The organism is Maridesulfovibrio bastinii DSM 16055, assembly GCF_000429985.1.
Lineage (GTDB): Bacteria > Desulfobacterota > Desulfovibrionia > Desulfovibrionales > Desulfovibrionaceae > Maridesulfovibrio > Maridesulfovibrio bastinii.
Genome location: NZ_AUCX01000010.1, coordinates 57,672 through 220,716 on the forward strand (window position 1 = coordinate 57,672; position 163,045 = coordinate 220,716).

Here is a 163,045-nt window from a genome sequence, read left to right on the forward strand (position 1 = left end):
TGGATGAAATGCGTAAAGAGCTGAAATCCATAAGTGAAAAAGGAATCAGTATCGATGATGAGGAACATGTACCGGGTTTAATGTGCATTGCTGCACCGGTACGCAATTATGATGGTGAAGTTATCGCTGCGATCAGTATTTCCGGGGCTAAAGCCGGAATCTCTTCCAAAATGCTGGCAACAATTTCTGAGCGAATCACTCAGATTGCGCAGCAGATAAGTTCTGAATTGTAATTTTTTTCATATATAATGTGAACTCTGTGCGATAATATAGAACAACTTGAGTTACATTATAAGTCACTTTCATTTACAAGTGGCGCAATTGATATAAGGGCTTGCTTTCTCAATTTATACGGACAAAGTGCGATAATGGCGCACACGTTGAAAGCCTTTATATTAATGTTGACGAAACAATTTTTCTTCGACTCTGAATAAAGCCCTTATAGCAATTATTCCATTGTCGATTTGTGGCAGACCAATATTGAATATGACCAGTTGTCTGTCATTATTATAATTTTTTCTCTTTTGGTGTGAACGAAATACGATATTGTCGCACACAAGCCAACAAACGAAGAACTTATCACAAGCTGTTAACTTAAAGGTGGAAGCTGTTAAATTCTTCAAAACAGAATAATAAAGGGAGGAAAGACAGTTAATAGTTGCCGGCAGTTTTAAATTACTGTTCGAGCATAAGATATACAACAGAGGGTTACCGGATTAAACCCGGTAAAAGGGCGGCGGAGTTACCGCTTAATATTTAAAAGCACACTAACAGAGAAAAAATCCTGCTTAAGCCACATGCAGGATAAAAGATGGTTATTATCCGTCAGGGGTAACAAAGATGGTGATAGCCATAAGAAGTCTTTGCCAAAGCACCCAGTTAACCTGCCAGAAGACTGAATGTGCGCATTGATTTGAGTAAAATCTCTTGTAGAGGAATGAAACGTGTTAACACCGGAAATCAGCTGAACTTTACGGTTATGGATGGCTTTAAAACCAATTAACAGCTGCCTTCGGTATAAAAAAAGAGAATACAATGACTCCATTAAGTTTTTTAATAATCCTTGCTATCGCTATCGCATTTCTGATGCTTATGATCATGAAGGTCAAAATGCATCCTGTCCTTGCTCTTTTCCTGACAAGCATCGGTCTCGGACTGGCTCTTGGAAATAATATCATCGGAACAGTCAACCTTATCAACTCCGGCTTCGGTGGAACACTGAAAGGTATCGGCGTAACAATCATCCTCGGTTCCATACTTGCCATGGGTATTCAGGATACCGGTGCTGCTACTTCTATTTCGAACTTCTTCACTCGTCTGTTCCGCGGTAAAGTTCTTGAACTTGCTCCGGCTTTAACCGCATTCATTGTATCCATCCCGGTTTTCGGTGATATTACAATGGTTCTGACAGCTCCAATCGCATCCATTCTGTCAAAACGTAAAAAAATATCCATGTCTTCCATGTCATCCTTCATCGGCATGGGACTTGGACTCACTCACGGTCTTGTTCCCCCTACTCCCGGTATTCTTGCAATTGCGCTCATGTATGGAGCTGACCTCGGACTCACTATTTTCTGGGGAACAGTCATAGCTTTCATCGCATTCTTCGGAACCTGGCTCCTTCTCCGCGGCTGGGCTGCTAAAGAATGGATTGAACCCCGTGAGGACTTTGTTGAAGGTTTTGAAGCTGCCAAATCCGATAGCGTTGAAGATGTTATCATTCACGAACCAGGTCTTCCCAATGCTTTCATGGCCATGCTTCCTGTTCTTATTCCTGTTGTTCTCATCACCTTCGCATCTTTCGCCAAAGTTTACATGGATGAAGGCGGCAGCTCACTGACATTCTTCACCTCAATCGGTGACAGAGTTATTGCCCTTTCAATCGGTGTAGTATTCACCGTTCTTCTCGGATTCTACAAAGCAGAAAAAGTTAAACAGTTCCATACCCGTACTACCGGTGAAAAGGACTGCAAAGTCAGACAGATCATTTTTGGCAACTGGGTCAGCCGCGGTCTTACCGTAGCTCTGCTGCCCCTGCTCATCACTGCAATGGGTGGAGCAATGGGCGGTATGCTCAAGCACGCTCCGGTTATTAAAGAACTCGGTGCAATCGTAGCAGGAACCAGCCTTCTTCCTATTCTCGTTCCTTTCTTTACTGCATCAATCATCATGATTGCCGTGGGCTCCATGACAACTGCAGGTCTTACCGCAGCAGCTATCATTCTCCCCATGCTTGATTCACTCGGTCTTTCCCCTGTCGCAGCAACTCTTTCAATCGGTTGCGGAACAATGGTTCTCAGCCACCTGAATGACAGCGGCTTCTGGATTATGACCCAGTTCTTCAACCTTAATACCAAGCAGGGACTCAAGTATCTGACAATTCCGCGCGCTGTTGCCGGCATAATCGGAATAATCGCCCTGTCAATTTTTGTGTCCATGGGTCTTATATAAACACGGATCACTTACTTTAATAAGAAAACAATCCTAAAACCCCGGAAAATATCTTTCCGGGGTAACTTAAAGGAGTAATTAATGTCTTTAGACTCTTTAAAGGGTATCATCCCACCGGTTTCCACAATCCTCAAAGAAAATGGAGAATTTGATAAAACCGGAATGGGAGTTTTCATCGAAAGACTCGTAGCCAGCGATGTCAACGGTCTGCTCTTCCTCGGAAGCGCAGGAGAATTCTCTCAGCTTTCAAATCCTGTGAGAAAAGAAATCGCAGAATTCTGCGTTAAAAGTGTTGCAGGACGTAAACCGGTAATCATCGGAACCGGAGCATGCGGAACTGCTGAAGTTATAGACCTCAGCCTGCATGCCGCTTCAATCGGAGCTGATGCTGTTATCGTTGTTAATCCTTATTATCAGCCTATGGATGATGAGAGACTTTACAACCATTACCGCACCATAGCTGAAGCCAGCACCCTGCCTGTTATTATCTATAACTTCCCGGCACTTACCGGTCAGGACCTGTCTCCTCAGCTGATCAAGCGTCTGGCTCTGGACTGCCCCAACATCGTAGGTATCAAGGATACTGTTGACTGCATTAGCCACATTCGTGATCTTATTATCCACGTAAAAGGCGCACGCCCCGACTTCAAAGTCATCTGCGGTTACGATGAGTACCTGTTCATGACTCTCGCAATGGGTGGCGACGGTGCAATCCCCGGAACATCCAACTTTGCCCCTGAAATCACCTGCGGAATATACAAAGCTTTCCAGGAAAATGATCTCGAGACCATTAAGGAGCTTGCTCCCCGTCTTGCTACTCTGGCTCAGCTGTATTCACTTGATGTACCTTTCTCATGGTTGCTCAAGGAAGCTATCCGCTCAACAGGTTCCGATATTCCGACCGGCGTTGCAGCTCCTGCAACTGCTCCCAGTGAAGATGTAAAAAAACGTTTTCATGAGATTCTTAAACAGGCCGGTTTCTAAAATAATTTTGAATCAGGTAAGTAAAATCACAAAAAAGCCTTAAGGAGACCGCAATTATGATTAAACAGAGATGTGAAAGAGTTCGAGACCTATGGTCCCAGGTCGATGCCCTCATGATGGGTATGAACTGGACTCGTGATGATGTTGAAAAGCCGCAGATTCTCGTGGACGATGTCCATGGAGACAGCCATCCCGGCAGCTACCACCTTGATGTTTTAAGTAACGAAGCATCAACAGGTATATATGAAGCAGGCGGACGTCCCGCACAGTTCCATGTAACAGATATCTGCGACGGCTGGGCACAGGGGCATGAAGGAATGAACTTCATTCTTTGTTCACGCGGAATTATTGCAGACATGGTTGAAATCCATGCTTCCGTTATTCCGTGGGACGGCATGATCCTTCTTTCCGGCTGCGATAAATCCACACCGGCTCACCTCATGGCTGCCGCACGTATGGATATACCGACCATCCACATCCCCGGCGGAGCAATGCGTTCAGGTCCGGGCAACTCAACTTCCGGTCTGGCCGGCCCGCTCTCAGCCCGTAAGAAAAAGGGTCTGGTTGAGCCTGCTGAAATGCGTGATTACAAACTCACCGGATGTCCCTCCTGCGGAGCATGCCAGTTCATGGGAACAGCAAGCACCATGCAGTGCATGTCAGAAGCTCTCGGAATGGCTCTGCCCGGAACAGCTTTGATGCCGGCAACAATGAACGACATCAAACGTATGGCCCGTGCAGCCGGTAAGCAGATCATGTACCTTGCAGAAAAAGGCATTACCGCCCGCAAGATACTGACCAAAGCCAACTTCATGAACGCAATGAAAGTTCATGCGGCTATCGGCGGCAGCACCAACGCATACATCCACATGCCTGCTATCGCACACGAACTTGGAATCAAAATTGATCCTAAAGAATTCGATGCTATAGGACAGGAAATTAAATACCTCACCAATGTTCAGCCCAGTGGTAAATATACCGCAGAGCTTTTCTGGTTTGCTGGTGGTATTCCGATGGTTCAGCACATGCTGCGCGATCAGCTCGACCTTGATGTAATGACAGTTACCGGACGTACTCTTGGAGATTCTCTCGAAATCCTTGAACAGGACGGTTTCTTCAATCGCTGTCACGGTCATCTCAAAAGCTACAACATTCCCAGAAATGAAATCATCCGCACAACTGAAGAATCCACCAAGAGTGGTTCCATAGCAGTTCTGGACGGAAATATTGCACCCAAGGGTTCTGTTGTTAAATATGCAGCAGTAAAACCGGATATGCATAAACACGTTGGACCTGCCGCTGTTTTCAACAGTGAAGACGACGCACAGGCAGCCATCATTGCCGGACAGATAAACCCCGGTTCTGTAGTTGTCATCCGCTATGAAGGCCCTAAAGGAAGCGGAATGCCTGAAATGTTCATGACTACTGACGCTATCGTTTACGACGAAAAGCTCAACGGAACAGTAGCTCTTGTAACTGACGGACGCTTCTCCGGAGCAACAAGCGGACCATGCATCGGCCATGTTTCTCCGGAAGCAGTCGATGGCGGCCCCATAGCTCTGCTGGAAGATGATGACATCATCTCCATTGATATCCCCAGCAGATCACTTCAGGTTATAGGTGTTAAAGGCGAGGAAAAAACTCCCAAAGAAATGGAAGCAATCCTTGCAGAACGCCGTAAAAACTGGACTCTCCCGGAACGCCCCCAGAAGAAGGGAGTTCTTAAGAGATACTCCGACAGTGCAGTATCAGCTATGGAAGGCGCATACATGGCTTAAGCCGTTCTTAAGCGAAGCTTATACAGGTTTGATGTAGAAAACTATTACACCGATATACACCTTCCCTTCCCAAAGAGCCCGGAGAGGGTCAGATGATGACACTCTCAACTCGATGATGAAGCCCCCGCTGTTTCAGCGGGGGCTTTTCATTTGGTACAAAAAAGTTCCCCTTTACTTAATGCAAAAGGGAACTTTTATTTTGCCGATAATTTTAAGAGAGTCTCTTAAAACAGGTAGTCTTATTTTATGGAATTAAAAACCATTCAGCTGTTTTTTAATCTGAGCCAGATCGACTCTTGCCGAACCGTCCAGAGGATTATTTTTAACCCTCATTTCTGCAATATTCAGGGCTTTTTTATAATTAGTCATAGCTTTCGAAATTTCTCCACCAACCTTTAAGACATCGCCCATTTTGCTGTAAGTTACCATTACATCCCGCTGAGCTTTGACTGATGTATTTCCGTTAAGTAATGGTCTCAGCACATCAAGGACTTTACGGTATGTTTCCAAAGCCTTGGAGCTTTTTCCTGTCTGTGCATACAATGCACCCAAAGCCTCTAAGCAATCTGAAACACCCCAGATCAATTTTTCATTATTTTTATCAGCATCCAGCAGTTTACTTCTGATTTCCAATGAATTTTCATAGGCAGCCAGACTGTCATCATTTTTTTTCAAGACGCTGTATATTGACCCCAACCGATAATAACTTACGGAAATATTCAAAAGATCATTTTTATCACTGCCGTTAAGTTCAGCAAGTTTCTTATAATTTTTTAATTCATAAGTGCATACTGCAAGAGCTTTATCCGGTTCATGCACCTGATAAAACAGATCGCCCAGAGCAGTATTAATGGCAGCAAGTTTTCGCAGGTAATCATCATTATCAGGATATTTATCAACCAGCCTCTGCCCGATATCCAAGGCCTGTATATAAGTTGCAACAGCTTCAGCAACCAGTCCTACATGGCTGTATTGCTCTGCAAGATTACAATATGTTCCGACCAGACTATAAAGATAAAAGCCTTTATCGGAAAATCTTTTGGCGTAGCTTTTTCTTTCAGCTGAGCCTTTCTTTTCCGCCTCTTCTGCTTTTACTCTGTTGCCCATGAGAGCATACATACGAGACATTCTGAAATTTATTACCGGTGTATAAATATTTTTTAAGGCAGGCTGGTCAGTTTCCGGCTGGTCCCGCAGAAAAGCCAGTAACTGTCTGTAAGAAGAAGCAGCATCGTCAAACATACCCATAATGGTATATGTATCGCCAAGCTTAAGGTAGCTGATAGCCAGATTGGCTGCCTTATCAACAGCTTTGTTGGTGTCGGAGACACTCTCGACAACCTTCAGGCTTTTCAGATAACAGCCAAGAGCTTTATCCTTACGCCCCATACGGATAAAAAGATCACCAAAACGATCATTTATAGCAGAAATATCGTTTTTAGATTTAGGTTTATCAGGATAGTCTGTCGCAATATTTTCAAACAATCCGTATGCTTTTTTATAATCGCAGTAAGCCTCGTAAAGATTACCGGAAATCATATTTTTTTCACCCTGACCAGCAAGACTGACAGCCTGACTCCTCATCTGCTGCCAGCGGCTGTCATCTGTCTGCTGTCCGGCCTTGGCCACTCCGCTTCCCATAAAAAGCAAGGCCGCAGTAAATGCCAAAATAAATATTCCGGTACAGCAGAAAGCTGAACATCTGTATACTTCATGCTGATTATTGATATTTTTTGAGACAGACAAAAAAATTCTCCTTTTACTAATCAATTGTATATTTCCCGCAACGGAAGGATACCCGCGCTCCTACAGTTATTGATATCAACGATATGGACATCATCGCTTTCAAAACCGTATTTCTTTATTTCCTGCTCTGCCGAGGCCATAGCCTCATTAATTGTAGAGTCTGAAATCATAGTTGTTTCAATATATACCGCACTGGAATTCTCATTATCAATTCCTACCCCGACCATCATGTGCCCCGGAAGAATGACAAGATAAGCATTCAACCCCAGTTTACGGAAAACCGAAGCCAGCAGAACAGAACCGTCAGCACAGTTTGCCTGCCCACCTCTGGTGGATTCTCCGACAAGCCTTACATGCTGGGACATTATAGTATCCGATTCAACAGAAGTTGTGGTTATACTGCTATATTTTATTCCTCTATCCTGAAGAACCCGCCATACAGCCGCAATCTGTCTGAGGACATCCTGCTTTGAACCCTGATAGCCGAAAAAAGCATCAATATAGCCCTTTTTCAAAGCTTCACCCAGAATTCCATCAACAAGAGGATCGCCCTCATTAACGTAGGCTGCAAACATCTCGCTCCAGTCACTGAATGAATTATCAATATACATTCCAAAGAAACAATCATTTATGGAGCGGACAATAACGGTTCTGGTTTTCTCACCGATAAGTTCTCCGTTAAGGTAAACTCTGGCTGTGACGTCCTCAGGATAAGGCTGCCTGATTGAGAGCAGTTTCTCATACTCATATTTCAGCTGAGGATTGATATCATAAACTTTGTCAGGATCAGCTAAAACCACAGTCATTTTGGAAGGACGAATCAAACCGGTACTTGAAATCTCAACAGTCACCCGATCCCCGGCGGATTTTCCCCGAATATAAACCGTAGCCATCGCCAGCGGTGATCCAAAAGATTCCGAAGAATCATGATCGTCCGCACTTTTGGCCCTCATCATGGAAAGAGCTATTATTGCTGAGGGAAAGAGCTGATCATCAAGTCCGAACACAAGATCCCACTCACCGGGATCCATAGAATCATCCAGATTTGTATCATCATGATCTTCTTCAGCTTTCTGATCGCTGGTGTTTTGCGCCCAGAAACTCTTTCCCCCGTTTTTAAGAGCCTCAGCCGGCCATCCGGCATAGGAATTATGTGCAAAAAACAATATAAACGCGGCCATACCAAATAAAAATGCAGGTAGAATGAATAAAACCATCAGCCTGTCACGATATCTCAAATTAATCAGCCGCATTTACCCCACCTTTATAAAGAGCTTAGACCGTAAAAATTTAATATTTTAATCATCAACATCAATGTATGTTTCCGTGGTAGACATGAGATCGCGCTTGGCTTCACGGGCAGCCATGACGCCGAGAGCTGCCATAAGAGGCAATTGATCATTGTTGTTGACCGAAAGGACATAGTTATCAAAAACTATATTTTCCAGATCAGCGTTCAACTTTCTGGAGATAGTACCGAGCTGTTCGCCATCCAAGAGCACTTTGTAGTTTGCCCCGATAGTGGCATTGATACTTTTAAGCTCCAGTAGACCGTAAGGAGTCTTACCGATAAAATTATCATGGTGCAGAACCAGTCTTTTTTTAAGGCGGCACAATTTTTTCCCACCCTCATAAAAATCATAGGTGGGAAGAAAGTGGAATATCCTTTTGGTCAATTTAAATATTTCGTTTTCAGAGCCGTCATATATGCGAAATGTTTTACAGGGAATTTTAGATATTATTTTTAAACAGGGATCACCATTGGAATCCAATAAATGAAAATCCTGTCCGTTCAACTTGAACTCTTCATTAAAATAATAAACTCCGCCTTCAGCCGGAGCTGAGGCTATAACACTTGTATCAGCGGCATCACCATCCAGAAAAGCTTGAAATCTGGTGGTAAGTTGCTCCAGCAGGGTGATAGAATCAAAACTGTATTTTAATATTTCACCATCATTGTTTTCGACGCTTTCTTCATCAAAATCTTCTATCATCTCAGGGCTGTCACCTAAAGCAAGAGCAAAATAATCATCAAAGCTGCCGATATAAATAAACTCACCATTGGCATCCGGGCCAAAAATGATGAACTCGTCATCCAATGATTTGATTTGCCCCATCCACGGTGCTCCCAAAGGAGTTTCCAACCCCTCGAAAGCGGCGAAAAGATCCCTGACCGTGGCCTCGCGGGAATTTGAGACCATTTGAATGAGATCATTCATCTCATTGTACAGGTCCAGATTTGCAAATTGCAGAAAAACAAATGCAGCAATAACCAGCAGGGTACCGCCTATAATTTTGGAGTCCATTTGAACATCACCTTCGGTGATAAAATTCAGATACAACAGATATATTCCCAGTACGAGACAGACGATAAAAGCCAGATATAATAATATTTTTTTCATCAGGGACAATTCTTTTTTGACGTGTTGTGATCAATTACTAAAAACTAAAACTTACAGATTTATTCAGTTTCCATTGACAATATTATTTTTCTTAATGATGAGATGTCTTTTCAATTTATATTTTTTAGTTTTTCTTGTCTGTCATCCAAAAAAACTACAAACGCTCTCCACTCATCTGTCCTTTAACGCAGAAAAGCCTGACACCTTACGAATAAGGCATCAGGCTTTAAAACAGCTGACAATCATCTTAATGGCTAAAAGAGTCCGTCCAAGAGATTCTCCAGACCTTTTTCAGAGTTGCCATCATCATCTTCATCGGCATTATCATCACTGCCACCAAGACTTTTTTCTATTTCTTTTCCAAGAATATTGAGGCCCTGTTGAGCAGCTCCTGCCAAAAGAGCCTTGCCAAGAGTTCTGGTATCAAGCCCTACTTCAGGAGCAGACAGACTTCCTTTCACATTTATTGGAAGTGGAATACCGTTCAGAGCTTCAAAGATATCTTTCACATCTCCATCAGGAATGCCTGTGACATAAGCAGTCGCGGTATAATCCATATTATTCTGAGCTAAATCGGCCCAACCTTCGCCCTCAACCTCCAGAATAGGAGATTTTACATAAAGGTCTTTGTTAACAGCATGACCATTTAAAATTTTCGCGGAACCTTCAATTTCAGTGAATTCAAAATTACCGTCACTATCCTCATCAACTGAAGTCCCTTGAATCTCATTCCAGCCATCCTGAATCATTTTTACAACATCAAAACCGTAAACCACACCTTTTGAAAGTTTAAATGAGGCTGTACCACTGACAGATTTTTTTATAGATTCTGTTGAAAGCCCTGCTCCGGACAAATCATATTCAGCCGAAAACAGGCCGGAAAGTAGATCAGAACCTGCCAGAGTAAGCAGAAGCGGCCGGATGTTGACAGAATCAACATTTCCTTCAGCATTCCACACAGGCCGTTCTCCTGTGGCATCAAGTACGGCCTTTCCGCTATATTTACCCTCACAGGTTTTCAGTGAAAATGGAGTAACCGTAACCAGACCGTCTTTATTTGAAACTCCGAGTTTAACAGCAGTTACCGGAAGCTTCATAACCTCCAGTTTTCCCAGATTTAAATGTCCATCCAGATCAAATGACTTCAAAAAAGACAAATCCGCTTCACTTGCAACCGAATCCTTTTCACTTTTTTGCGAACTCTGCTTTTCCTGAGTATCAGCAGAAGAATTGCGGGCTGGGAGATAACGGTCAAGATTTATTGAATCGACGTCGGCATTTACTCTGATCGCAGGATGTTTGAAGTCGGTTACGGAACCGATCATCTTCAAGGTAGTATCATCGATTTTTATGATGGCATTGTTAATTCTGGCTGAGTTTTCATCCCCTGCGAAAGAGAAACTCATGCCAAAGGACTGCAAAGTTTTACTGTCAGAAGATTTGGGGAGTTCAATTCCGATCTCCTGAAGAATGTTACGCAGGGAAATATCACTAAGATTCAACTCCCCTTTAAACATCTTTGTCCCATTGCCGTTATCAAAAAGGGCTTTTGAAGTTAGAGTTGAATTTCCTAGACGAACCTTTGCGGTGCGCAGCGTAACCATGTTCTCCGAGCCTGAAAATGTGATGTCTGTAGAAAATGAATCCAGAATATGTGAACTGGAGCCGTCAGGTAACTCAAAGCCGACATTTTTCATAAGCTTGCGCAGAGACATCTCAGCCAGATGTATGTCCCCACCAAATGATTTCTCATTTTTAAAAGCCGCAGAAAGACTGCCGGTTCCGTTTATATTTAAAACTGAAAACTTAAGGTCCTCAACATCAACTTTTCCCTCGGAACGGTTGAAATCAACAACTCCACTGACATAAGGATGAATCTCTTTCGGAAGCTGTTTCAAAGAAAGTTTCAAATCAATCTGAAAGGGAAATCTGCTGGCTAAACCATTTATCCGGCCTAAAGTTATGTTGACATTTTCAAGTGCTAATTTTTGACCGGACTGGGCATCGTCATACAGGATGTCTGCATTGGTTATCTTAACCCCCTCTAGGGAAAAAGATTTCAGATCAAAACTTTTTCCGCTTTTTCCTTTTGTGTCAGCAACTTCTTCAGAGGTGCTGCTTTCTTTTTCACCGGCAAGATCATCCCAGTTGGCTGTTCCTGCGGAATTTTTTTCAAGATTCAAAGTCAGCCCGTCCAGCAGCACCATTCCTATTTCAATTTTACCTGAAAAAAGAGGGATAAGCTTTACGGAAACTTCAGCTTTATTTACAGCCAGCATTGCATCAGGTTCAAAATTATCTGCGTTTCCCAGACTTATTGAACCGATCTTAAATCCCAGCATCGGGTATATGCTGAAACTGATGTCACCTTTAAAAACAAGTTCACGCCCTAAATTGTCTTTAACTATCTCAGCTATTTCAGGCTTGTAGTCGTTAGGGTCGACAGTGGCAAAAAGAACAGTAATTCCAGCAAGCAGCAGGACTAAAACTGCGCAAACTCCAAGAAGCACAACTTTAACTGGTTTAATCATAATTTTTTTCTTCCGGATTTTAAAACTTATCAGCCAGATAAAAGACCGCAGGTAATCCCTGCCCCTCTAAGGCAGTACGAGATCCTGCATAGTCATTGTCAGTTAACACTGATTTTTTAGCAAAACATCTAACGATATCAGCGGGAAATATTCACCTACTCAAATCGGGCGGTTCCGTCAGAAAGCAGGGTGATGCTGCTTACTCCGGTCAAATCAAGATCAATAAAATTCAACTGCTGACCTTCATCATCTATCACGGCCATATCCCAGCCCTTGGAGCCACCTGAAAGAGTGATAGCAATATATTCCCCCGGACTAAGCACATCGTCTCCAAGGAGATCTTCACCCCATTTTTTTGAATTACTATCTGAAACAGCCAGACCGTGAAGAGCAAAAGAAGTTCCATTGATCACTTTTACTTCCTGAGCATAGGCAGCTGTGCACATAAACCCCAACAGCAAAGTAACCACAACGAAGACATTAACCGCCCTAACTGACATTTTGACCTCCACGGCAACTTGTTACAAAATTATCACGCTAAAATAATTACAGATTTTAAGATAATCTCTCAATAGTATTAAATTTACCGGGACGGATATACCAGTATAGGAGCAATATCCAGCCGATAACAGTGAACGTAAGCAGAAACCACCAGCCTGAGCGGTTTACGTCATGGAGTCTCCTGATACAGACAGCTATTGTAGGAACTACAAATATTAAATTTACAATATTACTTACCAGAAGACCTCCTGAGAACATTGCTGTTTCCATATCACCATATATGGCTATATCAATCTGAAAAGATATAACGCTCGCAAGCCATATAAACAGCATCCAGTACCAGAACTCGGAACGGCTTGCCCGGCCTCTGAACGTTGCATAATTTTTAAGGCAGCTTTTTACAGAATCTATAAAGTTCATTTTATCTGTCCTCTAAATATTAAAAATAAAAACAACAAATTAATATGAAGTTTACATAAGTATTAAATAATAATATTTAAACAGTTTATACTCCACAACTAATTAAAGAAGATTAAAAAATCTTATTTAATTACCGAGTATAAAGATAAGTTATGACAGATATTGTATCTACAACATGGAAGGACACAATCATCTATCAAATCGTTATAGATTCAATAGATGATATGAATGTATATGTCTGTCCTTCAAATCGACTACATATCTAAAGAAGCACTATGGATGGCAGTATGGAAGATAAAATGACAAGAATATGTGACCGGTTACTCGGCCGAAAATATAAAATAATTTCAGAATAAATAATCAGTCTACAGTACGTATTACCTCGGCAGGACTCTGCCCGAAATATCTCTTAAACTCTCTGCTGAACTGCGAGGCACTTTCATAGCCGACTTCGTCGGCAACAAGATAAACTTTCATCCTTCGCTGCTGTAGCAGATTTTTTGCTTTTGAAAGTCTTATTTTCTTTAAATACTGCAAAGGAGAATCAGCAGTAACTTCTTTAAATGCTTTATGAAAAGCTGAGATACTCATATTAGCTGAATCGGCAAGTTCCTGAATATCCAGTTTATCTGAATAATGACCTTCCATCATGCTGATTACCCGTGAGACCTGCGAAAAAGAGCTGCTCCCTCTGGAAAGTGAATAAAGAACCTGAGACTGTTTTCCACACAGAACCCGGTAATATATTTCCCGGATCAGCGAAGGAGCGAGAATCTTTGATTCCGTTTTTGACTTCAATGATTTTAAAAGCTTAACAGCAGCATTGATCATCTCTGCGCTCATTACAGATGGTCCCATGGCAAGGCGGCATTCGATATCTGTGCCATCAGCACTTTTGCTGGCAAAATTCATCTGGCTTATTAATTCATTCAGCTCAGGCATATCAATATCAATGAACATTCCGAGCAAAGGTCCGTCGTTTCCCGGAAAGGATTCACATTCAAAGGGCATTGAAACGGATGTGACCAGATAATTGTTGGCATCATATCGAAACGATCGCCCACCCAGATGGGCTATTTTATGACCTGAGGCGACAATGCAGATTCCAGGATTGTACACTAATGGTCTACGCCGGACATGCTTTGTACCTTTAAAAAGGCGGACTCCGGGAACCGCAGATTTTACTGATCCGCCTTCGGCAGGGGTCATATCATTCAATAATTCTGATAAGTTGGACATATATTAAGTCTCCACATTTTTAACTGATATGTTGAACAACATTTCTATGTTTTATTCAACTCAAAAATGACCTCAATAGAGAAACAGGCATGATTTAAATAGGAATGTATGTTCAAGAGTATGGTGGAAACCCTTAAATAATTCTGAAGGGTGAGGAAAATTTATCCCTGAGCCTCAAAGAAGAGGCCGAAATTACAGACTCAAAAGAATAAACACTGTTATGGAAGACAACACCTTTCATCTGATATCAATGGTTAGCGGGTCAGTCAGACTTTCATGATACAATCAAATTAATCACCCGATTAACCATACCAACTTAACTAAACATGAGGATTTTTAATGCAGTACAGAACCTTCGGCAAAACAGGTGAGAAAGTTTCAGCTCTGGGATTCGGCGCAATGCGCCTGCCTATCATAGATGGTGATTACAGCAAAGTTGATGAAGATGCAGCTTATAAACTTTTCAAACATGCTGTGGACAACGGCCTTAATTATATCGATACAAGCTGGCCTTACCACAGCAACAGCCTGACTGAAGGCGGCTCAAGTGAACCATTTGTAGGGCGGACACTAAAAAAAATAGGCCGCGAAAAAGTACTTCTAGCCACCAAACTTCCTATCTGGGCCGTAAAATCACGTGAAGATATGGATGCTTTTCTGGATAAGCAGCTCGAACGCCTGCAAACAGACCATGTGGATTTCTATCTGGTACACAACATCATGGAAACCACATGGAGAAGTGTAACTTCTCTCGGGCTTTCAGATTTTCTTGATAAAGCTCTTAAAAGTGGGAAAGTCCGCCACGTAGGTTTTTCATTCCACGACACTCCTGCCCTTTTTGATGAAGTTCTCAATTATTACGACTGGTCCTTCTGTCAGCATGCCTGCAATTATTTTGATACAAAATTTCAGGCCGGACTCGAAGGTATCGACAAAGCTTCCGAGCGCGGCCTCGGCTTTGTCTCCATGGAGACTGTTCTTGGCGGAATGCTGGCTGACCAGATCCCCGAGGAAGCTGTCGAGATCTTCAATGCTACCGGAATAAAACGTTCACCAGCCGGATGGGCCTTACGCTGGGCCTGGAACAGACCACAGACCAGTGTCTTGTTAAGCGGTATGAATACCATGGAACAGCTTGAAGAAAATTTGAGTCTGGCTGACATAGCCCTGCCGAATTCTTTATCTGAGGTGGAGATGGAAGCTTATGCCAAAGTCAGAACCTTCCTTAAATCACGTGGAACAATTCCATGTATTGAATGCGGTAAATGTTCATGTCCGAATGGCGTGGATATTCAGCAGATTTTCACCATCCACAATTCAAATACAATCTTCAAGGATGTTCCTTTCGGCTGCCATCAGTACGACCTTATGATTGCTCCTTCAGGGCATGGAGCCGAGAACTGTAACGGTTGTGGAGAGTGTGAATCCATGTGTCCGCAGGACATTAATATTGCTGAAGAAATACAGAAGATAGCTGTAGAGTTTAATGCCGGAGCATAATTTTTAAATTTATGCCTTACAGCTTTCTTTTTTAAATGGTAATTTCTGATCGCTTACGGATTCAGGTTTCTTGCAACGGATAAAAAGCGATCAATTAAATACTATGGAGGTAAAAATGGATTGGGATAAAACATTCGCTAAAAGTGACAAAGTTCTTCACGAAAAGATAAACTTCCACAACAGATTCGGCATATATATCAGTGCCGACATGTACAAACCCAAAGATTTTGACACCACCGCAAAATACAGAGGCCTTATTGTAGGCACTCCCTATGGTGGAGTAAAAGAACAGGGTGCCGGAATTTACGCTCAGGAGATGGCCGAAAGAGGATATGTAGCCATTGCATTTGATGAGTCCTACAACGGTGAAAGCGGAGGAATGCCTCGCCAGACTTCATCTGTAGAAGGTTTTGTTGAAGACTTTCACGCTGCTGTGGACTTCATGGGAACACGTCCCTACATCGACCGCGATAAAATAGGTGTAATAGGCATCTGCGGAAGTGGAGGATTTTCACTTTCAGCAGCTCAGGTGGACAGGCGTATTAAAGCCGTAGCCACTGTCAGCATGTATGACATGAGCCGGGTAAAAGCCAATGGCTGGATGGATTCATGGAGTGTGGAAGACAGAAATGCCTACCTTGACCAGCTTGGCGAAGAACGCTGGAAGGAATTTGCAGGCGGTGAAGTAAAAACTCTGGGACTGCCACCGACTATTGATGAGAATACCGATCCCATCACCACAGAGTTCTATGAATATTATAAGATGCCCCGCGGCGAGCATCCCCGCGCCACATCACACTTCACCATGACCAGTGATATGGGTTTCATGAACTACAAACTGCTTGACCGTATCGATTCCATCTCTCCGAGACCGATTTTATTCGTCATCGGTGAAAATGCCCACTCAAGATACTTCAGCGAAGATGCCTATAAAGCTGCTGCTGAACCGAAAGAACTGGTTGTGATTCCCGGAGCTACCCATGTTGACCTCTATGACAGAGTTGACCTGATTCCTTTTGACAAGCTCGATGAATTCTTCACCAGCAATCTTAAATAATATAAAAATTCAGACATACATGTCTGTTGAAATCCACAGGCTGTCCCCGAAATATCCGGGGACGCCTGTTTCATAAATAAAGGAGTTTTTATGCTGAAACTGGCAATACTCTGCCTAGTTGCCTTCGGCACACTTAATTTTGCCTCACCCTGCCGTGCTGAAGAAAAAAGCACCAAAACAGGTACAAAAGTAAAACTTATTGTTGGCGATACGGTTATCCCGGCTTTTCTAAATGACAGCAAACCGGCCAAAGCCCTGCTTGCGAAGCTTCCCTACACCGTAAATCTTCAAAACTATTCACATGATTACTGCGGAGTAATGAAAGATGCTCTGCCATACGAAAAAGCCGAACTTCACAGCGGCTGGAAAAATGGCGATATCGCCTTTGCTGTTGATGGCAACTATTTTGCTATTCTCTACAAAGATGAAGAAATTTCAGAACAGTATGACGGTATGGTAACCATGGGAGCATTATCCTGTGATCCATCTGTAATGGAAACACTGGCTGGAAGCATTTCCGTAAAAATTGAGCTTGACTAAAAATTTGAGTTACCAATATTTTTTTTAACAACTTATTAAAATTGCAAGGAGAATTTGACAATGAGTGATACTTTCACAGGAGAAGGAGTCTTCCCTAAAGGCCCTACCAACGACGCTTACGCCGCATACTTTACCGGAACAAGTTACCTGAACATGCTCTCAACCGAAGGTGTTTACATCGGCAACGTAACCTTTGAGCCCGGATGCCGTAATTTCTGGCATATTCATCATAAAGGCGGACAGATTCTTTTGGTTACCGACGGTCGCGGCTGGTATCAGGAAGAAGGCAAACCGGCTCAGGAACTGCATCCCGGTGATGTTGTAAACATTCCGCCCGAGACAAAACACTGGCACGGCGCAGCTAAAGATTCATGGTTTGTTCACGTTGCCGTAGAAGTTCCTGCCGAAGGAAAATCAAACGAATGGCTCGAACCTGTTTCTGACGAAGAATACAACGCGCTGGGATAATTATTCAGCACTGAATAAGCAGACCGGAAAAACCTGTATGCCTGTTCCCGGTCAGCGGCTTATAAATTGAGCCAGACTACTTAGCCGGGTAAACCGACCAACTATTCAAGGATACGCTATGAAAAAAACAGCTATTATCATGACTCTTTTGATCTTTGCCGCGACTGCAGCCTTTGCCGGGCAGAATCAGGAAACCAAATCTCAGGTTTTATATGCAAAGGGAACCCAGAAATCTTTCAAGGGCCCTGAAAAGTATTTCACCGGAGATGTTCAGGTTGATATGCTTTTTCCGGCTAATTCCGAAACAAGCTTCAGCGGGGCGTATGTAACTTTTCAGCCCGGAGCAAGAACCGCATGGCACTGGCATCCTGCCGGACAGCACATGATTGTTACCAAAGGCGTAGCCCTGACCGGGACACGCGATGGTAAAATCTATAAATTCACTGAAGGGGAAACCGTATGGTGCCCTTCGAATGTTGACCACTGGCACGGAGCTACTCTTGACGGTCCGATGACCCATCTTGTCATAAGCGGGGTAAAAGACGGAAAAGCCGTCTTCTGGAAAGAAAAAGTTACCGACGCTCAGTATCTGGAATATAAAAAACAATAGGAGGCCGAAATGCCTTTTCAGAGATTAATCACGATTTTTTTCGCGTTTGCTCTCTTATTCGGCCTCGCTACGATAACGGAGGCAAAAACAATGGACAGCGAAACACAACTTGATGCGAAGCAACAAGCCATCATAACTATTGCTGCCTTCACTGCCAGCGGAGATATTGAAAGACTTAAACCGGCCCTAAATGAAGGACTGGACGCAGGTCTGACCATAAACGAGATTAAAGAAGAGCTGGCTCAGCTTTATGCCTATACAGGATTCCCGCGCAGCCTTAACGGCATGGGAGCTTTTATGGGTGTGGTTAAAGAAAGGCAGGCAAAAGGAATCAAGGATGTTGAAGGTCCTGAAGCATCCCCCATTCCGGCTGATCTCGACCGTGATGCATACGGAGCTAAAGTCAGGGCACATCTTTCAGGACTCGACGAAGTTCCACCGCCGGCCGAATGGCAGAAATTCTGTCCCGTAATTGATGATTTCCTCAAACAGCATCTTTTTGCCGATATATTCGCACGGGACGTTCTCACCCACGAACAGCGCGAACTGGCAACAATAGCTGCTCTGGCAAACATGAGCGGAACCGAGGCTCAGCTTTTCTATCACCTCGGCGCAGCCATGAACACCGGATTTACTGAAAATCAGATGCATGCTTTTGTCGAAGTTATGAACGCTAAAGTTGATGCAAAACAGGCCGCTATTGCAAAAAAAGTTCTCGCCGATGTTCTGGCGAAACGCAACTAGCTGTTAATATGATATTTATCCGGTCTGCCTATGCTGCACTTCCAGCTCAGGCAGACCGGATTTAACTTTTAATGGCAGACTTTAGCTTCTGCCCTGAAAAGATACAGATATGAGTAAAAAAATAATCATTATATCATCAAGCCCGAGAAAAAACGGAAATTCAGACATTCTCTGCGATGAGTTCATGCGCGGGGCAGAAGCTGCCGGACATGCAGTGGAAAAGATACGCCTTGCCGACAGTGATATACGTTATTGCACCGGTTGCTGCTCATGCGTGGGCAATCCCGGTTCCTGTGTTCAGGATGACGACATGAACGAAATTTATCCTAAAATACTGGACGCTGATGTGATGGTGCTGGCCAGTCCCATATACTTCCGCTCCTTCAATGCTCACATGAAGACATTTATGGACAGAGTTTGCCCGATTTATCCGATGATAAACGGTAAAGACGTCTATTACATTGTCGCCGCGGGCGGCGGTCAGTTCCCGGTCGACTGCACCATAAAATCTTTTCGCGTCTTCACCGACTGTTTCAGCAATATTACCGAAAAAGCTACCATTGCAGCCACAGGAGTATGGAATGAGAACGGAGTGAAGGGAAAAGCTGTTCTTAAAGAAGCATTTGAAGCAGGAAAAAGCTGCTGATTACCCAGGCCGGAGAGTACGGCCATGACGGATGCAGATTCCGGCAACGGAAAACAGGCTAACGCACTTCACTGTTACGGAGTAAAGCATGGAGAACAAATTTTCCCGCCGTGATTTTGTGACCAAAACAACACTGGCTGCCGGAATTTTAATCACAGGCGGGTTCAGTGGGGTTACAAATATTTCAGGCATTAAAAAAGCCTTTGCAGCTCCACACGAAAAAATCGGAGACGAAATTATGCCTCATGTAAACATTAAATTGTGGCCCGGCAGATCTGAAGACGAAAAAAAACGCCTTGCCGCAGCTGTTGTAAGAGATGTTGTGGAAATTACCGGATGCTCCGAGCGTTCTGTTTCCGTTGCGATAGAAGATATTCCGTCTGACCAGTGGAAAGAGAAAGTGTACGACCCTGAAATTAAAGCCAACGAGGATATTCTGTATAAAAAACCAAGATACTCCATGTAAGGAGGAAAAATGGAACTTCTATTCAGCCGTATTTTAGCTGCTCTCTTTTTAGGACTCATTGTTATGGTCTCAGCCGTATGTTTTGGCAGTATCACCACTGCGGAAGCTTCTGAAAAGGAATACGCCAACGGACTGCCACTTTCTGATATGGAAGTTAAAATCACCTCCTGCGGCAAAACTGCGGTCTTCAGACTTTACGATACAGATGCCGCAAAGAAATTTTACTCACAGCTTCCATTTGAAAAAAAACTGGAAAATTTTCGGGATGCCCAGTGGATGTTCTACCCTCCTGAAAAACTGCCGGTAAAAAAACATGAAGCATACCATGACGGCAAAAAGGGAGAACTTAGCTACTATGAACCGTGGGGTGATGCTTTTATGCTCTACGAGGATTTTTATGCCGGAGACGAAATGCACCGGCTGGGAATCGGAATCAAAGGCATTCAAAATATAGTTATGATGAGTGATAATGCCAGAATTGAAAAATATGATGAAAACATGCAGGAGGAAAAATCCGCAATGACGATAACTATCAAATCAAATGGGAACGAAATCAAATTTGAACTGAATGACAGTCAGGCTGCAAAAGACCTCTATAAACAACTTCCACTGAGCATAAAAGTTGAAAACTACAGCAGCAATGAAAAAATATTTTACCCCCCTGAAAAACTAAATACTTCAAATACGCCGCTGGCTAAAAATGTTAAACCCGGAACACTGGCATACTATGCTCCGTGGGCTGATGTTGTAATGTTCTATGGCAGCTTTGGTTCAGCTTCTGGGCTTTATGAGCTGGGACATGCTGTAAGCGGCGCAGATCAGATAAAAAAACTGTCAGGCTCAATGACAATTGAGAAATAAAGCCCTACGCTTAGTAGAACCGTGAGGTCGTCATGAAGGATAAAAAGAAAAAGGCTGCCAAAGATAAAGCCTCATGCCTCAATAACCGCAGAGATTTTTTAAAAGCCGGGGCAGCAATAGCAGCTGCCCCTATACTCTCCGGTCTCGCGGCTTCAGTTATTCCGAGTGAGGCTGAAGCTGCTGCTTCTGCTCCTGCTCCTTCCGGAAAATCTAAAAAGATTCTGATAATTTCAGCAAGTCCCCGGATTGACAGCAATTCCGATGCCCTGAGTACAGAGTTCATGCGCGGAGCAGTTAAATCCGGGCACTTCGTTGAAAAAATAAGGCTTGCCGAAAAGGATATCCATGACTGCCTTGGCTGCTGCTCCTGTATATGGAAACCCGGAGCATGCGTGCAGCAGGATGATATGACAGATATCATGCAAAAAATGATTGCTGCCGATGTGCTTGTTCTTGCCAGCCCGGTTTATTTTTTGTCGTTCAACGGAAAAATGAAAACATTCATTGACCGGGTGTGTCCTGTCTATACTCAGCTTAATGGTAAAGAAGTTTACTACATAGCTTCGGCTGCCGGGGGCAGACATTCAATCAACATGATTGAGCAGAGTTTCAAAGTTTTCACCGGATGCCTGAGCGGTACCATTGAAAAAGGAACCGTAGCCATCACAGGAGTATGGGAAGGCGGAGAAGCAGAAGGAACAGAAGCTTTCAAAAAAGCTTACTGGATGGGACTTGAGGCCTGAGCAGACAAGACCCGATAAAGAGACAAATCTAAATTATCTGCTACCGGTAAGAATTTCTTAAACGTGGATCTTTTGAAAACTCGGATACTATGACTTCCTGAAAACTAATATCCCTTCTAGCAAAGTTATTTTTCCACTTTCCAAGTGGTAACCCGAATCCCTGCTTAGTTCTGTCAATAACAGAATCAGGTATAAGACCTCTGGAAACATTGCCAAGCAGACCTTTCAATTTTCCGTTACAGTATATTATATTTTCAGGTAATGAGAACACATATTCACAAAGCTCACGATCTAAAAAAGGAACTCTTGTTTCTAAAGATTGAGCCATTGCCACCCTGTCTACCTTGGTCAATAAAAACTCAGGAAGATAAGTTTTAAAATCCAGATATTGTAATTGCTTTGCAGGCGAGAGATCATTTTTCCAGTATTTTCTGAAAAACCAATAGTCATCGTAGTCATCAGAAATATCAAAACGTTTTTTGTAAACAGATTTATCTTCGGCAGTAAGTCCTGAAAGAATTCTGGTATAAAGCGGCAACCCCTCTAAAAACCAACGTTCATCAAATTTGCGGCGAATCTTACGCACCTTGCGTAGAGACGGGAGTAAAGAAAGTAAAGCCCTCTTACAATGCGCACTTGCTGCTCCATGAAGTCTCTGTTCTTGTGTAGACGGGAATTTAAATTATCTAGGATAACCTCCAAAAAGTTCATCTCCACCGTCACCACTTAAAACTACACTCACATGCTCTTTGGCTAATTTAGATACTATATATGTCGGTATAATAGAGTCATCTGCAAATGGTTCATCACACCAATTTCTGCAATTCCAAAAAGACCCATATTATTCCTCTCCTCTTTTTGAAGAATAAACAGATTCCATAAATTCAATTATCCTTGAAGCTCTCTGCTTCCAAGTGAAGCCAGAGGAAAGGTTACGATTGGCCTCCTGAATCTTATGCGCAAGATTAGGTGTATAGACACATTTTTTTATGGCTGCAGCCAGATCTTCAGGGGACGAGGATTCTGCAAAAACAGCATTTTCACAATCTTTTAAACAATTTTTGAAAATAGGCAGTGGAGTTACCACCAAAGGCAAAGCCATCCCAATGGTTTCATAAAGCTTTATTGGTGAGAAAAATTCTAATGTTGATTTCTGAGGTATAACAACTAGCTGAGACTGTTCAAGGAATTCAGGTAGTTGTTTTTGCGGGAGCTGACCAAGAAAACTGATTCTACCATCGTTAGAAATAATTGCTGCCCTTCTTTTGAGTTCTTCTAATTCTTTAGCAGGAGTACCACCGATTATCAGCAGACGAAACTCCGGCCCTAAAAATCTGAAAGCCTCAACAAGATTATGGACACCCTTTCCCTCATACAAACTGCCAACATAGCTAATAGTTACAGGACCATCCAAATCAACATCCGGTCTGGGATAAAAAATATCAGGATTATAACCCATTGGTTCACAAAGGATTGGCCCAGCATAACCATATTCACTGCGCACCTGCTCTTCAAGGCTCTGATTTATTACAATCAGGCCATCTATTGCTTCAAGCACCTGCTTTTCAAGCTCCCTGAACTTTTTTTCACGCCCAGTTTTCATTCCTCTATTTTGAATTGAAAGAACTTCGTGCATTTCATAAAAGAAAGGGTGATTGACCAACCCTAATCTTTTAAGCTTGGCAATCATAAATGCCTCTTTTATATCGCGGGCATAAAAAAATGAATTCCTTGTAAAAAACCATTTTGAAAGTATTCCCAGACGAAATCCGAGTCCGTAAAGCCCCTTATGGAATCCTGTTATACTAACGGGATTCATCCCATCTATCTTTGTGAGCCCATATGAATTGAGTCCTTCCTCAATGGTAATACCTTTAAGACCTGGAAAAAAAACAATTTCTGCACCTGCCTGAGCAAAAGCTGAACACATAGAAATTGATTGAAGGACATTTGCAGCACTGGATGGTAGCAAGTATTTTTTGGCGTAAACTACTTTCATAAAAGGGAATTTATTTGCAGGTTAAAGGTCGGACAGATGCCCTTATATAGATTAATTTTAAAATTAGCTTTCACAACATATATTAGTCAAGTTTCACATAGGATGCATATTCTTCTTAGTTTATTACTATTAATAAAATCAAAAAGCTAAAACCTTTTGCAAAGCTTTTAAGTTGTCGAATCCTAATTTGTTGAATTACGGAATAATTGGAGCCGCAGCAAAATGCAATTGAAATAAAAAACGGTCCCTTGATTCCCAAGAGACCGTTTTTTATTTTAAATTATATTTATAAATTTCAAAGAATTTCCAATTTATTCAACTTCACCCCAGGCCTTTGCACTGCGCTCAACTTTTTTGCGCACACTCTGCCAGTCGGTTTCGTAGTTGAACATTGATTCCGGCAGGGCTGCCAGCATTTTTTCATAAAGACTTAAGGGAACTGTAAAAGTCATTTCATCAGTCTTCATAAATTTTCTGGCGGAGGGGTCCAGACCGCCCATGACGGCCTTTTCCTGTCCTTTTTCTTTATAGTAAAGAGGCCATCCAAGAATATTCGTGCATCCTGCTCCAAAAGGAGTTGCCACACAGTCAATGTCTCCGGTAGTGAAAACGGTCTGAATAAACAATCCGCACAGACTTTCCGGCCTTGCAAAGAAAATTACAAATTCAGGTTCTTCGCCATTTTCAAACTGGGAAAGCGGCTTGAAGATACAATACTTTCCGGGAGCTTTACGCGGGTTAACCTTGAGCATAAATTTATTCATTGCCTCAGGACTGGGCATATATCTTTCACCATGCAGGGGCGTTCCCTCAAAGCCGGTGGAAACATAATGCTCTACAAATCTGAGATGAGGCTTCATCATGGAACAGTAATAGACACCGCCTATACAACCGTATTCTTCTGCCGAAACAAAAGCAGCTCTATGCTTTTTTCTGGCCAGCCAGATATTGCCCATAATACATGAAAAAGTCTTCATGACCTCATGCATGTCTATTTCGCCCTTGTCTTCCAGTTCACGTGAAATTGGAACACCTTTTTTAGGGCCGAAAGCATTGTCAGGCTTGGTGTCACTGTAATAAGCTCCAAATGGCTCTTCTTTTAAGCCGAGCATATCCAGAAACTTTTGTGTATCATCAAGTATGGATTGCATTGTCATGTCTTCCTCCTTTGGCAGATGAATGAATGCTGATTCAAATCTTCCTTATTGATTTAACCTATACCTTCTCTTATCATGCCCACAGCTAAAATAAACATATTAAATAAAAAACTCTTTTCCATATATGAGCATAATGATCCAAGAATTTTTAAATGACATACCATTACTTGTGGAAGTAGCCAGACAAAAAAGTTTTAGTAAGGCTGCTGAAACACTAGGAATAGGGGCCTCTACGCTCTCAAGACGTATAAAACAGCTTGAGAAAAAAATGGGCGCCCTTCTCTTTTATCGGGACACACGAAATGTTGAACTGACAGACAATGGCACCTTTCTGCTTGAGCACTGTGAATTCATTCTCGGTGAAGCTCAAAAAACATACGACTCGGTGGTTGCCAATATGCGTGATCATTCAGGATTAATCAGAGTCTGCATGTTTCGGGACTTATACGACCGTAATATGAAAAATGCCTTGATTGAATTTGCTTCCAAATGGCCGGAGATAAGGATTGATATGACTTCTGTTGAGCAGCCAGTTGATCTGCGTACTGATCCCTATGATGTGGCTTTCCTGATTGGTCCGTCTATTGCTCCGCCCCTCATTGCCCGGAAACTTATGACCATAAAACCATTTCTTTATGCGGCTCCGCAGCTTTTTGAGCGTTACCCGGTCCCGGAAAAACCCGAAGATCTCCACAATCTGCCCTGTATCGTGCTCGAACGCTTCGGTAAAAGATGGTTCATGCATAATGATGAACGCCAGATAACAATCGATATCCAGCCTAGTTATACTTTCAGCTCTGTTCCGATGTGCCGTGATTTTGCTCTCGCCGGTCATGGGATGACGCTTATCCGTGGAGAAGAAGCCAGACCGTACGAAGAGGCGGGCAAGCTGGTAAAAGTTCTTCCTGAATGGAGTGGAGGATTCGAACACGATGTTCACATTGTCACGGGTTCCAGCCAGCTCCCGCAAAGAATAAGAATTTTTCTGGACCACATCCAAAACTTCTATGCTTCTATGGAATAACAGCTTCAAGGGAATAGAAGTTTCAGGAGAATAAAAATTTAACAATTGAACTGAAACTTAAAAAGCCTGCACAAAATTTTGTACAGGCTCTTTAACAAACATTCAGCATATCCACAGCAGCGCTAAAAATTCCGCCTGCTTAAAAAATTTTGGATCAATCTTTAAAATCACTTTCCACAGGCAGCCACTCATCAATGTTATAAATTATTTTGGGAATGATAAAAAAGTTTACCACCTCTACCCCTTCAATCTGGGGAAGTGTTTTCTGTATAAAATCATACATTTCTTCATTGCTCAAAAATCTGGTTTCAATCGCAAGGTTTGATTTTCCCCAGCCTGAAGCAATATAACAGACATTGGGGTTCTTTTTACAGTCTTCAACAAAACTGTCGTAGACCTCCGGATCAACTTTAAGATTTATATCCGCAATGGAAAGGTATCCGAACATATCCGGCGAAACAATCGTGGTTATCCGAATGGCCCCGGAATCGACAAGATTATTTATCCGCCTGCGAACGGTCCTCTCATTGACGCCTGTATTTGCAGCAATTTTTGCTGCCGGCATTCTGGCATCCTTGGCAAGCTCATTAATGATTTTATAATCTATCTTGTCATAAGATCTTATTTTTTCAGCCAATTTATTCTCCTCACCTTTAAATTAGGCGACAATCTTGTCTAAAATATATGTAAGAGGCATAATAGCAGCAAACATATATGTCAAGATTTGACACTATAGATACATTATTGGCAGAAGTTATGACCGATTCGGACACAAGCTATACATAATCGGTAAACATATTATTGACATACTGACATATGGATAGTAATTACTGGTCATAAAGATGTGACAAAAAGGAAACAAAACAGCTTACTGCAACCTTCATGGCAGGCGTATACTGATGCAACCCGACAATTTTATTCCACTTCTCATTATCGCAATATTCTTACTTGGAGTAATTGCAATTGGAAAACTCGCTTCCAGACGGATCGAGAACTCAGATGATTATCTGATTGCCGGTGCAGGGGCTCCTTTATGGCTGATTGTCGGCACTCTTTTCGCAACATTCTGGGGTGGAGGAGTAATTATCGGTGCAACAGGGGCATCATATAAATCAGGGATATTCGGGGTTGTTGAAGACCCCTTTGCCGCGGGGCTTTCACTTTTTCTTGTGGGCATCTTTTTCGTAAAGCTGCTTCGTGGCCTGAAAATTAAATCTGTCGGGGAATTATACAACCGCAGGTTCGGTAAAAATACCGGTTACCTGGCTTCAGCTTTCATGATTCCCACCTATGTCATCTGGACAGCTGTTCAGCTCCTCGCGATAGGTAAAATCCTGAATGTAATGTTCGGTCTGAACTTCAACTTCGCATTCATAAGTGCAACCATGATAGTTGTCCTGTTTACCTATATGGGAGGTCTGGTTGCCGTTGTATGGACCGATGCAATCCAGATGATCATAATTTTCATAGGTCTTGCCGCCATTCTGTATGTTGGAATAAACGCCGCAGGAGGCATTCATTCAGTTTTAAACGCCGCACCGGAAAATTACTGGAACATACTCCCGAGAGACAACAAGATTACAAGCTGGATAAGCTATCTGGCCATGTGGGTAGGTATGTCTCTGGGAAATATACCCAGTCCCGATATTGCCCAGAGGGCTTTCATGGCAAAGGATTCCAAAACCGCGCACCGGGGAATGATAATTGCGGGCGGACTATACTGGACTGTCGGTTTCATACCCATACTTCTGGCTCTAACAGGTATAGCTCTAGTTTCCAAAAATGTGCTGGACCCCACCCTGTTTTCCGGCGACAGCGAACTGCTTATACCTTATATGGCGAAAACCCTGCTCGGCCCTGTTGGTATGGGCATTTTCATAGCTTCACTGATTGCAGCAGTTCTTTCCAGTGCCAGTTCTTCACTCTTTGCAACAGCCGTTCTTTTTTCAAACGATATCTACAAGCCGCTCAAAACAGGTGAGAAAGAATAGCTGGCTGATGACGATGAAAAAATGGTCCGGGCTACCAAATTCTTTGTAGTGCTTGTCGGCCTTCTGGCGATTGGTGTCGGCCTCTCAAGCAGCATGATTTATGATCTGACAATTTTTGCTTTCACTCTTCAGTTCGGGGTTCTTTTCTTCCCGTTTGTATTGGCCCTCAAGGCCGGCTGGGTAAACACATACGGAGTTGTCTCCGGTATGTTTGGTGGTATGGCCGTCAATCTTATCGGTTGTCTGACCCAGCACTCCATCCTTCCCGAACCATGGGAATTCTATACACTGGTGCCACCACTGGTGAACCTTACTTTGATCATTATTGTTTCCTTTCTTACAAGGAACCGCAGTAAAGCGGCTCCTCTTGAAAGGTTGTACATAGACAGCAGCCGCACCTGCTGACAGGTAGGCTGAGGCCGACGGCATTTACAGGACGGTGCACAGTCTGAACAATGCAGTCATGAATAGTAACTATTATTGCAATTGAACAAAGAAAAAAAGGAGTATTTTATTATGAAAATACCTTCTTCAAGTGCCACTGACTTAGAGAAAAAAGATCTGCGCCACATGGTCTCCATGAAAGACTTCACCACAGAAGAAATGGATAACATGATGGAGCTTATGAGCATGCTTAAAGAAGCACGCAAAGATAATGCAATTCCCCATCTGTTCAAAGATAAATCAGTAGCCATGATCTTTGAAGCAGGCTCAACCCGTACTAGAATATCATTTGAAGTAGCAGCAACTCTTCTTGGCGGACACGGCCTGTTCCTCTCGCCTAAAGACATCCATCTCGGCAGCGGCAAAGAATCCATTGACGATACCGCCAGAGTTCTTTCCCGCATGTGCGATATTGTAATGGCCCGCACCAATTCCCCGGACACAATTGACGCTCTGTGCAGAATGTCCACAGTTCCTGTAATAAACGGACTTGATACCCGCTTCCATCCGACTCAGATGCTCGCTGATCTGTTTACCATCAAAGAACATATTACCGATGGTCGTAAATTATCTGATCTGACACTGGCTTTCATGGGCGATGCCACTGATGTCTGCCGCTCACTGCTGCTCACCTGCACCAAATACGGCATGAACTTCAAACAGATTGGCCCCAAAAAATATCAGATGCAGCAGGAATGGCTCGATATGGCTGACGAATTCTGCAAAGAATCCGGAGCTTCCTACGAAATTACAGATGATGTTGAAAAAATAAGTGAATGCGATGTTGTCTATGGAGACAGCTTTTACTGGGTAACCCAGCTGGACGAAAAGAAAGAAAGGCTTGCCGCTTTCATGCCTGACTACGTTATAACCGAAGAACTGATGAGCAAAGCCAAACCGGGAGCTCTGCTGCTGCACTGCCTGCCGGCAAACGACAAGGAAGAAGTAACCCGCGAAGCACTGGAAGGCCCCCAGTCTGTAGCATTCGATGAAGCTGAAAACCGTTTGACAGCTCAAATGGCTATTCTTGTCTACTTCACTCACAAATTCAGCAAAGAACCCACTGAGGAAGTAAAAAAAGAGCACGAAACAAAGATCAAAGATTTTCTTAAAAATATCTAACCGGAGATGTTATATGTCTAAGAAAATTAAAAGCACACCGAAATCTGACGGCTATCGCATGCCCGGAGAATTCGAACCGCATGCCGGCTGCTGGATGATCTGGCCTGAACGCACTGACAACTGGCGCAATGGAGCAAAGCCGGCCCAGAAAGCCTTTGTTGACGTTGCTGAAGCTATTGCCGAGTTTGAACCGGTAACCATGTGCGTGTCTGAACGCCAGTACATGGCTGCTAAAGAGGTTTTAAGCTCCAAGGTCAGGGTCGTTGAAATGTCTTCTGATGATTCGTGGATGCGTGATGTCGGCCCTACTTTTGTAGTGAACGATAAAGGTGACGTTCGCGGCATAGACTGGCGTTTCAATGCCTGGGGCGGACTGGTGGACGGTCTTTATTTCCCTTGGGACAAAGATGACAAGATTGCGGTTAAAGTCTGCGAAATGGAAAACAAGGATTACTACAGTCTTGAATCATTCACTCTCGAAGGCGGCTCAATTCATACCGACGGTGACGGAACAGCAATTGTAACCGAAGCCTGCCTGCTGCATGAAAGCCGCAATCCTGATCTGACCAAAGGTGAAATAGAAAACACTCTCAAAGAATATCTCGGAGTGGAAAAAGTCCTCTGGCTTCCCAATGGTATTTATCAGGACGAGACCAATGAGCATGTGGATAACATTGTTCATTTCTGCGCTCCGGGAGTTCTGGTTCTGGCATGGACGGATGATGAGAATGATCCCCAGTACCCTTTGTCAAAAGCAGCTCTGGAGTATCTTGAAGGCGAAACAGATGCCAAAGGCCGCAAGCTTGAAATCCATAAACTCCATATTCCTGATGAAGTTCTGATTACAGAGGAAGAAAGCAAGGGAGTCGATTCTGTGGACGGAACTCTTCCGCGTGTTGAGGGAGACCGTCAGGCAGCTTCTTACGCCAACTTCTACATTGCAAACGAAGCGGTGATAATCCCCTTCTTCAATGATGAAGTTCACGACAAGGCCGCTGTGGAAACACTGCAAAAAGTTTTTCCTGACAGAAAAATAATCGGCATCTACGCCCGGGAAATTATCCTTGGCGGGGGTAATATTCACTGCATTACACAGCAGCAGCCTCTCGGCTAGAGAAAGTCGTCACCGGCTCCGTTGTGATGAACGGAGCCGGCGACATAGCCAAGACCAGACTACAGTGACAACGATCCGGGCAAGGATATCGCACATAAGCACTGTTGTCTGGCAAGGGATATTAAGAAATGGAAGAAAAAAAAGTTAGCCTCTTTAAAATGGTATCCTTTACCGTATGCGGTATTGTGGTGCTGGATACTTTTGTTACTCCGGCAGTAATGGGCGTTTCATCAATTACCGTCTGGCTGCTGACAGCTGTTTTATTTTTCGTCCCCTACGGACTTATCAACGCAGAGCTTGGAGCAGCCTATCCCGAAGACGGCGGAATCTATCTCTGGGTAAAACGCGCCTTCGGAGAATTTCAGGCAACCCTTGTTGCATGGTATTACTGGGTAAACGTAGCCTTCTGGATGCCGGCGGTTTTCATCGCCTTCACCACATGGTTTTCGCTTGCCTTTGCACCGAATCTCGGCACATGGCCTTCAGCGGCAATCACAACAGCCATGTGCTGGGTTATTGTTTACATTGGCATCCGCGGAGCCGACCTGAGCGTGACCATGACAAATATAGCCGCTGTTATCAAGGTCGCCGTACTCATCGTCTTCGGTGTACTCGGTGTTATTTACGCCTCGACCAAAGGTGTTGCGAATGATTTTTCACTGTCGTCTTTCGCCATCAGCTTCAATTATGACACCGTGGCCTACAGTTCCGCAATCGTCTACAACCTGCTGGGATTCGAGCTTATCAGTTCCATTGCTTCGCAGATAAAAGAACCCGGAAAAAACATACCCAAGATGACTATCCTCGCAGGTATTTTAATTGCCGGGCTGTACATTGTGGGAACATTCGGAGTTCTGGTTGCTATTCCCGCTGATAAACTCAACCCTCTGGACGGATTCTTCTACGCCATCAAAGAACTTTGCAGCGTATTCGGATCAGGACAGGAAGTTGCCTTCAGTATTGTTATCGCAGCAACTCTGCTTACTCTTGTTTCCAATATGATCTCATGGACTCTCGGCGGAGTTGAAGTTCTCGATGAAGCTGAATTTACTAAATATACCAAGATACTCGGACACAGACATCCTAAATATGACACCCCGGACTACTCGTATGTTCTTATGGGTGTGATATCCACTGTGCTCATTGTCCTTAACTTCTCTCTCGGTGAAAGTGCCAATGACGCATTCTGGACTATCCTTTCGTTCAGTTTCCTTGTCTTCTTCCTGCCTTACCTGTGGTTGTTCCCTGCTGCGGTAAAACTCAGAATATCAGATCCTGACACCCCCCGTCCTTATAAAGTTCCGGGCGGTAGATTGGGACTGTATATCGCCGCCTTCATGGGCTTTGCATTCATTGCAATGTGCTGCCTGCTGCTGTTCTTCACTGGTAAAGGATTCGATCCGCTTTACCACGGCACACTTGTCATAGGAACAGGGCTTACAACACTCTTCGGTATTCACCTCTACCGTCTGACCAAAAAGCAAGGCAACAAAATTCAATCGTAATTGCAGACAGCTGCAACATTACTTTCTTTTCAGGTCCGGTTTTTCCGGGCCTGAAAAGAAAATAACAGGTATTTATATGAACAAAAAAACTCAGGAACCCAGAATAGTTATTGCTTTGGGAGGAAATGCGTTAGGCAAAACACCTGAAGAGCAGAAGGAAAAACTGAGATTCTCATCCAAAGCTCTGGTGGAACTTATCACTCAGGGTAATGAAATAATTGTCAGCCATGGCAACGGTCCTCAGGTTGGAATGATCAATCTGGCTTTTGAAGATGCTTCAAAGAGCAACGAAAAAGTTGTTCCGCTGGAAATGCCGGAATGCACGGCCATGAGTCAGGGATACATAGGATTCCACTTGCAAAATGCCATCCACAAAGAATTACGGGACCAGAACATGCCCTGGAATGCGGCGTCCATAATTACGCAGGTAGTTGTAGATGAGAATGATCCTGCTTTTAAAAATCCATCAAAACCAATCGGCGGATTTTATACCAAAGAAGAAGCCACTGAAATGATGGCGGCAGATCCTTTGCTGACAATGGTTGAAGATTCAGGACGTGGTTACAGAAGAACGGTCGCTTCTCCTAAACCTGTCGACATTCTCGAAAGGGAATCCATAGTCAATATGCTCGACAACGAATTCATTGTAATCGCATGCGGTGGCGGCGGAATTCCGGTTATTAAAGGAGAGCATAATGAATACAAAGGGGTTTCAGCAGTTATAGATAAAGACTTCGCCTCCGCCAAACTGGCTGAAGTGGTAAAAGCGGACTACCTATTTATTCTCACTGCGGTTGACCGCATCGCAATAAACTTCGGAACCCCAGAGCAGAAAAATCTGGATAAGATGTCTGTGGAAGAAGCTGAACAATATATAAAAGAGGGCCATTTCGCTCCCGGATCAATGCTGCCTAAAGTTCAGGCCGCACTGGAATTTGTTAAGAGCGGCGAAGGACGCAAAGCGGTCATCGCCTCGCTGGACAAAGCCCCGGAAGCAATGACCGGTGAAAGCGGAACCCTGATATATCAATAAAACAGGCATACACCCCTCCATCGGCACATGATTATCCCCATTCGGATATGATTGTGCCGAATAAAATTTTACCTTCATCTAAACCTCCGGGGAACTTTTTATAAGTACGCGGGGATGGGCCCCCTTCCATTCCCGCCCCCGAAAAAATGCAGACGCTGCAATTGTTTACAAAAATTTCGGGAAATCCAAAATAAAAGCTCCTCCAGCATAAAGCGGAAGGAGCATGTAAAATATCCTTAATAATTACTGCCTTCAGGCGGAGGAGTTCCCCGTCTTTCTTTCATATCATCAGGTCTCATAACCAGTCTGCCGTTATCATCTTCACATACACCGGACATGGTATCGCCGCGCAGAGTTTTAAGCTGCACTTTATCCCCGGCATTTTTTCCCTCACAAACTGTATAAGCTTCCGGAGGAGGACCGTTAAATTCCGGCCTTCCATGATCATGGGCTGACCCGGCGCATGCCGAGCCTGAAAGCAGCAGTAGAAAACCTGCCACCAGAGCAAATGATTTTTTCATAGCATCTCCTTGATAGAGTTTATTACTCCAATTAGAGAAGCTGATTCGAAATCGTCAAATTAAGAAAACTAAAACTTTCTCTGCTATTATATAACTCTTTTTTAAATTAGATACGCAAGTTGGGATATCTGCCAAGCGCAGGCTAAAACAGCTTTAGATATCAGCATGTTAAAAGATAAAAATAGAATATCACTTTCTTTGCAATCACAGTCCCGACAGTTTACGCAGAGTTTTCCGCTTTATAATATTTCTCGATGTCGCGTCCCGGAGAGATACCGAACATCCGCGAATACTCCCGGCTGAATTGTGAAGGACTTTCGTAACCGACAAAATATGCGGCTTCTGCTGCACTTTTGCTTTCAGCCATCATAAGCCTTCTGGCTTCAATCAGCCGAAGCTGTTTTTGAAACTGGATGGGGGTCAATGTTGTGATTTTTTTAAACCACTGGTGCAGTCCTGAAACGCTCATCTCCGCAATTTCAGCCAGATCACCTATTCGTATAGAATCCCTGAAATTCTGGTTAATATGTGAAATAACCATACCTATTCTCTGCAAACTGCCCTCATGCATAGCCAGATGCGCTATGTGCCTGCCATGCTCGGATTTCAAAAGGCGGTAGCAGATTTCACGGATATAAAGAGGAGCCAGAAAGCCCGAGTCTTCGGGAGAGTCTAAAAGCTTGGCCAGCCTTACCAGCGGGTCGGCCAGAGCATCATCCATGGTTGCGACAAAAAGAGATTTGGCCTCCAGCTTTGAACCGGACTGGGGAACATGCCCCCCGAGGAAAATTTCTCCGGCCATCGTCAGGTCAATATCCATCTGTAAGCAGAGGTAAGGATTCTCAGGCGAAGCCTTCTTGACCATTCCGATAATAGGCATGGTCACGGGGATGGTCATATAATCACCGGTTCCGCAGGGATAAACCTCCTGCCCGTATGTAATGGCTTTTGCTCCCTGCACCACCAGGCAGATACACGGATTATAGACTTCCGGCAGATGCTCGTCCGGATTGTCTATCCTGATACAGCTGAGTCCTTTGATGGCCGTATGGTTTAAATTCTTCTCAGGGCTGTGTCTGGCCACAATATCAGCAAGAACACAAAGTGTTGAACCATCCATATTTACCCCTCTGCTGGAATGCTCAAAAATACAAAATTAATGCTAAGTTTATATTATCAGGCAATACGCTTGTAATATTGTGTATTCAAATATTCCTCAAAATCGTTAGTGTCAATCCCGAACTCGGACAGTGTTTATGGATATTCACTGTGTCACTAAAGAGTAAATAGGACAGATTAATTTCTCAACCAAATGTTAAAACAAACTGCACTTTGTGGAGACTCTGACAAGAGCAGTACATAATTTGTATTTTCTGACAATAACCACTTCGACAAAGGAGTCCAAAAATGGCAAGTTTCATTGTACCTAGAAAAACTCATTTCGGCCCCGGAGCAATCTCCGAACTGGCTAACCTTACCGGTAAAAAAGCAACTGTTGTTATTGGTTGCGGTTCAATAAAAAAGAATGGCGGACTTGATCGCATCATGGGCCACCTTGAAGCTGCAGGATTTGAAACCCAGCTTATTGAAGGTGTTGAAAGCGACCCCACTATCCAGACCGCACAGGCCGGAGCCAAGCAGATGCTGGAATTCGGACCGGACCTTATTGTAGGTATCGGCGGCGGTTCCCCCATTGATGCAGCAAAAGCAATGTGGCTCTTTTATGAATATCCTGATTTCACTTTTGAACAGGCTGCTGTTCCGTTTTCTCTGCCGGAACTCAGAAAAAAAGCTCACTTTGTTGCAATCTCCACAACAAGCGGAACCGGCACCGAGGTTACTTCATTCTCTGTTATTTCCGATCGCGAAAGCGGAATCAAGTACCCCATTGCCGACTACAACCTTACCCCGGACGTAGCGATTGTTGATACAGACCTGAGCGCAAGCCTCACCCCTCAGCTTGTAGCCCATACCGGTATGGATGCTATGACTCACGCTATTGAAGCTTACGTTTCAAATGTTGCCAACGAATTCACCGATGCGCTGGCAATAAAAGCGATTGAAATGATCGACAAGTATCTGCGTTCCTCCTATGCAGGAGAAAAAGAGGCTGGCTGCAAAATGCACATTGCCCAGAATCTTGCTGGTATGTCTTTCTCCAATGCTATTCTGGGAATTGTCCACAGCATGGCCCACAAAAGCGGACGTATCCTGAGTGTTCCTCACGGATGTGCCAACGCAATCTATCTGCCGCATGTAATAAGCTACAACGCACCGGAAGCAGCAGACAGATTTGCTGAAATTGCCGATCGTCTCGGCCTTGCCGGAACAACTGCCGAAGAAAAAACTTCTGCTCTGGTTGCATATATCGAAGAGCTCAACAAAAGCCTCGACATCCCCGCAACACTGAAAGAATTCGGAGTAGCAGAATCACTGTTCACTGAAAATCTGGACAGAATGACAGAGGGAGCAGTTCAGGACCCTTGCACCGGAACCAACCCCCGCACAATTGATAATGCTGAAATGCGCAAACTGTTTGAAGTTGCCTACTACGGCAAATAAGAACTGATCTGCACATAAAAGTCGGCACACTTCAGTTGCAGCACTTTGGCTGCTAAAAGGCCCCCTCTTTCCGTCTTAGCGGAAAGAGGGGGCTTCATTTATCTACGCTCTCAGGTTTCGGGATTATCCAGAACCGAACCGGAGAATGATATTACAGGAATTATTTATTTCAAAGCTTTGGTAAAAAAGCTTGTCAGCTTATCCCACGGAATAAGCTCGGTCCTGTCATACAAATCCACATGTCCTGCGCCGGGGACAATATAAAGTTCCTTGGGTTCCGCAGCACGCTTATAAGCATCCTGACTGAACTCAATTGAATGAGCTTTGTCTCCAGTAATGAAGAGCATCGGACGCGGTGAAATGGTTTCAATGTCATTAAAAGGATAGAAGTTCATAAACTTAACATTGCTTGAAAGGGTCGGATGAGTTGTAAGCTCAGGCGAAGATCCTTCCGGGGTGACTTCACCCCTCGGGGTCCGGTAAAAGTCATAAAACTCACGCTGGATGGGATGGGTCTCCGCAGTCAGTTCATGAACGGTTCCACTGGTGTATTCAGTTTTACCACCTTCAAATTCAACATAACGCTGTTGCGCAGCTTCAGCGATAATCTTTTTTCTCTGCTCAAGCGAGAGTGATTTATTCAGGGCATGACGGTTTGCGTCACCCATATTATACATACTTACGGTTGCAATTGCTTTCATGCGGGGATCAATTTTAGCCGCACTTATAACAAAGCATCCGCTACCGCATATTCCCAGAACACCGATACGCTCTCTATCTACAAAAGAACGTGTTCCAAGGTAATCAACTGCCGCGCTGAAATCTTCGGAATAGACATCAGGCAGAACAGCATTGCGGGGCTGGCCTTCGCTTTCACCCCAGAATGATAAATCAATGGACATGGTCACGAATCCACGTTCAGCCATTTTCTGAGCGTAGAGATTCGCACTCTGTTCCTTTACAGCTCCCATGGGATGTCCGACAATAATTGCAGGATATTTTTCGGACTTATCCATTTTTTTCGGAGTATAGAGGTTGCCGACAACCTTCATCTTGTACTGGTTGTTGAAGGATACTTTTTTTACATTCAGCTGATCACTTTTGTAAAAATTATCCGCACCATGCGATAAATCCTGCGCCATCGCCGGAGTGCAGACCATAGACGCTAATCCGGCCAGCATGAACACACTTAATTTTTTAAAAACATTCATCTAAGATCTCCTTTTTTATAATTTATTCAGCCAAACTGTCCCGTTCAGCTTCATCTATAGTTTTAATGAACCTTGCAGGAACTCCGCCGACGATTGTTCCCGGCTCCACATCCTTGGAAACAACGGCTCCCGCCGCCACAATAGCGTTATCCCCGATAGTGACTCCCGGCAGGATCACAGCTCTGGAGCCGATCCATACGTTTTTGCCGATAACTATTGGGGAAGGATAATTCCAACTTCTTTTTTCAGGAGCAAAGCCATGATTGATTGTTGCCAGAACAACGCTATGCCCTATCAAAGCTCCATCTTTTATGGTTACTCCGCCCTGATCCTGAAAGTTGCAGCAGGCATTTATAAATACATTTTTGCCTATAGTTATATTTTTGCCGAAATCAGTATAAAACGGAGGGAACAAGGTAAAACTCTTATCAACCTCTTTTCCGGTAAGCTCTGACATGAGCTTATTAATTTCCTCAGGAGTATGGTAAGATCCATTTATTTCAGCGGTTATACGCATTGCTTCATTGCTGGAATGCAACAACAGTTCATGCAGTTCAGAACCCCCTTTAACCGGTTCGCCTGAATTAAAAAGTTCAATAAGTCCTTCAAGATCCATTAAATTTTCCTTAATCATACTAAAAATTATCAGACATAAATTTTTTTAAACAACCGGCACATCGGCTTGTTTTAAAACTGATTCAACCGTGTCAGCCGTATAAAAAATCTCCACAATCCCCTTATAGGAACTGGAAATCGCTATGTAAAAGACCTATATTTAATAGGTTGCTATGCAAAAAATGCATAACATATTTTTTAACTTTTTAAGTCAGGATCTTAACTATGAAACTTAACGTGCTGGAATCATTTTTAGCCATTTCAAGGTCCCGCAGTATATCCGGTGCAGCTGAACTGCTGCATATATCCCAACCGGCACTTTCGCGTCAGATAAAAGAACTTGAAGAGGAACTGGGAACAAAACTTTTTAAAAGAGGCAGCCGGGAAATGACTCTGACTGCCGAAGGAACCCTGTTTCGCAAACGGGCCAGACAGATTCTTGATCTGGTAAAAAAAACAAGTGAAGAACTGTCGCAATCAGAAAAAAACATCAGCGGAACAATTTATATAGCCGGAGGAGAAACCCACTCTTTCAGGACCGTTGCACGGACCATCAAAAATATAGCTGCCGAATACCCTGACATACATTTCAACCTGTTCAGTGGAAATGCAGATGATGTAACAGAGCAGCTGGACCGGGAGGGAGCTGATTTCGGGCTGGTTATTGAACCGGCAGATGTCTCCAGATACGATTATATGCGCCTGCCTGCTGTTGATCGCTGGGGAGTACTGATGAGGAAAGACTGCTATCTGGCCACAAAGGAAGCCATATCCCCAAAAGAAATATGGGAACTACCGCTTATATACTCGCGACAGGCTGTACAGGGCGGACAACTTTCAAGCTGGCTTAAAAAAGATCCTGAAAAACTAAATATAGTTGCCACCTACAATCTGCTCTTTAACGCATCCCTGCTGGTAGAGGCGGGACTGGGATATGCTTTATGTCTGGATAAGATAATAAATACCGAATGCAACTCGGAGCTATGCTTCAGGCCCCTTAAACCGGAACTTAATTCACACGTTGATCTGATCTGGAAGAAGCATCAGGTATTTTCACCGGCCGCAGAGTTGTTTCTGGAAAGGATAAGAGAAGAAATATAAAAACTGCTATTATAGCAGAGTTCTTTATCCACTCAAAAAACGGCAGGATATATGCATAATTTTATGCTAACTTTGAACAATCTCAGCTACGAATATTTAAAGCTCACAAAACTCAGCACCATAAAATAAAAAAACGGATTAAAGATGAAAGATATACTGGTCATAGCACCTCTTAAGGAAGTCTACGACAAAACGGTCGAAATAATTGAAGAACATAAATATGATAATGTAGCCGTTGAGCTGGGGACAATGCAGCAGGGGTTGAAAAAAGCCATAGAAGGCGAAAAGCTTGGAGCTTCAGTAATTGTTTCCCGAGGCTGGACTTATAAAAAAATTGAAAACGAGCTGGAAATTCCGTCAATTGAAATTCCGGTAAGTGCCTATGATATTGTTGAGACTCTGACCCCCATACTTGAACAGATCAATCATCAGCAAACAATAGGGGTCATCGGACATGACAACGTTATCTACGGTTTTGATATTTTAAGAAATCTTCTGCCCATGAAAATCGTTAAAATTGAGCTTGAAAGGGAAGAAGATATCGCCTCGGCCATAAAACGATATAAAAACAGCGGTATTTCAACTTTTATCGGTGATTCCAACGTCAAAGCCATATCAGAAGCTCTGGGACATACCGGCATAGCCATCTCATCACAGAAAGAATCAATCCTGCGCAGCATTCAGGAAGCGGTTAAGCTGCACAACTCAATAAGAAACAGACAGCAGAGGGCGCAGCTTATTTTAACGGTTACCGACTATGTTCACGAAGGGATCATTGCCATAGATGAAACTGAAAAAGTTTCAATCTTCAATCATACGGCCGAAGATATCTTTGGTATCCGCAAAGATCAGGCCATAGGTCACCTGCTCAAAGAGGCCGCCCCGAGATGCCAGCTTCCTCTCGCTCTTGAAGAATCTGAACCGAGTATAGGTGAGGTCCTCGACATAGGCGGGAAAAAACTTGTGGTAAACAGGGCTCCGGTGCTCATAAATGATGAAGTGGTAGGAGCGGTTGCAACTTTTCAAAATGTTGCCGAAGTTCAGAATGTTGAGCAGAAAATAAGGCGTGAACTTGCTGAGCACGGATTTTCCGCCAAATACACCTTCAATGACATAATCCAGAAGTCTCCGCTCATGGAAGCCTGCATCGCGAAAGCAGAAGAATATGCTCTTTATGACACTCCAATGCTTATTACCGGTGAATCAGGAGTAGGCAAAGAGCTGTTCTGCCAGAGCCTTCACAATGCCAGCCCACGCAGAAACGGTCCGTTCGTCGCCATCAACTGCGCAGCTATCCCACCATCGCTCATGGAAGCGGAACTCTTCGGCCATGAAAGCGGAGCCTTCACCGGAGCAAAAAGCAAAGGGCGTGCTGGAATATTTGAACTTGCCCACAAAGGAACCGTCTTTCTGGATGAGATAGGTGAAATCCCGCTTGAATTCCAAGGCAGACTCTTAAGAGTTCTGCAGGAGCATCAGATAATGCGTATCGGCGGGGATAAAATAATTCCTGTTGATGTGCGCATACTCTGCGCCACCAACAGGCCCCTCGCAAAGATGGTCGAAGAGGATAAATTCAGGAGAGATCTGCTTTTCAGAATCAATGTTCTAACCCTTAACATTCCCTCACTGCGCAGACTGGGACCTGAAACGATTATGCTCCTTGCCGAACATTTTCTTGCTAAATATGCCAGAAAATATTCCAAAAAAATTCCTGAAATAACCCCGGAGATAAAAAAAATACTCATTTCAAAACCATACCGGGGCAATGTCCGGGAGATAGAAGGCCTTATGGAACGCAGTGTTATTTTAGGTAATATTTTCTGGGCAATAGATGAAGAACCTGAGACCGAAAAGCACAGTGGAGAAATTCCAGATGTGACCTCTCTGCCTGATCTGCGGAGCATGGAGGAGGCTTATATCAGAAAAGTTTTCAATCAGACCGGAGAAAATGTTCAGGAAACCTGCTCTATTTTAAAGATCAGCCGCTCAACTCTGTGGAGGCGTTTGAAAGAGACTTCCCGGTTTCAAAATTAAACATTTGTCTTAAATTGAAACAGATTCCTGTTTTATTTTGAAACACAAGTTTAAATAGACGCTCTAAACAGCCATAAAAAGGGCTTTATACTTTCGGCACGCTTTTTGTTTACGGACCTCAAAACACTTATTGGAGGATCTGTAATGCAAATTCTGGCTAGCGTGAAAAAAATCCCCGGCGGTCTGATGATTGTACCGCTTCTGGCAGGGGTTCTTGTTAATACTTTCTGTCCGGGGTTCCTGAACCTTGGAAGTTTTACAACCAATCTGTGGAAAGAAGGCGCAATGCCCATCCTCGCCCTCTTTATGTTCTGCACTGGAGCACAGATTAATGTGAGACAGGTAGGAACTCCACTGGCAAAAGGACTTGCCCTCACAGCTTCAAAAGTCATCATCGGAGCGATTCTCGGAGTTCTGGTAAACAAATTTTTCGGAGCTTCCGGAATTTTCGGAATCATTCCTCTGGCTGTAGTCGCATCACTCACCAACTCCAACAGCGGTCTTTTTGCAGCTCTGGCAGGAGAGTTCGGAGACGCAAGCGACGTTGGAGCACTTTCCGTACTCTCACTTAACGATGGTCCTTTTTTCACCATGCTGGCCTTCGGTATGACCGGGCTGGCAAATATCCCCCTTATCATGCTCCTCGGGGCTGTTCTGCCCATCGTAATCGGCTGTATTGTCGGTAACCTTGATACCCAGCTGCGCGACTGGCTCGCTCCGGCTGTTGATATCACTATTCCCTTCTTTGCTTTCCCTCTTGGCGCAGCACTTAACCTCAACCAGCTGGTCACCGCAGGTGCTCCCGGTATCATCCTCGGCATCGCCAACACCGCCATCACCGGTTTTGCCGGATACTTCGCCATGAAGCTCATCCGTTCCAAAAATCCGCAGGTCGGAGCCGCAGTCGGCACAAGTGCAGGAAACTCAGCCGCAACACCGGCCGCAATTGCCGCAGTTGACCCGTCCATAATGGCTGCTGCAAGCATTGCAACAGTTCAGGTTGCCGCCGCAGTTATTGTTACCGCCATACTATGCCCTCTGCTTGTTACATGGCTTGATAAAGTTGAACGCGGAAAAAGAGCCGTTGCAGCGGCTTAACCTTCACATACAGTAAGACCTTTAAACTTCCAGTTAAGGAGAAAAAACATGAATGCAGTTCTGCATATCAATGACAAGGACAACCTCGTTACCTGTCTGCGCCCTATTAAAAAAGGTGAGAAAATAACTGTTGATTCAATTGAAATCACAGCCAATGCGGATATCCCCGTATTCCATAAAATAGCCATTGCTGAAATTCCCAAGGGCGGGCTCTGCTACAAGTACGGAGAAATTATAGGCGATGCTCTCGAAGACATTCATACCGGCGACCATGTGCATGTCCATAACATTGAAAGCACCCGCGGACGCGGTGATAAAAAATAATTAAAGGAGCCAACAATGAAAATTACAGGATATAAAAGAGCTGACGGTAAATACGGAGTTCGCAACCATCTGCTGATCATTCCCTCCTCTGTCTGTGCCGCTGATACCGCACAAAAAATAGCCGCAATGGTTCCCGGCGCTATTTCTATCCCGAACCAGCATGGCTGCTGCCAGATCGGATCAGACCTTTCGCTCACTCAGAAAACAATCACCGGTTTCGGACTGAACCCTAATGTTGGAGCGGTTCTGGTTGTCGGTCTCGGCTGTGACGGTGTTCAGGCCAAATCCGTTGCCGATGAAATTGCTGCAACCGGAAAATCTGCCGAATATGTTGTAATTCAGGAGTGCGGCGGAACATCTAAAACAATCGCCAAAGGTGTAGAACTTGCTGCCCCTATGGCCAGAGATCTTTCCAAGCAGGAAAAAGTTGAATTCGATATGAGCGAGCTTGTTCTGGCTATGGAATGCGGTGGTTCCGACCCGACCAGCGGTCTGGCTTCCAACCCTTCCATTGGCTACACCGCAGACAAACTTATAGCTCTCGGCGGAAGTGCAATACTCAGCGAAACAACTGAAGTTATCGGAGCCGAGCACCTCATCGCTGCCCGCTTTGAAGAAGATGACCAGCGTGAAAAATTCCTGAGTCAGGTTAAAAACGTTGAAGACCGTGCCATCATGATGGGTGAAGATCTGCGCAGCGGACAGCCCACTCCCGGAAACAAAGTAGGCGGACTTTCAACAATTGAGGAAAAATCACTGGGCTGCATGTATAAAGCCGGAACAAGCCCTTTCAAAGGTGCTCTTGATTACGCTGAAATTGTTCCTGAAGACAAGCATGGCATGTTCTTTATGGATACCCCCGGTCAGGATATCGATTCCATAACCGGAATGGTTGCCGGAGGCGCACAGGTTGTCGTCTTCTCCACCGGACGCGGAACTCCTACAGGAAGCCCTATTGCTCCGGTTATCAAAATCACCGGAAATCCAGAAACTTTTGAAAACATGCCTGACAACATTGATGTTAATGCCGGTCGGATCATCTCTGAAGGAGCAACGCTTCCTGAAATCGGAGAAGAACTGTTCGAACTTATGGTCAAAGTCTGTAACGGTGAACAGACCAAAGCTGAAAGTCTCGGACACCATGAATTCGGAATTTATAAACTCACCGGAACGTTCTAAATCCTTCACCAGCTTTAGACTTCCAATTAATAAAGCCGGATCATATCTTATGATCCGGCCTTTTTATTTGAATATGGAAAGTTAATACAAAATCAGACTATGACTAAGCCACTCAGCGACCCAGCCGCGGATTCTTTTTCTCTGCAAGGATATGTTCAATTACAAATTCTTTTCCGATAGGGATATATTCATCAACCCATTTTTCAGCCGAGCCAATGTCTCCATCAAGAACCATCTGGGTGAGAGCTTTATGGTTGGCTATTTCCTTCTGTAAATCATCACGATCATTTTCAATACAGGCGATTATGACCTGAAGATCCTGCATAAGGCTCTCTTCAAGGCAGGCAAGCTTCATACTCCCTGTTAGCCCGACAAAGGCCTTATGAAAAGTTATGTGTGCGGCGGCAATTGTCACCTGATCATCGATGTTGGCTACGCCTTCATAGGCTCTGGTACTTTCTATCATAGCTTGAACTGCTTCTTCAGAAGCAATGGGAATACTGTGCACGGCCTGAATTTCAAGTATATGACGTGTGAGAAAAATATCGTCTATTTCTTCAAGGCTTAACTTACGAACAGAGGCGCCCTTGTTCGGCAGGTGTTCCACCAGCCCCTCAGTCGCTAAAATTCGCAGAGCCTCTCTGACTGATCCGCGGGAGACTCCCAGAGAACGGGATAAGGCAACCCCTTTCAATTGTTCACCGGGTAAGAAATAGCCCTCAAAAATAGCCTTGCGCAGAGTTGAAGCTATCTTATCTACACTGCTGGTCTGATCATATTCTGCAAAATTTTTCGTCATCTGTATCTCTGAAAAATTATTTCTCTGACTGAAAAACTCTTCCCTCTATAACAACGGACTCAACCAGAGGCGCACCGATGGCAGTACCGAGCTGGTTGGGATGTTCACAATCAAATATAGTTAAATCCCCTCTTTTTCCCACATCAATAGACCCGCGATCCTCATGCTTTCCAATAGCATAAGCGGCATTAAGAGTTGCCCCTACCACGGCCTCGGCCGGAGTAAAACGAAACCATGAACAGGCCTCAGCAATGGTCAGCGGCAATGATGTAGCCTGAAAAGACGAGCAGTAATCAGTAGCAACAGCAACAGGCACTTCATTTTCAATGAAAAGCCTTCCATTTGCTTTACGCTCATCCAGATAAAACTGTTCGGCGACAGGAAGCAGAACCGCAACAGTATCAGTGCTGCCTACAGATTCTATTTCAGAATCAGGAGTATATGTCAGATGGTCGGCTGAAAGGGCTTTGCCCTCAACAGCGGTCCTCCATCCCAAAGAATTGGAAGAAGCATCCGCATGAACTCTGACCGGCAGCCCAAGCTCATGTGAACGTTCAATCAGCTCTATAGCCTGCTCTGGAGTAAAGTCTCCAATTTCACAGGACAAATCCTGTACCGAAGCAATACCCTGCTCCAAAACGGCAGGCAACATTTCATTTTTAACGCAGGCTATAAAATCAGCAGCAGTCTGTCCGTCCTGAGGAGCTATATGCGCACCGAGAAAGGTAAAAACTATATCCATTTCAGTCTGTCCGGCCGCTTCTTTTAATAACCTGAGCAAACGAAGCTCACCATCTTTATCAAGGCCGTAACCGGATTTAACTTCAAGAGTTGTTACTCCTCCAGCAAAAATCTGCCTAAACCCTTTCAAAATATTGCTGACAAGCTCTTCATCTGAGGCTTTGCGGGTGTTGATAATTGTTGACCAGATTCCACCGCCTTCGGCTCTTATCTCACTCCCGGAAGCCCCCTCAATGCGGCGAACATATTCCCAGTGCCTGTTTCCTGCAAAAACAGGATGCGAATGACATTCTACAAGACCGGGAAGAACTGTTTTACCACTGGCATCAAAAACAGGAGCATCATCATACATTTCAGAAATATATTCAGTTGAACCTACAGCTATTATCCTTCCACCCCGGACAGCAACAGCACCGTCCTCGATAATATCAAGCTCTCTCTGCTGAGCGCCTTTTCTAGGAACGCCACGATCCCTGACACGCGCCAGACTGGACGCATGAATAACATTAAGATTTCCGGAATTATTTTCTGCAAGGACTCTTTTAAACATATCTATTTAATATACCTTTATAAATCAACCTGACGGCTGCGATTATCTAGATCCAACTCTTAGGATTTATGACGCTTTTTCAATTATGTCTCTAAGCATTTCAGCTGTAGAGACTGTAGCGTTAATGGTTGGTAATCCTGATATTTTTTGAACATAGCTGCTGTGCTTCTCAGTAAAACCCATATCATCCAGAAGGAGATATTCGGCCCCCATTTTCTTTGCCTGAGCAACTGCAACGGTCAAAGCATCCAACCCTTCGTACGGTGAAGCTGCGGCAGTATAAATGCTGGTAGCGTATGGCTGCCACTGTATCTTTGCTTCAGGCATATCACTTTCAGGACCTATAATGCATAGATGCGAGTTCCTGCACCTCTCAGCCACTACTGAACGGAGATTTACGGCCGGCTCAATTATCTCCGGAACAGCCTCTTTGAGTTCCGGAAATCGCCCTGAACAAAGGAGAAAAAAAATACTGCACTTTTTTCTCAATTCCAAAGCAGCTTTAATCAGACGTTCCAGCAGCTTCTGTCTGGATATATAAACGCTTACAGGAACAGAATTTTCAAGCACACAAGTTTCAATACCCTGCTGACCATCTTCAGGATGAAGCCCAGCTATCTCGCTTTCAGAAAGACCGTCGAGTCCCCCGCGCTGAATAAATTCTACATTCTGTCCCAGAATACTGCGGAAAGTCGGTTCAACATCAGTACGGGGAGCTCTGCCAAGAGTCAGAATCCCTAATTTAAATTCATGCTGCATATAGTTTTCTATGTAGGCAAAAAATTAACAAAAGCAGGCCGGCTCTAGCTGGCAGACCTGCTTTTGTTAACTTGCTGATATCTATTCCAGACCTTCAGAATTAATCGTAGGCTGAGCTAAAGCACCTGCTTCGGCATGCCATTCAGTTATGATCTTACTGTATGTTCCGTTTTCAAAAAGAACCTTCAAAGCTGCATACACAGCATCTCTTAACTGTGTATTCTTCTTGCTGAAGCATATACCGTAAGGATTAGGGTCCAAAACAGGACCAACCGGAACAAATGAGTTACCCTGCTGCATATTAGCCCAGCCCAAAGCTTCTGGACTTAGAGCTGAAGCCTGAGCACGGCCCTGCAACATCTGCATGCGTGCGGTTGCAGCGGAATCAACAGCCATGATCTTGATTCCGGGTTTTCCTTTGGATTCCAGGTTGTTCTTGCTCCATTTCTGCATGGTAGTCAGATAGTCAGTAGCTGCGGATACAGCCAGAGTCTTACCACTTAAAGACTGCATATCAGGAACGTCCTGAGCAAATTTTTTGGTAGTGAAACATTGAGTTCCTGTTTTAAAATAATCAATAAAATCGAGAGTTTTTCTCCGCACGGCAGAGTCAGAAAGACCCGAGATTACGAGGTCAACACGATTAGTATTGATTGAATTAATGAGCTGGTCGAACTTCTGATCATCAAGAACAATTTGAACACCAAGTTCTTTTCCAAGAGCATTAATAAGATCGATATCAAAACCGATAAGCTTATCCGAGCCGGATTTCTTGAATTCCATGGGTGGAAATATACCATTAATACCGACGATTATTTTGCCGGAGGATTTTATATTATCGGGAAGCATGTCATGACTTTCTGTTGCAAATGCTGATCCTGCAAAAGAAACCAGAAGCGCAAAGAACACGGCAAAAGAATATATTTTTTTAAACACAAAAACTCTCCTCAAAACATTTTTTCAATATAGTTAAAAATTAACACAATATCGAACAGTCACATGAGCACTGCATACAAATTATCATCAGGGCTCTGAATCAGCTCACGCATATAAAACTGCCATATTGCCATCATTATATATAAACCAACTTGCGTTGTGACTTAACCAGCTAAATTGACCCCAGAAAAGCTCTGGTTCTTTCATTTCTGGTATTGTTGAAAACTTCTTCAGGGGTTCCTTCCTCCACCACACAGCCTTCATCCATAAAAACAACTTTATTAGCCACGTTTCTGGCAAACTCCATCTCATGAGTAACAACAACCATAGTCATGCCGCTCTCAGCCAGATCACGCATTACATTCAAAACTTCACCGACAAGTTCCGGGTCAAGAGCACTGGTTGGTTCATCAAAGAGCATTAAATCCGGTTCCATTGCCAATGATCTGGCTATAGCCACCCGCTGCTGCTGCCCGCCGGAAAGCTGTTTGGGAAACCTGTCAGCCCAGTCTCTCAAACCAACCCTTTCAAGAAGATCATAAGCAACCTCTTTCATTCTGCGTGGATCTTCCTTCTTAACCATGACCGGACCTTCAATGATATTTTCCAGAACTGTCATGTGCGGGAACAGATTGAAGCTCTGAAAAACCATTCCTATCTTAATACGCATGGAGCAGATCTCTTTATCATTCATTTCATAAAGTCTGCCGTTGCGTTCAACCACACCGACCAGATCGTCTCCAACGTAAATTCGCCCTGAATCAATTTTTTCCAACTGATTGATGCAGCGCAAAAAAGTACTTTTCCCTGAACCTGAAGGTCCAAGCAGACAAAGCACTTCACCTTTGCGGACATTCAGATTTATACCTTTTAAAATTTCATTCTCACCAAAGGATTTGTGGATATTGCAGGCCCTGAGCATAAAATTATTATCAGACATCACTAAACTCCAGCCTGTTGTCTTCTATCAATAATAATGGATTTAAATATTTCCCAGATACTACGGCGCCGATCAAAATTATGCCCTCTTTCAAAACGCCTTTCGATAAAGACCTGAACAAGGCTTAGTATTGTAACAACTATCAGGTACCAGCCGGTAGCGACTATCAACAGCTCCATAACTTTAGCGTTGACAAAATATATGAGCTGGGCCTGATGCAGAATTTCCGTGAAAGCAATTGCACTGGCCATGGATGATGTTTTTAAAAGCCCGATAAATTCGTTACCCACAGGCGGAACAATCACGCGCATGGCCTGAGGCAATATAATCCGGCGCATAGCCAGCAGTCTGGACATTCCAAGTGAAGTTGCAGCCTCAGTCTGACCTTTATCGACAGACAGAATTCCACTGCGGACAATCTCAGTCATGTAAGCTCCTTCATTAAGCCCAAGCCCCAGAAGAGCAGCGACAAAAGGAGTCATGACATCGACCATGCGGTAATCAACAAAACCGAGGCTGACTGTGGGAAAAATCAAGGCAAGATTAAACCAGATGAGCAATTGCAGGTAAACGGGAGTCCCGCGGAAAAGCCAGATATAGGCCCCTGAAAAAATTCTGGCTACAGGATTTTTGGAAAGTCGCATAACCGCAAAGATAACCCCGAGCAGCAAGCCTACAATCATCGAGAGGACCGTAATCAGCAAAGTATTGCCAAGCCCTCTGATAAGAGCCGGAGAGAAAAGAAACTTCCCTACTACCGGCCAGTCGATCTGCCCCACAATAAAAGCTTTAATAATAAACCCCAGAATCAGCAGCAGAATAACTCCACTGATCCAGCGGCCATAGTGACGGATGGGGATAATTTTATCTTGAGAATCCATATCAACACCAGAATCCATATTGATTAAAAGATATGAAAGAAAATTGAGAGAATTAAATCAAAAATTGTTAGACAAAAATTGTAGGACAATTTCTGTAGGGCAATTTTTGCCCTACAGAAGATCCCTAGTCAAGCACAAATACCATTATTGGCAAATAAGCGAATTTTAAGCTTACCCGAAATCCAATCAATTACTACAATTTAACAAATCTGTATCTGACAACTTTTTTTGGGGTAATAAACCAGCTGGGCAATAAATATAAATTCTCCCAGCGGTAAAATAAGAAGCGGACAATTAACTAAGGATTTAACTGATTATTTTTACAGAACAAATGTTTCAAAGCTGTTAAATAAAAAATCCCCAGATTTTTAAGTCTGGAGATTTAATATTTGCAGATGCGATGCAGCAGTAGCAAAACTTTAAAAGCTGATCACATATCTTTTATTCATCCTCAGGAATAGGAAATTTAAGATTCCTGTAATATGCATCGTACTGATTTATGGCAGCTAACGGAGCATGGCCCAGCAGCCTGTCTTTGACAGCCAGAACTGTAACCGGAGCTTCTGCATGCTTGATAAATAAAGAATCGTGACCGACACAAAGACCGAGCAGAACACACATATCAACCTCATTCTCATTGGCGATCATAGCCTGAAGCACAGGGTTGCACATGGTTTCATCTTCAACAGTTGTGTCTATCTGGTCAGCCTGGGTCAGCCCAAGTTCACATTTTGAAGTTCTGCTGACCTTGCAGGCAATAGAAATAACATCAAGATCATTTGTTTCAAATATCTGATGCACTATGGCTGCCTCTTTGCGCAATCCAATGCAGAAAGCCAGTGCGACGCGCTTGTATTTCATACGTCTGGCAAATTCTACAATCTCCTGAATACGCGGTTTGGCAGGTCTCAGATGGGCATAGCCCTTATCACGGCCTGCGTAGCCTGACGTTTCCTGAAGGGAAGCCTGTTTTGCAAACTCCAGAACTTGCGGATCTTTTTTAAATTCTTCAAGCGAAAGTTTAGCAAGCTCGCGGTAACGGATGCTTGGACAGTTCTTAGGGGCTTTTCCCCCTTTCTTACGGCAGTATCTTTCGCTCCAGTCAAAAGGACAGAGAGCACATGCCGGATGCAGATCATCATTTGTTTTTTCCGAATTACTCATAACGAATATTCTCCTTAATGTTTTCAATCAACCGGAGCCATAAAGTCCGGTACTGACGATCACATTTTTCTAACTACTACAGCTCATTATAAAAACAAAACAATTAATAACTTTAAGAGCGATATCAGGCCATATCCGTACTTGGCAGCCCGGTACTTTTATTCCGTTTGAACCATGCCTTGATAAACGGAGTAAGGATAAAAAGGGCTGCACCAAGCAGCAGGACAAGGCTGATTGGACGGGTGATAAAGATCATTACCGAACCATGAGAAAGTGTCAGACTCTGGAACAGGCCGCGCTCCATCATACTTCCCAGAACAACTGCCAAAATGAGCGGAGAATGCGGAAGTCCACATTTATTGAAGACATACCCCACAACGCCAAAGGCAATGGCAACCCAGACATCAAAAACATTATTACCTATGGCATAAGAACCAGTCAGACAAAGCAGAGAAATGATGGCTGCCAGAATTTCTCTGGGAAGTTTGAAAATCAGTCTGGAAAGAGTTTTTCCAAGAAAGATGCCCATCGGAGCCATAATGATATTGGCCACAAGAAAGGAAGCAACAATCAGGTAAGCAATGTCAGGACTGTCGTGAAAAAGGGCCGGTCCGGGACGTAATCCCTGAATCAGAAGCGCACCGAGAAACAGCGCAGAAGTTGAGTTGCCCGGAACTCCAAGCGATAACAAAGGAACCATTGAGCTGGCTACAACCGCATTATTGGCGGCTTCAGGAGCTGCAACGCCTTCAGGAACACCGGTACCGAACTTTTCCTTGCCCTTATAACGTCTGGAAGCCTGATCATAAGCCATATAAATAGCCATCAGCATTCCGGCTCCGGGTATTATTCCAACAATATTACCAATAGCGGAGCTTGTACACCATGTGGGCAGCAAACGTTTCATCATGGCTTTTGAAGGAAGAATTCGTCCGACTTTGGGGATATGCAATTCAACATTTTCACCACGATTAACTCGTCTTTTATGGGCATGGATACTTTCAGCCAGCTCCAACACGCTGGTAACACCGAACAGACCTATGAGCATAGGAATGAAGGGAATACCATCAAATAAGTTAGGAGAATCAAAAGTGAATCTGGAAAAACCGGTCAAAGGACTGATACCGACGGTGGCTATTAACAAACCGAATATGCAGACAAGCAGACTTTTAACTACTTTTCCTTTTGACATACCCGCAACGGTTGAAAGTCCCATGAGAGCTAGAGCAAAATATTCAGGAGGTCCGAACCTTAAGGCATAGCTCGCCAGAATAGGTGCAAAAAACAATAAGATAAGGGAGCTGACAATTCCACCGAACACAGAACTGGTTGTGGAGATACCAAGCGCAAGCCCGGCCTGCCCTTTCTTAGACATTTCATGGCCGTCCATTGCCGTTATGACTGAAGACGCTGTACCCGGTATACGCAGAAGTATAGCCGGAATTGAGCCTCCGTAACATGCCGCGCAATAGATGCCCACGAGCAGCGGAAATGCGTAACTGGGGTCCATTGAAAAGGTAATGGGGATAAGGACTGCCAGAGTTATGCTGTCGTTAAGTCCCGGAATGGAACCGATAATAAGCCCGACGGCGACTCCTGCCACTAAAAACATAAAGACTGTCGGGTCAGCCAGATGAACAAAGGATGCCAGTATATATTCCATAAGAATTCTCGCAAAAATTAGGAGGCGAAAAATGATGATTCAGGCAGGGGAACTCCCAGGAGCTGATCAAAAATACCGTAGACGGCCAAAACAACCAGAAGGGATGTGAGCAACATTACTCCGGCACGTCTGTATCCCAGTATCCATGCTATAAAAAGCATGAGCAGGACAGAGGGTACGATAAAACCACAAAACTCAAGGCTTGCCGCATATGCACACATGGCTATGCCGACAATTACAGGCATGGTAAATTTGCTCAGAACTGATTCTTGTGCAGGCTCAGAGGTCTCGGATGTCTGTTTTTCATTGTTTTTAACAGTATTTACAAAAAGCAATACCGAAAGAACAATTGAACAGAGAGACAGAATAATAGGAAATCGTGAAGGAATCGGATCATAGCCTGAGGCCACGCTGTAAACGCCTATGCCAAGCAGCATAAAAGCAGCAGCAATCCAGGTATCTATATTTCTTGACAGCATGCATTAACCTTTTAGTCAGATTTTTTACCGGCGCCCCGCATGGGGGCGCCGGTTTATTTTATTTTTTCTTTAAAGTTGGGAGGATCTGATTCATTAATACAGCATCATTGGCAACAAAATCCGAAAACTCTTTAGGACCACGGTAGGTCATAGGATATCCGGCATGTTCCATGCCTTTTACAAACTCAGGATCCTTAACAATCTTTTTGAATGCTTCAGCAAGGGTATCCATAACTTCTTTCGGGGTACCGGCTGGAACAGCAAGTCCGCGGAAAGTACCGAAGGTAAGATCCACACCTTCGGAAACAAATGTCGGAACATTAGGAAAAGCAGGATTAGGACGGTCAGCAGTGATACCAAGTACACGGATACTTCCATCATCCATGTGAGGTTTGGCTTCACCGGAAGACATTACACTTGCGTCCACATGTCCGCCCATAAGTTCCTGCAACTGCATGGCAGCACTCTGATTGTGAATGTAGTCAAATTTAGCTCCGCTTTTGCCCTGAATCAGGAGAGCGGCAATGTGGTGAGAGGTAGAGTAGCCCGGAGTTGCAACGGAAATGGACTTTTCCTTTGCAGCATCCAGAAACTGTTTCAGAGTCTTGTATTTTGAGTTAGCCGGAACAACCAGAACAGTGGGATCAAGACAATACATGACAACCGGCTGGAAGGATTTATAAGTGTAAGTTGTTTTTTTGGTGATGGGGTTGTTGACTACTGAGGAAGTATATCCCAGCAGGGTATATCCATCGGGGCGGGCATTCGCAACGAAGGTCTGGCCGATTACAGCGCCACCGCCGGGCATATTACGAACAATAACTTTTTTACCGTTAAGATATTTAGGTGCAACCTTTGCGATGAGTCGACAGGTAAAGTCCACAGCACCACCGGGAGCAAAAGGAACAATAATCTTCATGTTTTTAGTCGGGAAGCTGGAAGCAAAAGAACTTCCTGCACTCAACATCAAAACAGCCAGGGCCAAAACAATAATGTGCGACAGACGTTTCATACATCCTCCAAGGAACAGAAACCAAACGCAGAAAAACGGATTATTTTTTCTGCGACTGCTTAGTTGCAGTCATCGTGAGACGCTAAGCGCCGAAAATAGTGCCGGATATATAAACCGAACACGCCAAACCGGATTTACCAGTCACCAGTCACCTGACAGCCGCACGCCAAAGACAATAAGCATACAGGATACGCAATCAGGAAATATTAACTATGCTAAAAAACAGAGAATATTTTTATTTCAGAGATCTTAATGATCATTAGTGTCTTTTATTTCTTTGAGGTCGTTGTAAATGGTGTATCTGGTTACACCCAAGAGGCGGGCGACTTCGTTTACCGCGCCTTTAAAAGCAAACAGATCCCGACGGTTAAGCATGGTTATAAATTCCAAGCGCTCTTCCTTATTCATACTGCCGGGTTGCTTTCCTATCTCCACAACGGCTTCTTCCAGCATTGAATCCAGCATTTCCTGAAAAGAAGCTGGAAACTTTTCAGAAGGCTCAACAGATTTGTCAGAAAAGTTAGTCCACTCTTCCAGCAGAGCCTTGGCATTTAAAAAATCAGTCATGTCCAGATTAATACACATACACCCGACAACTTCTCCTGATGAATTACGGAGAAAAGTGGTTGAAGACTTCATCACCCTACCGTTGAAGATTGTTTTATAGCCGCAGATATCAGCTACAGTATTACCCTCATCCTTGTAGGCTTTATAAATAAAGTCCGTGATCGGTGCTCCGATCTGCCTCTGCGTAATGTTTCCTGACACGTGAACCAAAGAAGAACTAAGATCTGAAAAATCATGAACAACAATTTCACAATTTTTACCCATTATTCGGGTTAAGCTATCTGCTAACCTGCTTACAGTTTCAAAAATGTTAATATTTTCTTTCTTCACTTTCGTTCCTTGTTTTTAAATTAACAACTTTGGTAAAAAGAACCTTCTTCTAAAAATTTGTTGATGTCAATAAATTTTGTTGATAGCAAAAAATGTAGATAAAGACCGAACAATGAGATTTAAAAAATAAGTATTTTTTAATTTTATCTTTTATATTTAGGCACTTAAGTAGATATAGTCATAGATTATCCAGCTAGCCAAGGAAGGATAGGAGTAGATACAAGCTATGGAGTTTTTGAATAAAAAGATGATAAAACAGTGAGTTGTTGGGGAATTTCAAAAAAGTTGAAATAGGATTTCACCTAAAAAAATGGTCTTTTTGTTGAAATGTGTACCGGAAAGCTGTTTTTACGGGATCATGTAGAGTTAAAATACATAATTGTTAAAAACATTAAAAAATATTCTTTTCCGTAGAATAGTGGTTTGGAAATTTTAAGAACTTTAGAGTAAAATTTAAGTTTCAGGCAATTAAAATTATCTTAAAAATACAAATAAAAAAAGGTGTTACACAAAAAAGATTCCAGCATTCGTGCTAAATGACATTAGGATCAGTGAAAATATTTTGCAGCTTTTTAAGGGCAAATAAAATCTAACTAAGCGTATTTTTCTCTGTCAGCATACTAGCCGACAATAAAACAATCTTAATTTAATCGAGGCAAAAAAATGAATTACAATTTTGATGAAATCCATGACAGAACACATACTTCATCTAAAAAATGGAACCCTTCTATGTATAAGGCCAGATTTAACGGTCATACCGACCTTCTGCCTTTATGGGTTGCAGACATGGATTTTAAAGTATCAGAAGGCATAAACAAACGACTGTCAAAAGTAGTTGAGTCCGGGATTTTCGGCTACACCGGTTTTGATGATGAATACTATGATGCGATCATAAGATGGCACAAAGAAAAGCATAATTTTGCCCTTGCTGCGGAAGATATAACCTATACTCCCGGAGTTGTAACAGCCGTAAACTTCTGCCTTGAAGTTTTCACCAAAGAAAATGATGCCATCATAATTCAGACTCCTGTTTATTACCCATTCAGCAATGCCATAAGAAATAACAATAGAAAGCTGATCACATCTCCGCTGATAGAATCTGAGCCGCTTTACTACACTATGGATTTAGAGGACTTCGAGCGTAAAATTATAGATAACGATGTAAAAATGTTTATACTTTGCAGTCCCCATAACCCTGTAGGAAGAGTCTGGACTAGAGAAGAATTAGAGAAAGTTGCGGAAATATGCTTAAAACATAATGTGCTGGTTATTTCAGATGAAATTCACTCGGATCTTCTCTTTTTTGGAAACGAGCACACTCCGTTTATGAATATATCCGAAGAAATAGCCCAACAGACAATCACCTGCACGGCTGTTTCAAAGACCTTCAATCTTGCTGGCTTAAAAATATCAAATATCATCATCAAAAATAAGGAATTGAGAGAGCGCTACCAGAAATTTATGGATCAGCAGCATCTGCTATCACCAAATGCTTTTGCTATGGAAATGGTAAAAGGAGCCTACCTTGAAAGTGATGACTGGTACGAACAGGTGAAAGAATACATTGAAGGCAATATTCAGTTCGCCGCTGATTATTTGGAGAAAGAAACTGAAAATCTTCGGATGCGTCCACTTCAGGGAACCTATCTTGGCTGGATTGATGCCAGAAAGTTTTCAACAGATCCGGAAGTGCTGACAGAACTGTGCGAAGTAAAAGCAAAGGTAGCTTTTGATTTCGGACACTGGTTCGGCGAAGAAGGCAATGGCTTCCTACGCATAAATCTGGCCTGCCCCCGCAGCATAGTGGCAGAAGCCCTAAGCAGATTAAAAAAAGCTGTTGAGTTATAAAATCAAACTGCGACCTATTTAAAACCGTAGACCTAATTGAATAGAATTCACCCAAAACTAAATAAATCCAGCCCGCGAATAAAACTCGCGAGCTGGATTTATTATGACAGAATCTCAACAAAAAAGGCTTACATCAAATTAAGATGTAAGCCTTCAAAATATCTGGAGCCAGCGATCAGAATTGAACTGACGACCTACTGATTACGAATCAGTTGCTCTACCAACTGAGCTACGCTGGCCTATGGTGATTACGGCTTGTATATCAGGCTTTGAGGAGTGGTCAAGGCTAAAATGAGGATGGCCTTACCGTATTTTAACATCTTTAATATCATCCCCAAATTTTTGAAATATACCATTGCGGTGACAGAGATAGAAGACACTCAAGTCCATTAATAAAACCCCGCATGTACGACACATGCGGGGTAACGAATGAGGGCCCAAACCTTTAAAAATGGAGGACCAACGTGAAATATTTTTCCAACTCATTTTATTTTCGTCAATCAAAAATTGATTCTGCGACTCTTGCTTTATAACATTTACTGGCCAAATAGCGATATTCCCCCTGCCGCTAACCTCGACTACAACTCTAGCCCAGCATAATCCACACAGGATTAGTATAGATTTTTTGATAACCTTTTTCCCCTTCAATAGTGTATTAATCTATCATTATATCAATCCAGCAGTTATTGCTGAAAATAGATTGTATTCCAACGGAATGTTATTCTTTTTCAGCTACAGCTATTGGAATTCAACTCTGAAATTGATTATGCTGGCTCTTGTTTCAATGAATTTTAACTCTTTTTTAATTTAACGGATCAAAAATATGTTCATTTTAGAAAAACCTTATGTTTCAGATATTCTTGCCGAGTCATTATCAAAAAACCAATATCCTACTCTCAAAAATGATACGGCATTAGCGCTGTCTCAGGCAGGGATAAACCTGCTCTCTGATGCTGAATTCGTAGCCGAATACAAAAAAAATCCTGCTCAGCCTGTATACAGCAATTCCGAAAATGCAATCAGCTGGATTGACGAACATCTTGATTTCAGCCCTCTTCCCAAAGCGATCAGACTCTTCAAAGACAAAGCCGAATTCAGGCGCAAGCTTTCTGCTGCAAATCCTGATTTTTTCTTTCAGGAAGTTTTGTTTGAAAATCTTGATACGATTGATCCCTCAGAGCTGCCCCTGCCTTGTGTTTTAAAGCCGGCAGTAGGTTTTTTCAGTCTTGGTGTACACATGATAGAAAGTGTCGAAGGCTGGCATAAAGCTGTTCAAACCGTTCAAAATGATGTTGAAAAAATTCAGAAAATGTATCCGGCTAAAGTGCTGGAAGTTGACCGCTTCATAATAGAGCAATGCATTGAAGGCGAAGAGTTTGCCGTTGATGCTTATTACGATAAAGATGGCGAGCCGGTTATACTCAATATTTTAGGGCATATCTTTGCTTCGAGCGAGGATGTAAGCGACAGGGTTTACTATACTTCAGTCGATGTTATCCAAAAATACCGCGAAAAATTTATTGAAGCATTAAAAGCTGCCGGAAAAGGCTCCGGCCTTAAAAATTTTCCTCTGCATGCTGAAATACGCGTGGATAAAGATGGCAACTTGGGTTTTATAGAAGTTAACCCAATGCGCTTTGCCGGATGGTGTGTAACTGACCTCGCTTATTATGCCTATGGCATCAATAATTACGAAGCTTTTATGTCCGGCAGTCATCCTGACTGGGATAAAATTTACGAAGAGCATAAAAATAAAGTCTATGCGATGATTCTAGGTGAAATTGACGGCAGTGTTGACTTCACAAAAATTCGTGACGTTGATTATGACAGCTTCAAATCTCTTTTCAAAAAGCCATTGGCTCTGAGGCGCATCGATTACAATAAGCATCCTGTTTTCGCTTTCATGTTCGCCGAATACACCAAGGATGAAATGTCCGAATTGAAAAAAATAACCACGGTTGATTTCAACAAATACCTAATAGTTTAACCTCGGGGGTTGAAATGAGTCAGGATGACCGCTCAAAGCTCAACATGTGCTTGGACCTCATAAAAAATAATAATATTCTGGTGCTGGCAACGTATGGAGTTGATGCACCACATACATCCCTGATGGCTTACATCTCTTCCGATGACGGGCATGAAATATACATGCTAAGCAGCATGAACAGCCGTAAATGGCTGAATATAAGCCAGAACAGCCGGGTCGGGATAATGATTGACGACCGGGACGGTAAACTTGCCAACCAGCGGGAATCAATTAAAGCATTGACTATTACCGGATCTCACATAGACGTATCGGAACAGGAAAAAGAGCTTATCCTTAAGAAGTTCAAAAACAGTAATCTGGAAATAAGTAATACTTTTTCCGGCCCGCAGTGCGGCATAATACGAATACGCCCGGATTCTTTTCAGCTGCTTGACGGTCCATCAGACTCTTTTTATACGGAGAGCATCTGAGCTATATGCAGGTACAGCGCGTTTTAACTTCTGATCAGAAGGCAACACTTTTTGACAAGCCGGTTTTATTACGGCACTAAGCCTTTATTCAAGGGATTATGGCTCACCGTATGATTTATATACCGGGCCGCAACCTGTACCCTAACCATTTCCGTCAGGCGCAAGCTGGAATTATAAAATCATAAGGAGAGATAATGAGTTCCACAGTTGAAGAACTTACAGTCAACTATGAAGAAAACGGCGAAGTCGTTGTTAAGGAACTGGACAAGGTCGTCCTCACCAAAGGAGCATGGGCAACCGTAATGTTCCGCTATCAGCAGCTTGACCGGAAAACCGGAGATTTCGGGAAAGAAATGTACACCATACGCCGTTACCAGAAATTTAACGGAGAATACCGCCCGAAATCCAAATTCAATATATCAAGCTCAGCTCAGGCCCGTAAGATTATTGACGCACTCCAGAGCTGGATGCCTGAAGACGAATAAATCAAAGCGATGACCAATAAAAAAGGACGCCCGTATTTCAGGCGTCCTTTTTTTATATCCAAGGCAGGATTCTCTTAATTTATTGTATAAGCCTGACTGTGTTCAACTTTTCTTACCGTGCTGTTGGTAATTGTGAACCATTTAAACTGACTCATAGTTATGCCGAAATCGTCCTTCTCCTGAAAATTACATCCTACAAGCCAACCGTCTTTGGTATAATAACAATTGGTACACCCTCCCATAACAAGCGTCTCAGGATAAGTGGCATGTTCTTTCAGATACTTTTCAACTTCAGGATAATAGCCGTCAGGATTTGTTTTTTCAGGCTCAGGTCCGAATTTTGAGAGCTTCTTCATAAGACGGTCATATTTTTCCTTATACATATTGTAGCGTGTCTTATAGAGAGCTTCATCAGGGTTCAGTTCAACAAGTTCCTCATAAATTTTCATATTGGCTTTATAATTCTTTGCAGGAATATTCTGCACCCGGTCATAAAGCTTACGTTCCAGACGTTTTTGAAGTCTACGGTCATACTTGGCAAGATTGCTGCGGTACTTATCATTATCAGGCTCAAGTTCGGCAAGTTTCTTATAATATTTTGCCAGAGAAGCGTAACTCCAGCTCGAGGTTCTTTCAATTTTGGACTTTAAATCCTGAACCTTCGCCAAGTGTATTAAAGCTTCCATCTCATCATTAACAAGATCAGGATATTTTTTGGCTACAGTCAGAGCTGTTTCGGCATTTCCGGTTTCTATCAGCCTTTTCATGCTGAACATTACCTTTTCACGCGCTTTATCATTTTTTTCCTTAACAACCCGCAGTTCTTCAACACGCTTCTGCTCCGCAACTCTCGCGGCCCTCTTTGAAACCATATTGAATGCAAAAAGAACTGCGGCAATCAGGACAATGGCAACGCCTGCGCCGACAGCGGCTCTGACAACTAATTTACGATTAGTGATAAATTGATCCAGTTTAGGGAAGTTCATGCAGCGCAAGATAAAGCCCTGCGTTCCCTGCGTCAATATTCGTAAACAAATTTAGTTCAGAACTATAAACTTTTATAAAGCGACTTCCGATAGAATTCATAGAGGACGGTTTTCAGTTATGAATATAGACGGATCATCTTTACATAGCAGATACGGCGCACAAGTCCGGCAGGGAAGCCAGACTTCGCTTTTGGACGGGAGCCGAAGCGGAGGCGTCAGAGCGACGCGCCCCCGTTTGTCGGCCCCGTCCGACAAAAGCGTGCAAAGTGAATTTGCGTCCTTAGTCGCCGACAAGGCTTTAAAGCCGAAAGTCTCCGGCAGTCCCGTGCAGGAAGAATCCACGCAGGATAAAACCGTGGATTCTTCCGCACTTGCCAGTTCTCTGGAAAATGCTGCCAACTACATTAAAAATGAATTCGGAGATGACGCATCAACCGCATTTATGGGGATTGTCATCAAACACTCGGGCAACAATGTTACGGAAAAAAGCCTCGGAAACGCCCTGCTTCAATCAGTAAAATTCATAGACCGCAATTTCGGATTCAGTGCTGGCGATAAAGTCATGGATCAGTTCAATTCCGATATCAATAAGACTATGAACGACTATTTTGATAACGGGCTTCAGGAACACTTCTTTGCTGTCAATCCCAATCAGTCCCTTGGCACTACACTCCAAAGCACCTTCAGCACCGTTAGTGAGAAATATGGTCAGGATGTTTCCGATTCTATAAAAAGCATGATCGAACAGGTTCTAAAAGAAGATGGAACCAATGTTGAATCCTACAAAAAAGGAATCGGTCAGGCACTTGAAGAAGCTGAAAAAACAACTCCCGGAATTACCGCTGATATCGAATCAATGGCCGCTGGAGAACTTTTTGATAAAATAGCTCCTGATAATCAGGTAATGCAGTCTGCTGCGACAGCTTCAACCGGAACCATTCTAAATGCCATAGCCTAGCCCGACAAAGAGCCGGAACACTATATTTCAAGGCTTTTTCAGCCATTTTTATCCCTGTTCAAAGAGGACCTTTTCTGATAATGAAAATGTTTCTGAGGAGTTATTAGATTTTACGGAGGATAGTCTTATGAGCTTTTTCTGGTTTTTCCTTGGCCTTGCTTCTACAATTGCCGTTCTTGCTTTCATTAAAGCAACCAGCGCAATCAACGACTAGGCTTCAATCAGGGCTTTCTGCTTATGGCAGATAATTTTTTTTACGAAACCCCGTACCGCAAGGTTCGGGGTTTCGTCTTTTCTACGCAGGAACTGCGACTCTAAATTTGAATCATGTTCAATACCCTGATACATATTCTACATAAAAGCTGCTCAACACCGACCAGTACAGCTCATGGCTTTAATATGCTGGCGGTGTAAATTTATGATATTTCAGTAAAAAGTACGGGGCAGCTTTTAAATAAATTCAATGCCGGCTTGCCGGATAGCTCCTCAATAAGTTAAGTTTGATAGAATTATATGCGTAAATATTAACAATAAAAATATTCCCTTCAATGACTCTAAAAAGGATCTGAAATGAAAATATATTCTTGGAATGTAAATGGATACCGGGCTGTAATTAAAAAGAATTTCTATGACTGGATGGGTGAAGCAGACGCTGACATAATTATGGTGCAGGAAACCAAAGCCCACCCGGACCAGATTCCTGATAAACATCGTGAGCCTGAAGGGTATGAATCTCTCTGGAACTGGTCCAAAGTTAAAAAGGGATATTCCGGCACAGCATGTTTTTTCAGACAAAAACCATTATCACATTCCTTCGGACTGCCTGATGAAAAATATCAGGGCGAAGGCCGTGTGGTGATGCTTGAATATGAACAGTTCTACCTTTTTAATATCTACTTTCCCAATGGTCAGATGAGTGATGAAAGACTGGAATATAAAATGGGATTCTACGATAGTTTTCTAGACTACGCTCAGGAGCTGCGAAAGAAAAAACCGATTGTAGTTGGTGGAGATTTTAATACTGCACACACTGAAATAGATTTGAAAAATCCAAAATCAAATGCAGAGCGTTCGGGCTTTCTGCCTGTTGAGCGGGAATGGCTGGATAAGCTTATTGACCACGGCTACATTGATTCTTTCCGCATGTTCAACTCTGAGGGTGGCAACTATTCATGGTGGTCCTACAGATTTAACGCCAGAAAAAATAATGCAGGATGGCGCATTGACTATTTCTTCGCCTCTGATGAGCTGAAAGACAATATTAAAAACGCCTGGATTGAATCTGATGTTTTAGGTTCTGACCATTGCCCAATTGGAATTGAACTGCAATTCTAATTGCTTACTGCTTACTCACAAAAAGTTAACTACCTGTTTTAATTAATATTTTAATTAATTTTAAAATATTTTACTTTTTTAGTTGAAACTGGTTTTCAATTTCATTAATACTATTTTCAACAAAACAAATTTCAAAAGGAGTTAGCCATGCCGAAGCAAGGTCTTTCCATTTCATCGCGAAACAGGTCTGAATTTTTGAAAAAAACGTCAAAAATTTTCGGTCATGCTTCATCGTCAAAAAAAGCAGTGTCTCAGCTTCGTTCTGCCGGGGAGAAAGAAGAGCTGCCGGATGCAATAAAAATATAAAAGGAGATAAAAATGTCAGACGCTCTGAGGGAAGCAAGCAAAATGCGCAAAAATTACGGATGGAAAACATACATAATCAAATTCGATAACTACTATTCCTACACCTTCGATCCATCTTTGTTTCCTGAATTCACCCTTGTGGGTGAAGTTGGAGAAGATGGTAGCCTTATCCCCAAAAAATAAATTTCAAACCACAGTTCGGCCTTTCAAGGCCCCTCCAAAGCCCCTTTCCAGCAAGAGTCCCAACTGCTCATGGAACAGGGGCTTTTCAACTGCTCAAAATCCAGACGGATTCAATCCTGTTCATCAACACTGTGCTGACTGAATTCAGTATTGAAAACTTCGGAAGCCTTCTCGACGACATCCATAAAATCTTCAGGGATTCTGGAGCCGCCTTTCAGCAGCAGTTCTAATTGCTCTTTATCAATGCCCTTCTCAGCAGCTGCCGCTGCAAGTTTTTCACTAATACTTTTTTCATCCACGAAAGGCCTCCCCATTTCAATATTAGACAAGACAAAATTGAACAGAATCCACAATAGACTCTCTTTCAATAAAAAAGTTTAGTTAAAGAGTAAATTTAATACAAAATTGCCGCTCGCCCCTGTTTTCAAGCTGAATCATCCCTGCCAACCCTGCTGGACATAATCAGCCTTAACAACTAATGATCCGTTCACACAGGGTTCTGCCGTACCCGGCGGCCACAATCAACTGCAGCCAATCAATTTATAAAGACCCTGTCCACAGACTGTTAATAAATTTCATTTCGGAGACTATATGCTTGAAAATTTAAGTATCGTATTGTTTGACACCAAATTCCCTGAGAATGTAGGTTCAGCAGCACGAGCCATGACCAATATGGACTGCCAGAAGCTTGAGCTTGTACACCCTCGCTCATGGAATATGGAAAAAGCTTATCCACTGGCGACAGCTAAAGGACGGACAATTATTGAAACAGCCGGAATGCATGACGACCTTGAATCAGCTCTTGCAGGAAACGCCAGAATATACGGCACAACAGCAAGAACAGGAGGCTGGCGTAAAGGGATGATGACCCCGCACAAAGCCGCCCCCATGATTGTGGAGCAGTTAAGAGCCGGTGAAAAAGTCGCACTTGTCTTCGGACCGGAGGATCGCGGACTTACCAACGATGAAACCCAGCTCTGCTCAAGGTTGATAACCATTCCCACCAGCAGGGAAAACAGTTCCTTGAATCTTTCACAGGCGGTCCTTATTATCCTTTATGAATGTTTCAAGTCCGCTCTTGAAAAACCCTTTACCCCGGCTGGACCGCCACCGGAAAGAGCAACAACTTTTGAAGAACAGGAAGTGCTTGCCGGCAATCTGCAGGAAACTCTGCTGGCTATTGATTTTTTAAAGAAGGACAATCCGGACTACTGGATGCTGCCTGTCAGAAGGTTTCTTTCCCGCATTGATCTTAAAAGAAACGAATTCAACCTTCTTATGGGAATATGCAGGCAGGTTAAATGGATAGCTTCCGTTGCCCGTAAAAAATAACTGCACAAATTATAAATAAGCTTCTCAAAACAGTTAAACAAAGCTAATGTGTAAGAGCACATCTTGTGGAGTTTAAAAATATGACATCATCAGAATCACTTGAATTGACCGGTATTTTTTCAAAGCAGACTATCGCAAAAGTAGGAACAGGCACAACGACCCGTCGTGTTGCCCAGATAGGGTACTACTTTGTTGAACAGTTGGATAAAGACACCTATGAAGTTCGGCCGCTGAACAATGAATATGTTCCATCCGGTGATCCTGTTAAAATCAGCAGCGATGATCTTCTGAAAGATTATACTCCAGAGCCTGAGATGTATCACCAGAAGGTTCTGCCGAAAATGAAGGAACTGAGCAAGACCCTTGCCCGTGCGGACCGCTACCGTAATCAGGGAAAAACCTTCAGTGCCGAGATGGAATACGGCAACGCCCTCAAAATTGACATTCAGAATGTCCGGGGGAACTTCGGTATAGGTTTATGTCTGCTTGAACGCGGAGAAACTGACCGGGCCAACGATGTCTTTGCCCGGCTGATTTCCATGAACGCATCCTTTGATAAAGAGCACAAACATCTTTTTAATGAATTCGGAATAAATCTGCGCAAGTCAAAAATGACCGCTCAGGCCATTGAATATTACAGCAAGGCCCTGGATCTCAGTAAGGATGATGAAAATCTTTATTACAACCTCGCCAGAGCCTATTTTGATGATGAAAACTACCAGAAAACAAGGGAAGCCCTGAACACAGCCCTTGAACTCCGCAAAGATTTTAAGGAAGCGCAAAAATTTATCGACTATCTGGACAAAAAGAAACTAGGCTGAACAGCAAAAAAGCATTATAGAGAGCCTTATGAACTCATTCAAAGGCTTTGTTATCGCAGGAACACACAGCGGATGCGGAAAAACTTCCGTAACTCTGGGAATTATGACAGCCCTTGCCCGCAGGGGACTGAAAGTACAGCCTTTTAAAACAGGTCCTGACTTTATTGACCCCGGGCATCACACCAGATCGGCGGGCAGAATATGCCATAATCTGGATGGCTGGATGCTCGACTCCAAGGCGCTGTGCGAAATTTTCAACCGTTACACCCAGGATGCGGATGTTGCCGTGGTCGAGGGGGTAATGGGCCTTTATGACGGGTATAGCGCAAAAGAAGAAACAGGCTCCACCGCCCACCTTTCAAAAGAAATCGGCCTGCCTGTTATTTTAGTGGTTGATGCCCGCTCCATGGCCAGATCCGCAGCCGCACTGGTTCTTGGTTATTGCGGTTTTGACGAAGAAACCGCAGTAGCAGGTGTTATCTTCAACCGCGTCGGCAGTGAAAATCATGCCAGAACCCTGCGTGAAGCAATCGACCTGACCACTGTTCCACTTCTTGGAATTCTTCCTAACAGAGATGAGATTTCCACTCCTTCCAGACATCTGGGGCTGGTTACACCGGAACACCTTGAAGATCTTGAACAAAAATACAGTGACCTCGCAGACTGGGTGGAAGAAAACATAGATTTGGAAGCCCTGCTGGAATATATGCCGGATATTCCCAGAACTCCTTTTTTTGATGAAGTTCCGATGATTCCCAAAGTCCGGATTGGCGTTGCAAAAGATGAGGCCTTTTCTTTCTACTATGAAGAAAATATGCGCCTATTACGCAAGGCCGGAGCTGAAATAGTATTTTTCTCGCCCTTAAATGACCGCAACCTTCCCGAAGGACTGGACGGACTCTACATTGGTGGAGGATACCCGGAACTTAGTGCCTTTGATCTGGCTCAGAATACAAAACTCAAAAAAGAAATTCATGAGTTCTCAATCTCCGGAAAGCCGGTTTATGCCGAATGCGGTGGATTCATGTACCTGATGGAATCAATTTCAGCCAACAACAGGCTCTTCCCTATGTGCGGAATCTTCCCCTTCAAATCAAACATGCAGAAACGCTTTCAGGCTCTTGGCTACAGGGAGATAAAACTCACTCAGGAGACTCCTCTCGGACCGGAAGGTACAGTGATCAGAGGACACGAGTTTCATTATTCAAATCTGGATGCAGTTCCCGAAGACAGTGGCACAGCCTACGAAGTGTATGCCAGAAATGCCGAACCCAGACGTGAAGGCTACATTATAAACAATAATTCTATCGGAAGTTATATTCATCTCCACTTTGCCAGCAATCCGTCTGCAGCGGTAAATTTTGTTGAAGCCTGCCTCAAGGCCAAGGATGATACCGATTAGCCGGAAACAGCTATGCAGCAATTTATAATGCATGTTGATATGGATGCTTTTTTTGCTTCCGTTGAGCAACTGGATAACCCCGAGCTGAGGGGCAAACCAGTGGCTGTTGGCGGAGAAAGCAGCCGCTCGGTCATTTCTGCGGCATCATACGAAATCCGTAAATACGGGGTACACTCCGCAATGCCGGTAGGACAGGCTTTGAAGCTTTGTCCGCATGCTATTATTATACCTGGTAGAAGAGACCGCTATAAAGAACTGTCCAAGATCATAATGGGGATTCTTTCAGACTATTCTCCGGTTGTGGAGCAGGCCTCAATTGATGAAGCGTATCTGGATATCACCGGGACGGAAAAACTCTTCGGTCCACCGCAAAAACTTGGTGCCACAATAAAAAAAAGGATCAAAAAGGAAACAGGTCTGACGGCATCGGTAGGAATAGCCCCTGTAAAATTTCTGGCTAAAATAGCCTCTGACCTGCAAAAACCGGATGGACTTTCCTTTATCCATCCAGATGAAGTTGAAGGCTTTATGGCTGAACTGCCTATAGAAAAAATTCCGGGGGTCGGCAAAAAATCAGTACCCCTTTTCCATTCACTGGCGGTGTACAAGGCTGCGGACCTTCTCCGTTATTCCCGTGAATTCTGGAAAAACAAAATCGGCGAACGCGGACCTGTTCTTTATAACAAAGCTCTGGGCATCGATCCTTCACGGGTGACACCTGAAAGTGCAATCAAATCCTCCAGTGCTGAAAACACATTTGGTGAAGACATAAGCAGCATAGCGGAGTTAAAAAAATGGCTGCTTATCCAGTCTGAACGAGTTGCCGGAGAACTGCGCAAAAATGAAGTTAAAGGGCGAACCGTCACTGTAAAAATCAAATACCCCGACTTCAGACAGATTACCCGCAGCAGATCACTTGAGACCCCAACTTCACACGCCATGACAATTTATGAAACCGGTTGCGCAATACTTGATGTTCTGGGAAATACCGGGCCGGTAAGACTCATTGGAATCGGAGTTTCAAATTTCGGCAAGAAACAGGTTCATTTATCCCTTTTCGAGGAAAAAGACGAAGGACGTCTTGATAAACTTGATCAGGCCGTGGACAGAGTGCGTGAAAAATTCGGAAAATCAATGCTCACCAGAGCCGGACTGCTGGACCGCGGCAAATGAAGGATTTAAAATTTTGAGCGATCTTAGAGAGGGATATACCACCGGAAGCTGTGTTGCGGCGGCGGCCAAAGCTGCGTTGCGGATGCTGGCAGGCCTTGATATCCCGGATATCATAAGTGTTCCATTCCCCCCCGGAGCCACGAAGAACAGCAAAGGCAGAATAGAGGTTCCGCTTAAAAGCTCATCTCGTAACGGAGCGAAAGTAAGATCGGCAGTTATTAAAGACGGAGGCGATGATCCTGACGCGACACACGGGGCTGAAATAGCGACCGAGGTTGAACTTCTGGCAGGAGAGGAGCCACTTTCGGTTGAACTCGACGGCGGCACAGGGGTTGGCCGGGTCACGCTGCCGGGATTACCGGTTGAAGTAGGTCAGGCGGCCATAAATCCATCTCCGCGCGCTCAGATACTCTGCTCCATAAGCGAAGAATTACAGCTCATAAAAAAGCTGCGCCCTTCTTTCCCGGAGACCGGGATACTGCGGGTTACAGTCGAGGTTCCTGACGGCGAAAAAATAGCAGCTTCAACAATGAATCCTCAACTGGGGATAATAGGTGGAATTTCAATACTCGGGACTCAGGGTATTGTGAGACCCTACAGCCATGAATCATTCAAAGCATCAATCTCCATGGGGCTTGATGTTGCCTATGCCTGCGGATATCGGCATGCGGTTTTCACTACAGGCAGAAGAAGCCAGCGACTGTATTCCGAAAGACACCCTCAGATTCCTGAACAGAGCATAATTCAGGCTGCCGATTTTTTTAAATACAGCATGATTGAAGCAGCACAGAAAGGATTCACACGAGTAAGCTGGTCACTTTTTTTCGGAAAGCTGGTAAAACATGCTCAGGGTTTTCCATACACCCATGCGAAAGATTGGAAAATTGACTTTAAACTACTGGCTAAATGGTCCGGCTGCTGCGGCTTCCCCGATAAAATCAACATAGAAATACAAGGTGCAAATACCGCCAGACAGGTTCTGCAAATGATTCAGGATTTTCCTCAGGCTGAAACCCTATACACTTTTCTGATAAACAAAGCGCAATCCTCGGCCCGAAAATTCTGCACAGAGGTATCAGAAACAACTCCTCAGATAGACTATGCTCTCTTTGACTTTGACGGTACACTTCTCAGTGAGCGGGATTGAATCTTTCAGACAGGCACATGGCACTGTTTTTAAATATCAAACGCTATTTTAATCATTAAATAAAATACTTCTTGCCCTCTGGTTAATCCGGTGCAACCATTCCAACCTCTTCAAAGGTTGAACGCATCTTGGAATCAAACAAAATGATATAATTATATTATCCACTGAAACAAATCTGAAAGCTGATTTAAACGGGGTCAACATGAGTAAAATTGATCTTATCGGAGCATATCCCGGTTCACTGGAACTGACAGCGCAGGGATATAAATCACTTAATGAAACAAATGTTGTTATCGGATCGCAAAGGCTTCTTGATTCCCTGCAGAACTATGCAGGGGAAAAGCAGCTTCTTAAACTTCCTCTTGAAAAGACCTTTTCAGAAATAGAAAAATTTATCTCCGCCGACAAAAAAGTCGCCGTGCTTGCTGATGGAGACCCGCTTTTTTACGGGGTCGGAGCCAGACTTTTCCAAAAATTCCCGGAAGAACAGATTACGGTATATCCCAACGTCACAACTGTTTCACTGGCGGCTTCCAAAGCAGGCATTCCCTGGAATGACATTCAGGTTATTTCTCTTCACGGTCGCAATGAATACTATCCCCTATTCGGATTGATACAGCGCAGAACCAATGTTGCCATTTTCACAGACAGCGAAAACACTCCCAGCCGCATAGCCCAAAGACTGGTAAGAAGAGGTGTCAACGGGCTTGAAATGAAGATTTTCTCCATGCTCGGTACCAGCGAAGAAAAAATCGAGAGTGGAGTTCCTGAAGATTTTCTCAAACATGATCAGGCTGATCTGAATATAGTATTTCTGCTCCCTGAAAAAGAACATCACCTCAAGGCGACTCTGGGCTGCGATGACAGGGTATATATCAAGGAACGGGGACTTATCACCAAAAAAGCCGTGCGCTGTACCGGCATAGGTATGCTGGATCTGCATGACGGCCAGACTATATGGGACCTTGGTGCAGGTTGCGGTTCGGTAGCTATTGAAGCTTCTGTTGTGGCCCGCTGCGCCAGAGTTGTTGCCGTTGAAAAAAATAAAGACCGTCTCAAAATGATCCGTGAAAACATACAACAGTTCCGGGCCTGGAGTATAAAAGTGGTTGAAGGCGAAATGCCTGACTGCCTTGACGATCTTCCTGCACCGGACCGTATTTTTATCGGAGGCGGTATAGGCAGGGACAGTTCTGTAATTGAACGTGCTGCCGGATGTCTTAAACCCGGAGGTAAAATGGTTGTCCATGCTATTTTAATGGGGAGTATAGAACGGACCGTAAAAACATTTGAAAATCTGAACTGGCGCTGGGAAGCTATGCAGATTCAATGCAGCGTGAGTGATGAAATTGCCGGGGATCACCGATTTCAGGCCCAGAATCCGGTAACCATTTTCATGGCTAAGAAGCCGTCTTAAGCTTATGGGAAAAGTTTATTTTATAGGTGCCGGACCCGGTGATCCGGAACTTATCACCGTCAAAGGGCAAAGGATAATAAGTGAGGCTGCGCTGATACTTTACGCAGGCTCACTTGTGCCGGAAGCAGTGCTTGAAAAAGCCTCTGAAAATGCCCGGATCGAAAATTCAGCCTCCATGTCGCTTGCCGAAACCAATGCCCTGCTCACAGAATATGCGCAGGCGGGAAATACTGTTGCCAGAGTTCATACCGGCGATCCCGCCCTGTATGGAGCAGTGCAGGAACAGGCGGAACTGCTGGCACAGGCCGGGATAGAATATGAGATCATACCCGGAGTTACTTCGGCATGTGCAGCGGCTGCGGCTTCAGGCTCTTCATTCACTGTACCCGGAGGCACACAGACACTCATTCTGACCAGAATGGCGGGACGAACTCCGGTTCCCGAAGAAGAATCCATAAAGGTTCTTGCTGCACACAAAACAGCTATGGCCGTTTATCTTTCTGCGTCCAGACCTGAAGATCTGCGTGCAGAACTGCTTGCCGGAGGACTTGATCCTGAAACAAAGGTTGTGCTGGGCTACCGCATAGGATGGCCGGAAGAAAAAAGTGTTGTCACTACAATAGAAAACATGGCTGTAGAAACGGTAAAACATGGTTTTAACCGCCAGACAGTATTCCTCATTCTTCCAAAGGAAGTGGCTGCGGCTTCAAAGCTCTACGATTCAGGATTTACCCACATGTTCAGGGATGCTTCAGAAAACAAAGAATAAAACTGATGCAGGAGTAATGTAATGGAGACAATACAAATCAGAACCGGCCGCAGAGAAGAAATGGCTGATATAACTCCGGCTGTGCGCCGCCTGATAAAAGAAAACGGGTGGTCCGATGGGATTCTGCTGCTTTACTGTCCTCACACTACCGGAGCAATAACGGTCAATGAAGGAGCTGATCCTGACGTTGTCAGGGACATTACCATCAATATGAACAAGCTTGTACCGCTAAATGGAGACTACCTTCATGCTGAAGGTAACTCTGATGCACATATAAAATCCTCCATGTTCGGATGTGAGCAGATGCTTATAGTTGAAGCAGGAGACATCCAGCTTGGAACATGGCAGAAAATCTATTTCTGTGAATTCGACGGGCCGCGCTCAAGAAAAATATGGGCTAAATTTATTTAACGGCCATACTTTTTTATGCAATGATATAATTTGATCGGAATACTGTCCGATATCATTATCTAGAGTTAGCTACAGCACAAATAATAACAACTTAATAAAAAAACATTCTTTCAACTGTAGCAATTTTCAATTATGATTGCATCTATTCCCACTATTAGTATAGAGTTGAACAGTGTCAAAAATTCCGGTTGAGACTTATTTTATACCAGGATTGTCAACCGTTCGATAGATAAAACCAGACAACCGTTAAACAAGGAGACCAAATGCGTTTCTTTGACTCAATGTCCATCCGAAGCAAACTGCTTATATCAAGTATTATTTTTTCGCTTCCTATAGCTATGCTTCTCTATTTCTCGGAAGCCGGTATTCAGCACGATATTAATTTTTCTCAGCTGGAAATATACGGTAACAAATATCAAAAACCGCTTCAGCACGCTTTGGAAAACTTTCCGGATCTGGTTGGCGGACTCCTCTCGGATGACAGTGCTCAGGTCAACTCTGCAGTCTCCAATATTGATGATAGCCTAAGATCACTTGCCAAAATCCATGACGAAATAGGCAAAGAGCTACAGTTTACCCCTGAGGGTCTGGAAATGCGCAACAGAGGTGATCTTTATTATCCAGACTTCATGTCGCGCTGGAATACTTTAAAGTCCAATCTCAATAAAAATGATCTTACCAAGGTAAAACGTACCGTAGAAGATATTGAAGGTCTCATCTCTCACGGGGGAGATACTTCAAATCTTATTCTCGACCCGGATCTGGATAGTTACTACCTGATGGATGTAACTCTGCTGGGTATCCCTGCGGCCCATTCAAGACTGGCGAAAATAGCTGCTCTGGCTTTACCGGACCTTAAAAAAGTACACTTGAACAGGGAAGAATCAACAGAACTCTCCATTCTCGTAAGCCAGCTTAATGATGATCAGGCCCGCATTAAAAGCTCAATTGATACAGCCCTCAATGAAGACCCTAATTTTTATGGTAAAAATCCATCCATGCATAAAAGCTTACTCCCTAAATATCATGAGTATGCAACTGCAAATGATGCCTTGATAAGAATGCTGCAGGAAATGTCCAATCAGGAGCATCCTGCCGGGTTGAAAAGAGCTATCAGTCAAACAGCACATGCGCTCGGAGCTCTATGGGATACCGCAGACAGTGAAATGAATACACTTCTGTCAACACGCATCAGCAGCTACAGAGGTGATATGATCAAATCACTGGTCAACACTCTTGTAGTATTGTTTATTGCGCTGATCACGGTATGGTTCAGCGGCAGATCCATTTTAAAATCCTTACGGACAATCCGTGAATATGCTGAAAAGATAGATAACGGAGAACTGGATGCTGAAATAACAGATAATCTGCCACCCAATATACTGTCTCTTAAAAATGCCATCAATTCTATGGTTGTTAAGCTTATAGAAGAAAATAAAATCGCCGATGAAAATGTCCAGAAAGCAGATCTGGCGAGACAGGAAGTACAGGATACGCTTAAAAAAGCTGAAGAACAGCATACTTTTATCCAGCAGCAGAAAGAAGAACTTTCCAAAGTCGGTGTTAAGGTAAACAAGCTTGCCGAACAGGTTGCAGCTTCTTCAGAAATACTTTCAAGTTCTGCTGATGAGCAGGCCCGCGGCGCGGATTCGCAGAGAGAAGAATCAGAAGCCGTAGCAACAGCTATGGAAGAAATGACCGCAACAGTAATGGAAGTTGCTCACAATGCTTCATCAACCGCTCAGGCTGCCAATGAAGGATCGGTCTCAGCCCGTAAGGGTTCTGAACTGGTTCAAGTAGCTATTCAGTCAGTGCGGAGCGTTTCAAGCTCTGCCGGAGAACTGGAAGCAGTGCTCAACACCCTTGAAGGCCGGGCAGAGGAAATTGGACGCATAATCTCAGTTATCAACGATATAGCAGACCAGACCAACCTTCTCGCTCTTAATGCTGCAATTGAAGCGGCAAGAGCCGGAGAAGCAGGTAGAGGATTTGCCGTTGTTGCTGACGAAGTCCGCAAACTTGCTGAAAAAACAATGGAAGCCACTAAAGAAGTTGAGGCCGCTATAAGCCATATTCAGGAAGGCTCGCTGGAAGCTGTTCAGTCAATGGACACAACCAAGCAGCATGTTGAAAAATCTTCACAATCTTCGGAACAGGCCGGAGAAGCCCTTGAAGATATCATGCGCAGCATAGACGATATGAATATACGTATTTCCCAAATAGCCACCGCGGCTGAAGAACAATCCGCAGCTGCCGAAGAAATCAATGCCCGCATAGAGCAGATCAACGAAATTGCCGGAGATACTGCGGACAGTGCCACAGAAGCCAACCGCGAATCCAGTTCACTGGCAAAACTCTCTCAGGAACTCCTGAACCTCTCCATGCAGTTCAAGACTGAAAAAATGGATGTTTCAAAACTCAGGAAATCCAAAGGAGAAATCAGAGGTATTCTTCCCAAAATCTACATGGGTTACATTGAGAGCAAATATGGAAACGATGTTATGGATTATATTTCCAAAGAAATGGGACATCCTTCCTTCCTGCCCGGTGGAGGATACCCGGATCAGATTCTGCACCAGATGGCTGATCTGATTCATCAAAAGACCGGTGAATCCCAGAAAGAGTTTTTCAGCAAGGTGGGTAAGGCCAGTCTTGACAGTTTCAAACGGATGTACCGCAGATATTTCAAGGGTGACAACTTAAAGGAACTGTTGCTTTCAATGAATGAAATTCATAAAAACCTGACCAAAGATAATCCGGGACTTAAACCACCGCGGTTCGAGTATGAAGACCTTGGGGACACCCTCATAATGACCTATATTTCTGATCGCGGTTATGGTGATTATTTTGTTGGCATTATTCAGGCGGCTGCCGATTACATGAAGGAAAAAGTTAAAATAAAATCAGAAAAGACCGGCAGCGGAGCAACAAAAGCAACAATCAAGTTTTTAGGCTGATAAATTGAAAGTCCCGGAACTCAGGTTCCGGGACTTTTTTTATGATCTCTTTTTTAAGTACGAAATACAGAACATATTATTGGAGCTACAATTTTTTTAATATCAACAGTAACACATTATTCTTTCAAAGAATTGTGGAATTTCAAGCTTTGCTGCTTTCTCACCCTCCATGTTTTCAGAGCGTGAAGCCTCACCGAGAATCCTTTTCTTGGCCCCTTCAAGCACCATGCGCATACAGAATTTTGAGGCACAGCCCAGTCCCGGTTCAATAAACTTCATAATTTCTCTTCCGGCGGCAGTTGCTGCCTCTGTCCGTGTAAGACCACTACTTTGCAGATCTTTGGTCTTTCTTCTCACCAGTTCTTCAAAAAGGATAACATTCATGGCATTCCTCCCGGCTTGAGACAAAATTTCGTTCACAGGGAATAGTAATGCAAAAAATAATCCGTTATTGCCGTTCAATCGTAAACCGGATACGCTGGCAACCCATAACCATTGAACCTATTTATATTTACTATAAAACCTTTTAAAAATTATGGCTAATCTTTTTTATCATAAAAACGGTAAAAAGCGCAGTTTCAAATATAACGTCCCCAAAAGCAGGAGCAGAAAAATGCCGCACAACTTTCATAACAATCAGGACCGCATTGCTGTTTTCACCAGATTTCTGGTAACTCTGGTATGCCTCATCGCTTATGAAATGCTTAAAATAGTGATCTATGCGTGTGTAATATTTCAGTATGCCTACCTGCTTATAGCCGGTAAAAACAGTGAACCCCTGAAACTTTTCTGCAACAAGCTGTCCATGTATATATACAGAATCCTGCGCTATGCCACCTTGAACGAAAACAGACGTCCCTTCCCTTTCGGAAGCCTGCCTACAGATAAAGAATGTGAAAAAAGCGCGGATACTATACATTTTCCTTAAGGATAAAATATGAGCATCAGAAAAAAAATATTTCTGCTGTTACTCGGTTTCAGTCTTATCCCGATGCTGCTGGTTTCCATCATAAGCAGGCAGGGCATTCTGGAGCTTGGAGAATCGCAATCAGCAAGCCTGCATAACAACATGATCTCCATTTTAACCGGAGAGCTGCGCCAGTCTGCCGGAGACTCGGCAAAACTGGTTCAGCAACAGGCCATTTCACTGGAGTTCGCCCTGCGCGCCATCTCCGCTGAAGCCCGAGATGTTTTAAATGATCCTGTGAACGGGCTGCCGGAAGTCTACTGGGCCGAAGACTACGACTCCGCGGATAAAGCTCCGAAAGATTACCGCAATATTCAAGAATATTTTAAAATAAACAGTGACGGAACAACTTCTCCCGCACCTGTCAGTCTCGAAAATTCAGTCTTCTATCACGCACCGGGGAAGAGGTTTTTAAGGTCTGATCAGGATATTGCCAGACTCAGCAAGCTGACCCCTGATTTTAAAAACTTTTTCAATGAGGCCGGCACAACCCTGTTCCGTATTTTCATTACCACTAAAAACGGTCTGCATATGGCTTATCCCGGTCATGGCGATTACCCTGAAAACTTTGATCCGACAAAGCGCAAATGGTTTACTGATGCCGTAAGCAAAAAAAGCATACAATGGGGCCAGTATATTGACGCAGGTACAGGACAGGTCGTTTTCACGATCTCAATGCCCGTGATCGGCCGTAATGATAAGGTCCTGGGGGTTGCAGCAGTAGAAATTCAGCTTGTTCAGCTTTTGCGCCACAACGAACTTTCTTCACAGTGGTCATCAAGGATGAAAGCTTTTGTCGTTGGCGAAAGCGCAAAAAAATCAGAAGGATTATTAAGAATCTGGGCCGAAATGAGTTCAGGAGACAAACTGAAATCATGGCGTGAACAACTCTCTTCAACCAGAAGATACCTTACCTCAAGTAATTCTGAAGCCCTGTCCAGACTGACTGAAAATATACGCTCCGGCAAATCAGGTGTGATCAGGATGCCCTATAAGGGAGTGGACTGTCTGTGGGCCTTCGCCCCGTTCCGTTCCAACGGCAGCTTTGTGCTTATTTTACCGGAAAAAGTGATGACTGTAGTTGTGGACAACGCCACCAACCGCATTCTGGACCTCAGCCACAATCTTTATCTTACTGTTGGAGTCATTGCATTTTCAATCATAATAATCGTAATGACCTTTGTGCTTCTCGGAAGCAGAAGATTGACCAGTCATATTATTGCCTTGACTGAATGCGCCAGAAAAGTTGCCGGAGGTGATTTCTCCGTCAGAGCGGATGTAAAAACAGGTGACGAGCGTGAAGAACTGGCCGAGGCTTTCAATTCTATGGTCCCCAAGCTACAGGACCAGTTAAGACTCAGCCGATCGCTGGAACTGGCACAGGAAGTCCATGAAAGCCTTCTTCCTGTAAAAGCCCCCACAATAGAGGGACTGGATATTGCTGGTATAAGTATTTCATGTGATGAAACAGGCGGAGACTATTTTGACTACTATCAGCCTCCAGCTCCTGAAAACAGCGTCGGCATAGTTCTGGGAGATGTTACCGGACACGGGGCTTCAGCCGCTCTGCTGATGGCAACCGGAAGAGCCCACCTGATCCACGCAGGAAGACATCACAGTCCCCTTGCCGAGCGCATTGCCGAGGTCAACAGACTTCTTTGCCATGATATAGGTGATACCGGACGCTTTATGACTCTTTTCTGTCTTGAAATAGCTGAGGGTAACAAGTCTGCGACCTTTGTACGGGCTGGTCATGATCCGGCAACGCTCTACTGCCCGGCTACAGACAGTTTCCATGAACTGAAAGGCGAATCAGCTCTGGCACTCGGTATTTTTGAGGACGGAGATTATTCCGAATGCAGCATAGATATCTGTGAAGGCGGAATTATAGTTATCGGCACTGACGGCATCTGGGAAGCCCGAAACAGCAGTAACGAATTATTTGGAACAGACAGATTTCTGGAAACAATAAGGGAAAACGCCCAGCTGAGTGCGCAGGAAATTCAGGAAGCCATAATCAGCGCTGTTACCAGATTTAAAAAAGATGTGCCGCAGGAAGATGATATCACTCTTGTCGTCATCAAAATAGAACATACAGAAAGCAGGGCTTAAGAATGAAACCTGAAAACAGCTGCCGTTTTTTCAGAAACAGCGAATGTGAATATTTTCCATGCCATAAAATAAGTGATGATAGTGATTTCAACTGTCTTTTCTGTTTCTGTCCTCTATATCACCTTGAGGATTGCGGCGGGAATTACAGTATGAGGGGGAAGATTAAAATCTGCACCGATTGTAAACTTCCCCACAAACCAAAAGCATACGATTACATCATAAAACGTCTGAAAGAAGTTAAGCCTTAAAAAACAACGGCTTCAAACCAGAAAATCAGGGTATCCGTTTCTTTCCATGCGTCAGGATGGAGCCCGGCTTTGTTGCAGGTATGTTCAAGGAACTGTTCCCTGTTCCAGCCCCATTCAACAGCAACCTGAGGCAGAAGCAGACCGCTGTACATCCCTTTGCGAATAATCAGCCCATGCCTGCCGACCTCTATCAGTTTCGGATCAGGGCATACCTCTATGGCACTGAGTATGGATATCTCAAATTTAATTCCTTCGAACTCTTCAACAGAAAGCGGTGGAAATCTGGGATCCTCGAAAGCAGCAGCCCGGGCCATTTCCCAGACCGTCTTATAAAGCTGCCCGCGCCCCTGAACATTACCAATGCACCCTCTCAGCTCCCGGCTCTTGGTGAGAGTTACAAAAGCTCCCAGAGTCTCCCTAAGATGTGCTGTCGGAGGCTCAGGTATTTCTGTTTCCGCCCTTTCACCTTTAAGGCCCGAGGCAATGCTCAGCCGAACAAGGTCTTTGAGATAGTTTTTCTCTTCATCCGTAAGTTCGAATTTAAAATTATCACTCATATCGTCTCCTCCTGCTTGGTTATTCAGGCAGGCAGCATCTGTTTTCTAAAATTTATCTAATTAAAAGCGTTCATCCAGATTTTTTTATATTTTTCCCTATTGTCCAACAGCAGGGCAATGTAATCAAGTTCCATTGCCAACATTTCACGGTCTTTTTTCCTCAACCATTCTGAAAGCCATGCAAAACGCAGTGCTGCGGTAAAAACCGGAAGCAATTCAATGCTGGAGCTCTGAATTCCTGAAGCTTTCATACCGGAAATAAAGCTCAGCACAAACTTATTTTCCAGCGCGTCAGGATGTTCAAAACCGGCACACCCAATCAAATTGGCCATATCATATAATTCAGTCCTGACCCCGCAGAATTCCCAGTCAATAACCGCTCCGGCACACTGCCCCCTCCACAGCACATTGAGAGGGTGGAAATCTCCGTGGCAGAACTTTTGCGGCAGCTGATTACAAGCTGAAATTACAGGCAGAATACTTTCAGCATAACTTTTTATAGTAGCTAAAATTCCCGGTTGAAAATCTGCCACCTTATCCAGAAAATTTGAAATAAAACCATTCAGGTCATCCATTGGCGCTCTGTCGGAAAGTCCGGCCACTTCCGAAAGTGAATACAGCTCACCCAAAAAAGCCGCCAGTTCCGTCCCCCTCTGCCCTTCGCTGATATAATCAGGTCTGGGCAGGATATCTGATTTGAAAAAGGGGGAAAGCTGCCAGTAAAAACCCATAATTTCGCTTATAAATTCACCGTGAACGTCCTGCCGGTATTCAAGCAGTCTCGTCAGGCCTGCTTTGCCGAGAAGATTAAGACTTTGCGCAATATTTCTACGGTGTGAAGTCTGCCCGGATGCAATTCTCTCAAGCAGCCATAGCCGGCCTTTAGTATCTTCAACAACTGAGCGTGAAACACATCTTTCAGGGCTTCCGGGTATTTTTAATTCAGTATGATAGTCCTTAAGATCAAGCCCCCATGGCTCAAGAGGATCAAGCATGTTTTCTCCCGGACTCCCCAGAGTCATTAAAAATGAGAGTAATTATCAAAATTATTTTATATGAAATGACTTATCCCGAAGATTTTTGCAATACACAACACCGGAAATATGAACTGAAAAGTAAGCAGGATATACAAATTTAATTGCAACAAAAACAGCTCTGGCTAGAATCCAGCTTCAAGAGGGGGATTTATGAGACAATTATCCGGATGAATCTGATCTACAGTTGCTTTTTTAAGAATGACCTGTCTGCCGCTTATACTCAAGCGGTCCTGAGACAACCATTGAACAACCTGCGGGAGAATGCGATGTTCCATCTTCAAAATTCTTTTTTGCAGGGCATCCCGATCTTCTCCTGAAAAAACAGGAACTGCCGCCTGCTGGATAACAGCACCGCTGTCCATTCCTTCATCTACAAAATGAACTGAACATCCGGCGATTTTAACTCCATGAGTGCAGGCCTGTCCCTGAGCGTCCACTCCCGGAAAACTTGGCAGCAATGCAGGATGGATATTAATCACCCTTTCAGGAAAGGCTTTAAGCAGAACGGAAGTAATTATCCTCATGAATCCGGCCATAACAACCACCTTCACTCCTGCGGCCTTTAATGCGTCAACCATTTCCGCATCAAATTCTTCACGCCGGGAATAATCACCATGCTTTAAAACTCTGGTAGCTATGCCGGCTTTAGCTGCCCTTTCAAGACCGTAAGCATCGGCTTTATTAGAGACAACCAGCTTGATACTGGCATCAAGGGAGCCTTCTGCAATCTTATCGATAAGTGACTGAAGATTTGAGCCGCTGCCTGAAATCAACACACCTATGGGTAATGCCATTTAAATCTCCATTGGGGGGAAGTAATGCTTGGGCGACTAAAGCCAGTTTAAGAATGGTTGAAAATTCAAAACCGGAATTTGAAAACAATGTTCAAAGCAGATTTAAATATCAGCCTCAAAACTTATAAAATTATATTTGAGACAGGGAAAGCGGGAGGAAATAATCCCCCCGCAATTTCACTTGATCTTAAATAACTATTTATTATCAGCCACAAGTTCGTCAACAAGGGCCGGGATTGTATATTCTTCGGGCTGAACATCCGGGCTGAAGCCGTATTCGCTCAGAGTTTTAGCTGTTACCGGGCCTATGCAGGCAATCTTCACGTTATCTTTATGCAGCTCAAACTCTTTAGGGCTGATCAGCTCAAAAAAGTTATGTACTGTGCTTGAGCTTGTGAAGGTAAGATAATGAATCTTTGTTTCCTTGAAAGCGGCTCTGATCGGCTCAGGATCATTATTGGAAAGCCTTGTTTCGTAAACAGGAAGTATTTCTACTTCGGCTCCGGCTTTTTCCAGTTCCTGCGGCAGAACCTCACGGGCAACCTTTGCTCTGGGGATAAGAACCTTTTTACCGGCTATGCCCTTTTCAAGGAGCCCTTCCACAACACTTTCAGCAACATATTTCTCAGGGACAAAGTCAGGTTTAATACCTTTGTCTCTGAGTGCATCCGCTGTAGCGGGTCCTATTGCGGCGACCTCTATACCACCTAAGATACGGGCATCCAGGCCTATTTCGTCAAGTTGCTTCCAGAAATATTTAACCCCGTTGACCGATGTAAAAATAAGCCAGTCATAAGAGACAAGGGAAAGGACAGCCTTTTCCACAGCTTCGTAATCATCAAGAGGCTCAATTGAGATTGTAGGAAATTCATAAACACAGGCACCAAGCTTGCCAAGGGTGGAAACCAGACCGCTGGCCTGCTCGCGGGCGCGGGTGACAATTACACCTTTACCAAGCAGCGGTTTTTTCTCAAACCAGCCCAGCTTATCGTGAAGTGAACAGACCCCGCCGACAATGATGATGGAAGGAGCCTTGAAACCAAGCTTTTCAGCTTCTGCGGCAACTTTATCAAGAGTGGAAACAAAACTCTGCTGGTTGCATCTTGTACCCCAGCGCACCAGAGATACCGGAGTTTCAGGATCACGTCCGTTTTTGATAAGGTTTTCAGCTATCATCGGCAGATTCTTAACGCCCATATAGAAAACCAGCGTGCTGGTGGACTTGGCGTAAACTTCCCAGTTATGCCCGGTTTTCTCTTTGGTCGGGTCTTCATGACCGGTGATAAAGCAGACCGATGTAGTAAAATCGCGATGAGTCACCGGGATTCCGGCATAGGCCGGGGCAGCTACTCCAGCGGTAATACCGGGGATGACTTCAAAATCTATTCCGGCTTCAACCAGTTCTTCGGCCTCTTCTCCGCCGCGTCCGAAAACGTAAGGATCTCCGCCCTTCAGCCGGGCCACGGTTTTACCTTCACGAGCTTTTTCAATAATAAGCTCGTTTATTTTATCCTGCGGTAAAGTATGATCTCCGCCTTTTTTACCTACATAAAGAATCTCAACTCCTTCCTTGGCGTACGAAAGGAATTCACTGTTAGCCAGATAGTCGTAAATCAGAACATCGGCAGTCTCGAGAATTTCTTTGGCCTTTACAGTCAGCAGGCCGGGATCACCGGGACCGGCTCCGATCAGATATACAGTGCTCATATCCATTTAACCTCTTTATGTGGAAATATTAATTATATGAAATCGCGCCGTCCTGCCAAAAACAAAACGGCGCGCGGGAATCAGTTTATTCCATAACACTTACGAGCCTGTCTCTAAGCTCGGTAAGTTTTGCTTCCTTGTCTTTTATTTCTTCCAGCTTGGCCTTTTCTTTAAGGACCACGGCTTCCGGGGCATTTTTAACAAAGCCTTCATTGGCAAGTTTTTTGCCGATAACATTAAGATCTTTTTCCAGTTTGGCGAATTCCTTGTCAAGACGGGCTATTTCAGCCTCGAAATCGACAACTCCGGCCAGCGGAACATACACTTCATTACCCTGCACAACAGCAGTACCTGAAGCTTTAGGACCTTTGACATCCGGGCCGCATTCAACGTTTTCAAGACGGGCAAGGAATTTGATAAGCTCCATATTTTCATTGAGAATATCAAGGCTGTGCTCATCTGCTGTGCGCACCAGAAGGTCAAGTTTCTTAGAAGGTGCAACCTGAAGCTCGGTGCGGATATTACGCACGCTGGCAACAATACCCTGAAAGAGTTCCATCTTTTCAACTGTGGCTGCATCAAGACATGCTTCACGCTTTTCAGGATAAGCAACAGTGGAAATGTCTTCAGCATCCACGCCCGGCAGAACGGACCAGATTTCCTGAGTCACGAAGGGCATGATGGGATGCAGCAGAACCATTGTTTCCGAAAGCACGGTCCACAGAACAGCAAGGGTTGCTTCCTTGCGTTTTTCATCATCGCTGTAAAGATCAGGCTTGATCATCTCCAGATACCAGTCGCAGAACTCATGCCAGATAAATCCATACATGGTCTGTGCGGCTTCATTAAAACGGTATCCGGTTATAACTTCGCTCATATTTGCTTTAACTTCTTCAAGGCGATGCAGAATCCACTTGTTGGCCAGTCCCTGAGCTTCACTGACATCAGCTTCAGGCTTTTTGCCATCCAGATTCATGAGCGCGAAACGGGCTGCGTTCCATATTTTATTAACAAAGTGGCGGTAACCTTCAATACGGGCTTCCGAGAGCTTGATATCCCTTCCCATGGCAGCAAAAGCTGTCAGGGTGAAGCGCAGAGCGTCCGTTCCGTACTTCTCGATCATTTCAAGAGGATCAATAACATTACCGGTGGATTTACTCATTTTTTTACCATGTTCATCACGCACCAGTGCATGAATGTAGACATGGTGGAAAGGAATTTCATTCTTGAAATGAAGTCCCATCATCATCATTCTGGCAACCCAGAAGAAAAGAATATCAAATCCGGTAACGAGCATGGCTGTAGGATAATATTTATCCAGTTCAGGGGTTTCATCAGGCCAGCCCATAGTTGAGAAAGGCCAGAGGGCTGAAGAAAACCAGGTATCGAGGACATCTTCTTCCTGAGTGAGTCTGGAACTTCCGCACTTGGTACATTTATCCGGATCTTCAGTGGCAACAATCAGTTCACCGCAATCTTCACAAGTCCACGCGGGAATACGATGCCCCCACCAGATCTGACGGGAAATACACCAGTCTCTGATGTTATCAAGCCACTCATAATAAGTTTTAGTCCAGTTTTCCGGGAAAATCTGAGTTTTTGAAGGAACAGCTGCGCGGGCTTCCTTTGCCAGAGGCTTCATGGAAACAAACCACTGAGTTGAAACATGCGGCTCAATCACCGACTTACAGCGGTAGCATTCACCTACGGAATGGGCATGGTCTTCAATTTTTACCAGAGCGCCTGCAGCTTCAAGGTCCGCAACAATTACTTTTCTGGCTTCGTCCTTATGAAGTCCCTGATATTTTTCCGGTGCATTTTCATTTACATTACCGTCTTCATCAAGGATTGAAATAACCTCAAGGTTGTGCTTGCGGCCTATTTCCCAGTCATTCATATCATGGGCGGGAGTTATCTTAAGAGCTCCTGTTCCGAACTCCATATCAACGTAACTGTCACCAAGAATGGGCAGTTCGCGACCGATAAGGGGAAGGATCGCTTTTTTGCCTATCAGATGTTTGAAGCGGTCGTCCTCGGGGTTAACAGCGATGGCGGTATCACCAAGCATTGTTTCGGGACGGGTGGTGGCAATGATAAGCTCGTCGCTTCCGTCTGCAAGTTTATATCTGAGATGATAAAGATGTCCGGGTTTCGGAGAATGTTCAACCTCATCATCAGCAAGAGCGGTATGGCAGCGGTTACACCAGTTTATGATGTAGTTGCCTTTATAGATAAGACCTTCTTCATAAAGTTTTACAAAAACTTCGCGCACGGCTTTGGCCCGCTGTTCGTCAAAAGTAAAACATTCTCTGGTCCAGTCTACAGAAGCTCCGAGCCTGCGAATCTGATTAAGGATAAAATCGCCTTTCTCTTTTTTCCATTCCCAGACTCTTTCCACAAATTTTTCACGTCCGAGGTCGTCACGGGTAAGACCTTCCGTCTTAAGCTGACGTTCAACAACATTCTGGGTGGCAATACCGGCATGGTCGGTTCCGGGAACCCACAATACGTTTTTGCCCTGCTGGCGCATGTAACGGCAGAGAATATCCTGAACAGTAATGTTCAGGGCATGTCCCATGTGCAGAACTCCGGTGACGTTCGGCGGCGGGATGACAATAGAATAAGGTTCGCCGGGAGCAGAGGGATCAGCGGTGAAGGTACCGTTTTCCTCCCACATGGAAAGCCACTTTTTTTCAACATCCCAAGGTTCATAACCTTTGGGCAGATTTGATTCCGCCATGAAATATCTCCTACTATTTAATATAACTTGCTAAATTTACTTATATCTGTAAGACAATTTTAAGTATCGCCAGACCGGTTTCGCAATAAGGAGGAAACCTGTTGCAACGAACATCGCTGGATTTAAAAAACCAAAAATACTTTCACACTTTATCGTGAAGGCGAAGTCTTACAACAAAAACGTTAAATCCACCAAACGAAAAAAGAAGGCTGAAGAAACGGGTGACACTAAATCCCGGACTTGCCTCCGGCCCAAGCCCCTGATAGCTTGAGCCCAGCCTATAGAGAGACCGAACCATGTCAAGTATCTATATATTATGGGATGAATCCCACTTCTGGGGACTGTTGATCCGCCGCGCACTCAGTTCGTGGCAGATAGACCATCGCCTTGTCCGTGGACATGAGATAGCGCAGGGACTGCTGGCAAGCAACCCCCCGAAGCTCCTTATTGTACCCGGAGGATGGGCTCGTGGTAAAGCCCGCAGTCTGGGAGAATCCGGAATTTCCGCAATAAAAAGATTTGTGGCCCAAGGCGGCAGCTATCTTGGCTTTTGCGGCGGGGCAGGTCTCGGCCTTTCATCAAAAGAAGGATTATCACTTACTTCATGGAAAAGAAAAGGTTTCGACAATCGTCTGCACCACTTTCTAAGCGGTCATATCAACGTCAGCCTTAAAATAGAACACCCGCTGGTCCCGGAATCACTGGGGGAATCAGCCCTTCTTCCGGTATGGTGGCCCGGACAGTTTGCTCCTGCCGATGATAAAACAGAAGCACTGGGAAGATACCATACCCCCGGACCGGATTTCTGGGTAGCTGATCTATGCCTGTCAGCTCTGCCGGAAGGAACTCTTTCCGACTGGGAAAATCTGTATGGTATAAAACTCCTGCCTGATTTTCTGGAAAGCCGCCCCGCAATTGTTCACGGCAATTATGGAAAAGGGTCTTATGTCTTAAGCTATCTGCATCTGGAAACCCCGGCTTCACATCAGGCCAACCGCTGGTTATCACATCTTCTAGACCGCTTAAGAAATATTTCACCCGTTAAGAGAAAAAACGTCCCGGCATGGGAACTATCAACCACCCCTGTAAACTGGCCGGATGAAAATCTCTACAAGGCCAAACGCACAATTGAAAAAATTATCGCAACCGGGGAAAATAATTTTCTACTTTTCTGGCGCAATCCATGGCTTCTGGGCTGGCGCAGAGGCATTCCCGGAGCGGCACTGAACAGCCTTTATGCCTTAATCTGTGAAATAATGTCCTGTGAGCCTCATCCCGAAGCTATAATGTACTGGAACAGGAAGCAGGATGAATTTTGCTCCGTTCTTAAACTTTTCGATGAGGGAGTTACGGGTTATCTTTTGAGTGAAAGATTTGCCATGACCATGCAGAATCTCGCTCCTGAATCAGTATTTCCACGAGGCATAAAAGAACAACGCAACGCCCTTTTCGGTCCTCCTCCCGGAGCAGGCGGAATTCATGCCCGGCTTCAGCATATTCTGGAAGAGCTGGCTTACATCACCTTTTCTGCTGAGCAATAACCATTTTCGCCTCTAATTTAAGATCAAATCATAAACTTATCGGGAATATATCGATAAGTTTTAATTATATAATTATCTAAAATAATTAATAATAAACATTTTTTATTTTTTCAAAAAAAAGGTATAGCTGCTTGACTATTTTGTTTAGCAGCTATACCTTTTTGAGCATGAGAACACTTGAAGATCTACAGCCCTTAATGAGCAGTCTCGGCAGTGCATTTGAAAAATACATTTCAGTCAGTAAAAGCCAGAAAGATTTCGGGATAGGCGAGCCGCTTTACCCGACGGAAATACATGTTCTGAGTGCCATTTCTGAAAACAATGGAAGCAGCGTTACTCAAATAGCGAAACTATTTGGAACAACCAAGGGAGCTGCATCACAGATAACGGCAAAACTTGTGGCGAAAGGTTACCTTTTAAAAGAAAAGGACCCGCAAAAAAAATCACGGCTCCTGCTGACTCCAACGGAAAAAGGTTTAGAGGCGCACAGGATACATATGGAATTTCACATGAATAAAGACAAAGATTTTTTTGAATACCTCTCCGGGCTTAATGAAGAACAATTTCAGACTTTCAAAGACTTCTGTAGACAGTTGAATCTATGGATGGATTCATATCTGGAATAAATATTTTAACAGGAGCATAGAACATGCAGACTCCGACTCAGGATATTAACGCAATTGAAACCATGTTGATTAATGGTCTGGCTTTCAAAACAATAATTGCAGCTGCGCATGCTAAAATTTTTGATACCCTGGAACAGCCGAAGACAGCTGCGGAACTGGCCGAAGATATGGGCTTCAAAGAATCTCCGGCAAAATCAATGCTGAATCTTCTTGCCGCTAACGGCATAGTGGAAAAATCGGATGATAAATTCAGGAACAGCCGGATCGCATCAGAATTTCTGGTCTCAAGCTCAAAGCTGAATCAGCTCAAGTCACTTGAGCTTTTTAAAAGATTTCACGAAGCTATATCTGAAGATATTATCGGCCTCTTAAAGGGTGAAATCGAAACCAGAAGCATCATTGATAAAAGCTGGGGACAGCAGGACTCCATGGATGGAACAGCAGAGCATGCAATACTGGGTGCTGTTCAGGATACCGTTGCATTTATAACAGAGCTGCCGGAGTTCAGTTCTATGAAACAAATGTGCGATATTGGCGGCAACCACGGAGAATTCTCCATGGCACTTCTGAACGCAAATCCCGGACTGTCCGGTGAAATTGCCGATTTTCCACATGTTGCCGAGACCTCAAATCAGCGCATAGCCCAGCGGGGTTTTTCAGAGCGGCTCAAAGCATTCGGCTGCGATCTCAGAAAAGACTCACTCGGTCATGAAAAATATGATCTCAGCATTGCCTCCCATATCCTTTACGCTTTCACTGACAATATGGAGCAGATTTTAAAATCAGTTTATGATTCCCTAAAGCCCGGGGGTTGGTTTGTAACCCACCATTTAAACGAATCCGGGAATTTTGATCCCCGCTACATTACCGGAGTTCAATTTGTGACCAACCTCTCCGGCTATAAAACCCACACCCTTAATGCTGACAGACTGGCAGCGGCAATGAAAGAAGCTGGTTTTAAAACCACAAAAAGCCGCGAAGTTGGTATAGGCCGGACCCGGCTTATCGTTGCAGCTCAAAAAGGCTAAATAACTTTCCCGATAGCTCCCCCCATATATGCAGGATCTGTAACTTACAGATCCTGCTCTTTTTTTAAAATCGCATCCAGTTCAAGGTAATAATATAAACAATATTTTTTTATTCATCAAAGTAACGTCAGCCGCCATTCCAGCGCCGTAACAAGATGGACACGAAAATGCAGCGTTATTTTAAATAATTAAATTAAATTTCATATAAATAATTTGTGTTTTTCCTCCAAAAGATAATTGTATCAAGCAACATTTTCAAAAGTTAAACGTCATTGAACATATTAAATTTATAAGCTATCAATATAATTAAAAACCACATCGGTTTAAAACAATGGCGGCTATGAATTAATCTTTAACGGTTAAGATAGACAACAGCGGTCAATATGATTGATTTATCTAAAAAAAGAGCGGAAATGGCTAAACGACGCAGTGGTGAAAGCGTCAGTATTGAATTTGCGCTCACTGACGACCGCATGGCTGCTTACATATCGGCCTATGAAATTAAGCCGGGTGAAGAAGAACTTCTTTCTGTCGAAATCATGAAAAGGGAGCTTAAGAAAGCCGGATATGATGGAGAACTTGATCTTGATGCAGCAAACTTCGCCATAAAAAGACTTAAAGAAGGAAAAAGCATATTAAATGTTGCTCTGGTTAGAGGTGAATATCCTCAGGAACCTGAAAACGGCAGAATCTTTTCACAGGGCAATTTAAAATATCCCGTAGTGCCGGGACTGGTTTTCGGCAAACTTATTCCCGCAACAAAAGGCAGACCCGGAAAGACGATAGATGGTGAAGTAATCACTCCAAAAAGCGATCTCAAGCCTACCCCGCTGACAATTACTGAAGCATCAGGATGCACGCTGGAGAAAGAGACAGGAGAATTAAGCTCCAGAAGATACGGGCTGGTAAAAATTAAAGACAACACAATAGTAGTTGAACCGCTCATAGAAGTTGCCCCGGACTATATGAGCATTACAGCAAAATTTTACGGCTTCGACTGCTTTGGCTCCCACATTGCCCTGCGCCATATTGAGCACAGTCTAAAAGAGCTTAACATTGCACGTCCGGTCCAGCATGTAGCAGGTGAAACAGCTTTAAAAAAAGCCCGTGAGACCAAAAAGCCGCAGGAAGCTGTCATCGTAAAAGGCACGGAACCAATCCCCGGAAAGGATGGCTGGTTTGAATACGCCGGTGAAGACGTCAACAAAGTTGGAACTGTCCTTAAAGGAGACCGGGTTGATTATCGTGAACGCGGCATGCATCCCATGGTTAAGCCCGGTCAGATAATAGGTAAAATACATCCTCCGGTGGAAGGTGTTGCCGGTGAAGATGTCTATGGCAGACTGACACCGCCGCCTGACGGAAGTCAGTTGAAAATTATTCCTGATGAATCGGTGGAAATGCTTGAAGACGGTATTTCCTACAAAGCTAAGGCGACTGGAGTTGTTGATTTAAAGGACGGAGTTCTTTCGGTCTGTGATATTCTGGTGACAAAAGGAGATGTGGATTACTCCACAGGAAATATCAGACTAGAAACCGGATCCGTACATGTAAACGGGAATATCCGTGAGGGATTCACCGTAGAAGTTCCTGATCACATATTGGTCAGGCAGACCATTGAAGATGCACTGGTTCTTGCCGGCAGGGACATAGAAGTGAACGGAGGCATTGTCATGGGTGGCCGGGGACAGGTAAAATGCAAAGGCTGTATCACAGCTCATTTTGCCGCCAATGCCCACATAGAATGTGCCGGAGATTTGAGTATAAAAAGCGAGCTCAGCAATTCAAAGGTCAGAGCCAAAGGCATGGTTTTCGCCATATCCGGAAAAGGTGTTATACAGGGAGGTTCAATCGCCTCATATACAGGTGTGGAAGCGAATGAAATAGGGTCTGACATCGGAGTAAAGACGGTTGTCTCCATTATCAGCGAACCTCCGGACACTAAGCATCTGGTTGAAAAGCGTGAAGCACTGCGTGGAAGTCTTCTTAAAATAAATAAATCCATAGGAGAAGAGCCGGATGATATTATTCTGGCAGCGACCGCCGAAGATAAAAAGGAAATGATGCAGCAGGTACTGCTGGTACGCGCCCAGACTAAAATGAAGCTCAAAAATATACGCCGCAGCTTATCTGCAGAACTCAACGCCTACTATAATGCTCTTGAAAAGCGATCCATAAAAGTCAGGCGTGTGGCCTATCCCGGACTGGTTATCCGCATAGGAGGCAAATCACTGCAACTGGAAAAGCCCCTTAACCGTGTCCGCTTTTACTTTGATGCCACCAAAAAAGAAATAGTTGCGGGCGACCTTTAAATCAGCCCTTCAAGTTCACTAACGGCCCGGATGCCGGAAAATAGAAATCAAAACTTTTGTTCTCGTATAAGTCCAGCAACTCAGAAGATTTTTCCAGCTCAATTTCAGTACGGGGCGAAGGTTCGGGCAGGAGTCTGTCAGGCAGTGAACTTTCATTAATAAGATAACTTTCCACCCCGTTTTTGAGAACTTTTCCGGTATTCTCATCCCATTCAGGAAATAGCCCCTGGTCCCCATTTTCAATAATTGAATTAACCCGGTCAGGTTCAGAGCCAAGAGCCTTATAAAAGGCATCAGAATCAAACCAGAGCATTTTGTCTTTTCCAGCTTCACGCAGCCCCATCCATTCCAGATCCGTACTGCGTTCTTCCAGCGGAGTACGCCAGATATCGCCGAAACCTTCCTGGAAAAGATCTTTGACCGGAAGATAATTTTTTCTGAAACTGTTGTACGATTCAGCTATGGAAGAAACAGCAGATTCCATTTTTTCGATAGCATCAACAACTTTTAAGGGCAGGGTCTCGCTGAAAGAATCTTCAAGCTCAATCTGCACCCGTCCTTTATCAAGTGAAAATAATCCCGGAGACCGGACCTCTTCGCTGCCGTTTATAATCATTCTGGAGTCAGATCCGGGCTGGGAGGTGATGCCGAGCTTTAGCTGATCCAGTGAAGTATCAGGTGAAAGCTCAAGCCGCTCACCTATTTTAGGATCGACCATTGAAATTTTAACCGCAAGGCCATCGGTCATGAAAAAATCATCACCACTGTAAACCTGTGAAGGCATGCGGGTATCAACCACTTCGGCGTCCAACCTTTCGGAAGCAGTCTCAACGGCATTAACAATGCTCCCTAAAACATCAGACCACTTATCCCCGTCTTCAACTGTAAAATTTACTGTGCCGCTTTCACTCCCGGCAGTATAACCAATGCTGTGCTCCCCGGCTTCCAGTGTTGAAGTGGCTTCCGATTCAAAACTCCCGCTCAGAAAAGTTGAAACAGAACCGGAGGAAATTCCTTCTATACTGTATAATTTTTTTTCGGCCGGACCTATTGCCGGTTCAGTGCTTTTAAGCTCAAGCGAAGAAATAAGCCCACCGGAGAGATCACGAAATCCAAGCTGACGGTCGCCGTATGCAGAGTTTACGGAAAAAACCAGAGCATCACCTGAACCAAGCAGATCATCCTGATTTATACCGGGATAATCTTTATTAACGACTGAAGCCTGAACGTGCAGACGGCTGCTATTAATAGCGTCCGCCACCATCTCCAGCACTTCACCGTTTTTCATACCATCGGTCACATCAAGGGTGAAAGTTTCAGACTCATCCCCCAGAGTCATCTGAAATTTATATGCTCTGTCATCCAGAACCGAGGTTATGCCGGAAGTAAACCCTCTGGAATACATCCGGTTATACTCAAGAATTTTGCCATTTGGTGAAAGACTCGCATTGATATGGCCGTCAAGGCCGGAATCCTGAGCTATAAGACGTTCCTGATTTAAACTGAATCCGGTATCAGGCCATTTAAAAGATGCAATTGAATTTTTCAGTTTATTCAACTGACGGCTGATTTCAACTGTGGCAGGACTGGCGGCTCTGTTATAAAAATTTCTAAGTAAGGGCTGCTTGAAGCGACTTTCACCATAATCATCGGTGAAAGCTTTCTTTTTGGTATCAGAGCCGGTGCTTTGACCCGTCTTTACGAGCTTTGTTCCGTCCAGAGTTATCCGATCCACAGCTCTCCTCTCTGTAGACAACATCATAAAGACACAACCCTTGTGGCGGGGCCGTGGCCGGTGCTTTGGTTCTATCCTTCCCCTCTATTAAATATCGGACAAAATCAGGCTCGGCTTTACCCCTGCCGATTTCAACAAGACATCCGACCATATTTCGAACCATCTGTTTTAAAAAACCTGTTCCACGAAATTCAAGGATATATTCGGAAGAAGACTCTCCCTGAGTTCTTTTTATTTCAAGGAGTGTCCGCACTGTGTCTTTGACAGGAGTTCCCACATTCTGAAAAGCCGCAAAATCGTGCTCGCCCAGAAAAAAAGCAGCAGCCTGATCAACTTTTTCAAAATCCAGAAATCCACAGTCCCAGACATATTTTCTACGCTGAGGGATAAGATATTTTCTATTGGTCCAGAGAGTGTAAGTGTATACTTTTTCCAGAGCATCGAATCTGGAATGAAATTCACTCGAAACATAGTCCGCTTCAAGCACTGAAATATCATCCGGGAGAATTGAATTCAAAGCCCTCTGCCATGGAATAGAGATTCTGCTCTCAGGTATATCAAGATGAACAGTCTGCGCCAGAGCATGAACTCCACTGTCTGTTCTTCCTGAACCATGCGCGCGTACAGGAGTTCCTGTAATACGGGAGACAGCCTTTTCCAGCTCACCCTGAACAGTGCGGAGGTCAGGCTGCAACTGCCATCCGCAGAAGTCCGTGCCATCATAGGCAAGCTTCAATTTCAACCTTTTAACCAACCTGTACCGCCTTTATTTCATAACCGGAGCAAAGCCTAATTACTCTCAAGAGGTATCTGGAGCCTTGTAAGGGCCTCTGAAAGAATCGCAGCTTTTTTAGGGTCAACTGAATTTAAAATATTTCCTGCGGTTTTGCCCCTCATGCCTGCCAGTATTTTGACAGCCAGTTTCATATCCAGAGTTTCAATTACCGCGGCGGCACTTTTAGCTTTCATGCTGGAATAAACTCCAACCAGATGCTTGATTTTCTGATCTTTAAGAACATTTGCATCTTCAATCATTTTCTTGAGACGCTTTTCAAGATCAGCAAGTTTGGCAAGTTTTTTATCAAGGCTCTGCTCAAGAGTCTTTAATGATCTCTCTTTGCGCGCAAGCTCATCTTCCTTGGCTTTAAGAGCCTTCCAGTCGTTGGCATTCATACCTTCGGGCGGCTTATCAGCTTTTTCAGCCGGTTTCTGCTGATCATTGGCCGCTGCCAGAGCAGCCTTGGGAGTGACAACTTCACGCACAATATTAGTATCTACGGCCATTTTTTTTACAACCGGAGTTTCAGACGTTTCAAGATCAACGCCGAGATAGCCTATGAGAGACAGCTTAAAAAGAGCCAGAAAAATAAGACAGATAAGGACCCTAGATATCTTTAGGTTTGAACCTAATTGTTGCCATCTCGTCGTACTCTTTCTGCTCTTTGAGATTTTCTTCTTCATAGTATTTCCCGGATTGATTTTCTTTGAGTTTCTCCAGCAGCTTACGGTCTTTTGACTTTTCAACTGCAATCATGCGTGCTTTTTGCAAATTAAGGGCCAATTGTTTAAGCCTGTTTTCGGCTGAATGCAGGTCCTGTTTCAGAGCATCGTCATACTGCCGCCAGAGCCAGAAATCCGCAGCAGATAAATTATCATACTCTTTGGATTGATGCGCGACAATCTTACTTTTTAAAGCTTCAACAACTTTCTCCTGCTCACTATGCAGCTTCTGCGCCTCTGCAAGAGCCTGTCTGGCCTGCTCTTCAGCCTGCTTTCTGAAATCCAGTATTTTCTCAAGCTTAAATTTAAAAGGCTTCGGCATTGCTGTAATCCTTAAAGATAAACGACTTCAACCCGAAAGTGCGGACAAAAATGCCAATGGGTTTTAGAAGATCTTCAGCACTTAATTATCAAAATATTGCGGGTGTTATCAAATCTATAAAAAAGGTCCGGTTGAAGCTAAGCTTAAAACCGGACCCTGCATATCAATAAATCAGAAAAAAAGTCTAATTTTCAACAAATTCAGACCGGATCACGCACTGTTTTCCCATGGCCTGCTTTACATATTCTTTAACCAGAATACCAATACGTTCTTCCCGATCGAAACCGTCAGCGTATTTGCCGCCTTTATAAACTTCAGGAAATTTATCCGACACTTCAGGATCATCAGAACACATTTCTTCCATGCCTTTGGAATAATTTTCCATTTTGGAATTTATCTCTTCATCGGTCATGGATTCAATCTGGTTCACTTTCCGGGCAAAAACCTGAGGTTCAGGCAGATTGTCAGACTCCATTATCCCCTTAAAGGCTTTTGCAAAACGCTGGCTTCCTTCAAAAATATGTTTCGGACGCACAACATTAAGCCCGGCCCATCCGGCTTTCAGCCATTTAAAAAGGAAAGTGGTTGTTTTTTCAGGATCGTTTTTATCCTGAATGTAAACATAAACAGAAGCTGAGGAATACATATAAGTATCCATCCAGCCTATTCCGCCCGCACTTAGACCGGGGATACCACTGTAAAAGTAATTCCACTGGTTATCATCAACCACAAGGCCTTTTCGGCCGACACCGGATTTGTCGATCTGTCTGGAGACTGAAAGAAAAACATCCCTGCCCTGATATTTCATCATGACCATAAGTCTTTCCAGATCGTATTTATAGTATCCGCCGCCGAATGAATCGGGGGTATTAACTTCGTATTCCCTGCCGCGCCAGACTTTAGGAGTATCGCAGGAATTCATATATTCCCACGGTTTAATTTTCTGGGTCATAAACTGGCTGTCAGGATACCATCCGCTGATACGAATGACGGAAGGATAAATCGCATAATTGGGAATATCCGGATTATATGCATATTCAAGGATATGTTTTAATCCGGTGTTTACTTCCATCCGCATTCCGGCACCGTTTGTAGATTTATAGCGCGGGAGGTTGATCATCTCGTCTGTGGACTTGGAATTATCCACATAGCCGATAACATTCTGAACTTTGGAGGGATCAAAATTACCGGATTTATCCACCACAAAATCAAGAAGATATTTGAGATCGTTAACAACCGGTTTTTCCAGATCTTCTTTTTTTTCTTTGTCCTTTTTGGTCCAGTCACAAAATCCTTTGACCGGATAGACAGAAACCATAAAAGCCGTAATTGATAAAGTTATAAGAGCCACACGGATAAAACCGGGCAGCAGGCCCGAAAAGAGCTTATTCTTCATAAAGTAACTTACCTGTTCATAAATATTTTTGTCTACACCCTGAAGTATTCTAGATATGTATTTTATAGAACATTGGCAAGTATTCCTGTTTTAACATTTAAACTTATCAATTATAGGCGATTTCAAATTTTTAGATGATTTTATTAATTAATATAACTATTGCTCCATACAGTTATAAACTGGGCATGCAATATTATTTAAATATAATTTTTCGCATAATTACTGGTTCTGACTTCAACCGGAGGCTCATGAACTATGCAGGAAGTATCACTAATTACTCTCGGGGGATTATTATCACCATGTTCCCAGCGCAACGAAATCATCCACAGACCAAGCTCACCAATAAAAAAATACGCCGGGAAATTTACTATTCTTGATGGCTTTCCACCCATGTTTCTGTCCTGACTCTGTGAATACTCGGCGTTCCAGCCGAAAGCCCGGCCCCGCCATGGCAGTCCGGCCTTATGAATTTTATTCGCCAGCTCTCTTACTTCATAAATATCTGGAATGACGGTTTCTATAATAGCATCGGGATGACGGATTCCGGCTGGAGGAACCAGAATCCAGTTACTCCATGTCCTATTCTTCATTTTCCAGCCGTCCTTTATCAGCAGGGCCGCACCTTCTCTTACATAATATATATTTTCATTAGGTGAAGCTTTGCTCACCTGAACGTGTAATTTAACTTTTTTCATGGAAACTTCATTAGCACTTCGCCTCAATCATAACCACTTTGCGTTCAATGAATCACCAATCTCTTACAAATGTACATGAAAGCGGGTCATAAAGATTCATGCACAAAATATTATTCTGTTTAAAAACTGTAGCAGCAGAATTATTTAGTATTTATTTTTTTACTTCGGATAGTTAGGAAGATAAATCCTATATTCATTCCAAATTATGCTAACCACCAGGGCATGTATCTCTGGTATCAGACAGGATATATTATCAGCGGGCAAAGCTTGGGTTGCTATAGAATAATTCTTGGATTAATTTCCAGCAACTGATCATGTCTCTCCGGTTACAATGTGGTTGTTTTATAAAATTATCTGTTAACGCAGTTATTGAGCAGCAATTGAATGCACTTTTCCAACCAACGTAATTTACTGATTATCATTCTGCTTCTGGTGCAATTGCTACCGGGATGTATTCCTGTTGATCATGCTGAAAATCAACTGGCTTCGCACGGAATATACAATATAGAGTCACCCTCTGATAAAATTAGGAGTTTAAATGGTGAATGGGAGTTCTATTGGAACAGGCTGCTGAAACCAGTTGACTTTCAATCCGGGAACCTCCCTAAAATGGACGGTTTTTTCAATCTTCCGGGATCGTGGAAAAATCATCACCTTGGTGACAAAAAGTTAAGCCGCACCGGACAGGCAACCTATAGACTCCACCTTGTTCCACAAAAATTATCAGGCCGGATGACCCTGCGGCTTTTCGATATCCACGAGGCTTATAAACTCTGGGTTGATGGAAGACTTGCCGCTCAAAGCGGAATACCCGGCACATCAGCAATATCCGAACACCCTTCAAGAACACTCAAGTTTGTTGAAATCCACTTCAAAGGAAAACCTATAGAACTGATCCTACAGGTTTCTAATCATAATTTCCGTAACGGCGGCATCACAGAACCCATAAAAATAGCTATGCCCGGTCCTCTTGAGGAAGAAGCTATAACCAGCTGGTGTTTCTCAATATTTTTTGCCGGGAGTCTGCTGATGATGGGCATCTATCATCTGGCTCTTTTTGTCTTGCGTAAAAATAACCGGGCTGCTCTTTATTTCTCCTTATACTGCTTTCTAGTGGTCGGATACTGCATCAATTCAAATACCTCCATGTGGGTATCCTCGCTTTTTCTTCCTGACATTGATCCGAACATACTGGAATTAATTTCCTTATCCTGCTTTGTCATCTGGGCTTCATTTATTTTTCGTTTCCTCAAAACTTTGTATCCGGATGAAATACATTCATTCCTGCTCTATTTTCTCGATCTCAGGATTCTGTTTTTTGTACTTTTACTCCTTTTTGCAGACCGCATAATACTCTCATGGTTTATCGCCTTCTGCCTGTTGCAGACTTTTTTATATGCGGTGTACTACTTTGCCAGACTTATTGTCTGCGTAAAGCGTAAACGTGTCGGTGCAAAAATTCTAATAGTCGGACTGGCAGGACAGTTGATAGCCGGTATTAATGATCCGCTGCTCCATGCCGGTATAATCAAATCGATTTATCTTGTTGAACCGGCAGTTTTCCTTTTTGCTTTGTCACAGTCACTGGTGCTGGCGAAACATTTTTCCAGTGCCTTCAGTTCCGTTGAGAAGCTTTCAAAAGAACTGGAAAATAAAAATACCATTCTTCAAAACGAAATCCACGAACGTAACCGCCTTGAAGCAAAACTGGTCAATACCAGTGAAGAAGAAAGGCGACAGTTAAGTTATGAACTACATGACAGTCTTTGTCAGCAGCTTACCGGCGCAAGGCTGAGAGCTTCGGCTTTAAGCCACACTAACCGTGAAAAATCTGACGGACCGGCATTGCTTGAGCTTGAAACAATCTTAAAAGAATCCACACAGGAAGCATACAAAATAGCCAGAGGTCTTTGCCCCGTTGAGCACACGGCATCAAATTTATCTCTTGAAAACCTTATTGCCACTTTAAGTGAGTCCACTAATATCAATGTTGAACTGAATAAAAATCTTGTATGTGAAGATTGCAGTTACCCGAATTTAATTCAATTTTATCGCATCGCACAGGAAGCTCTCGGCAATGCTTTAAGATACTCTAAGGCAGACCTGATTACAGTTGATCTTGAATGTTGCGGTGAGGGAAAGTTAGTGCTTACTGTAACTGATAATGGTATAGGACGTAAGGCTTCCACATCTCATGGAGGTGGTCTTGGCACTAATATTATGTCTCACAGAGCGGCTTTAATAAAAGCGACATTAAAAGTATATGATCCTTCTGACGGAGGAACATGCGTATCCTGTGAAGCACCGTGTAATATTTACCAACAGACAATTAAAAATAATGAATAATAACTCTTCAAACTTTCGCATACTTATTGTTGATGACCATCCGGCCATAAGAACGGGTATCAGTATCCTTCTAAAATCTCGAAATATTGATGTTGCGGCTGAAGCTGATAGCTGGACTGAAGCTCTGGCAATACTTGAGCAGGATCAATTTGATATTGTTCTGCTTGATTTGACTCTGAAGGACGGTAGCGGCCTAAACCTGTTACCTGAACTTGAGTCACGCAATATTTATGTTCTGGTCTACACCATGCATGAATCTTCCGACCTGATAAAAAAAGCACTCGATCAGGGAGCATTGGGCTATGTTTCCAAACAGGAAGAGACAGATATTTTGTTTGAGGCTATAGATATGGTTGCCCATGGAAAAAGATTTCTAAGTCCCTGCGCTCAAAGAAATCTAAATATAAACAGTGGTGATCAAAAACCGGAAGAGACATTAAGCAAAAGAGAAAAGCAAATCTTTGTCTATATCGGGAAAGGCTTTGGAAGCACCGAAATTGCTGAAAAATTAAATCTCAGTAGAAGTACAATCGAAACCTACTGCACCCGAATCACCCACAAATTGAATTTAGAGACCAGAAGAGAATTGAGGAAATTAGCTATCTCTTCCATTTAAGAGCATTCCTAAAACTTTTTCTGACTATCTAAATTTTCAATAAGCTGTAATCATTAAATATATTGTGGTTTATTCCCAAATCTTAGCAATAAAAAAGCTGCTACCAATGCTGGTAACAGCTCTTCCTTCAATTTTTAAAAAACGACTTAAGCAGCGCTGGTTTTCTATTCACCAAGATAGGCTTTTTGAATATCCGGGTTATCAAGCAATGCCTGAGCGTCATCCTCAAGGACGACATTTCCTGTTTCCAGCACATAGCCTCTTGTCGCCATGCTCAAGGCAACTTTAGCATTCTGTTCGACCAGAATTACAGTTGTGCCCTGTTTATTAATCTCCTGAACAATATCAAATATCTGCTGAACAATGAGTGGAGCAAGCCCCAGTGAGGGTTCATCCAGAAGCAGAATCTTCGGACGACTCATCAAAGCCCGGGCAATAGCCAGCATCTGCTGTTCACCGCCTGAAAGTGTTCCGCCGGCCTGAAATCTTCTTTCCATGAGAATCGGAAACATCTGATACATTCTTTCAATATCATCAGCGATTTCGTTGTCTTTTCTGAAAAAAGCACCCAGATCAAGATTCTCTTCAATGGTCAGTCGGGGGAAAACCCGTCTTCCTTCCGGAACCTGACACAGCCCCATCTCCGGAAGTTTATCAGGACTGACCGAATTTATTCTTTCACCACGATAAAAAATATCGCCGGAAGTAGCTTTAACAATATTACAAATGGTCATCAGGGTTGTGCTTTTTCCTGCACCGTTAGCACCGATAACGGATACTATCTCCCCTTCGTAGACTTTAAGGTTGATTCCTTTAAGAGCCTTAATGCTCCCGTAACCGGATTCAACATTTCTAAGTTCAAGAATTGGTTCCGGCATAATCTAATCCCCTTTGCTGGAAACTTTACGCTTCTGAGGCCAGAACCCCTGCGGTCTGAAAATCATCATTACAACCATAACACCGCCGAAAACCAGCATCCTGTATAGTTCAAAATCACGAAATGCCTCAGGAAGAACAATCAGAGCTATCGCTCCAAGAATAACTCCCGGTATTGAGCCCATACCACCCAGAACAACCATAGCCAGCACCATTGCTGATTCCATGAATGTAAATGATTCAGGGCTTACGAATCTCATGCGGGCAGCAAAAAAAGCACCGGCAAGACCGCCAAAAACAGAACCGGCACAATATGCAAGCACCTTGGTCTGGAAGGTGGGAATTCCCATTACTTCAGCAGCAGTTTCATCCTCTCTGATAGCTTCCCAGGCCCGGCCTATTCTTGAATATTGAAGCCGGTGTACGGCAAGAATAGTGAATATGACCAGAACAAGAGCTACATAATACAGAAGACCGAGCTTTTTTAACCAGATATGCTCAAGGCTCATTCCGTTTCCGAAATCAAACCAGTAAATTCCGGGGGCTTTAATTCCAAGAATACCGTTGGGACCATTGGTAAGACTCATCCAGTTGTTGAGCACAAGCCGGACAATTTCACCGAATCCGAGGGTTACAATAGCAAGATAGTCTCCCCTCATCTTTGTTGAGGTATAACCAATAATCAGCGCAAGAATACAAGCTGTGAATGCGCTGACCGGGAGACTGAGCCAGAATGAAATTCCATAATTAATTGACAGCAATGCATAGGTATAAGCTCCTATGCCATAAAATGCGATATAGCCGAGATCAAGCATTCCGGCCATTCCGATTACAACATTAAGTCCAAGTCCAAGGCAGATGTAGATCATAACATTTATAGTCACATCCTGAACATATCTGCCGAAATACTGGGGAATTAATGCCATGCAGATAAAACCGACTATCGCCCACAGCCAGACTGGAACTTTTGCCGCTGCATCTCTGGCTGAAACTGTCGCTTTACAAGCAGGTTTTGTAAAAAAATTAAAAACACCAAGCTTATTGAGCTGGTAGATGATCAGGATAGCAGCACATCCTGCAGCAATACGCCACCATACGGTAAACGTTTTTGCTATCTCCAGACCTTCCGGTTTAATTCCGAGAAGAGGCCAGAGCAGGATAAAGAACCAGACAAGTCCTATGCCCAGTGAAATCCAATGTTTTTTAAACTCTGGTGTCGTCAATGTTCTCTCCCATGATTCCTGTGGGCCTGAAATAAAGTACCGCGATAAGTATTATGAACGCGAAAACGTCCTTATATTCTCCTGAAATATATCCTGCGGCAAAAATTTCTACCATTCCGATAATAAAACCACCGATCATTGCACCGGTAATATTACCAATTCCACCGAGAACTGCAGCAGCAAAAGCCTTGATACCGGGGACAAACCCCATGTCATACCGGACTGAACCATAATAAAGCCCGACCATGATACCGGCAGCTGCGGCAAGCCCTGCCCCGATTGCAAATGTAAGACTGATGATACGGTTTGAATTGATACCCACCAGAGCGGACATTATTTTGTCCTGAGCAGTTGAGCGCATGGCTTTACCGATACGGGTTTTAAATACCAGAGTATTAAGAGCCACAAGTAGAAAAGCTGTTATGCAGAATATGAAGATCTGCATATAAGACAGCATGACCGTACCAAATTCAAAACCACCGCTGGTAAGTTCAGAGGGATAAGCTTTGTCGTAAACCCCCTGAGTAAGCATCAGGCCGTTCTGCAGGAAGATGGACATTCCGAGAGCTGAAAGAAGAACAGAAAGTCTTGATGAATTTCTGAGTGGTTTATACGCCACTTTCTCGACTGCCATCGCCAGCATTGCGCAATAGCACATAGTGAGCAGCAGAGACCCGCCGAGACACAGCCAGATAGGAGCACCCTGTGCTGCAAGGTAACTCATGAAGATTACACCGACATAGCCGCCAGCCGCAAAAAATTCGCCATGGGCGAAGTTGATGAGCTGTATGATACCGTACACCATGGTGTAGCCCAGAGCGATCAAAGCATAGATGCCGCCTAGTGTTACACCGTTGATGAGCTGTTGAAAAAAATATTCCATGGATACCCGGGTTGATTTTTGTATAAGTCCCCGCCCGAAGGCGGGGACCGGGATCAAAGTTTGTTTTTAGTAAAGTTTGCCTGTTGCAGGATTCCAATAGTTGATGAACTTACCATCCTGAACTTTACGGATGATATAGTTGGAACCGGAATCTCCATTAGGCTTGAATTTGATATGCTTGGTAGCGCCATCATAATCAAGCTTCATCAGTGCGGCCTTAACTTTTACCGGATCAGTTGTTCCTGCGGCCTTAACAGCCTTCAGGTAAGACATGGCACTGTCGTATGCGTAGCCGGAATATGCACCCGGATCACCGTATTTAGGTTTATACTTGTTAAGAAATTCTTTGTATGCAGGAGCATTGTCATCAATGAAACCGAAGGTGAGGTAAACGCCTTCAGCTGCATCCTTGGCAATTTCAATAAGCTGAGGATGATAAACAGCATCCTGAGCAACTACATCAGCATCAATGCCCATACGTTTTGACTGGATAAGCATCAAAGCTCCTGTAGCCGAGTTCTGCATGCTCATGTAATAAACGTCAGGATTCATGGATTTAACTTTAGTCAGAATAGCTGAAAAGTCTTTATCGCCCTGATTTACATGCTCATGTCCGAGGACTTTGAGACCACGTTTTTCAGCGAGCTTTTCAACATTGTCAGCAAGGCCCTGCGAGTATGCAGTTTTATCATCAACAATATAGATTGTTTTGGTATCAAGCATCTGCTGCATGAAATCAATGGCGATGGTTCCCTGATCATCATCACGTCCGCACATGCGGAACATGTAGGGAAGTCCACGGGATGTAACCTGCTCGTTTGTGGAAGCAGGGGTAATCATAATGATGTCTTCTTCATCAAGAACTTCTGAAGCGGGAAGAGTTGCACTTGAACAATAAGAGCCGACTACACCGTTTGCTTCTTCATTAATAAGCTTATTTGCAGAAGCCACTGCCTGACGGGGGTCACATGCGGTATCCTGAGGAAGCAGTTCGATATCATCAAAACCGGGAATTCCGCCCTGTTCAAGAATAACATCTACGGCTGTCTGTGCACCGTTTTTGATATCGTTACCGTCAGCTGCATAAGGGCCGGTAAGCGGGCCCATAGTTCCCAGCTTGAGAGTTTTAGCATCTGCAATACCGGATCCTATCATCAGGATCACAGCCGTGAGCAGAGCCAGCAAGACTGTCCGTTTCATAAAATTCCTCCCGAAAAGTTGGTAGAGTTAGTTACCCAGATATGCCTCAATTACAGCAGGATTTTTCTGTATTTCTTCAGGTAGTCCTGATGCAATCATCACTCCATGATCAAGGACAACCAAACGCTGACAGATACCCATGACAACTTTCATATCATGCTCTACCATCAGTACGTTGATGCCACGTTCGGATATTTTTCTTATTGTTTCCATCAGCTGTGAACTTTCAGACGGGTTAAGCCCCGCTGCCGGTTCGTCAAGCAGGATAGTGGATGGTTCTGAAGCAAGAGCTCTGGCTATCTCTAGACGGCGTTGATAACCATAGGGAAGGTTTGAAGCAATTTCATCCGCATATTCGTCAAGTCCTGCGAATTTTAATTCTTCCAAGGCCTTTTCTTTTATTCTTATTTCTTCCCTTTTTTGAGCCGGAGTCCGCAGGATAGCACTGAATATTCCCGAGGAAGTTCTCGAATGCTGTGCGATCATGACATTCTCAAGAGCTGTCATATTCTGAAACAGTCTGATATTCTGAAATGTACGGGCGATACCTTTTGTAAGGACCTGATACGGCTTTAGTCCGACGAGGCTTTCGCCATCATATACAACATCTCCACCAGAAGTGCGGTACACCCCGGTAATCACGTTGAAGATGGTTGTTTTGCCTGCACCGTTGGGACCTATAAGCCCAACTATTTCTCCCTGCATAAGGGAAAAATTTACCTCAGCCAGAGCCTGCAAACCGCCAAAGCGTACGCTCACGTCTTTTAGATGAAGTTCTGCCATATTGACTATACTCATATATAAGATTCGACTTCAAAGCAAGTTGAAATACGTTTTTTATTTCTTATCTGCTTGATTATGATCACAAAAATTCACTTCTTTTTTTCTTATTCAGAATAAATATAAATATCAAAAATATAATTTTTACTACATAAGTGTATTTTAGCAGCAAAACTTACACAACTTTGTACAATACAATGTAAATAATGAATTATTACATCAATTCTACTTATTCAATATAAGCATTTTACCTTTCTGATGATACTCATACAATGAAGTTATTCCTTAAGAACATTTTACAATTATTAGACAATGCAACGAATACCCGAATTTCTTACGAATTATTGCTCATAGAACAGCTTTAACCCGATTCTTTTCACTATTCACCGAATCCACTTCCATCGGTTCAAGACGGGTTCTCATTTCTAATTATTCAAGCATATAAACCTGTTAACAAATTTATTGCAAATTGGTACTTTTATTTGATTATTCGGGAAAATACTATTTTAGAGATTAAAATTCTTTTATTATGAACTTTTAGCATTAAAAGTTTAATATTTAAAAATTAAGTGAATTTTGTTCATTAATGTTAATATTTACGATCCCCCGGGTGGTCGATTCATTAGACAGCAATTAAGTTACATTTAAATTCTTTAAAAAAAATCAAGTTAAGAGAATTTTAATCAGTTGGATTAAGACTAAGATTGAAGACGTGTGTACTGATTATGGACACTAATACTTATCGAACCAGATAAGAGACTTAAAAGTGTCCGTTGATTACCATTTCTAATGACCTACTTTATTTTTTACCATCCTATCTGGCAGCTATTCTTTTTAATTGAATAAGCAATGTATTCAAATTTTCAGCTTTGCAGGATTTCTTAGAATAATATTTTATTGTTTAAGGAACCTTGTAAATTCCCAGCTACATACTTAATTGCTGCATTATCACAAAATACAATTTTAAACTTCGCAACGTAGGGACCGGCAAATAAAAAGCCCCGTCCTTGCGGACGGGGCTTTGAAAATCCATTTGGATAAAGCGGCTTACCAGCTGCTGTCACCGAAGGGATCACTACCGAAGCCGAAGTCGCCTTCAGGAGCGCCGCCGGTTGCAGGAGCACCAGCTGCAGAATCGTCAGCAGCGCCAGCAGCAGGAGCTGCACCAGCTGCAACAGTTACTACGCCGTTTTTCTTAACATCTTCGATCATCTTGAGGAGTTCATCAACTTTACCGATGTACTCTTCAACTTTTTCCTGAGAAGTTACGATAACTTTATCGCCTTCACCAGTTGCGGAAGCTTCAAAAGCTTCACATTTACCTTTGTACTCAGCCAAAGCTTTTTCAGTTTCAGCGAGTTTAGCTTCAGCACCTGCAAGCTTTGCTTCCAGATCTTTAACAGCTGCATCCTGATCGGTGATGGTCTGATGGTATTCAGCCAGTTTACCGAAGATGCCTTCAACTTTAACCATAACATCACCGGGAAGAGCTCCAACGGATACGTTATCGCCAAGGCCGCTGACCTGACCGGTTTTCATTTTAGCCAGTTCAGGATGCTGTTCGTAGATCCATGCTTTTGCAAGTGCGGCTGCAAAAGGTTCAAATTCTTCGTTTATATCTTTCTGGGTCATGAAAGCCAGAAGATCTTTAACGCTCTGGCTGGTTTCTCCACTTTTGAGGTAAGACACAAAAGTGCTCATGGGGAAAGTTTTGCGTGCTTCAGACATGGTTTAATCCTCCTTAGCTCTATTACAGAGTAAAAGTCTTTTCTTCACGGACCGGCATAGGAACGCGGCCGATGTATCTTGCATAAGTAAGTGCAGCAGTCCTGTAGACCAGATGGCCAAGTTTGGACCACGGCAGATAAGCTAACATCATAAAGACGGCTATCAGATGCAGATAGTACATTGGGTAAGCAAGTCCTGCTATGCCCATAAGGCGAAGCAGTTCCGACATAACACCGGTTATAGCAATCGCCCAGATTACACCCAGCAGATACCAGTCATAATAAGTGGAACCCTGCTTGGAATCATCCTGATTAAGGCGACGCTTGGTAAGCTGAGTCAGGCCGTAGAGGAGCAGAATAGCACCCACGTTTGCCAGCAGCTTTACCGGACTCCAAAGGGGCATGGGAGTATGCCCGAGCGGTGCAATAAAGGAGAAGATCTTACCGCCCCAGTGTGCGCCTGCAACGATTGAAGTAACAATCAGAAGAGCAAGGAAGGCATACATAACGGTAATGTGGCCTTTGAATTTCTGATCATCAGCTTCATCTGTCTCGCCGCATTCTTTCCATTTGGCATGAGTGGCAATCTCGTTTCTTACAACATCAATGAAGCATTCCAGCATGCTGGGACGTTCAGATTTGTCGCCGACATTGAACACTCTCGGCTGATCTTTAAACGAAGCAACAAGTTTTTTGATGCCTTTGTAAAAAGTCCAGGCCATGAAAAGAAAGACCAGACCAAAGATCGGGTCGATGGTAAAATCTCCGGGGAAAAGATGACCGAAAACGATTTCTCCATCCTTAAGAGGGAAGAAGGAACCACGAACACCGGCCATAATCAACCAGATAAGCAGATAGAGAACAGCCGGGATACCGATCAGGAAAGGAAGACCCTTTGCAGAGCTCATCCATTTACCTATGATGGAAGGTGTCACCAGCTTCTGGTAAGCCATATTACGCAGTGCTGCGAGCATGTCACCGGGGCGTGCGCCACGGGGACAAAGATCGGAACAGGTACCGCAGTTATGGCAGAGCCAGATATCTATGTCGTTAACAAGTTTATCTTTAAGACCCCACTGAGCCCACACCATTTCTTTGCGCGGGTAGGGATTGTCCGAAGGCGACAGAGGACATGCCACACTGCAAGTTGCGCACTGGTAGCATTTTTTAACTGCGTCGCCACCGACTTCCTGAAGCTCTTTAATGAACTGCAGATCCGGTTTAATGCGAACATTGTTTTCCATATCGCAACTTCCTCCTAGTAGCCCTTGAACGGGTTAGGTCCGATTTTGACCATTTCATTTACGAAGTTATCGATGAGGTCAGGTACCTTATCGTATTCGTCAATGGCAATTTCAGCCTGCACAACACGTTCAGGTTCAACGCCGAGTCTGTTGAGGGATTCAGCGACGTTATCCATACGGCGACTACAAAGTTCAGAACCCTTAACAAAGTGGCACTGATAGTCTTCACCATACTTACAGCCAAGAAGCAGAACGCCGTCAATACCCTTACTCATGGCATCCGCAATCCAGATGGTGTTTACGGAACCAAGACAGCGGACAGGGATGATACGCACATAAGGACTCCAGCCCTTTCCGCGCATAGCAGCCATATCAAGTGCAGGGTAAGCATCGTTTTCACATGCCAGAACGATAAATCTGGGTCCGCCTACTTCCATGTCATCAGGAACTTCAACCTGCTTGATCATGGAACCGACCATGTCGATGTTGTAGTTATCGAAGCTGATAACACGTTCAGGACATGCACCCATACAGGTACCGCAGCGGCGGCAGCGTGACGGGTTCGGCAGCGGTGTTCCCTTTTCATCGTCGTCCAGAGCTCCGAACGGACATTCTTCAGTACAGCGCTTGCACTGGGTACAACGCATGAAGTTGAAAACAGGATAAGAATTATCACCGGAACGTGGATGAACAGCAACACCGTGGTTAGCGGAGTTGATACACTGAACAGCCTTGAGAACTGCTCCGGCAGCGTCTTCCCTGGCAAGAGCCATGCTCATGGGCTGGCGAACACAACCTGCGGCGTAAACACCGGTACGGCGTGTTTCATAAGGGAAGCAGATGTAGTTGGAATCAGCAAATCCATCGAACTGCTCAAGATCGGGGAAAGCAGGCCCCTGTCTGTAGACAAGGTTGATGGTCGGATCCAGAGCGGTGGTCGGAACCATACCGGTAGGAACAACAACCAGATCAGCTTCTACTTCGATACTTTCACCAAGCAGGGTGTCTTTGGCGGAAACAACCATGGAATTGCCTTCTTCACGAACTGAAGCGACTTTACCTTTGGTCATCATAACGCCGGCAGCATCCTGAGCTGAACGATAAAAACGTTCGTTAACGCCGGGGACCATCATATGGTCATAAATTACATAAGCCATTCCGTCAGGATTAAGCTCACATACATAATTTGCCTGTTTAAGGGCAACAAGGCTGTTAAGCTCGGAACTGTATGAGAGGTGCTTGTAAGATTCCATGCTTTCGTATTCGAAAGAATCTTCAGCTTCTTCATCAGTCTTGGCTTCAGCATCACAGGTTTCAACCGGTTCAGCTGATTCAATTTCCGAGAATTTATCTTCGGAAAGGCTGGTATCAAGTAAGAAAGCGACGGTAGTGGCATTCATCTGGCCATCTTTAACCATCTTCTCAAACTGAGCTGAGGTTACAACCTTGGAAGATCCGTAACCCATAGGCTCAACGTACTTGGTATCCTGAGGAACCCATCCTGTAGCCAGGACAACTGCACCAACAGGCATTTCTTCTTCACCGGAACCGGTTACTACTGTCGCGGTGTAAGCACCGGGAGCACCAGCAAGGGTTTTAAGTGAGGATGAAGTCATCACCTTGATTCTGGAGTTGGACTGAACTTCAGCAACCAGTTTTTCAATACCGGTTTCGTGGGCTTCAAGATAAGGATAAGCCAGAGGGAAGGTCTTATACATGTTAAGAGCCTTACCACCAAGATTGGCTTCCTTCTCAATTAAAATAACATCATGGTTGGTTTTAGCTGCATAAAGAGCGGCATTAAGGCCTGTGAAGCCTCCACCCATAACCATAACGACTTTTGTGGTTTCAATGGCCTGAGTTTCAATTTCTCTGACCTTGGTGATTTTGGTAATTCCCATTTTGACATATTCTTGAGCAAGAATTTTCAAAAGTTCGGGGACTTCACCACCAGCTTCAGGCATTGATCCATCAGGATTTCTGAAGGCTTTAATGCACTGCTCGCGCAGGTTGACTCTCTCGACAACTACACTATCGAAGTCGAAAATGTCCCAGTCCACACGCGGAGTTGTTCCGCAGATGCAAACCGCATCGATGCTGCCTGCGTCAATATCTTCCTGAATAAGCTTACGCCCTTCTTCACTGTTGAGTCTCTCGTGGGTTTTGACCACCGGACATACATCGCTGTATCTCTTGGTCACGAACTCTGCGAGATCTTCAGCCTTGAGGAAAGGAGAGATGCTTGCTTGGTCGAAATAAACACCGATTTTTTCGGGCATGTCGACTTACCTCCCTATCACCGTTTGAATCGCTTTGAGTGCTGCGGCAGTACCTGACTGTGCAGTTTTCATGACATCAAGTGGCTGCTTAGCACACCCTGCAGCGAAAATACCTTTATCTTCTCCGCCGACAATAAAGCCCTGATCATCAACCTGTACACAGGCCGGGACGGGTACGCCAGCAAGGCTCGGCTGCATTCCTGTTGCAAGAACAACCAGATCGTGAACGTTCTGGCTCTTGATACCGGTAACGGCATCTTCAACAGTAACAACAACGTCTTTAGTTGCGGAGTCTTCAATAACTTCTGCAACTTTACCTTTGACAGCGTTAATCTTGTCATCGGAAAGAATACGCTTGGCAAACTTGTCATAGCGTCCCGGAGTACGGAGGTCGATGTAGTAAACAGTAACCTCTGCATCGGGGAACTGGTCGCGAACATATGCGGCCTGCTTCAGGGAAGCCATACAGCAGATGTACGAGCAGTAATTGAGATGGTTTTCATCACGGGAGCCTGCACACTGAACAAAAGCAACCCGTTTGGGGGTAGCTCCATCGCTCGGGCGGACAATTTTACCGTTGGTAGGTCCGCTGGGAGCAGCAAGACGCTCCATCTGCATATTGGAAATACAGTTCTTAACGGTTCCGGCACCAAGGTTGGTCAGCTTGGTAACATCATAAGGTTTCCAGCCGGTTGCGTAGACTATGCTTCCGACATTAAGGGTGATTGTTTTTTCCTGATCATTAAGATCAATCGCTGCAACACCCTCAAGCACCTTGAGGTCATCGTCAGTGCAGTTTTCTTTTTCAAGAACATGCCTCTGCGGGAAGGCAAAAGGAACATCCATGTAAAGAGCTTTACGGTCAGCGAGCTTGAATTCAAACTCATCAACTATGTCATTGGAAAGTTTTCCGATAACACTATCAAGGTCAACACTGCCCGGTTTTACGTACCTGGGTTTGATACGTACCTTGACATCGAAATTACCAGCGGAACCGCTGATAGATTCAACTTCTGCCAAGGTAAAGAACTTGACGTTCTTATTTTTTTTAATCCTCTGGAATTGAATCTCCAGTCCGCAAGAAGGTGGGCACAGCTTAGGGAAATATTTATTCAGCTGCATTACCCGGCCACCCAGGTATGGCGCCTTCTCTACGATGAAGACTTCATGGCCTACTTCAGCGGCTTCGAGTGCAGCAGTAATACCACTGAACCCACCACCCACAACAAGTATGCTATTTGACATTCTCAATCCTCCTGAACTCTTTGAGGCCCTTAGCCATAAAATGGCCTAAACCCGTACTACGACCGCTGAGGTCGCAATTCGGATTCAGACCATTTTAGCGATCAAACCAGAAAAGAACGGCTGCGGACCCGAAGGTCCGCAGCCGGATATATCGATTCCGACTTAGTCAGGAATGATCTGGTAGTAAGGCTTCTTGAAGACGACAGTTTCGCCTTTTTCAACGTCATACTTAGAGTTGACGAAGCACTTCCACTTGGAATCATCAAGACCCATGAAGTCGCCGCGATAGTAGAATCCGGGATAGCGGGATTCTTCACGGAAGTCGATGTGCTGCATGTGGAGACGAACGGTCCACAGTCTGTGGAACTGTTCCCAACAGCGCATGAGTTCATGCAGGTCACGAGCAGCCAGTTTCTTGGAATCTTCTTCGAGCATTTCGAGGAGATGGAAACCGGTAGCAAGCAGAGCCTGGGAGGTTACGTACATAGTACCAACACCACCACCGTATTCATCAGTTGCCTTAATGAGGCGCATCATGAAGTTTCTGGGGGTAATGTAGTTAGGGTTAACTACTGGGTCGGTAGAGATGGATTTACCTTCCTGATATGTGTACCAGGGCTGATAAAGTTCTTTAGCGAGATCAGCAGCTTTAGCGGACAGTGCGGGCTTGAAGTCTTTGTGATCAACAACCCAGCGAACAGCCTGCTTACCAGCGATACGGCCTTCAGCATGAGAACCGGAAGAGAACTTGTGACCGGAAGCACCAACACCATCAGCGCAGGTGAAGAGGCCCATAACGGTGGTCATACGGTTGTAGACTTTACCGTTATCAGCTTTGATCTTGTAATCTTCGGGAACCCAGTCTTCGTCAGGACCGGAAGTCCAGATACCGCAACAACCGGAGTGAGAACCGAGGAGGTAAGGCTCTGTAGGCATGATCTCGGAACCGGATTTCTCAGGTTCGATGTTCATTGCAGCCCAGAGGTTTGCCTGACCAACACACATATCGAGGAAGTCTTCCCATGCTTCAGATTCGAGGTGTTTCTGTTCAGCAGGAGAGAGTTCTTTAAAAGTGGTCTGCAGTGCGGTAGCGGTGTCCATGTAGATAGGACCGCGACCTTCACGCATTTCACGGAGCATCATGTGGTTACGAAGACATGTGGGGATAACGTGCCCCTTTGCGTATCCGCGATCTTCGTAAGGTTTGAGCATTGCGCGGTTAACTTCGCAATAGTCTTCACCTTTGTAGTTGGTAGCTTTAGCTTTGAAGAGCAGGAACCATGCACCAACAGGTCCGTAACCGTCTTTAAAACGAGCAGGTACGAAGCGGTTTTCCATCATGGTCATTTCAGCACCAACCTGAGCACACATGGTGTATGTGGAACCAGCGTTCCATACAGGATACCATGCACGACCCATACCTTCACCAGTGGAACGGGGGCGGTAGATGTTTACAGCACCACCACAAGCTACGATAGCTGCGTTGGTTTTGATAACATATACTTTATTTTCACGGGTGGAGAAACCTACAGCACCAGCGATGCGGTTGGGTTCGTTAGCGTCGAGGAGCATTTTAACGATGAATACACGTTCCATGTAGCGATCTTCACCAAGAGCATTCTTTGCTGCTTCAGCAACGATGCACTTGTAAGATTCACCGTTAATCATCATCTGCCAGCGACCGGAACGAACACAGGGATCGCCGTTACGCAGTGAGAGGCCAGCGGCCTTAGCTGCGGCACCGTCGAGGTTCTTACCGTCTTTTTTGATCCAGCAGGGGAGTCCCCATTCTTCGAAAAGATGTACGGAATCATCAACGTGACGGCCGAGGTCGTAGATAAGGTCTTCACGAACGAGGCCCATGAGGTCAGTACGAACCATGCGTACGTAGTCATCAGCGTCATTTTCGCCAAGATAGGTGTTAATAGCGGAAAGGCCCTGTGCAACAGCACCGGAACGTTCCATGGCAGCTTTATCGAGAAGCAGGATTTTGATGTCCTGATCAAGTTTGTCAGCCCAGCGGCATGCTTCAAATGCAGCACCGCAGTTACCCATACCACCACCGACGAGAAGAATATCTACGTCTTTTTCTATGATTTCAGGCTCAGCAAGGGCAACACCCTTGGAAGCTTCTTTGATGGGAAGCAGAGGCATATTTCCTCCTTAGAAAGTTGCAGATTGCGTGGACAAAAACTTTAAACAAAGATTATATCTATATGTCTTTGTAAGAGTTGGATTTGTCAGCTTCAGTAACGTCGAACTTTTTGCCCAGTACTTCTTTAGGAGTAGTAAGAGCTTCTTCAGTGAAGAGAAGTTCGGTATCCAGATCAGCACCTTCAGGTTTGCCATCAAAAGGTTTGATGGATCCTTCAGGAGTTGTACGGATGGGGAATTTGAAACGTTTTACGTTTCCGTTACGGAACTTAACTGTCCACATGATGTCTTCAGCAGAGCGCATGGGGATGGAGGTTCCACCCATGGGTGCGAAGTCACCGTAAGGGCGTGCTTCAATAGCGCCCTGAGGGCAAATTTTTACGCAGGAATAACATTCCCAACATGCGTCAGGTTCCTGGTTGTAGGCCCTCATTTCTTCGGGATCCAGGATCATAAGATCGTTGGGGCAGATGTACATGCAGGCGGTCTTTTCTCCACCCTTGCAGCCATCACATTTTTCCGGATTGACAAAGGTCGGCATACCTAGTCCTCCTAAAAAGGGTTTAATAGTTATCAATTACCGACATCTTCCATAACCAGCTATATTCTCGCCTGAAAAATCAAGCTTGTGGTCTAGGGACTATCAAGCGAACTATCAGGTGTCAAGACGAAAGTGAAATTTAGAACAAGCATTCCCTTCCGACCGCGAGAAACGTACCTGAGACTTCAGGTACAAACCGGCAGACGCAGGCGGGTTATCGTACATAAACAGTTGATGCACAATGATTTACCCTCCACTATCATGGACTGCTTTTTAGTTCATTCTTGCACTTTATTGCAAGTCTTTTTTTGAGATTGTTCCTAAAAGTGAACAAGCTTTGTAACTTACTGTTTTCATAACTACTTTTTTTAAAGAATCTTACTATATTTTCTAGAAATTGTCGGGAAATACTCTATTTTTGTTACGAAAAACCCTATTTTATACCAATTTAGTAGGTTAAATTACAATCAATTTATCTTTTTGAGGCCATTTTCCCTTGCCATTACCTGTGGCTGTGATATCTAAAACACCGGTTTGTGAATTTTATGTCTAGCAAATTGTAACCGGTTAAATAACAAAAAGCCTTAAATTAAAACAGGTTAAGCAATTTTGTTTTCTCGGGATCAACATTTTGCCGTAAAAAATAGACTCACTTGATATTTTACCCTTGACATTTCTTTCACAAACAATTCATAAGTCCTTAAAGAATCATGGGGGCGGTTAGGTTTTAATCTTTATGATTCACAGATTTTAACCCCTCCGGACCTCACCTGATCTTTATAATTTAAGATGTGACATTTCATTCCGCAGGCTCCAACGATACTGGAAATACCGGGTCGATATGGGCCGCTGAGTCGGCGAGACAATTTCTGTTATCAGCCCTGTGGAAAGGCAAAGGTGTTGTAAAAAATTACTAAAAGGAGACGTTGACATGTCCAAGCTCGTACCCCCTCATGGTGGTAAAGGCCTCGTATGCGCCCTTCTCGAAGGCGATGCTCTCGCAGCCGAACAGAAAAAAGCTGAAGGCCTCAAAAAAATCGAAATTTCCGCTCGCGCAAAGGGCGACCTGATCATGATGGGAACCGGTGGCTTCAGCCCTCTTACCGGTTTCATGGACAAGGAAGACTGGAAAGGCGTTTGTGAAAAGTTCCTGATGAAAGACGGAACCTTCTGGCCTGTTCCGGTAACTCTTGACACCGACGACGAAGATGTCAAAGCTGGTGACGAAATCGCTCTGGTTCGTGACGGTATCGTTTACGCAACCATGAAGATTGAAGAAAAATACGAAATGACTGAAGAAGACAAAAAATGGGAATGCTACCAGGTCTTCAAAGGTCATGGCGAAGAATCAGAAGATGATGTTTTCTGGAAAACCGCTCTTGAAGACCATCCTGGTGTCAAGATGGTTATGGCTCAGAAAAAGTACAACATCGCTGGTCCTGTTAAAGTCCTTTCCGAAGGCGACTATCCTGAAAAATACAAAGGTGTATACCTCCGTCCTGCTGAAACTCGTGCAGCATTCGACGAAAAGGGCTGGTCTACCGTTGCTGCTCTCCAGCTTCGTAACCCCATGCACCGCTCACATGAATTCCTCGCAAAAATTTCCATCGAAGTTTGTGACGGCTGCCTGATCCACTCCCTGATCGGTAACCTGAAACCCGGTGACATTCCTGCTGAAGTTCGTGTTAAAGCTATCGACACTCTCGTTGAGCACTACTTCGTAAAAGACAACGTAATTCAGGCTGGTTATCCTCTTGATATGCGTTACGCTGGTCCTCGTGAAGGCCTTCTCCACGCTACCTTCCGTCAGAACTACGGTGTTAACCGTATGCTGATCGGTCGTGACCATGCTGGTGTTGGTGACTTCTACGGTCTGTTCGAAGCTCAGGAAATCTTCGACAAAATTCCTTATGCTAAAGAAGCATGTCCGGAACCCGGCAAAGCTCTGCTCTGCGAACCCATGAAGATTGACTGGACTTTCTACTGCTTCAAGTGCGACGGCATGGCTTCTCTGAGAACCTGCCCCCACGCTAAAGAAGATCGCGTAATCCTTTCCGGTACTAAACTGCGTAAGGCTCTTTCCGAAGGTGCAGACGTTCCCGATCACTTCGGTCGTGACGAAGTACTCGTACAGCTTCGTGAATACTACGAAGGTCTTACAGAAAAAGTTGAAGTTAAGATGCAGCACGCTGCTTCCGGTGACTCCATGTAGTTCACAGCTTCAGCTATGAATTGAATATTCAAGAGGGAAGGCACTTGTGCCTTCCCTCTTTTATTTTTTAGGATTTATACATTACCCAGGTATCTTTTTTTATCCCCACCCCTTAAAAGGCTTGCCCGCAAGCGATTTTCAGGCTAGAAAATCTAGCTTCCTTATAATGGGAATGTTATCTTCATTTTTCAGAGTCAATTTGCCTGCACTTCTTTCAGTTTTCAGGCAACAGACACGCCGCGGTTTTGCGGGATAATTGCCTGAGGTTTTCAAATACACTCTATATAAAGGCAATATTACATTTATCAGGATATATAAAAGAATGCCCTACAACAAAAACAACGACCGTTCCGGATCAAGGCCTCCTAGAAGGATGTCCCTTCTTCAGGAAATTCAGGAAATAGATTCCAAACTGCTTTCCATGCTTTCCCGCAGAAATCTGCTGATGGGTAAAGCCGCTTCAAAACGCAGACAGAAGGGCCTGCCACTGGCCGACCCGGAAATGGAACGTCGCCTTTTTGAAAAGTGGAATGAACTAAGCACAAGCCACAGCTTTGAAAGCAAATCATCCCGTAGAATTTTTGAACAAGTCAACAATCTGGCATACGCAGCGGTCGCCTCACCTGAAAGCCGCAAAAGCAACGCTTACATCCTTTCCCCGCCTCGTAAAACAGTGAAAGTTGATGTCGACGGTCCCCGTTCGATTTTACAGACTAAATTTTATACGGCTCTTGCCGCAGCTTCAGGAGCCGAAGCTTCCATCAATAATATTTTTATTAATGACACTCTTGTCCAGCTCATCAAAGCCTTCAATCAGGGCGGAGCTAAGCTTTCATGGCAGGATGAAACCATTGAGTCCAAAGCCGAAGGCTCTCTGGATTTTGAAGAAAAACTGATTTTTGCCGGAGAATCTCCGCTCAATCTTTATCTTGTCACTGCATTCGGACTCTCTGTTACCGGTAAATTTAAAATTGCCGGCAGCGCCGAAATGAAATTCTTTGATACCAGACCAATGAACAATCTTGTCGCCGGTCTTGGAGCAAGAATTAATACACTCGACCTGCACAGCTACGGCCTGCCCGCAAGACTTGAATGCGGCGGTCGCATGGCTTCAACTCTTACTATAGATGATAATACAGATCCTCTTTTTGCTGCGGCACTTACCCTCGCCGCATGGACATATCCTCAGGGTCTGACTCTGAAATTCGACAGTGAATGGAAAGGCAAATCTCAGCTCAGCTCTGCTGTAGAGGTTCTGAATACCTGTGGGGTAAACGCAACTCTTACCGATTCAGAAGTAAAAGTTCCGCACTGCGATTCAATCAATTTCCCCACAAGCCCTGAAATTGGTCTTGACCCTGAAATCTGCTCTGCAATTCTGGCTATTCCCGCTTTCTGTGAAGGTGAAGTCAGACTGAACGGTGTATGGCCTTCAAATACAGAAGCTCAGTCAATTCTCGATACCCTGAAAACTTCCGGCCTCAACATCACCGTTGATAACAATGCCATTACAGCTACAGCCGGTGAATTGGCAGAAGATCTTTACTTCGACTGTCTGGGTAAATCGGAACTTTTCCCCATCGAACTTGCTTTAGCTGTAAATTCGGGAAAAGAAACCACAATATCCGCCCCTGAAGATAAAACCATATTCGAGCATGGAATCAATCTGCTCGAACACATGGGAATAAAATATCTTAATACTGAAAACGGACTTGCCATCAGACCGGGAAGACTCATCTGGGATTCCCCGTGGACTGCTCCAAGCCCCTTCTTTGGCATGGCTTTAGGCCTTCTGGCATGGATAAGACCCGGCATTGCTATTGACAATCCGGGTGAAATTTCATCCCATTGGCCCCGCTTCTGGAATCTTTACAACAGCTTGCCTGAAGTAACATCACTTATTCCGCCGAAAAGGGAGAAACAGGATGACCCCAAATCAAACAGAAAGCGTGTCAGAATCGACTGAGATAGACACTCTTGAAATTGAGATAAAAAAATTCAAGTCAGAGCTTGATAAATGCAAAGAGCAGATCAAGCTGCTTATGCAAAGTGAAAAGCCGTCTGAAGGGATATTTTTCGCCAAGGAGATATTCGATAAACAGCAGGATAAACTTCGTCTGGAAGTTGAAGTCGAACTTCGCCAAAAGAAAATTAACCGCATCAAACTGGGAATTGCTGAGAGTCAGTCTCCCGGAAACGGCTTTCTCTTTTAACCATCCCCTCTGCCTATGCGGCTGAGGATGATCCATTAAGGAGGCATCATGGGTCAGAATATTACTGAAAAGATTATTTCCAAGCACCTTGTATCCGGAACAATGGAACCGGGAACTGAAATCGCACTGCGAATTGATCAGACCCTGACTCAGGATGCGACAGGAACAATGGCATATCTTCAGTTTGAAGCTATGGATATTCCAAAAGTCCAGACAGAGCTTTCTGTAAGTTACGTTGACCATAATACAATTCAGATGGGTTTCCGCAACCCTGATGACCATCAGTATCTTAGGACCCTTGCCGCCCAGAAAGGAATCATATTCTCTCCTGTAGGCACAGGCATCTGTCACCAGCTGCATCTTGAGAACTTTGCCAGACCCGGTAAAACTCTGATCGGCTCAGACAGCCATACTCCTACTGCCGGTGGTATAGGATCTCTGGCAATGGGTGCCGGCGGACTTTCCGTTGCTCTGGCAATGGCTGGCCAGCCCTACTCCATTCCCATGCCCAAAGTTGTAAAAGTTGAACTGACTGGAAAACTTCAGGGATGGGCTTCAGCTAAAGATATCATCCTCAAACTTCTCGGCATGCTGACCGTTAAAGGCGGAGTCGGTAAAGTTTTTGAATATGCCGGTCCTGGAGTTGAGACTCTGACCGTACCTGAACGTGCAGTAATCACCAACATGGGTGCTGAGCTCGGTGCAACAACTTCCATTTTCCCCGGTGACGAGCAGGTCCGTAAATTCCTCAAGATCATGGGGCGCGAAGAAGATTTCAGTGAACTGATTGCTGACAGTGACGCAACTTATGATGAAGTTATTTCAATCAACCTTGATGAGCTGGAACCACTTGTTGCACAGCCGCACATGCCAGACAGAGTTGTTACCGTTAAATCTCTGGCCGGACTCAAAGTCAACCAGTGTGCAATCGGATCATGCACCAACTCTTCTTACGCTGACCTCAAAACAACTATCCAGATACTGAAAGGTAACCAGCTCCCCGCCGGAGTTGACCTTCTCATCTCCCCCGGTTCAAAGCAGGTGCTGAAAATGCTCGCAGCCGAAAGGCTTATTGAGCCTCTTATGGATTCCGGAGCCAGACTTCTGGAATGTACCTGCGGACCTTGTATCGGTATGGGCGGTTCACCGACCTCTGCCGGTGTAAGTGTCAGAACCTTCAACCGCAACTTTGAAGGCAGAAGCGGAACTCAGGACGCCAAGATTTATCTTGCCAGCCCTCAGACCGCAGCAAACCTTGCCCTTGCCGGTGAATTCACTGACCCTGCAACATGGGGCACTCCTCCTGAAAAAATTGATTTCCCTGCTGAAATTCCTCCCATCAGGCATCTTTTCATTTACCCGCCTGAAGATGGTTCCTCAGTAGAGATCGTCCGCGGCCCGAACATTGTTCCTCTTGAAAAGTTCGCTGAACTTCCAGAGACAATAACTTCTACTGTAAGGCTGAAAGTCGGCGACAATATCACAACCGACCATATTCTGCCTGCCGGACCACAGATTACAGCTCTGCGTTCCAATATTCCGGCTATCAGTGAATACATATTCAGCCGCGTGGATGAAAACTTTGTCAGCAGAATGAAAGCTGCTGAATCAGGTATAATCCTCGGCGGAGAAAACTACGGACAGGGATCAAGCCGTGAGCACGCAGCACTCGGCCCCCGTCATTTAGGTGTCGTTGCGGTCATAACCAAGTCACTTGCCCGTATCCACAGGGCAAACCTTGTCAATTTCGGAATTCTCCCCCTTGTCCTTGTTGACAAGAGCGATTACGAAAGACTTGCTGAAGGCAGTGAACTTACTATTGATACCTCTACTATTACTCCTGGCGGAACATCCGAGATTTCGGTTGCAGGTGGAGAATCATTCAAAGTAAGTAACGACCTTTCTAAAAATGAACTGGAAATAATCCGTGCCGGTGGACTTCTTAACTATGCCGGCAAATAATATTGATTAAAAATCATTCCGCCCGGATTATTCCGGGCGGGAAGATTTTTCTACTGCCAACCCTTAAAATCGAGCGGCCGGTAGCCGCCAACCGGAGAACGGAGACGTCATGCTGGACAAAATGCGCGATAGCGCCAACAGCTGGATTATCAAGGCCATATTCGCCATCATCATTATTGTATTCGTATTTGCTTTCGGAATGGGCCAGTTTAGCGGAAAAAACGACCCGGCAATTGCTTACGTTGATGATACTCCCATTTCCACACAGGAATTTATGAGAGTCTACAGACAGACTGCGGATTATTTTAAAAAACAAAATCCCAATCTGGATTCAGACTACTTTCAGTCTTCAGAATTTAAAAAAATGATTCTTGGAAGACTTGTTAATTCCTATGTTCTCCGTAATGAAGCCCAAAAACTAGGCATTACTTTTTCTAAAACAGAACTTTATTACTCCATCAGCAGTATCCCCTTTTTCCACGGAGCTGATAACCAGTTTGATAAGAACATCTACAACTCTTATCTCCGTGCGAACCATATGAGCGCTGCAACTTTCGAGCATGATCAGAAAATAAGCCATCTTGTCCAGAAACTGCAGACCTATGTAGCTCTTCCGGTTCGTCCGACAGAAGCCGAAGCTCGGGATATTTTCAACTGGGCAGCTTCACAGGTTAAAGCTGAATACATCGCTTTTCCTGCTGAAAACTACAGTGCCGGAATAAAAATTTCTGATAAACAGATTGAAGAATACTACAATAAAAATCAGGAAAAATTCAGAGTCCCTGAAACTGCAAGCATCAGCTATCTCGAATTCACGCCTAAAGAAATGGCAAAGTATGAAAAAGTAACTGATGAAGAGATCAAACAGTACTACGAAGCATACAAAGAGAACTACAAGCAGGACGCTAAAGTTAAAGCCAGCCATATTCTGATCAGCGTTGATGAGAATGCGGATAAGGCTGAAGTAAAAAAAGCAAAAGCCAAAATTGAAAAAATATATGCTCAGGCTAAAAAAGGTGCTGACTTTGCAAAGCTTGCCCAGAAATATTCTGAAGGACCGTCTTCTACCGTAGGCGGAGAGCTTGGATGGTTCGACAAAAAATCCATGGTTAAACCTTTTGCCGACAAAGCTTTCAGTATGAAAGTCGGTGAAGTAAGTGAACCGGTTCGCACCCGTTTCGGTTTCCATATTATCAAGCTTGAAGATAAAAAAGAAGCCGGAACTCAGACTCTTGAAGACGTAAAAGGCAAAATTAAGGCTACAATATCTGAAGATAAAGCCGCCGGCTCTATCCATGAAAAACTGGATAACGCAATCGACATGGCCGCCTCAGGAATGAAACTTGAAAAAATTGCTGACGAAATAGGCGTTGTTGTAAAGCAGGTCGAGAAGACAACAGTTGATGCCCTTAAGCAGCAATTCGGTATGAAACCTGAAGCCGCAAAAACTGTTTTCAATCTCGCTATCAACACTGTAAGTGAAATCCCGGTAGCCATTGATAACGGATACATAATCGTACAGAAAGATGTTGATACCCCATCGTTCATCAAACCTCTTAAAGATGTTAAAGACTCCATAGTCAACTATCTTGAAAAGGATCATGCCAAGGTCGCAGCTAAAACCGCTGCGGAAGAAGTCCTTAAAAAACTGATTGATCCCAAAACAGCAAAAGCTGAACAGGATGAAATTCAGGCTGACGTGAGAACCACAGAAGCTTTTGGACGTAACGGTTTTATCCCCGGACTGGGAATGAGCAAAAATCTTGTTGAAGATACCTTTAATGCAGCTGACAGCCACTGGCTCAACAAAGTGTACGAACTTCAGGATGGATATGTAATTGCCAGACTTGATGAACGTATTCCTCCCAAAGAAGGACAGTGGGAAAAACAGAAAGAAGTGATTATGAATTCACTCCAGCGCGAACAGGCTAACACTATACTTAATTCGTTTGTTACCGAACTTCGCAAAAAAGCTGATATAAAAATCACCAGACCTGATGTTTTAAAATAAACACAGAGCTGACATTTAGCTGAGAACATAAAGACTTGATACCAAAGTCCCGTCTGTTAAAAACAGGCGGGACTTTTTTCTGATAAAAGAATCAACCTGATTCTAGGTGTTTTTTTCGTAAGTATATCCTATCTTCTGACTTTATTGCGAAATTTTCGATTTAAGTTTAATGGTTAGGTTGTATTATTTTCATAAAAATCAACTTTTATTTACTTGCAGGTCGCTTAAGATAAGCGTAACAGGTGAAAACCATTGTTCCCCGGATATAATAACAACCGGAGTTAAATTCACAGACACTGCATGACAGTTTAATTTTTCAACGCAGAGCACCTTTATTAATCAGCTTTTTTATTGCTCTTACTGTCAAAAAATCCTTAAAAAGACTGATCTCGGTTTTAAACCGATTAACATCGGACGTCTGCGACAGCCTGAGAGCGGAGCTTAATCTACGACACGTTCCGCTGACGGCAGCTGTTTTTTGCAGTGAAAATCTTCAGAGGTTTTCTGTTATGATACCAGTACCTAAAGGCTACAAATTTTCAGCGGCTGCTGCCGGATTCAAGTACAAGGACAGAAATGATCTTGCACTTATCTGCAGTGATGTCCCCGCAACCGCGGCAGGTGTTTTCACCACAAACAGATTTCAGGCCGCACCAATCACGGTCTGCAAGGCCAATCTTGAAAAAGACCGTAAAACCCGTGCCTTGATGATCAACGCAGGACTGGCCAATGCCTGCACCGGCAATGAAGGAATTGAAGACTGCCGTCGCACCACAGAGATGGTTTCAAAAGCTATTGGTATTGAAAGTTGTGAAATCCTCCCGGCATCAACCGGGGTTATTGGAAACAGGTTCGATCTTTCAGTATGGGAAGCAGCTGTTCCCAAAATTGCGGAGGCTTTAGGCTCAACTGATGCCGTAAAGACCGCCAAAGCAATTATGACTACCGACACTTTCCCTAAACTTTCATGGAAGAAAGTTGACACAGCTAACGGATCAATCCGGCTGCTGGGAATGTGCAAAGGGTCAGGAATGATTTGCCCTAAAATGGCTACCATGCTCGGCTTTGTCATCTGCGATGCCGATGTCGACCCGGACTGGTGGCAGGAAACTCTGGCCCGCTGTATTCAAAAATCTTTCAACTGCGTCACCGTTGATGGTGACACCAGTACCAACGACTGCGTTCTGGCTCTTGCCAACGGAGCTTCCGGGGTAAAAGCTGATTCTGATACAGTAAAAGAGGCTCTGGAACAGGCCCTGCTTGATATCTGCCAGGCTCTTTCATACATGATTATTCAGGATGCCGAAGGCGGCACTAAAGTCATGTCTATTTCAGTAACCGGAGCCGAAAGCGATGAAGACGCTGAACTGGTTGCCAGAGCCGTAGGTAACTCACCTCTGGTCAAGACAGCTATTTTCGGCGAAGACCCGAACTGGGGCAGAATCGTTGCGGCAGCAGGAAGAAGTGAAGCAGATTTCGACCCGGATATGCTGACTCTGGCTTTCGGAGACATCATTGTTTTTGAAAAAGGCTGCCCTATTGAAGGTGACATCGACGCAGTTCTGGCTCCGCTTATGAAAAAGCAGGACATCGCTGTGAATATAAGCCTTGGAAACGGGACAGGAAAATCCTCACTTCTGGCCTCCGACTTCACGCATGACTATGTTTCAATTAATGCGGACTACCGCAGTTAAATAGATATCTTACCAAGCCGGCCGCAGAATCTCTGCGGCCGTACTTTTTTCTGCTATGAAAAGAATGAAAGACAGAGACAGAATGACCAGACTGGCCGATTTTCTATTTGAAGTCGGCATGCTCAGAAAAACACCACGCAGCGGCTACCAGTTTCTCGGCAGCGGCTCTGAAAGTGTGGCCGACCATTCCTACCGGGTTGCCGTTTTAGGGTATGTGCTTGCAGATATGGCCGGAGCAGATATGGCTAGAACTGTCTTTATGTGTCTTTTCCATGATTTACATGAAGCCCGCACCGGGGATTTCAATTATGTAAATCAGATTTATAACAGCAGTGAGCGTGATGATGCACTGAAACACGCGCTGGAAGGGACCGGACTTGAGGACAAAATCTTTCCCCATTGGGAAGAGCTTGAAGAATGTGAGACTCTGGAATCAAAGCTTGCTCAGGATGCAGACCAGATAGATTTCATCTTAAACCTCAAGGAAGAACTTGATCTGGGCAACAAGTATGCCGGTAAATGGCTGGAAGCAGCAGTACAAAGAATCAGGACAGAAGAAGGCAAAAAACTTACCGAGACTATCTGCAAAACGGACCATACAGACTGGTGGTTTCAGGGGCCTCCGCCTTCATGGTGGGCCAAAAGAAACGGTCTTGATAATGATGACTGATTTTTGAGGGGCAACCAGTATGCAGCGTAAAGCGTTAACTGTTTGCCTTAAAATATTTAAGTCGTGCCTATTTGTATTTTAGACCGGTTATTCAGCTTTTTGGTTCTTTTTTTTATGAACCCTTTATGATAGGAGTATCCTTTGCTTCCTGTGGCATTGCCACCAACCCACTACTGTGAGTTAATTAAAATTTATGGCTGAACAGATAGAAGAAAAGAACTACTTAACACCGTTTACTCTGCTAGGCAGGGTTTCAATTAACATGGTCTCCGAAGCAGGAGCCATGTTCCTTTTCATGATTCATGGAATCGGTCATATTTTTTCCTCAGCAGGAATCTTTCAAAAATCCATACGCCAGCTCTATTTTATCGGAGTGCGTTCTTTTACGGTAATTACCCTTATCGGCTTATTCACCGGAATGGTCATAGGGCTGCAAACCCATTACGCCCTTTCAAAATTTGGTTCAGAGGGTTTTCTGGGTGCGGCGGTTGCTCTTTCACTTGTCCGTGAACTCGGACCGGTTCTTACAGCTATAATGCTTACCGGAAGGGCCGGATCATCCATGACCGCTGAAATAGGCGTCATGCGCATCTCCGAACAAATCGACGCTCTGGAACTCATGGATATTAATCCCATGAGCTATCTTGTAAGCCCCAAAATGCTGGCTTCCATCATATCTTTTCCAATCCTGACCGGGCTGTTCGACCTGATCGGCATAATCGGAGGATATCTCTCCGGTATCGCCCTTCTTGGTGGAAATTCCGGGGTATATTTTTACCGGGTGCAAAGTTCGCTTTCATGGGAAGACCTTTCAGCAGGTTTCCTCAAATCTTTATTTTTCGCTTTAATCGTCTGCACCGTATGTTGTTTTCAGGGATATTTCACCCATTACCGCAAAGACGGTATGGGACCGGAAGGCGTCAGTCAGGCTACAACATCAGCGGTAGTTATGTCCTGCGTGATGGTTCTTGCAGCCGACTACATTCTTACCTCACTGCTCTTTTAGGAGAATCACCATGAGCATGGCGCCTGATATAAATATCAAAAACCTGACCATAGGGTATGACGAAATCCCTATTGTCTCGGACATAAATGTAACCCTTCCCGGAGGGGGAATATCTGTCATTCTGGGCGGCTCAGGTTGTGGTAAATCCACCCTGCTGAAAAATATACTCAAGTTGTATACCCCGATTTCAGGATCTGTTTCTCTGGGACGGCACGACATTTATAAAATGAAAGAAAAAGCTTTCCGCTGCCTGAAACAGAAGATCGGTGTGCTTTTTCAGGACGGAGCCCTGCTGGGTTCGCTTACTTTGTTTGATAATGTGGCCCTGCCGCTTAAAGAACACACCAGACTGTCGGCTGCTGATATCTCGGAGATTGTTAAGGCAAAACTGAGTCTGGTAGGACTGGAACAGTTTGTTGATTACTATCCGAACCAGCTTTCAGGCGGTATGAGAAAAAGAGCCGGTCTGGCAAGAGCCATGGTTATGGACCCTGATATTCTTTTCTGTGACGAACCGACATCAGGTCTTGACCCCATTAACTCTGCCGAACTTGATGCCCTTTTGCTGGAGCTTAAAGATCGTTTTGACATGACTGTTGTTGTGGTCAGTCATGATCTTTCAAGCATGAAAAAAATTGCTGATTATGTTGTCGTTCTCGGTAACGGTAAAACCCTTTTCAAGGGTAGCAAGGCAGAACTGCTCTCCAGTGAAGATACATATCTGAGACAGTTCCTTGACCGTAAGACCGAAGAAAGAGATACCCCAAGGCTGACAATGCCTGCCCTTGACCCTGACATGATGAAGCTTGACTGTTCAAAATATCTCGGCGAGTCCGAGTAGTACTCCAACCGGTAATAACTATGAAAAAATATTCAAAAGAAACAAGCGTCGGAATTTTCGTACTTCTTGGACTTGCGCTCATTATCTTCATGAGCATCAATCTTGGGGACGTTCGCGTTTTTTCCGACAGTCATTATCCGCTCACAGCCAAGTTTAACGATGTTACTGGATTGAGGCCCAATGCTCCGGTAGAAATCATGGGGGTTCAGGTCGGATATGTGGACAAAATTTCCCTTGATACAAAAAATATGAAAGCGGTTGTAGTTCTTAAAATTAAAAAGGACATCCAGCTTTATGATGATGCTATCGCTTCTGTTAAAACAAGCGGACTCATCGGTGACAAGTATATCAAAATTTCCCCAGGTGGTGTCGGTGATCCCCTGAATCCCGGTGATTCTTTGATTGAGACGGAATCAGCTATTGACCTTGAGGATTTAATCAGTAAATATGTTTTTGGAAAAGTGTAGAAACTTTTCTTTCACCTTAAATTCAATCTTATGGTACTATGAATATTATGAAAAAGATTATATTTCCACTTATTCTGCTCTTTCTGCTTTCAGCCGGACAGGCTTTTGCCGCTCAGGCCCCAATGGAAAGACTTAAAGACGGAATTCAAGGTGTTATCAATATACTTGAGGGCCCTCAGTATAAAGGGGTTGAAGCCAAGCAGAACGAGATGACTGAAAAAATCCGTGAAACTATTAAAAACTTCTTTAATTTCACGGAACTCTCCAAAAGATCGATAGGTCGTCCGTGGCTCCAGTTCACACCTGAAGAACGTTCACGTTTCGTAGGTCTTTTCACCAGCCTTCTGGAACAGACATATCTTGAAAAAATCCGTGACTACAGCGGTGAGCAGGTTGTTTACGATAAAGAAACAATTATCAAAGGCAAATATGCTCAGGTTGATACCAGACTGGTTGCAACAGATAAAGATATACCGGTATTTTACCGTATGAAGCTGGAAAATGACGAATGGGATGTTTACGATGTGAAGATTGAAGGCGTGAGCCTCGTAAACAATTACAGGACTCAGTTTGCCGGAATACTGGATACCAGTACGGATAAAAAGTTTGCCGAGACAAAGGCTGAACTTTTCAAACGTATGGAAGAGAAGATCAAGTCTCTCGAAAATAAAAAAACAGATACTAAAAAGTCAAAATAAATAGGTAGTTTCAACAATGTCTCGTTTGCAGAATTTATCAACATCTCTACTGGCCCTGCTCCTGATGGCTTTTATTATGCTCTCCTTCCCTTCAAGGGTAAGGTCTGAAGATGAAGGCACTCAGGATTCTTACATGGTTGCCCAGACTGGTGCGGCATATCTTTCTGCAAACAAGCAAAATGCTGAAACTGATCCCTTTGATGAAGATTTATGGGGAGATTCAGAACATTTGAAAGAAGCCCATGCAGATGACCCTTGGGAGTCATACAACCGGGCCATGTTCAAATTTAATGATGCCCTGTATTTCAACGTTCTTAAACCGGTGACTGAGGGCTACAAATTTGTAATCCCCCGCCGTCCGAGAACATGGGTAAATAACTTTTTCAACAACCTGCTCTATCCGGTCCGTTTTACAGGATGTGTATTGCAGGGTAAATTTTTTACCGCAGGAGCCGAGACATCCAAATTCATAGTCAACACCGTTTTCGGTCTTGGCGGACTTGGAAATCTTGTCGGTGACGAAAGTACCACCATGCCTCTTTATACTGGCATGGAAGATATGGGACAGACATTCGGAGTATGGGGAATACCTAACGGTCCATATTTTGTTGTTCCGTTTCTCGGCCCATCCACCGTGCGTGACTTCAGCGGATACGCAATCGACACCTTTCTGCTCAACCCTCTCTGGTGGTTTGATGTACCGTGGTACTATTCACTTTCTGCCGGTGCCTACAACCAGATCAACAGACTGTCATTCCACATAGGTGAATACGAATCACTTAAGGAAGGAGCAATTGATCCATATCTCGCAATGAGAAATGCCTACCTCAGTTACAGAGCTAAGCAGGTTCAGGACTCCAAGCAGTATGGCAGAACCGTTGGTAACGCGACTAAAACAAAGTAAAATGAAAATCGCTGTTGTTTCGGACACACACCTCCACCATGCAGAACCATGGTTGGACAAACTGTTCGATAAATACTTTGCAAGTGCGGATTACCTGCTGCATTGCGGTGATTTCACATCTTTTTCTGTCTGGCAGACATTCTGCCAGCACCCCGGATTTCATGCTGTTTTAGGCAATTGTGACGACTGGCAGCTCAGCAACCAGTTAAAGCCTGTCGAAACCCTTAAAATCAAGGGGATTAAAATAGGCATGGTTCACGGTTGGGGCAACCGCTCTGGAGTAGCGCAGCGAGCTGCTGAGCACTTCGGTGTTGATTTTGATCTAGTCTGCTACGGTCACACCCACATCAGGAACTGGGACATAGTCTCTGGTGTTCAGGTTGTTAACCCGGGTAGTTTATACAATCCCCGTGACAACAATCCTCCCGGTTTTGCATCGCTTACCATATCAGCCGAAGGCGACATTGACTGCCAGTTTATAGACATCATCCCGTAGTGGCTTTACAAAGCCTTTTCCTACCAGTTTAACTAGACCATCACTTTTCATAATATACAAAAAAAGCCCGAACTTTTTAAGATCGGGCTTAACTTATTGATAAATTATCGAGAAGTTATTCTTAGGATAATTCTCCTGTAATTTTATACTCTTCATTGTTGGCTTCGATAAGCCCCTTATCAACTAAATCGGTAAGCATCGCCGGAATCTTTTGAGCTTCTCCATCAGCTAAAACTTTTTGAGCCTCTTCAATCAAATAACCGAGAGGCAGATACTCAGATTTTCCTCTCCTGAAAAGGGCAGCTAAAAATTTTGGGGTCAGCAGCTTTGTCCTTGCCATACCGATTCTCCTTCTAAGAATATCAATTAGAACATAAAATTTTTGATACCAGTAAATATCATCTGTGCAGCCATTGATGCCACAAATAAGCCTGTTAATCTACTGAGAACATTGAGCCCTCTTCTTCCGAGGACTCTTTTTATGCCCGATGAAATCACAAGCAGAAAGCCCAAAGTAAGAGTTGCAGCGACTAACGCACTGCATGACAGCAACAACTCCTGAGTACTTTGAACGCCGACACCCATGACCAGCAGCACACCGATGGTACCGGGGCCGATGGCGACCGGAATAGCCAGAGGAACAACTGCGATATCATCGTCGTCGTTTCCGGCATCAACAGGCTTGCCTCCGCCTCCGGCCATTTTAAGAGATGAAAGGAAAAGCACGGTACCGGCGCCTATTCTGAACGCATCGATGGTTATTCCGAAGAGCTGAAAAATATATTTACCGAAGAGGTAAAGAGCCAGACCACTGACTGAAATCGCCAGAGTGGCCTTCAGAGCTGTTTTTAACCGTTTTCCGGACTCATAATCCTGTGTCAGCGATAAAAACGTTGAGACAAGAAAAAACGGGGTCATGATGAAGAACAGCTTCAAGTAAATATGAATGAATGATTCCATCTTATTTCCTGCAATGCAAAATTGAGATTAAAAAATAAATACCGTTTCCAACTATACAGGGAAACGGCGCAAAAGCCATACATACGACTGGCATGAGAATCAATACATTTCGGTTAAGAGAATAAGAAAATATTTCGAATATAACAAAAGGGCGGAACAAAATTTTAAAATTTCGTTCCGCCCTTCAAGTATCTAATCAGCTTAACAGGCTTAATTATATATTTTTATATAGTTTAAATCCTGTTTTCAAAGAGACATTTCAATCAAGCTATTTACCACAGCATTTTTTATATTTTTTGCCACTTCCGCACGGACAGGGATCGTTCCTGCCAACTTTGTTTTCCCGGCGTATAGGCTGTTTTTTCTTTTCTTCGCCTTCAGTGCTGGAATATTCCATGCCCTGCTGTTCCTTGTGCTGGAATTCCTCTTCTGAAACTTCTTTTTCTATGCGCAGATGGCACAAAGCCCGCAAAGAATTTTCTTTGATGGTTCCAAGCATATCACGGAAGATTTCAAAACCTTCACGCTTGTACTCTTCTTTAGGATCTTTCTGGCCGTAACCACGGAGACCGATACCTTCACGCAAGTGGTCCATATTCAGCAGATGCTCTTTCCAGTTGCGGTCAAGCGATTCCAGCATGAAGTAACGCAGGATTTCTTCATACTGCTCACCGGCATCATTTGCCAGAACATCAAGACTTTCACGAATCCATTTCTCGGCAACTTCACGCTCAGGAACACCTTCCTTGAACTCGTCACGTCTGCTGAACCCGAAGACCTCGTCAAGACTGCTCCTGAGAGCTTCCTGAGTCTCTTCGTCCAGAGGACGTCCTTTAGCCTGCTCTACAGGATAATAAATATTATCAAGCAGCTCCTCGGCAAACTCATCGGTAAAATCATCAAGCTTTTCAGCATTCATGATGTCACGGCGCAAAGTATAAATAACTTCACGCTGCTGGTTCATGACATTGTCATAATCAAGAAGCTGTTTACGAATTTCGAAGTTATGCCCTTCAACTTTACTCTGAGAATTTTCTATAGCCTTGGAAACCATCTTATTTTCAATGGGTTCGCCTTCTTCCATTCCAAGCTTATCCATAATGGTGGCAATACGCTCGGAACCGAAAAGACGCATCAGGTCATCATCAAGAGCCAGATAAAAACGGGAGCTTCCCGGATCACCCTGACGGCCGGAACGTCCGCGGAGCTGATTATCAATACGTCTTGATTCGTGACGTTCAGTACCTATTATGTGCAGTCCGCCGAGCTCCTTAACGCCTTCTCCAAGGACAATATCCGTACCACGACCAGCCATATTGGTAGCGATTGTAACGCGACCGGCCTGTCCGGCCTGAGCGACTATTTCAGCTTCCTGTTCATGGTGTTTAGCATTCAGCACATTATGGGGGATGCGCATTTTCTTAAGCAGCCCGGAGAGCAGTTCCGATTTTTCAATGGAAACCGTACCGACCAGAGTCGGCTGGCCTTTCTTGTATAGTTCGGCAATGGCCTTTGCTATTGCCTCATATTTTTCTTTCTGAGTCTTATAGATGCTGTCCGGGAAATCCTTTCTGGACATCGGTCTGTTGGTCGGGATCACGATGACTTCAAGATCATAAATCTGAGAGAACTCAACAGCTTCAGTATCCGCTGTACCGGTCATGCCGGAGAGGGTATTATACATGCGGAAATAGTTCTGGAAGGTAATGGAAGCCAGAGTCTGGTTTTCAGATTCGACCTTTACCCCTTCCTTGGCTTCAAGAGCCTGATGCAGACCATCTGAAAAACGGCGACCGGGCATTAAGCGGCCGGTAAATTCATCAACAATAACAACCTGACCGTCTTTGACGATGTAATCGACATCAAGAGAAAAAAGATGATGGGCCTTTAAAGCCTGCATGATGTGGTGCTGAAAAGAAATATGCTTGGGGTCATAGAGGTTGTCTATTCCAAGAATCTCCTCACAGCGGCTTACACCGTCATCAGTCATGGTCACGGCTTTGGCTTTTTCGTCAATTTCAAAATCACGCTCGACTTTCAGCATCGGGATAATACTGTTTATGCGGGCATAAAGCGTTGTTGATTCATCAGAAGCACCGGAAATAATAAGCGGAGTACGGGCTTCATCAATAAGGATGGAGTCCACTTCATCGACTATGGCAAAATTGAGTTCGCGCTGGACCAGCTGTTCCTTGTAAAATTTCATATTATCGCGCAGATAATCAAAACCGAACTCGTTGTTGGTTCCATAGACTATATCTGATGCGTAAGCTTCCTTGCGCTGATTATCATCAAGGCCGTGAACAATGACGCCTACAGTGAGTCCCAAGAAATTATAAAGCTTGCCCATCCATTCGGAGTCACGGCTTGCCAGATAATCGTTAACAGTGACCAGATGCACGCCTTTACCGGAAAGAGCATTCAGGACAGCAGGAAGTGTCGCCACAAGGGTTTTACCTTCACCAGTCTTCATTTCAGCTATTTTACCCTGATGAAGAACGATTCCACCGACCATCTGGACATCATAATGCCTCATCCCAAGGGATCTTTTACCTGCTTCACGCACAAGGGCAAAGACTTCCGGCAGAAGATCGTCAAGATCTCTACCGTTTGCAACCTCTTCTTTCCATGCTGAAATTTTTTGTGGAAAATCTTCATCATTCAGCTTTTCCATTTCAGGCTCATAGGAAGCAATCGAATCAATGAGCGGCTTTAATTTTTTTATAAATCTTTCATTTCTGGAGCCGAAAATCTTTGAAAAAACAGCGTTGATCATTAACTATCCTTTTTCCTGCACGGCGCTGGCCGCATATTATCCATATTTATTTTTAAAGAAGCACTGCCATCTAATAAGACTTTAATTCAAAATATCAAGCCAATGGCCTGCAAAAATATCTTTATCCGTCAGGGAAGCCAGCTGAATAACACAAGCCGAGCATCCACTTAAAATCTGGGGCTTTTCACTGCCGTCCCCGAGCAGTTCATTCAGACAATGCCTGCCTACTGTCCGGGATAGCTCGGGAGCCCCAAGCTGCATAACTCCGCCAAACCCGCAACAGAGATCTTTCCTTACAGGTGAAAGACGCTCCCCGGCAATCTGCTGCACAAGAAGTTCATCGCTGTCATTCTCAGGAGCATGACAGGGATGGTGGTAAACAACCTTTTCAGGGGCATTTTCACCATATTTAACCGCACTTCCGATAAGTAGAGCTGAAAGCGGTTTCAGCGAGTTCTGCCAGTTCTCATAATCAGCATCTGACTCAAAATCATCCGGGCTGTAATCCGCAAGCCCCTTGAGACAGGTTGCACAGATTGTAACCAGCACAGGCATACCGGAATCTTTCCAGAAGCGGATGTTGTTTATACGCGCCCTGTTTTGAACATCAAGAAGTCCGGCACTGCCCATTGAAGAACCACAGCAGGTGAAGCCGGAATAGTCCAGAATATCAAATCCGAGATCATTCATAAACTTTTCCGCTTTCTGCGTCCAATCTTTGCGGGAGTACCGGGCAACGCATCCCGGAAAAAGAACTGCTTTACGGCCCTCAAATTTCTTTTCAACATCAAGTGCAGCCCACGGTTCCGGGGAGTCCGCAAAAAGTGCATCCATTTTCCTGCGGGCGGAACCGAAAGCACCGGGCATTCTGCTCGAAGAAAGATGTGACAAGGCTGAAGCAAGCGGCCACATAAGTCCCGGGGACTTAAGCCATAAGTTCCAGCAGGACCTTAAAAATCCACCGCTGTCCGAGCGCAGTCCTGAAACAAAATCTGCCCCGGACATATTCTGGGGACAGTTTTCAGCACAGCGTCCACAGGAAAGACATAAGGATGCCAGCGCATTGAAATCTTTTTCACTAAGACCTTCTTCATCATCCAGCGATTGAAGAAAAAATTTCGATCTGGGAGCAAGCTCTTCTCTGCCTGTAGCTTTAAACAGCGGACAAACTTCAAGACATTTACCGCACTGTACGCAACTTCCGGGTTTCTTTTTCATTTCAGTTCCTTCCCCGGATTCATAATATTCAAAGGATCAAAGACATTTTTAATGTCCCTCATCAGCGTAAGCTCGGTTTCGCTCAACTGCATTCGGGCATACCCGCCTTTGGTTAGCCCCATTCCATGTTCACCGGAAAGAGTCCCGCCAAGAGACAACGTCAGCCTGAAAATATCCTTCTTTGCCTTTAATGCTAACCCTTTTTGATCTTTTTCCGAACCGTCGTACATTACACTTACGTGAATATTTCCATCCCCGAGGTGACCGAAACACAAGACTGTAAGTCCGTAACGTTCGCCAATTTTATGAAAACCCTCAATTGCTTCAGGAACACTTCCACGAGGCACAGCAACATCCTCGCCCTGTTTATCAGGAGCAAGGTTGAAGGCTGCGGGACTGATAACCCGCCGCAATTCCCAGAGACTTTCCTGATCATCACCGAGCCCTTTTTCGATAAAAGTAGGGCTGGCTTCATTTATGGCGGATGACATTTTTTCCAGATCAGACCTTACGGAAGAATCAGAACCGTCAATCTTAAGAAGCAGAAGGCCTCCGGTTCCATCAGGCCATGGGACATCGGAATGCATTTCCAGAGCGCGAATGGTGTTCCGGTCCATAAGTTCCATTGCTGTGGGCAGAATACCACACCCGAAAACAGCCCCGGCACCTTTCAAAGCGTCTGTAATATTTTTAAATCCGCATAAAACTGAAGCGGAGGTTTCCGGTAGAGGAAGGAGTTTTAATACAGCCTCGGTGATAAAAGCCAGTGTTCCGGCGGAGCCTACCAGCAGCCTTGTCAGGTCCAGCCCGACAACATTTTTATGGGTCCGGCCTCCGGTATGAATAATTTTGCCGCCCGGAAGGACTGCTTCCAGCCCGAGGACATAATCTCTGGTCACGCCATATTTAACAGCACGCATACCCCCGGCACATGTGGAGATGTTGCCGCCTATAGTCGAAATTTTATAGCTTGCCGGGTCCGGAGGATAAAAAAGACCTTCAGCTTCAACGGCCTTCTGGAGTTGCGCTGTAACTACCCCCGGCTGAACCCGGACAGTGAAATCTGATTTGTTGATTTCAAGAATCCTGTTCATGCCCAGAGTGGAAACGACAACCCCGCCATTCACAGGTACACATCCGCCAACTTTATTGGTTGCTCTGGCTCTGGGGTAAACAGGGACTTTATTCTTTTGAGCCCATTCGAGAAGTCTGCGGACCTGTTCAGTTGATTCAGGCTTGACCAGAGCAACAGGAAGAGCGTGCAGCCGGCTGGCATCCACCCCGCAGGAAAGAAGCTCTCCTTTTGTAAATCCGCATTGATCACCGGGGAAAATTTTTTCAAGCTGCTTACGCTGCGAGCGTGATAATTTATCGATAAAAAAAGACATAGCTAAATGCTCCGTTGCTAAAGGGATAAGCATCACGGAACCCAAAGGCAAGTACAATAATCAGGAATCCACTTCCCAGACAGAGCGGACACATTCAATTAAAGCTCTGACCACGGGATCAGAAGACATCCCGTGCTTATATCCAAAATATAATCCCAGAATAAGCCCCTGACTTTTACAGGTGCAGATCCCGCCTTTAGCCTCTTCAGCATCGGCTTCATCAGCCCTCATCAGGGTCAGACCGGTTTCAGAGCGGACAAGTGTCGCATGGGCATCTTCGCTGTCAGCTACCATGGCTTTACGAATTTCAAGATTTCTAGAAGAAAATTCGCGGGTAAGGTGGTGGTGAAAGGAGCATTCAGGGGGAGTCCATATCCACGGCATTTCAGCCAGATCCTCCCAGCTTGCATTTTCGATCTTATCCTGCCATGCCGAAGGCCCGACAATTTTCAGGTGCGGTTGTTCCAGCATAAATGCTGAAATTTCTTCAGGCTGGTTTATGGAATAAAAAAAGCCGGACTCAAGCTCACCGGCAGCAATATCTTTTCTGATATCCCAGGTAGAACTCTGGTTAAGGCTTAAAGCAAGACCCGGATATTTTTTATTTATGGCTTTTATCAACGCCGGGGTACGCAGATAGATAGGGGAAGTATGCAGTCCCACACGAGCAAGTCCTCTGACCTCACCGGAAAGCCCCTTTGCCGCCAGCTTCAATTCTTTAGCCGCATCAAGCACGGCTACAGCTTTTTCAAGAAGGATTTTACCTTCCGCTGTTAAGGCCATTCCTTTGGCTGAACGCTTGAATAAGCGAATCGAAAATTCTTCCTCAAGCGCTTTTATATGCAGACTGATAGCAGACTGACTTGCATGCAGTCGTTCAGCAGAGCGGGTAAGGTTCCCCTCTTCCGCCACAACTGCAAATGTTTTTATCTGGTATAATTCCACTATCCATTATTCCACTTTAAAATTTTTAAAGACCGCGTTTAAATATTCCCGTTTGATTGATATTCGCAAAAAAGGCATGCTTTTTCTACGCAATAATTAAAACGCCTTCCGGCCCACCAAAAGGAGGGAAGAAATGGAAAAGCGCAAAGGTAACATCATTACCCAAATTTTTACTCCTGAAGACAGCCTCATCTATCAGGAAAGCCTCGGTCCGGTTGTCGGCACCGTGAAAACTATGTTCTGGGTTTCCATGGCAATGGTTTTCACCCTGCTCATATCCGGATTGCAGTAATCAGGGAGGGAGCCGGACTCTTCTCCTGCTTTGGAGTCCGGTTCTCGCAAGCCTTCATTTTCAGCGGAAAACTGACGTCAGCAATGGCGAAAGATTTCCGCTGTTTTTTTTATTTATAACTAGCAAGCTGCCTTGCGGTATCTCTTGCGATATCACGGCGCTTTAATTCTTCTTTACGATTATGGACATTGCGTCCTTTTGCCAAAGCTATTTCAAGTTTTATTTTGCCTCTTGAAAGGTACAGGCGCACGGGAACCACTGTCAGTCCCTTCTGCTCACACTTTACTCTAAGCTTTTCAATCTGGTCGGCATGCAAAAGGAGCTTGCGCGGCCTGTCCGGCTCATGCTGGTCATAACCGGCATGATCATACGGTGCGATATGCACACCAAGCAGCCAGGCCTCACCTTCTTTAAAATTTATATAGCCGTCCATAAAGCTGACCAGACCGGCCCGAAGTGATTTGACTTCACTTCCGGTCAAGACCAGACCGGCTTCAAGATTTTCCAGAAAATCATAATTTCTTCTGGCTGTTCTGTTCAGGGCAATAGAGCCCGGAGCTTTTTTCTTTTTTTTTGATTTTGCCATAATTTCTATATTTAATTATCCAGAAGCGAAGCATAAAAAATCAACTCTTCGGGGTATTTCTTAAAAATATTTTCTGTAACCAGCTTATTGATTCGTCCAACTGTTCTGCAATTCAGAACTTCCCTCAGCAGCTGTTTGCATTCCGGCATTTTGAGCTGGCGCAAGATTCTTTTTATGCCGGGAATGGCCTGTGGCGTCAGACTGATACTGTCTATCTGCATACCCATTAAAATAGGCAGGCAATACGGATCGGAAGCTACTTCTCCGCAGAGACTGACTTCTATACCGGCCCTGTGCCCGGCATCAACCACATATTTAATCGACCGGACAACAGCCGGATGCAAAGGCTGATAAAGATAGGAAACATGATGATTGGTCCGGTCTATGCCAAGACTGTACTGGATCAGATCATTTGTTCCAACACTGAAAAAGTCTACTTCCTGAGCCAGAATTTCAGCTATCATAACCGCTGCCGGCAGCTCGATCATTATTCCCACAGGCATATCCGGATTAAAAGGCTTACCTTCGCTTCTCAGTTCCTGCTGCACGCTGAAAATCATGCTTTTAGCCTGCAATACTTCCTTCAGCCCCGAAATCATTGGAAACATAAGAGAAATATTACCGTGAACACTGGCCCTGAGGATTGCTCTGATCTGGGTTCTGAAAAGATCCTCATGCTTCAGACAAAATCTTATGGCCCTTAGTCCCATAGCCGGGTTGGCTTCATCAAGCTGCCCGAACTTGGACATAAACTTGTCGGACCCTAGATCAAGAGTTCTGAGCACCACCTTGTTGGGTGACATAATTGAAGCGAGATCAGAATATTTCTCATAAAGCTCTTCTTCCGTGGGCAGTTCGCTGCGGCTCATATAGGAATATTCTGTTCTAAAAAGTCCTATACCGTCACCACCGTTATCAATAACAGCCGCAACTTCTTCAAAAAGTTCAATATTTGACAACACACCGACCTGATAACCGTCAACGGTTTCAGCAGGCAGATGGCAGCTTCTTATAATCGTACGCTGATAATCTTCAAACTGATTCTGAAGATTGTAATAGTATTCAAGTTCTTCTTCGTCAGGGTCTACAAGCACTTGTCCTGAAAGACCGTCAATGACAACAAAATCACCATCCATTACTTCGGCTTCAAGATCATCAACCCCGACCAGGGCCGGAATATTCAAAGTTCTGGCCAGAATGCCTGTATGTGAAGTTTTGCCACCCAGTGTGGTCACAAAAGACATGAGCCTGTTTATCTCAAGCTCAATTGTATCGGCCGGAGTCAGGTCATGGGCCATAAGAATTACACGGCCTTCAATAGGACGGAGATCCACATCGTTACCAATGAGGCAGCTTTGAACCCTTCCGGCTACCTGCCGGACGTCCTGCATACGTTCCCTGATATATTTATCTTCAAGAGCTCCAAACGCTTTTTCAAAATCATTAATCGCTTTTTCAAGAGCCCACTCGGCATTGATCTCCATGTCCTGAACATATTTGACAGCTGATCCGCAGAGTTTGGGGTCTTTAAGCATCATAAGATGCGAATCGATAATAAGTTTGTGCTCTTTAAGCTCATCAGGGACTTTATCATGAACGGCTTCAAGCTCGGCTTCCGCATCTCTAAAAGCGCGTTTTACCCTTTCAACTTCCTCTTCGACACGCTCAGTACTGACATTGTGTCGGGGAAGCCGGGCTGTAATGCTGCGATTCAGAAAATAGGCTTTGCCTATGGCAATTCCTGTGGATACCGAAATTCCGTGCAATCTGGCTCTGGCCACTATTTTTCCTCTCCGAAGCGGGATTTGAAAAGTTCTTCAATGCAGTCAAGAGCACCTACAGCATCTTTTCCTGCGGCCCTTATCTCAAGTCTGCTGCCTTGTGCAGCGGCAAGAGTAAGAAGATCGAGAATACTTTTAGCGTCAACCTCCTGAGACTCCCATACGACCGTTATCTCGGCCTCAAACTTCTGGGATTCCTGAGCCAGCCGCGCCGCCGGGCGGGCATGCAGTCCAAGCTGGTTTGCCACAACTACTGTTCTGGCCAACACATCACCGCTTTGCGGAGACTCTTCATGCAGCGCGCTGTTATTAGTCATTTCTAATTGATCCTATATAGTTAAAGTTCCGCAAAAGCGGATATTTACTGCTGATAAATTCCGGACATAAAAATCCAGATGACAAAAAACAGGACAGCTACCAGTTCACGGGAAATTTTCCGTGAATTTATAAGCCATCCAAGAACACCTAAAGCGGCAGCTCCGCCATACCACTGATACCATACAATCGGGCGAGGCCACACCAGAAACCATAAATACAAAACCAGCAGCGTATTACAGTATTTTAATTTTTGACCCCAGTTTATCAGATCCCAGCCGCGCAGGCTGTCAAGCACAGAAAGCCCCTTGTTTACCCCGGCCCAGAAAGTATACACTTTGAAGACCTGCAGACAGGTGAACAACGTAATTCCAAGTAGCACAGCCACAAGGTTATTGCCAGTCAACAGGAGGCATATCGTCGCCAGTGACCAGAAAATCAGAGCACTTCCGGCAAACAGGGAATCCCCTATGGCGGATAGGGAATTGCTCGTAGTGTTCTTAAATCTGTCAAACATCTGCTCCGGGAAGCGTCCGGATTTAATATTCAACTCTGTAGATAAAAAAACACCAATCAGCAGCGGAGCCCAGAAAGGATGTGAATTATAGTGGCGGACATAACGCTTTTTAGCCCGCGAAAGCTCTTTGGGATCACTGTATATGGCTTCCAGACCGGGCTGCATGGCATAGCAGAAACCGATATTCTGCAAACCACGGTTGTTAAACCCAGATCCCACAAGGAAACTGCGAAAAAAGCACCTGATAAAACTCCAGGCTATATTTTTCCCACCTTTGTTTTCCGCCAAGTTCACATCTTTTCCTGTAACACCTGAATCCGATCCAGTTAACCGGTTCACGGCATTATCTTGATGTCTGTAATCATAGTCAGACTGAAAACAGACATTAAAAATTATTCAAGTATGTTAATTCATTTTTTCATAGACAGCCTTTGCTGTCCAGCCCTGCACGCGCGCAGCAACCCTTCGTGCAACTTCTTTTGGTTTGCCGCCCTGCTCTCTTTCTTCTTCAATCAGCTCCATAATGTCATCTTCTGAGGCTTCGGAAGGTTTCTCAGGAGGGCCGACAACAACGGTAATTTCCCCGCGCAACTCCAGATTCATACCATCAAGCTCTCCAAGAGTCCCGAATATAAATTCCTCATATTCTTTCGTCAGTTCGCGGCAGATGGCAAACTCACGGTTGCCCAGAGCTTCATAAGCATTTTCCAGAGTTTCCTGTAATCTGGATTTACGCTCGAAAAAGACAATAGTGGCCCCGGTTGCACCATGAACTTTTAAAAGTTTTTTAACATGGCTGGCCTTACGTGGCAGAAAACCTAAAAAAGTATTCGGATATGGCGGAAGGCCGCTTGCGCTTAAAGCTGTTACAGGCGCACTGGGTCCGGGAACCGGTACAACTTTAAAGCCTTTTTTTCTGCACTCCCTGACCACCCGGTAGCCCGGATCACTCATCAGCGGAGTTCCTGCATCAGAGACCACGGCAAGACTTTCGCCATTTTCCAGCATTGAAATAACTTTATTTATTCTGGATTCTTCGTTGTGTTCATGCAGGCTTATAAAACCATTGGATTTTATACCAAGCTTCTGCATGAGCATACCCGTTCTTCGAGTGTCCTCGGCAAGGATTAAATCCGCTCTGGCAAGAACATCCCGAGCCCGCTCTGAAATGTCACCAAGGTTGCCAAGCGGTGTTGCCACCACCCATAAAGTCGGAGAATTCGAAGGCACTTTTTATATGCTCCAGTTTCATAGAGTTTGAATTTCCAGTAATAGCCACCAGATCAAATCTGCACGGCCTTTCCCATAAATTCTTTTCTGAAAGATAATGAGAAGCTGCTTTAACCAGTTTCTTACATTTAGCAGGGGTCAAGGCTTCAATACCGGACTGCATTCCACTTCCGGATCTTGATTTAACCTCCACAAAAACGAGCTCATCTCCATCCATACAGACCAGATCAAGCTCCCATTGCCGCCAGCGCCAGTTTCTATCAAGGACTTTCAAACCGTGCGAGTCAAGATACTTTGCGGCATAGTCCTCTCCGGCCTGTCCAAATTTCAAATGCCCGGCAGGCAAACCCTCTGCTCCTTTTTCTGCGGTTTTTCAAGGACAACGCCCCTGAAAGTGAGCCTGTGTATAGGACAAGGACCAAGTTTACGCAAAGCTTCAAGGTGAACTTTTGTGCCATAGCCTTTATGCTCTGCAAAACCATATCCGGGATACCTATGCTCCAGTTTTTCCATCAGCATGTCACGAAAAGTTTTGGCAAGTATTGACGCCGCGGAAATTTCAGGAATCTTGTCATCACCCTTTACAACTGATTCCTGCCGGTAATTCATGCCGTCCTTTAATGCTCCGTGTGGAAAAGCATGGGCCGGGATGGTCTTATTGCCATCAATCAGAACAAGCCCCGGTTTCATGCGCAGATTTACCACAGCTAGAGCCATCGCCCGAAAGGTAGCCTGAAGTATGTTTATATCATCAACGATAGCAGCTCTACTGACCCCGAGAGACCAGTGCAGAGCCTGCCTTTTAATCTCAAGGGCGAGCTCCTCGCGTTTGTGGGCACTGAGCTTCTTGGAATCGCCAAGTCCGGGGAGATCGTATTTCTCAGGCAGAACAACAGCTCCGGCGACGACAGGTCCGGCAAGACAGCCGCGCCCGGCTTCATCAACCCCGGCAATAATAATTTTTTCCTGTTCAAGACCCGGCAGCAGCATTTTAACTGTTCCTTTAGAATTGAGAGAGTTAAACAGTCTGCCAGCCCCTCAGACTCCACAGCAGATAATTATTTACAAAAAAATTTCCATAAATCTGAAAATGACCGGCACAACAATCTGTAGGAGCAATAACCCCGTTTAATCTTTAAGCCAAAACATTATTGCTTCCAAAAACATAAAAAGCCGCCTGTTCCCGAGCCATAAGGTCCGGGAAAGGCGGCTTTAAATCTTCTAATTTTCTGCCGATCCGGGCCTGAGCCCGATCGACGGAACCTTGAAACAAGGCTCTGCGAGCGCCTACCAGGCGTTCTTGGATTTGATGCGTGCGGCTTTACCTTTAAGTCCACGGAGGTAGTAAACGCGGCTACGGCGAACTTTACCTTCGGAAACAACTTCTACACGCTCAATGTAAGGTGAATGAACGGGGAAAATACGTTCAACACCGATACCATCGGAAATTTTACGAACAGTAAAAGTTGAGTCGGTGGTTCCTTTGCGGAAACGAAGAACAGCACCCTGGAAAACCTGAATACGCTCTTTTTCACCTTCAATGATACGGAAATGAACTTTTACAGTATCTCCAGCCTTGAATTTAGGCATATCAATACGCAGCTGTTCGCGTTCTATTTTTTCAATTACATTCATGTCGCTACTCCTTATATGAAAACTATTTACGGTACCCTAGCGGAAGCAAACTACCAGGCGTCACCAAGCAGCCTGTCTACCGTGATCGCTACCGCACTTCTTACTGAAAGATGATTGTATCCGTCCATAAATCGAATGGGGCGCAGGCTGCCAACCGCCATTTCCAATACTTCCGGAGCCAATCCGTGACCAGTCCCGAAAACCAGCAGTACGGGGGACTCTTCGAGCCACTGCCGAACCTGACCCGGTATCAAGGTTCCGGCCCCACGGGCACTTGTGGTTACAATAACCGGTCTTTTTCCCGACTCTCTTTCAATGTTATCTATAACATCTTCCAGAGAATTTTTGACCTGAACCGTCTTCAAAGCCTCGGCTCTATCAGGGTTAAACCTGCTGCCGGCGCCTTCGGTCCAGTGAGAAATAAGCTTATCCGCCAGTCTTTTCTGATCCTCGATCGGAGTCACCGCATATAACCCGGCCAAAGAATACGAACGGGAAACGCGGGACATATCGTGAATATCGAGGTTTGTCAAAGACACAGCGGTCTTCTCCCCAAATTTATTTAGCACAGGGTAATGTACCAGTGCCATGGAAAGATTTCTTCCAAGGCGATTGCGGGGAGTCTTCCTCAGATGCAGAACATCATCTTTTGTAAGATCGTCTGCTTCTGATAAAATTTCAGGACGGGCCTCAAGAGTCACTTCCAGTGATCTTTCCCGCCTCCATTTTTCAATAACGGCATGGTTACCCGAGGATAAAACCTCAGGAACCTTCAGACCTTCATACTCAGCCGGTCTGGTATAATGAGGATATTCCAGCAATCCCGACGAAAAGCTTTCTTCGGTGCCGGACTCAGCATGCCCCATAAATCCGGGCAGCAGTCTGGAGACAGCTTCAATCAGACAGAGAGCCCCGGCTTCTCCGCCATTGAGAACAAAGTCTCCGACTGAAACGCACTCCACCGGATAAAGATCTTCAAAGCGGGCGTCAATACCTTCGTACCTTCCGCACACCAGTGTAACTTCATCCTCTTCGGCAAGTTCACGGGCCAGAGCCTGTGAAAGCTGTTTTCCTCTAGGCGAAAGCATTATCAGACGGCGTTTGCGTCCTATTCCACCTTTTATGGTCGGCTTGATATCAAGTTCGTCAAGAGCCCTTGCAATGGGGTCGACAAACATGACCATTCCCGGTCCGCCGCCATAAGGCCTGTCGTCCACACTGCTATGCCTGTCCTGAGTATAGGAGCGTGGATCGACAAGATTAAACGACACAATGTCGTTTTCAACCGCTTTACCCATAAGACCGTGGGAAAGCGGGGAGTCAAAAAACTCCGGAAAAAGTGTTACCAGATTGAACTTCACAGATATGTCCGGGAAATATACTTAATTTCAAATTTCAGCGAGATACAACTCAAGCAGCCCTTCGGGCGGAGCAACAGTAATCTCATGGCTTTCCATATTTACGGATAAGATAAAATCCTGCTCGGCGGGAAAAAGTATTTCTTTCCCGTCTTCGGATTTTATCACCCATGTTTCCTGCCCGCAGTTGAGCAGAAAATCAGAAACTGTGCCCACCGTTTCGCCGTTTTCAAGCACGACTCTCATTCCCTTGATCTGGTACAGATACAAAGAATCTTTCCCGCTTTCAGGAAGATCCTTTTCACGGATAAAAACCTGAAAACCGCGCAGGTCTTCAGCTTTATCGCGTCCATCCACCCCTTCAAAGGTAAGAAGAACCCTGCCTTTGTGCTTTCTGTGCGAAAGCACACGAAAACGACGGGGCTTGCCTTTGTTTTTACCTAGAAAAACAAAAGGAACCTCGCCGTACAGAAAAGGGGAATCCGCATAGGATTCAATGCAGACTTCCCCTCTTAGGCCATGCGGTTTAATAACCTCAGCCACTAGAATCATTTTCATAGCAGCCTGCCTGATAGGCCAGATCCGGAAAAGCTACTCAAGGATCTCCAGAACCGAACGTTTTCTGACTTTGGTAGAAGCAGCACCAAGAAGAGTGCGCATGGCTCTAGCCGTGCGTCCCTGCTTGCCGATGACCTTTCCAAGATCTTCCTTTGCTACTTTCAACTCAATTACAGAAGTCTGTTCCCCTTCAATCTCGGTGACTAGAACTTCATCCGGATTGTCAACAAGCGATTTCGCGATGTATTCAACCAAATCTTTCAACATGCCAACAACCTCCGCTGCTACTGTCAATCGGGGACATCTGGTGAAGAAGAGTCCGAGCGCCGGGGAAAAAAGCCTTAGGAAACTTTTTTAATGAGAGCGCGAACAGTGTCACTGACTTCTGCGCCTTTCTCAAGCCACTTCTCCACTTTTTCCTTATCAATAACGATTTCAGCCGGCTCAACCATCGGGTTATAGTGTCCAATGTTTTCCAGAGGACGACCATCACGTCTGGTTTCGCTGTTAATTGCAACTACGCGATAAAAAGGGCGCTTTTTGGAACCCATGCGGGTCAGTCTCAGTTTCACGGGCATTTCTTATTTTCCCCCATATAGTGTTATTTAAGAGTTTCGTTAATAAATTGCAAGCTGATTACTCAAAAGCTACTTCCGCTTCTTTTTGCGGGCCTTCTTATTGAGTTTCTTTTTCTTGCGTTCCTGAAGGGTTTTCTTGCTTATGGTGCGCGGAGCCTGCGCTCCGGAACCATTCATGCCTTCCATCCCTTCCATGCCGTCCATTCCCGGAAGACCCGGCATTCCCGGCATTCCACCGCCTTCACCGAGTCCTGGGATATTAGGCATCTTCGGCATTTTAGGCATCTTGCCTTTGCCTTTGCCACCCATCATCTTCTTCATCATCTTACTCATCTGCTCAAAATTTTTGAGCATCTGATTAACATCCTGAAGAGATACGCCGGAACCGGCTGCAACCCTGCGTCTACGACTGGGGTTGATAATTTTCGGATTCCTGCGTTCTTCCATTGTCATGGAAGAAATAATGGCTTCTATCCGGTTCAGCTCCTTGTCCGGGACATTAAGATCGCCAAGCTGTTTGGTAAGCCCGCCGAGACCCGGAATAAGTTTTAGGATACTCTCCATGGAGCCGATTTTTTTCATTCTCCGCATCTGGGTGCGAAAATCCTCAAGGTCAAACTTGGCCTTGCGGAATTTGTCGGTAAGCTTTTCGGCTTCTTCTTCATCTATCGTGGCCTGAGCCTTCTCAATAAGAGTGAGCATGTCGCCCATACCGAGAATACGGGACGCAGCCCGGTCAGGATGGAAGATTTCCATGTCCGAAAGCTTTTCACCCATACCGACAAACTTAACGGACTTGCCGGTCACGGACTTAATGGACAGTGCGGCACCACCACGGGCGTCACCATCCATTTTTGTAAGCACAACGCCGGTGACGTCGAGCTTTTCATCGAATGTGGAAGCCACGTTGACAGCGTCCTGTCCGGTCATGGCATCCGCAACGAAAAGTATTTCATCTGGTGAGCAGGACTCTTTGATAGCCACAAGCTCATCCATAAGTGTTTCATCTATATGCAGACGTCCGGCTGTATCGAAGAAAACTACATCGCAGCCTTCTTCCTCGGCCTTCACAAGTGCATCCTTGCATATATCCACCGGATTCATATCCGTGGTGGAAGGATAGACCGGCATATCCAGCTGTTTGGCAAGGACATTCAACTGGTCGATAGCCGCTGGTCTGTATACGTCGGCAGGGACAAGGTATGGTTTATATTTTTTACGGCGAAGATATAGAGCCAGCTTTGCAGATGAGGTTGTTTTACCTGATCCCTGCAATCCGACCATCATAATCATTGCCGGTTTTTTCTTCAGGACAAGCCCTTCCTGCTCTCCGCCCAGCAGTTCGACAAGCTCGTCATTAACGATCTTGATTACCTGCTGCCCGGGAGAAAGGCTCTTGATAACATCCTGTCCGAGAGCGCGCTCCTTAACCTTGTCCACGAAATCTTTAACTACTTTGTAGTTAACATCCGCTTCGAGGAGTGCAAGGCGCACCTCACGCATTCCGTCCTGAATGTTCTTCTCATCCAGACGGCCCTGTCCCTTGAAATTTTTAAAGGCTTCAGAAAGTCTGTCTGAAAGGCTATCGAACAATTAACCGCTCCGCCGCTTTGCATTTATTTGCGCTCAGTTTATATAAAAAACTGCCCTGCCACTTAAATTCGATGAAGATTGCGCAAAGAAAGGGCTTGACAGTTATAGCTTTTGAACTGTCAAGTCAAGTCTTATCAGTACTCCTAAATCCGCCGGAACTGTAAAAAAACGCTCAAACGTATTTAAAAGTTCAGTTCTTCGGGCTTCTAACTTACAGAGTGCCAATGGCGCAAGCCATATTACGCCCTTTCGGGCTAAACACGGCTATTTTTATTCCAAACCACTTTACCACATAACATATTTAATTCTATAAACACACTAAGAAACATTTTTCCATCCATTAAAAATAACTCTTCTCGACAAATTAAGGGGTGAACATGACCAATGTTGTCAAGGCTCAGGAATTTCAGCTTGTGGACCCGGTGGGCAGGACCAGAGTCCGTATATTTCTAGCTCCGGACGGAAAACCGACAGCTGAAGTTTTCGATTCAACAGGACAGATGGTCAACCGTATGGACCTTCAGAAAAAGACCTTTGCCGGACCGGCACCACAACAGCCGTCTATGGGTGGAAAAAAGGAAACTCTAAGCGGATGGCATTCCAGAATATATAATGAAGTACGAACCAGTGAACCGAGACTGAGTGTCGGATCATACAAATTATATATTGATTTTGTTGAAAACAATACTGCGGCAGGCAGTAAATACCTGAATGAAATATTAGAGATACGCGGCGAAATCGTTGAAGTTTCCAATCACGATTATGGAAATTTAAACATCGGCTTAAAAGGTATTTCCAACTTTACCTCGGAAGTTTTATGCTATTTTACCGAAGAAAATATGCCTGAAGTCACCAACCTCAAGCCGGGTCAGAAAATAAGATTGAAAGGTAAATGCACCGAATATACTAACAAAAGAGTAAAGGTCTGGGGCTGTCAGCTGCTATAGAGTCGCCCAAAGGCTCTATTAAGATTTTTCTTTAACAAATCGTAAAATATGCCAAACTTTAAAATCAGAGACTATATAGCTGAGACCGCTGAAAAATGTATCGATTGCGGAAAGTGTGAAAAGCATTGCCTTTTTCTTCAAAGGCACGGTTCTCCCGGCTCTCTGGCAAGGGAAATTCTTGAATCTGAAATTTCGGCTCAGGCTGCTGCAATCTTCTCATTTGAGTGTTCCCTCTGCTCGCTTTGCACTGCGGTATGCCCTGTTGATTGCAATCCCTCAGCGATGTTCGGTGAACTTCGCAATGAAGCCGTAAAACAAAATCTGACAGACCTTGAAGTTTATTCACCCATATTGAAATACGAAAATCTTGGGCGCAGTCGTCTGCTTTCCGGCGGCAATATCCCGAGGGGTTGCAAAACGGCTTTTTTTCCGGGCTGCACACTCCCCGGCATGTTTCCACTCACCACGATGCAGACATATAAGACCCTTCTGCAATCGGACCGCACAACCGGCATTATTCTCGACTGCTGTTCAAAACCTTCTATCTCACTGGGAATCAGTCAGAACATTGAATCACGACTCTTTATACTGATAGGAGAAATCGCCAGAGCGGGAATATCAGAAATATTAACAGCCTGCCCCAACTGTTACACGACATTGAAAGCGGCCAATCCTCCTTTTGAGGTAAACACGGTGTACTCATACCTAAACCGTTCAAAAACCGAATTTTATAATCATGAGGGGCTGCAAGTCACAATACACGATCCGTGCGTAACCAGATTTGAAAAAGAGATGCACGAAGATATCCGAAGCCTGCTTGATAAATGCAAAATAAAATATTCTGAACCATTGCACAGCAGAGAAAAAACATTTTGTTGCGGGGAAGGTGGAGCTACGTCTTTTCTTGATGAATCCATTGCCGGGGAATGGCAAAACAAACGGGGTAACGAGCTTTTGGAAGCAGGACTACCGGCCATCTCCTATTGCGCCGGATGCGTAAATTACCTCTCTTCAAAAACACAGATAACCCATCTGCTTAATATTCTTTTTAATGAAAAACCTTTTCAAAAACCTAAGACCTTTCCCTTTAATTATTTTTCCAGATTCTTTTTTAAGTTAAAAACAAAAGCTCTGAAAACCAAAAAAAGCAGGTAATATATCCGGCATCATATATTTTGAGTCTTTTTTTTCTAGCTCATTCGATGTACTCATTTTTAAATGCAATACGGTAGCAGAAACATAACAGCGGCGGGTCTGGTCTTAGCTCTTTTTTGTCCCGGGCTGGGCCTCTTTTATTATGCCGGAACGGCTCTGGGAATCCAGATTCCATTTCATACTGTCGACTACATTATAACCGGAACAGCTGTTGCCGGGTTATTTTCAGAGCTGAGCTCAAAAAATGAAAAGCCATGGATTCTTCCGTTTATAGCCATCCTGTCAGCCGCACTGATTACATATCTGCTTTTCGCATACCTCTCAGACTCAATCCAGCCTCTACATGAGATTCTGCCCTTTCTGATGCAGATCAGACCGGCGATTTACTTCTGTCTGGCAGCATTATGGCTCCGCCGTTTCGGACGTGCAGCTCCTTCTGTTATTTCATTCTTCGCTGCAATACTGGCAATACTGGTCGACGGAGGGCTACTGCTGCAAATTTCTAAAATTATTCCGTTCACTTCTCCCGGCGGGGCAGCCGGATCGTCTCTTATCGCAACTGCTCTGCTTTGTGGGCTCTGCTCAACTCTTGACGAACATGACGGCAACAACAGCGTTGAACAGCTCCTGATCATCTCGGGGATATTCTGTTCCTTAAACCGCAACGCCAGCGTTATTGCGGTTATGCTTTTCATACTTTTCACGAAAAAAAGCATCAGACAAAAAATTGCCGTCATTCTTGCATTCTGCTTCTTCTCTTATGCATCCATTCTGGTTCAGGACATGACCCTGCTTAACCGTAACGACATTCCTACCTACTGGATATGGGCCGCCGGAATAAGTATCATAACCCACTTCCCTCAGACTCTGCTTACAGGAATGCCCATGGCAACACCCCTGCCTCTGAATGTTCCTACGACGCTATGGCAGGTCTGGTACGATCAACAGCAGGTCTGGACAGATTTTGGAATTTTTCTATTCAATATCAGACCATTCTGGCTGAATATTCTACTTTCATGGGGTGCCGGAGGCATAATAATATGCATAGCCATTTTTTCATGGATCGGTAAAAAATATACTTCCCAATTCTGCCACAGCCTTATTTTCTCTATTATTATCATCGGCTCATTTGAACCTGTTTTTAATTCTCCGGCCGAAGCTTTCATTCTTTTCACCTCCTTTTTTGCAGCATGCCGGGCTGAGATCAAAACTCAACCGGCCTTCGAATTCTCCTGAACCTGAATCATAAACTTTAAATTACACTTAAGAATATTTTTTGAAGCTTTTTTGTATTACATTATGTATTACTTTTTAAATACTAATTAATTTCATTTTATTGTTAAAAATCAAATTAGTTGATGACAATATTTATTTATTAGGTCATATAATTGTATTACAAAATGTTGACAAAAATTAATATATGAGCAAATAAGAGACTTAACAAACGCAAGGACTATTTTAAGATATGAGCAAAAAGGTTAAATCAGTAAGAGTTCCTCTTGAGCTGGAATCTCTTAATTTATCAAGTATTATAAAGGAGTTTGAAAACTACCTTCGTGATCTTGAGTCTGCCACCCTGCTCAAATCTCAAGGTAATGCCGAAGCGGCTGAAGCTCTTTTGAGGGCAAGACAGGCCGATCTTGGAAAAAGATTAGCTAAAATGATTTGGCAAGCACGTATTGACTACTCAAAGAAGAATATTTAGAATACTTTTTGTAATACAAACATACTACAAAAAAACATGGAGATTATAAAGTGGAACCCAAAAAAGGAAGTGAAAGCAAAACGCTTATGACTTACCGGGTTTTACCGCAGGACACCAACCCGGCAGGCAATCTGCATGGTGGAGCTCTGATGAAACAGATAGATCTGGTAGCCGCAACAGCTGCTATGCGCCATGCCAGACAACCTGTTGTCACGGTCTCTATAGATAGAATGAATTTTATAAATCCGGCTTATGTCGGTGAACTTATTTCACTTTATGCCAATGTGAATATGGTTGGACGGACTTCAATGGAGATTGGAGTCAGGGTTGAAGCTGAAAATCTTCTTACAGGCGAGACAAGACATACCAACTCAGCCTACCTGACTTTTGTAGCTATAGGAGCAGAAGGAAGACCTTCACCCGTACCGCCGCTGATCCTTGAAACAGGTGTCGATCATCGCAGAAACAAAGAGGCCCAGGAACGCAGAATCATGCGGAAACAGGAACTCCAGCGAGAAAAGACTTCTTCCGGCAAAGAGGACTGATCCGCAACTGCCATACTATTTTTTTCGGCAACCTGCTCCTACGGGGTCCGAACGGGAAAGACCCGGTTCCCAAAGGACCCCGCGCTTTTTCTCTCATCAGAGGGTTCAGGGCTTTTTTAACGTTAAAAAAGCTCTGAACTTTCAAATTTTAAAAGCTGTTTCGTTTTTTTCGAAACAGCTTTTATTTTTTTTAATCTTATAAAAAACTTACCACTCACCTGTTCACAACCTTCAATCTGTGACTTATCCCCACTCCTTTGAGGCTGAGACTGGCAACGTATGGCCACATAGCCACTTTTGAATCAATCGCTTCATAAAATAAATCCGCATACTCCTGATCGATGAAATCAGCCGGTCCGAAACATTGTCCGTCTGCGCGCTGTATAAAGAAAAACATTGCAACGGCTGCACCGGAACCGGCGAGACTCATCAGCTCTTCCAGATGCTTGCGTCCTCTGGCTGTCTGAGCATCAGGAAAGCATGCCACTTCGTCTTCAACCAAAGTCACATTTTTGCACTCCACCCATAAATCGGGCAGCTTGCCGGTTTCATCCGTCAACAAAGCGTCAAGCCGGCTGTTCCCGACCTTGGCTTCCCTTTTTATGTGGGTATACCCCTCAAGCTCCGGGAGTACTCCGGCATAAAAGGCCTTCTCAATCATTTTGTTGGGGATGGAGGTATTAACACCGACCCAGACACCAGAATTTCTGGTCATTTCCAGAGTCCATTTCAACTTCCTCGCCGGATTAAGTGCCGGAGAAATCAATACGTCACACCCTTCCCTTAAAAGTCCGAGCATGCTTCCAGTATTATTGGTATGCACTCCGACAACCTCTCCATCAAGCAAGGCCTCCACCGTGAATCGCTTGTAACGCCTGATAAACGTGGCCACCCTGCACCCTTCAGGGTAGGCTATCAGGTTAGAAGCATCCATTTTCATCTGTGTCAAAAACTTCTCCTTCTCCGGGATAAACAACTTTATCATCAGCAGTAGCCGGGCTGGTTACTTCCGGCCATACGCCTTCAACCGGTTCAGGTCCTTCACAGGTCACTTCAGACGGTGAACGGTCCATCATGCGCGGCTTTCTTCTAAGGTCAACCCGCTTAGTCGGCGCACTGAATTCAATCGCTATGTTATTGGGATCAAAGGTATAAATTGAATGAATAAATCCGTGATCCAGAACTTCCGAGACCCAGAATCCGGCGGCCTCGATACGGTCCTTGAGTTCCCACAAATCATCATCCGCAGAAACTTCGAATGAAACATGATCAAAACCACAAGGTCCTTTCACAGGGACACCGTGATCCTTTTCGTGTAGCTTTTCCACATCCGGCCATTCAAAAAAGGCAACCATATCATGTTCTGTAAGTGAGAAAAAATAATGTCTGTAACCGGGATGTCCAAGCCCGGCAACGAGTTTCATATGTAAAAGGTCTCTCCAGAATCTTATTGTGGAATCCATATCGGATGTAACCAGAGCTAGGTGATTAATTCCCATATATTTAACCATTTACTAATCTCCATAAAAGAATTTAATCTTTTTTAAAATTTTCCCGTCAAAATAAGAATAAAACAGAATCCCCCTCTTCCGATGCTCCGGGTTTCTCTCAGAAGAGTATCTGAAAAACCCTTGTTTCATCAAGATTTTCAACAATCCGCACATGCGGTTTTCAAGGGAAAAGACCTTGACGAATGTCGGGGTATCTGGAATATCGTCCTGTTAGTCGACTTTGAGAAAGTCTTTTTTTTTTATTGGTTAAATTTAGCTGCAAAAAGAATCATACATGCAGGTTTGCCAAGGCTTTCCCTGATTCTTCGATCAGCCATCATAATATTACACAGGATCGGTCAAAATGAGTCTTTTAGAAGAAATTTCTGAAAGAAGAGAAGAAATTGCGAAAAAATGGTGTGACCTTGTTTTCAGCACTTACCCTGTTGAAACTCAAAAGGTCTGGAAAAGTAATAAAGACAGGTTCACCAATCCTGTAGGTGCTGCGATTAGAAAAGTAACGGCTCAACTTCTTGATCTGGTTATTGACTGGGATAACGGCGATGCTATTGCCGAATGCCTTGACGAACTTGTCAAAATCAGGACAGTTCAAGATTTTGCGCCATCTAAATCTTTAAGCTTTGCTTTGGAGCTTAAAAAACTCATCAGAGAACAATTTTTTGAAAAACTCAAAAAAGAAAACTCTCTTGATGAACTTCTGGCATTCGAGACCAGGATTGACAATCTAGGACTCATTGCATTTGACGTTTACACCAAAAATAGAGATTTGATCTCGCAAATGAGGATTGATGAGGTAAAACGGGCTTATCACATGATTCTCAGGCGAGCGAATAAGATCGAGGACGCTTCGGCCAAGGGGGCCGGGCAGGTGTAGTGGCCGGCTTCCTAGGAAGCCAAACGTATAAGCGAGGTGAAGGTAAATGAACGCTTTGTACTCACTCGTTTTAGTTTTTGCTCTGGTGCTTATCGCGCTTTTCGGCGTTGGTACAGCACACATGGCGGGACTATTCGGCATCGCGTTACCGTTGGTGGCAGTTGCCGTGTTTCTGGTAGGTTTTGCCTACCGGATAATCAAATGGGCAAAAAGCCCAGTTCCTTTTAATATTACGACCACGGGCGGACAGCAGAAGTCTCTCGACTTCATTAAGCACAGCAAGTTTGACAACCCTGTGACCCCTGGTCAAACCTTTATCCGTATGCTGCTTGAAGTTCTTTGTTTCCGGTCTCTTTTCCGGAATGCAAAGACAGGCATTCAGGAAGGGCAGGTAACTTATGCCTCAGCCAAATGGCTCTGGCTCTTCTCTCTGCTTTTCCATTACTCATTTCTGTTGATCATTATCAGGCACATGAGACTCTTTTTCGAGCCAGTTCCTGCATGTATCAACTTTGTGGCTATGCTTGACGGAATTTTTCAGATCGGTGCGCCAAGACTTTACATGTCCGACATACTCATTCTTGTCGGACTGGGCTTCCTGCTGGCGCGCAGGCTTTGGGATGCAAAAGTCCGTTACATATCACTCGTAACCGACTATTTCCCGCTGCTGCTCATCATCAGCGTTGCGCTTTCCGGAATCTACATGCGCTTTTTCGCCCATGTCGACATTCCGGCTGTTAAGCAGCTCACAATGGGATTGGTCACTTTCCACCCCGTGATTCCTGCTGGCGTGTCAGTACCCTTCTATGTACACCTTTTCCTTGTCTGTACATTGTTGATCTACTTTCCGTTCAGCAAACTCATGCATGCGGGCGGTGTTTTCCTTTCTCCAACAAGGAATATGCCCAACAACCCGCGCCGCGTACATCATGAAAATCCCTGGAACGATCCCAGCATCAAGCCTCACAGCTATGAAGATTATGAGAACGATTTCAGAGAACCCATGATTGAAGCGGGTCTCCCGGTGGAAAAAAAGTCTTAAGAGTACAAAATACTTTTAAGTAGTTTGGACCTTAACAATACCTTTTTGAGGAGTTGACATGGCTGACCTCCCAAAAGCCGAAGAGCTATTAAAAAGCATAAACTATACTCCGCCGTCCACACCGTGGATGGATATTAAAGCGGATACTTCACCGGGCAACTGGTGTTATCCTGCTAAAGCGGAGAAACTTGAATACCTGGGATTTCCGAACCCCCGAGAGTGGAACCCGGCTGACCAGGATTGGAAACTGCCTGAAAACTGGCAGGATATCGTACATCAGGGCTTCAAAGAAAGGCTCGACAAATACCGCTCCCTGAAAATCTTCATGGATGTCTGTGTTCGTTGCGGTGCATGCGCCGACAAATGCCATTTCTTCATCGGTTCCGGTGATCCCAAGAACATGCCTGTCCTGCGTGCCGAGCTTATGCGCTCCATTTATCGCAAAGACTTCACTATGGCAGGTAAAATTCTCAGTACACTCACCGGTTCCCGTGTAATGACCGAAGATGTACTCAAAGAATGGTTCATTTACTTCTATCAGTGTACTGAATGCCGCCGCTGCTCACTGTTCTGCCCATACGGCATTGACACAGCCGAAGTAACAATGATGGCACGCGAGCTGCTGCACCTCTGCGGTGTAAACATCAACTGGATTCTCGAACCGGTTTCCAACTGTAACCGCACTGGTAACCACCTCGGTATTCAGCCTCATGCATTCAAAGATATCGTTGAATTCATGGTTGACGATATCGAAGAAATAACCGGAAAAAGAATTAATGTACCCTTGAACGAAAAAGGACATGAAATTCTTTTCATTACTCCTTCCGGAGACGTCTTTGCTGATCCCGGTATCTATACCTTCATGGGTTATCTGATGCTGTTTGATCACATCGGCCTCGACTACACCCTGTCCACTTACGCATCTGAAGGCGGTAACTTCGGTCTCTTCACTTCTTCGGAAATGATGAAGAAACTTAACGCCAAGATGTATGCCGAAGCAAAACGCCTCGGAGTAAAATGGATTCTCGGCGGCGAATGCGGACACATGTGGCGTGTTATCAACCAGTACATGGATACTATGAACGGTCCGGCCGACTTCCTGCAGGTTCCCAAGAGCCCGATCACAGGAACAGTCTTCCCCGCTGCCGCTCAGACAAAAATGCTGCATATCACCGAGTTCACAGCCGACCTTATGAAACATAACAAGCTGAAACTCGATCCCAGCCGTAACGACCACCTGCGGGTAACCTTCCATGACTCATGCAACCCTGCCCGTGCCATGGGACTCATGGATGAACCTCGTTACGTAATTAAGAATGTTGTTAAAAACTTCTTTGAAATGCCTGAACAGACTATCCGCGAGCAGACTTTCTGCTGCGCCGGCGGTTCAGGACTGAATACTGACGAGATCATGGAAATCCGCATGCGCGGCGGACTGCCGAGAGGTAATGCTCTCAAATCCGTTCGCGACGAGCACGATGTCAACATGCTCTCATGTATCTGCGCGATCGACCGTGCAACCCTTCCTCCTCTGGCCAACTACTGGGCACCGGGCGTAGACGTCTGCGGTGTGCATGAGCTGGTAGGAAACGCCCTCATTCTTGATGGCGAAAAGGAAAGGGAAGTCGACCTTCGCCAGGAACCTCTGCCCGGTAAGGAGGGGTAACACATGCATTACGGTGGAAAAATTATAGCAGGCCTGGTTATCTTCCTGGCTCTTGTTTCGCTTCCCTTCTGGTTTAATCTCGGAAGTGCGGCTTACAAACAGCCTCAAGTTGAGCTGCCTAAAAATGAAAAGAACTGCATAGAGTCCAAAGAATACATGAGGGCTCATCACATGCAGCTGCTTAACGAATGGAGAGACTGGGCCCTTCGTGACGGTGAAAGGACTTATATCAACAGTAAAGGTAAAGAGTTCACCATCAGCCTGCAGAAGACCTGCCTGCGCTGCCATACCAGCAAGGAAAAATTCTGCGACAAGTGTCATCAGGACGCCGGTGTAACTCCCTACTGCTGGGATTGCCACGTTCCTCCCAAGGAGGCCAAATAATGAAACAGAGCAGAAGAAACTTCCTGAAATTTGCTGGAATATCAGCAGCAGGACTATGTCTTACTCCTGCTGCCGGCGCTTTGGCTTCCGGGAAAGCACATCCTATTGTCAATAAAGCCCATCTCAAGGCCAAACGCTGGGCAATGGTTATTGATACCCGCAAGCTTAACACCAAGGAACAGATTGAAAAGCTGGCTGATGCCTGTCATCACTGGCACAACGTTCCCAAGATCCCTACCAATCAGGACATAAAATGGTTGTGGGATGCTTCATACAGTGAAAGTTTTCCCGAACAGGAAAACAACCACATGGCTGAAGAGCTTGAAGAACGCCGCTTTCCGCTCCTCTGCAACCACTGCGAGCACCCGCCGTGCGTAAGAGTATGCCCCACAAAAGCTACTTTCCAGCGCGCGGACCACATTGTAGCAATGGACTACCATCGCTGCATCGGTTGCCGTTACTGCATGGCAGCCTGCCCCTTCGGAGCCAGAAGCTTCAACTTCATGGACCCCAGACTCCATCTTGATATGGACAATCTGAACATGAAGTTCCCGACCCGTATGCGCGGTGTTGTTGAGAAATGTAACTTCTGTGTTGAGAAGCTTGCGGAAGGCGAACTTCCAGTTTGTGTAACGAAGTCTGAAGGCGCTATTGTCTTCGGAGATCTTACAGACCCCAACTCTCCAGTGAGAGAGGTCTTGAGAAAAGACTTCACCATCCGCAGGAAGCCGGAACTCGGAACCGAGCCCGGTGTTTACTACATCATCTAGGGGGAGGCTAAAATGCTCGAAAAAGCACTAAAAGGAAGCCCTAGATACTGGGGCTGGATTCTTTTTCTCATAATTGTCATCGGTCTTTGTTCACTGGTTTACATTAACCAGCTGATACACGGTCTGACTGTTACCGGTATGAGCCGTGACATTTCATGGGGATTTTATATCGCACAGTTCACCTATCTGGTCGGTGTTGCCGCATCAGGTGTTATGATTGCTTTGCCGTTTTATCTTCATAATTATGAAAAATATCGCGGTCTGGTTATCATGGGTGAATTTCTGGCTATTTCAGCCGTTGTTATGAGCCTGTGTTTCGTTCTTGTTGATATAGGACAACCACAGCGCGCAATGAACATGATTCTGCACCCCACACCGAACTCCATGCTCTTCTGGGATATGGTTGTTCTGTGCGGCTATCTGGCATTAAACGTACTTATCGGCTGGACCTGCCTCGAATCAGAGCGTCAGCGTGTTCATCCACCCAAGTGGATCAAACCGATTATTTACCTCTCAGTTGTCTGGGGTTTTGCAATCCACACTGTTACCGCTTTCCTGTACGCAGGTCTGCCCAGCCGCCACTACTGGCTCTCAGCAATTGTTGCTGCAAGATTCCTTGCCGCTGCATTCTGCGCCGGTCCGGCTCTGCTCCTGCTCATTCTTTACGTTGTAAGGAAACTGACAGGTTACTATCAGGGTGATGCAGCAACCAAAACACTGACCAAGACAATCACCTACGCTATGTGCGTGAACGTCTTCTTCTTTATGCTGGAACTGTTCACTGCTTTCTACTCCAATATTCCCGGACACATGGAGCCTATGGTCTTCCTGTTCTCCGGTCTTGAAGGTAATACTTCACTTGTTGGCTGGATGTGGGCCGCAGCTGCATGCTGCATCCTGAGTATTATTCTGCTTGTCCCGCCCAAACTGCGTGACAACAAATCACTGCTGCCTTTCACCCTTGTAATTCTGGTCTTCGGAACATGGGTTGATAAAGGTATGTCTTTTGTTACCGCAGGTTTTACTCCCAACGCATTCAACACCGTCACGCCTTATTGGCCGACTTCAAGTGAAATAGCTGTCTCAGTAATGATCTGGTCAATTGGAGCACTGGTTCTTACCATTCTCTACAAAATTGCTACAGACATTAAACGAGACCTATCTGAACTCACTCCAGAAGATGAATAATCATTATTGATGAGTAATCATTATTACGGTAGCTGAAATCACAATTAAAAAGACCCGCTTCATCCGAAGCGGGTCTTTTTAATTTCCCGTCATAGAAAATACAATTTAATATCATATCTTTCAGCAGACTTATAAAAATTATGGAGCGGACAAGGCCAAAAACATGCTCCAACAGCAAACTTCATCAATCGGCTTTAACTTGGTTAAACAGATTCTCAACTCTATGACCTTGCGCAGACAACCACATGCCCAAGGCCCTCATTCACAACCGAAGTTATGGCTAGCCACAGTTAAAAAATATTCAGCAATTACTTCCACAATTCGTATTCCGCACTTCACTTTCAATCACGGGAAAGCTATAAAATTCCATGCCCCATCAATTTTCAACACAGCCGACAATAAGCGGAATTGTTTCCAGATACAGCGAGGACATAAGCTGGATTGAGGAAATGGATTTTCCAATCACAATATATAATAAAAATGTAATCCCGCTACATAATTCAATACCGTTAAAAAATATCGGGCGTGAGTCACATACTTACCTATCCCATATAGTAAACAGCTATCCTGATTTTTCTGATTTCACGGTCTTCATGCAGGGGTCACCTTTTTTCCATCTGGAAGAAGGATGCGGACCTAAAGAGCTTAGGGATTTAATCCATCAGAATGTTACTAAAAATATTCCTTTCAAAGGGCTGGCATGGTTCAGAACAAAATGTGACCGCTTAGGCCGTCCACACCAGATGAATGATCCCCAATCAAAGGATAAATGGCTGGGCTGGGGAAAAGATATTCCTGTCGGCGAAACTTTTAAAAAACTATTCCAGCAGGAGCCGCCGCAGCAATTTATCGCAAGCGCAATGACCGGTAATTTCATAGTACGAAAAGACCGCATATTATGCCGTCCACTCAGCTTTTACCTCAATGCTCTTGAAATAATCTCCAACGATCCACAAGACGAATTCAATACCGGACACGCTTTTGAAAGGCTCTGGCAGCTTATTTTCAACGGTAACGAAAGATTGAACCCTACTCCATAGAAACCACCCAGCTCATTCTCTATACTGCTGTTCTTAAAAAATGTTCTTAATATCTTTAACTAACTAATTTTTATTGTTATTTATTGTTAATAAGCTTCTAATTCTGGCCAGTTATCCACATAAGAACATATTTTTGCAAGACAGCTTTTATGTTCGACAAAATCAGACTTCTAATTTTGAATGTTCAAAACTGCATTATCCAGCTGAATTTTAGCTGCAATTTTTAAATTTAAACTTAAAAATTAATGGCTGCACCTGATTCCATCCTTAGACTCTTTTTCCCTATTTCCTACTAAAACATTATGATTATTAATTCTAAATTAATAGCATATATTGACACGTTTTTTTTAAAAATATACCAATTAAGCGTTTATTATTAAAAAATAACAACATCCAAAGCGTGGTAAAAAATGAATTATGCAAAGTTAATTTTTAGCAATACTCTAATAATTTTAATCTTTTTAACCTTGCTATGTTCATCGGCCATAGCCGGAAAAACCAGAATAATAACTGACGCCGCAGGCAGACAGGTTGAAATTCCTTCGAAAGTTGAAAGAGTTATCTGCTCGGGACCGGGATGCCTGCGCTACCTCACCTATCTGCAATCGCAAGATATGGCTGTTGCGGTAGACGATATTGAAATACGCCGTAATGAATTTGATGCCCGCCCGTATGCTCTTGCAAATCCGCAATTCAAAAAGCTGCCGTTATTTGGTGAATTCAGGGGCCATGATAACCCGGAATTAATTTTAAGCCTCGAACCACAACCTCAGCTAATCTTTAAAACATATGCAAATATGGGCTACAACCCGGATGAGTTGCAGGCTAAAACAGGTATTCCAGTTGTTGTTTTAAAATATGCTTCACTGGATAGTGGAAAAAAGAAAGTTTTTGATTCTCTGAAATTAATGGGCAGTATTATTGGCAAAGACAAAAGAGCCGCAGAAGTCTGCGACTTCATGGACCGCTGTATTTCGGAACTTGATAACCTGACTTCAAATATACCAAACAGCCAGAAAAAAAGCTGCTACGTTGGAGGCATTGCCAGCAAAGGCCCACACGGACTTCAATCGACCGAACCGGGATACCCGCCGTTTCTATTCGTGCATGCCCTCAATGTTGCAAGACCGGCAAATTCGGACTCTAAGCCGCTGAATCACACCAATGTATCCAAGGAACAGATTGTAGCCTGGAATCCTGATTATATTTTTGTAGACCTCTCTACATGCCAGCTTGGGGAAGGTTCCGGGGCCTTGTATGAACTGCAAACAGAAGAAGCATACAAGGGACTGAAAGCTGTTCAGGAAGACCATATATACGGCCTGCTCCCCTATAACTGGTACTCCCGCAACTTCGGTTCAATTCTGGCTGATGCTTATTTCATCGGAAAAATTCTTTATCCTGAAAAATTTAAAAGCATAGAGCCCACAGCCAAAGCAGATGAAATATACTCTTTCCTTGTCGGCTTTCCGGCTTATAAAACCATGAACAAAGAATTCCAGAATAGAGCCTTTTCCAAAATTTCGCTGGAGAATAAATAAGTCCTATGCACTTTAACGATGGCCAGATTCCTGCGGAATATACAAAGCACCTCCGCACCAAGACTATATTCATCCTTGGAATGCTGGTGCTGACAGCAGGGGTACTCATTATCTCCATAGGACTCGGCCCTGTTCAAATATCCCCGATTGATGCCTTTAAGACTGTTCTGGGGCAAAGCCTTCCAAAAAGTACCCACCACGTTTCTAAAAAGCCGCCCCCTGCCATGTTTTCTAAACATGGCAGGGGGTTACTTTTGGGTGAATTATGGTGATCCCAGATCATTCTCGGTGACTTCGGAAACCAATTAACACATTTTTTCACACATGAAATAAACAATATAATCTTTATTTTCATATAGTTATGATGTAAATTTTAGATCGTGTCAACTCCGACAACAGAAGGGAAGGAGCCTATTGTCCGCTAAAGCGTGGGGGGACGGCTGCCGGGTTTGCCCTTCACTTTCGGTTCTTGAATATGTATGGATTGTCGGGAATGAGGATAAACAGCATTTTTGTGTGGAGAATCGGGATGAAACGGATCGGGCTGCTTGTTTTTTTCTTGGTGTTGGCCATTTCGGGGTCAGCGCTTGCCGCCGGGCGGGTGGCGCTGGTCATCGGCAACGGACGGTATGCGGATTCGCCGCTCAGAAATCCCGTCAATGACGCCTCGGATATGGCGGCCAAGTTGCGAGGGCTCGGATTCGACGTCACTTTGCTGACCGATGCCGGGCAAAAGAAGATGGAGCGGTCCATCCGCGATTTTGGGTCCAAGCTGGCGCGGGCGGATATCCGCCTGTTCTACTATGCCGGGCACGGCATGCAGGTGCAGGGGGCGAACTACCTGATCCCGGTGGATGCCGACGTGGCCACGGAATATGACGTGAAGTATGAGGCGGTCAACGCCAACCGAGTGCTGGACGGCATGTCCGCCGCCGGAAAGGGGGTGAACATCCTCATCCTCGACGCCTGCCGCAACAACCCGTTTGCCCGTTCGTTCCGGTCGGCCTCGCGCGGCCTGACGCGCATGGACGCGCCCAGAGGTACGGTGGTGGTCTATGCCACCGCGCTCGGCGACGTAGCGGCGGACGGCAGCGGGCGCAACGGCGTGTTTACCAAAAACCTGCTGGCCAATATCGACAAGAAAGGGCTGACCCTGGAGCAGGTCTTCAAGCGGGCGGGCAAAGGCGTTGTCCGGGAGACCAACGGAAGTCAGGAGCCGTGGATATCCCTTTCCCTGTACGACGACATCTTTCTTGCGGGCCAAACCATGGTTGCGTACGGCTCCACGTATGGCGCACCTGCGTCGCAGCCTGCGACGATGGGCTCGCTGCGCATCGAGTCCCAGCCTGACGGGGCGCAGATTTTTCTGAACGGCAACCGTGTGGGGCGTACGCCCAAATCGCTGAACGGCCTGCCGGTCGGTCGGGTTACCCTCGAAGCCAGACTGGACGGGTATGAGCCGCAGGAGAAAATCACGACTGTTCTTGGCGGGCAGTCGGTGCATGTCGGGTTCGCACTGACTCAGGCCAGGGCCGAGGTCAAGCCGGAGCGGCTGTATGTGCTGCCGAACCCGACAGATGCGACGATCAAGATTCTGAACATCGGCCCGAAGTATACGCGGGGCATGTCACTTGCGCCGGGCAAATATCACGTTGAGGCATCGAAATCCGGGTACGGCAAGGTCCGCCAGTGGGTGGGACTGAGGGCGGGGCAGGACCTGGACGTGCCGGTGACACTGGAAAAGGCGACGGTGGCGGAGGCAGCAGCCCCTGCCCCCCGTCCCTCTTCCTCTACCCCCGGCAAGACCTGGCGCGACCCAACCACGGGCATAGAGTTCGTGTGGGTTCCGGGTGGCTGTTTCCAGATGGGTTCCAACTCCGGCGGCAAGGACGAGAAGCCGGTGCACGAGGTGTGCGTGGACGGATTCTGGCTGGGCAAGTACGAGGTGACCCAGGCCGAATGGCAGCGGGTTATGGGGAATAATCCTTCCCACTTCAAGGGTGACCGCAATCCTGTCGAAACGGTCTCCTGGAATGATGCCCAGGAATTCATCAAGCGGATGAACGCCAAGGGAAACGGTACTTTCCGTCTGCCCACGGAGGCGGAGTGGGAGTATGCGGCCCGTTCCGGCGGCAGGGACGAGACCTATGCCGGGGGCAATGATGTGGACCGTGTTGCCTGGTATAACGGTAACAGCGGCAAGAAGACGCATCCTGTGGGCACCAAGGCTCCCAATGGTCTTGGCCTGTACGACATGTCGGGCAATGTCTGTGAGTGGTGCCAGGACTGGTACAACAAAAACGCCTACTCCCAGCACTCCCGTCAGAATCCCATATATTCTGGCGGAGGCTTCGACCGCGTCTACCGTGGCGGCGGCTGGAGCAGCTACGCATGGGGCGTGCGGGCGGCCAATCGCTGCTGGATCGATCCGGACTGCAGGAACGACGACCTGGGCTTCCGCCTCCTCAGAACAAATTAGCTTTTACCTTTTAACATTTTTACCTTTTTATGTTTTAGGGACCGCCAAAAGCGGTCCCTCAGATTGCTGACTAACCCCGTTTTTTTTGAAAGCGGGGTTTTATTACGCCCTATTTCTGTTTGATTTAGTTTGAAAAATTTAAATTTGGTCGATCAAATCCCAAGTTCGAAGCAAAACAGTGAACGGAACTCTCTTTGAAGGCAATAGTTTTAAAAATATCAGAAAATATGCGTCTAGCGCTTAGGATAAGCGCTATTTTCTTCATGTTTTGGCAGGCTGCGCAGAGGAGACTTTGTTCTTGAGCCTTCGAGAGGCCGCGCATTCTGGCATA

The 163,045-nt window shown here is 44.5% G+C and carries 156 protein-coding genes, 1 tRNA gene and 1 pseudogene (1 of these 158 running past the window's edge); 82 read left to right on the plus strand and 76 right to left on the minus strand.

The genetic code is table 11. From position 1 onward, the window contains the following. The 4 genes from G496_RS0105815 to ilvD form a co-directional block, all read left to right on the plus strand. Nucleotides 1-233, plus strand: the final stretch of a protein-coding gene (locus G496_RS0105815) for an IclR family transcriptional regulator (RefSeq protein WP_027178452.1). It extends 526 nt beyond the left edge of the window; 233 of the gene's 759 nt are visible here — the last part of the coding sequence; its start codon lies beyond the left edge, outside the window; the stop codon is at nucleotides 231-233. An 802-nt stretch (nucleotides 234-1,035) separates the two neighbouring features. Then, nucleotides 1,036-2,451: a GntP family permease gene (locus G496_RS0105820; protein ID WP_027178453.1), complete on the plus strand. Its 1,416-nt coding sequence runs from the start codon at nucleotides 1,036-1,038 to the stop codon at nucleotides 2,449-2,451. 81 nt (nucleotides 2,452-2,532) lie between these two features. Then, nucleotides 2,533-3,435, plus strand: a complete 903-nt coding sequence (locus G496_RS0105825; RefSeq protein ID WP_027178454.1) for a dihydrodipicolinate synthase family protein — start codon at nucleotides 2,533-2,535, stop codon at nucleotides 3,433-3,435. A gap of 56 nt (nucleotides 3,436-3,491) precedes the next feature. Further along, on the plus strand, nucleotides 3,492-5,213 hold the full coding sequence (gene ilvD / locus G496_RS0105830) for a dihydroxy-acid dehydratase (RefSeq protein ID WP_034632534.1): 1,722 nt from the start codon (nucleotides 3,492-3,494) through the stop codon (nucleotides 5,211-5,213). Nucleotides 5,214-5,465: 252 nt separating this feature from the next. Here the strand turns inward: ilvD and G496_RS0105840 are convergent, their stop codons facing one another. The 7 genes from G496_RS0105840 to G496_RS0105870 form a co-directional block, all read right to left on the minus strand. Continuing rightward, entirely contained in the window at nucleotides 5,466-6,959 is a 1,494-nt protein-coding gene (locus G496_RS0105840; protein WP_027178456.1) for a tetratricopeptide repeat protein, read from the minus strand. A gap of 20 nt (nucleotides 6,960-6,979) precedes the next feature. Next, nucleotides 6,980-8,212: a hypothetical protein gene (locus G496_RS0105845; protein WP_027178457.1), complete on the minus strand. Its 1,233-nt coding sequence runs from the start codon at nucleotides 8,210-8,212 to the stop codon at nucleotides 6,980-6,982. Nucleotides 8,213-8,257: 45 nt separating this feature from the next. Continuing rightward, nucleotides 8,258-9,361 (minus strand): LURP-one-related family protein, encoded by a 1,104-nt coding sequence (locus tag G496_RS0105850; RefSeq protein ID WP_027178458.1) that lies wholly within the window; start codon nucleotides 9,359-9,361, stop codon nucleotides 8,258-8,260. 254 nt (nucleotides 9,362-9,615) lie between these two features. Beyond that, nucleotides 9,616-11,892 (minus strand): AsmA family protein, encoded by a 2,277-nt coding sequence (locus G496_RS0105855; RefSeq protein ID WP_027178459.1) that lies wholly within the window; start codon nucleotides 11,890-11,892, stop codon nucleotides 9,616-9,618. Between the two features lie 155 nt (nucleotides 11,893-12,047). Beyond that, on the minus strand, nucleotides 12,048-12,392 hold the full coding sequence (locus G496_RS0105860; RefSeq protein WP_027178460.1) for a hypothetical protein: 345 nt from the start codon (nucleotides 12,390-12,392) through the stop codon (nucleotides 12,048-12,050). Nucleotides 12,393-12,447: 55 nt separating this feature from the next. After that, nucleotides 12,448-12,813 carry a DUF805 domain-containing protein gene (locus G496_RS18970; protein WP_034632536.1) on the minus strand — a complete coding sequence of 122 codons (366 nt, stop codon included), beginning with the start codon at nucleotides 12,811-12,813 and terminating at the stop codon, nucleotides 12,448-12,450. A gap of 360 nt (nucleotides 12,814-13,173) precedes the next feature. Further along, nucleotides 13,174-14,052 (minus strand): AraC family transcriptional regulator, encoded by an 879-nt coding sequence (locus G496_RS0105870; RefSeq protein WP_027178461.1) that lies wholly within the window; start codon nucleotides 14,050-14,052, stop codon nucleotides 13,174-13,176. 339 nt (nucleotides 14,053-14,391) lie between these two features. On the opposite strand from G496_RS0105870, the gene G496_RS18975 reads away from it, so the two are divergent. The 10 genes from G496_RS18975 (at nucleotide 14,392) to G496_RS0105920 (ending at nucleotide 21,687) form a co-directional block, all read left to right on the plus strand. Beyond that, nucleotides 14,392-15,552, plus strand: a complete 1,161-nt coding sequence (locus tag G496_RS18975) for an aldo/keto reductase (RefSeq protein ID WP_034632538.1) — start codon at nucleotides 14,392-14,394, stop codon at nucleotides 15,550-15,552. Between the two features lie 115 nt (nucleotides 15,553-15,667). Continuing rightward, entirely contained in the window at nucleotides 15,668-16,609 is a 942-nt protein-coding gene (locus G496_RS0105880; protein WP_027178462.1) for an alpha/beta hydrolase, read from the plus strand. Between the two features lie 90 nt (nucleotides 16,610-16,699). Then, nucleotides 16,700-17,149: a cyclophilin-like fold protein gene (locus G496_RS0105885; RefSeq protein ID WP_027178463.1), complete on the plus strand. Its 450-nt coding sequence runs from the start codon at nucleotides 16,700-16,702 to the stop codon at nucleotides 17,147-17,149. Between the two features lie 60 nt (nucleotides 17,150-17,209). Next, complete coding sequence (locus G496_RS0105890) at nucleotides 17,210-17,617, plus strand: cupin domain-containing protein (RefSeq protein ID WP_027178464.1); 408 nt, start codon at nucleotides 17,210-17,212, stop codon at nucleotides 17,615-17,617. Between the two features lie 118 nt (nucleotides 17,618-17,735). After that, nucleotides 17,736-18,227 carry a (R)-mandelonitrile lyase gene (locus G496_RS0105895; RefSeq protein ID WP_027178465.1) on the plus strand — a complete coding sequence of 164 codons (492 nt, stop codon included), beginning with the start codon at nucleotides 17,736-17,738 and terminating at the stop codon, nucleotides 18,225-18,227. Nucleotides 18,228-18,317: 90 nt separating this feature from the next. After that, nucleotides 18,318-18,971 carry a carboxymuconolactone decarboxylase family protein gene (locus G496_RS0105900; RefSeq protein ID WP_245577872.1) on the plus strand — a complete coding sequence of 218 codons (654 nt, stop codon included), beginning with the start codon at nucleotides 18,318-18,320 and terminating at the stop codon, nucleotides 18,969-18,971. Between the two features lie 109 nt (nucleotides 18,972-19,080). Then, complete coding sequence (locus G496_RS0105905; RefSeq protein ID WP_027178467.1) at nucleotides 19,081-19,617, plus strand: flavodoxin family protein; 537 nt, start codon at nucleotides 19,081-19,083, stop codon at nucleotides 19,615-19,617. Nucleotides 19,618-19,705: 88 nt separating this feature from the next. Then, nucleotides 19,706-20,083, plus strand: a complete 378-nt coding sequence (locus tag G496_RS21325) for a tautomerase family protein (protein ID WP_211233831.1) — start codon at nucleotides 19,706-19,708, stop codon at nucleotides 20,081-20,083. 9 nt (nucleotides 20,084-20,092) lie between these two features. Beyond that, nucleotides 20,093-20,944 (plus strand): cyclophilin-like fold protein, encoded by an 852-nt coding sequence (locus G496_RS18980; protein WP_034632542.1) that lies wholly within the window; start codon nucleotides 20,093-20,095, stop codon nucleotides 20,942-20,944. A 32-nt stretch (nucleotides 20,945-20,976) separates the two neighbouring features. After that, nucleotides 20,977-21,687 carry a flavodoxin family protein gene (locus tag G496_RS0105920; protein ID WP_084407499.1) on the plus strand — a complete coding sequence of 237 codons (711 nt, stop codon included), beginning with the start codon at nucleotides 20,977-20,979 and terminating at the stop codon, nucleotides 21,685-21,687. Nucleotides 21,688-21,727: 40 nt separating this feature from the next. On the opposite strand, the pseudogene G496_RS0105925 reads toward G496_RS0105920, so the two are convergent. The 3 genes and pseudogenes from G496_RS0105925 to G496_RS0105935 form a co-directional block, all read right to left on the minus strand. After that, a pseudogene (locus G496_RS0105925) lies at nucleotides 21,728-22,495 on the minus strand (asparagine synthase-related protein); the annotation flags it as partial. A gap of 33 nt (nucleotides 22,496-22,528) precedes the next feature. Continuing rightward, nucleotides 22,529-23,686, minus strand: coding sequence for a glycosyltransferase (locus G496_RS0105930; protein WP_027178472.1), 1,158 nt, complete (start codon nucleotides 23,684-23,686; stop codon nucleotides 22,529-22,531). 311 nt (nucleotides 23,687-23,997) lie between these two features. Further along, the gene (locus tag G496_RS0105935) at nucleotides 23,998-24,843 is read right to left on the minus strand and encodes a DUF169 domain-containing protein (RefSeq protein ID WP_027178473.1); all 846 of its coding nucleotides are present in this window, start codon (nucleotides 24,841-24,843) and stop codon (nucleotides 23,998-24,000) included. A gap of 133 nt (nucleotides 24,844-24,976) precedes the next feature. Between G496_RS0105935 and G496_RS0105940 the strand changes: the two genes are divergently transcribed. Further along, nucleotides 24,977-25,867, plus strand: a complete 891-nt coding sequence (locus G496_RS0105940; RefSeq protein ID WP_034632546.1) for a LysR family transcriptional regulator — start codon at nucleotides 24,977-24,979, stop codon at nucleotides 25,865-25,867. 154 nt (nucleotides 25,868-26,021) lie between these two features. Here G496_RS0105940 and G496_RS20470 read toward each other — a convergent pair whose 3' ends face one another. After that, nucleotides 26,022-26,504: an Lrp/AsnC family transcriptional regulator gene (locus G496_RS20470; protein ID WP_051294861.1), complete on the minus strand. Its 483-nt coding sequence runs from the start codon at nucleotides 26,502-26,504 to the stop codon at nucleotides 26,022-26,024. A 262-nt stretch (nucleotides 26,505-26,766) separates the two neighbouring features. Between G496_RS20470 and G496_RS0105950 the strand changes: the two genes are divergently transcribed. The 6 genes from G496_RS0105950 to arcC all read left to right on the plus strand — a co-directional run bounded on the left by G496_RS0105950 (nucleotide 26,767) and on the right by arcC (nucleotide 33,076). Continuing rightward, nucleotides 26,767-27,858, plus strand: coding sequence for a sodium:solute symporter family transporter (locus tag G496_RS0105950; RefSeq protein ID WP_027178475.1), 1,092 nt, complete (start codon nucleotides 26,767-26,769; stop codon nucleotides 27,856-27,858). A 21-nt stretch (nucleotides 27,859-27,879) separates the two neighbouring features. Then, nucleotides 27,880-28,263 (plus strand): SLC5/6 family protein, encoded by a 384-nt coding sequence (locus G496_RS0105955; protein ID WP_027178476.1) that lies wholly within the window; start codon nucleotides 27,880-27,882, stop codon nucleotides 28,261-28,263. Between the two features lie 111 nt (nucleotides 28,264-28,374). After that, nucleotides 28,375-29,424, plus strand: a complete 1,050-nt coding sequence (gene argF, locus G496_RS0105960; RefSeq protein WP_027178477.1) for an ornithine carbamoyltransferase — start codon at nucleotides 28,375-28,377, stop codon at nucleotides 29,422-29,424. 13 nt (nucleotides 29,425-29,437) lie between these two features. Then, nucleotides 29,438-30,538: an agmatine deiminase gene (gene aguA / locus G496_RS0105965; protein WP_034632548.1), complete on the plus strand. Its 1,101-nt coding sequence runs from the start codon at nucleotides 29,438-29,440 to the stop codon at nucleotides 30,536-30,538. A 128-nt stretch (nucleotides 30,539-30,666) separates the two neighbouring features. Continuing rightward, complete coding sequence (locus tag G496_RS0105970) at nucleotides 30,667-32,043, plus strand: APC family permease (protein WP_027178479.1); 1,377 nt, start codon at nucleotides 30,667-30,669, stop codon at nucleotides 32,041-32,043. Between the two features lie 76 nt (nucleotides 32,044-32,119). Further along, nucleotides 32,120-33,076, plus strand: coding sequence for a carbamate kinase (gene arcC, locus G496_RS0105975; protein ID WP_034632550.1), 957 nt, complete (start codon nucleotides 32,120-32,122; stop codon nucleotides 33,074-33,076). Between the two features lie 236 nt (nucleotides 33,077-33,312). Here arcC and G496_RS0105985 read toward each other — a convergent pair whose 3' ends face one another. Both G496_RS0105985 and G496_RS18990 read right to left on the minus strand, forming a co-directional pair. Continuing rightward, complete coding sequence (locus G496_RS0105985) at nucleotides 33,313-33,597, minus strand: hypothetical protein (protein ID WP_051294862.1); 285 nt, start codon at nucleotides 33,595-33,597, stop codon at nucleotides 33,313-33,315. A 220-nt stretch (nucleotides 33,598-33,817) separates the two neighbouring features. Further along, complete coding sequence (locus tag G496_RS18990; RefSeq protein WP_034632553.1) at nucleotides 33,818-34,717, minus strand: AraC family transcriptional regulator; 900 nt, start codon at nucleotides 34,715-34,717, stop codon at nucleotides 33,818-33,820. Nucleotides 34,718-35,004: 287 nt separating this feature from the next. Between G496_RS18990 and G496_RS0105995 the strand changes: the two genes are divergently transcribed. Then, a complete protein-coding gene (locus G496_RS0105995) occupies nucleotides 35,005-36,159 on the plus strand; it encodes an iron-containing alcohol dehydrogenase (RefSeq protein ID WP_027178482.1) in 1,155 nt (384 codons plus the stop codon). Nucleotides 36,160-36,323: 164 nt separating this feature from the next. Here the strand turns inward: G496_RS0105995 and G496_RS0106000 are convergent, their stop codons facing one another. Next, nucleotides 36,324-37,319, minus strand: coding sequence for an alpha/beta hydrolase (locus tag G496_RS0106000; protein WP_425411665.1), 996 nt, complete (start codon nucleotides 37,317-37,319; stop codon nucleotides 36,324-36,326). A 73-nt stretch (nucleotides 37,320-37,392) separates the two neighbouring features. After that, complete coding sequence (locus tag G496_RS0106005; RefSeq protein WP_027178484.1) at nucleotides 37,393-37,986, minus strand: DapH/DapD/GlmU-related protein; 594 nt, start codon at nucleotides 37,984-37,986, stop codon at nucleotides 37,393-37,395. A 224-nt stretch (nucleotides 37,987-38,210) separates the two neighbouring features. On the opposite strand from G496_RS0106005, the gene G496_RS0106010 reads away from it, so the two are divergent. The 5 genes from G496_RS0106010 to G496_RS0106030 all read left to right on the plus strand — a co-directional run bounded on the left by G496_RS0106010 (nucleotide 38,211) and on the right by G496_RS0106030 (nucleotide 43,724). Further along, nucleotides 38,211-39,086 (plus strand): LysR family transcriptional regulator, encoded by an 876-nt coding sequence (locus G496_RS0106010; RefSeq protein ID WP_027178485.1) that lies wholly within the window; start codon nucleotides 38,211-38,213, stop codon nucleotides 39,084-39,086. Between the two features lie 144 nt (nucleotides 39,087-39,230). Next, a complete protein-coding gene (locus tag G496_RS0106015) occupies nucleotides 39,231-41,123 on the plus strand; it encodes a sigma-54-dependent Fis family transcriptional regulator (protein WP_027178486.1) in 1,893 nt (630 codons plus the stop codon). 144 nt (nucleotides 41,124-41,267) lie between these two features. Then, on the plus strand, nucleotides 41,268-42,221 hold the full coding sequence (locus tag G496_RS0106020) for a 2-keto-3-deoxygluconate permease (RefSeq protein ID WP_027178487.1): 954 nt from the start codon (nucleotides 41,268-41,270) through the stop codon (nucleotides 42,219-42,221). Nucleotides 42,222-42,269: 48 nt separating this feature from the next. After that, the gene (locus G496_RS0106025; protein ID WP_027178488.1) at nucleotides 42,270-42,545 is read left to right on the plus strand and encodes a UxaA family hydrolase; all 276 of its coding nucleotides are present in this window, start codon (nucleotides 42,270-42,272) and stop codon (nucleotides 42,543-42,545) included. A 15-nt stretch (nucleotides 42,546-42,560) separates the two neighbouring features. Further along, entirely contained in the window at nucleotides 42,561-43,724 is a 1,164-nt protein-coding gene (locus G496_RS0106030; RefSeq protein ID WP_027178489.1) for a UxaA family hydrolase, read from the plus strand. A 112-nt stretch (nucleotides 43,725-43,836) separates the two neighbouring features. Here the strand turns inward: G496_RS0106030 and G496_RS0106035 are convergent, their stop codons facing one another. The 11 genes from G496_RS0106035 to G496_RS0106085 form a co-directional block, all read right to left on the minus strand. Beyond that, the gene (locus G496_RS0106035) at nucleotides 43,837-44,523 is read right to left on the minus strand and encodes a GntR family transcriptional regulator (RefSeq protein WP_027178490.1); all 687 of its coding nucleotides are present in this window, start codon (nucleotides 44,521-44,523) and stop codon (nucleotides 43,837-43,839) included. 16 nt (nucleotides 44,524-44,539) lie between these two features. Then, on the minus strand, nucleotides 44,540-45,814 hold the full coding sequence (gene hutI, locus G496_RS0106040) for an imidazolonepropionase (RefSeq protein WP_051294863.1): 1,275 nt from the start codon (nucleotides 45,812-45,814) through the stop codon (nucleotides 44,540-44,542). Nucleotides 45,815-45,880: 66 nt separating this feature from the next. Beyond that, complete coding sequence (locus tag G496_RS0106045) at nucleotides 45,881-46,573, minus strand: AroM family protein (RefSeq protein ID WP_027178492.1); 693 nt, start codon at nucleotides 46,571-46,573, stop codon at nucleotides 45,881-45,883. A gap of 81 nt (nucleotides 46,574-46,654) precedes the next feature. Beyond that, nucleotides 46,655-47,509 (minus strand): ABC transporter substrate-binding protein, encoded by an 855-nt coding sequence (locus G496_RS0106050; protein WP_034632557.1) that lies wholly within the window; start codon nucleotides 47,507-47,509, stop codon nucleotides 46,655-46,657. 172 nt (nucleotides 47,510-47,681) lie between these two features. Next, a complete protein-coding gene (locus G496_RS0106055) occupies nucleotides 47,682-48,449 on the minus strand; it encodes an amino acid ABC transporter ATP-binding protein (RefSeq protein WP_281171259.1) in 768 nt (255 codons plus the stop codon). Nucleotides 48,450-48,451: 2 nt separating this feature from the next. Beyond that, the gene (locus G496_RS18995; RefSeq protein ID WP_084407501.1) at nucleotides 48,452-49,330 is read right to left on the minus strand and encodes an amino acid ABC transporter permease; all 879 of its coding nucleotides are present in this window, start codon (nucleotides 49,328-49,330) and stop codon (nucleotides 48,452-48,454) included. Nucleotides 49,331-49,771: 441 nt separating this feature from the next. Further along, nucleotides 49,772-50,494 (minus strand): DUF1847 domain-containing protein, encoded by a 723-nt coding sequence (locus tag G496_RS0106065; protein ID WP_051294864.1) that lies wholly within the window; start codon nucleotides 50,492-50,494, stop codon nucleotides 49,772-49,774. A gap of 124 nt (nucleotides 50,495-50,618) precedes the next feature. Beyond that, nucleotides 50,619-52,157: a tripartite tricarboxylate transporter permease gene (locus tag G496_RS0106070; RefSeq protein ID WP_034632563.1), complete on the minus strand. Its 1,539-nt coding sequence runs from the start codon at nucleotides 52,155-52,157 to the stop codon at nucleotides 50,619-50,621. 17 nt (nucleotides 52,158-52,174) lie between these two features. Next, nucleotides 52,175-52,636, minus strand: coding sequence for a tripartite tricarboxylate transporter TctB family protein (locus tag G496_RS0106075; RefSeq protein ID WP_027178497.1), 462 nt, complete (start codon nucleotides 52,634-52,636; stop codon nucleotides 52,175-52,177). Nucleotides 52,637-52,694: 58 nt separating this feature from the next. Continuing rightward, nucleotides 52,695-53,648: a tripartite tricarboxylate transporter substrate binding protein gene (locus tag G496_RS0106080; protein ID WP_027178498.1), complete on the minus strand. Its 954-nt coding sequence runs from the start codon at nucleotides 53,646-53,648 to the stop codon at nucleotides 52,695-52,697. Between the two features lie 249 nt (nucleotides 53,649-53,897). After that, a complete protein-coding gene (locus G496_RS0106085; protein ID WP_027178499.1) occupies nucleotides 53,898-54,545 on the minus strand; it encodes a helix-turn-helix transcriptional regulator in 648 nt (215 codons plus the stop codon). 663 nt (nucleotides 54,546-55,208) lie between these two features. Between G496_RS0106085 and G496_RS0106090 the strand changes: the two genes are divergently transcribed. After that, nucleotides 55,209-56,393: a MalY/PatB family protein gene (locus tag G496_RS0106090; protein ID WP_027178500.1), complete on the plus strand. Its 1,185-nt coding sequence runs from the start codon at nucleotides 55,209-55,211 to the stop codon at nucleotides 56,391-56,393. A gap of 163 nt (nucleotides 56,394-56,556) precedes the next feature. Here G496_RS0106090 and G496_RS0106095 read toward each other — a convergent pair. Then, a tRNA-Thr gene (locus G496_RS0106095) sits at nucleotides 56,557-56,632 on the minus strand. Between the two features lie 584 nt (nucleotides 56,633-57,216). Here G496_RS0106095 and G496_RS0106105 point away from each other — a divergent pair. The 3 genes from G496_RS0106105 (at nucleotide 57,217) to G496_RS0106115 (ending at nucleotide 59,335) form a co-directional block, all read left to right on the plus strand. Then, nucleotides 57,217-58,380 (plus strand): ATP-grasp domain-containing protein, encoded by a 1,164-nt coding sequence (locus tag G496_RS0106105; protein ID WP_027178502.1) that lies wholly within the window; start codon nucleotides 57,217-57,219, stop codon nucleotides 58,378-58,380. A gap of 14 nt (nucleotides 58,381-58,394) precedes the next feature. Then, nucleotides 58,395-58,850, plus strand: coding sequence for a pyridoxamine 5'-phosphate oxidase family protein (locus G496_RS0106110; protein ID WP_027178503.1), 456 nt, complete (start codon nucleotides 58,395-58,397; stop codon nucleotides 58,848-58,850). Nucleotides 58,851-59,044: 194 nt separating this feature from the next. Next, nucleotides 59,045-59,335: a hypothetical protein gene (locus G496_RS0106115; protein ID WP_027178504.1), complete on the plus strand. Its 291-nt coding sequence runs from the start codon at nucleotides 59,045-59,047 to the stop codon at nucleotides 59,333-59,335. A 74-nt stretch (nucleotides 59,336-59,409) separates the two neighbouring features. Here the strand turns inward: G496_RS0106115 and G496_RS0106120 are convergent, their stop codons facing one another. Continuing rightward, nucleotides 59,410-60,321, minus strand: a complete 912-nt coding sequence (locus G496_RS0106120; protein ID WP_027178505.1) for a hypothetical protein — start codon at nucleotides 60,319-60,321, stop codon at nucleotides 59,410-59,412. Nucleotides 60,322-60,439: 118 nt separating this feature from the next. On the opposite strand from G496_RS0106120, the gene G496_RS0106125 reads away from it, so the two are divergent. Continuing rightward, entirely contained in the window at nucleotides 60,440-61,279 is an 840-nt protein-coding gene (locus G496_RS0106125) for a hypothetical protein (protein ID WP_027178506.1), read from the plus strand. A 48-nt stretch (nucleotides 61,280-61,327) separates the two neighbouring features. On the opposite strand, the gene G496_RS21080 is transcribed toward G496_RS0106125, so the two are convergent. Next, entirely contained in the window at nucleotides 61,328-61,465 is a 138-nt protein-coding gene (locus G496_RS21080) for a hypothetical protein (protein WP_156900602.1), read from the minus strand. Nucleotides 61,466-61,489: 24 nt separating this feature from the next. Then, complete coding sequence (locus G496_RS21085) at nucleotides 61,490-61,627, minus strand: hypothetical protein (RefSeq protein WP_156900603.1); 138 nt, start codon at nucleotides 61,625-61,627, stop codon at nucleotides 61,490-61,492. A gap of 222 nt (nucleotides 61,628-61,849) precedes the next feature. Here G496_RS21085 and G496_RS0106140 point away from each other — a divergent pair, with 222 nt between their 5' ends. The 3 genes from G496_RS0106140 (at nucleotide 61,850) to G496_RS21260 (ending at nucleotide 63,103) form a co-directional block, all read left to right on the plus strand. Next, on the plus strand, nucleotides 61,850-62,614 hold the full coding sequence (locus G496_RS0106140; protein ID WP_027178507.1) for an exodeoxyribonuclease III: 765 nt from the start codon (nucleotides 61,850-61,852) through the stop codon (nucleotides 62,612-62,614). A gap of 147 nt (nucleotides 62,615-62,761) precedes the next feature. After that, complete coding sequence (locus tag G496_RS21090) at nucleotides 62,762-62,920, plus strand: hypothetical protein (protein WP_156900604.1); 159 nt, start codon at nucleotides 62,762-62,764, stop codon at nucleotides 62,918-62,920. Nucleotides 62,921-62,932: 12 nt separating this feature from the next. Continuing rightward, nucleotides 62,933-63,103 (plus strand): hypothetical protein, encoded by a 171-nt coding sequence (locus G496_RS21260; RefSeq protein WP_169725737.1) that lies wholly within the window; start codon nucleotides 62,933-62,935, stop codon nucleotides 63,101-63,103. A 110-nt stretch (nucleotides 63,104-63,213) separates the two neighbouring features. On the opposite strand, the gene G496_RS19000 is transcribed toward G496_RS21260, so the two are convergent. After that, nucleotides 63,214-63,402, minus strand: a complete 189-nt coding sequence (locus G496_RS19000) for a hypothetical protein (protein ID WP_027178508.1) — start codon at nucleotides 63,400-63,402, stop codon at nucleotides 63,214-63,216. Nucleotides 63,403-63,694: 292 nt separating this feature from the next. Between G496_RS19000 and G496_RS0106160 the strand changes: the two genes are divergently transcribed. The 9 genes from G496_RS0106160 (at nucleotide 63,695) to G496_RS20480 (ending at nucleotide 74,532) form a co-directional block, all read left to right on the plus strand. Next, a complete protein-coding gene (locus tag G496_RS0106160; protein ID WP_027178509.1) occupies nucleotides 63,695-64,435 on the plus strand; it encodes an RNA methyltransferase in 741 nt (246 codons plus the stop codon). A gap of 80 nt (nucleotides 64,436-64,515) precedes the next feature. Further along, the gene (locus G496_RS0106165; protein ID WP_027178510.1) at nucleotides 64,516-65,256 is read left to right on the plus strand and encodes a tetratricopeptide repeat protein; all 741 of its coding nucleotides are present in this window, start codon (nucleotides 64,516-64,518) and stop codon (nucleotides 65,254-65,256) included. Between the two features lie 28 nt (nucleotides 65,257-65,284). Continuing rightward, nucleotides 65,285-66,658, plus strand: a complete 1,374-nt coding sequence (locus G496_RS0106170; protein WP_027178511.1) for a cobyrinic acid a,c-diamide synthase CobB — start codon at nucleotides 65,285-65,287, stop codon at nucleotides 66,656-66,658. Nucleotides 66,659-66,670: 12 nt separating this feature from the next. Continuing rightward, nucleotides 66,671-67,831, plus strand: coding sequence for a DNA polymerase IV (gene dinB, locus G496_RS0106175; RefSeq protein ID WP_027178512.1), 1,161 nt, complete (start codon nucleotides 66,671-66,673; stop codon nucleotides 67,829-67,831). Nucleotides 67,832-67,844: 13 nt separating this feature from the next. After that, the gene (cbiD, locus tag G496_RS0106180) at nucleotides 67,845-68,978 is read left to right on the plus strand and encodes a cobalt-precorrin-5B (C(1))-methyltransferase CbiD (protein WP_156900605.1); all 1,134 of its coding nucleotides are present in this window, start codon (nucleotides 67,845-67,847) and stop codon (nucleotides 68,976-68,978) included. A 202-nt stretch (nucleotides 68,979-69,180) separates the two neighbouring features. Further along, complete coding sequence (gene cbiE / locus G496_RS0106185) at nucleotides 69,181-70,395, plus strand: precorrin-6y C5,15-methyltransferase (decarboxylating) subunit CbiE (RefSeq protein WP_027178514.1); 1,215 nt, start codon at nucleotides 69,181-69,183, stop codon at nucleotides 70,393-70,395. Nucleotides 70,396-70,399: 4 nt separating this feature from the next. Next, nucleotides 70,400-71,164, plus strand: coding sequence for a precorrin-4 C(11)-methyltransferase (gene cobM / locus G496_RS0106190; protein ID WP_027178515.1), 765 nt, complete (start codon nucleotides 70,400-70,402; stop codon nucleotides 71,162-71,164). Between the two features lie 21 nt (nucleotides 71,165-71,185). Further along, nucleotides 71,186-71,575, plus strand: a complete 390-nt coding sequence (locus tag G496_RS0106195) for a secondary thiamine-phosphate synthase enzyme YjbQ (protein ID WP_027178516.1) — start codon at nucleotides 71,186-71,188, stop codon at nucleotides 71,573-71,575. A 263-nt stretch (nucleotides 71,576-71,838) separates the two neighbouring features. Then, complete coding sequence (locus G496_RS20480) at nucleotides 71,839-74,532, plus strand: methyl-accepting chemotaxis protein (protein WP_051294868.1); 2,694 nt, start codon at nucleotides 71,839-71,841, stop codon at nucleotides 74,530-74,532. Between the two features lie 102 nt (nucleotides 74,533-74,634). Here G496_RS20480 and G496_RS0106205 read toward each other — a convergent pair whose 3' ends face one another. After that, nucleotides 74,635-74,916 carry a hypothetical protein gene (locus G496_RS0106205; protein ID WP_027178517.1) on the minus strand — a complete coding sequence of 94 codons (282 nt, stop codon included), beginning with the start codon at nucleotides 74,914-74,916 and terminating at the stop codon, nucleotides 74,635-74,637. 229 nt (nucleotides 74,917-75,145) lie between these two features. On the opposite strand from G496_RS0106205, the gene G496_RS0106210 reads away from it, so the two are divergent. The 3 genes from G496_RS0106210 to G496_RS0106220 are packed head-to-tail and all read left to right on the plus strand — an operon-like array spanning nucleotide 75,146 to nucleotide 77,859. Then, complete coding sequence (locus G496_RS0106210; protein ID WP_027178518.1) at nucleotides 75,146-75,460, plus strand: DUF4389 domain-containing protein; 315 nt, start codon at nucleotides 75,146-75,148, stop codon at nucleotides 75,458-75,460. A gap of 9 nt (nucleotides 75,461-75,469) precedes the next feature. Next, a complete protein-coding gene (locus G496_RS0106215) occupies nucleotides 75,470-77,611 on the plus strand; it encodes a SpoIIE family protein phosphatase (protein ID WP_027178519.1) in 2,142 nt (713 codons plus the stop codon). A 2-nt stretch (nucleotides 77,612-77,613) separates the two neighbouring features. Beyond that, on the plus strand, nucleotides 77,614-77,859 hold the full coding sequence (locus tag G496_RS0106220; RefSeq protein ID WP_027178520.1) for a cysteine-rich small domain-containing protein: 246 nt from the start codon (nucleotides 77,614-77,616) through the stop codon (nucleotides 77,857-77,859). Here the strand turns inward: G496_RS0106220 and amrA are convergent. The 5 genes from amrA to G496_RS0106250 all read right to left on the minus strand — a co-directional run bounded on the left by amrA (nucleotide 77,856) and on the right by G496_RS0106250 (nucleotide 84,694). Continuing rightward, a complete protein-coding gene (amrA, locus tag G496_RS0106225) occupies nucleotides 77,856-78,416 on the minus strand; it encodes an AmmeMemoRadiSam system protein A (RefSeq protein ID WP_027178521.1) in 561 nt (186 codons plus the stop codon). The two genes, G496_RS0106220 and amrA, sit on opposite strands and share 4 nt — an antisense overlap. A gap of 56 nt (nucleotides 78,417-78,472) precedes the next feature. Further along, the gene (locus G496_RS19010) at nucleotides 78,473-79,411 is read right to left on the minus strand and encodes a phosphotransferase (RefSeq protein WP_051294869.1); all 939 of its coding nucleotides are present in this window, start codon (nucleotides 79,409-79,411) and stop codon (nucleotides 78,473-78,475) included. 164 nt (nucleotides 79,412-79,575) lie between these two features. Further along, nucleotides 79,576-80,247, minus strand: coding sequence for a phosphoribosylglycinamide formyltransferase (purN, locus tag G496_RS0106235; protein WP_027178522.1), 672 nt, complete (start codon nucleotides 80,245-80,247; stop codon nucleotides 79,576-79,578). A 195-nt stretch (nucleotides 80,248-80,442) separates the two neighbouring features. Next, nucleotides 80,443-81,954, minus strand: a complete 1,512-nt coding sequence (gene cobA, locus G496_RS0106245; RefSeq protein ID WP_027178523.1) for a uroporphyrinogen-III C-methyltransferase — start codon at nucleotides 81,952-81,954, stop codon at nucleotides 80,443-80,445. Between the two features lie 85 nt (nucleotides 81,955-82,039). Then, nucleotides 82,040-84,694 (minus strand): valine--tRNA ligase, encoded by a 2,655-nt coding sequence (locus tag G496_RS0106250; protein ID WP_027178524.1) that lies wholly within the window; start codon nucleotides 84,692-84,694, stop codon nucleotides 82,040-82,042. 296 nt (nucleotides 84,695-84,990) lie between these two features. On the opposite strand from G496_RS0106250, the gene G496_RS0106255 reads away from it, so the two are divergent. From G496_RS0106255 to G496_RS19015, 4 genes are all read left to right on the plus strand, one after another. After that, complete coding sequence (locus G496_RS0106255) at nucleotides 84,991-86,235, plus strand: BPL-N domain-containing protein (protein ID WP_027178525.1); 1,245 nt, start codon at nucleotides 84,991-84,993, stop codon at nucleotides 86,233-86,235. Between the two features lie 167 nt (nucleotides 86,236-86,402). Further along, on the plus strand, nucleotides 86,403-86,861 hold the full coding sequence (locus G496_RS0106260) for a MarR family winged helix-turn-helix transcriptional regulator (RefSeq protein ID WP_027178526.1): 459 nt from the start codon (nucleotides 86,403-86,405) through the stop codon (nucleotides 86,859-86,861). 23 nt (nucleotides 86,862-86,884) lie between these two features. Beyond that, nucleotides 86,885-87,889, plus strand: coding sequence for a methyltransferase (locus G496_RS0106265; RefSeq protein WP_027178527.1), 1,005 nt, complete (start codon nucleotides 86,885-86,887; stop codon nucleotides 87,887-87,889). Nucleotides 87,890-88,302: 413 nt separating this feature from the next. Then, on the plus strand, nucleotides 88,303-90,201 hold the full coding sequence (locus G496_RS19015; protein ID WP_169725738.1) for a FapA family protein: 1,899 nt from the start codon (nucleotides 88,303-88,305) through the stop codon (nucleotides 90,199-90,201). A gap of 1 nt (nucleotide 90,202) precedes the next feature. Here the strand turns inward: G496_RS19015 and G496_RS0106275 are convergent, their stop codons facing one another. The 6 genes from G496_RS0106275 to G496_RS0106300 form a co-directional block, all read right to left on the minus strand. Then, the gene (locus G496_RS0106275; RefSeq protein WP_051294871.1) at nucleotides 90,203-91,936 is read right to left on the minus strand and encodes a hypothetical protein; all 1,734 of its coding nucleotides are present in this window, start codon (nucleotides 91,934-91,936) and stop codon (nucleotides 90,203-90,205) included. Then, nucleotides 91,875-92,690: a tRNA pseudouridine(38-40) synthase TruA gene (gene truA / locus G496_RS0106280; protein ID WP_027178529.1), complete on the minus strand. Its 816-nt coding sequence runs from the start codon at nucleotides 92,688-92,690 to the stop codon at nucleotides 91,875-91,877. The genes G496_RS0106275 and truA overlap by 62 nt, the downstream gene beginning before the upstream one ends. Before the next feature lie 35 nt (nucleotides 92,691-92,725). Further along, nucleotides 92,726-93,397: a MotE family protein gene (locus G496_RS0106285; protein ID WP_245577873.1), complete on the minus strand. Its 672-nt coding sequence runs from the start codon at nucleotides 93,395-93,397 to the stop codon at nucleotides 92,726-92,728. Further along, nucleotides 93,321-93,758: a flagellar export protein FliJ gene (fliJ, locus tag G496_RS0106290; RefSeq protein WP_027178531.1), complete on the minus strand. Its 438-nt coding sequence runs from the start codon at nucleotides 93,756-93,758 to the stop codon at nucleotides 93,321-93,323. Before fliJ ends, G496_RS0106285 begins: the two co-directional genes overlap by 77 nt. A gap of 184 nt (nucleotides 93,759-93,942) precedes the next feature. Continuing rightward, nucleotides 93,943-95,154, minus strand: coding sequence for a hypothetical protein (locus G496_RS0106295; protein ID WP_051294872.1), 1,212 nt, complete (start codon nucleotides 95,152-95,154; stop codon nucleotides 93,943-93,945). Nucleotides 95,155-95,351: 197 nt separating this feature from the next. Beyond that, the gene (locus G496_RS0106300) at nucleotides 95,352-95,849 is read right to left on the minus strand and encodes a hypothetical protein (protein WP_027178533.1); all 498 of its coding nucleotides are present in this window, start codon (nucleotides 95,847-95,849) and stop codon (nucleotides 95,352-95,354) included. A 384-nt stretch (nucleotides 95,850-96,233) separates the two neighbouring features. On the opposite strand from G496_RS0106300, the gene G496_RS19020 reads away from it, so the two are divergent. Continuing rightward, nucleotides 96,234-98,195, plus strand: coding sequence for a 7TM diverse intracellular signaling domain-containing protein (locus G496_RS19020; RefSeq protein WP_051294873.1), 1,962 nt, complete (start codon nucleotides 96,234-96,236; stop codon nucleotides 98,193-98,195). Then, nucleotides 98,188-98,811 (plus strand): response regulator, encoded by a 624-nt coding sequence (locus tag G496_RS0106310; protein ID WP_027178534.1) that lies wholly within the window; start codon nucleotides 98,188-98,190, stop codon nucleotides 98,809-98,811. The genes G496_RS19020 and G496_RS0106310 overlap by 8 nt, the downstream gene beginning before the upstream one ends. 164 nt (nucleotides 98,812-98,975) lie before the next feature. On the opposite strand, the gene G496_RS0106315 is transcribed toward G496_RS0106310, so the two are convergent. From G496_RS0106315 to aprB, 11 genes are all read right to left on the minus strand, one after another. Continuing rightward, the gene (locus tag G496_RS0106315) at nucleotides 98,976-99,689 is read right to left on the minus strand and encodes an ABC transporter ATP-binding protein (protein WP_027178535.1); all 714 of its coding nucleotides are present in this window, start codon (nucleotides 99,687-99,689) and stop codon (nucleotides 98,976-98,978) included. Nucleotides 99,690-99,692: 3 nt separating this feature from the next. Then, nucleotides 99,693-100,910, minus strand: a complete 1,218-nt coding sequence (locus G496_RS0106320) for an ABC transporter permease subunit (RefSeq protein ID WP_027178536.1) — start codon at nucleotides 100,908-100,910, stop codon at nucleotides 99,693-99,695. Continuing rightward, a complete protein-coding gene (locus G496_RS0106325) occupies nucleotides 100,891-101,793 on the minus strand; it encodes a branched-chain amino acid ABC transporter permease (protein ID WP_027178537.1) in 903 nt (300 codons plus the stop codon). The genes G496_RS0106320 and G496_RS0106325 overlap by 20 nt, the downstream gene beginning before the upstream one ends. 66 nt (nucleotides 101,794-101,859) lie before the next feature. Continuing rightward, nucleotides 101,860-102,993, minus strand: coding sequence for a branched-chain amino acid ABC transporter substrate-binding protein (locus G496_RS0106330; RefSeq protein WP_027178538.1), 1,134 nt, complete (start codon nucleotides 102,991-102,993; stop codon nucleotides 101,860-101,862). Nucleotides 102,994-103,020: 27 nt separating this feature from the next. Beyond that, on the minus strand, nucleotides 103,021-103,776 hold the full coding sequence (locus tag G496_RS0106335) for an ABC transporter ATP-binding protein (RefSeq protein ID WP_027178539.1): 756 nt from the start codon (nucleotides 103,774-103,776) through the stop codon (nucleotides 103,021-103,023). A 1,044-nt stretch (nucleotides 103,777-104,820) separates the two neighbouring features. Continuing rightward, nucleotides 104,821-105,501, minus strand: a complete 681-nt coding sequence (locus G496_RS0106340; RefSeq protein WP_027178540.1) for a hypothetical protein — start codon at nucleotides 105,499-105,501, stop codon at nucleotides 104,821-104,823. A 22-nt stretch (nucleotides 105,502-105,523) separates the two neighbouring features. Then, nucleotides 105,524-106,744, minus strand: coding sequence for a quinone-interacting membrane-bound oxidoreductase complex subunit QmoC (qmoC, locus tag G496_RS0106345; RefSeq protein ID WP_027178541.1), 1,221 nt, complete (start codon nucleotides 106,742-106,744; stop codon nucleotides 105,524-105,526). Between the two features lie 14 nt (nucleotides 106,745-106,758). Continuing rightward, nucleotides 106,759-109,023 carry a hydrogenase iron-sulfur subunit gene (locus G496_RS0106350; RefSeq protein ID WP_027178542.1) on the minus strand — a complete coding sequence of 755 codons (2,265 nt, stop codon included), beginning with the start codon at nucleotides 109,021-109,023 and terminating at the stop codon, nucleotides 106,759-106,761. A 6-nt stretch (nucleotides 109,024-109,029) separates the two neighbouring features. Further along, entirely contained in the window at nucleotides 109,030-110,268 is a 1,239-nt protein-coding gene (locus G496_RS0106355) for a CoB--CoM heterodisulfide reductase iron-sulfur subunit A family protein (RefSeq protein ID WP_027178543.1), read from the minus strand. A 162-nt stretch (nucleotides 110,269-110,430) separates the two neighbouring features. Further along, nucleotides 110,431-112,422: an adenylyl-sulfate reductase subunit alpha gene (gene aprA, locus G496_RS0106360; protein WP_027178544.1), complete on the minus strand. Its 1,992-nt coding sequence runs from the start codon at nucleotides 112,420-112,422 to the stop codon at nucleotides 110,431-110,433. 58 nt (nucleotides 112,423-112,480) lie between these two features. Further along, nucleotides 112,481-112,963, minus strand: coding sequence for an adenylyl-sulfate reductase subunit beta (aprB, locus tag G496_RS0106365; RefSeq protein ID WP_027178545.1), 483 nt, complete (start codon nucleotides 112,961-112,963; stop codon nucleotides 112,481-112,483). Between the two features lie 931 nt (nucleotides 112,964-113,894). Here aprB and sat point away from each other — a divergent pair. From sat to G496_RS0106430, 13 genes are all read left to right on the plus strand, one after another. Continuing rightward, nucleotides 113,895-115,175 carry a sulfate adenylyltransferase gene (sat, locus tag G496_RS0106370; protein WP_027178546.1) on the plus strand — a complete coding sequence of 427 codons (1,281 nt, stop codon included), beginning with the start codon at nucleotides 113,895-113,897 and terminating at the stop codon, nucleotides 115,173-115,175. 322 nt (nucleotides 115,176-115,497) lie between these two features. Further along, complete coding sequence (locus G496_RS0106375) at nucleotides 115,498-117,141, plus strand: chorismate mutase (protein WP_027178547.1); 1,644 nt, start codon at nucleotides 115,498-115,500, stop codon at nucleotides 117,139-117,141. Further along, nucleotides 117,125-117,388, plus strand: coding sequence for a hypothetical protein (locus G496_RS0106380; protein ID WP_245577874.1), 264 nt, complete (start codon nucleotides 117,125-117,127; stop codon nucleotides 117,386-117,388). The genes G496_RS0106375 and G496_RS0106380 overlap by 17 nt, the downstream gene beginning before the upstream one ends. 48 nt (nucleotides 117,389-117,436) lie before the next feature. Continuing rightward, the gene (locus G496_RS0106385; protein WP_027178549.1) at nucleotides 117,437-119,350 is read left to right on the plus strand and encodes an aconitate hydratase; all 1,914 of its coding nucleotides are present in this window, start codon (nucleotides 117,437-117,439) and stop codon (nucleotides 119,348-119,350) included. Nucleotides 119,351-119,459: 109 nt separating this feature from the next. Continuing rightward, nucleotides 119,460-121,361, plus strand: a complete 1,902-nt coding sequence (locus G496_RS0106390; RefSeq protein WP_027178550.1) for a peptidylprolyl isomerase — start codon at nucleotides 119,460-119,462, stop codon at nucleotides 121,359-121,361. A gap of 509 nt (nucleotides 121,362-121,870) precedes the next feature. Continuing rightward, nucleotides 121,871-123,055, plus strand: a complete 1,185-nt coding sequence (gene argJ / locus G496_RS0106395) for a bifunctional glutamate N-acetyltransferase/amino-acid acetyltransferase ArgJ (protein ID WP_027178551.1) — start codon at nucleotides 121,871-121,873, stop codon at nucleotides 123,053-123,055. A 55-nt stretch (nucleotides 123,056-123,110) separates the two neighbouring features. Continuing rightward, nucleotides 123,111-123,725 carry an HD domain-containing protein gene (locus tag G496_RS0106400; RefSeq protein ID WP_027178552.1) on the plus strand — a complete coding sequence of 205 codons (615 nt, stop codon included), beginning with the start codon at nucleotides 123,111-123,113 and terminating at the stop codon, nucleotides 123,723-123,725. A 193-nt stretch (nucleotides 123,726-123,918) separates the two neighbouring features. Continuing rightward, on the plus strand, nucleotides 123,919-124,731 hold the full coding sequence (locus G496_RS0106405; RefSeq protein WP_051294874.1) for an MlaE family ABC transporter permease: 813 nt from the start codon (nucleotides 123,919-123,921) through the stop codon (nucleotides 124,729-124,731). 10 nt (nucleotides 124,732-124,741) lie between these two features. After that, a complete protein-coding gene (locus tag G496_RS0106410; RefSeq protein ID WP_027178554.1) occupies nucleotides 124,742-125,572 on the plus strand; it encodes an ABC transporter ATP-binding protein in 831 nt (276 codons plus the stop codon). 20 nt (nucleotides 125,573-125,592) lie between these two features. Further along, complete coding sequence (gene mlaD, locus G496_RS0106415) at nucleotides 125,593-126,039, plus strand: outer membrane lipid asymmetry maintenance protein MlaD (protein WP_027178555.1); 447 nt, start codon at nucleotides 125,593-125,595, stop codon at nucleotides 126,037-126,039. Nucleotides 126,040-126,086: 47 nt separating this feature from the next. Further along, nucleotides 126,087-126,737, plus strand: a complete 651-nt coding sequence (locus G496_RS0106420) for an MlaC/ttg2D family ABC transporter substrate-binding protein (RefSeq protein ID WP_027178556.1) — start codon at nucleotides 126,087-126,089, stop codon at nucleotides 126,735-126,737. 16 nt (nucleotides 126,738-126,753) lie between these two features. After that, nucleotides 126,754-127,641: an MlaA family lipoprotein gene (locus G496_RS0106425; protein ID WP_027178557.1), complete on the plus strand. Its 888-nt coding sequence runs from the start codon at nucleotides 126,754-126,756 to the stop codon at nucleotides 127,639-127,641. A gap of 1 nt (nucleotide 127,642) precedes the next feature. Further along, nucleotides 127,643-128,137, plus strand: a complete 495-nt coding sequence (locus G496_RS0106430; protein ID WP_027178558.1) for a metallophosphoesterase family protein — start codon at nucleotides 127,643-127,645, stop codon at nucleotides 128,135-128,137. A 121-nt stretch (nucleotides 128,138-128,258) separates the two neighbouring features. Here G496_RS0106430 and G496_RS0106435 read toward each other — a convergent pair whose 3' ends face one another. The 6 genes from G496_RS0106435 to G496_RS0106460 form a co-directional block, all read right to left on the minus strand. Next, complete coding sequence (locus tag G496_RS0106435) at nucleotides 128,259-128,477, minus strand: hypothetical protein (RefSeq protein ID WP_027178559.1); 219 nt, start codon at nucleotides 128,475-128,477, stop codon at nucleotides 128,259-128,261. Between the two features lie 26 nt (nucleotides 128,478-128,503). Then, nucleotides 128,504-129,097, minus strand: a complete 594-nt coding sequence (locus tag G496_RS0106440) for a MarC family protein (RefSeq protein WP_027178560.1) — start codon at nucleotides 129,095-129,097, stop codon at nucleotides 128,504-128,506. A 268-nt stretch (nucleotides 129,098-129,365) separates the two neighbouring features. Then, the gene (gene secA, locus G496_RS0106445) at nucleotides 129,366-131,873 is read right to left on the minus strand and encodes a preprotein translocase subunit SecA (RefSeq protein WP_027178561.1); all 2,508 of its coding nucleotides are present in this window, start codon (nucleotides 131,871-131,873) and stop codon (nucleotides 129,366-129,368) included. An 81-nt stretch (nucleotides 131,874-131,954) separates the two neighbouring features. Beyond that, on the minus strand, nucleotides 131,955-133,091 hold the full coding sequence (locus tag G496_RS0106450) for a (Fe-S)-binding protein (RefSeq protein ID WP_027178562.1): 1,137 nt from the start codon (nucleotides 133,089-133,091) through the stop codon (nucleotides 131,955-131,957). Next, a complete protein-coding gene (locus G496_RS0106455; protein ID WP_027178563.1) occupies nucleotides 133,088-134,479 on the minus strand; it encodes an FAD-binding oxidoreductase in 1,392 nt (463 codons plus the stop codon). Before G496_RS0106455 ends, G496_RS0106450 begins: the two co-directional genes overlap by 4 nt. A gap of 60 nt (nucleotides 134,480-134,539) precedes the next feature. Then, a complete protein-coding gene (locus tag G496_RS0106460; protein ID WP_027178564.1) occupies nucleotides 134,540-135,424 on the minus strand; it encodes a LysR family transcriptional regulator in 885 nt (294 codons plus the stop codon). A gap of 133 nt (nucleotides 135,425-135,557) precedes the next feature. Here G496_RS0106460 and G496_RS21265 point away from each other — a divergent pair, with 133 nt between their 5' ends. After that, complete coding sequence (locus G496_RS21265; RefSeq protein ID WP_169725739.1) at nucleotides 135,558-135,716, plus strand: hypothetical protein; 159 nt, start codon at nucleotides 135,558-135,560, stop codon at nucleotides 135,714-135,716. 109 nt (nucleotides 135,717-135,825) lie between these two features. Here G496_RS21265 and smpB read toward each other — a convergent pair whose 3' ends face one another. The 13 genes from smpB to ffh all read right to left on the minus strand — a co-directional run bounded on the left by smpB (nucleotide 135,826) and on the right by ffh (nucleotide 145,867). Then, nucleotides 135,826-136,302 (minus strand): SsrA-binding protein SmpB, encoded by a 477-nt coding sequence (smpB, locus tag G496_RS0106470; protein ID WP_027178565.1) that lies wholly within the window; start codon nucleotides 136,300-136,302, stop codon nucleotides 135,826-135,828. 11 nt (nucleotides 136,303-136,313) lie between these two features. Beyond that, a complete protein-coding gene (gene ptsP / locus G496_RS0106475; protein WP_027178566.1) occupies nucleotides 136,314-138,083 on the minus strand; it encodes a phosphoenolpyruvate--protein phosphotransferase in 1,770 nt (589 codons plus the stop codon). Next, nucleotides 138,083-138,400 carry an HPr family phosphocarrier protein gene (locus G496_RS0106480; protein ID WP_027178567.1) on the minus strand — a complete coding sequence of 106 codons (318 nt, stop codon included), beginning with the start codon at nucleotides 138,398-138,400 and terminating at the stop codon, nucleotides 138,083-138,085. Before G496_RS0106480 ends, ptsP begins: the two co-directional genes overlap by 1 nt. A gap of 44 nt (nucleotides 138,401-138,444) precedes the next feature. Next, on the minus strand, nucleotides 138,445-139,209 hold the full coding sequence (locus tag G496_RS0106485; RefSeq protein ID WP_281171260.1) for a PTS system mannose/fructose/sorbose family transporter subunit IID: 765 nt from the start codon (nucleotides 139,207-139,209) through the stop codon (nucleotides 138,445-138,447). 111 nt (nucleotides 139,210-139,320) lie between these two features. Continuing rightward, a complete protein-coding gene (gene rsmI / locus G496_RS0106490; RefSeq protein ID WP_027178569.1) occupies nucleotides 139,321-140,145 on the minus strand; it encodes a 16S rRNA (cytidine(1402)-2'-O)-methyltransferase in 825 nt (274 codons plus the stop codon). Further along, nucleotides 140,087-140,491, minus strand: a complete 405-nt coding sequence (locus G496_RS0106495; protein WP_027178570.1) for a YraN family protein — start codon at nucleotides 140,489-140,491, stop codon at nucleotides 140,087-140,089. The genes rsmI and G496_RS0106495 overlap by 59 nt, the downstream gene beginning before the upstream one ends. Continuing rightward, complete coding sequence (locus G496_RS0106500; protein WP_051294875.1) at nucleotides 140,473-141,135, minus strand: ribonuclease HII; 663 nt, start codon at nucleotides 141,133-141,135, stop codon at nucleotides 140,473-140,475. The genes G496_RS0106495 and G496_RS0106500 overlap by 19 nt, the downstream gene beginning before the upstream one ends. Before the next feature lie 297 nt (nucleotides 141,136-141,432). Then, nucleotides 141,433-141,780, minus strand: a complete 348-nt coding sequence (rplS, locus tag G496_RS0106510) for a 50S ribosomal protein L19 (RefSeq protein ID WP_027178572.1) — start codon at nucleotides 141,778-141,780, stop codon at nucleotides 141,433-141,435. Between the two features lie 50 nt (nucleotides 141,781-141,830). After that, complete coding sequence (trmD, locus tag G496_RS0106515) at nucleotides 141,831-143,141, minus strand: tRNA (guanosine(37)-N1)-methyltransferase TrmD (RefSeq protein ID WP_027178573.1); 1,311 nt, start codon at nucleotides 143,139-143,141, stop codon at nucleotides 141,831-141,833. A gap of 27 nt (nucleotides 143,142-143,168) precedes the next feature. Then, entirely contained in the window at nucleotides 143,169-143,696 is a 528-nt protein-coding gene (gene rimM / locus G496_RS0106520) for a ribosome maturation factor RimM (protein ID WP_027178574.1), read from the minus strand. Nucleotides 143,697-143,729: 33 nt separating this feature from the next. Continuing rightward, the gene (locus tag G496_RS0106525; RefSeq protein WP_027178575.1) at nucleotides 143,730-143,963 is read right to left on the minus strand and encodes a KH domain-containing protein; all 234 of its coding nucleotides are present in this window, start codon (nucleotides 143,961-143,963) and stop codon (nucleotides 143,730-143,732) included. Between the two features lie 74 nt (nucleotides 143,964-144,037). Continuing rightward, nucleotides 144,038-144,274 (minus strand): 30S ribosomal protein S16, encoded by a 237-nt coding sequence (gene rpsP / locus G496_RS0106530; RefSeq protein WP_027178576.1) that lies wholly within the window; start codon nucleotides 144,272-144,274, stop codon nucleotides 144,038-144,040. Between the two features lie 69 nt (nucleotides 144,275-144,343). Further along, complete coding sequence (gene ffh, locus G496_RS0106535) at nucleotides 144,344-145,867, minus strand: signal recognition particle protein (protein ID WP_027178577.1); 1,524 nt, start codon at nucleotides 145,865-145,867, stop codon at nucleotides 144,344-144,346. A gap of 377 nt (nucleotides 145,868-146,244) precedes the next feature. Between ffh and G496_RS0106540 the strand changes: the two genes are divergently transcribed. The 5 genes from G496_RS0106540 (at nucleotide 146,245) to G496_RS0106560 (ending at nucleotide 150,219) form a co-directional block, all read left to right on the plus strand. Continuing rightward, nucleotides 146,245-146,814, plus strand: coding sequence for an OB-fold protein (locus G496_RS0106540; RefSeq protein ID WP_027178578.1), 570 nt, complete (start codon nucleotides 146,245-146,247; stop codon nucleotides 146,812-146,814). A gap of 48 nt (nucleotides 146,815-146,862) precedes the next feature. Beyond that, nucleotides 146,863-147,969: a (Fe-S)-binding protein gene (locus tag G496_RS19025; RefSeq protein ID WP_051294876.1), complete on the plus strand. Its 1,107-nt coding sequence runs from the start codon at nucleotides 146,863-146,865 to the stop codon at nucleotides 147,967-147,969. Between the two features lie 63 nt (nucleotides 147,970-148,032). Next, nucleotides 148,033-149,205: a hypothetical protein gene (locus G496_RS0106550; RefSeq protein ID WP_027178579.1), complete on the plus strand. Its 1,173-nt coding sequence runs from the start codon at nucleotides 148,033-148,035 to the stop codon at nucleotides 149,203-149,205. A gap of 229 nt (nucleotides 149,206-149,434) precedes the next feature. Continuing rightward, nucleotides 149,435-149,674: a hypothetical protein gene (locus G496_RS0106555; RefSeq protein ID WP_027178580.1), complete on the plus strand. Its 240-nt coding sequence runs from the start codon at nucleotides 149,435-149,437 to the stop codon at nucleotides 149,672-149,674. A gap of 50 nt (nucleotides 149,675-149,724) precedes the next feature. Further along, the gene (locus G496_RS0106560; RefSeq protein WP_027178581.1) at nucleotides 149,725-150,219 is read left to right on the plus strand and encodes an acyl-CoA thioesterase; all 495 of its coding nucleotides are present in this window, start codon (nucleotides 149,725-149,727) and stop codon (nucleotides 150,217-150,219) included. A 214-nt stretch (nucleotides 150,220-150,433) separates the two neighbouring features. Here the strand turns inward: G496_RS0106560 and sfsA are convergent, their stop codons facing one another. Then, nucleotides 150,434-151,159 (minus strand): DNA/RNA nuclease SfsA, encoded by a 726-nt coding sequence (gene sfsA, locus G496_RS0106570; protein WP_027178582.1) that lies wholly within the window; start codon nucleotides 151,157-151,159, stop codon nucleotides 150,434-150,436. Further along, nucleotides 151,140-151,730 carry a VOC family protein gene (locus G496_RS0106575; protein ID WP_027178583.1) on the minus strand — a complete coding sequence of 197 codons (591 nt, stop codon included), beginning with the start codon at nucleotides 151,728-151,730 and terminating at the stop codon, nucleotides 151,140-151,142. The genes sfsA and G496_RS0106575 overlap by 20 nt, the downstream gene beginning before the upstream one ends. 343 nt (nucleotides 151,731-152,073) lie before the next feature. On the opposite strand from G496_RS0106575, the gene G496_RS0106580 reads away from it, so the two are divergent. The 10 genes from G496_RS0106580 (at nucleotide 152,074) to G496_RS20485 (ending at nucleotide 162,714) form a co-directional block, all read left to right on the plus strand. Further along, entirely contained in the window at nucleotides 152,074-152,604 is a 531-nt protein-coding gene (locus tag G496_RS0106580; protein ID WP_027178584.1) for an RsbRD N-terminal domain-containing protein, read from the plus strand. A gap of 46 nt (nucleotides 152,605-152,650) precedes the next feature. After that, a complete protein-coding gene (dsrM, locus tag G496_RS0106585) occupies nucleotides 152,651-153,646 on the plus strand; it encodes a sulfate reduction electron transfer complex DsrMKJOP subunit DsrM (RefSeq protein ID WP_027178585.1) in 996 nt (331 codons plus the stop codon). A gap of 58 nt (nucleotides 153,647-153,704) precedes the next feature. Further along, complete coding sequence (gene dsrK / locus G496_RS0106590) at nucleotides 153,705-155,312, plus strand: sulfate reduction electron transfer complex DsrMKJOP subunit DsrK (RefSeq protein ID WP_027178586.1); 1,608 nt, start codon at nucleotides 153,705-153,707, stop codon at nucleotides 155,310-155,312. Nucleotides 155,313-155,315: 3 nt separating this feature from the next. Further along, nucleotides 155,316-155,696 (plus strand): sulfate reduction electron transfer complex DsrMKJOP subunit DsrJ, encoded by a 381-nt coding sequence (gene dsrJ / locus G496_RS0106595; RefSeq protein WP_027178587.1) that lies wholly within the window; start codon nucleotides 155,316-155,318, stop codon nucleotides 155,694-155,696. Next, nucleotides 155,696-156,466 carry a sulfate reduction electron transfer complex DsrMKJOP subunit DsrO gene (gene dsrO / locus G496_RS0106600; RefSeq protein ID WP_027178588.1) on the plus strand — a complete coding sequence of 257 codons (771 nt, stop codon included), beginning with the start codon at nucleotides 155,696-155,698 and terminating at the stop codon, nucleotides 156,464-156,466. Before dsrJ ends, dsrO begins: the two co-directional genes overlap by 1 nt. A gap of 12 nt (nucleotides 156,467-156,478) precedes the next feature. Continuing rightward, the gene (gene dsrP / locus G496_RS0106605) at nucleotides 156,479-157,654 is read left to right on the plus strand and encodes a sulfate reduction electron transfer complex DsrMKJOP subunit DsrP (protein WP_027178589.1); all 1,176 of its coding nucleotides are present in this window, start codon (nucleotides 156,479-156,481) and stop codon (nucleotides 157,652-157,654) included. A 368-nt stretch (nucleotides 157,655-158,022) separates the two neighbouring features. Next, a complete protein-coding gene (locus tag G496_RS0106615) occupies nucleotides 158,023-158,694 on the plus strand; it encodes a DUF3431 domain-containing protein (RefSeq protein WP_034632577.1) in 672 nt (223 codons plus the stop codon). 410 nt (nucleotides 158,695-159,104) lie between these two features. After that, nucleotides 159,105-160,235, plus strand: coding sequence for an iron ABC transporter substrate-binding protein (locus tag G496_RS0106620; protein WP_027178592.1), 1,131 nt, complete (start codon nucleotides 159,105-159,107; stop codon nucleotides 160,233-160,235). Nucleotides 160,236-160,240: 5 nt separating this feature from the next. After that, complete coding sequence (locus G496_RS0106625; RefSeq protein WP_027178593.1) at nucleotides 160,241-160,507, plus strand: hypothetical protein; 267 nt, start codon at nucleotides 160,241-160,243, stop codon at nucleotides 160,505-160,507. Nucleotides 160,508-160,764: 257 nt separating this feature from the next. Then, nucleotides 160,765-162,714 (plus strand): SUMF1/EgtB/PvdO family nonheme iron enzyme, encoded by a 1,950-nt coding sequence (locus G496_RS20485; protein ID WP_051294877.1) that lies wholly within the window; start codon nucleotides 160,765-160,767, stop codon nucleotides 162,712-162,714. Nucleotides 162,715-162,838: 124 nt separating this feature from the next. Here the strand turns inward: G496_RS20485 and G496_RS21415 are convergent. Then, a partial coding sequence (locus tag G496_RS21415) for a hypothetical protein (RefSeq protein ID WP_245577837.1) occupies nucleotides 162,839-163,045 on the minus strand: 207 nt, incomplete at its 5' end.

Coding starts and splice junctions, on each gene's coding strand:
- G496_RS0106340 (WP_027178540.1), bottom strand. CDS start 105,501: ATGTCTGAAGCACGCAAAACTTTCCCCATGAGCACTTTTGTGTCTTAC.
- G496_RS0106015 (WP_027178486.1), top strand. CDS start 39,231: ATGAAAGATATACTGGTCATAGCACCTCTTAAGGAAGTCTACGACAAA.
- G496_RS0106110 (WP_027178503.1), top strand. CDS start 58,395: ATGAGTCAGGATGACCGCTCAAAGCTCAACATGTGCTTGGACCTCATA.
- G496_RS0106045 (WP_027178492.1), bottom strand. CDS start 46,573: ATGCAGCATGAATTTAAATTAGGGATTCTGACTCTTGGCAGAGCTCCC.
- G496_RS0106165 (WP_027178510.1), top strand. CDS start 64,516: ATGACATCATCAGAATCACTTGAATTGACCGGTATTTTTTCAAAGCAG.
- cbiE (WP_027178514.1), top strand. CDS start 69,181: ATGAGTAAAATTGATCTTATCGGAGCATATCCCGGTTCACTGGAACTG.
- G496_RS0106080 (WP_027178498.1), bottom strand. CDS start 53,648: ATGAAACGTCTGTCGCACATTATTGTTTTGGCCCTGGCTGTTTTGATG.
- G496_RS0106430 (WP_027178558.1), top strand. CDS start 127,643: ATGAAAATCGCTGTTGTTTCGGACACACACCTCCACCATGCAGAACCA.
- G496_RS0106255 (WP_027178525.1), top strand. CDS start 84,991: ATGTCAAGTATCTATATATTATGGGATGAATCCCACTTCTGGGGACTG.
- G496_RS0106525 (WP_027178575.1), bottom strand. CDS start 143,963: ATGTTGAAAGATTTGGTTGAATACATCGCGAAATCGCTTGTTGACAAT.
- G496_RS0106440 (WP_027178560.1), bottom strand. CDS start 129,097: ATGGAATCATTCATTCATATTTACTTGAAGCTGTTCTTCATCATGACC.
- G496_RS0105950 (WP_027178475.1), top strand. CDS start 26,767: ATGCAACCCGACAATTTTATTCCACTTCTCATTATCGCAATATTCTTA.
- G496_RS0106220 (WP_027178520.1), top strand. CDS start 77,614: ATGAAACCTGAAAACAGCTGCCGTTTTTTCAGAAACAGCGAATGTGAA.
- G496_RS0106550 (WP_027178579.1), top strand. CDS start 148,033: ATGCAATACGGTAGCAGAAACATAACAGCGGCGGGTCTGGTCTTAGCT.
- fliJ (WP_027178531.1), bottom strand. CDS start 93,758: ATGCCGAAGCCTTTTAAATTTAAGCTTGAGAAAATACTGGATTTCAGA.
- G496_RS0106120 (WP_027178505.1), bottom strand. CDS start 60,321: ATGAACTTCCCTAAACTGGATCAATTTATCACTAATCGTAAATTAGTT.
- G496_RS0106250 (WP_027178524.1), bottom strand. CDS start 84,694: ATGGCGGAATCAAATCTGCCCAAAGGTTATGAACCTTGGGATGTTGAA.
- G496_RS0106010 (WP_027178485.1), top strand. CDS start 38,211: ATGAAACTTAACGTGCTGGAATCATTTTTAGCCATTTCAAGGTCCCGC.
- dsrJ (WP_027178587.1), top strand. CDS start 155,316: ATGCATTACGGTGGAAAAATTATAGCAGGCCTGGTTATCTTCCTGGCT.
- G496_RS21260 (WP_169725737.1), top strand. CDS start 62,933: ATGTCAGACGCTCTGAGGGAAGCAAGCAAAATGCGCAAAAATTACGGA.
- G496_RS0105870 (WP_027178461.1), bottom strand. CDS start 14,052: ATGTCCAACTTATCAGAATTATTGAATGATATGACCCCTGCCGAAGGC.
- G496_RS21080 (WP_156900602.1), bottom strand. CDS start 61,465: ATGAAAGCAAGAACGGCAATTGTAGAAGCAAGGCCAAGGAAAAACCAG.
- amrA (WP_027178521.1), bottom strand. CDS start 78,416: ATGAGTGATAATTTTAAATTCGAACTTACGGATGAAGAGAAAAACTAT.
- G496_RS0105850 (WP_027178458.1), bottom strand. CDS start 9,361: ATGAAAAAAATATTATTATATCTGGCTTTTATCGTCTGTCTCGTACTG.
- G496_RS0106480 (WP_027178567.1), bottom strand. CDS start 138,400: ATGACTAATAACAGCGCGCTGCATGAAGAGTCTCCGCAAAGCGGTGAT.
- G496_RS0105955 (WP_027178476.1), top strand. CDS start 27,880: ATGGTCCGGGCTACCAAATTCTTTGTAGTGCTTGTCGGCCTTCTGGCG.
- G496_RS0106020 (WP_027178487.1), top strand. CDS start 41,268: ATGCAAATTCTGGCTAGCGTGAAAAAAATCCCCGGCGGTCTGATGATT.
- G496_RS20480 (WP_051294868.1), top strand. CDS start 71,839: ATGCGTTTCTTTGACTCAATGTCCATCCGAAGCAAACTGCTTATATCA.
- G496_RS0106055 (WP_281171259.1), bottom strand. CDS start 48,449: ATGTCTGATAATAATTTTATGCTCAGGGCCTGCAATATCCACAAATCC.
- G496_RS0105820 (WP_027178453.1), top strand. CDS start 1,036: ATGACTCCATTAAGTTTTTTAATAATCCTTGCTATCGCTATCGCATTT.
- G496_RS0105860 (WP_027178460.1), bottom strand. CDS start 12,392: ATGTCAGTTAGGGCGGTTAATGTCTTCGTTGTGGTTACTTTGCTGTTG.
- rimM (WP_027178574.1), bottom strand. CDS start 143,696: ATGAAAATGATTCTAGTGGCTGAGGTTATTAAACCGCATGGCCTAAGA.
- G496_RS0106330 (WP_027178538.1), bottom strand. CDS start 102,993: ATGAAACGGACAGTCTTGCTGGCTCTGCTCACGGCTGTGATCCTGATG.
- rpsP (WP_027178576.1), bottom strand. CDS start 144,274: ATGCCCGTGAAACTGAGACTGACCCGCATGGGTTCCAAAAAGCGCCCT.
- G496_RS0106300 (WP_027178533.1), bottom strand. CDS start 95,849: ATGAAAAAAGTTAAATTACACGTTCAGGTGAGCAAAGCTTCACCTAAT.
- G496_RS0106435 (WP_027178559.1), bottom strand. CDS start 128,477: ATGGCAAGGACAAAGCTGCTGACCCCAAAATTTTTAGCTGCCCTTTTC.
- G496_RS0105900 (WP_245577872.1), top strand. CDS start 18,318: ATGGACAGCGAAACACAACTTGATGCGAAGCAACAAGCCATCATAACT.
- G496_RS0106115 (WP_027178504.1), top strand. CDS start 59,045: ATGAGTTCCACAGTTGAAGAACTTACAGTCAACTATGAAGAAAACGGC.
- G496_RS0105920 (WP_084407499.1), top strand. CDS start 20,977: ATGAAGGATAAAAAGAAAAAGGCTGCCAAAGATAAAGCCTCATGCCTC.
- dinB (WP_027178512.1), top strand. CDS start 66,671: ATGCAGCAATTTATAATGCATGTTGATATGGATGCTTTTTTTGCTTCC.
- dsrK (WP_027178586.1), top strand. CDS start 153,705: ATGGCTGACCTCCCAAAAGCCGAAGAGCTATTAAAAAGCATAAACTAT.
- secA (WP_027178561.1), bottom strand. CDS start 131,873: ATGATCAACGCTGTTTTTTCAAAGATTTTCGGCTCCAGAAATGAAAGA.
- G496_RS0105825 (WP_027178454.1), top strand. CDS start 2,533: ATGTCTTTAGACTCTTTAAAGGGTATCATCCCACCGGTTTCCACAATC.
- G496_RS21325 (WP_211233831.1), top strand. CDS start 19,706: ATGGAGAACAAATTTTCCCGCCGTGATTTTGTGACCAAAACAACACTG.
- G496_RS0106070 (WP_034632563.1), bottom strand. CDS start 52,157: ATGGAATATATACTGGCATCCTTTGTTCATCTGGCTGACCCGACAGTC.
- G496_RS19015 (WP_169725738.1), top strand. CDS start 88,303: ATGGCTAAACGACGCAGTGGTGAAAGCGTCAGTATTGAATTTGCGCTC.
- cobM (WP_027178515.1), top strand. CDS start 70,400: ATGGGAAAAGTTTATTTTATAGGTGCCGGACCCGGTGATCCGGAACTT.
- G496_RS0106030 (WP_027178489.1), top strand. CDS start 42,561: ATGAAAATTACAGGATATAAAAGAGCTGACGGTAAATACGGAGTTCGC.
- G496_RS0106000 (WP_425411665.1), bottom strand. CDS start 37,319: ATGGTCTGCACTCCGGCGATGGCGCAGGATTTATCGCATGGTGCGGAT.
- G496_RS18995 (WP_084407501.1), bottom strand. CDS start 49,330: ATGGATTCTCAAGATAAAATTATCCCCATCCGTCACTATGGCCGCTGG.
- G496_RS0106285 (WP_245577873.1), bottom strand. CDS start 93,397: ATGAAGAAGAAAATCTCAAAGAGCAGAAAGAGTACGACGAGATGGCAA.
- G496_RS18970 (WP_034632536.1), bottom strand. CDS start 12,813: ATGAACTTTATAGATTCTGTAAAAAGCTGCCTTAAAAATTATGCAACG.
- sat (WP_027178546.1), top strand. CDS start 113,895: ATGTCCAAGCTCGTACCCCCTCATGGTGGTAAAGGCCTCGTATGCGCC.
- mlaD (WP_027178555.1), top strand. CDS start 125,593: ATGAAAAAATATTCAAAAGAAACAAGCGTCGGAATTTTCGTACTTCTT.
- G496_RS0106160 (WP_027178509.1), top strand. CDS start 63,695: ATGCTTGAAAATTTAAGTATCGTATTGTTTGACACCAAATTCCCTGAG.
- aguA (WP_034632548.1), top strand. CDS start 29,438: ATGTCTAAGAAAATTAAAAGCACACCGAAATCTGACGGCTATCGCATG.
- G496_RS0106075 (WP_027178497.1), bottom strand. CDS start 52,636: ATGCTGTCAAGAAATATAGATACCTGGATTGCTGCTGCTTTTATGCTG.
- G496_RS20485 (WP_051294877.1), top strand. CDS start 160,765: ATGAAACGGATCGGGCTGCTTGTTTTTTTCTTGGTGTTGGCCATTTCG.
- G496_RS0106205 (WP_027178517.1), bottom strand. CDS start 74,916: ATGAATGTTATCCTTTTTGAAGAACTGGTGAGAAGAAAGACCAAAGAT.
- G496_RS0105935 (WP_027178473.1), bottom strand. CDS start 24,843: ATGACAATGCAATCCATACTTGATGATACACAAAAGTTTCTGGATATG.
- aprA (WP_027178544.1), bottom strand. CDS start 112,422: ATGCCTCTGCTTCCCATCAAAGAAGCTTCCAAGGGTGTTGCCCTTGCT.
- G496_RS0105995 (WP_027178482.1), top strand. CDS start 35,005: ATGGCAAGTTTCATTGTACCTAGAAAAACTCATTTCGGCCCCGGAGCA.
- G496_RS0106375 (WP_027178547.1), top strand. CDS start 115,498: ATGCCCTACAACAAAAACAACGACCGTTCCGGATCAAGGCCTCCTAGA.
- G496_RS19010 (WP_051294869.1), bottom strand. CDS start 79,411: ATGCTTGATCCTCTTGAGCCATGGGGGCTTGATCTTAAGGACTATCAT.
- G496_RS0106455 (WP_027178563.1), bottom strand. CDS start 134,479: ATGTCTTTTTTTATCGATAAATTATCACGCTCGCAGCGTAAGCAGCTT.
- dsrP (WP_027178589.1), top strand. CDS start 156,479: ATGCTCGAAAAAGCACTAAAAGGAAGCCCTAGATACTGGGGCTGGATT.
- G496_RS0105985 (WP_051294862.1), bottom strand. CDS start 33,597: ATGAAAAAATCATTTGCTCTGGTGGCAGGTTTTCTACTGCTGCTTTCA.
- G496_RS0106025 (WP_027178488.1), top strand. CDS start 42,270: ATGAATGCAGTTCTGCATATCAATGACAAGGACAACCTCGTTACCTGT.
- G496_RS0106105 (WP_027178502.1), top strand. CDS start 57,217: ATGTTCATTTTAGAAAAACCTTATGTTTCAGATATTCTTGCCGAGTCA.
- G496_RS0106265 (WP_027178527.1), top strand. CDS start 86,885: ATGCAGACTCCGACTCAGGATATTAACGCAATTGAAACCATGTTGATT.
- sfsA (WP_027178582.1), bottom strand. CDS start 151,159: ATGAAAATGGATGCTTCTAACCTGATAGCCTACCCTGAAGGGTGCAGG.
- rplS (WP_027178572.1), bottom strand. CDS start 141,780: ATGAATGTAATTGAAAAAATAGAACGCGAACAGCTGCGTATTGATATG.
- hutI (WP_051294863.1), bottom strand. CDS start 45,814: ATGTTTAAAAGAGTCCTTGCAGAAAATAATTCCGGAAATCTTAATGTT.
- G496_RS0106500 (WP_051294875.1), bottom strand. CDS start 141,135: ATGCTGCTGCCGGGTCTTGAACAGGAAAAAATTATTATTGCCGGGGTT.
- G496_RS0105855 (WP_027178459.1), bottom strand. CDS start 11,892: ATGATTAAACCAGTTAAAGTTGTGCTTCTTGGAGTTTGCGCAGTTTTA.
- G496_RS0106555 (WP_027178580.1), top strand. CDS start 149,435: ATGAGCAAAAAGGTTAAATCAGTAAGAGTTCCTCTTGAGCTGGAATCT.
- G496_RS0106390 (WP_027178550.1), top strand. CDS start 119,460: ATGCTGGACAAAATGCGCGATAGCGCCAACAGCTGGATTATCAAGGCC.
- G496_RS0106410 (WP_027178554.1), top strand. CDS start 124,742: ATGAGCATGGCGCCTGATATAAATATCAAAAACCTGACCATAGGGTAT.
- G496_RS19020 (WP_051294873.1), top strand. CDS start 96,234: ATGCACTTTTCCAACCAACGTAATTTACTGATTATCATTCTGCTTCTG.
- G496_RS0106615 (WP_034632577.1), top strand. CDS start 158,023: ATGCCCCATCAATTTTCAACACAGCCGACAATAAGCGGAATTGTTTCC.
- G496_RS0106295 (WP_051294872.1), bottom strand. CDS start 95,154: ATGAAGAATAAGCTCTTTTCGGGCCTGCTGCCCGGTTTTATCCGTGTG.
- G496_RS0106425 (WP_027178557.1), top strand. CDS start 126,754: ATGTCTCGTTTGCAGAATTTATCAACATCTCTACTGGCCCTGCTCCTG.
- aprB (WP_027178545.1), bottom strand. CDS start 112,963: ATGCCGACCTTTGTCAATCCGGAAAAATGTGATGGCTGCAAGGGTGGA.
- qmoC (WP_027178541.1), bottom strand. CDS start 106,744: ATGGAAAACAATGTTCGCATTAAACCGGATCTGCAGTTCATTAAAGAG.
- G496_RS0106575 (WP_027178583.1), bottom strand. CDS start 151,730: ATGGTTAAATATATGGGAATTAATCACCTAGCTCTGGTTACATCCGAT.
- argJ (WP_027178551.1), top strand. CDS start 121,871: ATGATACCAGTACCTAAAGGCTACAAATTTTCAGCGGCTGCTGCCGGA.
- G496_RS0106450 (WP_027178562.1), bottom strand. CDS start 133,091: ATGAAAAAGAAACCCGGAAGTTGCGTACAGTGCGGTAAATGTCTTGAA.
- G496_RS18990 (WP_034632553.1), bottom strand. CDS start 34,717: ATGGATGGTTCAACACTTTGTGTTCTTGCTGATATTGTGGCCAGACAC.
- G496_RS0106195 (WP_027178516.1), top strand. CDS start 71,186: ATGGAGACAATACAAATCAGAACCGGCCGCAGAGAAGAAATGGCTGAT.
- G496_RS0106035 (WP_027178490.1), bottom strand. CDS start 44,523: ATGACGAAAAATTTTGCAGAATATGATCAGACCAGCAGTGTAGATAAG.
- G496_RS0106310 (WP_027178534.1), top strand. CDS start 98,188: ATGAATAATAACTCTTCAAACTTTCGCATACTTATTGTTGATGACCAT.
- cobA (WP_027178523.1), bottom strand. CDS start 81,954: ATGAGCACTGTATATCTGATCGGAGCCGGTCCCGGTGATCCCGGCCTG.
- G496_RS0106400 (WP_027178552.1), top strand. CDS start 123,111: ATGAAAAGAATGAAAGACAGAGACAGAATGACCAGACTGGCCGATTTT.
- purN (WP_027178522.1), bottom strand. CDS start 80,247: ATGGCATTACCCATAGGTGTGTTGATTTCAGGCAGCGGCTCAAATCTT.
- G496_RS0105930 (WP_027178472.1), bottom strand. CDS start 23,686: ATGAAAGTAGTTTACGCCAAAAAATACTTGCTACCATCCAGTGCTGCA.
- G496_RS0106260 (WP_027178526.1), top strand. CDS start 86,403: ATGAGAACACTTGAAGATCTACAGCCCTTAATGAGCAGTCTCGGCAGT.
- G496_RS0105845 (WP_027178457.1), bottom strand. CDS start 8,212: ATGCGGCTGATTAATTTGAGATATCGTGACAGGCTGATGGTTTTATTC.
- G496_RS0106065 (WP_051294864.1), bottom strand. CDS start 50,494: ATGAGTAATTCGGAAAAAACAAATGATGATCTGCATCCGGCATGTGCT.
- G496_RS0106540 (WP_027178578.1), top strand. CDS start 146,245: ATGACCAATGTTGTCAAGGCTCAGGAATTTCAGCTTGTGGACCCGGTG.
- G496_RS21265 (WP_169725739.1), top strand. CDS start 135,558: ATGGAAAAGCGCAAAGGTAACATCATTACCCAAATTTTTACTCCTGAA.
- dsrO (WP_027178588.1), top strand. CDS start 155,696: ATGAAACAGAGCAGAAGAAACTTCCTGAAATTTGCTGGAATATCAGCA.
- argF (WP_027178477.1), top strand. CDS start 28,375: ATGAAAATACCTTCTTCAAGTGCCACTGACTTAGAGAAAAAAGATCTG.
- G496_RS0106385 (WP_027178549.1), top strand. CDS start 117,437: ATGGGTCAGAATATTACTGAAAAGATTATTTCCAAGCACCTTGTATCC.
- arcC (WP_034632550.1), top strand. CDS start 32,120: ATGAACAAAAAAACTCAGGAACCCAGAATAGTTATTGCTTTGGGAGGA.
- G496_RS0106170 (WP_027178511.1), top strand. CDS start 65,285: ATGAACTCATTCAAAGGCTTTGTTATCGCAGGAACACACAGCGGATGC.
- G496_RS0105880 (WP_027178462.1), top strand. CDS start 15,668: ATGGATTGGGATAAAACATTCGCTAAAAGTGACAAAGTTCTTCACGAA.
- G496_RS0106325 (WP_027178537.1), bottom strand. CDS start 101,793: ATGGAATATTTTTTTCAACAGCTCATCAACGGTGTAACACTAGGCGGC.
- G496_RS19025 (WP_051294876.1), top strand. CDS start 146,863: ATGCCAAACTTTAAAATCAGAGACTATATAGCTGAGACCGCTGAAAAA.
- G496_RS0106125 (WP_027178506.1), top strand. CDS start 60,440: ATGAATATAGACGGATCATCTTTACATAGCAGATACGGCGCACAAGTC.
- G496_RS0105895 (WP_027178465.1), top strand. CDS start 17,736: ATGAAAAAAACAGCTATTATCATGACTCTTTTGATCTTTGCCGCGACT.
- G496_RS0106215 (WP_027178519.1), top strand. CDS start 75,470: ATGAGCATCAGAAAAAAAATATTTCTGCTGTTACTCGGTTTCAGTCTT.
- G496_RS0106090 (WP_027178500.1), top strand. CDS start 55,209: ATGAATTACAATTTTGATGAAATCCATGACAGAACACATACTTCATCT.
- G496_RS0106355 (WP_027178543.1), bottom strand. CDS start 110,268: ATGTCAAATAGCATACTTGTTGTGGGTGGTGGGTTCAGTGGTATTACT.
- G496_RS21090 (WP_156900604.1), top strand. CDS start 62,762: ATGCCGAAGCAAGGTCTTTCCATTTCATCGCGAAACAGGTCTGAATTT.
- G496_RS0105890 (WP_027178464.1), top strand. CDS start 17,210: ATGAGTGATACTTTCACAGGAGAAGGAGTCTTCCCTAAAGGCCCTACC.
- G496_RS0106335 (WP_027178539.1), bottom strand. CDS start 103,776: ATGGCAGAACTTCATCTAAAAGACGTGAGCGTACGCTTTGGCGGTTTG.
- G496_RS0106620 (WP_027178592.1), top strand. CDS start 159,105: ATGAATTATGCAAAGTTAATTTTTAGCAATACTCTAATAATTTTAATC.
- G496_RS0106580 (WP_027178584.1), top strand. CDS start 152,074: ATGAGTCTTTTAGAAGAAATTTCTGAAAGAAGAGAAGAAATTGCGAAA.
- G496_RS0106315 (WP_027178535.1), bottom strand. CDS start 99,689: ATGCCGGAACCAATTCTTGAACTTAGAAATGTTGAATCCGGTTACGGG.
- G496_RS0105905 (WP_027178467.1), top strand. CDS start 19,081: ATGAGTAAAAAAATAATCATTATATCATCAAGCCCGAGAAAAAACGGA.
- smpB (WP_027178565.1), bottom strand. CDS start 136,302: ATGGCAAAATCAAAAAAAAAGAAAAAAGCTCCGGGCTCTATTGCCCTG.
- G496_RS0105885 (WP_027178463.1), top strand. CDS start 16,700: ATGCTGAAACTGGCAATACTCTGCCTAGTTGCCTTCGGCACACTTAAT.
- G496_RS0106140 (WP_027178507.1), top strand. CDS start 61,850: ATGAAAATATATTCTTGGAATGTAAATGGATACCGGGCTGTAATTAAA.
- dsrM (WP_027178585.1), top strand. CDS start 152,651: ATGAACGCTTTGTACTCACTCGTTTTAGTTTTTGCTCTGGTGCTTATC.
- G496_RS0106005 (WP_027178484.1), bottom strand. CDS start 37,986: ATGGATCTTGAAGGACTTATTGAACTTTTTAATTCAGGCGAACCGGTT.
- G496_RS0106625 (WP_027178593.1), top strand. CDS start 160,241: ATGCACTTTAACGATGGCCAGATTCCTGCGGAATATACAAAGCACCTC.
- G496_RS0106350 (WP_027178542.1), bottom strand. CDS start 109,023: ATGCCCGAAAAAATCGGTGTTTATTTCGACCAAGCAAGCATCTCTCCT.
- G496_RS0106210 (WP_027178518.1), top strand. CDS start 75,146: ATGCCGCACAACTTTCATAACAATCAGGACCGCATTGCTGTTTTCACC.
- ilvD (WP_034632534.1), top strand. CDS start 3,492: ATGATTAAACAGAGATGTGAAAGAGTTCGAGACCTATGGTCCCAGGTC.
- G496_RS18975 (WP_034632538.1), top strand. CDS start 14,392: ATGCAGTACAGAACCTTCGGCAAAACAGGTGAGAAAGTTTCAGCTCTG.
- G496_RS21085 (WP_156900603.1), bottom strand. CDS start 61,627: ATGTATCAGGGTATTGAACATGATTCAAATTTAGAGTCGCAGTTCCTG.
- G496_RS0105970 (WP_027178479.1), top strand. CDS start 30,667: ATGGAAGAAAAAAAAGTTAGCCTCTTTAAAATGGTATCCTTTACCGTA.
- G496_RS0105940 (WP_034632546.1), top strand. CDS start 24,977: ATGATCCAAGAATTTTTAAATGACATACCATTACTTGTGGAAGTAGCC.
- G496_RS0106405 (WP_051294874.1), top strand. CDS start 123,919: ATGGCTGAACAGATAGAAGAAAAGAACTACTTAACACCGTTTACTCTG.
- G496_RS18980 (WP_034632542.1), top strand. CDS start 20,093: ATGGAACTTCTATTCAGCCGTATTTTAGCTGCTCTCTTTTTAGGACTC.
- G496_RS0106420 (WP_027178556.1), top strand. CDS start 126,087: ATGAAAAAGATTATATTTCCACTTATTCTGCTCTTTCTGCTTTCAGCC.